Source organism: Pseudomonas sp. GWSMS-1, from assembly GCF_049847425.1.
Taxonomy (GTDB): Bacteria; Pseudomonadota; Gammaproteobacteria; order Pseudomonadales; family Pseudomonadaceae; genus Aquipseudomonas.
The window spans coordinates 567710-793809 of sequence record NZ_JBMHHV010000005.1 but is presented as its reverse complement, the minus strand read 5'-3'; the positions used below and the strand labels follow the sequence as shown (position 1 = coordinate 793809).

The window sequence follows — 226100 nt, the reverse complement described above, 5'->3', positions numbered from 1 at the left end:
GAAGATTACCCGTGAGCCTCGCGAGGTGTTTGGCATAACAGAAGGACGCAGCACATTTCGGCCATTGGGTAGCGCTTGCTGCAGTTCTAATATCGCAAAATCAAACTGGTTTTTATCAGAAAATGCGACTAGTTGAGCAGGTAGCGAAACGCCGCTTTCAGTAATGGCCTGTATAGCTGTACCCGAAATCAGGTGTGGTTCAATAACGTGGTGATTTGTAATGACAAGCCTGTCATTTATGTAACTAAAACCGCTACCTGAACTGTTGCCAGTGACAATTCTGAATGTTGCGTCTGCAAGATGCTGATGCATTAGTGCATTCCTGTATAACTATTAATTAGACGACATCGCTGTCGCACAACACCCTTCTTAGTGTCTGATAACGTTCCCTGTCACTCGCGAAGCGTTTGAGGTCTAAGCAGCGCCGCGTGAAAAACGCGACATGGGGAGGACGAGAAACGGCAGAAGGCGAAATCGGGTGCAGGGTGGCGGCACCGCTAAAGCGAGAACTTACTGTCGGGCGGCAGGCCTGTCTAGCAGGCGCGTCGAGTGCCTGTGGAAAACAGCCAGTAAAAAGCCCCGAGAACTCAGCGTTATCGGGGCTTTTGGCTTTCTGGTTTAAGCCTTGGCTAGCGGGAACAGCAAGCTAAAGCGTGTGCCTTCCTCATTACTGACAACGCTGACCTGCCCGCCATGGGCCTGCATGATCGAGCGCACAATGGCCAGGCCTAGGCCGCCGGAGTCGTCCGGTTGGTTGCGTGACGGGTCGCAGCGGTAGAAACGCTCGAACAGGCGTGGCAGGTGTTCGGCGGCAATCGCGGGGCCGCTGTTATGCACGCTGATTTCACAGGCGCCATCGCGCAGCTGGCTGCTGATGGTGACAGTGCTGTCAGGCAAGCCGTAGCGCAGCGCATTGGCCAACAGGTTAGCCAGGGCGCGGCGCAGCAATTGCGGGTCGGCGATCAGGGTGCCGCTGGCCTGGTTGATCAGCTCCATGGCGCACTCTTGCGCGGTGCCTTCGAAGTACTCGCAGAGCTGTTCGACCAACTCGTGCAGGTCGACCGTTTGCCGGTTGATCGAGGCATTGGCCTGCTCGGTACGCGCTAGAAACAGCATGCTGTCGATCATTCGCGCCAGCCGCTCGTATTCCTCAAGGTTGGAGACCAGCAGGTTTTGGTACTCATCCAGCGGGCGGTTGCGTGCCAAGGTTTGCTGCGCGTGGCCCATCAGGTTGCTCAGCGGGGTGCGCATCTCGTGGGCCAAGTCTTCGGAAAAGCGCGAGAGCTGGGCGAAGCCATCTTCCAGGCGCGCGAGCATCTGGTTGAGCGCCTGGCTAAGCGCCTGCAATTCACTGACGTCTTTAAACTCATCGAGGCGCAGGTGCAGGTGCTGCACGTCAATCGCGGCGGCACGGGTTGCCAGCTGACGCACCGGGCGCAGGCCACGCTGGCTAACCAACCAACCGAGTGCAAAGGCTAGTAGCGCGCCAACCGACAAGGCCAACCAGAGTTTCAGGCGATACGCCGCGAGCATTTGCTCTCGCTCGCTGAGCAACTTGCCGGCAATCAAGGTCAGGCGACGATCACCCGGCTAACATCCAGCCAGGCCAGGCGTAACGGTTCGCTGCCTTGGCTATTGCCGAGAGTGGCCTGCGCAGCGGCGGGCAATTCGGGCAGCGGCAGCAAGGCCGGGTTGATTTCGATCAGCCGCTGCCCGGCGTCATCGACTATCCACAACAGGCTGTCGCGGTTGCCCAGCATGTTTTCGTAAAGCTGCGGCCTGCTGCGCAGGGCATCGATGCTCTCGCTGTCGTCGAGCAGCGCTTGCATGCGTTCCAGCCGGCCGAGCAGCGCCTGGTCGTCACGCCAGGCGATTTCGCGCTGCAGCGATTGGTAGAGGTAAAAGCCAATTAAGCCCAATAACAGCGCGCTAACTAAGGCGAACATCAGTGCCAGGCGCACGCTTAACGCGCGCGGCCACAGCCTCACGACTGCGCCTCAAGCATGTAACCCATGCCGCGCACGGTATGAATCAGCTTGAGCGGGTACGGGTCATCGACCTTGGCGCGCAGGCGGCGAATGGCGACATCGACCACGTTGGTGTCGCTGTCGAAATTCATCTGCCAAACGTGCGAGGCAATCAGGGTGCGCGACAACACCTCGCCCTCACGGCTGAGCAGCAGGTGCAGCAGGGCAAATTCCTTATTGGTCAGGGTCAGGCGTTCGCCATTACGGGTGACCTTGCGCCGCAGCAGGTCCAGGTGCAGGTCGGCGACCTGAAACTGCTCAACCTCACGCGGCGGGCCACGGCGCAACAAGGTGCGTACGCGGGCCAGCAGTTCGGCGTAAGAAAAGGGTTTAACCAAATAATCATCGGCGCCCAGTTCCAGCCCTTTGACCCGGTCTTCAACCGCATCGCGCGCGGTCAGAAACAACACGGGCGTTTGCAGCTTGCGCCGAATGATCTGCAGCAGCTGCCAGCCGTCGAGGCCGGGCAACATGACGTCAAGAATGATCAAGTCGAACTCGTGCTCTTGCACCAGATGCTGGCCATCCAAGCCATTCAAGGCCACTTCCACGCGATACCCCGACTCAGTCAAGCCTTTGCACAGGTAGTCCGCGGTTTTTACTTCGTCTTCAACAACCAGAATGCGCATCTTTTCCTCCAGCACAGGCGCATAGCGTAGGCCGATCTGCACCGCGCTCCCATTACAAATTGGTAATCCAGGCGCAATCGGTTTGACGGCGGCACAGGGGCAGTATGGCCACCAATCGCTCAGCCGAGCCCAACCCTGGAGAACGACATGCTACTTCGCAGCGCCACCTTGTCACTACTCGCACTGGCCATGGGCTCTTCCGCCGCATGGGCTGCTAACGAAAACGTTGCTCAGCGTCAGGACGTCACCCTGGCCCTGGCCAACGACCTGCTCAACGCCACGCTTGCCGCTTGCCATGCTGACGGCCGCACCGGCGTTGCAGCGGTAGTCGACCGTGGCGGCAACCTGGTGGCTGTGCAGCGTGATGACAACGTGGGCCCGCACAACACTGTTGCGGCGCAGCGTAAGGCCTTTACCGCACTGTCGACCAAAACCGCGACACGCCTGCTGTCTGAACGTGCCCGTAACAACCCGGAAGCCGAGAACCTCAACACCCTCGATGAGCTGCTGCTGCTCGGCGGCGGCGTGCCATTGAAGGTCGGCGATCAGGTGATCGGTGCCATCGGTGTCGCTGGCGCCGGCGGCGCTGAAATTGATGAAGGCTGCGCCCTGAAAGCCATTGCTCAAGTTTTGCCTACCACTCACTAATTAGGAGTCACACCATGAATATGCTGAAAACCCTGTTCGCCGGCGCTGTACTGACCAGCCTCTCCTCCCTGGCCCTGGCCGCTGGCAACCCACTGAGCGTGCACGTACTGAACCTGCAAGACGGCCTGCCTTCGCCAGAAGTCAGCGTGACCCTGGAAAAGCAGGACGGTAAAACCTGGGACATGCTCAACAGCGGCGTGACCAACGAACAAGGCCGCATCCCGGCGCTCTACCCAGAAGATAAAGCCCTGGAGAAAGGCACCTACCGCGTCACCTTCAAGACTGGCGAGTGGTTCAAGAAGCACGCCACTGCGAGCTTCTTCCCAGAAGTACCGGTGATCTTCGAAGTAGACGGTACCGTACCGCACTACCACATTCCGTTGCTGCTCAGCCCTTACGGCTTCTCCACCTACCGCGGCAACTAAGCCGTTAGCGGTTGGCTAATTCGCACACCCGCTCGCGCATTAGCCAAGAGCCCATAAAAAATGCCCGCATTGCGCGGGCATTTTTGTGTGAGGCAGAACCTGCCTGAGTTGACGCGGGTTAGACCACACCCTGCGCTAGCATGGCATCGGCAACCTTAACGAAGCCGGCGATATTGGCACCTTTCACGTAGTTGATCCGACCGTTCTCCTCACCATAACGCACGCAGGCGCTGTGGATGCTTTGCATAATGCTGTGCAGACGCTCGTCCACCTCACCGGCGGTCCAATTCAGGCGCATGGCGTTCTGGCTCATCTCCAGGCCGCTGGTGGCAACACCACCGGCGTTCGAGGCTTTGCCTGGGGCGAAGCAGATGCCGGCGTCGATAAACAGATCCACCGCTTCCAGGGTCGACGGCATGTTGGCCCCTTCGGCCACGCAGTAACAGCCATTGCTCAGCAACGTGCGCGCGTCGTCGGCATTCAGTTCATTTTGCGTGGCGCATGGCAGCGCGATGTCGCATGGCAGGTGCCACGGGCGCTGGCCAACCAGGAAGTTCAGGTTGAACTGCGCGGCCATTTCGCTGAGGCGACCACGGCGCACGTTCTTCAAGTCCATCAGGTGCTGCCATTGTTCTTCGGTCAGGCCGTCCGGGGTGTGCAGGGTGCCCTCGGAGTCCGACAGGGAGACCACCATGCCGCCCAACTCCATGACCTTCTGCGCGGCAAACTGGGCAACGTTGCCAGAGCCGGAGATCGCCACGCGCTGGCCGTCAACGCCACGATGAATGCGCTTGAGCATTTCCTGGGCAAAGTACACGCAGCCATAACCGGTGGCTTCCGGACGAACCAGGCTGCCGCCGTAACTGATGCCCTTACCGGTCAGCACCGAGGTGAACTGGTTAGCCAGGCGCTTGTACTGGCCGAACATGTAGCCGATCTCGCGGCCACCCACGCCGATGTCGCCCGCCGGCACATCCAGGTCGGCGCCAATATGGCGATACAGCTCGCTCATAAAGGCCTGGCAGAAGCGCATCACTTCGTTGTCGCTTTTGCCCTTTGGATCGAAGTCCGAACCACCCTTGCCGCCGCCCATGGGCAGCGAGGTCAGCGAGTTCTTGAACACTTGCTCGAAGGCGAGGAACTTGAGTACGCCCAAGTTGACCGACGGATGGAAACGCAGCCCGCCCTTGTAGGGGCCAATGGCGCTGTTCATCTGCACGCGGTAACCGCGGTTGACCTGTACGCGCCCGGCATCATCCACCCAGGACACCCGAAACATAATCACCCGTTCCGGCTCGACCATGCGCTCCACGATGCCCGCCTGCAAGTAACGCGGGTTGGCCTCCAGGAACGGCCAAAGCGTACGCAGGACCTCTTCCACAGCCTGATGAAACTCAGGCTGATCAGGGTCACGCTGCTTTAGGCGGGAGAGGAAAAGCTCGACGGATTCGCTCATGTGGATATCCCAAAAATGCCCATTAAACAGGGCAGATCAACTGAAAAGTGCGCGGCACTTTAACAGCCAACAATGCACTTCGACAGCGCAAAATGTCGCCTTAATGAATCTTTTTAGTGCATTGATATAAAACAACACTTCTATAACGGGCATTTTCGCCGACGGCGTATCGCCCATATTAAGGGCGCCTACGCACAACCTTAAGGCATGGGGTCTTTTCCACGGGATCAACAGAGGCGCTTGAACCGTTGCCAGGTGATCGCGCGCAAGCGCCGATGCCCGCGCTATGAGGGCAAGCGAGGATCAAGGCAGACGATTAAAAAGTGCAGGGGTAAAGATGGCGTTCCCAACTGGATTCGAACCAGTATCTAGCCCTTAGGAGGGGCTTATTCTATCCATTGAACTATGGGAACCAAGGCTGGATAGGCGGGCTACCAGCGGGCGGCATCTTAGCGAGCCTGAGCGCGTTTGTCATGCCGCTGCCATTTTCGCCGCGCCATACTGCCCACTGACGGCCAACCGGCCGTCATCAGGAGAGGAGATCGCCATGCGCCCTGCTGCTTCGCAGTATTTGCCCGACTCGCCCTTTGCCGACTATCACCTGCGCGCCGCCAGCGTCACCGATGCACCAGCCCTCACCGCGTTGCTGCAGCAACTGGCGCCCGACGAACCGCGTGCCGATGCCAAGTTAATGGCCCTGCGCCTGAGCGAATTACCAGTGAGCCGGGTGGTGCTAGTGGCCGAGCGCGATGGCAAATTGCTCGGCACCTGCACGCTCAATCTGATCGAACACCTGGCGCACAACTTCGCCCGCTCGGCGATTCTCGAAGATGTGGTGGTGGATGGCGACGCACGTGGCCTAGGGGTTGGCCAAGCGCTGATGGGCAAAGCCATCGAACGCGCCCGCGCCTGGGGGTGTTACAAGGTCGCGCTGTCCAGCAGCCAGAGCCGCGAGGAGGCGCATGCCTTTTATGCAAACCTGGGCTTTAAGCCGCATGGCATTAGCCTGGCGCTGATGCTGGACTAATAAGCTGTCAAAGACCTTTGCAGGAACGGGGTGGGACGCCTGGTTTTTGATCGCGATCAGCGTCAACACCGTCGAGGGCAAGAACCGTAGGGTGGATGACGCTTCACCCATCCACCAACTGCGCCACGGTGGTGGATGAAAACAACGTCATCCACCCTACAACGACAACCCGTAGGAGGCTTGCCCGCGAACCGAGGTCAGCGAAAAAGCATCGCGACCAATAACTAGGCGCTCCTGCCCCTCCTACGGGTTTTGCGCAACGTGCTTGTTGTGCGGGCAACCTTTAGGCGTTTTTAACGGCCAAAACGCTCTTCGGCCAACTGATCGGCAATCTCTACCGTGGTTTTGCTCGCTGCATCGGCGCGCTGGAAGATCTGCTCCAGGGTCGCGCCAATGCCTTCGATATGCGCATTGAGTTGCGCGGCGCTGCCGCCACTGCGGCCGTAGTAAACATCGATAATGCCGCCGGCATTGATCGCATAATCCGGCGCGTACAGGCACTCGTTACGGCGCAGGGTTTCCGCCAGGCTGGGGTCGGCCAGCTGATTGTTGGCGGCCCCGGCGATAATCGGTGCGCGCAGGGCTTCCAAGGTGTGTTGGTTGATGATTGCGCCCATGGCGCACGGCGCGAATACATCAACATCCAGACCGAAAATCGCCTGCTGGGTAACAGCGGTGGCGCCAAACTGCTCAACCGCGCGACGCACATTGGCTTCAACGATATCGGTCACCCACAGCTCGGCGCCGGCGGCTTTCAATTGCCGGGCTAGATCAAAACCCACCTGCCCTACCCCTTGGATAGCGACTTTGAGGCCACGCAAATCATCACGGCCCAGGCGATGCTTTACCGCAGTCAGGATGCCGATAAACACGCCGTAAGCGGTCGACGGTGACGGGTCGCCATTGCGCGTGCCTCCCGCGAAATCCTCACGCAGCTCGGCGCCGGATACGTGGCGGGTGCGCTCGGCCATGATCTGCATTTCCGCCACGCCGGTGCCGGAATCGGCGGCGGTGATATAGCGGCCGCCGAGGCTGTCGACAAAATCGCCCATGGCTTGGAACAGCGCCGCGCTCTTGCCGGTATGCGGGTCGCCGATGATCACCGCCTTGCCACCACCCAGCGGCAGATTAGCCAGGGCCGATTTGTAGGTCATGCCGCGCGACAAGCGCAGCACATCGCGCAGCGCTTCATCGTCATTGGCATAGGGCCACATGCGGCAACCGCCGAGGGCCGGGCCGAGGTTGCTGTTGTGAATGGCAATAATCGCCTTCAGGCCGCTGGCCTTGTCGTGGCCATAGACCACCTGTTCGTGGTGGTCGAAATCGATATGGGAAAACACGGACATAAGTGCCTCGTTTTTTTGTTGTAAGAAGTCGCCCTCTCCCGGTTAAGGGAGAGGGTCAGTGTGATGAACGTCTGTTGGCGTCAAGCCGCTGGTTCAAACAGCTGCACCGCTGCAATCTCGCTGACGACCATGCGCGCTTTGAGCTGGCTGCTCTGCTCGCGCACCTGGGCCAGGCTGCGTTCCTTGACGTGGCCATAGCCACGAATCTGCTCGGGCAGTTCGGCCAGGGCCAGCGCGGTGCGGTAGTTGTCGGCGTTGAGTTCCTTGAGCAGGTACTCCAAGTCCTGCTCGTAGTCATCGATCAGCTGCAACTCCAGCGCGCGCTCAGCGCTGTAGCCGAATACATCCAGCGGTGTGCCACGCAGAAACTTGAATTTGGCCAGTACAACGAACGCCTTGAGCATCCAGGGGCCGAACTGTCGCTTGCGCGGCTCGCCAGTGCTGGCATCCGGCTTGCTCAGCCAGGACGGTGCCAGGTGGAATTCCAGGCGGTAGTCGCCGCTGAACTGCGCCTCCAGCTGACGGATAAAACTGCCGTCGCTGTACAACCGCGCCACTTCGTACTCGTCCTTGTAGGCCAGCAGTTTGAAGTAGTAACGCGCCACCGCCTTGCTCAGCGCTTGGTCAGCGCTGCTATCAACCTGCTGCACCCGCGCCACTTGCTCGCGGTAGCGCTGGGCGTAGGCGGCATTCTGGTAGGCAGTCAGGCGCGCCATGCGGTCGTTGACGATTTCTTCCAGGGTTTGGCAATGCGGCGCTTCGCTCACGTCTGGCTTGGCTAAGCGCTCGACGGCAACTGCATCATGGGCCGCACGACGGCCCCAGAGAAACGCCTGCTGATTGAGCTGCACGGCCACGCCGTTAAGCTCGATGGCCTGATTGATGGCTTCGGCGGACACCGGCACCAAGCCCTTCTGATAAGCGAAACCGAGCATAAACAGGTTGGTGGCGATGCTATCGCCGAGCAGGCGCGTGGCCAGGCGGCTGCCATCAACAAAGTGGGTTTTGCTCGCCCCAACAGCCTCAATCAACGCTTCACGCATGGCCGCGCCCGGTACCTGAGCATCCGGGTTGCGGGTGAACTCAGCAGTGGCGGCTTCGTGGCTGTTGACCACCGCATGGGCGATCTTGTCATTCAGCTTGGCCAGCGATTCTTCACTGGCGGCCACCACCAGATCGCAGCCGAGCAGCAGGTCCGCTTCACCGGCGGCGATGCGTACGGCGAAAATATCGTCCTGCTTGGCGGCGACGCGGATATGGGTGATCACCGGGCCGAATTTTTGCGCCAGCCCGGCCTGATCGAGCACCGTGCAGCCCTTGCCTTCGCTATGCGCCGCCATGCCGAGCAAGGCGCCAACGGTGGTTACACCGCTGCCACCCACGCCTGGTAGAAGGATATTCCAGGGCCGATCCAGCGCGGGCTGCCGGGGTTCCGGCAAGGCAACGAACAACGCGCCATGCCCCACGGCGCTGGGTTTGCGCAACGCCCCGCCATGCACGGTGACAAAGCTTGGGCAAAAGCCATCAACGCAGCTGAAATCCTTGTTGCAGGTGTTCTGGTCAATCTCGCGCTTGCGCCCCAATTCGGTTTCTAGCGGCAGCACGGACAGGCAGTTGGACTTCACACCGCAATCGCCGCAGCCCTCGCATACCGCCGTGTTGATAAAGGCACGCTTTTGCGGATCAACCAGCTTGCCGCGCTTACGCCGGCGGCGCTTTTCGGTGGCGCAGGTTTGGTCATAGATGATCACCGAGCAGCCTTTGAATTCACGCAGCTCACGCTGCACGGCATCCAGCTCGCGGCGATGGTGAAAGGTGACGGTGGGCGCGAAGGTGGCACGGGTCGGGTACTTCTCCGGCTCGTCAGTCACCAGGGCGATGCGTTTCACCCCTTCGGCATACACCTGCTGGCTGAGTTGATCGACGCGCAGTTCGCCGTCGATGGGCTGGCCACCGGTCATGGCCACGGCGTCGTTGTAGAGAATCTTGTAGGTGATATTCACCCCAGCAGCCACGGCCGCTCGCAAGGCCAGTTGGCCAGAATGGAAGTAGGTGCCATCACCGAGGTTCTGGAAGATATGCGGGGTGTCGGTAAACGGCGCCTGGCCGATCCAGGTCGCGCCCTCGCCGCCCATCTGGGTAAAGGTGTCGGTGCTGCGGTCCATCCACTGGGTCATGTAGTGGCAGCCGATGCCGCCCTGGGCGCGGCTGCCTTCGGGCACTTTGGTCGAGGTGTTGTGCGGGCAGCCGGAGCAGAAGTGTGGCGTACGCGCCGTGTGATGTTTGGGCGCCGCCAGGGAGGCTTCCTTGGCGGCGAGAAAGGCCAGGCGTTCTTCAATTTGTGGGCTGCTGTAGATTGGCGCCAGCCGCTTGGCAATGGCGCGGGCGATCATCGCCGGGGTCAGTTCGGAGAGGTTCGGCAACAGCGAATGGCCGGCTTCGTCGAATTCGCCGACCACCACCGGACGCTTGCCCACAGGCCAGTTGTAGAGCTGGCCGGTGAGTTGGTCTTCAATAATGCTGCGTTTTTCCTCGACCACCAGAATCTCGTCCAGGCCCTCGGCAAACTCATGCACCGAGACCGGCTCCAGCGGCCAACTCATGCCTACCTTGAGCACGCGCAGGCCCACCTGAGCGCACAGCGCTTCGTCCAGGCCGAGGTCATCCAAGGCCTGGCGCACATCCAGGTAAGACTTGCCGGCGGTGATGATGCCCAAACGTGGGTTGGGTGAGTCGAGCATCACCTTGTTCAGCTTATTGACACGGGCAAAGGCCCGCGCGGCATAAATCTTGTAGGTGTTGAGGCGCGCCTCCTGCGCCAGGGGCGGATCTGGCCAGCGAATATGCACGCCGCCTTCCGGCAGTTGGAAGTCGTCAGGGTTCGTCAGCTGCATACGCAGCGGGTCGACCTCGACCACGGCGGAAGAATCAACGTTTTCGGCGATGGTTTTAAGCGCCACCCAGCAGCCGCTGTAACGCGACAGTTCCCAGCCGATGATGCCGTAGTCGAGGATTTCCTGAACGTTGGCCGGGTTGAGCACCGGGATCGACGCCGCGATAAACGCATGCTCGCTCTGATTGGCCAGCGTCGAAGACTTGCAGCCATGGTCATCACCGGCCAGCAGCAACACGCCGCCATGCTCGGAGACCCCGGCTGAGTTGCCGTGTTTGAACACATCGCCGCAGCGGTCCACGCCCGGCCCCTTGCCGTACCACATGGCAAACACGCCATCGTAGCGAGCCCCAGGAAACAGATTGGTCTGCTGGCTGCCCCACACGGCGGTGCCGGCCAACTCTTCGTTGACCCCGGGCTGGAAGTGGATGTGGTTGTCTTTGAGGTACTGCTTGGCGTCCCATAGGCTCTTGTCGAGGCCGCCCAGTGGCGAGCCACGGTAGCCGGAAATAAAGCACGCAGTATTCAAACCATGGGCTGCATCGCGTTGCTTCTGCAGCATGGGCAGGCGGGTCAGCGCCTGGGTGCCGGTCAGGTAAAGGTGACCGGTCGCAAGGCGGTACTTGTCATCCAGGCGGATCTCGGCCAGGGACATATCTGCGCTCCTTTTATTATTTTGGCGAGCTGCGGGGCAACGGTTAGTGCCGCCGCTTTAAGCCTGGCGCGGGATCACCGCAGCAGACGTATGGCTAAGAATATGACCGAGCGGTACTGAGATTTTCTTTCTATTTGCTGGACGCTTTGCCGATACTGCGCATGATTAATCCAACAAGAACAAAAAATTGGAAACAGTCATGCAAGAAAAACTCAGCCCCATCGACCGCAAGATTCTCCGCCTGCTGCAACACAATGCCGACCTCTCCGCTGCCGAGATTGCCGAGAAGGTCGAGTTGTCACAATCGCCTTGCTGGCGGCGGATTCACCGCCTGCAGGAAGAGGGCATCATCGAGCGCAAGGTCGCCCTGCTCAGCCACAAGCAACTGGGGTTCAGCATCACGGTGTTTGTCGACATCAAACTCTCGGCCCACGGGCGCAGTAACCTGGAAGAGTTTGAGCAAGCCGTGGTTGGTTACCCGGAAGTATTGGAGTGCTTCACCATGGCCGGCGGCTCGGATTACCTGCTCAAGGTAGTGGCCAAGGACATCGCCAGCTATGAGCGCTTCCTGCGCGACCACCTGCTGCAACGCCCGCATGTGCACGAAGCGCACTCGCATATCGCCATGAGTGAGGTCAAACGCACCACTGAGTTGCCGCTGGATTAAGAACCACCGGAACATCGTGGGAGGCAATAGTCGAGATACAAGGGTGGGTTAGCGACGCCGAACACCACTCGATAATTCAACCTCGCCAGCAGCGCTGGCGCGTAACCCACCAGGCAGTCGAACGCATTACACCAATGGTGGGTTACGCCGCGCCCTACATCGCGTGACGCCTAATAAACGCGACAGGCGGCTAACCCAGCCTACTAACTCCCACACTCGCATACGCAACTCGTAGGGTGGGTTAGCGACGCCGAATACCGCTCGATCATCCAACCTCGCCAGCAGCGCGGCGCGTAACCCACCAGACAATCGAACGCGTTGCGCCAATGGTGGGTTACGCCGCGCCCCACATCGCGTGAAGCCTAATAAACGCGATAGGCGGCTAACCCACCCTACGAACGCCCACACCCGCATGCGCAGCCTTTAAAGCACTTGCCCATCCACGGCCAAACTCACGCCGGGCGGCAAGGCGTCGGGGTTATCCAGTAACCAGCTATCAAAGCTGTGGCCGATATGGGTGAGCACGGTCTGCTGTGGCTGCAGCTGCTCAACCACTTCCAGCGCGCGGGTCAGGTCGTTATGGTTGCGGGGCGCAATGGGTTGCGGCGCGGTGGAACAATCCAGCACCAGCAGATCCAGCGGCTGTTGGCGCAGCACCTCGGCGCTGGTCTCCGGGATACCGAGGGTATCAGTGAGGTAGGCGATCCGCCGGCACCCGCCATCAACCGTAGGGCCTTGCAGTAGGTAGCCAAAGGTCAGCTTGGAGTGATTCAGCGGCAGTGCCGTGACGCTCAACTCACCTAACTGCCGCCGCTCGAAGGCGGCAAAAGGTTGGCTGAAATCAAGGATGCCGGGGTGTTTGTACAGGTCGGCCAACCCCTCAGGATCATCCGGGCCATGCACAGGAATAATCAGTCCCTGACCCCAGCGCAGGTGCAACAAGCCCTGGGCGTGGTCGGCGTGGTAATGGGTTTGCAGGATGCCGCTGAGGCTATGGGGTGGAAAGCGCTCGCACAGATCGGTCAGGCCCGAATCAATCAGCCAGCGCTGCGCGCCGCATTCGATCAATGCGCTACAGGGACCACGGCGGCGCGCCGGATAGACCCGCGCACTGTCGCAGGCAGGGCAACTGCAGTTATACACCGGCACCTGCCGCGCATCGCCCGTACCGAGCAGGGTCAAGCGCATGTGCGGCTGGCCCCGATCAGCGCCAGCAGGTTGTCCCGCGCCCGCTCAATCGACGCCGAGTTATCCAGCAGATGCAGGCCATCACGCTCAGCGCTCGCGGCGTCGAACTGAGCATTACGCGCCAGACGCTGTTCGATCTGCTCAAGGCTTTCCCGCCCGCGCCTGAGCAAACGCTCACGCAGCACCGCAGGCTCGACTGTGAGCAACACACCGATCAGCTCCGGATAACGTTGCCGAGCCTCAGGCAAGTAAGCCCGCGATCCGTTGACCAGCACGTCCTGCCCCGCCGCCAGCCAGTCATCTATCTGTTTGGGGATGCCATAGGCCAAGCCATTGGCGCGCCAGCTCAGGGCAAAGCCGCCGGCCGCCTCCTGCTGATCGAACTCGGCAGGCGTAACGCCAATGGCGTCCTCGCCCACGGCCTCCGCCGAACGGGTAATCACCCGCCGCGCGATCACACAATTACGCTCCGCCAAACGCTCACGCGCGGCCTCCAACAGGCTGTCCTTGCCCGAGCCCGAAGGCCCCATCAAATAGATCAACCGGCCGCTCATCAGAACACCCTATTGGCTTGTCGCCACACTTGCTGGATAACCGCTTGGCCCTCATGCAGCCGTGCCTGGAGCAGATCAGCACGCAGGCCCACACGAATTTCACCCCGATCATGCAAACCCGCCGCATGGGCTGGCAGGCGGCTGACGGTGGCAATCGCCCGGGGCAGATCATAGCTGTTGTCTTGCGCCGCCAGGAGAAAAGCCGCCTGCAACAGGCTGGCCGGGTAATAGTCGCTGGAGAGGATATCCAGCACCCCATGACGGGCCAATTCGGCAGCGGCGATATTGCCCGAGTGCGAGCCACCACGGACGATATTCGGCGCGCCCATCAACACCTTCAACCCCAGTTCATGGCTGGCCTTGGCGGCCTCCAGGGTGGTGGGGAACTCGGCGATGGACATGCCATAACCGGCCGACTCCTGCACATGGGCCAGAGTGGCGTCATCGTGGCTGGCCACCGACAGGCCGCGGGCGTGGCAGTCCTCGACAATCGCCCGGCGATGACGGTCACTGAACTCAATCGAGTTGGCCACCTGTTCCTTGATAAAGGCGTCCATCTCCGCCTCGCTCAGGTGGTATTTGCCCATGTAGTACTCGCGGTATTTGTCTTCTTTAGCGAACTGACGCTGACCCGGCGAGTGATCCATCACCGACACCAATTGCACCAGCGGGTGTTCCACCAGATCGCGGAACACCGCCAGGCTATCGGGGTGGCACAACTCGCAGCGCAGGTGCAGGCGGTGATCGGCGCGGGTAAGCCCGGCACGACTCGCCTCGGCAATGGCTTCGAGCATGGCCGGCAACTGCTGCATGCGCTTGCCACGCGGGTTGATATCGCCAATCGCCAGGGCATCGAACACCGTGGTGATACCCGCCGAAACGATCTGCGCATCATGGGTGAGCACGGCCGACGTAGACGGCCAGTCCACGCCAGGGCGCGGGCTCATGTACTTTTCCAGGTTGTCGGTGTGCAGCTCGACCAGGCCGGGTAGCAGGTAATCGCCGCCCAGGTTCTGCGCCTGGGGCAAGCCGCTGACGCCCTCTTCCACCTGAGCGATCAAACCTTCACGCAGCACCAGGGTGCCGACGAACTCGTACTCGGCGGTGACGATCCGCGCGTTGGTCAGAATCTGTTCAACCGGCATATACATACTCCTGCTGCGCGGCAGCGCTCATATCAAGGAAGCGATCGGCCACGGCTTCACGGGCGGCGCGGTCGTGGAAGATGCCGATCAGCGCGCTACCGGCGGTCTTGGCTTCATCAATCAGTTCCAGCACCACCTGGCGATTAGCGTCGTCCAGCGAAGCGGTGGGTTCATCCAGCAGCATCAGCGGCCAGGCGACCATAAAACCGCGTGCGATATTCACCCGCTGCTGCTCGCCGCCAGAGAAAGTACCAGGCGCCAGTTGCCACAAGGCTTGCGGGATATTCAGGCGACTCAACAGGCTCTCAGCCCGCGCCTGTGCTTCCACCCGGCTCCAGCCACGGGCCAGAGCCGGCTCCATCACCACATCCAGGGTCGCGACGCGCGGAATCACCCGCAGAAACTGGCTGACATAACCCAAGGTCTGTCGGCGTACGGCCAGCACCTGACGCGGCTCGGCACCGACCAGCTCCACCCAGGCGCCGTCGTGAAGCATGCGGATGCTGCCGCCGGCGGCCAGGTAGTTGCCGTACAGGGTGCGCAGCAAGGTCGACTTACCCGCCCCGGATTGGCCGTGCAGCACCAGGCACTCGCCCGCGCGCACGCTGAAATTCAAGCCGTTCAACACATTAAGAACGACCCCGTGCTGCTGATGCAGGGTAAAGGTCTTGCTGAGGTCGGAGACCTCGATCAGGTTATTCATATAAACCTCAAACTACGTACGAGCGGATGTGATCCGACACGAAAGTCATGCGTAGGGTGGATGGCGTTTTATCCATCCACCGATGGCGGCTCGCAGGTGGATGAGAAGAGCGTCATCCACCCTACTCAGCGTTAAGGCTGCAGAACGGACGACACCAGCAGCTGCGAATAGGGATGCTGCGGATCATCGAGAATCTGATCGGTCAGACCGGCCTCCACCACATGGGACCGGCGCATCACCATCAGCCGATCGGCGAGCAAACGCGCCACCGCAAGGTCGTGGGTAACGATCACCACCGCCAGATCCAACTCACGCACCAGACCGCGCAACAGGTCGAGCAGACGTGCCTGCACCGACACATCGAGGCCGCCAGTCGGCTCATCCATGAACACCAGCCGTGGACTGGAGACCAGATTGCGAGCGATCTGCAACCGCTGCTGCATACCGCCGGAAAAGGTGCGCGGCAGGTCGTCGATGCGCAGTGGGTCGATTTCCACCTGACTCAGCCAGTCGATCCCAGCCGCACGCAGTTCGCCGTAATGGCGCACGCCTTGGGCCATCAACCGCTCACCGATATTGGCGCCGGCCGACACGCCCATGCGCAGGCCGTCACGCGGGTTCTGCTCGACAAAGCCCCACTCAGTGCGCAGCAAGGTGCGGCGCTGCGCCTCGCTGGCGCTGTACAGATCCACCAGGCTGCCATCACTGTTGCGGTAGCTGACACTGCCGCGATCCGGCGGGCAGCGGCCGGAAAGAAGGCTGAGTAGCGTTGATTTACCCGAGCCAGACTCGCCGACGATGCCCAGCACTTCGCCCGGATAGAGGTCGAACGAAACACCCTGACAGCCCTTCTCCGGGCCGTACAGACGGGTCAGGTCACGGACGCTGAACAACGGCTGAGCCGTTTCACTTTGCAGCTGTAATTGCTCGGCAGCACTCATTGCACGGCCTCCCCAGTCATCTCAGCGGCATCGCGACGCTGCATGCAGTAATCGGTATCGGAGCAGACGAAGCGCGTGGTGCCCGCGTCGTCGACGATCAGCTCATCCAGATAGGAATCGTGGCTGCCACAGAAGGCACAGTTTTCCTCCCAGCTCTGGATGGCAAACGGGTGATCAGCGAAGTCCAGGCTTACGACTCGGGTATACGGCGGCACGGCATACAGGCGCTTCTCGCGCCCGGCACCGAACAGCATCAGCGCCGGGCTCATGTGCAGCTTGGGGTTGTCGAATTTGGGGATCGGCGAGGGGTCCATCACGTAGCGCTCATCCACCGTCACCGGGTAGGCGTAACTGGTGGCGATATGGCCGAAGGTGGCGATGTCCTCGTACAACTTGACGTGCATCACGCCGTAATCCTCCAGCGCGTGCATGGCGCGGGTCTCGGTTTCCGAGGGCTCGATAAAACGCAGCGGCTCAGGAATCGGCACCTGATAGACCATGATCTGATCATTACTCAGCGGCGTTTCCGGGATGCGGTGGCGGGTCTGAATTACCGTCGCTTCGGGCGTGCGGGTGGTGGTTTTCACCCCCGCCGTACGAGCAAAAAAGCGCCGGATCGACACCGCGTTGGTGGTGTCATCCGCGCCTTGGTCGATCACCTTGAGCACATCCTCGGCACCGAGAATCGCCGCGGTCAGCTGCATGCCGCCGGTGCCCCAGCCATAGGGCAGCGGCATCTCGCGGCCACCGAACGGCACTTGGTAACCGGGAATCGCCACGGCCTTGAGCAGGCCACGGCGGATCATGCGTTTGGTTTGCTCATCAAGGTAGGCGAAGTTATAACCAACCTCGGTAGCGGACTGAGTTTGGGCCTGGGCAGTCATGCGCGTTGCTCCTCGGCGGCGGGCTGCTCACGCTCCTGCTTGCGCAGTTTGCGGATCAGCTCCAGCTCGGATTGGAAGTCGACGTAGTGCGGCAATTTGAGGTGGGAAACGAAGCCGGCGGCTTCAACGTTGTCGCAGTGCATCAGCACGAACTCCTCCTGCTGTGCTGGGCCGTCTACCTCTTCGGCATACTCGGCAGCGCGCAGTGAACGGTCGACCAGCGCCATGCCCATGGCCTTGCGCTCGGCATAGCCGAAGGCCAGGCCGTAACCTCGGGTGAACTGCGGATCGATGCCTTTGCCGCCGACGAACTGGTTGACCATTTCGCACTCGGTCACCTCGATGTCGCCCAGCGGTACGGCAAAGCCCAGCTCTTCCGGCTCCAGCCAGACATCCAGTTCACCGATGCGAATCTCACCAGCGAACGGGTGATTGCGACCGTAACCACGCTGAGTGGAATAGCCCAGCGCCAACAGGAAGCCTTCATCGCCACGGGCCAGCGCTTGCAGGCGCTGCGCACGGTTGGCGGGGAAGTCCAACGGCTCGCGGGTGATATCCGGTACAGCGCTGCCTTCATCGACTTCACGGGCCATCAGGCCTTCCTCGGCGAGAAAGTCCAGCACACGCGGGCAAGCGCTCAGTTCGGCCTGTGGATTGATCTGCGGACCGGGCTGCTCGCCGTCGGCCAGCAAGGCGAAATCCAGCAAGCGGTGGCTGTAGTCGAAGGTCGGCCCGAGGAGCTGACCACCGGGCAGGTCCTTGAAGGTCGCGGAGATGCGCCGGGTCAGTTGCATCTGCGTGGTTTCCAGCGGCGTACTGGCGCTAAACCGCGGCAAGGTGGTGCGGTAGGCGCGCAGCAGGAAGATCGCCTCCATCAGGTCACCAGCGGCCTGCTTGATTGCCAGGGCGGCCAATTGCGGGTCATACAGCGAGCCTTCGCTCATCACACGAGCCACTGCCAGGGGCATCTGCTCACGCACCTGCTCGACGCTGAGTTCAGGAATGGAAGTATCGCCACGGCGTTTCTTCGCCAGTAGCAAATGGGCATTGTCGATGGCACGCTCGCCACCTTTGACGGCAACGTACATCAGGCCACCTCCTCGGCGTTGTGCAGCACATGGGTACTGCGCGGCAGGCCAATCACCTGTTCGCCAGCGGAGAAAAAGGCGTCCAGACCACGGGGAAACGCGCTACGCGCCTGGCGTTGCTGCCAGAAGCGAGTACGTAGCGGCAACTCGACAACACGTACATCCTTGATCCCAGGCCCACGCCAGCGCAGCGACTCGCCACCGCTCAGGGCCGCGAGTTGAATCAGCAAGGTGCAGGACTGATCCGGGTAGCGCTCGCTGCCGTTGTCAAAGTCCGCCAGATCGTCAGCGCCCGACTCATCGAGCAAGGCAAACAGCGCCGACTCACGCTCGGCGACAATCGGACAACCGCAGTGGAATGACAGGTTGGCGCGAATCGCCGGGGTGTCAAAACAAGGGGCCAGCCATAACGGCGTGTCGCCATCGAGAAAGGCCAGGCACAGGGCGTAGGTGGCCGGCTGCAGATTTTCCAGCGCTAGGGCGCGATCCATCGGCTGCGCCAGACCCGGCTCCGCCAGGGCTTTAAGCGCCGTGCGGAAGCTGGCCTGCGCATCCAGGACCGGGTCATTGAAGGCCGGTTGCAGCCATTGCGAGCTGTTCGCCGCGTTCATCAGTCTTCTCCTCTGACCAGGGTGAAAAACTCCACCTGGGTAGTTGCGGTTTCAGCGGCTTTAGCGGCGAGCTGACGCTGCTGTTGATCGGCCAACGGCTCGATCAGGCGGCTGAGCCAGTGGGCTTGCTCAGCCCCTTGCAGGTGCGCATCGGCCAGAGCCGCGAGCTCGGCATGTTGCTTGTCGCGACCCGCTACATAGCTGTAACCGGTGCAGCCATCAGCTAGGCGCACCACGCAACGGGTCACGCTCATTTCACCGAGGTTGAACGGGCTACCGGTGCCGCCCATGCGGCCGCGCACCAGGGTCATGCCGATTTCCGGCGCGCGGATCAGGCTGTACTCGACCTCTTTCAAGGCTGACTCATAGGCCGCCAAGCCGGTGCCGGCGCGGGCAAGTACGCCCATCCAACGCTGACGTGTGGCGATTTGCGGGTCGCTGTGCAGCAGGTTGCGGTTCATCGCGGGCCTCCATCAAAGAGCGAGCTGGTACTGGAAACGGTCGGCACGGCTGGTCGATAACGACAGCTCCACCGGCTGGCCAGCCAGATCGCGGGAAAGGGTTTGCACGCTGAGCAGCGGTGCATGCTTGGGCATCATTAAGCGCGTAGCCTCTTCACGACTGGGCAGGCGCGCGCCGATCAAACTAAAGGTGCGGGTCAGCGGCAGATCGCGCTGGCTCAGGTACTGACGCAGCGAACCACCCTGGTAGTCCGCCAGTAACGGCGCATGAATCAGGTTGAAGGCATGCCGAATCAGGCTGACTGGCTGCCCTTCAATCAGCCGCAAGGTGATCAGCTCCACTAACTGAGCGCCCTCCGGCAACTGCAAATAATCACGCTCTTCATGCCCAGCCGGGCGTACGCGGCGTTGCAGCAGCTGAGCCTCGACCTTATGCCCGAGGGCCGACAGCGAAGCGCTGTAAGCACTGCCGGCCTGCATCGGGTAGATCAGCGGCCTGGACAATACGCGGGTGCCCTTGCCCTGCTGACGCAGCAGGCGGCCTTCGAGCACCAGCTCATCAACGGCGCGGCGCAAGGTGTGGCGGTTGACCGCAAAGCGTGCAGCCAGCTGCACCTCGGCTGGCAGGTAATCGCCCGGTTCCATGCGCTGCAGTTCATCACGCAGCACGGCAGCCAGTTCGCGGTACAGCGGCTCGGGTTGTCTAGACAAGTGCATGGCTAATTAAGGGCGCCCGCAGGCACCCAATCTCCGTCAGATAAATTGCTTACGCAGGCGCTGCGAGATGATGTCGAGCACGCTCACCACCAGAATGATGATCAGCAGCAAGGCGCAGGTTTGGGCGAACTGGAAGCCACGAATCGCCTCCCAGAGAATCACCCCGATACCGCCCGCACCGACCATGCCGACCACGGTGGCTGAGCGCACGTTGGACTCGAAGCGGTACAACGAGTAGGAAATCCACAGTGGCAACACCTGCGGGATCACCCCGTAAATCACCTCCTGCAAGGCACTGGCACCGGTGGCGCGCACACCTTCAACCGGACCTGGATCAATCGCCTCCACCGCCTCGGCAAACAGCTTGGCCAGCACCCCGGTAGTGCCGATAAACAACGCCAGCACCCCAGCAAATGGACCCAGGCCCACAGCCACCACGAAGAGCATGGCGAAGACCATTTCATTGATCGAACGGCAGGCGTCCATCACCCGGCGAACCGGCTGATAAACCCACCAGGGCACAATGTTCTCGGAACTGAGAATACCCAACGGAATGGCGCAGACAATCGCCAGCACCGTGCCCCACAGGGCGATCTGCACGGTAACGATCATCTCCTTGAGGTACAGCTCCCAGTTGCTGAAATCCGGCGGAAAGAAATCCGCGGCAAAGGTCGCCATGTTGCCGGAGTCACGGATCAGGCCGAGCGGGTTCATCTCCGCGCCATGCCAGGACCAGGCCAGCACAGCGATAAACAGCCCCCAGCCAATCAGCTGCGTCCAGGAACGCTTGGCTGAAAAATCAGGCGCAGGTGCGGTAGTTAGGGTGGTCATAACGACGTCTCGAATGGAGCAACAAAGAACATCGGCCCGCCCTTAGATCATGCAAGGCAAGGCGAGCCGACTGAGGCAATCAACCCGCGCTGGCAGGGCTCTGCTTGGCAATTTCCGCCAGGCGCTTTTCCAGCTTGGCCAGCTCGCTATCCAACTCTTTGAGTTGTGCTTGCTTGTCGCTGTCGGAAAGCTTTTCGTTGTTAGCGACTTCGGTGCGCTTTTTGAACAGTTCCAGCTGGCGGATCGGCAGCAGTTGGTCGTCATCGGAAGCCTTGAACTTGGCCCACTGCAGCCCTTCAAGCACTTTCAACTCAGCCGGTTTGTCGCCGTAAGTCATAAAGAACTCGCGCAGCTTGTTCTTGGTGGCGTCATCCAGATTCTTGCGCCATACCATCGGGTCAGACGGGATCAGCGGCGAGGTCCAGATCACTTTCAGTTGTGCGGCCTTGTCCGGCGCAGTCACTTGCAGGCGCTCCATGCCTTCGCTGTTGAAGGTGCCGACATCGACCTGCTTGTTGGCCACCGACAGGGCGTTGACTTCATGGCTACCGTTAAGGGCGCGTTTGAAGATCTTGTTGGCATCAGCGTTGTTCTGCGCAAACACGTAGTAGCCCGGAACCAGATAGCCCGAGGTGGAATTCGGGTCGCCGTTGGCGAAGGTCAGGGTCTTGGCGTTTTTCAGCATGTCTTCGATCGAATTGATCGGGCTGTCCTTGTGCGCAACCATCAGGCTGTAATAGCCCTGAGTGCCGTTAGCAGCGACGGTCTGGGCGAAAACCTGCCCACCGGCACGATCCACGGCTTCCATCGCAGCCTTGTTGCCGTACCAGGCCATGTCGACCTTGTCGAAACGCATGCCCTGGATGATCCCGGCGTAGTCAGGGGCGAAGAAGGCTTTGATCTTCAGGCCGGTCTGCTGGCTCATGTCCGCCAGGAAGGGGTCCCACATGGTTTTCAGGTTCTGCGAAGACTCGGTGGAAATGATGCCGAAGTTGATTTCCTGCTCAGCGGCTTGAGCAGCACCCATAACTGAGCCTGCCAGCAGCGTGGATGCGACAAGAACGCGACTGATACGTTTGAACATGCAAAGCACTCCTAGTGCGGATGGACAGATAAGGATTCGCCTAACAGGCGTAACTCAGGCCTTGGCCAGAGCCAGCGGTACTTTCGGTGTGCGTGCGCGGCGCGCTTTCTCGATGGGCAGCGGCTCTACTTCAAGCTCGGCACCATAGAGATCGTTAAGGAAGTTGGGGTGCAGCTCGGCGGCGGCGCCATCGAAATGAATACGCCCCGCTTTCAACGCCACGGCGCGCTGGCAATAGCGCATGGCGTAGTCAACCTGATGCAGGGTGACCACCACGGTGGTGCCGTCTTCGCGGTTGATGTCGGCAAGGATCTGCATGACCTTGCGCGCGGACTCGGGGTCGAGTGAGGCGATGGGCTCATCGGCCAGAATCACCTTGGCGCGCTGGCACAAGGCACGGGCAATTGCCACACGCTGCTGCTGCCCACCGGACAGGGTCGAGGCGCGCTGCTGCGCCAAGTCGGCCAAGCCCACACGACTGAGTGCCTGCAACGCGCGCTGTTTTTCTTCAGCGCTGAACAGGCCCAGCGTGCCTCGCCAGCGCGGCATACGGCCCAGGCAACCGAGCAGGACGTTCTGCAGCACGCTGATACGCCCCACCAGGTTGAACTGCTGGAAGATATAGCCGATATCCGCGCGCAGCCGGCGCACATCAGCATTCAATCGGCCTTCAGCCTGCACGTCGCGGCCTAATACCTGAATGCTGCCGCCGTTCGTGCGGTCACAACAGGCGAGGCCCGCGACATGGCGCAGCAGGGTTGATTTGCCAGAGCCCGACGCCCCAATCAACGCCACTATTTCACCGGGTTCAACGGACAGCGCCAGATCAAACAGCGCCTGTTTACGGCCGAACGTTTTGTTCAGGCGCTCAACCCGGATCACTGCGCTCATGGAATGCCTCCTTTATTTACGGTTACACCGCGGCGTGGGCCGCCTTCTGGTGTAGACCAAGGTAGGCAAATCGTGTGTCAGGGCGATTAATGGACCGTGACACTTGCGTGACGCTTACTTGAAGTTATTTCTATACGCAGGGTTTGTTGTTTATTTGCACAATAAGACGCATTTCTGACAACTGATGCCGATGTAGCGCCTTCACCCACCGGCAAATAGAACATACAATTGACGTCAAATTATTGCCCTTTCAGCGAGCGAATAATAAGCAGCACTTAAGCTGCTTTCTGGCTGAACGGTTAGCGCTGGCGCGGGTCAAAACGGTGACTATGCTATAGCCCATTGCCAGTATCGCTTTCCTGAACTAACCGGTTTAATGTACGCGCCCTATGAAACAAGCACTCTATTCCAGCCGTACCGCTGACAAATTCGTAGTTCGCCTGCCCGACGGTATGCGTGAACGCATTGCGGATGTCGCACGCAACCATCACCGCAGCATGAACTCGGAGATCATTGCTCGCCTTGAGCAAAGTATGCTCCAGGAAAGTGCTTTGGGTGATGACGTCAACATACGCCTCGACAGCCCCGAGCTGTCGCTGCATGAACGTAAGTTGCTGCAGCGCTTTCGCCAGCTGTCACGTCGCCAGCAAAATGCCCTGGTGGCACTAATTGCTCACGACGCCGAGATGGCTAACGAAGAAGGCTGATTGCAGCATCGACTGAAAACCGGCCATGGCCGGTTTTTTTGTTGCTCATAAAATTGCCCACCATGCCAAATCACGCCCATAAAAAAACCGCCTAACTAAGGCGGTTTTTTATTTCAGTGCGAACTCAGCCGACAAAGTTGAGCAACACACCCGCCGCAACGGCCGAACCGATCACACCTGCCACATTCGGACCCATGGCGTGCATCAGCAGGAAGTTCTGCGGGTTGGCTTCCAGGCCAACCTTGTTCGATACCCGCGCCGCCATTGGCACCGCAGACACCCCAGCCGAACCGATCAACGGGTTGATCTTGTTGCTGCTGAACAGGTTCATCAATTTAGCCATCAACACCCCTGATGCCGTGCCCGCGCAGAACGCGATCATGCCCAGGCTGAGAATACCCAGCGTCTTCAATTGCAGGAACGATTCCGCCGAGAGCTTAGAGCCAACCGTCAGACCAAGGAAGATGGTGACGATATTGATCAGCGCATTGCGCGAGGTATCCGCCAAACGCTCGACCACACCCGCTTCACGCAACAGGTTGCCAAGGGCAAACATCCCGATCAGCGGCGCAGCGTCAGGCAGCAACAGACCAATCAACAGACACAGCACGATCGGGAAGATGATCTTCTCGCCCTGCCCCACAGGACGCAGTTGCTGCATGACAATGGAGCGCTCTTCCTTGGTGGTCAGCGCACGCATGATCGGCGGCTGAATCAACGGCACCAGCGCCATATAGGCATAAGCTGCCACTGCAATGGGGCCGAGCAGGTGCGGAGCCAGCTTAGAGGTCACGAAAATCGAGGTCGGACCGTCTGCACCGCCAATAATCGCAATCGATGCCGCCTCCTTGAGGGTGAACTCCAACCCCGGAATGCCCAGCGCCGTTAGCGCCAGCGCGCCCATCAGCGTACCGAATATCCCGAATTGCGCCGCCGCACCGAGCAGCAACGTTTTCGGGTTGGCCAGCATCGGCCCGAAGTCGGTCATGGCACCGACCCCGAGAAAGATCAGCAACGGGAAGATACTGGTGGGCAAACCCACCTCGTAAATCATGTGCAGAAAGCCGCTGCCTTCGGCCATATTGGCCACCGGAATGTTGGCCAGTAGGCCGCCAAAGCCAATGGGCAGCAGCAGCAAAGGCTCAAAGCCCTTCTTGATCGCCAGGTAGATCAGCAGGATGCACACCGCGATCATAAACAGCTGACCGGCTTCGATGTGGTAAAGGCCCGTGCTGTGCCAGAGTTTGAGGAGCTTATCCATTACCGCGCTCCTTTAACCGATGGTCAGTAGGCTGTCGCCCACCGCCACCGCATCACCGACCTTGACGTTGACCGCACCAATGGTGCCAGCCTTGAACGCGCGGATTTCGGTTTCCATCTTCATGGCTTCGAGAATGATCACCAACTGTCCTTCTTCCACGGCCTGACCGGGCTGCACCAATACCTTGAAGATATTGCCCGCAAGCGGAGCACTCTGCGCCTCGCCAGCACCCGCGGGGGCAGCAGCGACTGGTGCGGAGGAGGCGGAGCCAGCGACAGGCTTGAGGCCTTCGATATCACCGCCTTCATTGACCTGCACCACATAAGACTTGCCGCCCACTTCAACGGTGTAGACCTCGGGCTTGCCAGCCTCGCGGACCAGCTGTTCCTGGCCTGTAGGGACGGGTTCAAAAGCCGCCGGGTTACCGCGATTCTGCAGAAACTTCAAACCAATCTGCGGGAACAGTGCATAGGTCAGCACGTCGTCGACTTCATCGGCGGCCAGCTTGATGCCCTTCTCTTTAGCAATGCCTCGGAGCTCGGCAGTCAGCTTGTCCATTTCATCATCAAGCAGGTCGGCCGGGCGACAGGTGATGGCCTCGGCACCATCAAGCACCCGCGCCTGCAGCTCTTTATTAAAAGGCGCCGGCGCTGCGCCGTATTCGCCTTTCAACACGCCTGCCGTTTCCTTGGTGATCGACTTATAGCGCTCACCGGTGAGCACGTTGATCACCGCCTGAGTGCCAACGATCTGCGAGGTCGGGGTCACCAGGGGGATAAAACCGAGGTCCTCACGCACCCGCGGAATTTCCGCCAGCACTTGATCAAACTTGTCCTCGGCGCCCTGCTCTTTCAGCTGGCCTTCCATGTTAGTCAACATGCCGCCCGGCACCTGAGCAACCAGAATGCGCGAGTCGACGCCCTTAAGATTGCCTTCAAATTTGGCGTATTTCTTACGCACGTCACGGAAGTAAGCCGCAATCTCTTCGAGCAACTCCAGGTTCAACCCGGTATCGCGCTCACCGCCTTGGAAAATCGCCACCACCGACTCGGTCGGCGAATGACCGTATGTCATCGACAGAGAGGAAATCGCCGTATCGACGTTATCAATCCCCGCATCCACGGCCTTAACGATGGCAGCGGTCGATAAGCCTGCGGTGGCATGACAATGCAAATGAATCGGGATCGACAGGGTCGCCTTCAGGCGCGTGACCAAATCAAACGCGACATAAGGGTTGAGAATGCCGGCCATGTCCTTGATGGCGATCGAGTCGGCGCCCATGTCTTCGATCTGCTTAGCCAGATCGAGCCACATGTCCAGGGTGTGCACTGGACTCGTGGTGTAGGAGATGGTGCCCTGAGCATGCTTACCTAGCTGTTTTACGGCTTTCAGCGCGGTCTGCAGGTTGCGCGGGTCGTTCATCGCATCGAATACGCGGAATACGTCGACGCCATTGAACGCGGCGCGCTCGACGAATTTTTCCACCACGTCATCGGCGTAATGACGGTAACCCAGCAGGTTCTGCCCACGCAGTAACATCTGCTGAGGCGTATTGGGCATGGCCTTTTTCAGCGCACGAATACGCTCCCATGGGTCTTCGCCCAGGTAGCGGATGCAGGAATCAAAGGTGGCGCCGCCCCAGGTCTCTACAGACCAAAAGCCGACCTGGTCGAGCTTGCCAGCGATCGGCAGCATGTCTTCCAGGCGCACACGGGTGGCCAGGATCGACTGGTGCGCGTCACGCAGCACCACATCAGTAATTCCGAGGGCTTTCTTTACGGCAGTCATGCAGATGCTCCCTGTCGAACCTGGCTCACCCGCGGCGGGCGCGGTGCTGGTGAATAGCGGATTGAATGGCGGCGAGCACATCGGCATTCGGCTCGTCCGAGGACGGCTTGACTGCCAATGGCGCAGCTAGGGGGATCGGTGTTTTCGCGGCAAAATGCCCAATAACCCACGACATCACGCGGATTACCAACACCAATAGCACTAGAAAGAGAAATACGAAGCCCAGGCCGAATAGCATGAGCTCGACACCCTCGAGCAGGAGTTCACTAGGGGTCATCTTGGCTCCAATACCCGCTCGTGCGAGCTGCGTTAATTATTAGATAGGAGCGCCCGGGACCCTGTCCCGGGCAAAGCTGGCGAACCTTAGCGTGAAACGAGCGTTTGAAGCAAACTCCATACGGACTACTTGCGCGATTTGCCAGCAACAGGCGCAGCGTGCAAAAACCAGCTCACTAGAGCAGGAATAGGCTCGCCAAGCCCAGGAAGATAAAGAAGCCACCGCTGTCCGTGACCGCGGTAATCATCACGCTAGCCCCCAGGGCCGGATCGCGCCCCACGCGCACCAACGTCATAGGAATCAGCACCCCCATCAGCGCCGCCAACAGCAGGTTGAGCAACATCGCAGCGGTCATCACTACGCCCAGCGACCAGCTGCCATAGAGTAAATAGGCGACCACGCCAATAACCCCGCCCCAGACAATACCGTTGATCAAGGCGACCCCCAGCTCTTTGCGAATCAAGCGCGAGGTATTGCCAGTGCTCACCTGGTCCAGCGCCATGGCCCGCACGATCATGGTGATGGTCTGGTTACCCGAGTTCCCACCAATCCCCGCAACGATCGGCATCAGTGCAGCCAGGGCGACCAATTTCTCGATGGAATCTTCGAACAGGCCAATCACGCGCGAGGCCATAAACGCGGTCACGAGGTTGATCGCCAACCAAGCCCAGCGGTTACGCAGGGACTTCCACACCGAGGCGAAGATGTCTTCTTCCTCGCGCAAGCCGGCCATGTTGAGGACTTCGCTTTCGCTTTCCTCACGAATCAAATCGACCATTTCATCGATGGTCAGACGGCCAATCAGCTTGCCGTTCTTGTCCACCACCGGCGTGGAGATCAGGTCATAACGCTCGAACGCTTGAGCGGCGTCGTAGGCATTTTCATCCGGATGGAAGCTCACCGGATCGGTGGCCATAACCTCACTGACCAACTTCTCTGGATCGTTAACCAGCAGCCGCTTAACCGGCAACACACCCTTGAGCACACCGTCGTAATCCACCACAAACAGCTTGTCGGTGTGCCCCGGCAACTCCTTGAGGCGACGCAGGTAACGCAACACCACTTCCAGGCTGACATCTTCGCGGATGGTGACCATCTCGAAGTCCATCAACGCGCCGACCTGGTCATCCTCGTAGGACAACGCCGAACGCACGCGCTCGCGCTGCTGCGCATCGAGGGTTTCCATCAGCTCATGCACGACATCACGCGGCAGCTCGGAAGCCAGGTCGGCCAATTCGTCGGCGTCCATTTCCTTGGCTGCCGCGAGAATCTCATGGTCGTCCATGTCGGCGAGCAGGGTTTCACGCACTGCATCGGACACTTCGAGGAGGATGTCGCCGTCGCGCTCCGCCTTGACCAGCTGCCAGACAGTCTGGCGGTCATCCAGCGGCAACGCCTCAAGGATGTGGGCAACGTCAGCGGAGTGCAGCTCATCGAGCTTGCGTTGCAACTCGGCCAGGTTCTGCCGGTGCACCAGGTTTTCTACCCGGTCGTGGTGCTGGCCTTCCTGACGATGAGTCAGGTCTTCAACCAGTTTATGCCGATGCAATAGCTCGACCACCTGGGCCAGGCGGTCCTGCAGGCTTTCTTGCGGTTTTTTTGCTTCTACTTCAGTCATGGCGCACTCCACCCCCAGCGGCAGCGCACGCCAAAGAGGGTCAATCAGTCAACACGTGATTGCACAATCGAGATTCAACGTAACTACTGGGTAAGTCCATGGTGGTAATCCACAAGCCCCGGCGGGGCTGACGCGGCGAATGATACCACCGCGTCGGCGCTTTGCATGCGGCAAAAAATAATCCAGGAACAAGCGCTTGCAACACACATTTAAACGCGCCGGCATCGTTAATTGCGACGTGCCGGGCACTGGCAAAGGCACGCCTGGCACAGAGATCGGTATCGACTACGCTTGCACATGCACCGTTAAGGAGGACGCACCATGCAAGGATTGCCCTGCGCAGCTATCTGCGCCATTTTGCTCTGCCCACTGACGGCACTCGGCTCAAGCGTATTTCGCTGCGAAGACGCTAACGGCCACATCACCTTCACCCGCCAAGGCTGCCCCGACGACCACCGCCAGCGCCTGCAACAGGCCTACAACCCCACACCCGGCAGCGGTAAGCCAGTACCGCTGGCAAAACCGCGTAAAGCAGCTCCCGTGAACCAGAAGCAGGCTGAGCAGGATTTGACGGTCATCGGGATTAAGCAGGATGGCTGCGGCAACCACCTAAACAGCAGCGAACGACGCGCCGCCATCATCAAGCAACAGATACGTGTAGGTATGAGCCGCAGTGACGTCGAGAGCAGCCTGGGCAAGCCGGACAAGGTCACCGAGCAGAATGGCCAGACGCGTTACGTTTATCAGGGCAAGAAAGGCAGCAAGCGCAACGTCAGCTTCGATGAAGCGGGCTGCGTCAAAGGTAAAGCCAAGCGCTAACCGGCGCGAACAATCACTGAGCACCACTACCAGCGCCGGAGGACGGCGACCTGCAGGATGGCCCGCCGTGATTGCGGCCATAAAAAAAGGGCCTGCATCGCTGCAGGCCCTTCTTGTTTGGTGCACTCAGGAGGATTCGAACCTCCGACCGCTCGGTTCGTAGCCGAGTACTCTATCCAGCTGAGCTATGAGTGCATGTGGCGCTTTTAAACCAGATCACCGCTGGCTGAAACAAAATGGCTTGCATTGCTGCAGGCCATTCCTATTTGGTGCACTCAGGAGGATTCGAACCTCCGACCGCTCGGTTCGTAGCCGAGTACTCTATCCAGCTGAGCTATGAGTGCATGTGGCGCTTTTAAACCAGATCACCGCTGGCTGAAACAAAATGGCTTGCACTGCTGCAAGCCATTCCTGTTTGGTGCACTCAGGAGGATTCGAACCTCCGACCGCTCGGTTCGTAGCCGAGTACTCTATCCAGCTGAGCTATGAGTGCATGTAACGTTCGCACTGTAGATATCCAAACTGCATCTACAACACTCAATAATGGCGGAGAAGGGGGGATTCGAACCCCCGACACCCTTTTGAGATGTACTCCCTTAGCAGGGGAGCGCCTTCGGCCACTCGGCCACCTCTCCGCAACACGGGGCGCATGATAACCATGTTTTCCCCGTTTGCAAAGCCAAAATTTCGATAAAAATTAGAGGCTTGGTTCTTCACCCTTCTCTTTCTGGATGCGCTGGTAGATTTCCTCACGGTGCACAGCAACTTCTTTCGGCGCGTTAACGCCAATACGCACCTGATTACCCTTCACACCCAGCACGGTGACAGTGACTTCGTCACCCACCATCAGGGTCTCTCCAACCCGACGAGTCAGAATCAGCATTCCTTTCTCCTTACGGATATCATTTCAGGACAACAACAGTCTGCAAAAAAATGGTGGCAGCCCCGAACATCTCAAGCAGAGCCTTCACCCAAGTATTGACCAGTGTGGGCAGAAAGAAAGTTCCCGCCCACACCAACCAAAAAAGACGAAAGGCGCGGGATAGCCCGCGCCTTTCGGATGATGCCTCAGTCGCCCTGTCGGGCCGGGGCATCCAGTTCAAAAGCAGTGTGCAGGGCGCGTACCGCCAACTCCAGGTATTTCTCCTCGATTACCACGGAGACTTTGATTTCCGAGGTGGAGATCATCTGGATGTTGATATTTTCTTGGGCCAGCGACTCAAACATACGGCTGGCAACCCCTGCGTGGGAGCGCATACCAACGCCCACGATGGAAACCTTGGCGATGTCGGTATTGCCAACCACTTCACGCGCGCCCAATTCCTGGGCCGTCTTCTCCAGCACCAGCATGGCATTGCTGTAGTCATTGCGATGCACGGTGAAGGTGAAGTCGGTGGTGTTATCGTGCGCAACGTTCTGCACGATCATGTCCACCTCTACATTGGCGGCACTGATCGGCCCGAGGATCTTGAACGCTACGCCCGGAATATCCGGTACGCCACGGATAGTCAGCTTGGCCTCATCGCGATTAAAGGCGATGCCAGAGATGATCGGCTGTTCCATGGATTCCTCTTCATCAATAGTAATGAGGGTGCCCGGACCCTCTTGAAAGCTGTGCAACACGCGCAGCGGGACGTTGTATTTGCCGGCGAACTCCACCGCACGAATTTGCAGCACCTTGGAGCCCAGACTGGCCATCTCCAGCATTTCTTCGAAGGTGATCTTGCTTAAGCGCTGAGCCTTTGGCACAACCCGTGGATCGGTGGTGTAAACGCCATCCACATCGGTATAAATCTGACACTCATCGGCTTTTAACGCAGCCGCCAGGGCCACACCAGTGGTGTCGGAGCCACCACGCCCAAGCGTGGTGATATTGCCGTGCTCATCAACGCCCTGGAAGCCGGCGACCACCACCACACGCCCGGCCTTAAGATCGATACGCAGTTTCTGGTCATCGATCTGCAGGATGCGCGCTTTGTTGTGCGCACTGTCCGTGAGGATGCGCACCTGGTTACCGGTATAGGACACCGCGGGCACGCCAATCTTGATCAGCGCCATGGCCAACAGGGCAATGGTCACCTGCTCGCCGGTCGAGACCATCACGTCGAATTCACGCGGTACCGGCTGACCATCACTAACCTGTTTGGCTAGTTCGACCAGGCGATTGGTTTCACCGCTCATGGCGGAAACCACAACCACAATGTCATCACCGTTTTCACGGAATTTCTTCACCTTCGCGGCCACCTGCTGAATACGCTCAACAGTGCCGACGGAAGTGCCGCCAAATTTCTGTACGATCAAAGCCATTTCAAAGCCGCCTCAGCCCGTGAAGGGCGCCCATTAAACACATAACTCAATACCTACCAAGGCCCGCCGGGCGTAGATCGGGCCTCAGATTGCACACCCAGAATCAGGCGCTTACAGACCTTGTTCAGCGAAAGCAGCAGCCAAGCTCAGGGCAGCATCCAACGCAGCAGCGTCAACACCGCCACCTTGCGCCATATCCGGACGACCACCCCCTTTACCGCCTACGGCCGCAGCCGCTTGCTTCATCAGCTCGCCTGCCTTCAGCTTGGCTGTCAGATCTTTCGTCACACCAGCAACGAGCACGACCTTTTCATCCTGCACGCCACCCAACAGAATCACCGCACTGCCAAGCTTGTTTTTCAACTGATCGACCAAGGCAAGCAATGCCTTGCCATCCAACCCATCGAGACGCGCACTGAGCACCTTGATGCCTTTCACATCGATGGCAGAACCCGCCAGGTCATTACCCGCCGCGCTGGCGGCCTTAGCCTTGAGCTGCTCCAGCTCTTTTTCCAGCTGACGATTACGCTCCAGCACACCAGCAAGCTTATCCAATAGATTTTCGCGACTGCCTTTGACCAGTGCAGCGGCCTCTTTCAGCTGCTCTTCCGCAGCATTGAGGTAGGCAAACGCGACAGCACCGGTGACCGCCTCAATACGCCGCACACCGGCAGCCACGCCGCTCTCACTAATGATTTTGAACAGACCGATATCGCCCGTGCGCTTGGCGTGAATACCGCCACACAGCTCAACCGAGAAGTCGCCACCCATGCTCAATACGCGCACCTGATCGCCGTACTTCTCACCGAACAGCGCCATGGCACCTTTGGCCTTGGCGGTTTCGATGTCGGTTTCCAGGGTTTCAACGTCGCTATTGCCGCGTACTTCACGGTTGACGATGGCTTCCAATTCTCTCAACTGCGCCGGCGTGATCGCCTCGAAGTGACTGAAGTCGAAGCGCAGACGCTGACTGTCGACCAACGAGCCCTTCTGCGTAACGTGCTCACCCAATACCTGACGCAAAGCCGCGTGCAGCAAGTGGGTGGCCGAGTGATTGAGGGCCGTAGCCTGACGCACGCTGGCATCCACTTCGGCCTTGACCGAGGTACCGACGCTCAGGCCGCCTTTAACGGCAATCCCGTGGTGCAGGATCGCGCCACCCGCCTTAGTGGTATCACGCACCTCGAAACGCACGTCCGCGCCTTCAAGGAAGCCGCAGTCACCCACCTGACCGCCGGATTCGGCGTAGAACGGCGTTTGATCGAGGACCACCACGCCCTCCTCGCCCTCACCCAAACTCTCCACCGCTTGGCCGGCCTTGAACAGTGCAATGATCTTGCCGTTACCACTGGTGCCCTGGTAACCGAGGAACGCGGTGTCGCTGTCGACTTTGACCAGCGCGTTGTAATCCATGCCGAACGAGCTGGCGGAGCGAGCGCGCTCGCGCTGCGCCTGCATTTCGCGCTCGAAGCCTTCCTCATCCAGGGTCAGCTCGCGCTCACGGGCGATGTCGCCGGTGAGGTCCATCGGGAAGCCGAAGGTATCGTAAAGTTTGAAGATCACATCGCCCGGAATCACCGTGCCCTGCAGTTCGGCCAGATCCTGCTCAAGAATCTTCAAACCCTGCTCCAGGGTTTTGGCGAACTGCTCTTCTTCGGTTTTCAACACTCGCTCGATATGTGCTTGCTGCTGCTTCAGCTCGGGGAAGGCATCGCCCATCTCGGCTACCAGCGCAGCCACGATCTGGTAGAAGAAGCTGCCCTTGGCGCCCAGCTTGTTACCGTGACGGCAGGCGCGACGAATGATGCGGCGCAGCACATAGCCACGGCCTTCATTGGATGGGGTCACGCCGTCAGCAATCAGGAAGCCGCACGAACGGATATGGTCGGCCACCACTTTCAGCGACGCCTGGGCTTCGTTGGCACAACCGATGGCCTTGGCCGCAGCATTCAGCAGGCTCTGGAACAGGTCGATCTCGTAGTTCGAGTTAACGTGCTGCAGCACCGCACTGACGCGTTCCAAGCCCATGCCAGTATCCACACTCGGCGCTGGCAGCGGATGCATCACGCCGTCAGCCGTGCGGTTGAACTGCATAAAGACGTTGTTCCAGATTTCGATGTAGCGATCACCGTCTTCTTCTGGCGAGCCGGGTGGGCCGCCCCAGATGTGCTCGCCATGGTCGAAGAAAATCTCGGTGCACGGGCCGCACGGGCCGGTATCACCCATGGCCCAGAAGTTGTCCGAGGCATACGGCGCGCCCTTGTTGTCACCGATGCGAATCATCCGTTCAGCCGGCACGCCGATTTCTTTGTTCCAGATGTCATAGGCTTCATCGTCGCTGGCGTAGACGGTGACCCAGAGTTTTTCTTTCGGCAGTTTGAGCCAGGCGTCGCCGGTCAAAAACTCCCAGGCGAAATGAATGGCATCACGCTTGAAATAGTCGCCAAAGCTGAAATTACCCAGCATTTCGAAGAAGGTGTGGTGACGCGCGGTATAACCGACGTTCTCCAGGTCATTGTGCTTGCCGCCGGCGCGTACGCACTTCTGGCTGCTGGTGGCGCGGGTATAGGCGCGCTTTTCCAGGCCGAGGAAGCAATCCTTGAACTGGTTCATCCCCGCGTTGGTGAACAACAGGGTCGGGTCGTTGCCCGGAATCAGGGAGCTGGAGGCGACACGGGTGTGTCCCTTCTGTTCGAAGAAGCTGAGGAAGGCTTCACGGATTTCTGCGCTTTTCATAGGAATCTTCCAAAAACCAGCGGCCACAACAAAGCCGGCAAAGGGCCGCATTATATCGGCCCTGCGCCATGGGGCTAGTGACTTTATTGATAGATAACGGCTATTAAAAGCCCTGAGCTATTCAGCTCGCGCGAAAAGCGGCAAAGGCCGCAATTACCTGCTCGATATCCGCAGCGGCGATATCCAGGTGCGTCACCATGCGCAAACGCGGCGCAGCCGAGAGCTTGATGCCCCGCGCGGCGCAGAACGCCTGCAATGCGCCAGCCTGCTCACCCACCTCGACGTAGACCATATTGGTCTGCACCGGCTCGACTGTGTAACCCAACTCACGCAAGCCGGCAGCCAAGCGCTCGGCATTGGCATGGTCGTCAGCCAGCCGTTGCACCTGATGCTCTAGTGCATACAACCCTGCTGCCGCGAGCATGCCGGCCTGGCGCATGCCGCCGCCGACCATCTTGCGCAAACGTCGCGCCCGACCAATCAGCTCGGCTGAGCCGCACAGCACCGAGCCCACCGGCGCACCAAGCCCCTTGGACAAGCACACTGACACCGAATCGAAGTACTGGGTTATCTGCCGCGCCGGTACGCCGAGTTTGACGGCAGCGTTGTAAAGGCGAGCGCCGTCCAGATGCAGGGCCAGACCGCGGCGCGTGGTCAGCTCGCGCGCTGCCTGTAGGTAAGCCTGCGGCAGCACCTTGCCCTGCATGGTGTTTTCCAGCGCCAGCAGGCGGGTGCGGGCGAAGTGAAAGTCATCCTGCTTGATGGCCGCTTCAACCTTGGTCAGGTCCAGAGAACCATCCGCCTCGCCCTCAATAGGCTGCGGCTGGATCGAACCGAGCACCGCCGCACCGCCACCTTCATATTTATAGGTGTGCGCCTGCTGACCGACGACATATTCATCACCGCGCGCGCAATGGGCCATTAGGCCGAGCAGGTTACTCATGGTGCCAGTGGGCACAAACAGCGCAGCCTCGAAGCCCAACTCAGCGGCCAGGTAGTGCTCTAGACGGTTAACCGTAGGGTCTTCGCCGTACACGTCATCACCCAGCTCAGCGGCTTGCATGGCTTCACGCATGCCGCGTGTCGGCTGGGTGACGGTGTCGCTGCGCAGGTCGATGATGGGCATGTAGGGCGATCCTTGAACGAGGAAAACACCGATGCTAAAGCCCACCGATGGCGACATACAAGGTACAGATCAGGCGAGAACGCGCAGGACAGCTGTGTAGGGTGGATGACGCCTTTTTCATCCACCTGGCGTGCATCGGTTGGTGGATGGATAAAGCGCCATCCACCCTACTGGCTCAAGCCAGCTGTACGTCTTCGGCGGGGACAATCAAGATGCCGGCACGCAGGCCGTTTTTAACTTTGGGATTAGGGAAGATAATCCGCGTACCCGGCTCATCGATCACCCAGCGGGTATCACTGAGGTCTTCCGCCAGCAGGTAGCCAACGGGCAATTCGCTGAAATTCTCGATATCAGCCGGCAGGTGCAGCTGAAACGCATCACTGTGCTTGATCACTTCCTGGGATACGGCAAACAGCTTTAGCTCGCCCAGATCATCCGAGGCCGCCTCCAGCTCATCCCCTTCAATCAGCGCCTGCAGGTGCAGTTCAAGCCGATCCAGGTTGACCAACGCGTTCTGCCCAAACGGCCGCGCCTTGCCCAGTTCCAGCGTGAACGCTTCCGCCCCGAGCTGGGTGTAGGTGTAGGCACTGAAGGTAACCGAACTTTTGTTGTGCAGCAGCACGGCCTCAATCCCAGCGGCACTTAAGCGCGCCAGCTCACGCCGACTGCGCGGGCGGCCTTCCTGGAAGGGATAAAGGGCAAACTGCTCAATCTTCGACGCACGAATAGCGGTGTGCAGGTCGTAGTGCAGGCGGGTGCGCTCGGGCTTACTGAAAAATGCCGCGGCCAGATGCTCCAGCTCACACGCGCGCAGCGCCTCGGGCCCGCTGTGTTGGTCGTGGCGGCCGTTAAATAGGCGGTTAATGTCCTGCTCGATATACCGCTCGCCGCGACGCATCGCGGCGGGGTTACCCAGCAGAAAGAGAATGCGTGCGCCCGGTTGCAACTGATTGCGCGCGATGGCCTGCAGCAGGCGGTCGAGTAATTCGATGGGGGCGGTTTCATTGCCATGAATACCCGCCGACAGCAGCAGGTCCTGGCCGTTGTCGCGGACCGCTGGCGGGGTGATTTCCACCGCGCCTTCGGCCAGCCAACGCACACGCGTGCCCTCGGGAGTCAGCTGAATTTTTGCTGCCGGCTCATGGCCGGCCAGGGTCAGTTCAAGCAATTTCCCAAGGGCAAGCATGGTGGTTCCTCAGTCGTGAGTGCAGTCTGGGCCGTGCACGTGCTCGTCGTCATCGCCCGGCTCAGCGGCTTCCATTTCCAGCTCCAGGCTGACCAGGTTGGTGGCCAATGGACGCAGCAGCAGGTTGGCGTATTCGGCAGCGCCCTCCTCGACGTCGACACCGATCATCAACTGGTTGTTACCTACCTGTTGGAACCAGATTTCCTGGCCCTGCCAGATCACGGCAAAGCGTGTGCAGGAGGTTTCCAGCTGGGTGCCGTCAGTGTCTTCGAGGATCAGTTGCAGGGCATCGCTCATAAAATCTCCACAGTTTTGGACGTAGGGTGGATGTCGTTTTTTTACACCCACCGGTGGATCGATAAAACGCGACCCAGCCTACTTAGCTAATTGAAAAGGATAAACCGCGCCCAGTTTAAGGATCTGCGTCAGTTCATCCAAGGCCGTACGGCATTCACTCAACAATTGTGGATCAGCCAGATCGTTTTCGCTCAGGCGATCACGGTAGTGCTTATCGACCCAGACATTGAGGGTATCGTACAGCGTCGGGGTCATAATCACGCCCTGATTGACCGCCGCCAGCTCGCCTTCCTTGAGCGCGACACGCAGGCGCAAGCATGCCGGGCCACCGCCGTTCTGCATGCTTTGCTTGAGGTCAAACACCTGCACCTCACGGATCGGCCCGTTGCCGCTGGTCAGCTGCTGCAGGTAACTCCAGACATTGCTGTTGTTGCGGCACTCTTCCGGCACGATCAGCAGCATGCCGCCGTCGGCGCGACTGAGCAGCTGGCTGTTGAACAGGTACGACTTGACCGCATCTGCCACCGGCACTGCTTCGCGCGGCACGCACACCGCCTGCAAGTTGCCGCCACGGCGAGCGAGCTTTTCACTTAACTCGGCCAGCACCTTATCGCTGTCGAGGAAGGCGTCCTGGTGATAGAACAGCACCTCGCCGTTACCCACGGCGATCACATCGTTGTGGAACACACCTTGATCGATCACCGCTGGCGTTTGCTGGGCGTAAACCACACCGTCATCGCTCAAGCCGTGCAAGCGCGCCACGGCTTGCGAAGCCTCCAGGGTTTGCCGCGCCGGGTAGCGTTGCGGCGCTGGGAAGCGGCTGTCGAAGGCGCTGCGACCGAACACAAAGAACTCCACACCCGCATCGCCGTAGCCTTTGCAGAAGCGTGTGTGATTCGCTGCACCTTCATCGCCGAACTGAGCAACTGCGGGCAGCGCGGCGTGGTGGGCGAAGTGCTGCTCATTGGCGAACATCGCACCGAGCACACGGCTGGTGGTTGGGTGCTCGATCGAGCGGTGGAATTTGCAGTTGAGGTTGGCAGCGGTGAAATGCACGCGACCATCGGCTGTATCCGCACTCGGGCTAACGGTACAGGCATTGGCCGTCCACATGCTCGAGGCCGAGCAGCTGGCGACCAGCAGCGGCATGGCGTCTTTGGCGGCCCGCTGAATCACTTGCGCGTCTGTTCCGGTGAAACCTAGGCTGCGCAGCACCGCGACATTCGGGCGCTCCTGCGGGGCCAGCACGCCCTGCTTGAAGCCCATCTCCATCAAGGCCTTCATCTTGGCCAGGCCTTGCTTGGCGGCTTCTTTCGGGTTCGACCCTACCTGGCTATTGCTCTGTGAGGCCACGTTGCCGTATGACAAGCCGCCATAGTTATGGGTCGGCCCGACCAAACCGTCAAAATTGACTTCGTAGGCGTTAGTGCTGGCGACTGGGCTCATAGGCTGACTCCCGGGGTCAGGGTGGCCGGCAGGCTGAGGCTGTCGGCTTCCAGCGAAGCCACCGGGTAGGCGCAATAATCAGCTGCGTAATAGGCGCTGGCGCGGTGGTTACCGGACGCCCCCACGCCGCCAAACGGCGCGGTGCTGGCGGCACCGGTCAGCTGTTTGTTCCAGTTAACGATACCCGCGCGGCTGTGCAGCCAGAACTGCTCATAACGCGCCTTGGAGTCGGACAGCAGCCCGGCAGCCAACCCGTATTGGGTGTTGTTGGCCTCAGCAATCGCGGCAGCAAAATCGGCGTAGCGAATCACCTGCAGCAGCGGGCCAAAAAACTCTTCATCCGGACGATTGGCCACCTCTGTTACATCAATGATGCCAGGCGTGAGCAAGGCCGCGCCCTGCAGCGGCTGAGACATTTCCAGCAGCGGCTTGGCGCCCTGAGCCAGCAGGTGTTGTTGCGCCTTAAGCAAGTGCTGAGCAGCATCCAAAGAAATCACCGAGCCCATAAACGGCGCAGGTTGAGCATCGAAACTACCCACTTTGATACTCGCCGCCACCTCCACCAGGCGTTCCAGCAAGCTGTCACCCCACGCGCCTTGCGGCACCAGCAGACGCCGCGCGCAGGTGCAGCGCTGGCCGGCGGATATAAACGCCGACTGGATGATGGTGTACACGGCGGCATTGATATCGCTGACCTGCTCAACCACCAGCGGGTTGTTGCCACCCATTTCCAGGGCGAGAATTTTGTCCGGACGACCGGAGAACTGCTTGTGCAGCAGGTTGCCCGTGCGGCTGGAACCGGTGAAGAACAGCCCGTCGATGCCCGCATGAGCCGCCAGCGCCACACCGGTATCACGGGCGCCCTGCACCAGGTTAAGCACGCCCGCCGGCAAGCCGGCTTCGATCCAGCACTTGACCGTTAACTCGGCGACTTTCGGTGTTAGCTCGCTGGGTTTGAACACCACGCAATTGCCCGCCAACAGCGCCGGCACAATGTGGCCGTTAGGCAGGTGACCGGGGAAGTTATAAGGCCCGAACACGGCGACCACGCCATGCGGCTTGTGCCGCAATACTGCGGTGGCATCGCCCAGTGGGCCGCTCTTCTCGCCGGTACGCTCGCGGTAGCTTTGCACCGAAATGGCGACCTTGTTGGCCATGCTGGTGACTTCGGTGGCGGTTTCCCACAGTGGTTTTCCGGTTTCCTCACCGATGCAGTGGCCCAGCGCATCAGCCTGCTGCTTGAGGGTGGCGGCAAACTGCTCGAGTACGGCAATGCGCTCATTCAGCGAGCGCGAGGCCCAGGCTGGGAATGCGGCACGGGCGGCCTGTACGGCAGCGTCAACCTGCGCAGCGCTGGCCGCCTGACCGTGCCAGATGGCTTCCTGGCTAACCGGATTGAGCGATTCCAGGGCTTCACCCTGACCTGCGTGCCAGGCACCGGCGATGTAATGAGTGCTCATCTTGTTTTATCACTCCCAGCAAGGTGTAGACCCGGCTAGCCGCCGGATCAGCAATTTAGACACAGCCGTAGCGCTCTCAGCGGCGCGTAGCCTTTAGCCGCGAGCGGAGACCGCTACCGCGCGCACTTGATCGCCCGCAGACAGCTGCAAGCGCTTGGCAGTTTGCGCATCAACCACCAGCGTGCCGGCGGCCAGGCGCGACGGGGCGACGGTAATCCGACAGTCTTCGCGCTTGCGGTTATGAATCAGGTAGTGCGTGGCGTCATCGCCTGGCGTGCCGATGGCCAGCACCAGCACTTCGCTGTCCTTTACCGCACGGATCTTCGCGGTTTGCGCCTCGATGGCCGGGCCCGCGTCGAAAATATCGACATAGCCCTGATAACTGAAACCTTCAGCCTTAAGCATGGCCAGCGCCGGCTCGGTGTCCGGGTGTACGCGGCCGATGGTGTTGCGCGCATCCTCGGAAAGGAAGCAGGTGTAGAGCGGAAACTTGGGCATCAGCTCGGCGATAAAAGCCTTGTTGCCGACGCCGGTGAGGTAATCCGCCTGGCTGAATTCCATTCTAAAAAAGTGCCGACCCAGGCATTCCCAAAACGGCGAACGCCCCTGCTCATCAGACATGCCGCGCATCTCGGCGATCACCTTGTCGCCGAACAGCTCACGGAATTCGGCGATAAACAGAAAGCGTGCCTTCGACAACAACCGACCGTTAAGCCCGCTGCGTTGGTCGCTGCGCAAGAACAGCGAGCACAGCTCGGAGTTGCCGGTCAGGTCGTTGGCCAAGAACAGGGTGGGAATCTGCCGATGAATATTCAGTTCCTGCGAGGCGCTGACGGTCAAACCAACCCGGTAGTTGTACCAGGGCTCGCGCAGGCCGACGGCACCGGCGACAGCAGAAATACCGACCACCTCGCCATTGTGGTCTTCGAGCACAAACAGGTAGTCGGCATCGCCGCGGGCGGCCTCACCGCGGAAGGTTTTTTCAGCCCAGCCAACGCGGTGCGCCAGGCGCTCCTCATTGGCGGGCAACGTAGTCAAACCAGCGCCGGTACTGCGTGCCAGTTGAAACAGAGCCGGCAGATCGGTGCTGCGAACGGGACGAACGATCATGCGCTAACTCCTTAAACCGCAACCAGGCGAACACTGACGCCCTCACCGACGCCCAGGGCTTCGGCGGCCGCAACACTCAGGGTGACCGGCTTACCCGGGACCCAATCCAGCTCCGCGACAATCGCGCGAAAATCCTGCAGCTGACCATTACTGACCAAGTACGACCGCCCGCCTTTGCTCGGCTCGGCCTTCTCAGCCGCCAGCCGCACCGGCACTACGCGGCTCTGGGCAATCGAACGAATGCCCGAGGTGCGCGCATGCACGGTCGGGCCGCCATCGAAAATGTCGATGTAATGGTCGGTCTCGAAGCCTTCGCGCATGAGGATGTCAAAGCTGACCTGCGCCCGCGGATGCACCTGGCCCATGGCTTCCTGGGCTTCGTCCGGCAGCAGCGGCACGTAGATGGGGTAATGCGGCATTAATTCAGCGAGGAAGGTGCGGCTTTTAAGGCCACACAGGCGCTCGGCTTCGGTGTAGTTCATGTCGAAGAAGTTACGCCCTACCGCATCCCAGAACGGCGAATCGCCGGCCTCATCACTGTAACCGACGATCTCCACCACCACGGCATCAGCAAAGCGCTCCGGATGGTTGGCCAGGAACAACAAGCGTGCCCGCGAGTTGAGGTCGGACCAGACAGTGTTCACCAGCGGTTGCTCGACGTAGAAGCTAGTCAGCAGGCTGTTGCCGGTCAGGTCGTGGCACAGCGAGAGCACGTGGATCTTGTTATGGATCTTCAGCTCGCGAGAGTTGTGCACGAAGGTTTCGTTACGGAAGCTGTAAAACGGCTCCGAGTAACCGGCCGAGGCGACGATGCCAGAGCAGCCCACCAGACGTCCGCTGTCACTGTCTTCAAGCACGAAAAAGTAGCTTTCTTCACCGTTGAAGCTGACTTCGGCGGCAAACGAGGCTTCCGAAGCGGCAATCTTTTCACGCAGACGGCCACTGTCGTCGGGCAGTGAAGTCACACCAACCGGGCTGTCCGCGGCGAGACGCTGCACTTCAGTGAGGTCGGCCATTTGCGCGGGGCGCATCACCAGCATGGTGTCACTCCTTTGGATAAAAGCTCCAAGAGGCTCTCACGAGCGACTCAGAGAAAACCGCAAGCCAAGGCCGCGGCACACACAGAGACGGGCGTCCTTGCTGTTTAGCTCAACCCGTCCTGGGTCGAGCGGGCACAGCCTGAGCCACCGTTATTACGGCGGCTCAGGCCGGCAATCAGGCCTGGGTCAACGTGGCCACAGCACGTTCTAAGCGCGCCAGACCTTCATCGATATCGGCGTCTTCCACCACCAGGCTTGGGGCAAAGCGCACCACGTCCGGGCTGGCCTGCAGAACCATCACACCTTCTTCCGCTGCGGCGTCGAGAATCGCCTTGGCCTTGCCTTTCCAGGCATCGGACAGCACCGCGCCGATCAACAAGCCCAGACCGCGCACCTCACTGAATACGCCGTATTGCTGGCCGATTTGCTCCAGTTTGGTTTTAAAGCGCTGATGCTTGGCCTTCACGCCAGCCAGCACTTCAGGGGTGTTAATGGTGTCGATCACTGCCTCACCCACCGCGCAGGCCAGCGGGTTACCGCCGTAAGTGGTGCCGTGGGTGCCGACCGCCAGGTGCTTGGCCAGCTCAGTGGTGGTGAGCATGGCGCCGATCGGGAAACCACCGCCCAGGCTCTTGGCGCTGGAGAGGATGTCCGGGGTCACGCCGTAGTGCATATAGGCGAACAGCTCGCCACTGCGGCCCATGCCGCTCTGCACTTCGTCGAACACCAGCAATGCGTTGTGCTTGTCGCACAGCTCGCGGGCCGCTTGCAGGTAAGCCAGGTCAGCCGGCAGCACGCCGCCTTCACCTTGAATCGGCTCCAGCACCACGGCGCAGGTTTTGTCCGATACCGCGGCCTTGAGTGCCTCGATGTCGTTGTACGGAATGTGGCTGATGCCCTGGATCTTCGGCCCGAAACCATCGGAATACTTCGGCTGACCGCCGACGCTGACGGTAAACAGGGTGCGACCGTGGAAGCTGTTGGTCGCGGCGATGATTTCGTGCTTGTCTTCGCCGAACTTATCGAAGGCCACGCGACGGGCCAGCTTGAACGCGGCTTCGTTGGCTTCGGCGCCGGAGTTACAGAAGAACACGCGATCGGCGAAGGTGGCGTCAATCAGCTTCTTGGCCAGGCGCAGCGCCGGCTCATTGGTGAACACGTTGGACACATGCCAAAGTTTGCCGGCCTGCTCGGTCAAGGCGTTAACCAGCGCCGGATGGGCGTGGCCGAGTACGTTGACGGCGATGCCCCCGGCAAAGTCGATCAGCTCACGACCGCTTTGATCCCATACACGCGAACCGGCGCCGCGTACTGGAATAAAGGCTGCGGGTGCGTAGTTGGGCACCATCACTTGGTCGAAATCGGCGCGCTGCACCGGGTCGTGCTGAACAGACATCTAAGCTCTCCTAACGAGGAACACCTGCATTGACTAGCAGGCGACGTGACGGATTGTAGGGACTGATCCAGAGCCGGCATTGCCGCCATGCGACAACTTCTTATAGCGCCGACCCGAGGGAAACCACTGCTTTCGCAAATGCGACAGAAAGCATCGTGAAGGCGCAGTTTAAATGCAGCCTGCCACCCTTGGCGCGGTTTTATCCGCGCGACTGTGAAGGATTTTTATCGCCGGCCATCCCTGGCAGCCATTCAAGACGCCGCCCTATTCAGGCCGGCTCAGCGACCCCGGCTGGCACGGGCGGGCTGTCGAGGCTGAGAAACTCGATCAAGCGGGCTTTCTGGGCCATGGCGTCCTGATAGCCCAGCTCGATCAATTCGTTGCAGTAACCCGGCTCGAATAGCAGGTAACTCAGCACCCCTGCACCACTGGCCTTGGTCGCCCCCGGCCCACGTAGAAACAGGCGCAGCGCCTTGGGCAGCTCATGCCGATGACGGGCGGCGATCAGGTCCAGCGGCTGACTGGGGGAAATCACCAATACATCCACCGGCTTAAGCCCCAGGCCACGCGGGTGGCGCTCGGCGGGAATCAAACGACTCATCTGATTGAGCCGCTCAAGCATCTCGATGTCGCTTTCCAAGTTATCGATAAAGGTGCTGTTGAGCATATGCCCACTGATTTGCGCCAGGCTGGGCGGGCGGCTTTGCTTAGGGCGCATCACCGGCACCTGAGCTTGCATCCCCACGGGGTTGTCGCTGACCCCCACCACCAACACCCGGCTGGCGCCCAAGTGCAAGGCCGGACTGATCGGCGCGGACTGACGCACCGCACCGTCGCCAAAGTATTCGCGGTTGATCTTTACCGGCGGGAAAATCAACGGGATCGCCGCACTGGCCAGCAGGTGCTCAAGCGCGAGACGGGTTGGCGCACCGACTCGCCGATGACGAAACCACGGATTGATGGTGGCGCGGCCCTGATAAAAGGTCACCGCCTGGCCGCTCTCGTAACCAAAAGCGGTGACGGCCACCGCGCGCAGCTGACGATGCCGTACGGCGGCGGAGATACCACTGAAATCCAACTCACGCGCCAACAGTTTGGCCAGCGGCGCGCTGTCGAGCAGCGCCACTGGCACCGGGCCACCCAACCCCAGCAGGCTGTGGCCGATAAAGCGGCTGGCCTGGCGCAACACACCCGGCCAATCACTGCGATACACCTGATGGGTGTGAAAGCCCTGCCAAACACTCGTCAGCCGGCGCACCGCCTCAGTGAAGTGCAACGCACCACAGGCCAGCCCCACCGCATTAATCGCCCCCGCAGAGGTGCCGACTATTACCGGGAACGGGTTGTGCGCAGCATTGGGCAGCAGGTCAGCGATGGCAGCCAGCACACCTACTTGATAGGCCGCCCGCGCACCACCGCCGGAGAGAATCAGCCCGGTGACTGGCTGATCGGTTGAAGCCGTGTGCGGCATTGGCGAGTTCCCACTGTTTTTCCGCCAGTATAGGAGCCGGCCAGGCGCACACGGAACCATCAAACGCCAAGAAAGCCGACTTAACCGCTGTGCCCGCTAGAGGGGCATGGGCTTAGCGCTTCTTTTTATACAGCTTCGGCTCGCCCTCGGGGCGGGTCTTAAAACGCCGATGCGCCCACAGGTACTGTTCAGGGCACGCACTGATGGCCTGCTCGATCCACTGATTAACCCGCAGGCAGTCAGCTTCTTCGTTCTCACTTGGGAAGTCCGCCAGCGGCGGATGAATCACCAGGCGATACCCCTGACCATCAGGCAAGCGCTGCTGGGTAAACGGAATGACCTTGGCCCGCCCCATGCGCGCGAACTTGCTGGTGGCCGTTACGGTAGCCGCCGGCACCCCAAACAACGGCACAAACACGCTGCGCTGGGCGCCGTAATCCTGATCGGGCGCGTACCACACCACCCCGCCGGCGCGCAGCAGCTTGAGCATGCCGCGCACATCATCACGACCAATCACCCCCAGCAAACGCTGCTCGCGGCCACGGCGCTGGACATAGTCGAACAGTGGATTCTTGTGCGGGCGGTACATCCCATACATGTCCTGGGCCATGCCGAGCAGGCCACCGCCCATCTCCAGGGTGGTGAAATGCAACGCCATGAGAATCACTCCCTGCCCATCGGCCTCGGCCTGACGCAGGTGCTGCAACCCCTCAATCGTACCCAGGCGACGCAAACGCTCAGCCGGCCACCACCAGGCAATGGCCATCTCAAAAAAGGTAATCCCGGTGGAGGCAAAGTTTTCCTTTAATAACGCCTCGCGCTCAGCGGCGGGCATCTGCGGGAAACACAGCTCCAGGTTGCGTGCGGCGATCTTGCGCCGCGCGCTGGCCAGGCGGTACATCAGCGCGCCCAGGCAGCGCCCCAACCCCAGCAGCACCTTATAAGGCAGCTGCGCGACCAGCCACAGCAAGCCTAACCCCAGCCATAACAGCCAGAAACGCGGATGCAGGAAATAAGCACGGAAAACAGGGCGATCCATAAAGCAGGTCCGAGGCACGCAATAAAGCGCGGCATTCTATCAGGACTTTCCCTGAGCCTTGGTTTCGCCGCACGCAACTTGCGAGCGCGCGGCGTTCTCGCTATAAGACCGGCTTACTTTCCCCCCAGTTTCTAAACAAGGGCCGTATCAGGCAGACCATGAGCCAAGCTGATCTTCTCGAGCAAGACCCCGTATTCCAGCTAAAAGGCAGCATGCTGGCCATCACCGTCATGGAGCTGGCGCACAACGACCTCACCCGCCTCGACCTGCAACTCAGCGAAAAAGTCGCCCAGGCCCCCGCCTTTTTCAGCAACACCCCGCTGATCCTGGCCCTCGACAAACTCCCGGAAAGCGAAGGCGCCCTCGACCTGGCCGAGCTGATGGCCGTCTGTCGCAAGCACGGCCTGCGCACCCTGGCAGTCCGCGCCAACCGCGAAGCCGATATAAACGCCGCGCAAGCACTGGACCTGCCCGTACTGCCGCCGTCCGGTGCGCGTGAACGGCCTATTGAACTGGCCCCTGCAAAACCGGAAAAGCCGGCTGAGCCGGAGTTCAAACCGAGCAAAATCATCACCAGCCCAGTGCGTGGCGGCCAACAAGTCTATGCCCAGGGCGGCGACCTGATCGTTTTAGCCCCCGTCAGCGCCGGCGCGGAACTTCTCGCCGATGGCAACATCCATGTTTACGCCCCCATGCGCGGCCGTGCGTTAGCCGGCATCAAGGGCAACCTTAAGGCGCGGATTTTCTGCCAACAAATGGGCGCAGAGCTGCTCTCCATCGCGGGCCACTATAAAGTCGCCGAAGACTTGCGCCGCGACCCGCTCTGGGGCGAGGCGGTGCATGTCTGCCTGTCGGGTGACGTGTTGAACATCACCCGCCTTTGACGGATACTGCCGCCACTTTCAAACAGGGCAGCCGGAAGCCTGAAAAAGGCCATGGAACCTGCGTTATCTCTACATTTTAGGGTGAATCACCTTGGCCAAGATCCTCGTTGTTACGTCCGGCAAAGGTGGCGTTGGTAAAACCACCACCAGCGCTGCCATCGGTACCGGCCTTGCCCTGCGCGGGCACAAGACTGTCATCGTCGACTTTGACGTCGGCCTGCGTAACCTTGACCTGATCATGGGTTGCGAGCGCCGCGTGGTGTATGACTTCGTCAACGTGGTCAATGGCGAAGCCACCCTGTCGCAGGCGCTGATCAAAGACAAGCGCCTGGAAAACCTCTACGTGCTGGCCGCCAGCCAGACCCGCGACAAAGACGCGCTGACCGAAGAAGGCGTTGAAAAAGTCCTCAATGAACTGCGCGAGAACTTCGAATACGTGGTTTGCGACTCGCCAGCCGGCATCGAAAAAGGCGCGCACCTGGCCATGTACTTCGCCGATGAGGCGATTGTCGTGACCAACCCAGAAGTCTCCTCGGTCCGTGACTCCGACCGCATGCTCGGTCTGCTGGCAAGCAAATCGCGCCGCGCCGAGAAGGGCGAAGAGCCTATCAAGGAACACCTGCTGCTGACCCGCTACAACCCTGAGCGCGTAGTCAAAGGCGAAATGCTCGGCGTTGAAGACGTTGAAGAAATCCTCGCCATCCGCCTGCTCGGCGTGATCCCTGAGTCGCAAGCCGTACTCAAGGCCTCGAACCAGGGCGTACCGGTGATCCTCGACGACCAGAGTGATGCAGGCCAAGCTTACAGCGACGCGGTTGACCGCCTGCTGGGCAAGGAAGTGGCGCATCGATTCCTCGATGTGCAGAAGAAGGGATTCATGCAACGCCTGTTTGGAGGTCGTGAATGAACATTTTTGACTTCTTTCGTGAACGCAAAAAAGAAACCACAGCGTCCATCGCGAAAGAGCGCCTACAAATCATCGTCGCCCACGAGCGCGGCCAGCGCAGCCAGCCGGACTACCTGCCGGCCCTGCAGCAAGAGTTGGTCGAGGTGATCCGCAAGTACGTCAACATCGACTCGGATCAAGTCCAGGTCGCTCTGGAAAACCAAGGCAGCTGTTCCATTCTGGAACTCAACATCACCCTGCCCGATCGTTGATTGTCTAACACCCCGAAACGGCGGCCCTGGCCGCCGTTTCTATTTGTGGAATGCCCATGCCGCTGTCGAATATCGTAATTCTCCATCAGGACGCCGCCCTGCTGGTGATCAACAAGCCCACCCTGCTGCTCTCGGTGCCCGGCCGCGCGGAAGATAACCGTGATTGCCTGGTCACCCGCCTGCAGGAGAACGGTTATCCGGAAGCACGCATCGTCCATCGCCTGGACTGGGAAACCTCAGGGATCATCGTCCTGGCGCGTGACGCCGACAGCCACCGCGAACTGTCGCGCCAGTTCCACGACCGCGAAACTGAAAAGGCCTACACCGCCCTGTGCTGGGGCCAACCGGAACTGGACAGCGGCAGCATCGACCTGCCCCTGCGCTACGACCCACCGACCAAGCCGCGCCACGTGGTCGACCATGAGCAAGGTAAACATGCGCTGACCTACTGGAAGGTGCTGGAGCGCCACGCCGAGTATTGCCGCGTCGAGCTGACGCCGATCACCGGCCGCTCGCACCAGCTGCGCGTGCACATGCTCTCCATCGGCCACCCGCTACTCGGTGACGGCCTCTACGCCCACGAACAAGCCCTGGCCGCCTACCCGCGCCTGTGCCTGCACGCCAGCATGCTCAGCCTGACCCACCCGCAGACGGGCGAGCGCATGCGCTTCGAGTGCTCGGCACCGTTCTAAAGCTGACCCGCACAGTAGGGTGGATGACGCTGTTTTCATCCACCATTGCTGCTGGTGGATGGGTAAAGCGCCATCCACCCTACGAGGCTGAAAGCACTCCGTAGCCCTGATTGCATCCAGGCTGCTTCACCCCTGCTTACGCGGCCAAATCAGGGTAAAGCACGCCCCACCCAGGCTCTCGCTGCGGCTGATTTGCGCGCGGCCGCTGTGCCAGTAGGTGATCCGCCGCACGATGGACAGCCCCAGACCATGCCCGCCCGAGGCGCGGGTGCGGCTGTCGTCCAGGCGCAGGAAGGGGGTGAAGATATGCTCCCAAGCCTCTTCCGGCACACCGGGGCCGTCATCCTCGACATCCACCCGGCAACGCTGCGAGCCGATCTGGTAACTCACCCGCACGCGCGACTCGGCATGGCGCATGGCGTTACTTACCAAGTTCTGCAGAGCGCGGTGCAGGTAGCGCAGCTCGGCCTCAACACAGGCACCGCCACCATCCAGGGCGTCGCGTGAAGGGCCGTGCTCAACCCGCACACTGGCGCGCAGCGGGGCCAACTCGGTGATCACCTGATCGATCAGCTCATTCAGGTCGACCTGCTGGAAGTTCAGCGCCGGCGCGCCCTGCTCCAGGCGCGCGTAGGTGAGCATCTCGTCGACTAACTTGTCGAGGTCCTGAATATCGTTATCCATGCCCTCCATGTATTTACGCCGCGCCGCATCGGTTTCCGCGTCGCCGATCATTTCCAGGCCGAAGCGCAGCCGCGCCACTGGCGTGCGCAGCTCATGCGATACCGCCCGGACCATCTCGCGCTGAATACTCAGGGAGCGCTGCAAGTGCTCGGCCATGGCGTTAAAGGCCGCCGCCAGGCGTCCGACCGAATCGGTGCCGCGGGTTGGCACACGGGCATCCAAGCGGCCACTGGCAATTCGCGTGGCCGCGCCTTCCAGATCGCTCAGGCGCTGCTCCAGCGGCCGCACCAGCAGGTAAACCATCAAGCCGATCAGACTCAGGCTCAGCGCACCGATCAGTACCAACCACTGCGCCGGGTAAGGGTCCATCTGATACAGCGGGCCGATTTCCAGCACCCAGGGCGTGTCGACGATGCCGGAGAACACATAAATGCTGTCACCACCCCGGCCCAAGGCCATCACCGTATCGCCCTCGTCCACGCGGCGGCGCTGGTCGGGGTCGAGGTCGGCCTGATCGAGGCGTACCAGGCGCAAGTCGAAGCCGAAGCGTTTATCGCGCTTGAGCGCGGCCAGCCGGCTTGGCTGCTCATCCCAGGGGTAGCGCACCAGCTCATCAATCAGCAAAAAACTGGTGGCGCGCGCCAGCTGCTCACTGACCTGCTGCACATCGGCGACCAGCAGCAACGGCTGCTCACCCAACTGACTGTATATGCGCGCTTCGTGCGGGCCGGTTTGCTGCACCAGCACCTGGCCGCGGCGCAGATTGTTGCGCGCACTGCTGTCGAGGCCGGCCTCAGCCAGCGCGGTGACCCGCATGGGCACACCGAGCAAACGCCCCCACACCGCAACGGCCCGGCGCCGCTCCACCTCCACCATCGGCGTGAGGTTATCGGCCATCAGGCGGAAGGTGCCTTGGGCCAGACGTTCGCGGTATTGATCCACGCGCACGTCGTTGAGCAGCTGCAGCGCACCGACGCCAAGCAATGCCACCAGCACCAGCACGGCCAGCATGCCGCCATAGATGCGCAGAAAGATCGAGTTCACGGACGGATCACCGCGCCGCTCATGCCATGGCCTCGGCCGCTTCGGCGACAAACAGGTAACCCTTGCTGCGCACTGTCTTGATCAGGCGCGGGTGCATCGGGTCGTCACCGATCTTCGGCCGGATACGCGAAATACGCACGTCGATGGAACGGTCCTGGCCGTCGTACTCAATGCCGCGCAGGGCATTAAAGATTTCCTCGCGCGAGAGAATCCGCCCGGCGTTGGAGGTCAGCAGCCACAACAAATCGAATTCAGCACTGGTCAGCTCAATACCCTGCTCGCCCAGCCAGGCCTCACGCATGGCGCTGTCGATCACCAGCGGGCCAAACTGCAAGCGCCGGCGCTCACTGGGCACCTGCACCTCGCTGCTTTCATGGCGGCGCAGCAGCGCCCGGATACGCGCCAGCAGCACACGCGGGCGCACCGGCTTATATACATAGTCATCCGCGCCCATCTCCAGGCCGAGCACCTGGTCCATGTCATCGGTACGCGCGGTGAGCATCAGGATCGGCCCCTCGTACTGCCCACGCACCTTGCGGCAGATCGACAAGCCGTCTTCGCCCGGCAGCATCAGGTCGAGAATCACCAGGTCCGGCTGCTCCTGCAAAATACGCGCGGCCGCCTTGGCGCCGTCCATTTCGATGGACACATTAAGGCCATTGCCCTCCAGGTACTCACGGGTCAACTCGGCCAGGCGCTGGTCGTCTTCAACAATAAGGATGTGCCACGACTGCTGCTCCACAACATAACTCCCTAGCACTGCTCACCTGGCCAAAACGGCGCCGGCATTGTAGCAACGCGGCCTACACAGCGCTGCCCTTACAGGCGCCTTAACGAGCTGCCATAGCGCCTTAAAAACCGCGCCAAGGCGGCTTACGGCAACAGGCCAGCCACGCCGGCAAAAAGACTACATATTGTGTTTATCTGATTGACTAAAAAACCGCCTTAAGGGTGGCTAAAAAAGCATAAGCCATGACGACGAACGGTCTATAGGGGGCAACCCCAGCAACTACGCGGCCTTGCGAAAGTTACCCCAAAGTAACCCACAGCTTTATCCACAGGCGGCGCAGATTTATCAACTTGCCTTCACCCCTACACCGCACTATCTTGTATCCCCAGCGCGACAAACACCTACATATTGGGTTTTAGCACACAGAATCACACAAGCACATTTGCCCTAAAGCAGTCCAGACACCGGACTGAAAAAGTGCAAAAAATAGCTTAGATGGGCGTTTGAGCATCACCGATCCAGATCAGGCCACTCACCCGCCAGAAGAGCGTGGACGCCTTGATCAGAACAGGCCGTATACCCGACGCGCCACAACATGTAGTGGTACAGGTCGAACGCCTGTACAAGACTTGAAGAGCCAGGAAGGCACTTAGTCGTACCTTACCTGCCCAGATTGCAAGTCCCGAACGAACGGCCTAGTGCTGTTCGTGCGGCGTTGTTGAAATGGAATGAACGATGGTACGGCGCACTGATCAACTGTTCAGCGCCCCTCTAAAACCAGAAGAACGGAGACTTTCATGCACACCGACACCTCCCGCGAGAACTCGCAGGCCGACGCGCCGCAGGCCACCGCTGACAACCAGAACCTGAGCGCCACCGCGCCAGGCCAACTGCGCGTGATCAAGCGTAATGGCACCGTGGTGCCTTACACCGATGACAAAATCACCGTTGCCATCACCAAGGCCTTTCTCGCTGTTGAAGGGGGCACCGCTGCCGCCTCGTCGCGTATCCATGAAACGGTTGAGCGCCTGACCGAGCAGGTCACCACCACCTTCAAGCGCCGCATGCCATCCGGCGGCACCATCCATATCGAAGAAATCCAGGACCAGGTCGAACTGGCCCTGATGCGTTCCGGTGAGCAGAAAGTCGCCCGCGACTACGTGATCTACCGCGAACTTCGCAGCCAAGAGCGTAAGCGCGAGAGCGTTGAGACCCCGGCTCAGCCGCACCCAAGCATCCGCGTCACCCACCTCGACGGCACGGTTGCGCCGCTGGACATGGGCCGCCTGGACACCATCATCCGCGAAGCCTGCGAAGGCCTGGCCGAAGTCGATGGCGCGCTGATCCAGAAAGAAACCCTGAAGAACCTCTACGACGGCGTCGCGCAGAGCGATGTCAGCACCGCCCTGGTGATGACCGCCCGCACCCTGGTTGAGCGTGAGCCGAACTACAGCTACGTCACCGCCCGCCTGCTGATGGACAACATCCGTGCCGAAGCGCTGAACTACCTCGGCGTCGCGGTCAGCGCCACCCATCACGAAATGGTTAATTTCTACGCCAAAGCGCTGCCGGCCTACATCACCAAAGGCATTGAGCTGGAACTGCTCAACCCCGTGCTAGGCACCTTTGACCTGGAAAAACTCGGCCAGGCGATCAACCACGAGCGCGATCAGCAGTTCACCTACCTGGGCCTGCAGACCCTCTACGACCGCTACTTCATCCACAAGGATGGCGTACGCATCGAGCTGCCACAGGTGTTCTTCATGCGCGTGGCCATGGGCCTGGCCATCGAAGAAGAGCAGAAAGAAGAACGCGCCATCGAGTTCTACAACCTGCTGTCCTCGTTCGACTACATGTCGTCCACGCCGACCCTGTTCAACGCCGGCACCCTGCGTCCGCAGCTGAGCTCGTGCTACCTGACCACCGTACCGGATGACCTGTCGGGCATTTATCACGCCATCCACGACAACGCCATGCTCTCCAAGTTTGCTGGCGGTCTGGGTAACGACTGGACCCCAGTGCGTTCGCTGGGCGCCTACATCAAGGGCACCAACGGCAAATCCCAGGGCGTTGTCCCCTTCCTTAAAGTGGTCAACGACACCGCTGTAGCAGTAAACCAGGGCGGCAAGCGCAAAGGCGCGGTCTGCGCCTACCTGGAAACCTGGCACATGGACATCGAAGAGTTCATCGAGCTGCGTAAGAACACCGGTGACGACCGTCGCCGCACCCACGACATGAACACCGCCAACTGGATCCCTGACCTGTTCATGAAGCGCGTCTTCGACGACGGCCCATGGACCCTGTTCAGCCCGTCCGAAGTGCCAGACCTGCACGACCTCACCGGTAAAGCCTTCGAAGAGCGCTACGAGTACTACGAAGCCCTGACCCAGTACGGCGGCAAGATCAAACTGTTCAAGACCATCCAAGCCAAAGACCTGTGGCGCAAGATGCTCTCCATGCTGTTTGAAACCGGCCACCCATGGCTGACCTTCAAAGACCCATGCAACCTGCGCAGCCCGCAGCAGCACGTCGGCGTCGTGCACAGCTCGAACCTGTGCACCGAGATCACCTTGAACACCAACAAGGATGAGATCGCCGTGTGCAACCTCGGCTCGATCAACCTGCCGAACCACATCGTCGACGGCAAGCTGGACACCGCCAAGCTGGAAAAAACCGTCAACACCGCTGTACGCATGCTCGATAACGTGATCGACATCAACTACTACAGCGTGCCGCAGGCGCGTAACTCCAACTTCAAGCACCGTCCGGTCGGTCTGGGCATCATGGGCTTCCAGGACGCGTTGTACCTGCAGCACATCCCATACGGCTCCGATGCAGCCGTTGAGTTCGCCGACAAATCGATGGAAGCGGTCAGCTACTACGCCATCCAGGCCTCCTGTGACCTGGCCGACGAGCGCGGCAGCTACGAAACCTTCCAGGGTTCGCTGTGGAGCCAAGGCATTCTGCCGCTCGACTCGCAGCAGATCCTCATCGAACAGCGCGGCCAGAAGTACATCGACGTCGACCTGAACGAAACCCTGGACTGGGCGCCGGTTCGTGCCCGCGTGCAGAAAGGCATCCGTAACTCCAACATCATGGCCATCGCACCGACCGCCACCATCGCCAACATCACCGGCGTATCGCAGTCGATCGAACCGACCTACCAGAACCTCTACGTGAAATCGAACCTCTCGGGCGAATTCACCGTGATCAACCCGTACCTGGTTCGCGACCTCAAAGCCCGCGGCCTGTGGGACTCGGTCATGATCAACGACCTCAAGTACTACGACGGTTCCGTGCAGCAGATCGAGCGCATCCCGCAAGAGCTGAAAGACCTCTACGCCACCGCGTTTGAAGTCGACACCAAGTGGATCGTGGACGCTGCCAGCCGTCGCCAGAAGTGGATCGACCAGGCGCAGTCGCTGAACCTCTACATCGCCGGTGCCTCGGGCAAGAAGCTCGACGTGACCTACCGCATGGCTTGGTACCGTGGCCTGAAAACCACCTACTACCTCCGTGCCCTGGCCGCGACCAGCACCGAGAAGTCCACCATCAACACCGGCAAGCTGAATGCCGTGTCCAATGGTGGCAACGATGGCCTCAGCGCCGCACCGGCCAAGGCGCCGGAAGTGGAAATGAGCGCCGGTCCAGCGCCAGTGCCAAAGGCTTGCGCTATCGATGAACCAGACTGCGAAGCCTGCCAGTAAGGTGTTCGGCAACGCGTGGATCTGAGCGGCATTCGCGGCGTTACCTGCCGGAGCGGCCCCCATCACGTACATGCGTACGCTCAGGGGCTCCACTCCAGCAGGTGCCTTGCGACTACTCGCTCAGCTACACGCTCGGACGTCGAGCAAGAGCAAGAGCAAGAGCAACACCTCGGGAGAGGGCTAAGCAACACCGCCCTCCCCACTCATTACTAGCCCCCGCCCTCACCGGCGTGGGCCTCGGGGCAACGGCCAGTCATTAGAGCCACCCCGACCAGCGGCACCCGTTTTACCCTTGCGCGCTGTACGCAACGGAACACAATTAATCTGTATATCCACACAGGTCGGTTATTTCACCGGCCCGCAAGCAGGAGCCAAGCCATGCTGAGCTGGGATGAATTTGACAAGGACGACGACGCCGAAGTCGCCGTAGCCAACAAAGCCTCTGTCCAAACGGCAGACATGAGCATCGACAAACTCGACCAGGTCGGCGGTGCTGCCGCTGTTGAAGCCCGCGCCGTAGCCAGCGACGACAGCGCCGCTGTCGCCCGCGCCAAAGCCTCGCTTGACCAACTCGACATCGCCGAAGGCCTGGCCGAGCTGGAAGGCACTGCCGCGCGCGTTGCCGTTGACGAAAAACGCATGATCAACTGCCGCGCCGACCTCAACCAGCTCGTACCCTTCAAGTACGACTGGGCCTGGCAGAAGTATCTGGATGGTTGCGCCAACCACTGGATGCCGCAAGAAGTGAACATGAACGCGGACATCGCGTTGTGGAAAACCCCAGACGGCCTGACCGACGACGAGCGCCGCATTGTTATGCGCAACCTCGGCTTCTTCTCCACCGCCGACAGCCTGGTTGCCAACAACCTCGCCCTGGCCGTGTACCGCCTGATCACCAACCCGGAGTGCCGCCAGTACATCCTGCGCCAAACCTTCGAAGAGGCGATCCACACCCACGCCTACCAGTACTGCATCGAATCGCTGGGCATGGACGAAGGCGCGATCTTCAACATGTACCACGAGATTCCATCCGTCGCGAAGAAAGCCAGCTGGGGCCTCAAGTACACCCGCTCGATCTCCGACCCGACCTTCAACACCGGCACCGTTGAGACCGACAAAGAACTGCTGCGCAACCTGATCGCCTACTACTGCGTACTGGAAGGCATCTTCTTCTATTGCGGCTTCACCCAGATCCTCTCCATGGGTCGCCGCAACAAGATGACCGGCGTCGCTGAGCAGTTCCAGTACATCCTGCGTGACGAGTCCATGCACTTGAACTTCGGTATCGACGTGATCAACCAGATCAAGATCGAAAACCCGCACCTGTGGGATGCCCAGCTCAAAGACGAAGCCACCCAGATGATCCTGCAGGGCACTCAGCTGGAAATCGAATACGCACGCGACACCATGCCGCGCGGCGTACTGGGCATGAACGCGGCGATGATGGAGGACTACCTCAAATTCATCGCTAACCGTCGCTTGACCCAGATTGGTTTGAAGGAAGAGTACCCAGGTACCACTAACCCGTTCCCATGGATGAGCGAAATCATGGACTTGAAGAAAGAGAAGAACTTCTTCGAGACGCGGGTTATTGAGTATCAGACCGGTGGGGCGTTGAGCTGGGATTGATTCCAGTCACTCACTAAAGAGATTAAGAGCGCTTTACCTGAAATGGATGTTTGGGGTGGCGAGTTAAATTAAGAGCCCCGCCTAGTGCGGGGCTTTTTTATAGGAAAAAACATGTCTCTTAATAGTCTAGACAAGCACGCTTTCGGAAAACTTTTAAGCAGCACTGTGTATCCAGCCCAGCCAATCCATAGCATCGAGAATTTGTTTGGCAGAGAAAAAGAACTAGATCGAATTGAGAAGGCGCTATTTGCTGGTGGCCGGCATGTTTTCATTTATGGCGACAGAGGCGTTGGGAAATCATCTCTAGCAGCGACAGCAGCCAATCAGTATCAAAGCTCAGACGCAGAATACATAGATGTCTCTTGCAGCCCTGACACAACGCTCGCCTCGTTAATTGCCAACATCGCATACAAGGCAACGCAAACTAGCAGACTTAAAAAAGCACGTTAAAGAGTTCAATAGAGGCTAATTTTAGATTTTTAAAAGCGGTTATTTCAGAAGAAAGCTCTGCAAAAGATCTATCAAATGAAATAAAAACAACTGCAGATGCAATTTCGGTCCTCATAGAGGCTGCAGAAATACACTCCGAAAACCCGATTGTAGTCATTGACGAATTTGATCGCATCTCATGCGAACACGAAAGAAACCTATTTGCTGATCTAATAAAACAAATTGGCGATAAAAGAATAAACATAAAAATAATTTTCACAGGAGTAGCAAAAACTCTTGATTCACTTCTTGGCGCTCACCAATCTGCAATCAGACAATTGGAAACCATTGAACTACCCAAGCTTAGCTGGGATGCACGCTGGGCAATAGTTATAAATGCCGCCAGAAAGTTCGACATAACAGTTGACCATGAGATGCTCGTTCGAATAGCAGCCGTATCTGATGGCTACCCTTACTACGTCCATTTAATAACAGAAAAACTGCTTTGGCGTGTATATGAATCCCCAGTAGAGTCAAAAGAAGTCTCTTGGGATCACTATCATCTTGCAATTAAAGACTCCATACAAAGCATCTCAGCAGAATTAAAGAGACCTTACGAGCTCGCAATAAATCAAAGGACAAGCGACCTCGAAGAGGTTCTATGGGCTACCGCCGACTCCGAATGGATTCACAGATACGTCAAAGATATGTACTCATCATACGAGCATATTGCAAAATCGCTGGAGCCCAAACAAATTCTAGACTATAAAAAATTCAGCACTCGCATCAGAAGTTTAAAAAACAGCTCACATGGGGAAATACTAATCCCCGACGAACACAAAAAAGGCATGTACTCTTACAAGGAAAAAATGCTACGCGGCTACGTACGCATGCAAGCCGAAGCAAATGGAATAGAGCTAATCGGAGACAAAACAGAAACAAAGCCGAAACAACTAGCTCATGCGACTGTAAAAAGCAGCAGTGGATATCATCAGCCCAAAATACCTGACGGAGTAACTTTTAAAAGAAGTCGCAGCAACAACCATGAAGACTAATTTCGATGCAGAAATGAGGACAGATTTATTTTCTCCACCATCCGCTTCTACCGGTTTCGCCCTTACGGCGAGTTACTTTCTCTTTGCTTGTGCAAAGAGAAAGTAACCAAAGAGAAAGCACACCCGGCATCCGGGTCTGGCTGCGCCAGACTTCCCTCGCTCCGGTGCTGTTCCGAGGGTCGTCACGGTGGGCCATCCCTGGCCCATCGTTCCTCGTTTGGCATCCATGCCAAACGCCCCTCTCCACAGCACCTCCACTCGGCCTCCTGACGGGATTCGGGGACCGCGTTGTTTGAGCGTTTTGTGGAAGGCAGAGCGTAGAAGCCAAAGCAAGCAAGTAGCCCGAACAATCACCGCAGCGGTGGATGGGTAAAGCGTCATCCACCCTACGCGTGGCATCCGTAGGGTGGACAACGCGAAGCTTGTCCACCATGGTTAAACGACCCCACCGCTCAAGCAAGTAGCCCGGACAATCACCGCAGCGGTGGACGGGTAAAGCGTCATCCACCCTACGCTCGGCATCCGTAGGGTGGACAACGCGAAGCTTGTCCACCATGGTTAAACGACCCAACCGCTCAAGGATGAGCCGCCATGCCCAACTACCGCCGCGCCCGCGTACCGGGGGCCACTTACTTTTTTACCATCAACCTGCGTGACCGCAGCAGCGATCTGCTGGTCCGTGAAATCGAGCGAGTAGCCCGGACAAGCGCCGCATCGGTGGATGGATAAAACGTCATCCACCCTACGCGCGACATCCGTAGGGTGGACAACGCGAAGCTTGTCCACCATGGTTCAAATATCCAAACGCTCAAGCATGAGCCGTCATGCCCAACTATTTGATCGTTCCCACGCTCCGCGTGGGAATGCAGACCTCGACGCTCCAGCGTCCACCAGCGGCAGCAAGTAGCCCGGACAACCACCGCAACGGTGGATGGTTAAACCGCTATCCACCCTACGCGCGGCATCCGTAGGGTGGACAACGCGAAGCTTGTCCACCATGGTTAAACGACCCAACCGCTCAAGGATGAGCCGCCATGCCCAACTACCGCCGCGCCCGCGTACCAGGGCCAACGTACTTTTTCACCGTCAACCTGCGTGACCGCAGCAGCGATCTGCTGATCCGTGAAATCGATCTGTTACGCGAGGCGGTACGCGCGACAAGGTTGCGGCATCCCTTCCATATCGATGCCTGGGTGGTACTGCCTGAACATATGCACTGCATGTGGACGCTACCGCCAGGCGATGCCGACTTTGCGCTGCGCTGGAAGGTCATCAAATTCGCCTTCGCCAAACGCGTGCCACTCACAGAGACGCGCACCATAAATCAACAACGCAGGCGCGAGCGTGGCATCTGGCAACGGCGCTACTGGGAACACCTGATCCGTGATGAACGGGATTACCAACGCCACTTCGACTACATCCATTACAACCCCTCAAACACGGGCATGTCGAACGGCTGGCGGACTGGCCCTATTCGAGCTTTCACCGCGCCGTGGCACAGGGTGTGTATTCAGAAGACTGGTGCATTGCGCCGGAGCCGGCCGCGAGCGGTTTTGGGGAGTGAGCCTGTAACGCATCAACCACCGCAACGGTGGATGGATAAAGCGTCATCCACCCTACTCGCTAAAGCCTGCCTGGCCTCTGGCTATTTTTTCTTGTCGTCTTTGCCCACTTCGTGACCAATCACTCCGCCAACAGCAGCGCCCACGCCGGTGCACAGCACGCCGCCGCATAACAAATTACCGGCCACGCCGCCGACCACCGCGCCGCCGGCGGTGGTTTTGTCCTGGTGAGACATATTCGAGCAACCACTCAAGCCCAGGGTGGACAGCAGAATGCCAGTGAACAGCAGTTTGGAAATGCTCATGTGCGTGACTCCCGTACAACGCCTTATGCAATGCGCTGGCAAGCTGCCCGATTACATAGAGGACGAGTTTTCATAGTGCACACAAGCGTGGCTGACGTCTGTACGCCAGCGCGCTTACGCCCTCGCGTCGCCACAGCCGCTCACACCGACAAATCGCCACAGTGCAGACGCCTGCAACCCTAACTACGCGCAGCAGAGCCACTGAACCTGACGATGTCACTGGCCTGTCATACCTAGACTCGACACTGAACATTCTGGATAAACCAACGAATGGAGCCCTCATGCCTAACCTCACCCTGCCCCGCACGCTGCTTGCTTCAATACTGCTCAGTGCATTGAGCATCAGCAGCCTGTCTGCGGCTGAAATCGACAACAGCTCGCTGGAGTCGGCTGATTTCAGGCCGCACGTTGCCACCTACGGCCTGGTTTACCGTTTGCCGGAAGCGGTTAATGCAACCCTCAACAACAACGTCACGCCGCTGGTGGAGCAGACCTTGCGCGAGCAGAAGCTCAGCAGCGAGTTGAAAACAGTCAATATTCCGCACATCACGGTCGTGCATATCCATAGCGCCGACCCAACCACCCCGGAAAAAATGCTAGCCGCCCTGCCGAAGCCGCCAGCGCCGCTGATGATCACGCTGAAAACCTTCTCGAAAACCGAAGCCGCCAAAGATGCCGGCCGGCCCTGGTGGATTGACCTAGGCGTGATCAAACAAGGGCCGGGCTTTGAGCAGATGATGAGCTACAACACCGCCGCCACGGCCGCCTTGGCACCGCTGCGCGATGGCCCACTGCCGAGGGTGACAGGCCCGGTTTACGCGAAGATGAGCGACGCCGGTAAAGCACTGGTTAAGCAGGTAGGCGTGAGCGGGGTTAACGTCATCAAAGACGGCCAACCGCTGCTGGCGCACAACCCGCATAACACCTTGGTATACAGCATGACCCCGCTCACCGCCGAGCTGAACGCTGGGCTCGACACTTTGGTTGCCAAGCTGAATCAGGCGCAACCTACAGGTATTGAGACGACCCTCAACGATGTGTCCATCGTGCAATTAGAGTTCGCCGGTAACGTTATCCGCGAGTTTTACCGCATCAGCTTGGTTGACGGCAAAGTCAGCGACTTACGCAGCAAGTAATAGCCTTGGCCCGCTCGTTCCCGCGCTAGGCGTGGGGACGATCAGCCGATTTTTACGCAGGCAAACAGTGCATTCCCAGACGCCCCGTCCCAGGGGATGATCGCCTGGTAATCATGCGCTAGCACATGCACCTCAAAGTACGGCTGTAGCAGCGCCTGCAACTCGACGAAACTCAGCGCGACCATGGGGTGTTCGTCGTGCCACACCTCGGTTTGCCCGGCTGTCACCTTCTCAATCCGCAGCTTCAATAACTGCCGCTCCCCCTCGCCTGGGTAATGCCAGCCAGAGCTGAAAGTGAATAAGCCGTGGTCATGTTGCGCGCTGTGCGCGGTAAACAGGTTGTTATCGATCTTGCCCTTATCAACCGCGTTAAAGCAGAACAAGCCACCGGTTTCGAGCGCCGCATGCACGCTGGCGATGCAGGCTTTTAGCCGCTCAATGCCGGCGCTGTAGTGGATGGAATAGAGAAAGCAGGTAATCAGGTCCTGCGGCTCGCTCACGCTGAAACCACACATGTCCTGCACCGAGAAGTGCGCCTGCGGGTAACGGCGTGCGGCCTTGTCCAACATCGGCTGGTTGATATCCAGGCCGCTGCTGGTGTAGCCCGCATCAAGAAAATGGCGCACATGCGGCCCCGTTCCGCAGGCCAAATCCAGGTGGCGGCAGCCGGCGTTGCCAAACAGCTGCTGCAGCCGATGGATGCAGCGGCTTTGCGCCTGGTAGTCGATATCAGCGCACATCAGGTCGTAATAATCAGACAGGTCGGTATAGAGGGCATTAACGGACATAGTGACCTGATGATTAAGGGGCGGTTTTTGCGGGTGGCGCATCATATAGGAAGCCTGGCCCCTGGGAAGCTACCGTTGCGCCGAGGCGTATGGATTGCGCAGCGCGTTGTCAGCGTCGCGCTGCAACGGGCACGTGCCAAGGGCGTTACAATGCCGCCACCGCTAACGCCCCGGAGCCCGACTGATGTTCACCCTCGTACACCTGGACACCCCACCGCCCGAGTCGCTGAAAAGCCAGGTGCTGCAGATGGTGGTGCACTACCTCAGTGACATCAGCCCGGTGTCGCTAACGCCCAGCAATCCGCTCTACCAGCTGTACCAATACGTCATCGGCTACGAGATGCACCTGTACCTGCAAGCCATGGACAGTGCCCAGGCGAGCAGCGCGCGCTTGATCCTCGCTCTGGATGATCAAGACCCGTCGCACGTGCTGGGCTTTGCCCTGTACCTGCCGGCGAAGGATGACCCCGAGGCCTGCACCCTGGCGTACATGGCCGTGCAGACCAGCAAGCGCCGCCACGGCATGGCCCGCGCCATGCTGCAGCAGGTAACCCGCCGCCACCCGCATACCGAATTGGCCTGCGTGGCGAGCAAAGTGCCGACCTTCGAGGCCATGGGCTTTCAGCTGCTGGCGGCGCACGGCCCACAGGTGCTGATGAGCACCCGTGCCTATCGCTCAGACGGCCTGGTGGCGGTGCAGGACTTAGCGCCGATTTTCGAATCCGCCGAAGTGCGGCAGATCCACGCGTACCTGCTCAAGCAACACGGCAAGAAGGCCATGAGCGAAGCGGAGAAACAGCGCGACCGCCAACTCGACCAGATGACCCAGCGCGCCCTGGCGCTGGTACACGAACGCCGCGCCTCCGGCTCCGTGCACTGACGCACCACACTCAGCCAAAGCGAAAGCCATGACCACATTGACCATTTCCGCCGCCTGCCTGTTCGATGAGGCCGGTCGCTTACTGCTGGTACGTAAACGCAACACTCAGGGCTTTATGCTGCCCGGCGGCAAAGCCGAGCCCGGTGAAGATGCGCTCACCGCGCTGACCCGCGAACTGCAAGAAGAACTCAACCTCAGCCTGCCAGCCGACGCGCTGCAACCACTCGGCCAGTTCCGCGCCGCAGCGGCCAATGAGGCCGACACCTGGATCGACGCCAGCGTTTTCCAAGCCCGCCTGCCCCACCCCGTAAGCGCCGCCGCCGAACTGGAAGAACTGCGCTGGCTCGCACCCGGCGACGTACCGCCAGCCACCCTGGCACCGCTGCTGCGCGAGCATGTGCTGCCGCTGCTCTGGCCGGCTGATCACTAGCCTCAAGCCGGGTTAAACGGCGTAGGCGTTAGCAATCGGCGGCGAGCGGATTGTCGGCAATAAACGTGATCACCACCTCAGCCAGCACTTCGCCTTGGTCTTCTTGCAAGAAGTGCCCGCCATTCACGATTGTGGTGTGAGCCTGGCCTTGGGTACCGGGGATCAGCTTCTGCATGACTTTATCGCCCCCAGCGGTAATCGGATCGGAGTCACTGAAGGCGGTGAGGAATGGCTTATCCCACTTCATCAATACAGCCCAGGCGGCGCGATTTTTCTCGGCAGCAGGGTCTGTGGGGGTAATCGGCACCAGCAGGGGGAACTGCCGAGCGCCTTCCTTGTAGGACTCGTCCGGGTACGGTGCGTCGTAGGCATCGATCACCGCTTGCGGCAGTTCGGTCGTGGTCGCGCGGTTAATGATCGCGCCGGCCGGAAACTCGGGGACTTTCTGCGAATAGTCCTGCCAACTCTTAAAGGCGTCACCGGGGTTGTGATCGCCCGTGGGCAACATGGTGTTGGCGGCGACTACGCGGGCGAAGCGCTGTGGGTTTTCCGCCACCAGGCGCAGGCCAATCAACCCGCCCCAATCCTGACACACCAGGGTGATGTGCTGCAGGTTGAGCTGCTCAAGCACGGCCTGCATCCAGTCAACATGGCGTTGATAGGTGTAGTCGCTGCGCTTGCTCGGTTTGTCGGAACGGCCGAAACCAACCAGGTCGGGGGCGATAACCCGATGGCCGGCGGCGACCAGAATCGGGATCATCTTGCGGTACAAGTAACTCCACGACGGCTCGCCATGCAGAAGCAGTACCGGCGGCGCATCCGCCGGGCCTTCATCGAGGTAATGCACACGCAACTGGCGGCCTTCACCGTCATCAACACTGAGGTAATGGGCGGCAAAGGCATAGCCGGGTAGGTTTTCGAAGCGGCTGTCTGGGGTACGCAGGACGTCCATGGATGAGCCTCTGGCGGTGGGTAAAAACCGAGCATGGACCCAGCCACCCTCGCGTTCAACCACGTGCATGACGTGAATAGCGCCTTATTAGAAGACTCAGGGGCCGCTCGCCAAAAGCGCAACTGATGCGCCCACGCAGCTCAGGTTGCCCACAATCCACCCTGCAAAACAGCGCTGGCATAACGCCACAAAACGCCCCTGCAACGTGCATAATGCCGCGCTCTAGTCGCTTTAAAGACGTGAACCACGTGCTTGCACACATGCCTCTGCTCGCTACCGGCCTCGCACTCCTGCTAACAGGATCGTTAACCGCGCTGTTGTTACGGCGTCAACGCCGGCTAAAACAACAGGTTCGCGAGCAGCGCGCCTTGCTGGATGCCAGCGCCGATGGGCTGTTGCTGCTCGACGAAGAGGGGCTTATTCAGCGGCATAATGCGGCGGCAACCACGATATTGAATGCCGACGCAGCACTGCGCGGAACGTCGTTGCAGCAGTGGTTACCGCAACTGCCTGCGCACGACAGCCTGCCCGCGCATCAACGCCTGCCGTTACCTACAGCCGACGTCGATGTGCGCCGCATCCAGCGCGCGGGGCGTGGCGATGCCATCGTGCTGACGCTCGCCACACCTCAGCCAAACGCCCCCGCGGAAGATGCAGAGCGCTTCAAGCGCAGTCAGTATTTCGCCTCCATTGGCACCTGGGACTGGTCCATCGACAGCGACACGCTGTATTGGTCGGAGGCCATCTACGGCATGTTCGGCTTCAAACCCGCTGAGGTCACGCCGAGCTACAGCCTGTTTTGCAGTTGCGTGCACCCGGATGATCGCGAGCAGGTACGCGCCGGGGAACTGCGCTGCATTGCAACCGGCCACAACCATGACGAGGAGTACCGCGTGGTGTGGCCGGACGGCAGCATCCGCTGGCTGCGCGAAACCGGCAATGTGCTCAAGGATGGCAACGGCCAGGCGATCAAGATGATGGGTGTGGTACGCGACATCACCGAAGAGAAGGCCTCGGTCAGCCAACTGCAAAAACTCGCCCGCCACGACCCACTGACCGGGCTGCCCAACCGGCTGCAACTTGAAGAGCAGATGGCCCGCTCATTGGCCCGCGCGCGCAGCGATGGCACGCGCATGGCCCTGGTGTTTATCGACCTCAACGGCTTTAAAAAAATCAACGATGAGCACGGCCATGCCGTGGGCGACCAGCTGTTGGTGGGCGTCGCGCAACGGCTACTGAAAACCCTGCGTGAATCAGACTTTGTCGCACGCCTGGGCGGCGATGAATTTGTATTGATCATCGAAGGGCTGAGCCGCAGCAATAGCCTGCAGGATGACGCTCAGTTGATCAGCGAAAAAATCCTCCAGCGCCTGACCCGCCCATGCTGCTGGGCACTACCCACCACCCGATCGGCGCCAGCCTGGGCATTGCCATGTACCCAGAGCACGGCCCCAACATCGACAGCCTGATCCATATCGCCGACCAGGCGATGTACCGCGCCAAGCGCAACGGCAACAACCAGTATTGCCTTGGGCACGACGAAGGCTAACGCCAACCAGGCTTGAGCGTTACCCGAACCAAACCTGCCAGCGGCTTAGGGCGCGCCAAACATGGCCGTCCAGTAAATCCCGGCATCGCTTTTCGGGTCGTTGGCGTAGGCGGCGCCGAGCTCAGTAAAGTGCGGGGTCATCAGGTTGGCGCAGTGCCCGGGGCTGGCCAACCAGCCGTCGACCACCTTACTCGCCGTGTCTAACCCGGCAGCGATGTTCTCGCCGATACGCTGACCGTTGTAGCCCGCCAGCTCCGCGCGGTCGCCAGGGGTGCGGCCGTCGGGGTCTTGGTGATCGAAGAAATTGCCGTTGGCCATGGCCCGGCTGTGGGCTTCGGCGGTGCTGCCCAGGGTGGCATTCCATACCAGCGGCGCGGTGGCGGCAAAGGATTGGCTGCCACATTGGCGGGCTCTGGCACGCGCCTGATTGACCCGTTCCAGCAGCGTCTGCCCTTCCGCCTGCCAATCGCCTAAGCGTGCGGTCAGCAGTGGTCGGGCCAACAGGATGCGCCAGTCACGGCCCTGCTGATTGATGCCGATATCGACAAACTGCGGGTCCAGCAGGATGCTGCAGAAACTCTCCTGCAGCACCTTTAGCGCCGCCGCCGCATCACGCGGCCCGGACAGGCTGATCGCCTGCACATTGACCATCGGGTAACCCGCCGCACTCATCGCCTGCTGCAAATCCCCGGCGCGACCAACCGGCTGCACCAGGCGCGGATCGGCCGTCAGCGGCGGCAACTCAGCAGAGGCCTGATCACCACAGCGCTGCACGTCACTGCGGTAGTTGTTGATCAACCCGACTAGCTGCGCATCCTCTGCGGCCTGCGCGCCTGCGGCGCACAACAGCGCCAGCCCCAGGGCAGCGAACGCCCGAATAAACCCCTTGCTCGTCATAAATCCCCTCGCCCTGGCCATGCCCATGCGGCGCGCCCACTACTGTGTCGGGTGATCTTGGCGCACCTCGCGCGTTGAAACCAGCTCAATGCGCAGGCAGCACAGCTGGCGAAATCGGCGGCAGAGCGCTTAAACGTAAATGCTGACGCCGCCTTTGGCCTGAAGCCAGTCACGGTAAGTGGTCAGCGAGTCGGTTTGCTTATCACCGTTGTAGCCAACAAAGCTGTCGGTCTTGTCGAGGCCAGCGTCGACCAGTTTGTTGATCTGCGCGAGCAGCTTGGCGGCGTCTTCGCGATCCAGCTCAGCGACATCCGGCAGGGCAATTTTCGAGGTGTCGCTGTTCTGCTCGGTTACCGGACGGAAACGATCACTGGCAATCGCGTTGCTGGCACCGCTGCTCTCGGCGTTCATTGCGCGCAGCAGGCCACCGCGGCTGTTGGCCACCATGCCGCTGGCAAACCGGCGGATTTCCGCAAGCGGGTCTGGCGCGCTGGTGCTCGGCTTATCCGTACTGCTGCCATTGGCTGCAGCCGCAGCCGTGCTGGGTTTTGCGGTGTTGGCGAAGTAGCTCGCCAGCGGCGAACTGTTGGAAATACTGGTCATGGCGAATCCCTGCATAGGTCAGTTGGCAGGCATTTCTGCAGAATATGGGCCAACCACCTGCACGTCAGTAAAGCCGGTACGTTGCGCCTATTCAGCGTGGAATGAAGAGGAAGGCCCTTGCCGTCTCGGGCAGGCTGTTGCCGCTGACAGGCAGTGCCCATTTTTTTGAGGCCCAGAAACGACAGCGCCCCCGCAGAAAGCTGCGGGGGCGCGTGGACAAGGGGTTAAGACAGGCCAACTATGGCCATCATGCTACAAGGCGCGCAATTGCTCCTCGGCGAGGAAGTCTTCACGTAACAAGGCATCCTGACCCGGAATATCAAGGGTTTCATCGGCCTGCAGCGGCGTCGCACGCTTGCTGCGCAACTTGCCGAATTGATGCTCAAGGGCGTGGTGCAGTTTCTCAATGGCACCGTCGATGGACTGCTCCAGCGACTCAGATTTATGGGTTACCGAAAGCGGCTGCAGGCCTTTTGGCCGTGCTTCAATCTGGCAGCGCTTGTCATGCGCACCAGCTTTGGCACCGTTGTCGTCATGCAGGTGGACAATAATACGCGTCAATTCGTCATCGAACCGTTCCAGCTTGCTGGCAACGCTGGCACTGACCCATTCAACCAAGCGGGCACTGCCTTCGATGTGGTTATCGCTGTGAACTTGGATTTGCATAAAGCTTTCCTTCTTCAACCGTTCGCGAATGCGTTGCCTACCAAGGCAACAACTCCAGCCTACGCCATTGAGCCCCCCTTTAGGCAAGCCCTAAGACGTTGGTCTTAACCACAAATTTGCCGCGCCGCCCTCCTCAACTGGCTGTAAGCCTTGCGCCCTGTGCTTTTCAGTCTTGGCGCTGCAAATCAAACAAAGTTTGTCCGCCGCTCGATTTGCAACATTCCTCGGTTAGCCGCCTTAGCTTCTAGCTCTTAAGCCGATAACCGGTTTTGAAAATCACGCCCACCGCCAAGATACACAGCAGCAGAAAGCCGAGAATCATCACCAGGCTCAGACCAACGTTAACGTCGGACACGCCGTAGAAGCTCCAGCGAAACGCGCTGATCAGGTACACCACTGGGTTGAACAAAGTCACCGTCTGCCAGGCAGGCGGCAGCATGCTGATCGAGTAAAACGCACCGCCGAGAAAGGTCAGCGGCGTGACGATCAACGCCGGCACGATCTGCAGTTTTTCCCAGCCGTCAGCCCAGACGCCGATGATGAAACCGAACAGGCTGAAGGTCAGCGCGGTGAGCACCAGAAACGCCAGCATCCAAAACGGGTGAAGAATCTCGAAATCAACAAATAGCCGTGCGGTAACCAGGATCACCAAGCCAAGAATGATCGACTTGGTGGCCGCCGCGCCGACATAGCCAATGAGGATTTCCAGGTACGACACCGGGGCTGACAGCAGCTCGTAGATACTCCCCGAATACTTGGGCATGTAGATGCCAAACGAGGCGTTGGAAATGCTCTCGGTGAGCAGCGCCAGCATGATCAGCCCCGGCACGATAAACGCGCCGTAGCTGACGCCTTGCACCTGGGTCATGCTCGACCCAATGGCCGAACCGAACACCACGAAATACAGCGAGGTACTGATCACCGGGGTAGCAATACTTTGCAGCAAGGTGCGCCAGGTGCGCGCCAGTTCAAACAGGTAGATGGCGCGGATTGCATAGACATTCATCGACGCGACTCCTGTACGAGGTTGACGAAAATATCTTCTAGCGAACTCTGGCTCGACTGCAGATCCTTGAAATCGATGCCGTGCTGGGCCAGGTCCTTGAGCAGCTCGGCGATGCCGGTGTGCTCACTTTGCGCATCAAAGGTAAACACCAGCGCATGGCCGTCATCCGCCAGTTCCAACGCGTAGCGCACCAGCTCGGCGGGCACACTGGCCAACGGCTGCTGCAACTGCAACGTCAGCTGTTTCTTACCGAGTTTGTGCATCAGCGCCTGCTTGTCTTCGACCAGGATGATCTGACCTTTGCTGATCACCCCGATGCGGTCGGCCATTTCCTCGGCTTCTTCGATGTAATGGGTGGTGAGGATGATGGTCACCCCACGCGCGCGTAAGCTGCGCACCATGTTCCACATATCGCGGCGCAGCTCGACGTCGACCCCGGCGGTGGGCTCATCGAGAAACAGAATTTGCGGCTCGTGACTCAGCGCCTTGGCAATCATAACCCGACGCTTCATGCCGCCGGACAGCTCGAAGATTTTCGCGTCGCGCTTGTCCCACAGCGACAAATCCTTGAGCAGCTGCTCCAGATAGACCGGGTTAGGTTTCTTGCCGAACAGGCCACGGCTGAACTTGACCGTCGCCCAGACGGTTTCGAATACATCGCTGACCAGCTCTTGCGGCACCAGGCCGATCTGCCCACGGGCGGCGCGGTAGTCCTTGATGATGTCCTTACCGCCCACCAACACCCGACCGGCGCCCGGATTAACGATGCCGCAGATGATGCTGATCAGGGTGGTTTTGCCGGCACCGTTGGGGCCGAGCAACGCAAAAATCTCGCCCTGCTGAATATCCAGGTTGATGCTCTGCAACGCCGGATGCCCGCTGGCGTAGGTCTTGCTCAGTTGTTGAATCGAGATCACCGCTTGCACAGGACCGCCTCGCTGGGGAAAAGCGCAATTGTAGGGAAGTTGCCCGCACTTGCGCAGTTGCTGATGGTTTATCTGGGCACTGAAGCGACTACTTAGTGCCACAGCGTTGAGCTGTAGCGCGCACGGCTGCTAGGCTGGCTGAAGTTTTGCTCATACAAGGAACGCACCATGGCTCTTCGTCACGCTCTCGGCAGCCTTAGCCTGCTCGCCCTCCTAGCCGGCTGCAGCTCGCCGCAGCAGGCACAATCCGTGGCAGACGTCAGCGGCGACTGCAGCGTCGAGCACCTGCAAGGCATGCTGGGCCAACACGCCAGCGCCAAACAGATCGAGCAGCTACAGCTCAAGGCCAACGCCAAATATATCCGCGTACTCGCGCCCGGCGATGCCGCCACCCTGGACTACAACCTGCAGCGGTTGAATATCCATATCGATGAAAGCGAAGTGATTACTCGCCTGACGTGCGGCTAAGCCTTGTTAACTAAGCCAAACAGACCGGGCATACTGACGCCCCTGTAACCCAGTTGGCCGCCCGTCTCCATGCGTATTCACGTCACCTTTATCGACCGCGTTGGCATCACCCAGGAAGTCCTCGCCCTGCTCGGTGGGCGCAACCTCAACCTGGATGCGGTGGAGATGGTGCCGCCCAACGTCTACATCGACGCCCCGACCCTGCGCCCCGAGGTGCTCGACGAACTGCGCGAGGCGCTGTTCAAGGTGCGCGGGGTAAAAGCCGTGACCATCGTCGACATCCTCCCCGGTCAGCGCCGCCACCTGCAGCTCGACGCCCTGCTCGCTGCCATGACCGATCCGGTCCTCGCGGTCGATAGCCGGGGCCGCGTGCTGCTGGCCAACCCGGCGCTGCTCGAACTCTGCGGCCAGCCGCCCGAGGGTTTGGACATTGGCGAGTTGTTTGCCGACCCGCAGTTGCAGGCCGAACTGCTCGATCAGGGCTTTCGCCTACCGATGCGCGAGATCACCCTTAAGGGCCAGGCCCTGCTGCTCGATGCACAACCGATTACTGAAGGCGTTGATGGCGGCGCGCGACGCCTGGCCGGCGGCCTGCTCAGCCTGTACGCACCGAGTCGCATTGGCGAACGCCTGGCGGCGCTGCACCATGATCACGCCGAAGGGTTTGACTCGCTGCTCGGCGACTCGGCGCCGATTCGTAACCTGAAAACCCGCGCGCAACGGGTCGCCACCCTGGATGCGCCGCTGCTGATTCAGGGCGAAACAGGTACCGGCAAAGAGCTGGTAGCACGCGCCTGCCACGCCATCAGCACACGGCGCGCCGCCCCTTTTCTGGCGTTGAACTGCGCGGCGTTGCCGGAGAACCTCGCCGAAAGCGAGCTGTTCGGCTACGCCCCCGGCGCCTTCACCGGTGCCCAGCGCGGCGGCAAGCCGGGTCTGCTGGAACTGGCCAACCAGGGCACGGTGTTTCTCGATGAAATCGGCGAGATGTCGCCCTACCTGCAGGCCAAGCTGCTGCGTTTTTTGAGCGACGGCACCTTCCGCCGGGTGGGCGGCGAACGCGAGGTCAAGGTCAATGTGCGCATCCTTAGCGCCACCCACCGCGACCTGGAAAAAATGGTCACCGAAGGTGCCTTCCGCGAAGACCTGTTCTATCGCCTCAACGTGCTCAACCTCGAAGTGCCGCCCCTGCGCGAGCGCGGCCAGGACATCCTGTTGCTCGCGCGGCACTTTATGCAGCAGGCCTGCGCACAGATCCAGCGCCTGCCCTGCCGCCTGACGCCAGACACCTACCCGGCGCTGCTGAGCAACCGCTGGCCGGGTAATGTGCGCCAACTGCAGAACGTGATTTTCCGCGCCGCCGCCATTTGCGAAAGCAATCTAGTGCAGATCGATGACTTGGATATCGCCGGCACAGCCGTCGCCGCACACCAGGCCGAAGGCGACGTCAGCAGCCTGGAAGCCGCCGTAGCCGCGTTCGAAAAAGCCCTGCTGGCAAAGCTCTACCCCAGCCACCCCTCCACCCGGCAATTAGCCACCCGCCTGCACACCTCACACAGCGCCATCGCCATGCGCCTGCGCAAATACGGAATTCCAAGCAAAGACTGAAACGCGGTTTGTCGGGGAACGGTAAGGGTGTGCGGCGGCAGCTGGCCAGCCAACGCGTGCAGTTGCATTGAGCTTTGGTCAGCACCCCGGCGGGCTTTAGAACGCGGCCAATGGAATCACCGCATATGCTTCAATACCAATGGCTGTTCTAAAATTTAAGTAGCGGACTGGGATCGTCTCGTTAAAAAGAAGCTTGTATGCGCTATTGCTACTGCCTGCTGATCGCTGTCGTTTCAGCGTTATCTGCCACATACATAGCGCGATGACTGACTAAACATTTCCTCTCTTTAGGATGCCGCTACAAGGCATTTTGAATAATTCGCAGCGGGCCGGTAGGTCGCACCTGGGAATGGCAAGGACTCTGTTGCGAATGAATACCGACCTAATTCTGTGGAGACGTTAATGTTCAACCGTACCCTTAAAAAGACACTACAAGACCAGAGTGCGGAGCTGTATCTGCTGCGTCAACAGGTTGAGCAGATGGATCGCAGCATGCTCTCTATCAGGCTCGATGCGCAGTTTAACATCTGCGAATTCAATCCTAATTTCGCCAAGGCGCTGGGTTATGCGAATGATCTTCGGGGACGTCCGCTGTCAGCGATTGTTCCGCCTTACGTGAAAAACCTGCCCTGCTTTCACTCATTTAATAAGGCGATCTCAAAGTTTGAGCCGGTCAGTGATGACTACCGCTATCTGCGCGCCGACGGCAGCCTTGCTTGGATTAAGCTGAATTGGTTCCCAATCAAAGGCGAGGATGGAAAGCTGTCCCACGTCCAGGGTTATGGCAGTGAGATCAGCCAGGCCCTCGAAAAAACAAAAGAAAACGAAGCATTTATTGAAGCGTTAATCCGCTCTACGGCGGTTATCCAGTTCAATTTAGACGGCACGGTTATCACCGCCAATCAGCAATTTCTCACGGCAATGGGCTATTCGCTCGGCCAAATCATCGGCAAACACCACAGCCTTTTTTGTACGCCTGAAGAGGCGGGTTCGCCGCAATATGCCGCCTTTTGGCAGACGCTCAACCGTGGCGAATACGTGGCAAATCGTTTTAAGCGGATCGACAACAGAGGCCAAGAAGTTTGGCTTGAAGCGACGTACAACCCCGTTCATGACGCCGAAGGAAAGTTATCCAAGGTGGTGAAATTCGCTAACGTCGTGACTGAACAGGTAGCTCGGGAAGCCGAAGTGCGGGACGCAGCAAGCGTCGCGTATGACGTTTCTCAACAAACGGATGTTAGTGCCGTGCGTGGGGCTGAAGTTGTGCAGCAAACTGTTCAGACCATGCAGAGTATTGCTGGGCAAATGCAGTCGGCCACCGAAAGTATTGAGGCGCTCGGCAAGCAATCGTTGTTAATCAGCTCAATCGTACAGACGATTGGCGGTATTGCCTCCCAGACCAATTTGCTTGCGCTCAATGCTGCTATTGAGGCGGCCCGCGCCGGTGAACATGGTCGCGGCTTCGCCGTGGTTGCCGATGAGGTGCGTAAGCTGGCGGGCCGAACCAGCGAAGCAACTGAAGAAATCATCAGCGTAGTGCAACAAAATCAGTCGCTTGCTGAGCAAGCCATGCGAGAGATGTTCAGCAGCCGCGAGCAAGCCGAGCAAGGCTTAGCGCTAGCCAACCAAGCCGGCACCGTGATTGTAGAAATCCAGGACGGTGCCAAACAGGTAGTTGGAGCGGTTGGACGTTTCGCTAACGAATTGCAGTAAATCCGTATAGGGGCGTGACCCATTGCGAACGTGATGCTCAGACTGGGCCTGAAAAATGGCGACAAACCATGATTAGTCATCAAAACATCTAGGGGTTAGTGCAAAGCTGTTTTTGGCCGCTGCAGCCATCAAATCATCACAACCGTAATGACCCGTTCATTAAAAAGCCAAGGCCGGCTAAATGCCGGCCTTTGCTTTAAAAATTGCACCAATGAAGTCAGCCTACTGGCCGATCTTCCAGCAACGTGGCGGAGTCAGAGGGCGAACTTCTGCAGGTTGGCCATCATCTCTTTCATCGCTTCGATATTGTCTTTCGGGTGAGCAGCACCTTCGAAGTCGCAGATCTGCGCAAAGTTGGCCGCGACGTCTTCCGGGCTATAGCCTTCGCGCGGGTCGAAACCGGCGCCCAGGCTGCGCTCCCAGCGCACTTTACCCATCCAACCGCCGCCAACTTCGAACAGGCCGGAGGTTTCTTCACAGGCATTGCTCGCCAGGTACACCACCAGCGGGCTGACCAGCTCAGGCTTGAGTTGCTCGAACACCTGCGGCGGTATCAGCCCTTCGGTCATGCGCGTGCCGCCAGTCGGGGCGATGGCGTTGACCAGGATATTGTTCTTGCGCCCTTCAATCGCCAGGGTGCGCGTCAGGCCGTACAAACCAAGTTTGGCCATGCCGTAGTTGGACTGACCGAAGTTGCCGTAGATGCCTGAAGTGGAGGCGGTGAAAATCACCCGGCCATAGCCCTGCTCGCGCATGTGCGGCCAGGCCGCGCGGGTGACCTTGTAGGCGCCTTCAACGTGAACCTTGTAGACCAGGTCCCAGTCGGCGTCTTCCATCTTGTGAAAGGTTTTGTCGCGCAGGATGCCGGCGTTGTTCACCACCACATCGATACGGCCGAAGGTGTCCAGTGCACACTGCACGATCTTCTCGCCGTCGGTCACCGAGTCATGGTTGGCCACGGCAGTGCCGCCAGCCGCGCGAATTTCCTCAACCACCTTGTCGGCCGCCGAGGCGTTAGCGCCTTCGCCGTGGGTGCTGCCGCCGAGATCGTTAACCACCACTTTGGCGCCGTGTTTGGCGAACAGCAGCGCATGGGCGCGACCCAGGCCACCACCTGCACCGGTGACGATTACAACCTGGTCTTGAAAACGGATGGCGTCGCTCATGCAGCATTCCTCAGCAGATTAACAATGCTCCGAGTGTCTAGCAGGCGCGCTCTGGTCACAATAGACACGAGCAGCGCTGAATGGTGCGCGATAAAGCAGCGGGATAATCACGCCGGGAGGCGCTTATAGCGCCGTACATCAGCACCGGCCATCGCCACAGCGCTCACGCCGTTTGATTACGCTGCCGCCAAGGCCTGACGAAAGGCCAGATAATGCTGCAAAACCTGCTCGGGGGCCTCGATTTGCGGGTAATGGCCAATACCAGTAAGCAGCACCGTGTCGGCATCAGCGATCAACGCCCGGTAACGCGCGACCATGTGTGCGCCGGAGATCGGATCAGCCGCGCCATCAATTACCCGCAGCGCCACCCCGCCTTTTTGCATGGCCGCCACCCAGCGCTCACGCTGCACGCGGCGCTCGGGCATGTAGCGAATCAAGCGATGCATCACCGCGGGGCCCTGGTTTTCGGCGATCAGGCTCCAGAAGTCATCCAGCTCGCTGGCGCTGGGTTGGGTTTGCGGGCCGAAGACGCGGGCAAAGCTGGCCGCCAGTTTTTTGCGGCTGAACAGCCGACCGATCAACGGGCCGACGGGGCTGAGCAGCAGCTTCTGCACCAGCACCGGCCGGTGCGTTTCAGGGAACAAGCCACCATTAAGAAACACGCAGCTGGCCAGCTTGAAGCGCTGCTCGTGATGCCGCGCCAGTAACTCCTGGGCCACGCTGTCGCCATAGTCATGGGCCAGCACATGCACCGGGCCGGTGATGTGCAGATGCTCAAGCAGCGCCTGCTGCAGGTCAGCTTGCTGCAGCAGGCTGTAGGCATGCCCGCGCGGCTTGGCCGAGTCGCCAAAGCCGAGCATGTCGCAGGCGATCACCCGATAACGCGCGGCCAATGGCGCCCACAGGTAATGCCAGTCCCAACTGGCAGTGGGGAAACCATGGATTAACAGCAGCGGTTCGGCGTATTCATCACCCGCCACCCAGTAGCGCATAGCATGCCCCTCGAAGTTGAAGCCCAAGCCCTGGGCGCGCCATGCCGCTAAAGCGATACCGGGCAAGGCACTCATGCGTCGTAACCTGGCATCTGCTGATCCAGCTTGCGCAGCAGCGCCGGCCAGGCCAGCGAACCGCCCATGCCTTGTGCGCTTTTCATCACGCCCGCAACCATGGCCTTGGCGCCATTAAGAATCTGCTGCGGAATATGGATCAGTTCAGCGCCGCCACTTTGCGCCATGACTTGAATCTCGCAGGCGCGCTGCAGGGTGAACATCATCAGAAAGGTATCGGCAATGCTATTGGAGGCTGTGAGCAGCCCATGGTTAGGCAAGATCATAAAGTTCTTGTCGCCCAAATCGGCCTGCAGGCGCGCTTTCTCATCGTGATTCAGCGCCACGCCTTCATAGCCGTGATAGGCCAGGCTGGACAATACAAACAGCGATTGCTGCGACAACGGCAGTAAGCCCTGCTTTTGCGCTGACACGGCAATCCCTGCGGCCGTGTGGATATGCACCACACAGGTGACATCGTGGCGCACTTCATGCACCGCGCTGTGGATGGTGTAACCGGCCGGGTTGATGCTAAAGGGGCTGTCCATCAACTTATTGCCGGCGAGATCAATCTTCACCAAGCTGGAGGCAGTGACCTCGTGGAACATCAGGCCGAAGGGATTGATCAGGAACTCTTCGCTGCCCGGAATCTTCGCCGATATGTGGGTGAAAATCAGGTCATCCCAGCCATGCAGGGCAATCAAGCGGTAACACGCGGCCAGGTCGACGCGGGTCTGCCACTCGGCGGCAGAGACTTGATCCTTGAGGCTCACAACAGGCAGGGCGTGGGCAACGGTCATGGCAGATTCCTCAGCAGTTCTTGTTAGAAGTGCCAAGCAGTCTAGCGAGCGTAACGGGAAAGATAAGTCGCCCTGGCGGCCAGCATGCTGACCTTAGAGGTCAGCAGTGGGCTTTCAAACGCATTCGGGGTGCAGTTGGCGCAGCAACGGCCAGTCGCGTTGCGCTTGCTCATCATCGCTGAGCAAACGAAACCCGGCGAAATCGAACGCCGGCGCCACTGTGCAACCGACCAGGGTGAAATCACCCAGGCTGCGCGCACTTTGCCAGGCGTGCGCCACCACCGCGCGTTGCGGCAATTGCTCGACAGCCACAGGGCCCAGGCGTTCGCGGCGAATGGCATCCGGCTGCTCAGCAATCAGCAGCTCAAGCGGCGCGCCTTCGTAGTAGTGCCACAGCTCGTCGGCATCCACCCGATGCCAACGGCTGACCACGCCTGCTGGCAATAGAAAAACAATCGCACTGCTGCACAAGCGGCCATCGGCGGCCTGCTGCGACGACTCGAACAGCCGGCGGTAATAACCGCCCTCCGGGTGAGCCTGCAACTGCAGCGCCTCGATCAACGCTTGCGCGCGCGGGTGCATCAGCCTTGCAGCGCCGCAATAAAGTCAGCCAGCCACGGCTCGGCGTCGGTTTCCGGCGTCACGCTTTCGCTGCTGTCCAAGCGCAGCATCGGCTGCACCTCACGAATACTCAGCTCGGCATACAGCTCACGCACCAGTTCACCGCCACCGCAGAAGGTATCGCCATAACTGGAGTCGCCCAGGGCAATCACCCCGCCCGGCAAACCACTCCAGGCCGGCAAATGATCACGAATGGCGTAGTACAAGGGCTGTAAGTTATCGGGCAGCTCGCCCATGCCGGTGGTCGAGGTCACCGCAAGAAACGCCTCGGGCGCAAAGGCTTGAACATCGGCCAGCGTGGCGCGCGGGTTGTGCCAGGCCGCAAAACCAGCGGCGTTTAACAGGCCCTCAGCGTGGCGAGCAACTTCCTCTGCGGTGCCGTACACCGAGCCAGAAAGAATGGCGATCTTCATGCATAACTCCGAAACATACAGAACCAAGTCGATAAGACGGGCATTATGCCGCAAGTAGACAGCCCGCCCGGATGTTTTAGAATGCAGCGGACATAGACTGGGAAATTGCCTCATGATCAACGCCAAACTCCTACAACTGGTGGTCAACGCCTCCAACGACGGCATCGTGGTTGCCGAACAGGAAGGTGACGACAACATCCTGATCTATGCCAACCCTGCCTTTGAAAAGCTCACCGGCTATGCCAGTGACGACATCCTCTACCAGGACTGCCGCTTCCTGCAGGCCGGCGACCGCGACCAGTCGGGCCTGGATGCCATCCGTGAAGCGGTTAAGGCGCACCGCCCGTGCCGGCAGATCATTCGCAACTACCGCAAGGACGGCAGCGTGTTCTGGAACGAGCTGTCGATCACCCGGTGGTCAACGATGCCGACCAGTTGACCTACTACATCGGCATCCAAAAAAACGTCACCGAGCAGGTCCAAGCACAGGAGCGGGTCAAAGAGCTGGAAGCCGAAATGCTCATTTTGAAAGCAGAATTAGCCCGTTTGCAGGCGACGACCGGCAGTAACTAATTCGACCAGGCGCGGTCACACCGTTATTGCAATTTGATATAGACCGCGACCATGCAAGAACAAGCACTCCTAACCCAAGCTGAACTGGCGTTTATCCGCCAGCTGAATCAGCCCGCGACTTCTGAGCAACGCCGACAACCGCGTATGCAGGCAGATATTGGCCAGCAACTCAGCGAGTTGCTCGCGCACTGCGCAGTCAATGAGCCTGTGAGCCTGCATGCGCACATCGCCAACCAGCTCCTGACCTTTGACCTGCACCTCAACCAGAACGGCAGACGAGCGCCGAACTGCAACTCAGCGCACCGCAGATTTTCGACGAAGGTGAAATCAACCGCGCGTGGCGCTCCCCCCTCCCCGAGCCGTTGCCACTGCACACTCGCAGCGCACAGCCCAGCGACTTGTGGATTCACCAGCTGTCGATGAATGGCGCACTGATTGAATATCGCGCACAACGCAAAGCGCCTCAGCGGTTTGATCTGTTCTTGCCGGTGAACGACCTTCCGCCAATTGCCGTGAGCGGGGTTTTCGTACGTGAGACTGATGACGGCTTGCTGGCCTACCACCTGCACGCGATGGACCCACAGAGCGACGAGCACCTGCGTGAGTTCATCTACCGGCAACACATCCAGCAAGAACAACAGCTAGGCGCAAGCTCGGTTTAAGCAATCAAGCGTTGGGCACATAAGCGCCAGACAAAAAAAGACCCGCAAACATGGCGGGTCTAAGTGCAGGAAAATCCTGCAGCAGGGATAAAAAAATCCGATAGCCGAAAGGGCGGTACACGCTGGCTATCGGATTGCGCAGTCGTTTTAGGCGGCAAACTCCTCTTCACTAAACACCATCAGCGTGGCTTTGCCGGCCTTAACCTCAGCCAATAGGCTGTCGGTTTCCGTCAGGATGCGCGCCATAAAGAAGTCCGCAGACTTCAACTTGGCGCCGTAGAACAGGGTTTCAGTGCTGCCCGCAGCCAGCTTGGCCTTGGCCACTGCAGCCATCCGCGCCCACATCCAGGCTAGGCTGGTCAGCGCAAAAAATCGCAGGTAAGGCGTCGCAGCAGCGCCCGCTTGCTCGGGTCTTTCATCCCTTCGCTGGCAATCCACAGGGTCGCCTGCTGCAGTTGCTTGAGTGCCGCGCCTACTGCAGCCGCATGTTCGCTATCGGCATTGGCCTTGAGCCAGCCTTCAACCAGGGCAAAGTAATTGCGCACGGCGCGACCACCACCCAAGCCCAACTTGCGACCGACCAGATCCAGCGCCTGGATGCCGTTGGTGCCTTCATAAATGAGGGTAATCCGGGCATCACGTACCAGTTGCTCGATGCCCCAGTCTTCGGTGTAACCGGAACCACCGAGTACTTGCAGCCCAGCATTGGCAGAGTTGAAGCCCTCCTCGGTGAGGAAAGACTTCACCACCGGTGTCAGCAGCTGCACCAGGTCATCAGCCTGCTCACGCACCGCCGCGTCTTCATGATCGTGGGCTACGTCTTCATGCAGACCGGTGAAATACGCCAGTGCACGGCAACCTTCGATCATCACCTTCTGGCGCAGCAAATTACGCCGTACATCGGGATGCACGATGATCGGGTCAGCCGGCTTGTCAGCCGCTTTCGGGCCAGACAATGAACGGCTCTGCAGGCGCTCTTTGGCAAAACCCAGACTTACCTGATAGGCGCTCTCAGCAATACCAAGCCCCTGCATACCGACCATCAGGCGCGCGGAGTTCATCATGGTGAACATGCACTTAAGGCCCTTGTTGGCTTCGCCAACCAGCCAGCCTTGTGCACCTTCAAAATTCATCACACAGGTCGCAGACCCCTTGATGCCCATTTTGTGTTCCAGACCACCACAGAACCCCGGGTTGCGGCTGCCGTCTTCAAGGAACTTGGGCACCACGAACAATGAAATGCCTTTAACGCTATCTGGCGCGTCCGGCAGCTTGGCCAGCACCAGGTGCAAAATATTGTCGACCAGGTCGTGCTCGCCGCCAGTGATCCAAATCTTGGTCCCTGTAATGGCGTAGCTACCATCGGCCTGCGGTACTGCGCGAGTGCGGATCAGGCTGAGGTCGGTGCCGCACTGTGGTTCGGTCAGGCACATGGTGCCCGTCCATTCGCCACTGATCAGTTTCGGCAGATAACGCTCCTGCAGCTCGCGAGCACCATGCGCGGTGAGTGCATTAATGGCGCCGTGAGTCAGGCCCGGGTACATACCGAGGGATAAGTTGGCCGAGCAGACCATCTCCTCAACCATCATGTTCAACACGCTTGGCAGGCCTTGGCCGCCAAACTCGGGGGTACAGGCCAAAGCGGTCCAGCCACCTTCAGCAAACTGCTTATATGCCTGGCGAAAACCGTCAGGGGCTTTCACCGACTTGGTTTCCGGGTCGTAGTGGCAACCCTGTTTGTCGCCTGGCCCGTTGAGCGGTGCCAGTACGTTCTCCGCCAGCTTGGCGGCTTCTTCTAAAATGGCGCCACCGAGGTCGTCTCCGAACTCGCGCTGACTAGGCAGCGACTGCAAGGTGGCATAAGCGTCGAGCACCTCGTCAAAAACGAAACGCATATCTCGAAGGGGTGCGCGGTATTGGGTCATGTTGCTGAGTCCTCAAGCTGTACAAGTGGATACAAGCTATACACAAACTAACAATGTATAGCTTTTGTACAGCCTAAACTCGCAGGCGGCAAGCTATTTCTTGTACAGACTGTACAAGCAATCGAAAACGAGCAGGAACCAAAGGCACAGAAAAACCCCGCTGCGCGAACGCAGCAGGGCCATTCAGAGGGCATTACGCAGCGGAACTAGGTATCCAGGTGCCCGGCAAGAAACTGCTGCAAGCGGCGCTGCATCAAGCGCCCTTCGTTGCCCAGGCAAGCAATCGGCGAACCGCTGAGGCTTTCCTCGGCCAGATCGGCACCGTCGCCGGCCATCACCAGCGGGCAATTCAAGGCCAAAGCCAGGCGCGTGAGCACCTTCGGCAAATCATCACTGGGCGGTTGATTGGAGAACACTACGAGCGCCTGGGGCTGCATTTTTTCACAGATCAGGGTCAGCTCTTCAAGTGGCTGACCCAGCCCCAGCACACTGACGGCGGTGTCGGCACTGCTGAGCAGCAACCCGGCCACCAGCAACTCCAGCTCACGGCAATGACCCGACAAGGCCGCCAGCAGCACGCGCTCTTCGACCTGAGTACGCAACACCTGCAGGCGCTGCAGCGTACGGGCACGTAGAAAGGTGTCGAGGAACAACCACTCACTGGTCTGGCCGTACTCGTCCTGACGCAGCAGCAGCTCTTGCCACAGCGGCATCAGGATGTCCTGAAACACCACCGGCAGCGGATAACTGGAGAAAATCTGCCCATACAGGCGATCCAGGCGCACCTCATCGAAGGCGCTGATGGCACGGCGCAGCTGAGCTTGCCACTCGCCCCACTCGCTGGCGCTAATCTCTTCATAGATAGGCGAACTGGCCGATTTGATCGAGCTGCTTTTAGCGAGAATCTTACCGACCTTGCTCACCGCCACGCCGCGCTCGATCCACGCCAAGATGCTGCGCACCGCCTCAATATCGGCCTGAGAATACAGGCGATGACCACTGTCGGTGCGGGTTGGCTGAATCAGCCCGTAGCGCCGCTCCCAAGCCCGCAGGGTAACCGGGTTAACACCGGTCAGGCGCGCCACCTCACGAATAGGAAACAACTCTTCCTGCTTGAGGGCACTCGAAACCAGGGACGAAGCACCAACGAGATCGGACATGGGCAGCTATCACAGAAAAATATTGCGCGCATTGTAACTCAGCTCTTTAGCGCATACTTTGTACAAAACCTATACAAAGACTGAGAGTATGAATATGCAACCGCACTGGCCGCTGACCCTTTACTACGACGGTGATTGCCCGCTGTGCGCGCGCGAGATCCAACTGCTGCGCAAGCGCGCCAGCACAGAACGCCTGAGCCTGGTTGATATCAGCCGAGAGGACTTCCAGGCTGAAGCCACCGGCTACTCCAAGGAAACACTGCAAAACCGCCTGCACGCGCATTTTGCCGACGGCAAATGGGTCACCGGCCTGGATGCGACACTCTGGAGTTGGCGCGCTGCGGGCCTTGATCGCTGGGCAGCACCGCTGACTTGGCCAGCGCTGCGACCGGTGCTGGAGCTGGGCTATCGACTGTTCTGCCGGTTACGCCCGCATCTCACGTGGCTGCCTCACCCGGATGCGGGCCAGCGCTGCACAGACAATCAGTGCAACAGCAAAGACCCGCGCTGAGCCAGTCACCTCAGCGCTAGCCACAACCCAGGATCGGCCTCAAGCAGCTTTGGCCTGCCAATAATCTCATCATGGCTTTCCGGCTGTAGTAACCGCGCCTGGCGCACGCCGCAGCGGCGCAGGCGTGTTTTAAGCAACGCCAGCCCAGGCCAGAGCGGCTGCCCTGGCGCATAGTCCAGGACCTGCACACTGCCCGCGCGGAAAACAATCCGCACGCTGTAACCACAACAGCGCAGCGCCATGATCTCGACGTGACTGACTCGCCCGCGCAACACCGCAATGCTTAACTGCCAAGGCTTCATGACGCCATACCTGTACAAGAAAACCTATCTTGTACACGATAAGGACAATTTATTTCAGCCTGTATTTGCAAAAAATAGCGATACAGCTCAATGAAATAGGCGAATAACCCTAAATCGGCCGAGTACACCCACTGCACGCATGGTTGTACAAAGAGCCATGCTGGTATAACTTTGATTCCGGTTCAGTCGAGGCCGTGTCGTACTGGTCAGGTATCCCGGCGCAGCGTCGCTGAACCCACCCTAATTATTTTGCGAGTCGACCATGAGCGTCAGCGCCGCCCCCATTCTGATTACCGGAGCCAGCCAGCGCATTGGTTTGTACTGCGCCGAACGCCTGCTCGATGACGGCCACTCGTTGATTGTCACCTATCGCAGTGAGCGCGAAGGTATCGAGCGGCTCAAGCAGCGGGGAGCCCTGGCGCTGCCAGCCGACTTTGCCAGCGAAGCGGGCATCCTGGCGTTTATCGAGCGGCTCAAACAGCACACCGACAGCCTGCGCGCCATTGTCCACAACGCCTCTGACTGGCTGGAGGAAACACCGGGCGAGGAAGCAGCTGTATTTACCCAACAGTTCAACGTGCACATGCTCGCGCCGTACCTGATCAACCTGAATTGCCAGGCGTTGCTTGAAAACTCAACGCCCGCTGACATCATCCACATCAGCGATGACGTGGCCCGTAAAGGCAGCGCTAAGCGCCCTGCCTATTGCGCGAGCAAAGCCGGGCTGGACAGCTTGACCCTATCATTTGCCGCCCGTTTCGCCCCACAGATCAAGGTCAACGGCATTGCCCCTGCGCTGATCATGTTCAACGCAGACGATGACGCCGACTACCGCAGCAAAACCTTAAAAAAATCGGCATTGGGTATCGAGCCCGGGCCACTGGTGATTTACCAGAGTTTGCGTTACCTGCTGGATAACCCTTACGTCACCGGCACCACACTGACTGTCAACGGCGGCCGCCACCTCAAATGAGCCTGGTCGCGAGGACCTTTGCAATGAACCCAGAAATGAACGATCACTACCGCGAAATCATCCTCGGCGTCGGTGAAAACCCAGAACGCGAAGGCCTGCTGGACACGCCAAAACGTGCCGCCAAAGCCATGCAGTACCTGTGCAATGGCTACCACAAGAGCCTGGAAGAAGTGGTCAACGGCGCGCTGTTTGAGTCGGATAACGACGAGATGGTGATCGTCCGCGATATCGAGCTGTATTCGCTGTGCGAACACCACATGCTGCCCTTTATCGGTAAGGCCCACGTGGCCTACATTCCGACCGGCAAGGTGCTGGGCTTGTCTAAGGTGGCACGCATCGTCGACATGTTCGCGCGCCGCCTGCAGATCCAGGAAAACCTGACCAAGCAGATCGCCGACGCGATTCAGCAAGTCACCAATGCTGCCGGCGTAGCCGTGGTAATCGAAGCCAAACACATGTGCATGATGATGCGCGGCGTGGAGAAGCAGAACTCGGTGATGACCTCCTCAGTGATGCTGGGAGCCTTCCGCGAATCCTGCAACACTCGCCATGAATTCCTGCAACTGATCGGACGGAGCAAGTAATGCCGCGACTGGAACCTGGAATGGCGCGCATCCGCGTCAAAGACCTGCGCCTGCGCACCTACATCGGTATCAAGGAAGAGGAGATCAACAATAAGCAGGATGTGTTGATCAACCTGACCATCCTCTACCCCGTCGCCGATGCGGTGCGTGATAACGATATCGACCACGCATTGAATTACCGCACCATCACCAAGGCGGTGATTCGCCATGTCGAAGAAAATCGCTTCGCCCTGCTGGAGCGCATGACCCAGGAGATTCTTGACCTGGTCATGGTTAATGACGCGGTGCGTTACGCCGAAGTGGAAGTCGACAAGCTGCACGCCCTACGTTTTGCCGAGTCGGTGTCGATCACCCTCGCCGGCCACCGCTAACCCTGCGCTAACCATCGATTCGCATAGTTCCCGGCGCGCCCTGCGCCGGGGCCGTTGCCGCCCGGCAAGCATCCTTCTATCATCGCCGCCACGCCTCCCTTGCCTGCTTACAGAGAGCATCGTCATGACCGATCAACAACGCCTCGAACTTGAAGCCGCCGCTTTTCGCCACCTGGTGCAACACCTGCGCTCGCGACCGGATGTACAGAATATCGACCTGATGAACCTCAGCGGCTTCTGCCGCAACTGCCTGTCCAAGTGGTTCAAGGCTGCAGCCGATGAAACGGGCGTCGACCTCACCATGGATCAGGCACGTGAAGAGATTTACGGCATGCCCTATGCCGAGTGGAAGAGCCAATACCAGAAAGAAGCCAGCGCCGAACAACAGGCCGCGTTTAATAAAGGAAAAGAGGCATGAGCGCCCTGAACGACTTTCGCGCCCAACTGCGCAGCGAACACTTCACCTTCGCGCAGACACTTGCGTTTATTGCTGAGCACTACCAGTACCAACCCAGCGCCTTCCACAACGGTGCAGTCGAAAACGCTGCTGGCCAGAACGAAGGCTCGTGCAAGACCCTCGGCCTGGCGCTCCTTGAAGGCCTCAGCCTGGAAGAAACCCTGCAGTGCTTTGGCGAGCACTACCGCAGCGTACTGGCCACCCCAAGCGGCAGCGACCATGGCAATATCCGCGCGCTGATGGACACCGGCCTGGCTGGCGTGCGTTTCGAGCAGCCGTCGCTGCAACGCAACAGCCTGTAAACCGCACAAGAATGCGCATAAACTTGCACAGCTGTCGGTAAAGGCTGACAGACATCGCACTTTAATCCCCCTATGCTGCGCGCCATTACTCGAACGAGAACACTAGGGAAAGTGCTCCGAGCAGCGTCATTGCTGTTCTTCCCTGGTTTCTCCAACCTGACATGGCTTGGAGTCGCTAGATGCAGCAGTCCCTGGTATGGAAACCATGGCACAACCCCGGTGTGGAAAATCTGCGCCTGAATATTGATGAACACGGCATCAACGCCACCAGCCACTTGATGCAGAGCCTGCGCGGCAACAGCATCGCCGCGACCTACGTGCTCAACTGCGATCCACTCTGGCGCTTTCGCCGCCTGTGGCTAAAGGTCGACAACCACGGTCAACGCAGCCTCAACCTGAAACGCGACATCCGTGGCCATTGGTTCCACAACGGCGAGCCGCGCCCTGATCTCAGCGCCTGCCGGCAGGTCATGCTCTCCGAATCGCCCTTTACCCACACCCCACTCCTGCAGCGCTGCGCCCTGGAAACCGGACAAAGCGAACTGATGCAGGTGGCTTACGTCGACCTGCTGACCCTCAAGGTCGAGGCGCGCAGCCAGCGCTACCAGCGCCTGCGCGAAGAACGCGGGCAAACCCTCTACCGCAGCGAATCACAGGGCCGGAAAAGCCGCGAACTGACCGTCGATGAACACGCGTTGCTGGTCAAAGCCAGTGACCAGTTCCTGCGTTTGAGTTCAAGGGACCTCAAGCTGAACACCTGGGTCTGAGCGCCGCGTAAACAGCAAAAAGCCTCGATTCAATCGAGGCTTTATTCATTCTCAATAAGAGGTAGCGAGCGAAGGCCAGGCATTTTTAACGCCGCCTGGCCGCGCGCAGTCGTTGGTAAGCAGCCGCTTACTGGCCGTCCAGATAACGTTCCACATCCAGCGCCGCCATGCAGCCGGCACCGGCCGAGGTGATCGCCTGACGGTAGACATGGTCCGCCACATCGCCTGCAGCAAACACACCCGGGATGTTGGTGGCGGTGGCTTTGCCTTCACGGCCGCCATTAACCACCAGATAGCCGTCCTTGAGCGCCAGTTGGCCTTCAAACAACGAGGTGTTCGGCGTATGGCCGATGGCGACGAACAGGCCGTCAACACTCAGCTCGTCAAAGCGGCCATCGCTGTTCTTCACGCGTACACCGGTCACGCCCATGTTGTTGCCGAGCACCTCGTCTACCTCGGCATTGAGCTTGAGCACGATCTTGCCTTCGGCCACCCGCGCCTGCAGCTTGTCCTGCAAAATCTTTTCGGCGCGGAAGGTTTCGCGGCGGTGCACCAAGGTCACCTTGCTGGCGATATTGGCCAGGTACAGCGCCTCTTCCACGGCGGTGTTGCCACCACCGACCACCGCGACGTCACGGTTGCGGTAGAAAAACCCATCACAGGTGGCGCAGGCCGATACGCCCTTGCCCATAAAAGCCTCTTCACTGGGCAGGCCCAGATAGCGGGCACTGGCGCCAGTGGCGATGATCAAGGCATCGCAGCTGTAGGTGCCGCTGTCGCCGACCAGGGTGAACGGCTTGCCGGCGAGGTCGACGGCATTGATATGGTCATAGACGATTTCCGTCTCGAAACGCTCGGCATGCTCCTGCATGCGCTGCATCAATGCCGGCCCCGTCAGGCCATGCACATCGCCGGGCCAGTTATCCACCTCGGTGGTGGTGGTCAGTTGGCCGCCGGCCTGCAGTCCGGTAATCAGCAACGGCTTGAGATTGGCCCGTGCGGCATAGACCGCCGCGCTATAACCAGCAGGGCCTGAACCCAGAATAATCACGCGAGCATGACGATCAGCAGACATCAGCAACTCCTCCGGCAACGCCGGCAGCAATAAACTGGGACTTCCAGAAACACCTGGGGAAGGCCATACGCTTGGAAGCCCCATAAAGGGATGACGGGCAGCCTATGCCCGCCCACGACTAGGCGGAAATATGCTTTACCAATGCGGGGCATAGACGCGCGCTATGGCGAGCCAGGCAATCGTGAGCGCACATTGCATGCGCTTTCCCCTGACCCGCAAAGCCGGTAAGGTCGGCGCGACTTCACTCTCATGGAAACCCTCCCATGTCTGCCCCCGTACTCACTGGCCCGCAATACCTGAGCGAAGGCCTGAAACTGGTTCTGAGCCCTGGCTTGCGACTGTTCGTGCTGTTGCCCCTGAGCATCAACCTGCTGCTGTTTACCGCGCTGATCGGCGTGGCGGTGCAGCAATTTGGCGGCTGGGTCGATACCTTTATGCCCAGCCTACCGAGTTGGCTGAGCTTTCTTGAATATGTGCTGTGGCCGCTGTTTGTGGTGTTGGTGCTGCTGATGGTGTTTTTCACCTTCACCTTGCTGGCCAATATCATCGCCGCACCGTTTAACGGTTTTCTCGCGGAGAAGGTCGAAGTGGTGGTGCGTGGCCAGGATCAATCCCCGCCGTTTAGCTGGGCCGAACTGGCCGCGATGGTGCCGCGCACCCTGGGCCGCGAGATGCGCAAACTGGGCTACTTTCTGCCACGCGCCATTGCCCTGCTGATCCTCACTTTTATACCAGTGCTCAACCTCATCGCCGCACCGCTGTGGCTGCTGTTCGGCGTGTGGATGATGGCAATCCAATACATCGATTACCCCGCAGACAACAACAAGATGAGCTGGCCAGACATGCTCGCCTGGCTGCGTGAGAAACGCTGGCAGAGCCTGGGCTTTGGCGGCATCACCTATGCAGCCTTGCTGGTGCCGGGGCTGAATATACTGATGATGCCGGCAGCGGTGGCAGGGGCCACGGTGTTCTGGGTGCGTGAACGCCAGGAGCAGACGCCCACTCCCTGAGTCCTATTTCGCAGCCTGGCTGCCCTCAAGCACCGCGCGCAGCGCCTGCATCGAGGCCAAGGATTCGCGCTCAATGCGCCGGCTCAGCAACAAGCGGTTGGCCAGGCGCATCAGCACACCGTCGAAGCCGTATTCCAGGGTACGGACAAACTCACAACCACCCGCCACTTCTATGCACTCGTAGGTCAGCAACAGCGCCAGGCCGTGCTCGCCTCGGGCGCTGGCCTGCCAGCGGCGGGCCGGCTGATAGTCGAGCACGTCCCAACGCAGATGGCCGGCGCGGCCACCGGCATGGATGTCCTCCTCGAATACTTCGCCAGCGAGCAACGCGCCCTCGCGTCCATAGATGCGTAACGACGAAGGATGCCACTCGGGCCAGTGCACTGGCGCAGCGGCATAGCTCAGTACCTCGTCCGCCGGGCGGGTAAGCCGAATGCGGTGCTGCTGACAATTCTGCTGGTGGATTGCCTCCGACTCCCAGTGCAAGGTGCCATACAGCCAGTCCATCAATGGATGGACGATTCCGAAATTGCGCGCATGCATCAGTTCACGCCGATGATGCAACGCATGCAGGCGGCGCATCTGGCGAATCCCCGGCAGCCGCGCAACGGGGTGCTCAGCCGGCAAGTGCTCGCAGGCATGCACCACCTCGTAGCTCATATACCCCAGCAGCATGCTACCGGCGAACAGCGCCGCTAGGTTGCCGTCGATATGCGCCAGCAACCACCAGACACCCAGCAGCGGCAAGCTGTAGAGCACGATCAGCCAGGCGGGAAAAAGGATCACCCGCCAATCACGCGGCGTCTCGTAGCGCATCTGGCCTTCGACGAAAAAGCTGTGGTGATCACCGGTGTGACGCTTGTAGAACAGCTGACCGAAGCGCGTTTTGTTGTGCCCTAGACGCTTATGCACCTGGTACTCACCCCAGCTAAAGAACACCAGGCTCAGCGGTACCAGCAGCCACTGCCAGAAAGCCACCGCCTCCAGGGTGCTCCACAGCAGGCTCACACACGTTAGGCCGTAAGCCAGCACAAAGGCGGCATGCAGCCATGGGTTGTACAGCGGATGGATGGCAGCCCGGTAACGTGCGCGGAAAGCCTGGGCATTGTCGTTGTTATAGGCCACGGCATTACTCCTGTGCGGATGAGCGGCAGTCTAGGCGCGGTCAATCCGCTCGAATAATGCATCGCTCAAAAACATTATTGTTGATCACAAACCAGCCCGACCTGAGCTCCCCGCTTTACTGGCCGCCAATGGGCTGATGCAGAACGATCACCTGATCCGCACCGCCCACCACCTATGCTCAACCAATCACCTGCCAGCGCCAGGCACGAGCCACGGATCGAGCGCCTTAACCGTCATCATCCCTAAACAAGGCCTGCGGAGACAGTGGCCACGAACACAGCATGCCCGCCTAACACGCTGATCAGCGAAATATTCCCGCCAGCATCTCAACGCGCGACCAGCACACGAGCCGCCTGATCAATGACCTGCGTAGATGTCCGCCCTATTGCTGCCAGCCCATTGATTAGGCGGCAGAGACATAAAACAATTTACACCAGCAAACGATAAGTATTATCGTTTGCTGGTAGCGGCGTTAACAAACACGCGTCAGCCCTCACTCATACAAGCCTGCGAACTGAGTGCGTTGCCGGTCGCGTCATGCCCCTGATATGAGCGCACCTGCTGAGTGGCGGTGATGAGCGGTCGCACACGCCTAAAGACGCCCAGCATGAGCTGAAACCTAATTCCAATCTTTGATTAAGCGCTTATGACCCCTACCGCACGATTGTTTTTCTTACCACTCAGCCTTCTGGCACTGGCGACCAGCCACGTAGCCAGCGCCGCAGAAGCCAGCCCAGAGAAAGTCCTCGCTCCGATGGTCATCAAGGGCGATGTGCTGGGTAGCGCCAGCGATAAAGAAGTGCGCACCTATGCCGGCAGCCGCAGCGTGGTCAACAACGAGGCGCTGAGTAAAGCCAGCGTGCGCGGCCTCGACGACGCCTTGCAGCGTGTGCCGGGGGTCAAGGTGTTCGACGAGACTGGCACCGGTGCCCTGCCGCAGATTTCCGTGCGCGGCCTCTACGAGAGCCGCAGCGGCCGCGCTCAGGTGCTCTCCGACGGCATCCCGCTGTCACTCGCGCCTTATGGCCAGACCAGCCTGTCGCTGTTCCCGCAGACCCTGGCGACCGTCGAGCGCATCGATATCGTGCGTGGAGGCGCGGCGGTGCAGTACGGGCCGAACAACGTCGGTGGGGTGATCAACCTGATCAGCAAGCCGATCCCGCATCAATGGGAGACCACCCTGCAGGAAAAAGCCACATTCGCTCCTGGCGGGCGCAGCCTGTGGGACAGCTACATCGGCACCGGCGGCTATCTGACCGATAACTTCGGCCTGCAGTTGGACCTCAACACCGTCAGCGGCGAATACGGCCGCGAACACTCCGACAGCGACGTGCAGAACTATCGCCTGCGCGGCCAGTGGGAGATCGATGACACCCGCAGCCTGAGCTTCGGCGTGCAGCGCTATATCGCCGACCTCGACCTGGCCGGCGCCCTCAGCGTCGCCGATTACAAAGACGATCCGCGTCAGTCGAGCCGCGACCTCGATCGCTTCGAAGGCGATACCGATCGCGTATGGGCCACCTACAACCAGTACCTAGGTGCCATTGGTCCGTTCGATGCGGTGGAGTTCAGCTGGACTAACTTCGCCCATCACAGCTACCGCAATTTCCTCGTGGGCCTGCCCTTTACCCCGGACGCCACTCCGACCACCTTTCAGGACGCGCCGCGCGACTTCCGCGTCTGGGGCAGCGAACCACGCCTGAGCATGAGCATCGACGGCGACAACCTTAGTCAGACCTGGTTACTCGGCGCGCGCATGATCAAGGAAGACGTCGATTTCAAGGTCAACCGCGAGAATCTCAGCACCGGCGCGCAAAGCGTGATCCGCGACTGGACCTTCGACGACGAGGCCAAAGCCGTCTACCTGAGCAATGAATTGAAACTACTCGACGGCCGCCTGACCCTGACCCCCGGCGTGCGTTACGAACACGCGCGTATGGCGTATGCCGATGGCGTCAGCGGGGTCGAACGCGAAACCGTCGCCGAGCAATGGCTACCCGGCCTGAGCGCGGGCTACCAGCTCACAGACCAGTGGTTCGTCTACGCCAACGCCCAGCGCTCGCTGCGCGTGCCGCAGATCACCTCGATCGTCAAGGACGGCGACGTCGCCGCCGAGCTGGCCTGGAACTACGAGAGCGGCGTGCGCTATACGCCATGGGCCGGGCTGCGGGTCGATATCGGTCTATACCGCATCGATTTCAAAGATCAGATCGAATACAACCGCCGCAATGACCGCTTCGAGAACCTCGGCAGCACCCGCCACCAGGGCCTCGAAAGCGAAGTGTTCTGGACCCCGGCCGCCCTACCGACCCTCGACCTGCACGCCGGCTACGCCTATCTCGACAGCGAGCAACGCAGCGGCTCATTCAAGGGTAACGAAGTGCCCTTCGCTTCCGCACATCAGCTCACTGTCGATGGCCGCTACCGCTTCGCCGAACACTGGACCTTCAACCTCGACGGCCTTTACGTCAGCAGCGCCTACACCGACGCGGCCAACAGCCACACCGAGGATGCCGCCGCGACGGTCGGCGAGTTGCCCGCCTACTGGCTGTGGAACACCGCCATCGAGCGCGAGTTCAAGCTCGACGACGGCAGCTTGCTGACCACTTCCGCCGGGGTCAGCAACCTGTTCGACCGCGAGTATTACTTCCGCGGTATCGACACCAGCCCTTGGGGTCGCCAGCCGGCACCCGGCCGCACTCTGACCTTGGGCGTCAACTACCGCTTCTGACCCGTGCCATTAACACCTCGGCCCTTGCCTCAGGGGCCGTGCCCGCCAAAAGCATTGCCTGAAACAGCAAAAGCTCGCGGCTAAAGCGCCTCCTACAGACGCACGTCCAAACGCTTGCTCAGCTGTACACCCTGCGAGCTAATAGCCGCGCCGTAAGCCAGCACTTCCACACCGGCGCTCACCGCCTCACGCAAGGCGGCGGCGTAGGCCGGGTCGATTTCCTCGGCTGGGCGCACGGCTTCTATATCCGTCAAGTTGACGCAATACAGCTGCACCGCGCGAATGCCCGCACGCGCCAGCGCGGCCAGTTCACGCAGGTGCTTGCTGCCGCGCTCGGTGCGTGCATCGGGAAACGCGGCAACACGCGTGTCGGCGAAGCCCAGGGTTACGCTCTTCACTTCGACAAACGCCGACCCCTCTGGGTAGTCCAACCGAAAGTCGATACGGCTGCGCTCCTGGCCATACGGCACTTCGCGCTTGAGGCTGGTAAAGCCGTTCAGCTCGGCAATTAACCCGGCGCGCAGGGCTTCTTCCACCAGTGCATTGGCGCGCCCGGTGTTAATCACGGCGAGGCGCCCGTGCGGCGTTTCGCCAATTTCCCAGGTGCCCGGCAACTTGCGCTTGGGGTCGTTGCTGCGGCTAAACCAGATGCGCGCGCCTTCACTCATGCAGTTGAGCATCGAGCCGGTATTGGCGCAGTGGATGGTCAGCAGCTCACCGCTGGACGTTTCAATATCAGCCAAAAAGCGCTTGTAGCGGCGCAGCAAACGCCCCTCTTCCAGCGGCGGATCAAACTGCATGGGGCTTCCAACTGTTCAGGCCACGCTTGATCCGGTCCACCGCCTGCTGCAGGCGCGGTAAGTCCTGGGTGTAGGCAAACCGCACATGTTGAGTGGCCAGGTAGCGGCCAAAATCCAGCCCTGGAGTAAAGGCCACATGCTCGGTTTCCAGGAAGTGCTGGCAGAAAGCAAAAGCATCACCGCCAAAGGCGCTGATGTCTGCATATAAATAGAAGGCCCCTTCTGGCTCCACGGCGATCTTGAAGCCCAGCTCGCGCAGCGCCGGCAGGAGGAAATCGCGGCGGCGCTGAAATTCGTGGCGACGCTGTTCGAGTATTTCCAGAGTCTGCGGCTGGAAGCACGCCAATGCGGCGTGCTGGGCCATGCTCGGCGCGCTGATATAGAGATTTTGCGCCAACTTCTCCAACTCCGGCACGGCGGCCGGCGGTGCGACCAACCAGCCAAGGCGCCAGCCGGTCATGCCGAAGTACTTGGAGAAGCTATTGAGTACAAAGGCTTCGTCGTCCACTTCCAGCACACTGGCCGCATCCACGCCGTAGGTTAGGCCGTGATAGATCTCATCCACCACCAAATGCCCGCCACGGGCTTTCAGCGCTTGGGACAACCCACCCAGCTCATCACGGCTGAGCAAGGTGCCGGTGGGGTTGGCCGGCGACGCTACCAACGCGCCGACACTGTCCTTATCCCAATACCGCTCCACTAGCGCGGGCGTCAGCTGATAACGCACCTCCGGGCCCACCGGCACCAGCTGCGCGGCGCCTTCGACCAAACGTAAAAAATGCCGATTGCAGGGGTAGCCCGGGTCGGCCAGCAGCCAGTGCTTCCCAGGGTCGACCAGCAGGCTGGTGGCCAGCAGCAAGGCGCCAGAGCCGCCCGGCGTGATCAGAATGCGCTCGGGGTCGATGCTTAGGCGATAACGCTCGGCGTAGAAGCCGGAAATCGCCTCACGCAGCGCTGGCAGGCCGCGCGCGGCGGTGTAACGGGTGTGTCCATCGGCCAGTGCCGCCTGGCCGGCGGCGACAATCGGCGCGGCCGTGGTGAAGTCCGGCTCGCCGATTTCCAGGTGAATCACATCATGGCCTTCAGCCTGCAGCTGATTGGCCCGAGCCAGCAGCGCCATCACGTGGAAAGGTTCTATGGCGCGGCTGCGCGCACTGTAGGACTGGGCCATTGGGCTGCCTTGATCTGAAATAAGACGCGGATTCTAAAGCATACCCGACACGGCTTCGACAACCGGGAGTAGCGCAGGCTGAGTTGTTCTGGTAAGTTCGCCCGCTTGCAGCCGCAGGGCCAGTTCTACTCGACGTAGAATCGGCAAGGGACACCGTCCTGCGCAGTGGATCAGAAGAGTGAGAGGCGGTCATCCATGCCCACCAAAGCAAAAGCAAAAAGCAGCCAACTGACTCGTGGTTTTGAGCCTTATAAAGAAACTAAAGGCGAAGAATATATGGGCGACCCAATGCGCGCCCACTTCACCGGCATCCTCAATAAGTGGAAGCTGGAATTGATGCAGGAAGTTGATCGTACTGTGCACCACATGCAGGACGAAGCAGCCAACTTCCCCGATCCAGCGGATCGCGCCAGCCAGGAAGAAGAATTCAGCCTGGAACTGCGCGCCCGCGATCGCGAGCGCAAGCTGATCAAGAAGATCGACGAAACCCTGCAATTGATTGAAGACAACGACTACGGCTGGTGCGATTCCTGCGGCGTAGAAATCGGCATCCGCCGACTCGAAGCCCGCCCAACCGCCACCCTGTGCATTGACTGCAAGACGCTGGCGGAAATCAAAGAAAAACAGGTCGGTTCCTGATCTGACCCAGAGGGTGCTTCGGCACCCTCTGTTGTTTCTGCCCTTCTGTGACACCTGCGCATGAACACACCTGCCTACATCGGGCGTTTCGCCCCCACCCCCAGCGGTTATCTGCACTTTGGCTCTCTGGTCGCTGCCCTGGCGTCCTACCTCGACGCGCGCGCGGTAAACGGCCGCTGGCTGCTGCGCATGGAAGACCTCGACCCGCCCCGTGAAGTGGCCGGTGCCCAAGCGGCGATCTTGAAAGCGCTGGCAAGCTACGGCTTCGAGTGGGATGGCGAGCTTGTACGCCAGAGTGAACGCCACAGCGAATACGCAGCCCTGGTCGATCGCCTGCTCAGCCAGGGCCTGGCCTACGCCTGCACCTGTTCACGCAAACAACTGGAAGGCAGCAACGGCATCTACCCCGGTACTTGCCGCAATGCTGGCCACGGCTTTGCGGATGCGGCGATTCGTCTGCGCGTACCGGAACTGACCTATCACTTTATTGATCGGGTGCAGGGCGATTACCGTCAGCAACTGGGCCGCGAGGTCGGCGATTTTGTGATTCGGCGCCGCGATGGTCTGTTTGCCTACCAGCTAGCTGTGGTGCTGGATGACGCCTGGCAAGGCGTAACCGATATCGTCCGGGGCGCCGACCTGCTCGACTCCACCCCGCGCCAGCTGTACCTGCAGGAGCTGCTGGGCTTCTCGCAACCGCGCTACCTGCATGTGCCGCTGATCACCCAGCCCGATGGCCACAAACTGGGGAAATCCTACCGCTCCCCCCCGCTGCCGGCCGATCAGGCCACCCCGCTGCTAATCCGCGCCCTGCGCGCCCTCGGTCAAACATTGCCGGACGGCGCCAGCTATGGCCAACCTACAGAGCTGTTGCGCTGGGCCAGCCAGCACTGGGATGCCACGCGTATTCCGCGCAGTCTGACGCTGGCCGAAGCGCAGCTGCGCTAAGAACCTGCCAACGATCTGCTGCGCGTCGGCCCTGCGGCGTTAAAAACAGGCTCAGCAAGCCGCTTGCGGCTAACGCGCTTCAGCGCGGCCCGAAGGGCGAGTGAAACGAGTAATGCTCATGTACAACTCGTACACTCGCGTGCGAGCCCAGTCCGCTCCTCGCCTGTTTTGACCAGCCGCTGGCTGTTACTGGCGTAGCGCCTTGCATGGCTCTAGCTCGCTAGATCGTAGACTGGTTCTCTGTTTAACCATTTGCGGCTATGTCCGCTAACGAACAGAGGCGAACAGGCGACGCGCTGTAGGGTGACGACAATGCTGCGACAGCATTCTTCCCGATGGTGCAGGCTCATCCCGACCATCGCGGTACCCGGGTCTTGAGTGTTGGCCGGCCACACCAGCCATAGCGGCCAATAGGCAAAACCAGCACGACGAAGCAACAGGGGGCACAGTAATCGTGACTTCGTAGGTCCGCTGTCGCGGTCTCCCAGACGGGTTGCGTACCTCAACACCCGTCGCGCATGCCAATGATGGCTGGAACCGCGCCCTATGATCTCAGTCTTCACTGCTCTATTCAGCCATGCCGCTGCACCTTCGCCATGGCGGGATCACGCCCCGGTTCGCGAGGAGCTGTTCGGCATCGAACGCCTCGAACAGCACGCCTGCACCCTGGCCGCCGCGCAAACGGTCAGCGCTAAGCCGCCGCGGGTGCTGTCACTGCACCGACGTCTGAATGACAACGCCAAAGTGCTACTGGCCGCCTACCGCGCCAGCGCAGCCGAGCTGGCCAACGGCCGTGGCGTGGTGCCGGCGGCGGAATGGCTGCTGGACAACTACCACCTGGTCGAAGAACAGATCCGCGAAATCCGCGATGACCTGCCGCCCGGGTATTACCGCCAACTGCCGAAACTGGCCACGGGCCCCTTTGCCGGCTATCCGCGGGTGCTGGGCCTGGCCTGGGCCTTTATCGCCCACACCGACAGCCACTTTGACCCAGACATTCTGCAGCGCTACCTCGTCGCCTATCAGCAGGTACAGCCGCTGACTATTGGTGAGCTGTGGGCGGTGGCGATCACCCTGCGCATCGTGCTGATCGAAAACCTGCGACGCCTGGCCGACCAGATTAGTGCCGGGCGTCGCGCACGGGACGATGCGGATGCCCTGGCCAGTCGCCTGCTCAGCCAAGGTGCAACGCACACACTCGCCGACAAGGAACTCAGTGAGCGTACCCGAGCGCCGCTGGGTGAATCCTTTGCCGCGCAGCTGGCCAAGCGCCTGCGCGACCATGACCCCCTCACCACACCCGCCCTGGGCTGGCTGGAAGAACGCCTGCACGCCCAAGGTAGCAGCATCGATGAGGTGGTGCAGCACGCGCTGCAACGTCAGGGCGCCTCCAACCTCACGGTGCGCAATATCATCACCAGCATGCGCCTGATCTCCGCCATCGACTGGGCGCTGCTGTTCGAGAACGTCAGCCTGGTGGATGCACGCCTGGCCACCGGCAGTGACTTTGCCGCGATGGATTTTGCCAACCGCAACCAATACCGCAGCGCCATCGAGCAGCTGGCCCGTGGCAGCACCTGCACCGAGCTGGACGTTGCCGAACAGGCCTTGCTGGCGGCGCAACAGGCGCATACCAGCCACGCCGATAAACACGACCCACGCCTCAGTGACCCCGGCTACCACCTGATCGCTGAAGGTCGCCTGGCGCTGGAACAGCGCATCGGTTTTCGCCCAACGCTGCGCTTGCGCATCAACCGGGGGCATCTGCACCTCGGCATGCCTGGCTATGTCGGCGCGATTGTTGGCCTGGCCAGCCTGCTGCTCGGCGTGGTGCTGTACTGCCTGGCCAGTCAGGGCGTAACGGCTGGCTGGTTGCTGGCGCTTGGCGTGTTGGGCTTTCTGCCGGCCAGCGAAGTGGCCACTGCGCTGATCAACCGCGCCGTCAGCGCCAACTTCGGCGCCATGGGCCTGCCGGGGCTGGAGCTGATTGACGGCGTGCCCAGCAACCTGCGCACCTTGATTGCGGTTCCAACCCTGCTGGGGAGCGAGGCAGACCTGCTGGAGCAGATTGAACGCCTGGAAGTGCACCATCTGTCCGGACACAGCGGCGACCTGAGTTTCGCCCTGCTCACCGACGGCCTGGATGCCACGCAGGAACATTGCCCCGAAGACGACGCCTTGCTGCAGGTAGCCAGCGCTGCCATCGGCGAACTCAACCTGCGTTATGGCCCAGGCATAGCCGGCAGCCGTTTCCTGTTGCTGCACCGTCGCCGCCAGTTCAACCCCAGCGAGAACGTCTGGATGGGCTGGGAGCGTAAACGCGGCAAGCTGCATGAACTCAACCGCCTGCTGCGCGGTGCCGAAGACACCAGCTTTGTCCCAGTCCCAGGGCTGAGCCAGCGCATCCCTGGCGATGTGCGCTATGTGATTACCCTGGATGCCGACACCCGCCTGCCGCGTGATGCGGCCCTGCGCCTGATTGGCAAGATGGCCCACCCACTGAACCGACCACGCTTCGATCAGCAGCTGCAGCGGGTGATCGGCGGCTACGCGATTCTGCAACCACGGGTCACACCGTCGCTGCCCTTGCAGCGCGAGGGCTCGTTGTACCAGAAGGTATTCTCCAGCCCCGGTGGCATGGACCCTTATGCCGCTACCGTATCCGACGTGTACCAGGACCTGTTTGGCGAAGGCTCCTTTACCGGCAAGGGCATCTACGACATCGATGCCTTCGAAGCCGCATTGGCCGGGCGCGTCGCGGACAACAGCATGCTCAGCCATGACCTGTTCGAAGGTGTATTCGCCCGCGCTGGCCTGGCCTCGGATGTCGAAGTGGTCGAGGAATTCCCCTCACGCTACGACGTCGCCAGCAAGCGCCAGCATCGCTGGACGCGTGGCGATTGGCAGCTACTGCCGTGGATTTTCGGGCCAATACGCGGCAAGCAGGCGTTACCGAGCATCGGCCGCTGGAAGATGCTGGATAACCTGCGCCGCTCCCTGCTGGCCCCCGCCACCCTGGCCGCACTGGGCCTGAGCTGGCTGCTGCCGCTGCCCGCCGCACTGACTGCCAGCTTGATACTGGTTGCCAGCCTCTTGATCCCTGCGCTGCTACCGCTGTGTTTTGGCTTGCTGCCAGCACGCGCCGGGATTCTCTGGAGCAGCCACCTGGGCAAGTTACGCGACGATCTGCTGCTGGCCCTGCTACAGAGTGGGCTGAACCTGGCCTTTCTCGCTGACCAGAGCTGGCGCATGCTGGATGCCATCATCCGCACCCTGTTCCGCCTGCTGATCAGCCATCGCCACCTGTTGGAATGGACCACTGCTGCGCAAGCGGCAATCCGGCCGCGCCTGAAGCTGCTTGGCTTCTACGCTGGCATGGCCGGCGGCACACTGCTCGGCCTGCTGCTGGTCGCCGCTGCACTGTTCTGGTCACCCACCATCTGGCCGTTGGTGCTGCCCTTCGCCCTGCTCTGGCTTAGCGCACCCGCAATCGCCCTGCTGGTCAGTCGCTCGCCGCGCGTGGCCAAACGCCTGCTCATCGACCCTGCGCAAACCCGCGAACTGCGCCATATTGCTCGGCGCACCTGGCGCTTCTTCGAAACGTTCGTCAGCACAGCAGACAATCAACTGCCGCCGGATAACTTCCAGGAAGACCCCAAAGCGGTTATCGCTCACCGCACCTCGCCAACCAATATGGGCCTGTACCTGCTATGCGCCGTCGCGGCACGCGACTTCGGCTGGGCCGGCACCCAGCGCAGCCTCGCCCGCTTACAGGCGACCCTGGCAGTCATGCAGCAACTGCAGCGCCACCGGGGCCACTTCTTCAACTGGTACGACACCCAGGACCTACGCCCGCTGGCACCGGCCTATGTGTCATCGGTGGACAGCGGCAACCTGGCCGGGCATTTGCTCGTGGTCGCCAATGCCTGCGAAGAATGGCTCAAGGTCCCCGTCAGCGCTGACGCCCGCCAGGGTCTGCTCGACAACCTGCAGCTGGCCAGCGCCACCCTGGCGGCTATGCCCGCCACTAGCAGCGAGCGGGGTCAGCAACTGGGTGAACTCCTGCAGCAGATCGACGCCGCGCTGCAGGGTGTGCAGCCACTGCCCAGCCTGCTGCCTTCGCTACTGCGCCTGAGCGACAAGGCCGCTCAGCTCGCCAGTGGCCTGACCTCGCTCGACAGTGCTGAGCATGCCGCCGACCTGTTGTTCTGGTTGCAGGCGCTGACTCAGGCGTTGGGCGACCTGCAGCACGACGCACAGCTGAGCGACACGGAATGCACAGGCTTGCACAACAATTTACGTGCCGTCGCCGAGCAGGCGCGCAGCATGGCCATGGCCATGGACTTTGCCTTCCTGCTGGAACCAGAACGCAAACTGCTGTCGATCGGCTTCTGCCTGAGCGACAACAGCCTCGACAGCAGCTGCTATGATCTACTCGCCTCTGAGGCACGGCTGGCCAGCCTGTTCGCCATCGCCAAAGGTGATGTCAGCACCCGCCACTGGTTCCGTCTGGGCCGTACCGCCACCCCACTGGGTAACGGCTCAGCGTTGATCTCCTGGTCCGGCTCGATGTTCGAATACCTGATGCCGTCACTGGTCATGCGTGCGCCGTCCGGCAGCCTGCTGGAACAGACCAACCGCTTGGTAGTGGCCCGCCAGGCGGCTTACGGGCACGCGCTGGGCATTCCCTGGGGCATCTCCGAGTCCGCCTACAACGCCCGCGACCTGGAGCTGACCTACCAATATTCGAATTTCGGCGTACCGGGCCTGGGCCTCAAACGCGGCTTGTCCGCCAACCGGGTGATTGCCCCATATGCCACCGGGCTGGCCACCATGGTCGACCCGCTGGCCGCGCTCGCCAACTACCAGCGCCTGGCCGAGATGGGCGCACTGGGGCGCTATGGTTACTACGAAGCGCTGGATTTCACCCCTTCGCGCCTGCCGGAGGGTCAGCCCTTCGCCATCGTGCGCAACTTTATGGCCCACCATCAGGGCATGAGCATCGTCGCCATCGCCAATACCCTGCATGGCAGCCAGATGCGCGAGCGCTTCCACCGCGAGCCGATGATTCAGGCCTGCGAGCTGCTGTTGCAAGAGCGCATGCCGCGCAATGTGGCCGTCGCCCACCCGCGCGCTGAAGAAGTCAGCGCCTGCGCGACAGATACCGACTGCGCCCAACCGAGCGAGCGTCGGCTCAACCATTTAAACGGCAATCCGCCAGTTACCCACCTGCTCAGCAACGGCCGCTACAGCGTGATGCTCACCGCCAGCGGCGCGGGCTACAGCCGCTGGCGCGACATCGCCATCACCCGCTGGCAGGAAGACAGCACCCGCGACCACCATGGTTCGTTCATCTTCCTCTGGGACACGCAAAACGACAGCCGCTGGTCTATTGGCGCGCAGCCCAGCACTGGCATGCCCTACAACGAAGTGGTGTTCGCCGAGGACTACGCCAGCTACAACCGCCAGGATGGCAACCTCACTACCGTCCTGGAAATTCTGGTATCCGGCGAAGATGACGGTGAAGTACGCCGCGTCTCGCTGACCAACAGCGGCCGGGTAACGCGGGAAATCGAACTGACCTCCTACGCCGAACTGGTGCTGGCCAGCGCCGCCAGCGACAACGCCCACCCGGCGTTCTCCAAGCTGTTTGTGGTCACCGAGTACCTGCCCGCCTTTGCCGCCCTGATTGCCACGCGTCGTCCACGTAGCGCCAGCGAGCAACCAATCTGGGCCGCGCACTTTGCCGTGGTGGAAGGTGAGCTGAGCGCAGAGCCACAGTACGAAACCGACCGCGCGCGCTTTCTCGGGCGCAGTTGCGCACTGCATGCCGCGGCGGTCATCCGCCAGGGTCAGCACCTGTCCAACAGCGTGGGTACGGTACTCGATCCCATCTTCTCGCTGTGCCAGCGCATCCTGGTAGGCCCGGGGAAAATCGCCCGCGTGGCCTTCTGGACGCTGGTGGCGCCCTCGCGGGAGGCGCTGCTCGACCTGATCGACAAACACCATGACCGCAGTGCCTTCGAGCGGGCGAAAACCCTGGCCTGGACTCAGGCTCAGGTGGAGCTGCGCCACCTCGATATGCATGCTGCCGAAGCTGCTGACTTTCAGCGTTTGGCAGCGCCCATCCTGTACGCCGATTCACGCTTTCGCGCCCCGACTGCCAGCCTGCTGCGCGGCCTTGGCAGCCAGGCGGGGTTGTGGTCACAGGGCATCTCCGGCGACTTGCCGATTGTGCTGCTGCGCATTAGCGACAGCGAAGACATCGCCCAGGTGCGGCAACTGCTACGCGCCCACGAATACTGGCGGATGAAGCGTTTGGCGGTGGATCTGGTGATCGTTAATGAACACGCCTCCTCCTACCAACAGGATTTACAGATCGCCATCGAAACCGCCGTACGCAGCAGCCAGTTACGCCCGCGCTTTGCCACCGAACTGGCGCAAGGCTCGGTATTTGTATTGCGCGCGGACCTGCTCAGTGGCGAGTTCCGGGAGAGTCTGCAAGCCGTGGCGCGGGTCCTGCTGATGGCCCATCGCGGGCCTGTCTCCGAGCAGCTGGCGCGCATCCAGCCCATCACCACGCCACCCGAAGCCAGCGCCGACAGTTACAGCGCGCAGCACATCGCCGTAGCACGCACCAAACCGCGACCCGACATGCTCGAGTTTGCCAACGGCCTGGGCGGTTTCGACCGCGATGGCCGCGAGTACGTGGTGCGTCTGAACGCCTGGAGCAACACCCCGGCGCCTTGGATCAACGTCATCGCCAATGCGCAGTTCGGCTTTCAGGCATCGGCCGAAGGCAGCGGATACACCTGGGCCGGCAACAGCCGGGAAAACCAGCTCACGCTCTGGTCCAACGACCCGGTCAGCGATCCGCCCGGCGAAGCCCTGTACGTGCGCGACGAGGACAGCCTGGCGTTGTTCAGCCCCACCGCCCAGCCGCTGCGCGACAGCGGTCACTATGAAGCCCGCCATGGCTTTGGCTACAGCCGCTTCAGCCATCAGGCCGGCGGCATTGCCATGGAGCTGTTGCAGTACGTGCCCCTGCATGACCCGATCAAGATTTCCCGACTCACCTTGCGCAACCTCTCCGACCGCCCGCGACGCTTGAGCGTCAGCGCTTATGCCGAATGGGTGCTGGGCACCACGCGGGCGGCCAGCGCACCGTTTATCGTCAGCCGGCAGGACGTTGCCACGGGCGCGATCCTGGTACGCAACCGCTGGAGCATTGCCTTCGCCGGGCGTAGCGCCTTCAGCGACCTCGGTGGCCAGCAAAGCAGTTGGACCGCCGACCGCTGCGAATTCATCGGGCGTAACGGCAGCCTCGCGCAACCGGCGGCCCTCGCCCGGCAAACAGCACTGAGTGGCAATCTGGGTGCGGGGCTCGACCCCTGCACGGCACTGCAATGCGAGTTGGAGCTGCAGCCCGGAGAAAGCAAGGAAGTGCTCTGGCTACTCGGCCAATGCGCCAGCGAGCAAAAAGCCAGCGCCTTGATCAAGCACTACCGCCAGGCCGATCTAGACGCCGTGCTGGCCGAAGTGCAGGCGCACTGGCAGCAGCTGCTCGGCGCCGTTCAGGTGCAAACCCCAAGCCGCGCCATGGACATCATGCTCAACGGCTGGCTGCTCTATCAGACTTTGGCGTGCCGCATCTGGGCGCGCTCGGCGTTCTACCAGGCCAGCGGCGCCTATGGCTTTCGCGATCAGTTGCAGGACGGCATGGCGCTGACCTTTGCCAGCTCGGAGACAACTCGCAAACACATTCTGCGTGCAGCAGGCCGTCAGTTTGTGGAAGGCGATGTGCAGCACTGGTGGCTGCCGCATTCCGGCCAGGGCGTGCGCACGCGCATTTCCGATGACCGGGTGTGGCTGGCTTACGCCACGGCCCAATACATCCAGAGCACGGCGGATACAGCGATTCTCGATGAGTCCGTGGATTTTCTTGAAGGCCCACAGCTGGCGGCCGGCGAGCACGATGCGTTCTTCCAACCCATGCAAGCGGATGCGCCCGCCTCGCTGTTTGAGCACTGCGCCCGCGGCCTGGATCAATGCCTGCAACTGACCGGCGAACTGGGGCTGCCGCTGATGGGTGGCGGTGACTGGAACGACGGCATGAACCGCGTCGGCGAACACGGCAAGGGCGAAAGCGTCTGGCTGGGTTGGCTGCTGCTGCGCACCATCGCCCTGTTTGCGCCCTATGCCGAAGTGCATGACAGCGCCCGCGCGGCGCGCTGGCAGGCGCATGCCGAGGCACTGCGCAGCGCGCTGCAGACGCATGCCTGGGACGGTCAATGGTACCGCCGCGCAACTTTCGATGACGGCACCTGGCTCGGCTCAGCGCAGAACACGGAGTGCCAGATCGACTCCATTGCCCAGTCCTGGGCGGTATTGTCCGAGGGTGCCGACCCCGTGCGCGCGAATATGGCCATGGCCTCGCTGCAACGCCAGCTGGTCCACGAGGACGACGGCATCGCCCTGCTATTCACCCCTCCCTTTGACAAAACACCGCTGGAGCCCGGCTATATCAAGGGCTACCCGCCAGGCCTGCGCGAAAACGGCGGGCAATACAGCCACGCGGCGATGTGGGCGATTCTGGCCTATTGCCGGCTCGGCTCAGCGCAGCAAGCCTTCGCCCTGTTTGATCTGGTCAACCCGATCAACCACAGCCTTAACCCAGAGGCCAGCCAACGCTACAAGGTTGAGCCCTATGTACTGGCAGCCGATGTGTATGCGGTGGCCCCACACATCGGCCGAGGCGGCTGGACCTGGTACACCGGTGCCGCCGGCTGGATGTACCGCGCCGGCGTTGAAGGCATTCTCGGTATTCGCCGCGAGGGCGATTGGCTGCTGCTTAACCCCTGCATACCCGCCGACTGGCCAGGCTTCAGCGCGCAAATAACGCTGGGTGACAGTCACTTCAAGATTCAGCTCGATAACCCCGCACAGCGCAGCCAAGGTATTCGCCAGGCCTGGCTCGACGAGCAGCCAATCGACTGCGCGCAAGGGCAACTGCGGGTGGCGCTAGATGGAGGGGCGCATCAGCTGCGTGCAGAGCTATAACGCGGGCGGGGTGGGCTCAGCCAACAGCTGAGCCAGCGCATCACAGCCACTCTGCACCGCCCCTAACGCGGCGGCGCAGAGGGCTTGGTAACGCTGCAGAACCAGCTCGCCAGTGGCGGTGAGCTGGGTGCCTCCGCCGTGCTTACCGCCGGCCAGCGTGCTGACCAGCGGCTGCTTGAAACTGCGATTCATGGTTTCCACCAACAACCAGGCACGCCGATAGGACATGCCCATGGCGCGCGCGGCAGCACTGATCGAACCGTGCTCGGCAATCGCCGCCAACAGCTCAGCCTTGCCGGGGCCGATGGCAATGTCAGAGCCGTTATGCAGGCGGATTTTCAGATCAAGACGGTACATGCGCGGGCCACAACGAGGGATTCGCTGCGCAGACTAACCCCTGATCAAATCAGGTGGAAGGGTCGACGCAACCGTTAGGAGCGGGCTTGCCCGCGATGCTTTTCTGTCGAAATCGATTCGCGGGTAAGCACGCTCCTACAAAGCTACGCGTGTTGGCATGGCCGCTTTAAATTATGCCCATTAATAGCAGCACCACCAGCACAATCACCACGACGCCCAATCCGCCTGTAGGGCCGTAACCCCAGTTTTTGCTGTGTGGCCAAGCGGGTATGGCGCCGATCAATAACAGCACCAGCACGATCAATAGAATGGTACCCAGGCTCATGGCGTTCTCCTTGATGAGTCACTGCAGCACGCCGGAATAGCAGGTGCCGAGATGGCACCCAAGCGCCTCATCATCCTGTGCGCTGCAGTGGCCCTGTCGGTGCGCTATCGAACCGATGGGTTTTGCGCTATTCGGCTGCCAATGCGCCATCCACAATCTGCTGCGCCTCGCTGAAGATGCGCTGCAAGTGCGCTTCATCGCGAAAGCTCTCGGCGTAAATCTTGTAGATGTCTTCAGTGCCTGACGGTCGCGCGGCGAACCAGCCGCCTTCGCTGATCACCTTGATCCCGCCAATCGCCGCGCCATTACCCGGCGCTTTGTCGAGCACCTGGGTAATCGCATCGCCGGCCAGTTCACGGCTGCTGATTTGCGCGGGCGAGAGCTTGCCCAGGGCCTTCTTCTGCGCAGGTGTGGCGGGGGCATCGACGCGGTCGGCGTAGATGGTGCCGAACTCCTCGTTCAGCCCCTGATACAGCTCGCCAGGGTCCCGCCCGGTAACGGCGGTCATTTCTGCGGAGAGCAGCGCCAGGGCAATGCCGTCCTTGTCGGTGGTCCAGACCCGGCCATCGCGGCGCAAGAAGGTCGCCCCGGCGCTTTCCTCGCCGCCAAAGCCCAGGGAGCCATCAAACAGGCCGCTGGCAAACCATTTAAAGCCCACCGGCACTTCCTGCATCGGCCGGCCCAGGCGCTGGCTGACGCGATCGATCATTGCGCTACTGACCAAGGTTTTGCCGATGGCCGCCGTAGCGCTCCACTGCGGACGGTGCTGGAACAGGTAGTCAATCGCCACACTGAGAAAGTGATTAGCCGGCAGCAGGCCGACGCTCGGCGCCACAATGCCGTGACGGTCGTAATCGGTGTCGCATGCAAAGGCGATGTCGTAACCGTTTTTCAGGCTGATCAGGCGCTGCATGGCATAGCTGGAGGACGGGTCCATGCGGATCTGCCCGTCCCAGTCCAGGCTCATAAAGGCGAACTGCGGGTCGATGGTCTGGCTCACCACCTCCAGATTAATGCCGTACTGCTCGGCAATCCGTCCCCAGTAATGCACGCCAGCACCGCCTAGCGGATCGACACCCATGCGCAGACCAGCGGCGCGGATCGGCGCGAAGTCGATGACATTGCCCAGGTCGTTCACATAACTGCCGAGGTAGTCGTATGCCTGCACATTGGCGGCCTGGCGCGCCTGCGCCAGGGGCATGCGCTTAACCTCTCGCAAGCCGCCTTCAAGCAAGGCATTGGCACGGTTCTGCACCCAGGTGGTGATGTCGCTGTCGGCTGGGCCGCCATTGGTGGGGTTGTATTTGAAGCCGCCGCTGTCTGGCGGGTTGTGCGATGGCGTGATGACAATGCCATCGGCCAAACCGCTGCTACGGCCCTGGTTGTGCACCAGAATGGCTTGGGAGATGGCCGGGGTAGGGGTGAATTCGCCCCCCGCCGAAATCATCGTCTGCACGCCATTGGCCGCCAGCACTTCAATCGCGCTTTCCAACGCCGGCTGCGACAGCGCATGGGTATCGGCACCGATAAACAACGGCCCGCTGATGCCCTGGGCGCTGCGGTAATCACAAATCGCCTGACTGATCGCCAGCACATGCGCCTCATTGAAACTGTGCGCCAGCGAGCTGCCGCGATGCCCGGAGGTACCGAACGCGACCCGCTGGCTCGCCACGCTAAGGTCCGGCTGCAGCTCAAAATAGGCCGCTAACAGCGCAGAGATATCAGTCAACAGGGAAACAGGTGCCGGCTGACCGGCCAAAGGATGAATACGCGGGCTCACAAGGGGCTCCTGACTCGAGAAAAGTGCCCAATCTTAGCAGCCACATGGCGGCAAGAAAGCAGGCTGACGGCCTGCATCACGGAAATACGCTTAAGTTCGCTAACGCACAGACGGCACAAGTGCTAATCACCAATCTATCTATCCGCACCCCGGATTTGCGCTGTGCAATGGACCTGCTTAGAGGTGATTACGAAAACTCACAGATGCAACACCGCCCGACCCACGTCGTTAAGCTCGCTATCCACCGCAAGGTGTGTGAGCCGCTCGACGGCTCCAGTACAGCCGTATGTTGGCCAGAGCAGCCTGGCAACAGCTCAATTAAACGCTGCAATTAGCCTCTTTGTTCACGCCCAGGCTGCTTAGGCAACCGGTGCTGAGGCTACTTAAACATGCCCAAACAGCTAATGCGGTCGGGAAGTAGCTCACTGGACTCTCAAGTTTTGCAGGTGTCGAAGTCGTCCTGAGCGAGTAGCGCTCTGACTGGACGTTGTGCTTTGGGAACTAAGGAAACTTCCACTTTTCAGTGGAGAAACACCATGCGCAGACTTTTACGCAGCACCTTGATAGCAAACACTACCGTGATGGCGTTCCTGCTGGTCAGCAACTGGGCCTTTGCCGAGCCGCTGCCCGCGCCCGTGCCCCAGCCACTAAGCGAAACAGTCGAGCACGGCATGCTGGACACCAGCGCGCCGCATAACCAGTACCTGTATCAAGCCCGCCTGCATCCCAACGTCGCCGCAAGCGACGAGCGCCCCATCGCGCAGATATGGCCAAGCCAGTGGATAACCACGCCGCAGGCGCCTGCCCAACGCGCTAAACCGCCAACACCAGGCCTTAGATTCTAAATCTGCCCCCCTTCCCGGCTGACCACAGCCCCGCCGGCAGGGTTGGTTTTGCTCTAAAAATCGCGCAAAGGAGTGTTGCTGACATGAGTAATCGAGTACTGATCATTACCGGCAACACCAGCGACGCCGCCACCCTGGAAGACGTGCTGGAGAGCGCCCAGGATGGCCCGTTCTTGATCGAGTGGGTGACCAGCCTGGCCCAAGCGCTGCAGCGCTTGGAAGCCCACAACAAACAGCCCATCGACGCCATCATGGTCGATTTGGACCTGCCGGACAGCCAAGGCCTGGCCACCTTTGACAAACTGTTCGTGCTCGCCTCCAGTATTCCAATTCTCACCTTAAGCACCCTGGAGGATGATCAGCAAACCTGGGAAGTCATCCAGCGTGGCGCTCAGGGTTGCTTGTCCAAGGGACACTTCAGCAGTTACCTGGTGCCGCAATCGCTGCGCAATATCATCCAGCGCAAAGCGGTTGAAGAGGCGCTGTTTGTCGAAAAAGCCCGCGCCGCACTGACCCTCAACTCAATCAGTGACGCGGTGATCAGCACGGACATACAAGGCAACGTCGACTACCTCAATAGCGCCGCCAAGCAGATGACCGGCTGGCTATTCGAGGATGCTCAAGGCCTGCCGATTGACCAGGTGATGCGCCTGGTCAACGTCACAACCCGTGAGTCAGTAGCCAACCCAATCTTCAAGGTATTGAAAGACGATGCCTGCAAGCTGCTGGCCTCAGGCACGGTGCTGGTCCGTCGTGACGGCAGCGAATCCGCCATTGAAGACTCGGTCGCACCGATCCATGACTCGGCCGGACACCTCAAAGGGGCGGTGATGGTCTTCCACGATATGACCGCGACCCATGCCATGACCGAGAAGATGGCTCACCTGGCGCAGCATGACGCCCTGACCAACCTGCCCAACCGCGCCCTGCTCAATGACCGGATCAATCAGGCCATTGCCCTGGCCGAGCGCAGTGGCAGCAGCCTGGCCTTGCTGTTTCTCGACCTGGATAACTTCAAGCACATCAACGACTCGCTCGGCCACGGCGTCGGCGACCATCTGCTGCAAGCAGTGGCACTGCGCCTAAGCGACTGTGTGCGCAGCTCCGACACCGTCAGCCGCCTGGGCGGTGACGAGTTTGTGGTGCTGCTGAGCGAAAGTCAGTCGGCCGAAGATGCCGCGCGCACCGCCGAAAAGATCCTCAGCACGCTGGCCGCGAGCTTTAGCATTGGCCAACAGCAACTGCACATCACCGCCAGCATCGGCATCAGCACCTACCCCAACGATGCCACGGTTGCAGAAGGCCTCATCAAAAATGCCGACACGGCGATGTACCGGGCCAAGGAGGAAGGCCGCAACAACTACCAGTTCTTCCATCAGGAAATGAATATTCACGCGGTTGAACGCCAGTTGATCGAAGCGCACCTGCGCACGGCCATGGAGAACAGCGAATTCATCATTCACTACCAGCCGAAGATCGACCTGCAAAGCGGCAAAATCACCAGCGCCGAAGCGCTGCTGCGCTGGCAGCATCCGGCTTGGGGCATGATTTTGCCGGCGCGTTTTATTCCGGTTGCCGAGGCCTGCGGCCTGATCGTACCGCTCGGCCGCTGGGTGCTGCTGCAAGCCTGCGGCCAGGCCAAGCGCTGGGAGAATTGCGGTTACCAGTTGGATTCAGTGGCGGTAAACATTTCCGCGCTGGAGTTTCGCCGCAAGGACTTTGTCGACAGTGTAGAAAGTGCCCTTAGAGTGACAGGGCTTGATCCCAAAAACCTGCAACTGGAGATCACCGAAAGCGTGTTGATGCGCGACGCCCAGGCCAGCGCGACGATTTTGCAACAACTCAAAGCGCTGGGCGTTGAGCTGGCCGTGGACGACTTCGGTACCGGGTACTCCAGCCTCAGCTACCTCAGCCAGTTCCCCATTGATGTGCTGAAAATTGATCAGTCCTTTGTTCAGGACATTCACAATAGCAACGGCATTATCGTCAGCGCGGTGATTGCCATGGGCAACAGCCTGAAACAACGGGTGATTGCCGAAGGGATTGAAGACAGCGGGCAGCTGGACTTCCTCCGCACCCACCACTGCAGCGAAGGTCAGGGCTTTTTATTCAGCCGCCCGGTCAGCGCGCACGACTTCGCCAACCTGCTGCGCAGCGGCATCAGCTCGCCGATCAATACGCTGCACCAGGCAGCCCGCTCCCTGGGTTAGAACTGCGCGAGGTAATCAGCCCGCAACACGGCATAACACTCGCAGGCCGCTTGCTCCAGCCCGGCGCGATCGAGGATATGGATCTCACCTCGGCTGTAGCTGATCAGGCCGCGCGCCTGCAAGGCGGCGGCGGCAATCGAGACACCACTGCGGCGCACCCCAAGCATGTCGGCAAGAAATTCATGGGTCAGATGGAAGTGATCGGCATGGGCGCGGTCGTGGGTCATCAGCAGCCAACGCGCCAGGCGCGGCTCAATCTCGTGAAAGTGCGTGCAGGCCGCGCTCTGTGACAACTGCGCCATCACCACATACAGATAACGCTTGAGCACACGCAACAGCGCCGGGCTGCTGAGCAACTCCTGCTTGAACAACTGGCTGCTGATGCGCAAGGCGCTGCCGGAGCCCTGCACCACCGCGCGCATGGGTGCCAGACCAATGCCCAGGGCGAGGGTGGCGCCCAGCATGCCTTCATTACCGATCAAACCCATTTCCAGAGGCTGATGCCCCTCTAGGGTGGTGACCAGCGAGATAAAGCCACTGAGGGGGAAGTACACATGGCGAATCGGCTGGTTGGCTTCATGCAGCACATGACCGAAAACCAGGTCCACCGGTTCGCAGCCATTTAGGAGTTGTTTACGTTGTTTGCTGGGCAGCCCTTCGATCAAGCGGCTAAGGATTTGCAGCGGTGCTTTAACAGACATTCACTTGTCCCGAGCACGACGCTTGCCAAAAAAATGGCACGACAACGGTGCTTGACGCTCTCGCCCCTGCAGTCTGCCCCAGCCAGTGGCTAAGCTCTGTGCGCTGTGGCACTCAGGCCAAGCCATTCAATGGCAAATTGTGTGTGTATCAGACTTTTGGGGAGGGTTTAATGCGGATCTTTCAGGCAGCAGACGGTCGGTTTCGCGCTTGACTACCGCGTAACACTGACAGCTCAGGCTCTCGAGCTTGGGACGGTCGAGCACGGTGATAATCCCGCGGCTGTAATCGATCACACCCTGGCGATGCAGCTTGCCGGCGGCTTCGGTAACGCCCTCGCGGCGCACGCCGAGCATGTTGGCGATCAGTTCCTGAGTCATGGCCAGCTGGCTGCCAGACAGACGATCAAGCGACAGCAACAACCAGCGACACAGCTGTTGGTCAATCGAGTGGTGACGGTTGCACACCGCGGTTTGCGCCATCTGGGTAATCAGTGCCTGGCTGTAACGCAGCATCAGATGCAGCATCTCGCTGTGACGGTTGAACTCTTCTTTAAGGCGTTTGCCGAGTAACCGGTAGGCACGGCCGGCGCTTTGCACAATCGCGCGGCTGGTGGTGCTTTCACCGCCCATAAACAGCGCCACGCCAATCACGCCGTCGTTGCCCACCACGGAAATCTCCGCCGAGGCGCCGCTTTCCATCACGTACAGCAGCGAAACGATTGAGTCGGTAGGAAAGTAGACATGGCGCAAGGTGTCGCCCGATTCGTAGAGCACCATACTCAGCGGCATCTCAACCAATTCAAGGTGCGGCAACAGACGCTCCAATACGTCGTCAGGCAAGGCAGCAAGCAGATGATTTTGTCGCGGATAGGGGGCTGCGGACATCACTGTCTCCGGTCTTCTTAGGCCTGTTGGCGATCGATATGCCCTCGCTACAGAGCCTTAACTGCACGCGCCAGCATAATCCAATCTGTGATTTTATCTGTACGGTAACGTACAGACAGGCTCGATGCCGGGCAGTTGAGAATACGTGCCAAATTGCACCTACACGCCGGCGAAAAGCGCGTAAATGCAGCGTCTTCAGCCATTTGCGGCTATCCTTGGCGACCTCTTTTAAGCCGCAGGATGACCCGAATGAAAGCCCAGCTCGAAGAACTGATCAGCAAAATAAGCTCGGGCTGCATGCTGGCCGAAGACGTGGCGCGCATCGCCGATGAGGCCGCGCAGGCCTATGCCGACCCGCAGGCGTTCCTTGCCGCTAACCCGGATATCAACTTCGACGACAGTTTCCCAATCCCGCTGGGCGAATGGGTGGTCATCGGCAGCCTGCCGGAAACCGTGCTGTTCCAGGCGGATAGTTATGATGCGCTGTTCCAGCAGATCGTCGAATCGTTCGGACCAGAGGTCAGCTTTGTGCTCAAAGCCAAGCAGCTGGCCAAGGTCGAACCGCTGAAAGCGCTGAACCGCATTCAGGTACAACTCGCAAGCCTGTCGCCGGAAACTCAGGGTTATGTGCTACTGGATCTCAGCGAACCGCTGGATGAAGCCCTGCAAGCCGTGCTGGTGTACAGCAGCGACCTGGCGCGGGTAATGGAGCTGGCAGTGGAAGTCGGCATCTACGCCGCCCCTGCTTACGAGGCCCTGAAAGCCGCGCAAGACCAGGAATAAAGTGGGCTCGCCAGCAACCTGCTCAGCGCTGCTGGCGGCGTAGCTCGGCAAGTTTGTCGGCCATTTCATCAAGCTCAGCGTGCTGCCCACGCGGTAACTGGCGCAGCACCGCCTGGCTCAAACGCATTTGCTTGATAAACCGCCGGCAATTCACGCACATGGCCAAGTGCATGCGTATCGACAAGCGTTGACGCACCCCCAGGTGGCCATCGATATAGTCGCTGGAATGGGCCACCAAGTCCTTGCAGCTCAACATTGCCCAGTCTCCTCAAAATGCTCCAAGGTGGCGAAGACCTTGAGTCGCGCACGGTGCAGCAGCACCCGCACATTGGAGAGCGAAACCTGCAAAAGATTACAAATCTCCTCCAACTCCAGCCCTTCGCGCTCACGCAGCTGCAGCACACTGCCCTGCTGTTCAGACAGGCTGGCCAGGGTGTTTTCCAGGCACTCACGCAGCTCATCTTCGGTCAACAGCGCTTCTGGAGAGTCGTGATGCCAGGCATGCGGCGCCAACAACCAATGGCCATCCGCATGGAAGCGTTCATCACCCAGGGTGCCGTGCGGCGAGGGAATATCGTCGAGCAGCACTTCGCGACGATTACCTTTTAGACGGGTTTTCGCCGTGTTGGCGGTAATGGTCAGCAGCCAGGTTTTCAGGCTCGAACGTGCCTGAAAACCATCAAGGCTGCGCACGACGGCTAACCAGGCATCCTGCACCACTTCATCGGCATTACGGCTGCCGACAATGGCAAAGGCCACCGCGCGCATCGCCCCCTGGTAAGTGGCAACCAGCTCGCGGTAGGCCTTCTGCTCGCCTGCACGCAGGCGAGGAAGTAGGTCAGCGTCATTTACCAGCATCGTCAAAATCGCCTCAAGGCCGTCGCGAGCGCTGAACAGCCACGCCTGTTTTCAACGCAGCAGCGCCAAGCGCAGCAGGCATCAAGGTGAGACTCAGTGCTTGCGCAGGATCACGCTACCAATCGAATAGCCTGCACCAAACGAGCTGAGCACACCCAGCGCACCGCTCGGCAGGTCTTCTTGGTGTTTGTGCAGAGCAATCACCGAACCGGCCGAGCTGGTGTTGGCGTAGGTATCGAGAATCACTGGTGCCTCGCCTGGCTCGGCGTCACGGCCAAGCAGTTTGCGCGCGATCAGCAGGTTCATATTGAGGTTGGCCTGGTGCAGCCAGAAGCGCTTCACATCACCAACGTTCAGCTTGTTTTCTGCCAGGTGCGCGGCAATCAGCTCGGCAACCATCGGGCAGACATCCTTGAACACCTTGCGGCCTTCCTGAACAAACAGCTTATCGCGCGCGCCAACGCCCTCTTCCGCGCAGCGGTTAAGGAAGCCGAAGTTGTTGCGGATGTTGTTGCTGAACTGGGTGATCAGCTTGGTGCCGACGATGTCGAACTGGTAGTTCGAGGTGGCCTGGTCAGCACGCTCGATGATTACCGCGGTGGCCGCATCACCGAAGATAAAGTGACTGTCGCGGTCACGGAAATTCAGGTGGCCAGTGCAGATTTCCGGGTTAACCATCAAAATCGCGCGGGCCTGGCCCAGTTGCACGCTGTTAGCGGCCGCCTGGATGCCGAAGGTGGCAGAGGAGCACGCCACGTTCATGTCGTAACCAAAGCCTTGGATGCCCAGCGCGGCCTGCACTTCAATCGCCACGGCTGGATAAGCGCGTTGCAAGTTGGAGCATGCGACGATCACTCCGTCGATATCGGCAGCAGTCTTGCCGGCACGCTCCATGGCATCTTTGGCGGCGCCTATGGCCATTTCGCAGAGAATGCCCCACTCGTTGTTGCTGCGCTCGGGGAGGTTCGGCGCCATGCGCTCAGGGTCAAGAATCCCCGCTTTATCCATAACAAAGCGACTTTTGATACCGGAGGCTTTCTCGATAAAACCGCTGCTCGACTCACTCAGCGCTTCAACCTCACCGCTGGCGATAGCCGCGGCATTGTCGGCATTGAATTGCTGCACATAGGCATTGAACGATTCAACCAACTCATCGTTGGAAATACTGTTTGCCGGGGTATAGAGGCCGGTACCGCTGATCACGACGTTATGCACAGTCATTCCTCATGTTCTTCGCCGCAGGCAGCGGCCAGTTATTCAATAGGCCCAGGCGCACGCCATGGGCAAAAAAACGGCTGACAGGCACAGCAAACTCAGTCCATGAAACGGCCTGTTACTTATGACGGAGTTTGCCACAGGCATGGGCCCTTCGTCCGCTCAGTACGTCAGGGTAAATGCATCACCCTGCCGGCTATTGAGGCAAAGATGCTCACAACGTAGCGCAAGACACATCGCGCCAGCGCCTGTGCGTCAGTGCTGAACGAGCGGTAACCACATCGCCAATCCGCTGAATGGCTGCACGCATGCCCACTGATAGCACTGCCCCGCCGCCCAACAGCGCAGCCCAGTCGCTTGACTAGTGGGTCACGACATGAAAGAACAGGGGCTCGCAGGTGCAGTCCTGCACCCTCCTGCACTGGACATCGGTTTTATGGCCCTGCATACCTGGCTTTTATTTGTGACTGCTGTATTTGGCCTGGCGCTGACTCCAGGGCCAAACGGCTTGCTCGCGCTCAGCCATGGCGCACTGTATGGCCACCGCAAAACCCTGTTTACCGTCAGTGGTGGAGTACTTGGGTTCACCCTGTTGATGGCCTTGTCGATGCTCGGCATCGGCACCTTGCTCCAAGCCTCGGCGCAGGCGCTGAGCATTCTTAAATGGCTGGGCGGTGCTTATTTGATCTGGCTCGGCATACAGCTCTGGCTCGCGCCGCCGTTGCATCTGGCCATGGCCGAGAAAACCACCAATAGCAGCGCATTCAAGCTGTTTCGCCAGGGGCTGCTGTCCGCGCTGTCCAACCCCAAGGTGATTTTATTTCTCGGCGCATTTTTGCCGCAGTTTCTCGACCCGCGTGCGGACCTCTGGCTGCAGTTCGCCATCATGGCGCTGACCTTTGCCGTGGTCGAAGGCAGCGTCGAATACCTGCTGGCGCGCATGGCCCATCGCGTTCGCCCATGGCTACAACGCACTGGCAAAGGCTTTAATCGCGGCTGCGGAGGCCTTTTTGCCCTCATGGGGGCGGCCCTACCCATGACCCGCTGAGCCACCCACCTCGACCAGAAGGATCTGTGCTGGTGTTTAAATTGCTGCTGACACTGCTGTTGCCCACGCTGAGTGCCGTGACATCGGCCAGTGAACGAACAATACGGTTCTCTATCAACGACAGCTGGGCCATGCCGATGGCGCGCATTGAGCAGGGCCGCGCCGTGGAAGGCTTTCTGGTTGACCTGCAACAGCGCATGGCTGCCAAGATCGGACGTAAAGCAGACATGCTGGTGATGCCGGGCCTACGTGTAGAGCACGCAATGGCCAGCGGCGAGATTGATGTGCGCTGCTACGTCAGCCCGAACTGGATCAATGCAGATCACTATCGCTTTATCTGGAGCCTGCCCTTTATGACTCAGCGTGACCTGCTGCTGGGTAAACGCGCCGAACAGCTGCAGCCCGAAGCGCTGCAAAATGAGCGGCTGGGCACGGTTCTTGGTTTCACCTATCCGCGCCTGGACCCGCTGTTCAACAGCGGGCAGATCCAACGTGAAGACGCCCGTACCCAGGATCAGGTGCTGCACAAACTGAGCGCCGGGCGCTACCGCTACGCCATCAGCAATGAGCTGTCGCTGAACTGGTTCAACCGTCATCAACCACCGGGCAGAAACTCCACACACTCAGCGAAGTCGCCGCCGACCCGGTTTCCTGCATGGTCCGTGACGCAGCGGATGTGCCCACCATGGCCTTGCTGCGCGCCATCGTGGAGATGAAACAGGCAGGGGAATTCGATGCGCTGCTTGCCCGCTATCGCTGAGTTATGCGGCAAGAGTAACGGGGGCACGCAAACAACAGGGCGGACTGACAGGGCCGATGCTCACAGGCACCGGCCATTCAGGGAGGGACAGATCAGGGTTTTACTCGGTCACCGGCAGGATATCGAAGCCCTTGCGGTTATCGCTGACGATGCGGAAATCCTGTTGTGAGCCGGGTTGCACCTTCACTGCCAGTTCGCGGCGCAGGCGGCCCTTGCCGCACAGTGTGTCGTCCATCTCGTCGATGCCAATACTCAGCACCCGCGTACCGCTTGGTACCTGAAAGCGCACCTGCTCACCTACGCCGATGCGCGCAGCCACTGTGCGGTCCACCAGCACCGCGACATAGCAACCACCGCCCATGCCGCCAAAGTCACGATTAACCCGTAACTCCCCGCCCTGCCCCAGCGGCGCTTGATAGCCGAGCAAACGCTCTAAGGGCACAGGCTTAATATCTTCCGGCGCGGGCTTCCAGGACGAACAGCCGGCCAACAGCAACAGCGGTAAAACGGCACCAATCAATCGCATGGGAGCCCTCCATGGGCGCGGGGAATAAACACAGGCAGCAACAGCCAACGGTTTGAGTATTGCCGCAGGCACCGTCGGCCTCAAGCTATACAGGCGCACATCGCCGCATCAGCTGGCGAGCCGCTTGAGCAAACGCGCCTGCAACGCCGCCAATGCTTCTGGTTCGGCCTTACCGGCAGCGTGCATAGCCAGCGCCTCACCCTCGTAGCGCGGCACGATGTGCACATGAATGTGAAAGACCGTTTGCCCCGCCGGTGCGCCATTGAACTGCGCCACTTGTACCCCGGCTGGCTCCAGCTCGCTCACCAGCACGCCGGTGAGTTGCTGCACCACGGCCATGACCTTGCCCAAGCTGGCAGCATCGATATCCAGAATATTGCGCGCCGCCGAGCGCTTAGGGATGACCAGCGTATGCCCGTAGGACTGCGGAAACACATCGAGAAAGGCCAGCACATCCTCATCCTCGTACAGTTTGTAGCACGGGGCTTCGCCACGGATGATCTGAGCAAAGATGTTCTGGCTGTCGTATTCGCCGTGCAGGCTCATCGTGTTCTCCATTACGCAGGGTTGAAATAACCCCAACCATACCGACTTCTGCGCACAGAGAAAAACCAGCTACCTGACCAAACAGCCAATCACCGCTATCCTGCGCCTTTGACCCGCCAATACGGAGCGCCCATGTCAGCCTTGTCCACCTACCCGATCACGCAGAAATGGCCCGCCCAGCACCCCGAGCGCTTACAGCTTTATTCGCTGCCCACCCCCAACGGGGTCAAGGCTTCAATCATGCTGGAAGAGATTGACCTGCCTTATGAAGCGCACGTGGTCAGCTTTGACAGCGATGATCAGCTCAGCAGCGAATTCCTCTCGCTCAACCCCAACAACAAAATCCCCGCCATCCTCGACCCCAATGGTCCAGGCGGCCAACCACTGGCGCTGTTCGAGTCAGGGGCCATCCTGATCTACCTGGCGGAAAAAACCGGCCAGCTGCTGGCCCAAGACGCCGCCACACGTTATGAAACCCTGCAATGGCTGATGTGGCAGATGGGCGGCATTGGTCCAATGTTTGGCCAGCTGGGCTTCTTCCATAAATTTGCCGGCAAGGACTACCCGGACAAACGCCCGCGCGACCGTTATGTCGCCGAATCCCAGCGTTTGCTCGGCGTTCTCGATAAACGCCTACAAGGGCGCGCCTGGATCATGGGGGATGATTACAGCATCGCCGATATCGCCACCTTCCCCTGGGTACGCAACCTGGTGGGGTTCTACGAGGCGGGCGAGCTGGTGGAGTTCGAGCGGTTCAGCAATGTGCAGCGGGTGCTGCACGCATTCGTCGAGCGCCCGGCGGTGGTTAAAGGGCTGGTAACACCCGCTCGCGACTGACTTACAGCACCCGCGCCCCCATACAGCGCTACGAGAGTTTTTATGAATAACCACCTTCAACAGCCAGCGGTGACAGCATGATCGAGGTAACCGAAGTTTCCATTGCCGAGCTGCGCGCCGCGCTCGAAACCGGCCAGACCACAGCGGTCGAATTGGTGCAGGCGTATCTCGCGCGCATCGCCGCCTACGACGGCGCCGACACACCGACCAAGCTCAACGCAGTGGTGGTGCACAACCCCGAAGCGCTGCAGGAGGCACAAGCCTCGGACGCACGCCGCGCCCGTGGTGAGTGCCTCGGCCCACTCGACGGCATTCCGTACACGGCCAAGGACAGCTACCTAGTCAAAGGCCTCACTGCCGCCTCCGGTAGCCCCGCCTTCAAGGACCTGGTCGCCTATCGCGATGCCTTCACCATCGAACGCCTGCGCGGCGCCGGGGCCATTTGCCTGGGCAAAACCAATATGCCGCCCATGGCCAACGGCGGCATGCAGCGCGGCGTCTATGGCCGTGCTGAAAGCCCGTATAACGCCGACTACCTCACCGCGCCCTTCGCCTCCGGCTCGTCTAACGGTGCTGGCACCGCCACCGCCGCCAGTTTTGCCGCCTTCGGCTTGGCCGAAGAAACTTGGTCGAGTGGCCGTGGCCCGGCGTCCAACAATGGTTTGTGCGCCTACACGCCCTCGCGCGGGGTCATCTCGGTGCGCGGTAACTGGCCACTGACGCCGACCATGGACGTGGTGGTGCCGTTCGCCCGCACCATGGCCGACCTGCTCGAAGTGCTCGACGTAATAGTCGCCGATGATGCCGACACACGCGGCGACCTCTGGCGCCTGCAACCCTGGGTGCCGATTCCATCGGCGTCCTCGGTGCGCCCAGCAACCTATGCGCAGCTGGCCGCCAACGCCGATGCCTTGGCCGGCAAACGCTTCGGGGTGCCGCGCATGTTTATCAATAAAGATGAAGACGCCGGCACCAGCGACAACCCTGGCATCGGTGGGCCGACGGGCCAACGCATCCACACCCGCCCGACTGTGATTGCCCTGTGGGAACAAGCACGCCAGGCACTGGAAGCGGCCGGGGCGCACGTCATCGAGGTGGACTTCCCGCTGGTGTCCAACTGTGAGGGCGATCGCCCTGGCGCGCCGACCGTTTACAACCGCGGCATCGTCACCCCGGAATTCCTCCATGACGAACTGTGGGAACTCTCGGGCTGGGCGTTTGACGACTTCCTGCGCGCCAACGGTGACCCCAAACTCAATCGCCTGGCAGATGTCGATGGCCCGCAGATATTCCCCCACGAGCCCGGCACCCTGCCCAACCGCGAAGGTGACCTGGTCGCCGGCATGGATGAATACGTGCGCATGGCCGAACGCGGCATCACCCAGTGGAACGAAATCAGCACCCTGCCCGACGGCCTGCGCGGCCTGGAAAAAACCCGCAGGCTCGACCTGGAGGACTGGATGGAGCAACTCGGCCTCGACGCCGTGCTGTTCCCCACCGTCGCCGACGTCGGTCCGGCGGATGCCGATGTAAACCCCGCGTCTGCCGACATTGCCTGGAGTAATGGCGTCTGGGTCGCCAACGGCAACCTGGCGATCCGCCACCTGGGCGTGCCCACCGTCACCGTGCCAATGGGCGTGATGGCCGATATCGGCATGCCCGTCGGCCTGACCTTCGCCGGCCGCGCCTACGACGACTCGGCCTTGCTTCGCTTTGCCGCAGCCTTCGAGTCGACCTGTTCAAAACGCGTGGTACCGCCGCGTACGCCTCCTTTGCAGGGTGGCTGAAAACGCAGGCTGTGAGCCCATCAGGGGTTGTATGCAATGGGTAAGCTGGCGCTGAGCGAAGCCCACCGGAAACCCTGATGGGCTTCGCTCTACTCCCCCCGCCCACGTGTGCGCGAGAATCGGAGCCCTGATAGTGATGCGAGGGCGGACCGCTGTTATCCGATTTCTGCCTATCGCTAGTGACAGCGTTGGGCGATAAATCAGTCCGCTTTTATCAGCAATGTGGCGCGCAGGGCCCGCGGAAACAGGCGCTCGAACTCGTTTCTAACCACCGCATAACACTCACAGGAACGCCCCTCCAAACCTGGTCGATCGAGCAGCGTAATACAACCACGGCTGTAGCTGATAAGCCCGGAGCGTTGCAGATTGCCGGCCATTTCGGACACCCCGCCGCGCCGCACCCCGAGCATGCTGGCGATCAACTCTTGGGTCATCCGTAGGTAATTGACTGGCAAGCGATCAAAGTACTGCAGCAGCCAGCGGCAGAATTGCTGATCCAGTGAATGCACGCGGGTACACACCAGGCGTTGGGCCATTTGCGTCAGCAGCGCCTGGGTGTAGCGCAGCAACAACTGCTGCAGCGGGGCGGCATGATCGAAGGGTGACATAAGCACCTGCCCTTTCAAGCGGTAGGCCGAGCCCGAGCTCTGCACGATGGCTTGGCTAAGGGTGGTCTCGCCGCCCATGTACAAGGCCATGCCAACCACGCCTTCATTACCGACTACCGCGATCTCCACCGAAGAACCATCCTCGACGCCGTACTGCAGCGAGACGATAGCGTCGGTTGGGAAATAGAGATAACGCATGGGCTCCCCAGGCCCGTAAAGCACAGTGCCGGTGAGCAATGGAATCAGTTCGAGATAGGGCAGCAGGCGTCCTAGCTCCTCGTCAGGCAGGGCGGCCAACAGGTGGTTTTCGCGTGGATTAGCAGCGATCGACATAGCATCCTTTGAGCAACGGCACAGCTCTCTTTTGCAGGCCGGTGGCATCATGGCGATAAACACCAAGGAGTTCTGTCCGTTTGCGTACAGAGCGCGAAAAGTTACCTAAAGGACCGGCAATCAATGACGTTATGCGCTGCGGCTCAGCTAGAAAGCGCCTTCCCGTGCGACCAGCCCATGGCCAACGGCAACCTGACGATCCGCCCCTTGGGCGTGCCCACTGTCACCGTGCCGACGGGCGTGATGGCCGATATCGGCATGCCCGTCGGCCTGACCTTCGCCGGCCGCGCCTACGACGACTCAGCCTTGCTGTGCTTTGCGTGTGCATTCGAGTCGACCGGCTCGAAACGCTTGGTGTCGCCGCGTACTCCGCCACTAACGCGCGGCTGAAACAAAAACGGGACTGGCGCGGTAAGCGTCAATCCCGTTATCAGCACTGTAAAAAGCGGCTATTCAGCTAACCTCGCACGCCACTGTTTCGCGTGATTTGCCCGCGCCATGCCCAGGCATGCAGCCCAGATTAATGCCAGCGGTAGAGCCCCCTCTCTAGCGCCCTTCAGACCAGGAAGGTCATTGCCAGGTTGAAGAGCATCGCTGCCACAAAGCCGAGGGGGCCGCGCGGAACAGCAACTGTGAGAACAGTGTGGTGCGGCTCTTCTCATCCGTACAAGAACCGAGCAACAGACTGCCGCCAGAGGAGAACGGCGAAATCGACGTGGCTTGAGCGCCCACCACGATGGCGACAAAAATCACCAGCGGGTCAATCGACATGCTGCTGGCCAGCGCCGGCACCATGGGGAACAGCGCCGGGGTCACAACGCCCAGGGTGCTGGCAAAGACCGACATCAGCGCGGCAACCACGCCGAATACCAGCGGTACCAGCAGCGCTGGAATATTGCCGCTGATCCACGAGGCCAGTGCATCGATGGTCCCCGCCTTGATGGCAATGGAAATCAACATACCAACACCACAGATCATGATCAGCGTGGCCCACGGCAAGGACGCGATGGCTTTGCGCTCGTCGCCCAACTTGAGCAGCAGAGCGATCACCGAGAACACGCTGGCAATCAGGCCAATGTCCACCTTGGCATTGATGAACTTGATCGTCGCGTTATCCGGGAAGGCAATCAGCGCCAGCGGAGCAGCCAGCACAATCAGCATCATCAACACGGTCAGCAGCAACGTGAGCTTTTGCTCACGATTAAAGGCTTCGGGCAGGTCAGCATTAATCACCGCCGCCTTGAGCGTCCGGCCATGGCCAGAGAGGAAGACAAAAGCGGAAATGACCAACAACGGAATGACTGCCGTGCTGGCGAAAATCACCAGGCCGTTGATAAACGCCTGGTTTTCGGAGATCCCAGCACTGGTCATCAAGCTGCGGAAAATGATGCCACTCTGACTGGAAACGAAGTTCGCCCCACCCAGTGCGCCATAGTTCACAGCCATGCCGCCGAGAATCAGGCTCATGCCTGTACGCTGGCAGAGCAGCAAGGTCAGCGGCGCCATAAACGCCAGAACGGTGTAGTAGCCGGCCCCCATCGCGGCAATAACGCCAGAGGTCAGAAACACGGCGTAGGGCAACAGATGCGGTACACTGCGACAGCGGTAAAGCAAGTGTCCGGCGAGCTTTTCCAGGGTGCCATTGACCGTGGCGAAGCTATAAAACAGGCACACGGAGAAGATCACAAAGAAGATCTTCAGCGGCCACATGCCGATGATCTCGCTCGGGCTCAAGCCCATGCCAAAGCAGCCGAGCAGGTAGGCAAAGGCAATGGCGAACAAGCCAATGTTGATTTTCGTGGTGTAACCCAAGGCGACGGCGAGGATGATCGCGACGACGACGAGCAGGCTCATCATGGTGTGTTCCTTATTGTTGTTGGCTCAGACGCTCAGCTCGCACAGGCGAAGCCGAACAGTACTGCTGGATTGTTCACAAGCACCATGCGGCGCTCATCGGCATCGGGAAAAAGAGCCTCGAGCAGCGTGAATTGTGCGGTGTAATCGGTTTGTGATTCGAACTGGGTGTTGGGCCAATCGCTGCCCCAAACAAAGCGTTCAACACCGCCGCAGGCCTTGCGCAGCCGCGCCAGCACGTGTGTAGCACGGGCCAAATCAGACTCGCTGCGGTAGGCCGCAGACAGTTTGATCCACACCTTTCCACCGCCAAGCGCATCGAAGAAGGCGGCATGTTGTGAATCGTCCAAGTCGATCGCCGAGTTCGGCAGGCCGAAATGATCCACCACAACCGTCACACCCGACTCAAGAATCGGCGGCACGATTAGCGCTAAATCGGCAAAGCCACGTTGGATTTCCACCTGCCAGCCACGGTTTGCCAGGCGCTGGAACAAAGCCTGCCATTTGGCACCGGCATAGTCGCCCAGCGCTTTGCCGATCAGGTTCAGGCGCACGCCCACCACCCCAGCGTCTGCCAGGTCATCGAGTTGCAAATCGCTCACCTCCGGGTCCACCACTGCAACGCCGCGCAGGCGCTCGGGGAAGCGCTGCAAGGCCTCGACCATAAAGTGATTGTCGGTCCCGAGAAAGCTGGGTTGGATCAGCACGCCATGGGACAGGCCGCACGCATCTAGGTGAGCCAGATACTGCTCCACAGTCGCGTCGTACTCTGGGTTGTAACGGCGCCCGGCGACCATTGGCAGGTCCTGAAGAAAGATATGCGCATGAGTGTCGATGCCGGAAATACCGGCGAATGGCATGGACATTAAGGGGCAATACCTCTGTCGATTATTGTTCGGACCAACCCTTAGGCGGGGCTATATTTCTGCAATACATTTAGTCATATAGATGAATACATGTCTACAGCGATAGCTATCGAGCGCAGTTCACCCACGCAGCAGTGGTAAAGTGATCGCCGTTCGAACAGCAGGGTTGAGGTCTATGAGCACTACTTTTCTGCGGCATGACGAGCGCCTGCCGCTCTATCAGCGCCTACGCGATGAGATGCTGGCGAAGATCGCGGCGGGTGAATGGCTGCCCGGCGAGGCTATCCCCACCGAGGCGGAGCTGACCCAGCAATACGGTGTGGCTGTGGGCACCGCGCGTAAGGCAGTGGATACCTTGGTCGCCGAGGGTTTGCTATTGCGCGCGCAAGGCCGCGGCACCTTTGTGCGCCGGCCAAATTTCGATGGCTCGCTGTTTCGCTTCTTCCGCCAGGTCAGCAGCAGTGGCCAGCCGCAAGTCCCAGAGAGCCGCATACTGCTGTGCCAGCTGGAACACGCCAGCGAAGGTGCTCGTCAGGCACTGCAACTTCAGGCCAAAGAGCGCTGCGTGCATCTGGAGCGCTTGCGCCTGGTCGACGGTGCCCCGCTGTTTCACGAGCGCATCTGGTTACCCGCCTCACGCTTTGCTGCCCTGCAACATATCGCCCCAAGCGACTTCCCTGCGCTGCTGTACCCCTTTTACGAGCAGCAGTGCGGTCAGCGCATCGCCTCCGCCCAGGAAACCCTCACCGTGTCGACCGCCGACAATGCGCTGGCCGGCACGCTCGGCGTACCCCTGGGCAGCCCTGTAGTCATCATCGAACGCACGGCCATAGGCTACGACCGCACCCCGCTGGAGTACCGATTGTCGTGCGCAGCAGCAGACAGCTTCCGCTACCAGGTGAATATCAGCTAACTGGCGCGGTGATGGCCGACTCGGCCCGGCGGCGCAGCTGAAAAAAACGGGACTGGCGCGTAAAAGCGCCAGTCCCGTTTTTCCATATTCAAGCAGCTCGCCACCAATCCACCTTATGCCCCTGCTCGCCGCGTAAGGTCTGGGTGCCGAGCCTGCTCCGGCATTGGCGCACGCTCCGCAAACCTCTAGCCTTTGAGCGCCACCACCCAGGTGCTGAGCGCTCAGGGCGCCGGTTTAGCGGAATACAAATAGCTCATTGTGTAGGTTGGTGAGCGGAATCTGGTTGGCAAGCATCAGGTCACTCACTTTGGCCAATAACTCCTTAGGGCCACAGAAGCTGACATGAACGTTGCCTGGCTCAGCTTTCGCGACTGCCTGGCGCAGGGTGTCTGCCAACACGTCAAGACCGCCTGAGTTACCAATGCACTGCACACCGCGCTGCGCACTCATGGTCTGTAGCGTCTCAAACGGCGGGAAGGCGCGCGAGGGGTTGAAGCAATAAACCAAGGTGACTTTGTCGAAGTCCTTTGCATCCGGGTCTTGCAGCCAGGAGATGAAGGGTGAAATACCAACACCGGCGCCGACCCATATCTCCTGCTCAGCCTGAGCGGGACGCTTAAAGCGTCCGTAAGGTGCGTATATATCGGCGCGCATGCCCACTTCTGCGCATTCACACAGCTTTTTCGTGTAATCCCCCAGCCCTCTGATCACGAACTCAATTTGCCCGTTCGCTGCATTGGCGCTGGCTATTGTGAAGGGGTGCGGCTCACGCAGGCCTTTTTGCTGCATTGCCAGAAAAGCAAACTGACCCGCTTTGAAGTCAAAGCGCTTGTTCACCGGCTCCAGCGTCAAATGCAGGGCGCCCTTGTCTCGGGAGACAGCCGCCACCCGATACTCGCCAGCGCGCGCAACAAAGGGGTAAAGCACTAACTTGTAGAAAGCCGCCACGACACCGGCCCCGCAGCACAGCACTAGCCAGATACCCGAAGGGCTGTCCAGGGTGATCGGCGATTTGAAGCTGAGCCAGTGCAAGATCACGATCAAAAACAAGGGGCCGGACAGCTTATGCCACAGACGCCACTGGCTATAAGGGATGTTGCGGTTCAACGCGAGCAGCACAATAAGGCCCAGCGCGATGTAGCTCAATTGGCGTACAAGGCGCGTCCAGTATTTGGATAACTCCAAGATAGGGACACTGTTCCACTCGTCCAGATTTGCCTTGAAGACAAAATGATACGAGGCAAAAACCAGGGCCCAGACGCCCAGCCATTTATGCGTTTCGTAGACCCTGTCCAAGCCACCAAACATGCTCTCGACAACTTTCCAGCGGCTGGCGAGCAGACAAGAAACAGCCATATAGACCAGCGCCGCAGTGCCAAGCAGCATGCTCAACGTCGCCGAGGTAAACCAGGTACTGCTTGGTATTTCAAGCAGTAACGTCAGTGCAGTGATCAGCAAGAGACCCACAATGCAGTGCCACGTTTTCAACCTTAACTCTCCCTTTTATTGCGCAGTCCGCCTACCGCTATAAACGGCTAACTCGCGAACAGCTTGAGTAATCACCTAGTTTACTAGGTGACTCCGTAACGGAAATGATCCAAGTCATCATGCTCTGGCAACGTTGGGCATAGCCCGCAACAGGCCAGCGCAGCATTGACGACGCGCGGGCTGTTCTCAGCACATCGGCGGTTTAAACAAGTAGAACGCAGATCACGCGCGGACCAACTGCGCGACCACAGCACGCAATACGCCGCCGCGCTTACGGCATGACATAGCGCTGCACTATCTGCTGATAACGACCATCCGCGACAAACTCACTCAAGACATCGACATACGCCTGCACAAAGGCTGGATCGTTTGTGCGCTTGCTGAACGCCACTTCCGCGGCATCGCTGGAGACCACAATGGCCGTGGGTTTTATCTGCGCGTCAAAACCCAGCTGATGAATCTCATAACGCCCGGTATTTTCATCGGCAATCACGCCATCAATCCGGCCTTTACTGACCATTCGCCAGAGACTGGTGCGATTGGTCGCAGTCGACACCCGCGCGGCAAATGCGGGGTCGCTCATCAACGTCAGGTAATCCGTGCCATAGGACACGTTGGTCTGTGCACCTAACCGGAAGGCGGTGTGCTGCAAGTCGAGTAACCGCTCGCTCGGCCACTGACTCCATGTAGACGTACGGGCAAACAAAATATTGCGCGAAGGCGGCAGAACCGTGCCGGAGAAGTAGGCATAGCGCTCACGCTCGGGCCGGCGAAAAGCACCATGGAGAATATCCACTCGGCCCAGCTCCAGCTCTTTAAGCGCCCGCGCCCAAGGCAGCTTGCGTAACTTGGTCTGACAACCTAAGCGAGCCAGCACCGCGCGGTTGAGATCAATGGCAATACCGACCACGCCGCCGTCAGCCGTTTGCATGCTAAAGGGTGGATCATCGTCCCACCGCAGGGTTTTCTCACAGGCGGCCGTCGCCAGGCCGGGCAGGCAGACCAGGAGCAAGAGGACAAACAGTGGGCGGTAACGCGGGAATGACGAGCGGTTTAAATCGACGGCTATCAAGATCGTCTCTCATGCAGGGCTCGATAGGGTCGCCAGAGTCTAGCAGCCTTCTACCGAGCCCAAGCAAACCCACCGATTATCCACGTTGATCACTTAGCCCTCGACGCTGCTCCATTGCTTGCTCAGGCGCTTGTCGGATACCGGCAACTTGGTACCCAGTTGCTGGGCAAACAGCGACACGCGGTACTCCTCCAGCAACCAGCGATACAGCACCAGCTGCGGGTCGCGCTTGCCTTCCTGGCTGTGCTTGGCCAGCCGCGCCTGGTACTGCTCCCAGTAGCCTGCCAGCTCGCCACTCCACACGCGGTCGCGTTGCACTTGGCCAGCGATCTTGTCCAGGCGCTGCTCGATAGCTTTGAGGTAACGCGGCACTTCCTTGAGCCACTGCGCCGGGGTTTCGCGGACAAAGCCGGGATACACCAAGTTGCTTAGCTGCAGCTTGATATCGTTAAGCGCCATGGCCTGGGCCAAGTCTATTTTGCCTTTGAAGCGTTTCTGCAGGCCGTGCCAGAGTTTGAGGATCTCCAGGGTCAGCTTGGCCAGCCGCTCAGCATGGCTGGCCCAGTCGCCACGCTTGCGCTCGGCCAGCGCTGCCAGGCCAGCCCCATCACGCGGCAAGGGTTCGCTGCCTTCGAGAATGCAACTGTCGAGGCTGGCCAACAGAATGTCTTCGACCAGGGCATCGATGCGGCCCATGTCGCGGTAGAGCAGCGCCAGCTCGGTCAGGCCCGGCAGCTTGCCACGCAGAAATTTGGCTGGCTCAGCCAGTTGCTGCAGCAGCAGACGTTGCAAGGCACGGCGATGCTGAAACTCCGCTTCGGCCAAGGTCGGGAAGCGCCCTTCCTTCACCACACCGGCCTCTTCCACCAGTGCCGGGTAAACCGTCATGGACAGGCCAGCGACCTGCTGCTGGGTCTTGGCGGCCACTTCGCTAAAGGCTTTGGCCTCCACCGGCTGCTCGCTCTTGGCGGTTTTCGGCAAGGCCAGACCAGCCTGCGTCGCTGCACTGAAGCGCGCAGTGAGCTCGGCCACATCGCGGCCTTCACCCAGGGGTTTGCCCTGATTGTCGACCACCTCGATATTCATCCGCAGATGGCCTTCCAGTTGCGCCGCCGACTCGGCCCAGGCCTCGTCACTGACCCGCGTGCCGGTCATGCGCGTCAACTCACGGCCCAGGGCTTCAGGCAGGCTGCCATCAGCAAAACTGATTTTGCTCAGCGCCGCGCCGACAAAGTCCGGCACCGGGACAAAGTTCTTACGCAGCGCCTTGGGCAGGCCGCGTACCAGGGCCATGCACTTGGCCTCCAGCAGGCCCGGCACCAACCACTCCAAGCGCTCGGGCGGCAATTGCGGCAGCAACGGCGCGGGTACGCGCAGGGTTACGCCGTCGCGCGGGTGATTAGGCTCGAAGTGGTAGGTCAGCGGCAGCGTCAGCTCGCCTAGGCGCAAGGTATCCGGGTACTGCGCGGCAGTGACTTCCTTGGCGTCACGGGCGAGCACATCCTCTTCGCGCATGATCAGCAGCTGCGGATTTTTCGCGCTTTCGCTTTTGTACCAACTGTCGAAGGTCGCGGTCTGGTAGATGTTGGCCGGCAGACGCGCCTCGTAATAGGCGTAAAGCGTTTCCTCATCGGCGAGGATGTCACGACGGCGCGCCTTGGCTTCCAGCTCGTCGAGTTTTTCCAGCAGCTGCCGGTTGGCAGTCAGGCACTTGGCGCGGGAGTTGATTTCACCGCCGACCAGCCCTTCGCGAATAAACAACTCGCGCGACACCACGGGGTCAATCGGGCCGAAATGCACCGCACGGCGACCCACCACAATCAGGCCGTAGAGACTGATCTGCTCATAGGCCACCACCTGGCCGCGCTTCTTCTCCCAGTGCGGTTCCAGGTGATTCTTCTTGATCAGGTGCGTAGCCAGCGGCTCGATCCAGTCCGGTTCGATTTTGGCCACCATGCGCGCAAACAGCTTGGTGGTTTCCACCAGCTCGGCGGCCATCAGCCACGCTGGCTTCTTACGACCGATGACCGAGGACGGATGCACCCAGAAGCGCCGCTGGCGGGCGCCGAGGTAGTCGCCATCTTCGGTTTTCTGGCCGATTTGGCTGAGCAAGCCGGCGAGAATCGCCTTGTGCACGGCGGCGTAGCTTTTGCTGCGCTGGGCGGCCTGGTCTTTCTCGGCCAGTTCTTTTTCCTTATGCGCCGCCGAGAGCTGCGCTCCGGCATTCCGTGGTCCGGCATTCTGGCGGTCTTGACTAGTCGGCGCCTGCTCTTTAGCACGCGGGTCGCCCTTAGACGAGTCGCTCGACGGTTTAGCCAGCTGCAAGTCACGGGTAATCAGCACCAACTGACGGTGGGAGTCGCGCCATTCACGCAGACGTAAATAGTTGAGGAAGTTCTTCCGGCACCAGCTGCGCAGCGCGCTTGAGCCCAGCGCCTGGCGCTGTTCCTCAAAACCACGCCACACATTGATCAGCGCGGCAAAGTCGGAGTCAACATCCTTCCACTGCGCATGGGCCTGGTCAGCGGCCTGCTGACGATCGGACGGACGCTCGCGCACATCCTGCACCGACAGCGCACTGGCGATGATCAGGATTTCTTCCAGGCTGCCCTGCTTGGCGCCTTCCAGCACCATGCGACCCAAACGCGGGTCCACCGGCAAGCGCGCTAACTGACGTCCCAGCGGTGTGAGCTGGCCTTCGCGATTAACCGCCGAGAGTTCCTGCAACAGGTTGAAGCCGTCGCTGATGGCTTTGCCATCCGGCGGCTCGATAAAGGGGAACGCCTCGATCTCACCCAAGCGCAGATGCAGCATCTGCAGAATTACCGCCGCCAGGTTGGTGCGCAGAATCTCCGGATCGGTAAAGGCCGGCCGGCCGATGAAATCCTCTTCACTGAACAGACGAATACAGATACCCGGCTCAACCCGCCCGCAACGGCCTTTACGCTGATTGGCACTGGCCTGGCTGATGGCCTCAATCGGTAGGCGCTGCACCTTGGCGCGGTAGCTGTAGCGACTGATGCGCGCCGTACCGCTGTCGATTACATAGCGAATGCCCGGCACGGTCAGCGAGGTTTCCGCGACGTTGGTGGCCAGGACGATCTTGCGTGCACCCATGGGCGCGAAAATCTTCTGCTGCTCGGCTGGGGTTAGGCGCGCATACAGCGGCAGCACTTCGGTCATGCGCAGGTTGGCTTTGCGCAGCACCTCAGCGGCATCGCGAATCTCGCGTTCACCGGGCAGGAACACCAGCACATCGCCGGGGCGCTTGCCTTCCGCTTTCTCGAAAGCGCTGATTTCATCGAGGGTGGCGAGAATGGCCTGATCAACCGAAAGGTCTTCTTCGACCCGGTTGCCCTCCTCGTCCTGCTCAGCAGCCAGCGGCCGATACCAGGTGTCTACCGGGAAGGTGCGGCCAGACACCTCGACAATCGGCGCGCCGCCGAAGTGCTCGGAGAAGCGCTGCAGGTCGATGGTCGCCGAGGTGATGATCAGTTTGAGATCAGGCCGGCGCACCAGCAGGGTTTTCAGAAAGCCCAGTAGGAAGTCGATATTCAGGCTGCGTTCGTGGGCTTCGTCGACGATGATCGTGTCGTACTTTTCCAGGTAGCGGTCGTGCTGGGTCTCGGCCAGCAAAATGCCGTCGGTCATCAGCTTGATAAGGCTGCGCTCGTTGCTTTGATCCTCGAAGCGCACCTGATAACCGACCAGCTCGCCCAATGGCGTACCGATTTCTTCCGCCACCCGCGTGGCCACGCTGCGTGCTGCCAGGCGACGCGGCTGGGTGTGGCCGATCAAACCATGCACACCACGACCCAGTTCCAAACAGATTTTCGGCAACTGAGTGGTCTTGCCCGATCCAGTCTCACCGGCGATCACCACCACCTGATTTGCAGTGATAGCCGCCTTGATCTCGTCGCGCTTGGCGGCAATCGGCAGTGCATCGTCGTAACGCATCGGCGGCACGCTCAGGCGACGCGCCTCGACCTTGGCGCGAGACGCCTCGAAACGCTGCAGCCACTGCGCCAGCTTGGCCTCATCCACCGGGCTCTGCTTGCGCAGCTCATGCAACTGCCGGCGCAGGCGATGACGATCGCCGAGCAGAGTCTGGTCGAGATTTTTCAGCAGTTGGTCAACGGCGGGCGTGGCATCGGTCATCGGGTAATCGCGGGGTGGGGTCAAGGGGAAGTGCATGTGGGCAGCGATTGTCGCATTTTTGGCCGCAAGAAAACGACCGAGGGTGTTGGGTCGATCCGTAGGATGGGTTAGCCGCGTAGCGGCGTAACCCATCATCGCAACAGAGCAGCATGGGTAGCGCTGCGTTCAGCTCTAGCCTAAGACGAGGCTGAGATCAGCTAGTCGCGCTCAGACCAGAGCACGCCGCCGGTGGCCCAATCGCTTTTCTTTATGTCCTCGAAGATCACATCGACCGCACCGGCATCGCAGCCGAGTACCTTAGTCGAGGCGTCGGTCAGGGCTTTGGCGTACTCGCGCTTGATCTCGTCAGAACGGCCTTCGAATATTTTGACAACGATGGTAGGCATCTAATAATCCTCAAAACAGGGGAAACAGGACTGCTTAGATCGGTCACGGCGATCCGCTTGGCGCAGCAATGGCGCGGGGCATTATGCCGCGAGTTGCGGTTTTTGGCGTGCGCCGCACGACCTGTAGGAGCGGCCTTGGCCGCGATGCTTTGTGGCCTTGATCGCAGGCAAGCCCGCTCCTACAAAGGATTCGTCAACGGCGATACCGTAGGAGGCGCTTTAGCGGCGAATTTTTAATCACATTTGTCGCGGCTATGACTGCAGGGATGCTGGAGGTAGAGCGGCCGAAAGCCCCTACCACATCCTTCATTCGCAAACAGCCAATAAAACAAAGGGCCGTATTAAGCGGCCCTTTGTAGGTGCAGAAAAAATCAGCCGTGCTTGCGCCGACGCCACAACCACAGCGCCAACACGCCCAAAGTCAGCAGCAACGGCACCAGGGCGATATTGAGGAACTTGAGCGTGCTGCCCAACGCCTCAATATCGGCATTCAACTGGTAGCGCACGTTGCGCAGTTCCTTACGGATGGCCAACTTCTGCTGCACAAACTGCTGCACCGCCGCCTGCTGCTCGGGCGTTAGCTCCATGACTTTGCTCGGATCATCGCTCTGCTGCAGCTGCGCCAGCTTTTGCTCGGTATCCGCCAACTGCGCCTGCAGGGCCTGCTCCTTCTCGCGGAACTTGACCTCGGCCTCACGCTGGATGGCATCCACCACCTCGAACGGCCGGGTGAAGCGACCGCGCGAACGCACGCTGATCAGCGCTTCGGAGCCAGCCAGGTTATCCAGGGCGTTGATCGCAAAACCGGCGTTATCCGCCCACGGCTGCGGGATGCGCTGGCCGAAGAAGTCCTGCACCTGCACCCACATGCGGTCGGTAAGCATGTCGGTGTCAGCGACGACGATCACGTTGATAGTGTCGGCCTGTTTGAGGCCATCCTTCTGCCCCTCAATGCCATCAGGGAAGGCCGACTGCGCCGGACCACTGATACGCGCGGCCAGGGTGTAGCGCTCGCCGGTGGGTTGCAGTTCGCGAATCAGCTCTTCGGGATTGCTCAGCATGCCGAAGCGCTTGGCATCAAACGGCATGGCGTACTGCGAGCTGCGAATCAGCGGAGTGAAGGTGGTTTTCGCGCCTTCCAGCGGTTCCAGGATGCCAGCAGTGGCCACCGTCATAGTTTCCAGCGAGGCGGTGCTGATGTCGTCCTTGTCCAACGCATTCTTCGGCAGACTCAGCCAGGCCGCATGGCGAACCGGACGTTGCCCCTGGCCCATGCCAACTGACATGGCATAGGAGCCATCACCGAGCACTTGATCCGGCACCATACGCAGGCCCCAGGCCTTGAACAACTCTGGAAGATCAGAGGCCTTGTCGACCACCATCTCACCAGGCATCTCGGCTTGAGTATCGGCCTCGCTGAACGGGTCAACAAAGGTCAGCAGTTTGCCGCCGCGCAGGACGAACTGGTCGATGGCATACAGCGTTTGCTCAGACAGCTGCTTGGGATGGATCAGCAGCAGCACGGAGACCTTTTCCGGGATCAAATCAACGTCACGTTTGAGACTTTCGATCTGGAACAGCTGACGAATCTCCTCGATCAGCATCCAGGCTGGCGTTGGCTGACGCGCGGCCATATCGAAGCCGCCGTTGACCTGCAGGCCAGACAGCACACCAACCACCGGACGCTCGGGCTTAGCCAGGCTTTGCACCAGGCGGCTGAGTTCGTATTCGAGGAACTCCTCCTGATCCAGAGCAAAAAACGGGATCACCTGAGTCAGACCTTCGGCATTCTTGCCAGCAAGACCGAAGTAGATCGAGTCGCCACCCTGCTGCAGCGGAATGCCCTGCAGGCCGAATTCGGCGGCTTTGTCTTCGTCCTCGGAGAACGGTGCGGGGTCGATGATCTTCAGTTTTAGCTTGTCACCGGCCTCACGCTGGTAAGCCTTGAGCATTTCCTCAACGCGCTTGGCGTAGGTGCGCAGGGCCGGCAGGTCCTTGGTCGCGGTGTCGGAGTAGAAGAAGTTCAGTTCCACCGGCTCGTCCAGCTCGGCCAGAATCTGCTCAGTACCGCTTGAGAGGGTGTAGAGCTTCTGCTCAGTCAAATCCAGGCGCAGGCCGCTGAGGCTAAAACTGGAGAACAGGTTAAACGCGAGAAACGCCAGGGCAATGAGTACAAGCCCGGCGCTGGAAACCATCAGCTTTTTCATGGGTGTCCTCAATCTGCTTTCTTCAAGTCGATTACCACCGCGGTCGCCGCCAACCAGGCAGCAATCAGGGTGAGGAAGTACAGCAGGTCACGAATATCAATCACGCCCTTGCTGATCGCATCGAAACGGCTCAGGAAGCTCAAAGAGGCCACCGCATCAATCACCCACTGCGGTGCCCAGGCGCTAAACCCGTCGAGCACCATGGGAAAACCGCTGACAATAAACAGAAAACACACGCTGACCGACAGAATGAAGGCAATCACCTGGTTCTTCGCCAGCGCCGACATGCACGAGCCAATCGCCAGATAAGCCCCGCCAGCAACCAACTGCCGGTATAGCCAGTGATGATCGCGCCGTTATCCGGCTCACCGAGGTAGTTGACGGTGATGATCATTGGGAAGGTCAGCAGCAGCGCCAAACCGGCGAACACCCAGGCGGCAAGGAACTTGCCGGTAACCGCGTCGAAACGGGTAATTGGCAGGGTCATCAGCAGCTCGATGGTGCCGCTCTTGCGCTCCTCGGCCCACAGGCGCATGGCAATCGCCGGCACCAGAAACAGGTAGAGCCACGGATGGAAATTGAAGAACGGCGACAAGTTGGCCTGGCCGCTCTCGAAGAAGCCACCTACGTAAAAGGTAAATACCCGGACAGCACCAGGAAAATCAGAATAAACACGTAGGCCAGCGGCGTGGCGAAGTAGCTCGCCAGCTCGCGCTTGAAGATCACCGATAACTGACTCATACCACCTCCCCACGGGTCAGGCTGCGGAATACTTCGTCCAGCCGACCGCGTTCGACATTCAACTCACGCACCTTCCAGCCACGCTCGGCGATCAGCGCATTAACCTGCGCGAAGATCACCTCCCCTGGCTTGGCGAGAATGCTCAGGCTGTGCTCCAGGGCGTTCTCTTCCACCCCGGCAACGCCCGGCAGTGCCGCCAGCGCGGCCTGATCCAGCGCTTCTTCGGCGACCAAGGTGACCGCCTGGTGGTAGCGCGAGCGGCTTTCCAGCTCCAGCGGCGTGCCATCAGCCAGCAACTTGCCGTGAGCGATGACCACCGCGCGGGTGCACACAGCGGAAACTTCTTCGAGGATGTGGGTGGAAATAATCACGATTTTGTCGTGGGCCAAGCTCTGGATCAGCTTGCGCACCTGATGTTTCTGATTCGGGTCGAGGCCATCGGTGGGCTCATCGAGGATCAGCACCTTAGGGTCATGCAGAATCGCCTGGGCCAGGCCGACGCGACGTTTAAAACCCTTGGACAGGGTTTCGATGCTCTGCTCCAACACCGCCTCAAGTTCGACCTGAGCCACTGCCTTGGCGACCCGCTCGCGCTTTTCAACACCCTTGAAGCCGCGCACCTCGGCAATAAATTCGAGGAAGCTGCGCACCGTCATATCGCCGTAGCACGGCGCGCCTTCGGGCAGATAGCCGATCTGCTGCTGCGCTTTGAGGGTGTCTTTCTGGATATCGAAACCGAGGATGCTGGCGCTGCCGGACGTCGGCGCGAGAAAGCCGGTGAGCATCTTCATGGTGGTGGATTTACCGGCGCCGTTGGGGCCGAGAAAACCGAGGACTTCGCCGGGCTGGACACTGAAGGACAGGTCATCCACGGCTGTATGTTGCGCAAAACACTTGGTTAGGTTTTTTATTTCGATCATGGCCTCTCACCATTGCGGTAACAGGCCCTGCTTGCAGCCGCTGCTGACGCAAGCCGGGCGCTAAAGTGCCGGCGGACTATAAGGAGTCACGCGCGGGCAGCGCAAGCGAAGAACCGGCGGGTCATGTATCTGTTCGCAACAGCGCAGCGAGGTGCTGGGCACCTAGCCTCGTAGCCCGGATGGAATCCGGTGAAGTCCATCCCTCATAAATCCGCCCTGGATTGCATCCAGGCTACGGGCTGCGTTAGTCACAGCCTGCGATTGGGCAAACCAGCGAACAGCGTAGGGTGGGTTCGCGGTGCAAAGCGCAGAGCAATTAGGCACAGCTATAGTGGCGCGCCGCGTAACCCACCAGGCGATATACCAGGTTGCGCCGGTGGTGGGTTACGGCGCGGCGGACCTTGCTGGATCAGCTCTATCGGCAGCACGCGCCTAACCCACCCTACGAGAGGTCGCTTAATCGCACTAACCGCCTCTCTAAAGCGTACCGCGCAGGGCTTTTTCGAACAGCTGGCTGTATTGCGCATCCGTAAAGGCAATCGGGTTGGTGCCGGCGGATGGATCGACCTCGGCCATCTGCCCTACCAGCTCGATGCGCGTGTCATCAATACCGATCTCGCCCAGGCTGTGCGGGATACCGACCTGTTCACGCAGCGCCAGCACCCACTCCAGTACAGCGTTGAAGCCAGGCTTAGGCAGATTCAGGTAGCGCGCCATTTTCTCCATCTGCGGTTCGATACGCTCGCGGTTAGCCACCAACACATAAGGCATCAGCACCGCATTGAGCAGCCCGTGGTGCGCGTCGTAGAGCGCGCCGAGCGGATGGGCCAGGGCATGCATAGCCCCCAAGCCGCGCTGAAAAGCCGTCGCGCCCATGCTCGACGCCACCAGCATCTGCAGACGCGCCTCAACATCCGTACCTTGCGCCACGGCACGCGGTAGGTACTGCTGCACCAGACGCATGCCTTCCAGGGCGATACCTTCGGCCATGGGGTGAAACAGCGGAGAGCAAAAGGCTTCCAGGTTGTGCGAGAGCGCGTCCATCCCAGTGGCGGCGGTAATTTTAGCCGGCAAGCCAAGTGTTAGCTCCGGATCAAGAATCACCAAGGCTGGCAGCATGCGTGCGTGAAAGATGATGCGTTTGATATGCACCGCATCATCGGTGATCACCGAGGCGCGACCGACCTCCGAACCGGTGCCGGCCGTGGTTGGCACCGCCACCACCGGCGCCATGCCAGCGACATTGACGCGCTCGCAGTTGTCGCCGATGTCCTCGAAATCCCACAGCGGCCGATTCTGTCCGACCATCAGGGCGATGGCCTTGCCCGCATCCAGCGCCGAGCCACCGCCAAAGGCGATAACACCGTCATGCCCGCCGGCTTTAAATGCGGCGACCCCATCCATCACGTTCTGCCCAGTGGGGTTGCCCTTGATGCCGCTAAACAACCCAGCCTTGAGGCCATCATCACGGCAGTGCAACAGCGCGCGGTCGATCATCGGCAAGGCAGCCAGGCCAGGGTCAGTGACCAGCAACGGCGCGCTCATGCCCAGTTGCCGGCAAGCCGCAGGCAATTCGCTGATACGGCCGACACCGACACGCACCGAAGTCGGGTAATTCCAGTTCATGCGGTAGTGATTCAGGTCCATGGCGCGCCTCACAACTGAGTTTTGAAGTGGAAGGATTTCGGCCGGGTGACATGCTCGAAACCCACACTGGATAAGGTGCAACCACGCCCGGAGTTTTTCACCCCGGTCCAGGCCAGCGCCGGGTCGAGATAATCGCAGCGGTTAAGGAACACCGTGCCTGCCTCTACCCGATCAGCCAGAGCCATGGCGGCATCCACGTCACGACTGAAAATCGCGGCGGTAAGACCAAACTCGCTGTCGTTCATCAGCGCCAGGGCTTCTTCGTCATCCTTGACTTTCTGGATGCCAATTACCGGCCCGAAAGATTCCTCGGTCATCACCCGCATACCGTGATTCACGTTGGTCAGCACCTGCGGCGCGAGGTATTGGGAGCCTGGATGATCCAAGGCAAAGTCGGCCGGCACCAGATGCGCGGTGGCGCCCTGCTCGATCGCGTCGTGAATCTGCCCACGGACGAAATCCGCTGCCTCGGCACGTACCAGTGGACCGAGAGTGGTGTCCGGATCATCGGAGCGGCCCAGCTTGTATTGCTTGACCAGCGCTACCGCCTGCTCAACAAAAGCATCGTAGAGCGACTCGTGCACATAAATGCGCTCAATACCGCAGCAGGATTGCCCGGAGTTGAAGAAGGCCCCATCAATAGTGGTTTCCACCGTATGGGCCAAGTCGGCATCGGCACGCACATAGGCCGGATCTTTACCGCCTAATTCCAGGCCAATACTAAGAAAGCGCCCCACCGCCACACGCTCGACCATGGCGCCACCCGGCACCGAACCGGTAAAAGCGACGTGGGCGATGGTCGGCGCCTGGATTAGCGCCTCGGTTTCGCCGTGGCTGAGGTGCAGGTACTGGAACACCCCCTCCGGCAAGCCGGCCTCAATAAATGCTTCAACCATTCGCTCGCTGCACAGCGGTGTTTGCGCCGAGTGTTTGAGCAACACCGCATTACCTGCCAACAGCGCCGGCATCACCGCGTTCACGGCAGTCAGATAGGGGTAATTCCAGGGGGCGATCACCAGCGCCACACCCAGTGGTTCACGACGAATAAAGCGGATGAAGCCGGGTTTTCCGGCACTTTGATATCCGCCAGCGCCTGTTCGGCGATATCCGCCATATAGCTGGCGCGCTCAACAAAGCCGCGCACCTCGCCGGCGGCATAACGAATCGGCCGCCCCATCATCCAGCACAGCTCTTCGGCCAGCTGAGTTTCCTTAGCGGCGAACGCGGCAATCGCCTTGCGGCCGATGGCGATGCGCTCGGCCAGCGGGTTGTTTTTCCAGGCCACCTGCGCCAATTCGGCCTTGACTAACGCCGCCTGGATCTCGGGATTGGACGCCAGATGGCGCTCGACATACACCGAGCCATCGATGGGTGAAATGCACTTCAACTTGCTCATTGAAAAACTCCGTAGCGAATCAGTTGAGGTCTGCGGCCTAGATAATTTCGAAGTAGCGATCCAGCTCCCAATCGCTGACATGCCGACGGTACTCGCGCTCTTCCCACTCGCGGCTGGCGGCAAAGTGCTCAACGAACTCATCGCCAAACAGCTCGCGAGCCGCTGCTGAGCCCTTTAAGCGCTGCGCGGCATCCCAAAGCGTGCGCGGCAGGGCCAGCTCTTCCGGGTGTTTCATGGCATAGGCATTGCCCACCACAGGCTCAGTCGGTTCCCACTCCTGCATCACGCCATATAAACCTGAGCCAAGCGCAACCGAGAGGGCTAGATAAGGATTCCCGTCAGCAGCACCCAAGCGATACTCCTGCCGCTGAGATTTGTCAGTGCCGGGAATCACCCGCAATGCAGCGGTACGATTTTCCACGCCCCAGGTGGCGTCCGTGGGTGCCCAAAAACCTGGAATCATTCGCCGATAGCTGTTCAATGTGGGCGCCACCATGCAGAGAAACTCCGGCATCAAACGCTGCTGCCCGGCAAGAAAGTGGCGCTGAATCTTGCTCATGTTGTGCGCCTGGCTGGGGTCGTAAAACGCCGACTTGCCGCTGGCAAGGTCGCGCAGGGACACATGAATATGCCCACTCTGCCCCGGGTACTTGCCTGACCACTTGGCCATAAAGGTGGCCATCAGGCCGTTTCGCTGGGCCAGCACCTTCATAAAGGTTTTGAACAGCGCACCTTTGTCCGCCGCATCTGCGGCGCGGTCATAGGCAATAGCTGCTTCCAGCACGCCGGGGCCGGTTTCGGTGTGCAGGCCTTCGATGGGAAAGTCCATGCGTTCGGCCATTTCAAGAATTTCGTGATACAGCTCGGCATGCACCGAGTTGCGGATCATCGAGTAGCCGAACCAGTCCGGGGTAAAGGGCTTGAGATCACGAAAGCCCTTGGCACGGGCTGACTCAGGGGTTTCATCGAACATGAAGAATTCATATTCCAGCGCTGCAAAGGCATCAAAGCCCATGGTTTTGCAGCGCTCCACCACACGGCGCAAGGTGCCGCGCGGGCAGACCTTTTCCGCTGCCTCGGCAAACTCGCAGATAAACAGCAGCATGCCGTTTTCAAACGGTAATTCACGGCAGGTATGCGGCAACACCCGCACCGGCGCATCCGGGTAGCCGGTGTGCCAGCCGGTGTACTGCACGTTGTCGTAGAGCTGGTCTTTCACGTCCCAGCCAAGCACCACATCGCAGAAGGCAAAGCCGCTGTCGAGGGCAGAAAAGAACTTACTGCGGCTGAGGTATTTACCGCGCATCACCCCATCGTTATCAAACACCCCAACCTTGATATGACTGAGGCCACGCTCTTCGATAATGCGCCTGGCATCATCGGCGGTTTTTACATCTCGCGGATTGAGCATAAATGCACCTGTTTCTTGTTGTTATGGCTGACCATCCGGTGTCAGTCCTACAGGCAACAACAGAGCCTCAAGCGCACCCCCAAACAACCGCACAATGCGCTACGACTACCACCCAACGCCTGTTAGAACAGCCGGCAAAAGCCACATCAGTGTGGTACAGGATTGTCGAGTTGGCAGGCAGCTATGGGAAATATCTACAGCAAGCGGCTGCCGCTACAGCGCTGGCAAGAGCGCAGCGCCCTGTACACAACAAAACGCCCGCTCCTTGCGGCGCGGGCGTAGCTTGCAGACGGATAGACGCAATCAACGATACGGTGCGCCGGCCTTGGCCATGAGGGCGTTGTACTTCTTGAAGATCTCCACCACCCGAGCGCAGCGTGGGCTGGTTTTGGCGATTTCGTCCCAGAACTTCAGCGCCTCGGCTTCCACTGTCGCCCACTCCTCAGCGGGAATTGAAGTCAGCTCCAGCTTGCCACCCTCGACCCGTAGCTGCGCCTCACCGCCCCAGTACCAGTGCTGGCGGTAGTAGTTGGAGCTGTCCATGCACAGTTTGAACAGGGTTTTCAGGTGCTCGGGCACCTCAGCCCAGCGATCTGAGTTGGCGAAGTAGGAACCGCACCAGGCGCCGGAAATGTTGTTGGTTAGGAAGTACTTGGTCACGTTGGCCCAGCCGACGGTGTAGTCCTCGGTGATGCCGGACCAGGCAATACCGTCCAGCTCGCCAGTCTGCATGGCCACTTCAACATCTTCCCAAGGCAAGGTGACCGGTATCACGCCGAAACGAGAAAGAAACTTGCCGGCCGTGGGGAAGGTAAAGATGCGCTTACCCTTGAGGTGTTCGAGCTTGGTAATCGGCTCTACGGTGGCGAAATGGCACGGATCCCAGGCGCCCGCTCCAAGCCAGGTCACGCCTTTAACCTCCCCGTAGGCTTCTTCCCAGATTTCGTTGAGGCCATATTTTTCGAACAGTACCGGTACATCCAGGCTGTAACGCGTGGCAAACGGGAAATAACCACCGAATACCGAAATATCCACCGGTGCAGCAATGGAGTCGTCATCGCTCTGCACCGCATCGATGGTGCCCTTCTGCATGGCGCGGAACAGCTCGCCGGTGGGCACCAGCTGGTCGGCGTAATACAGCTGAATTTCCATCTCGCCATTGGCGGCCTTGTTAAAGGCATCGATGGACGGCTTGATCACATGCTCACCCAACGCGGGGCCGGCGTAGGTTTGCAGGCGCCAGATGATTTTCTTCGGTTCCGCCGCATAAATATGCGAGGAGCCCAGTGCCGTTGCCCCCGCTGCCCCGGTGGCCACCGCGGCGGTTTTCAGAAAACTGCGTCTCGTACTCATGCTGTTATCTCCACAATTGTCGATTCAGATGGCATACAACCGCACTGCTTGCCCTCATGGGCCGGGCAGCGTTTTCAGAGGGGCAACCTGTACCCGGCGTTTGCACAAAGCCCTTGAGGATTGCGTACGGCATCACTACCCGTGCACGTCACGGCAATCCTCAGAGGCTTCTATAGGTACAACTGCGCTGACCGACTCCTGAAATTCATGGGCTCAACGGGCGTAATGCCACTGCGGCAACCACAGGGCGATTTGCGGGAAGACCATAACCAGCACCAGCGCCAGCACCATGATCAGAACAAAAGGCGTGACGGACACGTAGATATCGCGCAACGAAACCTCAGGCGGTGCCATGGCGCGCATTAGGAATAAGTTGTAGCCGAACGGCGGAGTCATGTAGGCGATTTGGCAGGTGATGGTGTAAAGCACGCCGTACCAGACCAGGTCAAAACCCAGCGCCCCGACCAAGGGAATATAGAGAGGGGCGACGATCACCAGCATGGCGGTGTCATCAAGGAACATGCCCATGATGACGAACGACAGCTGCATCAGAATCAGCACCTGCCAAGGCCCCAAACCCAGGCTATCAAGGAAAAACGCCTCAATCGCCTTGACCGCCCCCAGGCCATCGAACACCGCGCCGAAGCACAGCGCAGCGAGGATGATCCACATAAACATGCAGCTGATGCCAAGGGTCTTGCGTAGGGTTTCTTCCATCACGCTGCGGGTTAGGCGGCCCTTGACCAAGGCGGTGAAGGTTGCTGCGGCAGCGCCCACTGCCGAACTTTCCACCAGACTGGTGACCCCCATTAGAAATAGCCCAGTCATGCAGAAAAAGATAAACAGCGGCGCGATGCCGGCCTTGAGCAGTAGGAGTTTTTCGCGCCGACTGATCTGCCCACGCTCTGCTTCGGACAACGCCGGCCCCAGCTCGGGCTGTAAACGGCAACGAATGGTGATGTAAAGGACAAACAAGCCCGCCATCAGCAGCCCCGGGAACACGCCCGCCAGCCACAGTTGGCCCACCGGCTGACGGGCGATCATGCCGTACAGCACCAGCACCACACTGGGCGGAATCAGAATGCCCAGCGAGCTGCCGGCCTGAATCACTCCGGTGACCATGATCTTGTCGTAACCACGACGCAGCAGCTCGGGCAAAGCAATGCTGGCGCCGATGGCCATGCCGGCCACGCTCAAGCCATTCATCGCCGAGATCGCCACCATCAAGCCGATGGTGCCTACCGCCAAACCGCCATTGAGCGGGCCCATCCACACATGGAACATCTTGTAGAGGTCTTCGGCCAGCCCCGACTCGGAGAGCATATAGCCCATAAACACGAACAGCGGCAGGGTCAGCAGCGGGTACCACTTCATCAGTTTCATGGCGGCGCTAAAAGCCATTTCCGAACCGCCATCGCCCCACAGCAGCAAAGCGGCAACCACCGCGACAAAACCAATCGCGCCAAACACGCGCTTACCGGTGAGCAGCAGCAACATCATCGAGGAGAACATCAGCAGGGCTATCAGCTCGTAATCCATTACAGCGGTTCCCCCGCGCGGCGGCGATGTCCTTGAACAGGGTGGCGATAGCCTGCAGCAGCATCAGAGCGATGCCGATGCACATGATGATCTTGATCGGGGCCATCGGTGGCGACCAGGCGGAGTAACTGGTTTCGCTGTACTCCAAGGCGTATTGGGTCGAGGAAATACCGCCGTAGAGCAGGAACACCAGGTAGAAAATCAGAAAGCCGATGGTGATCGCATCCATCACTGCGCGAGCACGCGGCGACCAGCGGCTGTAGAACAGGTCCATGCGCACATGGGCATCGAGCTGCATGGAATAGGCGCCACCAAGCAGGAAGTAGGCAACCATCAGAAATTGCGCGGACTCCAACGTCCAGGCGGCCGGCATAAAGAAGGTCTTGCTGATTGAGGAGTACAGCAGCACACCGAGAATGGCGAAAATCAGGTACATGGCAAAACGCCCAACGACTCGATTGATCGCTTCTACTGCGTGCACAAACAGCCTGATTGGCGTGGGCATTGCGCTACCTGCCGAATAATTGTTATGCCGAGAGCCTAGACCATGATTGGCCAAAGCCAACTGGTGCTAACAGCGATAGCACAAAGCACGCCAGCGGCCTGGCGACGGTAATTTCCTTATTAATATCAGCGCTTTAAGGCAAGCATTAGGTCTCTTAACCTTATTCGCTAGCGCTCAAGAAAGCCCATCAGCACCTTCGCGGTGCGTACAGGGTCCTCTTCTTGGGGCACGTGCCCCAGCTCATCGAACAGCACCAAGCGGCTGCCTTTGATATCGCGCTTAAAGCGCTCAGCGTTGACCACTGGAATCAACTCATCACGGCCGCCCCAGATAATCAGTGTTGGCGTGTTGATCTCGGCAATACGGCTGTAATTGCGCCCGCCTTCGGCCTGAATAAAGCGCTGACGCAGAGCGCCGCGATTACCGGCGCGTAAGGCCAATTCGTAATAGCGATCAATCAGCGCATCCGTGACTTTATTCGGGTCGCCATAAACGTTGCGCACACTGGCTTCAATCACCGGCCGGGGCAGCAGATTGGCCATCAAGGGCGCCAGCGCGGGGATCTGCGCCAGACGAAAAGCAATGGGCACGGAGGTGGCATTGCGTGGATAACCGGCGGCATCCACCAACACCAGACGCTCAACCCGCTGCGGGTAATCGAGGGCAAACTGCCAAGCCAGTTGGCCGCCAAAGCTGTTGCCCGCCAGCACCGCACGCGGCACCTGCAACTGGTCCAGCACATGGGCAAGGAACTGACTGTAATGCTCAATCCGGTAATCGTTATCAGGGAAAGGCCCGGTCAAACCAAAGCCGGGTAGGTCCAGGCTGATAACCCGGCGTTTGTCCTGCAACGCCGCCACCCACCCCTCCCAGGTGTGCAGGCTGGCCGAGGTGCCATGCAGCAGCACAATGGGTGCAGCATCATCGCGCGGGCCTTGGTCACGCAGGTGTACCAGCATGCCGTCGATGGCCATGAACTGTGATGGAGGCAAGGCCCAACGTGGTTTGAGGTCAGCCACCGCGCGATCCGGTGCCCAGCTCCAGGCAACCGCAGCGGTCAGTGCAATTAACGTCAGCAGCACAACACTGAAGAGAACCGTGGCAAAACGCTTCATGGAGAGTCCTTGTGGTTAAAACAGACCAAGGCCAATAGTAGTAAATGCCAGACGACCTGCCCGCGCCGCGAAAAGGTGTCAGCGCCGCCGCTTTTCGCAGGCGAAAAAAAGCCCCGATGTGCCGGGGCCTGAGGCGTGTTGCGCCGTTTTGCGACGCACACGAAAACAGCGAAGGTTAGACCAGACTCATCAGCGCTTCACGGCTAAACGGCAGAATGTCCTGCTCGCGACCATCACGCACCTTCACCGCCCAGTCTGGATCGACCAGCAGCGCACGGCCCACGGCCACCAGATCGAATTCCTGCTTGTTCAAACGCTCCAGCAGGTTTTCCAGGCTGGCCGGCTGGGCCACCTTGTCGGTGTTGACCATAAACTGGAGGAACTCGCCATCCAGGCCGACGCTGCCGACGGTTATGGTTGGCTTGCCGGTGAGCTGGCGCGTCCAACCGGCCAGGTTGAGGTCAGACCCTTCGAACTCCGGCTCCCAGAAACGACGAGTCGAACAGTGGAAAATATCCACGCCGGCGTCAGACAGCGGCTTGAGGAAAGCCCCCAGCTCTTCCGGGGTCTGCACCAGACGTGCGCTGTAATCCTGCTGCTTCCACTGCGAGAAACGGAAGATGATTGGGTAGTCCGGGCCCACGGCGGCGCGTACGGCCTGGATCAGTTCAATGGCGAAGCGCGAGCGCTGGGCCAGGTCGCCACCGTATTGGTCGGTGCGCTTGTTGGTACCTTCCCAGAAGAACTGGTCAACCAGATAACCGTGCGCACCGTGAATTTCGACGCCGTCCATACCAATGCTTTGGGCATCCTTGGCGGCTTGGGCGAACGCGGCGATCACTTCATTGATGTCGTCCTGGGTCATGCCGTGAACCACGACGGTGCCGTCTTTAATTTTTTCGCTCGGGCCATAGCCTGGCACGCTGGCGTCCGGCTCGGTGCCCAGCTTGCGCACATTACCCACGTGCCATAGCTGTGGAACGATCTTGCCGCCTTCGGCGTGCACCGCCTCAACCACCTTCTTCCAGCCGGCCAGGGCGTCTTCACCGTAGAAGCGCGGCACGTTCGGGTAACCGTTGGCAGCCTTGTGACCAACCGTGGTGCCTTCGGTGACGATCAGGCCAACGCCCGCAGCAGCGCGGCGGCGGTAGTACTCGATCACTTTGCTGTTGGGTACGCCGCCCGGGGAGAAGGAACGGGTCATCGGCGCCATAACCACACGGGTCGGCAGCTCCAGGTTGCCCAGGGTAAAGGGTTGGAACAACGCTTTAACGGGATCGCTCATCAGTATTCCTCTGGCCGGCCAAGTGACCGGTCGTCTAGTTCAAGGTGTTTTAAAAATCAGGCCCGCAGCAACAGCTGCAGACGCTGGATAAAGTCGTTGAGTGCTTGGGTGTTGTTCGCCACTTTGAGACGGGTCAAAGCGCCTTGCCAGGCATTGGCGATAAAGCTCGCCAGGTTGCGGCAATCCTCATGGGCAGGCAGTTCGCCGGCCGCCTGCGCCTGCTCAAGGCAGCGCTGCAAGGTGTCTGCCGACGTCTGCAGAATCGCATCGACCTGCAGGCCCAGCGTCGGCGAAAGCTCGGCCATCTCAAAGCTCAGGCTGCCGATAAAACAGTGGTATTCCAGGCGCTCTTGGCGGGCGAAGTGCTCCACCAGCTCGGCGTAATAACCGAGGATGCGCTCACGCGGGCTCAATGCAGGATTACTCAGGGCTTCGGCATAACGCGCCAGGCGCGGCTGATAGACCTGCTGCAAGGCTTGCAGGGCAAAGTCTTCCTTGCTGGCGAAGTAGTGGTAGAAGGAGCCTTTGGGCACGCCCGCCGCCTGGACGATCTCCTGTACGCCTGCGCCGTGATAACCACGTCGGGTCATCACCTCGGCGCCTTTGGCGAGGATCAGGTCACGCTTGTCGAGTCGGATGCTGGCGTTCATGCCGGCAAGAATATGACCGGTCGTCTCGCCCCGCCCAGCACTATTGATTTGCGTGATTATCGGCAAGAAGCAGCGCGGGTTTTAGAAACGATTGAGCCGCGAACATGCGCGGCTCAATGGGGGGATGCGGAACCTGTTCAACGTCTCGCGAGCTAGAGCCTGCTTTTAACGCAGCAGGGCCGACGCGCAGCAGACGTTGAGCTGGTTCTCAGCCGCGGGCGGCTTTGACCACTTCAACATAGGGTTCGGCAAAGCGTTGATCTTGGATCAGCGCGATAAAGTCATTGCCTTGGGCGTCTTTGGCATTCAGGTCGTAGCCCGACTCAACGAAGAACCCAACAAACCGCTCGAAGTCATCAATACGCAGGCCGCGGTAAGCCTTGACCAGCTTGTGCAGCGACGGAGGCGTGGCATCAGCCGGTTCCACACTGAGGAACAGCTTGATCGGCTCGTCACCAATCTCTTCGCCAATCACCTGTTTCTTGTCTTTACGCATCACTCACTCCAGCTAACCAGGCCACACGGGGCCGGCAGTGTACCCCTGGGGCGGGCAACGGCTCAACGCATGCAACTCAGCCGCCTTGTCTAACACGCGCCACGCCCGGGCAATAGCCGACTTAGGTCAACACAGCACGCCGTGCTCGGCTCCTATACTGCGCCCAGCCTCCTGAACCAAACGAGAACAGACTCTAGGGAGTCACTATGTCGCTGCCCTTACCGCCGCTGTTCTCTGCCTGGCGCCAGACCTTGCGCGCCGGCTACAGCTGGAAAAACCTGCGCAGCGACCTGAGCGCCGGCGTAACCGTCGGCATCATCGCCATTCCGCTGGCCATGGCCCTGGCGATTGCCGTCGGGGTGGCGCCGCAGCACGGCCTGTATACGGTGCTGGTGGCCGGCACGCTGACCGCCCTGTTTGGCGGCTCACGCTTTAACGTTTCCGGGCCGACCGCCGCTTTTGTGGTGATTCTGCTGCCGATCACCCAGCAATTCGGCCTCGGCGGCCTGCTGCTGTGCACCCTGATGGCCGGAGTGATCCTGATTGCTCTGGGGCTGATGCGCGCCGGACGCTTGATCGAATTTATCCCCTACCCGGTCACGCTGGGTTTTACCGCTGGTATAGGCATCGTCATCGCCACCCTGCAGATCAAGGATCTGCTCGGCCTGCGCCTGACCAGCGAGCCGCACAACTACATCGAACAGCTCAACGGCCTGCTGCATGCCCTGCCCAGCCTGCAACTGGGTGACTGCCTGGTGGCGCTGGTGTGCCTGGCGGTATTGCTGACCTGGACACGCTGGGTGCCAAAAATACCCGGGCATCTGGTGGCGCTGACTGTCGGCGCATTGCTCGGATTGTTGCTGGAAAGCCTGCAGATTCCCGTGGCAACCCTTGGCGAACGCTTCAGCTACAGCCTCAATGGCATCCAACACCCTGGCATTCCGCCGTTTCTACCGAGTTTTGTCTGGCCCTGGCAGTTGCCCGGCGCCGATGGCCAGCCGCTGACGGTGAGCTTCGAATTATTCCGTCAACTGCTGGCCCCGGCCTTTGCCATCGCCATGCTTGGAGCCATCGAGTCGCTGCTCTGCGCAGTGGTCGCCGACGGTATGACCGGCAGCAAACACGACCCCAACGGCGAGTTGATCGGCCAGGGCATCGGCAACCTGGTCGCGCCGCTGTTCGGCGGCATCACCGCCACCGCCGCAATTGCCCGCAGCGCCGCCAACGTGCGCGCAGGGGCTTACTCGCCGCTGGCCGCCATCGCCCATGCCGGCGTGGTGTTGATCGCTATCCTGTTTCTCGCGCCGCTGTTCAGCTACCTGCCTATGGCAGCACTGGCGGCCTTGCTGCTGGTGGTGGCGTGGAACATGAGCGAGCCACGCCATGTACGCCATACCCTGCGCATCGCCCCGCGCAGTGACGTGCTGGTACTGCTGACCTGCCTGATTCTTACCGTGCTGTTCGACATGGTGCTGGCCGTGGGCGTCGGTCTGCTGCTGGCCGCAGGGCTGTTTATCAAGCGCATGAGCGACCTGACCGATACCGAAGCGCTGCCCAAGCATTTTCACCAAGCACTTAATGACCTGCCCGAACACGTATTGGCCTACGCCATTCGCGGCCCACTGTTCTTCGGCGCCGCGGAGAAAGCCCTGAGCGTGCTCAGGCGCTTTACCCCAGGAGTGAAGGTGGTGATCGTCGATATCAGCGCCGTGCCGCTGCTGGACATGACCGCCCTGGCGGCGCTGGACAATGTACTGCGCGATTACCGCGAGCAGCATGTAGGCCTGGTACTGAGCGGGCCGACACCGCAGGTGCGCCTGCAATTACGCCGCGCAGGAATCGTGCGCGTTGAGGGCCAGCTGGCCTACGTGCGCGATCTGCTGCAAGCCCGGGAAAAGGCCCTGCGCTGGCTGGCGCCAAAGGCCGATGGGGAATCAACAAAGGTGTAGTTGGAGGCAATCCGGGCTAGATAAATTGCGTGCGCATCCAGGCCTGATAGGCGGCAACGCCCGGCTCGCCCTCACGCGGCGCCCAGCTGGCGTGCTCGCCCTCACCCACCGGTTTGTAGGGCCCGGCTTTGCATTCAAACAGAATGCTGTCGGCCTCCAGCACCACCAGCGCATGAAACACCCCAGGCGGCAGGTCGACACCGACACAATTGCCGCCCGCCTCCAACACGCGCTTATCCAGCACCACGCCCTCATCCGTGAAGATCAGCACGCCCAGGCGCCCTTTCAGCACCAGCAGCGCCTCGGCCTTGTCCGCCGAAAGGTGACGGTGCGGCGGGATATAGGTATCCGGCTGCAGCCCGACTGCCATGCGGTGGCATGGCTCTTCCATCTGGTGAAAGTTATGGTGCTGGCGCTGCCGTGGGCTGGCCGCCGCTTGCTCAGCCAAATCGCTGAACAGTGCTTGGTCGAGAAAGCGCGGGCCGCTCATCAGCCTTAGAGGCCCTTGACCGCGAAGATACCCGGCGCATTGCGCCAGTAGCCTTTGTAATCCATGCCGTAGCCAAACACATAGCGATCCAAGCAGGACAGACCGACGTAATCAGCCTTAAGGTCAGGGCGGGCCTTACGGTCGTGGGCCTTGTCTACCAGCACAGCGATGCGCACGTTCTTGGCGCCGGCATGACGGCAGAAATCGATGATGGCACCGAGGGTGTGCCCTTCATCGAGGATGTCATCGATGATCAGCACCTCACGGTCGATAAAGGAGATTTCCGGTTTGGCCTTCCAGAACAACTCACCGCCGCTGGTTTCATTGCGGTAGCGGGTGGCGTGCAGGTAGGACAACTCCAGCGGGAAGTTGAGCTTGGGCAGCAGTTTGCCGGAGAAGATCAGGCCGCCGTTCATCACGCAGAACACCACGGGATTGCTGTCGGCCATCTCACTGTTGATGACTGCTGCCATGGCGTCGATAGCCACCTCGACCTCGGCATTGCTGTGCAGACAATCGGCTTCGGCCATGACTTGGCGGATATGCGCGAGATCGACGGACATGCTGTTTCCTCTTGGGAGCGGGGACGTTCAGACCAAAAAGCTGATCGATGCGTCAAAATAAAAGCCGGCAAAGGTACGCATCTGCATCGCACAGAGCAAGTGCGGCCAGACCAACTGCGGTAATTGCCTGCAAGCACAGCTAATCATCGACACATTAGCCGCTATTTAGCGACATTAGGCCATCTTGGCGCAGCACGAGGCAGCGCCAATGCATTAATCTAAGCGCGAATTTTGCCCGTCCTGCCGGAGACCCCTGCCCATGCCCATCCTTGAGATCCGCCACCCGCTGATCCGTCACAAACTCGGCCTGATGCGCCGCGCCGATATCAGCACCAAGAACTTTCGCGAGCTGGCCCAGGAAGTCGGCTCACTGCTGACCTACGAGGCGACCAAGGATCTGCCCCTGGAGAGCTACGAGATCGAGGGCTGGTGCGGCACCGTGCAGGTGGAAAAAATCTCTGGCAAGAAAATCACCGTGGTGCCGATCCTGCGCGCCGGCATTGGCATGCTCGAAGGCGTGCTCAGCTTGATTCCCGGCGCCAAGGTCAGCGCCGTGGGCGTGGCGCGCAATGAGGAAACCCTGCAAGCGCACACCTACCTGGAAAAGCTGGTGCCGGAAATCGACGAGCGCCTGGCGATGATCATCGACCCGATGCTTGCCACGGGCAGCTCGATGGTGGCGACCATCGACCTGCTGAAAAAAGCCGGCTGCAAGGAAATCCGCGCCATGGTGCTGGTCGCAGCACCGGAAGGCATCAAAGCCGTCAACGATGCGCACCCGGACGTGACGATTTATACCGCGTCCATCGACCAGTGCCTGAACGAGCATGGCTACATCATTCCTGGCCTCGGTGATGCGGGCGACAAGATCTTCGGCACCAAGCAGAAGGACGCCTGACCATGCAGGACGAATACAACGACCCACTCTGGCGCCAGGGCATTTCTGGCGCGCAGATGTTGTTCGTGGCCTTCGGCGCACTGGTGCTGATGCCGCTGATCACCGGCATGGACCCTAACGTTGCCCTGTTCACCGCAGGCATTGGCACCCTGCTGTTCCAACTGGTGACCGGTCGCCAGGTGCCCGTCTTCCTGGCCTCCAGCTTTGCCTTTATCGCGCCGATTCTCGCCGCCAAAGGCGAGTTCGGTTTACCGGCCGTACTCGGTGGCATCGTCGCCTCCGGCTTGGTGTATATCCTGCTCAGCGCCGTTGTGCGGATCAGGGGCGCGGGGTTTATCGACCGCCTGCTGCCCCCCGTGGTCATTGCCCCAGTGATCATTTCCATCGGCCTGGCGCTGTCGCCTGTGGCGGTGAATATGGCCATGGGCAAAGCCGGTGATGGCAGTGCGCAACTGATTCCGTATGAAATCGCCATGCTGATCTCCATGTCAGCGCTGATCACCACCGTGCTGGTCGCCGCGATGGGCCGTGGCTTGCTGCGCCTGGTGCCGATTCTCGCGGGGATTATCGTCGGCTGCGTGGTCGCGGCCTTCTGCGGGGTGATCGACACCAGCCAAGTCGCTGCGGCACCTTGGCTGGCGTTGCCGGCCTTCGTCGCCCCAGAGCTGCACTGGGGGGCGATTCTGTATATCGTGCCAGTCGCTCTGGCGCCCGCCATTGAGCACATTGGCGGGGTCATCGCGATTGGCAGCGTCACCGGGAAAAACTTCATCAAGAAGCCCGGCCTGCACCGCACGTTGCTTGGCGACGGCCTGGCCACCTCGGCAGCCGGCTTGCTCGGCGGCCCACCCAACACCACCTATGCGGAAGTCACCGGCGCGGTGATGCTGACTAAGAACTACAACCCGAAGATCATGACCTGGGCGGCCTGCTTCGCCATCGGCCTGGCCTTTGTCGGCAAGTTCGGCACCGCACTGCAGAGCATTCCCGTACCGGTGATGGGCGGCATTCTCTGCCTGCTGTTTGGCTCTATCGCGGTGGTCGGTTTGAACACCCTGATCCGCCATCAGGTCGACCTGTCCGAGGCGCGCAACCTGATCATCGTCTCGATCACCCTGGTGTTCGGCATCGGCGGCATGGTCATGGGTAACAGCGACTTCGCCTTGTCCGGCATCTCGCTGTGCGCCATTACCGCACTGCTGCTCAACCTGCTGCTGCCCGGCGGCGAAGGCTGGCGCAGCAAAACCGTGCTGGAAGAGCCCGACCTGTAAATCGCGCTCACTAAAAAGCCCCGCTTCTGCGGGGCTTTTTTATTGCTGAGCCGTTTTAGGCGGCGCTCGCTGACCAGCCCTGCAAACGCACCACACTCTCGCGGTACGGTTTAAGGCCCATGCTCAACAGCACGATGGAGCTGAACACCGCCAACGCGGTAACAATCAGCAGCGAATAGCGCAGGGCGTTGTCATCGGCGAACACATAGTCGGTGACCAAGGCTACGGCCGTCGGGCCGATGCCCAGGCCGATCAGGGTGATCACAAACAGGTAGATCGCCGAAGCCTGACCGCGCATCGAGTTGGGCATGATCTCCTGAATCGCAGCCGGGGCCACACCAAACGGCATGCTCAGAAAGAACACCGTCGGTGCCATCAGCACCGCGGCCCACAGCGCGCTGTCCATCAGCGGGAAGGTCAGTACACACGGCACGGCACCCAACGCGGCATACAGGCCGACGCGCATGTTGGCGTCGCTGCTGCCACGCTTGGCCATCCAGTCCGCCAGACGACCACCGAAGACGATGCCCAAGCAACCGAACACCGCGACAATGCTGCCGTAGACGATGCCAACCTGACCGGCATCCCAGCCATAGGTGCGAATAAAAAACGTCGGCACCCAGGCTGCACTGCCATAGCCGGCAAACGCCAGGCCGGCAAAACCGAAGTTATGGCACAACACAGTGCGCCGGTTGGCGCGGATATAACGGCCAACATCCGCCAACGGCACCGCTACCCCTGCACCAACACCACGCCGCGCAGGCTCCTTGACCGCCAACATAAGCAAGGTGAACAGCACCCCGGCGGCGCCGAGAATCAGAAAGATCAACTGCCACGGGCGTACTTCACCGAGCACCGGCAGCACCACATCGCCCTGCGCCGAAGCGAACTTGATCACCAGGCCGCCCAGCAGAAAGGCCAGCCCAGAGCCCAGGTAAACCCCCATCGAATAAACACTGATGGCAGTGGCGCGGCGCTCGGCCGGGAAGCTGTCGGCAATCAGCGAATAGGCCGCAGGCGACAGTGCGGCCTCCCCCACCCCCACACCGATGCGACAGATCAGAAATTGCCAGTACAGCTTGGCCATGCCGCAGGCAGCGGTGGCTGCACTCCAGAACAGCACGCCAATGGCAATCAACCCGCGACGGCTTTTGGTGTCAGCCAGGCGGCCCAGTGGAATCCCGCAGACGGTGTAGAACATGGCGAACGACAAACCCATCAGCAGGCTCATCTGCGTGTCACTGATCATCAAATCGCGGCGGATCGGGCCCACCAACAGGTTGAGAATCTGCCGATCGATAAAGGACAGCACATACGCCACCATCAGGATGGCGACAGTCACCCAGGCACGGGTGGAAGAGGGATAGCCGTTATTGTTGTTGGGCACTGGCAGTCTCCTCGGCACCGTTGGTGCGGTGCACGACGGTTGAAAGAACTGCCAGCTTAGGCCGAGATACAGGGCGATGAGTATCGCCCTTAGGTGTTATCAACCAGACGAATGCGCGGCATCCCTTCGAGCGAATGACAGCCGCGGCAGATTCAGTTAGAGCATCAGTGGGGCGCGTTCACTCAGGGTTTTCAATGCTGCAACCCAGCTCGGATGGTCATTCAGGCACGGCACCAGCTGCAGGCTCTCGCCGCCCGCCTCAACAAACTGTTCGCGGCCACGGTCGCCAATTTCTTCCAGGGTTTCAATGCAGTCGGCGACGAAGGCCGGGCACATCACCAGCAGCTTCTTCACCCCCTTCGCAGCCAACTCATCGAGGCGCGCTTCGGTGTAGGGTTCAATCCACTTGGCACGGCCCAAGCGCGACTGGAACGACACCGACCACTGTTCAGGTTTAAGCCCCATGCGCTGGGCAAACAGCTCGGCGCTGCGCAGGCACTGAGCCCGGTAACAGTTGGCCAGCACCTCAGGCGAGGCCGTACGGCAGCAATCGTCGCCCTTCAGGCAGTGGCCCGTGGCGTCCAGCTTGTGCAAGTGCCGCTCCGGCAAGCCGTGAAAGCTCAACAGCAAATGGTCGAAATTCTGCTCCAGATAGGGCTTGGCGCTGTCGACCAAGGCGTCCAGATATTCAGGCTGGTCGAAAAACGGCGGCAGGATGGAGAAGCGTATTGGCAGCTGTTGCTCACGCACCACCCGCTTGGCTTCTTCAATCACGGTGGTGGTGGTGCTGTCGGCAAACTGCGGATACAGCGGCGCCAGAGTGACCTGCTTGATGCCCTGGGCGGCCAGGCGGGTCAGCACGGTTTGCAGCGACGGTTCACCGTAGCGCATGGCCAACTCAACCGGACCGTGCGTCCAGGATGTCTTCATCGCTTGCTGCAAACGCTTGCTCAACACCACCAGGGGCGAGCCGTCCTCCCACCAGATCGATGCATAGGCATGCGCCGAGGCCTTGGGACGGTTGCTCAGAATCAGTGAAACGATCAGGCGGCGCAGCGGCCAGGGCACATCGATGACATAGGGGTCCATGAGGAACTGGTTGAGATAGCTGCGCACGTCAGCCACGGAGGTGGAGGCAGGTGAACCCAGATTCACCAGTAACAAGGCGTGATCGGTCATGCGTAATCCTAGTTAGGCTGGCCCAGCAAATCCGCCAGTGCCACATCCAAATGAGTGAAACGAAAACTAAATCCTTGGTCATGCAGCCGCGTCGGCAAGGCGCGTTGGCCACCCAGCAGCAACTCTGCCATTTCGCCCAACGCCAAGCGCAGGACAAACGCCGGGGCCGGGATAAAGGCCGGCCGATGCAGCTCACGGCCCAGCGCCTGGCTGAAGGCGCGGTTACGCTCAGGCGTAGGCGCACAGGCATTATAAGGACCGCTGGCCTCCTGCTGCTGCAGGAGAAAATCAATCAGGGCGATTTGATCGTCAATGTGAATCCACGGCATCCACTGTCGACCGTTGCCCAGCGGGCCACCCAAGCCGAGCTTGAACGGCAGTAACAGACGCTTAAGAAAACCACCGTCACTGGCCAACACCAACCCGGTGCGCAGCAGCACCACACGCATACCCAAGGTCTCGGCACGCCGGGCAGTTTCTTCCCAGGCGCCGCACAGTTGCGCGGCGAAGTCTTCGCTGACCGGCGGCGAATCCTCATGCAACTCGCGCTCACCGCCATCGCCGTACCAGCCCACTGCCGAACCGGACAGCAGCACGCCCGGCTTCTGCTCACGGCTTTGCAGCCAGGCCAGCAGTTGTTCGGTCAGGCCAATCCGGCTGGCCCACAACAGGGCTTTGCGCTTGCGTGTCCAGGGACGATCCGCAATCGGCGCGCCAGCCAGGTTGACCACTGCATCCAGCGGATCTTCGGCCAACTCTTCGAGCCGAGCGATACCGCGCACGGCCTCACCACACAGGGCTTTAACCTGCTCGGGACGACGGCTCCACACCGTCAGCTGGTGGCCTTGCTGCAACCAATACCGGCACAGCGCACGGCCGATTAAACCCGTACCGCCAGTCAGAAGTATGTGCATCAGTTGTTCCCTCGCATGGCCGTTGCATCGCCTTTGCATAAATGACCGCACTCGGCGGATTTATGCGCTGCTGTGGCTTTAATCCGGCCACAGGTTGTCTTAACTATAGAAAAGACCGGACATACACCGGCCTAGCTTATACACAAAAACAATATTGTATAGCTTTTGTCTAAAGCGTAGCCTAACGCTTGAACACATGAGGTAGACCATGACCACTCTTCTCCCCATCGCCATTATTGGTACCGGCATTGCCGGGCTGTCTGCCGCACAGGCGCTGCATGCCGCCGGCCACCCGGTGCAACTGTTCGACAAGAGCCGCGGCAGTGGCGGGCGCATGTCCAGTAAACGCAGCGATGCCGGCGCACTAGACCTGGGCGCACAGTACTTCACCGCCCGCGACCGACGCTTCGTCGACGTGGTGCAGCAATGGCAGGCCCGGGGCTGGGTCGCCGAATGGACCCCAAGCCTCTACAACTTCAATAACGGCCAGCTCACTGCCTCGCCGGATGAGCAGGTGCGCTGGGTCGGCAGCCCACGCATGAGTGCGATTACCCGCGCCATGCTCGGCGCCCTGCCGGTGAACTTCTCCTGCCGCATCACCGAAGTGTTTCGCGGCGAGCAGCATTGGCACCTGCAGGACGCCGACGGCAATAGTCACGGCCCGTTCAGCCACGTCATCGTCGCCACCCCGGCACCACAGGCCAGCACCCTGCTGTCCAGCGTACCGAAACTCGCCGGCGCGGCCGCCAGCGTGCCCATGGACCCAACCTGGGCGGTCGCGCTGGCATTCCCCACAGCGCTGGAGACACGGGTTGAAGGTTGCTTTGTACAGGACAGTCCGCTCGACTGGCTGGCCCGCAACCGCAGCAAGCCCGGACGCGACACACAACTCGACACCTGGGTGCTGCACGCCACCAGTCAGTGGACCAAGCAACACCTGGACATGCCCAAAGAAGCGGTGACTGAGCACCTGCTAGGGGCGTTTGCCGAATTGATTGGTTGCGCCGTCCCCGCACCGGCGTTCAGCCTGGCGCACCGCTGGCTCTACGCGCGCCCCGCTAGCGCGCATCAGTGGGGGGTATTGGCCGATTCCGACCTGGGCATTTACGCCTGCGGCGACTGGTGCCTGTCTGGGCGTGTCGAAGGCGCCTGGCTCAGCGGCCAAGAAGCCGCGCGGCGACTGCTCGAGCATCTGCAATGAACCCTCAAACACGCAGCACGCCGGCCAAACACCGGCTTAACCCGCGCAAGCTGCTGCTGTCGAAATGGACCGCCACACAGCCGCAGAACCGCGAGAAGCATTTCCTCGTCACCGAACTGTTCTGTGACGAGGAAGGCACGGTGCTGCAGATCGAACTGCAGGCCGTGCTCAATCAGCGCTGCCAGCGCCTCGACTGGCGCGTGCTGGAAAACCCCGAGCAATGGCGCATGGGCTGGAAGTAGCCACCCCAACAAAGCCATACCATAGTTGTACAAATATATTGACTTGTACAATTACAGACCTATGATGAACCTAAGTTGTACATCCACCAGGATCTGTACAAGTCGTCATAGGAGGTTGCCCATGCGCTCACCCGAAACCATCACCGGCAAACCCAAACTGGGCATCAGTGCCTGCCTACTGGGCTCCGAGGTTCGCTATAACGGCGGGCACAAGGAATCGCGCCTGTGTAGCCGCACACTCAGTGAATACTTTGATTTTGCGCCCGTGTGCCCCGAAGTGGGGATTGGCATGAGCATCCCGCGTGAGCCGATCCGCCTGGTCGGTGACGCGCAAGCGCCACGCGCGGTGGGCACTGTTAACCGCGAGGTGGATGTCACCGCACCGTTGACCGCTTACGGCGAGCGCATGGCGACTGAACTGACCGATATCTGCGGCTATATCTTTATGCAGCAGTCACCGTCCTGTGGCCTGCACCGGGTCAAGGTTTACCAAGACAACGGTCGCCCCAGCGAACCAGGCCGCGGCATCTTCGCCGAGGCGTTTTGCGCCCGCCACCCCAACCTGCCGGTGGAAGAAGACGGCCGCCTCAACGACCCGGTCCTGCGTGAGAATTTCATCACCCGCGTCTTCGCCTACTCCGAATGGCAACAGTTACTGCGCGATGGCCTAAGCCGCCAAAGCTTGATTGCCTTCCACTCGCGCTACAAATACCTGCTGATGGCCACCAACCCGCAGCAGTACAAACTACTCGGGCGCATGCTTGGCAACCTCGGCCAGCATGATCTGCATGAGCTGGCCTCGCGCTATTTCAGCGACCTGATGAGCGCGCTTAAAAGCTGCGCCACCCGCCGCAGCCACAGCAACGTGCTGCAGCACATCAGCGGCTACCTCAAGCAAGCCCTGAGCAGCGAAGACAAGCAGGAAATGCAGCAACTGATCGGCCAGTACCGTCACGGCGTGGTGCCGCTGGTGGTGCCCATGACCCTGCTCAAGCACCATTTCCGCCGCCACCCTGATACCTACATCGCGCAACAGGTGTACCTGCAGCCGCACCCGGAAAACCTCAGCTTGCGAAATGCCCTATGAGTCTTGAGTCGAGCAACTCTGGAGCGAGCGCCGACGACTACCAGGCCGCCATCGCCCAGGGCTTTATGCCGATCCGCGATGTCGCGCGTATTACCGGCGTCAACGCCGTCACCCTGCGTGCCTGGGAACGCCGTTATGGCCTGATCGTGCCGCACCGCACGCCCAAAGGTCATCGCCTGTATTCGGATGAACATGTCGCGCACATTCAGGCGATCCTGACGTGGCTCAACCGCGGCGTCTCGGTCAGCCAAGTCAAAGGCCTGCTGCGCAGTAACCAGCCGGCCTTTGCCGAAGCCAGCTCGCAGTGGGAAGCCAAGCGCCAGCAATTGCAGGAAGCCATTTGCAACCTCAACGAGCGACGCCTGGACGACTGTTTCAACAGCGAACTGGCGCTCTACCCGCCCAACACGCTGTGCGAACAACTGCTGCTGCCGCTGCTTGAAGAGCTTGAATTGCGCTGGCGGAATCAGTTCGGAGCTCAGGCCGAGCGGGTGTTTTTCTATTCCTGGCTGCGCAGCAAACTCGGTGCGCGCCTATACCACAACAACCGCCAGCACAATGGTGCGCCGCTGTTGTTGATCAACGTTTCTGACCTGCCCATGGCACCCGGTCTGTGGCTGACCGCCTGGCTGGTGAGTAATGCGGGGGTTGCCGTCGAGGTCTTTGACTGGCCGCTGCCACCGCCCGAATTAGCCCTGGCGGTCGAACATATTCAGCCGCGTGCCGTGCTGCTGTATTCCAGCCAGGCACTCAACAGCACGCACCTGCAACGCCTGCTGGGCGGCTATGACTGCCCTTGCCTGCTGGTCGGCCAAGTGGTGCAGATCCACGCGGACGAACTAAAGGCCATTACCCAGCAGAATGCCGAACTGAGCCTGGCGGGCGATCCATTGGCAGCGCTGCACAGCCTCACCGACCTCAACCTGCTGCACAGCTGATGGGACATTCCATGCTGCAATTGATGTGGTTCCGCACCGACCTACGGGTCCAGGACAACAGCGCCCTGGCCGCCGCCATGAGCAAGGGCCCGACCGTGGCGCTGTACCTGATCAGCCCGGCTCAGTGGCTGGCGCACGATGACGCGCCAAGCAAGGTCGACTTCTGGCTACGTAACCTGAAAAGCCTGGCGGGCGAGCTGAGCAAACTCAATGTGCCGCTACTGGTTCGCCTGGCCGACGATTGGAGCGCCGCGCCACAGGTGATCGGCGAGTTATGCCAGCAACTACAGATCAGCACGGTGCACGTCAACGAAGAATACGGCGTGCACGAAAGCCGCCGCGATCAGGGCGTGGCCGATGCACTCGATACGCTGGGGATCCACTTCAATAGCCAGCTCGATCAGATCTTCTTCAAGCCCGGCAGCGTGCTGACCAAATCCGGCACTTATTTCCAGGTCTACAGCCAGTTCCGTAAGGTCTGTTATCAGCGGTTGCACAGCGCCTTACCGAGTGTGATCGCCACACCCAAGGCTCAAGATCCTCTGACGATCAACAGCGATACCGTACCGGAACAAGTCGCCGGGTTTGCCACGCCCAGCGATACCCTGCGCCAGCTCTGGCCGGCAGGTGAGGCCGAGGCGCGCAGGCGCATGGATGATTTCGCCGCAGAGCAGATCGACTTCTACCAGAGCGCCCGCGACTTCCCCGCCAAACCCGGCACCAGCCAACTGTCCGCGTACCTCGCCGCCGGGGTGATCTCGCCGCGCCAGTGCCTACATGCTGCGTTGGCCGCCAATCAGGGCGAGTTCGACAGCGGCAACATCGGCGTGGTGACCTGGATCAACGAGCTGCTCTGGCGCGAGTTCTACAAACACATCCTGGTCGGCTACCCGCGCGTATCCATGCACCGCGCCTTCCGCCCGGATACCGAAGCGCTAGCCTGGCGTGATGCGCCGCAGGAGCTGAAAGCCTGGCAGGAAGGCCGTACCGGCTTGCCAATCATTGATGCGGCGATGCGACAACTGCTGGCCACCGGCTGGATGCACAACCGTCTGCGGATGATCGTGGCGATGTTTCTGACCAAAAATCTGCTGATCGACTGGCGCGAAGGCGAGCGCTTCTTTATGCGCCACCTGATCGACGGTGACTTGGCGGCGAACAATGGCGGCTGGCAGTGGAGTTCCTCCACCGGCACCGATTCGGCGCCCTACTTCCGCATCTTCAACCCGCTCAGCCAGTCGCAAAAGTTTGACCCTGACGGGCGCTTTCTGCGCCAGTGGTTGCCCGAGCTGGTTGGCCTGAACAAAACCAATATTCATAACCCGGCGGCCATGGGCGGGTTGTTCGGGATTGCCGACTACCCCGCGCCGATTGTCGACCTGAGCAAGAGTCGCGCGCGTGCGCTGGCCGCCTTCAAAAGCCTGCCGCACTTTGCCGGTGAGGAGGCCTCTTGAGCGACTTTCTACGCCAGTTCGCCCAGGACTTTGCCGGGCTGAACAAAGACAACCTCGAGCGCCTGGGCCAGCTCTACAGCGACGACGCGCTGTTTTGCGACCCGCTGCATGAAGTGCGCGGGCTGGCCAATATGCAGCGCTACTTCGCCGAGATGTACGCCAACGTCAGCGAGCTGCGCTTTGACTTCTATGGCTTTGATCAAGCGCGTGAAGGTGAAGGCTACCTGCGCTGGACCATGAGCTACCGCCATCCGCGTCTGGCCAAAGGCCAACTGATCCGCGTGGAAGGCTGCTCGCACCTGCTGTGGCAAGATAAGAAGGTCTATCGTCACCGTGACTACTTCGACGCCGGCAGCCTGCTCTATGAGCATCTGCCTTTACTCGGCTCGGCGATTCGCTGGCTGAAAAGGAGGTTGGCATGAACGCACGCCGTATTTGGTTAACCGGTGCGAGCAGCGGGATCGGCGCAGCACTGGCCGAACAGCTGCTGCAGCAAGGTCATCGTTTAGCCCTCAGCGCCCGCAGCCTTGAGCCATTGCAGGCGCTGGCCAAGCGCTACCCGCAGCAGGTGTTAGTGGTGGCCGGCGATCTCAGTGATGCCACTCAAGTGCAGGCCATTGGCGAGCATATCGCCCAAGTCTGGGGCGCCCTGGATTGCGCCATCCTGAATGCCGGCACCTGTGAGTACGTTGAGGTCAGCAGCTTCGAAGCCGCCATGATCGAGCGGGTGATGCGCGCCAATCTGTTTACCGCCAGCTACTGCATCGAAGCCGCCCTGCCCTTGCTGCGCCTGGGCAACAATCCGCATCTGGTCGGCGTGGGCAGCTCGGTGACCTTTATGCCGCTGCCGCGCGCCGAGGCTTACGGGGCATCGAAAGCCGCCATGCGCTACCTGATGGACACCCTGCGTATCGATCTGCGCGCCGAGAACATTGCCGTCACCCTGGTCAGCCCCGGGTTTGTCGACACCCCGCTGACGCAGAAAAATGACTTCGCCATGCCCATGCGCTGGCCGGTGGATAAAGCCGCCCGCTATATCGCCGAGCGCTTGGCGGCACAGCCTTATGAAATCGCCTTCCCCGGCCCCTTTATTGCCATTCTCAAGCTGCTGGGCCATCTGCCCATGCGTTTGCAAGTGGCCATCGGCGCCCGCCTGGCGCGCACTGAAGCCAAAACCAAGGACAATCCATGAAAATCGCCATTATCGGCAGCGGCATTGCCGGTTTGACCAGCGCCTACCTGCTTAACCGTCGCCACGACATTACGGTATTCGAGGCCAGCGACTGGATTGGTGGGCACACCCACACCGTGGACGTGCAGGTCGATGGCCAGACCTACGCCGTGGACACCGGCTTTATTGTGTTTAACAACTGGACCTACCCGAACTTTATCCGCCTGCTCAACCAGCTAGGCGTCGGCTTCAAGGACACCGAGATGAGCTTCTCGGTCAGCGACCCAGTGAGCGGCGTGGAATACAACGGACATGGCCTCAACAGCCTGTTCGCCCAGCGCAGCAACCTGATTTCACCGAAGTTCTGGGGCATGGTGCGCGACATCCTGCGTTTTAACCGCGAAGCCTTGAACGACCTGAATCAGCAACGTATTGCCCGCGACATGACCCTCGGTGACTACCTCAAGGCCAATGCCTACAGCGAGCGTTTTATCCAGCATTACATCGTGCCCATGGGCGCGGCGATCTGGTCAATGTCGCTGCAAGACATGCTGGCTTTTCCGCTGCAATTCTTCGTGCGCTTCTTCAAAAACCACGGCTTGCTTTCCGTCTGCGACCGCCCGCAATGGTGCGTGATCGAGGGTGGATCGAGCAGCTATGTCGCGCCGCTGACCGAATCGTTCAAGCAGCATATCCGCCTCAACTGCCCGGTCACTCGGGTTGATCGTGATGAAGACGGTGTAACCGTGCACAGCGCACAAGGTAGCGAGCGCTTCGACAAGGTGGTGTTTGCCTGTCACAGCGACCAGGCCCTGGCGCTATTGGCGCAACCGAGCCGGATTGAGACTGAAATCCTCGGCGCACTGCCTTATGCCGACAACGACGTGGTGCTGCACACCGACACGCGCCTACTGCCGAAACGGCCACTGGCCTGGGCCAGCTGGAACTATCGCCTCGGCGGGCCAGTGGATCAGCCCGCAGCCGTGACCTATGACATGAATATTTTGCAGGGCCTTCAGAGCGACACCACCTTCTGCGTAAGCCTGAATCAGACCGCCTTGATTGACCCGAGCAAAATCCTCGCCCGCTACACCTACGCGCACCCGCAATACAGCCTCGCCGGCACACAAGCCCAGGCGCGCTGGGAAGAGCTGCTGGGGGCCAATCACAGCTACTTCTGCGGCGCTTACTGGGCCAATGGCTTCCACGAAGACGGCGTGGTCAGCGCGCTGCGCGTGGCCCGTGAATTTGGTGAGTTGCTGTAGTGAAAAGCCCAGCAGCAATGAACAGCGCCCTGTACAGCGGCTGGGTGCAACACCGGCGGTTTAGCCCGCGCCTGCATAACTTCCGCTACCGCATGGGCCTGCTTTACCTGGACCTCAGCGAGCAAGAGCGGGTGCTTGCACTGTCTCCGCTGGCCGGCCGTGGCCGCTTTTCAGCCTTCGCCTTTCGCGAAACCGATTACCTGCCGCAGTTCACCGGCAGCGGCATGCGCCTGATCGACGCCGTGCGCCAACGGGTCAGTGAAGCCCTGGGCCGCACGCCACTGGGCCACATTTGTTTGCTGACTCAACCACGCAGCTGGGGCCTGGCCTTTAACCCGGCAAGCTTCTTCTATTGCTATGAGGCCGACGGCCATTTGGCGGCGATTCTCTGTGAGGTCAGCAATACCCCGTTCCGTGAGCGCTATCACTATGTCGTGCCGGCCGAGGGCACAGGGCATCAGCATGTGGCCGTAACCAAGGCCTTTCACGTCTCGCCGTTTCTACCGCGCGACCTGGAATACCGCATGAGTTTCAGCCCGGCCGGCGAACGCCTGGGTATTCATATGGCCGACTGGCAGGCGGATGAAAAAATCTTCGACGCCAGTCTCAGCCTGCAACGCACGGAGCTGAACCGGGCCAGCTTGCACCGCTACCTGGTGCAGTTTCCCTGGATGACCGGCAAGACCGTTGCGGCCATTTACTGGCAAGCCCTGCGCCTGCTACTCAAACGCATCCCCCTGTTCACCCATCGGGCCGCTGAAGGTGATTTCCGCGTTGCCCGCACCGCATCAAAGGACGTCCCCCATGAAAAGCTCTAGCCTTGCGTCTGCCAAACACACCGTGCGCGCCGGCAGCGGCATTGGTGCCAGCCTGTTGCGCCGGGCGGTACTGCGTCAGCTTAAGCAGCTGCGCCATGGCCAACTGCTGGTCATCGAAGGTGAAGAACGCTTGGAGTTCGGTGACGCCCATTCCAACCTCTGCGCCGAGATCCACGTTCAGGATGGTGCGCTCTGGGGCCTGGTCGCCGGCAATGGCTCGATCGGTGCTGGCGAGGCGTATATCCATGGTTACTGGACGTCCCCAGACCTGACTGCGGTGGTTCGCCTGTTCGTCAGCAACCTCGATGTACTGGATGCGATGGAAGGCGGTTTAGCCAAGCTAGGGCGCCCACTGATCCAGGGATTGCACTGGCTTAACCGCAACACCCGCAAGGGCTCGCGCAAGAATATCTCCGCCCACTATGACCTGGGTAATGATCTGTTTGAGCTGTTCCTCGACCCGAGCATGATGTACTCGGCGGCCATGTTCCGCAGCGTCGATGACAGCCTGGAACAGGCGCAACTCAACAAACTCGAACGCATCTGCCAGAAGCTCGCCCTGAAACCCAGCGATCACCTGCTGGAAATCGGTACAGGCTGGGGCAGCATGGCGATCTACGCAGCCACCCACTATGGCTGCAAGGTCACCACCACCACGCTGTCGCGTGAGCAGTTCGCCTACACCGAGCAACGCATCAAGACGCTGGGGCTGCAGGGGCAAATTACCCTGCTGCTAGAGGATTACCGTGACCTCTCCGGCCAGTACGACAAGCTGGTATCGATCGAAATGATCGAGGCAGTCGGCCACCGTTTTCTGCCCACCTATTTTGAACAGTGTGCGGCCTTGCTCAAGCCTGATGGGTTGATGCTGCTACAAGCCATCACCATCCGCGACCAACGCTATGAACAGGCGAAAAACGCCGTCGACTTTATCCAGCGCTATATCTTCCCCGGCGGCGCGCTGCCGTCGGTGAACAAGATGCTCGACGTGATCAGCACCAAGACCGATATGAACCTGCACCACATGGAAGACTTCGGCCTGCACTACGCACGCACTCTGCGCATCTGGCACGACAACCTGCGCCACGCGCGGCACAAGCTGGAGCAACAGGGCTACGACGATTACTTCTTCCGCCTCTGGGAGTTTTACCTGTGCTATTGCGAGGGCGGCTTTATCGAGCGCACCATCGGCACCGCGCAGCTGCTGCTGGCCAAACCAGCGGCCCGTCCAGCGCCACTTTTGGGAAATCTAGATGGCTAAGTTAATCGTCAACACCCTGCTGTTTCAGCTCGGTTGGTTCGCCTGCGTATTTGGCGGCGACAGCCTGTGGTTGCTGATTGTCGCAGGCGTGGTGGCCGTGCATCTGCTGTGGACCAGCAGTTGGGCAGCCGAAGGCAAGCTGTTGGTCAGCGTGTTTATCGCCGGCAGCGCGCTGGATAGTTTTCTGCTTAACCTCGGGGTGTTTGATTTCGGCGAACCGCGCACCTTGATTCCGCTGTGGCTAGCCTGCCTGTGGCTGCTAATGGCCACCACCCTGAATCATTGCCTGGCCTGGACGGCGCGACCCTGGTGGCGCGGCAGTTTGCTAGGGGCCATCGGCGCACCCTTGTCCTATTACGCCGGTGCACAAATAGCCGGGGTTGGTTTGCCGTATGGCACCTGGCAGAGCCTGTTGCTGATCGGCGCGATCTGGGCCCTGGTCATGCCCGTGCTGCACGGCTTCGCCAAGCTCTACCGTGCGCAATATGAGCAAACTCAAAGAACCCGCAAGCCCGCTTAGGTTGCAGCGCCAGCAAACCCTAGGATTTTTGTAGAGCTCTTCGCTGGGTGGCTAAAAATCATCCACCCTACGTCGGCAGCAGGCGTCGCCATAACGCCGATGGCGTACACTGCACGGCATGAGCCAAGAGATTCCGCACACCCAATTATTGGACGCCCCCGCAGTCAGTTGCAGCAACTGCGCGGCCTGCTGCTGCCAGCTGGAAGTCATGCTGATCACCGATACCGGTGTGCCTAAACGCTATATCGATACTGACGACTGGGGCGGTGAAGTCATGCTGCGCCTGGATGACGGCTGGTGCGCCGCGCTGGATCGTAACACCATGCGCTGCACCATCTACGAGGTGCGCCCGCTGATCTGTCGGGAGTTTGAAACTGCCTCCCCCGAATGCCTGGATGAGCGCAAGGGCATGGCCAGCATCTACCGCTAAATGCGCCGTCTGCTGAGATAAAAAAACCGGATTGCTATCCGGTTTTTTTCAACGCGCCCGAGCTCTAGAAGCTCATGCGGTAATGCAGGGTGTAACTCTCAACCCCATCATTAGGCTTTTTAAGCCCAGCGTTCGAGTAATGCAGAGCACGCACGCCGACTTCCTGCCCGGCGAAGCGCACACCGAAACCGATGCGGTCTTCAAACTGGAAGGACGAGCCCAGGTCGTTGTCCTCCAGCTCGGTGCTGCTGAATGCAGCAATACCAATGCCCGCCTCGACATAGGGTTTGAAGCGCTCGCCAGCAAACTCGTAAACGAATACCGGGCTCAGCGACAGGCTGTGGTTACTCGCCGTTTGGTCGCCCTCCCAGTAGGTGTAGGCCCCATCCCAGTAACCGGTCAGGCGACCGACATCACTGGCAAACCAGCTCTGCTGGAAATCAAACTGCGCCCCCAGGCGATAGGTCATGGTCGAGTCCCCGCTTTGCCCAATGGCCACACTCAGGTCCATTGCCTGCACCGCACTCACCGGCCCCCAAGCCAAGGCGGCCAGCGCCGCAAGGGTGATAACTTTTCTCATGGTTATTATCCTTTTCCATTCGATACGAAAAACCGCGTAACCGCTGCCAAAGAGTATAGAAATAGTTAGGGCCGTGAACAGTTCAGCCCTGATAAAACCTATGGCAGTGCACACACCTGGGCCGCTGAACCCCACAGCAAGGGCAGCACGTGCTGCATGGCCTGCGGTTCGGCACTCGACCAAAATTGCGCAGGCTGCGCAGGGCCCGTGGCGAGCAGGTCACGCTCGGCCAACAGCCGCTGCACCTGGCGCGCTACAGCCGCCCCCGTATCGATCAAACTGACCGACTCAGGAACCAGGCGGCGCAAAAGCGGTTTGATGAAAGGGTAATGGGTGCAGCCGAGGATCAGCGTGTCGCACCCTTCAGCCAATAACGGCGCGACATAACCTTGCAACAACTCACGCGTGGCGGCAGCGTCCAGCTCACCGGCTTCGATACGTTCGACCAACCCGGACAAGGCTGGGTAATCACCCGCACATCACTGGCAAAACGGTCGAGCAAGGCGGCGAACTTGGCGCTTTTCAGCGTACCGGTGGTGGCCAGCACGCCCACCACGCCACTTTGCGTGGCGGCTGCCGCAGGCTTGACCGCCGGTTCCATGCCCACCAACGGCAGCTGCGGGTATAACTCACGCAACTCGGCCACCCCGGCCACCGTGGCAGTGTTGCAGGCCAGCACCAGCGCCTTCGCGCCCTGAGACAGAAGAAAGGCGGCCAGCACCCGGCAGCGCTCGCGGATAAATTCCGGGCTCTTCTCGCCATAGGGCACATGGCCGCTGTCGGCGACATACATCAGCGATTCGTTGGGCAATAAGCTGCGAATCTCGCGCAGCACCGACAACCCGCCAACACCGGAGTCAAACACCCCAATAGGCGCGGCTCTTGATGCGTTACTGGGCATCACTGCCACAGACACTGCAACCCGGATCACGCTTGACCCGCAGCTCACGGAAACGACAGCCCAGCGCATCGATCAATAGCAGGCGACCGACCAGTGGCTCGCCAAACGGTGCCAGTAATTTCAAGGCTTCTAACGCCTGCAGGCTGCCGACCAAGCCCACCAGCGGGCCAGCCACACCGGCTTCGCTGCAGGTCAACTCGGCTTCACTGCCATGGCCGTAGATGCAGTGGTAACAGGGGCTGTCCTCACGGCGCGGATCGAACACCGAGAGCTGACCTTCCAGGCGAATCGCCGCGCCGCTGACCAGCGGCACCTTGGCCGCCACGCACGCGGCATTCACCGCTTCACGGGTGCTGAAGTTGTCCGAGCAATCCAGCACCACATCGACCGCTGCTACAGCGGCGGCCAGCGAGTCACTGTCCAACCCCTGACGATGGGCCTGCAGGCGCAGCTGCGGGTTGAGCGCCAGCAGACGCTGGCTCGCCGAATCGATCTTGCTTTGGCCAATACTGGCGGTGTCATGAATGATCTGCCGCTGCAGGTTGGTCAGGTCGACCGTATCGAAATCCGCCAGGTGCAATTCACCGACGCCGGCCGCCGCCAGATACAGCGCCACCGGTGAGCCCAAACCGCCCAGGCCGACGATCAGCGCGCGGCTGTTTTTCAGGCGCAGCTGCCCGTCGATATCGATCTGTTGCAGGAGAATCTGCCGGCTGTAGCGCAGCAGCTCCTCATCACTCAGCATGTCGTGCGGATTCATGGCATCACTCATTATCGAAACGCCCCAGACTGATGCGCTCATGGCCGCCCAGGTCACGCCGGCTCTCCACGGCGCTAAAGCCACGCGCACTGAGCAGCTCACGCACCGCCGCCGCCTGATCGAAACCGTGCTCCAGCAACAACCAACCACCCGCCTCAAGATAGCCAGGCGCCTGCTGGATGATCAGGCGAATATCATCCAGACCATCCGCACCCGCCACCAGCGCGCTGCTCGGCTCGAAGCGCACATCGCCTTCGGCCAAGTGACGATCATCGGCGGCGATATACGGCGGGTTACTGACAATCAGTTGAAAACGCTGGCCGGCCAGGGCGCTAAACCAATGACTCTCAACGAAGCTGGCATTCCCCAGTTTGAGTCGCGCGCGATTGCGTTCGGCCAGAGCCACCGCCTCGGGGATGCGATCGACACCAGTGACCTGCCAGGCTGGGCGTTCGCTGGCCAACGCCAGGGCGATGGCCCCCGTACCTGTGCCTAGGTCCAATAAGCGCGCCTGCGTGGCGGGCAGCAACGTGAGGGCGCTTTCCACCAGCAGTTCGGTATCCGGACGCGGAATCAGGGTGTGCTCAGCAACCTCAAGCTCCAGGCTCCAGAAGCCCTGCTGGCCGAGGATATAGGCCACTGGCTCACCGGCCTGACGCCGTGCAAGCGCAACCTGGTAGCACTCAAGCTGCGCCGCCTCAACCTCACGCTCAGGCCAGGTGCGCAGGTAGCTGCGTGACTTACCCAAGGCATGGGCGAGCAATAATTCAGCGTCCAGCTGCGGCGTTGGCGAGTCGGGCAGTTCAGCGTGGGCGAGCAAGTGTTCGATGGTGGCCATGGCATTCATTCCGTAGCCCGGATGCACTCCGGGGCAGGCTTCAACGGGCGCTCCCGGCTTGCATCCGGGCGACGAGAAAACGCGAATCAGTCGCCCAGCGCCGCCAGCTGATCAGCCTGGTATTCAACCAGCAGCGGCTCAATGATCGCCTCAACCCCGCCAGCAATCACTTCGTTGAGCGAATACAGGGTCAGGTTGATGCGGTGATCGGTGACCCGGCCTTGCGGGAAGTTGTAGGTGCGGATGCGCTCGGAGCGGTCACCGGAACCCACCAGCAATTTTCGCGAATCAGAAATTTCCTTGTGCGCGGCGGCTTCCTGCTGATCTTTCAATTTTGCCGCCAACCAGGCCATGGCCTTGGCGCGGTTCTTGTGTTGTGAGCGTTCGTCCTGACATTCCACCACCGTGCCGGTGGGAATGTGGGTAATACGGACAGCCGAGTCGGTGGTGTTGACGTGCTGACCACCCGCGCCCGAGGAGCGGTAGGTGTCCACGCGCAGGTCGGCCGGGTTGATGTCGATGGCCATCTGCTCATCCGGCTCGGGCAACACTGCAACGGTGCACGCCGAGGTATGAATGCGCCCCTGGGACTCGGTTTCCGGCACGCGCTGTACACGGTGCGCGCCAGACTCGAACTTGAGCTTGCCGTAGACGTTATCGCCCTCGACTCGGGCAATCACTTCTTTATAACCGCCATGCTCGCCTTCACTGGCCGACAACACTTCGACGCGCCAGCCCTGCTTCTCGGCATAGCGCGAGTACATACGGAACAGGTCACCCGAGAAGATCGCAGCCTCATCGCCGCCGGTGCCGGCGCGTACTTCGAGGAACACGTTGCGCCCGTCATTGGGGTCTTTGGGCAACAACATACGCTGCAGCGTGGCTTCCAGTTCGAGCAGCTGCTCTTTGGCCTCGGCCACTTCTTCTTCGGCCATTGCGCGCATGTCCGGGTCGCTGTCTTTGAGCAGCGCCTGGGCGCCCTCAAGATCGCTCTGCACCTTACGGAACGCGCTGAACGCCTGGTACACCGGCTCAATCTCGGCGTACTCCTTGGAGTAGGCACGAAATTGCGTTTGATTGCTGATTACTTCAGCGTCACCGAGCAGCGCGGTCAGCTCTTCGAAACGATCCTGCAACAGGTCGAGTTTATTGATCAGTGACGCTTTCATTACAGACCTTTATTTTTGGCCGAGCCGGGCGACACGCCCTCCTCGAGGGCAAACAGTTCTTGGGCCACGCCCAGCGCATCAACGCGGCCGTCAGCAGAGAATTTCTTCAGTTGCACGCTGGGCGCATGCAGCAACTTGTTGGTCAGGCCGCGGGCCAGTTGTGCCAGCACATCCTCGGCCGAGGTACCGTTACCCAGTAGGCGCAGCGCCTTGTTCAGCTCTTCGTCACGCAAACGCTCGGCTTGCTGCCGATAGGCCTTGAGCACATCTACGGCGGCCAGTTCACGCAGGCGCTGCATAAAGTCCTGCGCGCCGACGCTCACCAGCTCTTCTGCCGCTTCGGCTGCGCCCTGACGGCTCTTGAGGTTTTCCGCGATCACCTCATGCAGGTCATCGACGGTATACAGGTAGACGTCATCCAGCTCGCCAACCTCGGGCTCAATATCGCGCGGCACGGCGATATCGACCATGAAAATCGGCTTGTGCTTGCGCTGCTTTAGCGCCCGCTCGACCGCCCCCTTACCGAGAATCGGCAGCTGGCTGGCGGTGGAGCTGATCACGATATCGCTGTTGACCAGCTCGTCCGGGATTTCCGAGAGCAGCACCGCGTGCGCGCCGAATTGTTCGGCCAGGGTGCTGGCCCGCTCAAGCGTACGGTTGGCCACCACAATGCGTTTGATGCCCTGGTCGTGCAGATGGCGAGCGACCAGACTGATGGTCTCGCCCGCACCGATCAGTAGGGCCTGGCTGCGGTGCAGGTCAGTAAAGATCTGCTTGGCCAGACTCACGGCGGCAAACGCCACCGACACGGGGTTTTCACCAATCGCGGTATCGGTACGCACCGTTTTGGCGGTGCTGAAGGTGGCCTGAAACAAACGCCCGAGCAGCGGCCCGAGAGTGCCGGCTTCGCGGGCCACGGCAAACGCCGACTTCATCTGACCGAGGATCTGCGGCTCACCCAGCACCATCGAGTCCAGCCCCGAGGCCACGCGCATCATATGCCGCACCGCTTCGTCATCGGCATGGATATAGGCGCAGGCACGCAGTTCTTCGAGGCTCAGACGATGGTAGTTGGCCAACCAGGCCAGCACTTCTTCAGCGCTCAACTCATCCTGTTCGAGGTATAACTCGCTGCGGTTGCAGGTTGAGAGAATGGCAGCTTCCCGGCTGGACGTGTTGTGGCATAGCAGACGCAGGGCCTCAACCAACTGCTCGGGCGTGAACGCCACGCGTTCGCGGACATCCACCGAGGCGGTCTTATGGTTGATACCGAGGGCAATAAAGGCCATGCACGATCGCTGACTGGGAGTGGAAGCCGGCAATTGTCCTACTTCGGCAAAGCGAGAACAACCACTGCTAGCTATTGTCCTAATAGCCAGGTTTATCCGACTCACTCAGGATCATGGCCGCCCATGGGCTTGCCCGAACGCTTGTGTCATGATGCCAAAACCGCAGGTTGGCCACATACTCCTCCTATGAATAGATCCTTTGCCTTGCTGACTGCCGCTGCTTTATTGAGCGGTTGCCAGACCTTTGCCCCCTCTACCCCGGATGGCACGCCCCCCGTGGAAGACCCCGCCGTGATTGCTGCAGAAGCCGAACCGCAGGTGTACCGCGCCTTCAGCCAGGAAACCCTGCTGTCGCTGCTGGTCGCCGAACTGGCGGGCCAGCGCAATCGTTTCGACATTGCCCTGGAAAACTATGTCGAACAGGCCAATGCCACTCAGGATGCCGGTGTCGCCGAGCGCGGCTTCCGTATCGCCGAGTACTTGGGAGCCGAGCAGTCCGCCCTGGAAACCAGCCTGCTGTGGGCCAAGACCGCCCCCGAGAATATCGACGCGCAGCGCGCAGCGGCTGTGCAACTGGCCCGCGCCGGCCGCTATGACGAGTCCATGACGTTTATGGAGCAGGTCCTACAGCGTCAGGGCGACACCCACTTCGACTTCCTCGCCCTGTCCGCCGCCGAGACTGATCCGGATACTCGCGCCGGCCTGCTGCAGAGCTTTGATCGTTTGCAGGCAAAGTACCCAGACAATAGTCAGCTGCAGTTTGGCAAAGCGCTGCTGCTGCAACAGGACGAGCGCCCGCAGGAGGCCCTGGAGTTGCTCGAGCAACAGCCGAGCAAAAATCGCCCGATTGCCTCAATCCTGCTGCATGCGCGCCTATTGCAAAGCCTGGAACGCAATGCCGACGCACTGCAATTGCTGGAAAAAGGCATCAAGCTGCACCCGGATGACAGGCGCCTGCGCCTGACCTATGCGCGCCTATTGGTAACCGAAGACCGCCTGGACGATGCCCGGGGCGAGTTTTCCTCATTGCTCCAACAAAACCCCAATGATGATGACCTGCGCTTTTCTCTAGCACTCGTTTGCCTGGAGGCCGAAGCCTGGAAAGAGGCCATTGTCTATCTAGATGAACTGGTCGAGCGCGGTAACCACGTCGACGCCGCGCATTACAACCTGGGCCGCGCCTATGAAGAGCTTGGTGACACCGCCAGCGCCCTGATCGAATACGTCCTGGTTGGCCCAGGTAACGACTACCTGCCAGCCCAAGCCCGGCAAAGTGACTTGTTATTCCAGCAGCAGCGCGGCGACGAAGCCTCTGAGCACTTGCGCCAGGCGCGTGACAGCCAACCTGATTACGCCATCCAGCTGTACCTGATCGAGACCGAGGCCTGGTCCAAACAGCAGGACACCGAACACGCCTGGCAGTTGATCGAACAAGCTCTCGAGCAGTTCCCGGAAGACCTCAACCTGCTCTACACCCGCGCCATGCTGGCGGAAAAACGTGACAACCTGGCGCTGCTGGAACAAGACCTGCGCTTTATTCTCGAACGCGAGCCGGATAACGCCATGGCCCTCAACGCCCTCGGCTACACCCTGGCTGACCGCACCACGCGTTACGCCGAAGCCAAGCAGCTGATCGAGCAAGCCCACCAGCTCAACCCGCAAGACCCGGCAATTCTCGACAGCCTCGGCTGGGTAAATTACCGCATGGGCAACCTGGACGAAGCGGAACGCCTGCTACGCCAAGCTATGCAAGCATTTCCCGACCACGAAGTCGCCGCTCACCTGGGTGAAGTGCTGTGGGCTCAGGGCAAACACCAAGAAGCCCGCACGCTCTGGCGTGAAGCGTTGAAACAGCAACCTGACAGCGAAATCCTGCGCAGCACACTGCTGCGCCTGACCGGAGCAGAGACACTCTGATGCTTGCGCGCCACCTGATAGTTTTCAGCCTGATTACATTACTCGCCGGCTGTGCCGGCCTGACTTCACGCGAAGCCCTTGAAGGCCAGGGCAACGCGCAAAGCTGGCAAGCGCATAAGCAGCAGATCAGCAGCCTGGATGCCTGGCAGATCAACGGTAAAGTCGGCATCCGCGCACCCAAAGACTCCGGCAGCGGCACCCTATTCTGGTTGCAGCGCCAGGATTACTACGACATCCGCCTGTCCGGCCCGCTCGGCCGCGGCGCCGCTCGACTCACCGGCCGCCCCGGCGCTGTTTTGCTCGAAGTGGCCAACCAGGGTCGCTATCAAGCCGCATCACCAGAACAACTGCTGCAAGCCAAGCTCGGCCTTAACCTGCCCGTTTCACACCTGCTTTGGTGGATTCGCGGCCTGCCCTCCCCCGACAGCAAAAGCCGCTTAAACCTCGACAGCCAAAGCCATCTGGCGCAGCTGAGTCAGGACGGCTGGAATGTTGAATACCTCAGCTACACAGAACAGAACGGCTTCTGGCTGCCAGAACGTATCAAGCTGAACGGCTTCGATCTGCAAGTCACTCTGGTGATCAAGGACTGGCAGCCGCGCCAGCTCGGTCAATGAGCGCCCCGGCGATTCCCGCTGCCGCAGAATTGATTCTGCCGGCACCGGCCAAACTTAACCTGATGCTGCACATCCTCGGCCGCCGCGCTGACGGTTACCACGAACTGCAAACGCTGTTTCAGTTTCTCGACTTCGGCGATGAACTGGGCTTTGCACTTCGCCAGGATGGCCAGATCCATCTGCATACGCCGATTGAAGGCGTGCCCCACGACAGCAACCTGATCGTGCGTGCCGCGCGCTTGCTGCAACAGCAGAGCGGCTGCAACCTGGGCGCCGACATCTGGCTCGACAAGCGCTTGCCGATGGGCGGCGGTATTGGTGGCGGCAGCTCGGATGCGGCCACCACTCTGCTCGGCCTAAATCATCTCTGGCAACTGGCATGCAGCGAAGATCAACTCGCTGACATGGGCCTCAGCCTGGGCGCAGACGTACCCGTATTCGTGCGCGGCCATGCAGCATTTGCCGAAGGCGTCGGGGAAAAACTCCAGCCAGTCGCCCTCAGCGAACCCTGGTTTCTCGTGGCGATTCCGCAAGTACTTGTCAGTACTGTAGAAATTTTCTCTGACGCCGAGTTGACACGGGATACTCCGCCCATTAAAGTTCGCAGCCTTCTTGAGGGGGGTGGTCATAACGACTGCCTGCCGGTGGTTCAGAAGCGTTACCCAGAAGTACGTAACGCTTTGATTTTGTTGAACAAATTTGTTCCAGCAAAATTAACCGGCACTGGAGCTTGTGTGTTTGGGAGCTTCCCAAACGAGGACGATGCTGATAAAGTCGCCCGCCAACTTCCAGGCACTTTGCCAAGCTTTGTTGCTCAAGGCCGTAACATCTCGATGTTGCACCGAAAGCTGGAAAAATTGGTCAAGAAGTGAATCTACGCTGTAAGTTGTAAAAGCAACGGGTTGTATGTAGGGGCGTCGCCAAGCGGTAAGGCACCAGGTTTTGATCCTGGCATGCGTTGGTTCGAATCCAGCCGCCCCTGCCATTCCGTCACATGACGGATAGGCAACTCAATGCACTCGGTTACACAAGATACAGGGGCGTCGCCAAGCGGTAAGGCACCAGGTTTTGATCCTGGCATGCGTTGGTTCGAATCCAGCCGCCCCTGCCATTTTCTGTACTCATCCAGGTATACCCTCAGCCGGCAGGTACTGCGCGTGTCCAAGATGATGGTCTTTACGGGGAACGCTAACCCCGATCTGGCGCGACGTATCGTACGTCAGCTGCACATTCCCCTCGGTGATGCTTCTGTCGGTAAGTTTTCCGACGGCGAGATCATGATTGAAATCAATGAAAATGTCCGCGGTAAAGACGTTTTCCTGATTCAACCGACGTGCGCGCCAACCAATGACAACCTGATGGAACTGGTCGTGATGGCAGATGCCTTCCGCCGCTCATCAGCTACTCGAATTACTGCTGTTATCCCCTACTTTGGCTATGCCCGCCAGGATCGCCGTCCGCGTTCCGCCCGCGTGGCTATTAGCGCTAAAGTTGTGGCTGACATGCTCACCGTAGTAGGTATCGACCGGGTTCTTACCGTCGACCTGCACGCGGATCAGATCCAAGGCTTCTTCGATATTCCAGTAGATAACATCTACGGTTCGCCTGTACTGGTGGACGATATCGAAGACCAGCGCTTCGAAAATCTGATGATCGTTTCTCCAGATATCGGCGGCGTCGTGCGTGCACGTGCTGTTGCTAAATCTCTGGGTGTGGATTTGGCGATCATCGACAAGCGCCGTGAAAAAGCCAATCACTCGGAAGTGATGCACATAATCGGTGATGTTGAAGGCCGCACCTGCATCCTGGTCGATGACATGGTGGATACCGCCGGCACGCTGTGCCATGCGGCTAAAGCGCTGAAAGAACATGGCGCATCCAAAGTCTTCGCCTATGCAACGCATGCCGTGTTGTCTGGCCGCGCGATCGAAAACATCGAAAAATCTGTACTCGACGAGCTGGTGGTGACGAACACCATCCCGCTGTCTGCTGCTGCGCAGTCCTGTTCGCGTATTCGCCAACTGGACATTGCACCGGTAGTCGCTGAAGCGGTACGCCGCATCAGCAATGAAGAATCGATCAGCGCGATGTTCCGTTAATTCGCAATACGCCCTGAACGCAAACGCCCTGCCCTAATGGCATGGCATTTCAACCAACCGTCCCGTCGCTGGTCGCAAGCGTAACGGACGGTTTGGTTATTTTGGAGAAATGAAATGACTGTTGAATTTACCCTGAATGCTGAAGCGCGTTCCGACCTGGGGAAAGGTGCGAGCCGCCGCCTGCGTCGTAACGTGGCCATGGTTCCTGCCGTAATTTACGGTGGCGAAAAAGCCCCACAATCGATCAGCCTGCTGGCCAAAGATTTCGCCAAACTGCTGGAAAACGAAGCAGCGTACAGCCACGTGCTGAGCCTGAACGTTGCCGGCAGCAACGAAAGCGTAATCATCAAAGCCCTGCAGCGCCATCCAGCCAAAGGCTTTGTACTGCACGCTGACTTCGTTCGCGTTGTCGCTGGCCAGAAACTGACCGCTATCGTTCCCCTGCACTTCATCAACCAGGAAACTTCGGTTGGCGTTAAGCAGCAAGGCGGCGAAGTCTCCCACGTCCTAGCTGAAGTAGAAGTTTCTTGCCTGCCGAAGGACCTGCCTGAATTCATCGAAGTCGACATGGCTGCCGTTGAAGTTGGCCAGATCGTTCACTTGGCTGACCTGAAACTGCCGAAAGGCGTTGAGCTGGTTGCACTGGCTCACGGTAACGACCTGGCAGTGGCTAACATCCACGCCTCCCGCGTTGCTAAAGACGCAGAAGAAGGCGCTGCCGAGTAAATCTCGCAGCGTCGGAAACCAGCTCGGCATGCGACTATGCCGAGCGATTTCCACGAAAGGGCTCCTGACATGACTGCCGTACAACTGATCGTTGGCTTAGGTAACCCTGGCCCCGAATACGACCAGACCCGGCATAATGCAGGGGCCCTTTTTGTTGAGCGCCTGGCTGACAGCCAGCGCATCAACCTCAATGCCGACAAAAAGTATTTTGGCCTGGTGGGCAAATTCAGCCATCAGGGCCGCGATGTTCGCCTACTGATCCCCACCACCTTTATGAACCGCAGCGGCCAGGCCGTAGCGGCATTAGCGAATTTCTTCCGCATTCCGCCGGAAGCCATTCTGGTGGCCCACGACGAACTCGACATGCCCCCCGGCGTCGCCAAACTCAAACAGGGTGGCGGGCACGGCGGGCATAACGGGCTGCGCGACATCATTGCCCAGCTCGGCAATCAGAATAATTTTTACCGCCTGCGGCTTGGCATCGGCCATCCAGGGCACAGCAGCATGGTCTCCAACTTCGTCCTCGGCCGCGCACCACGCAGCGAACAGGAACTGCTGGATACCAGCATCGACTTTGCCCTAGCCGCCCTGCCAGAAATACTTGCAGGTGACTGGAGCAAGGCCATGCACAAGCTGCACAGCCAGAAAGCCTCCTCTTAACTCTTTACCGCCATTCGCGCGAGGGACACACCATGGGATTTAACTGCGGCATCGTCGGCCTGCCCAACGTCGGCAAGTCCACCCTGTTCAACGCCCTCACCAAATCAGGGATTGCGGCAGAGAACTTTCCGTTCTGCACCATCGAGCCGAATAGCGGCATCGTAGCGATGCCAGACCCACGCCTGGCAGCGTTGGCGGCCATCGTTAACCCTAAGCGCATCCTGCCTACCACCATGGAGTTCGTCGACATCGCCGGCCTGGTAGAGGGCGCATCGAAAGGTGAAGGCCTAGGCAACAAGTTCCTCGCTAACATTCGTGAAACAGACGCCATCGCCCACGTAGTGCGCTGCTTCGAAGACGACAACGTTATTCACGTTGCCAACAGCGTCGACCCCAAGCGCGACATCGAGATCATTGACCTTGAACTGATCTTCGCTGACCTCGACAGCTGCGAAAAGCAACTGCAGAAGACCACCCGCAACGCCAAGGGCGGCGACAAAGAAGCGGTCGCACAGAAAGCCCTGCTGGAAAAACTCATCCCCCACTTCAGCGAAGGCAAGCCTGCACGCACCCTAATGAAGACTCTGGGCGACGACGAAAAGCAGCTGATCAAGGGCTTCCATCTACTCACCAGCAAGCCGGTGATGTACATCGCCAACGTCGCTGAAGACGGCTTTGAGAACAACCCACTGCTCGACATCGTCCAGGCCATTGCCGACGCCGAAGGTGCCCCCGTGGTACCGGTGTGCAACAAGATCGAAGCCGAAATCGCCGAACTCGATGACGGCGAAGAAAAAGACATGTTCCTCGAAGCCCTAGGCCTCGAAGAACCCGGCCTAAACCGCGTGATCCGCGCCGGTTACGAACTGCTCAACCTGCAAACCTACTTCACCGCAGGCGTCGAAGAAGTCCGTGCCTGGACCGTAAAAGTAGGCGCCACCGCCCCGCAGGCAGCCGGCGTAATCCACACCGACTTTGAAAAAGGCTTTATCCGCGCCGAAGTCATCGCCTACAACGACTTCATCCAATACAAGGGCGAGGCTGGCGCAAAAGAAGCAGGCAAATGGCGCCTGGAAGGCAAGGAATACATCGTTAAAGACGGCGACGTCATGCATTTCCGTTTTAACGTGTAAGCGTTTGATCGCGCGCATAAATTTTCGCTAAAGAGTGTTGACACATACCCTAAATACGCGAATAATACGCGCCACTCGGCTACGTAGCTCAGCTGGTTAGAGCATAGCATTCATAATGCTGGGGTCCGGGGTTCAAGTCCCTGCGTAGCCACCAAACACCTGTTTCGACCTGTCTCAGACAGTATCCGAAACACCTCAAGAAGCCCGCCTAGTGCGGGCTTTCTTGTATCTGGCTGTTCACCTCTGTCTACCCCTATACCTTCCCACCGTGTATGCCCCTGTGTATGCTTCAACAAAAGTTGAACTGAGGGCATACACAAAAATGAAGCGTTCAGAGATCAAACGCCGCCCCCTGGCTGATACCACCCTTGCCGGCCTAGAACCGGAGGCCACTGCCTACCGTGAACTTGACGGCGCGGGCCTGTATTTCAGGGTGAAGCCCAACGGCAACAAGTCATGGGAACTGCGCTACAAGAAGCCGGACGGCAAGTGGTCGTGGCTTGGCCTAGGCGGCTATCCCGAAGTGAGCGGCTCACTTGCAAGGCAGAAGACAGCCGAATTACGCGCCGACGCCTCAGAGGGGAAAAACCCGCTCGCCAGCAAGCAAGCACGAAAAGCAGAAGAACAGGCAGCAGCCGATAACACCTTTGAGCATTTAGCGCGGGAGTGGTACGCCTCTCGCCTCAGCAACTGGGACGCTGGCACCGCCAAGCGAGTGATAGGCGCGCTAGAGCGTCATGTGTTCCCCACCTTCGGCAAGCGTGCGTACACCGGCATATTGTCCATGGAGTGGATGGAGCTGCTGCGCGGTATGGAGCAGCAAGGCATTCTTGAGCAAATGAGCCGAGTGCGCGCCTACTGCAAGGACGTGTACGACCTGGCACGCGTTACAGGCCGTGCAGTGAACAACCCACTGGATGGAGTGCATAAGTTCCTGTCAGCCGGTAAGGCCGAGAACTATGCCCACGTTTCCGCCGATGAGTTGCCCGCCCTACTCCGCGCCATCCGTTCATACCCTCACGCCACGGACGTGCAACTTGGTTTGCGCCTGCTGACCCTGCTGGCCGTCCGCCCCAGCGAGCTGCGGGAAGCCGAGTGGTCAGAGTTCGACTTTGCCAAGAAGCTGTGGACGATTCCGGTAGAGCGCAAAGGTCGCAAGAAAGGCCGCGAACACCTGGTGCCACTCTGCCGCCAAGCCATTGCCCTACTGGAAGAACTGCGCCCAATCACCGGAGCCTATCCGCTGCTTTTCCCTGGGCGTAGCGATCGAACCAAACCCCGAAGCGATACCGTGTTTCTAATGGCCCTGCGCCGCCTCGGTTACGAAGGCCGGCAGACCGGCCACGGCTTCCGTCATATCGCCAGCACCATACTCAACGAACATGGTTTTACTGCTGACCATATCGAAGCCCAATTGAGCCACAAAGCCCCCGGCGTGCGCGGCATCTACAACAAGGCCCAGTACCTGGAGCAACGCACGACCATGATGCAATGGTATGCCGACCACCTGGACACACTGGCAGCGGGCAACGTGGTGCAAGGCCAGTTCGGCAAGAAGGCATAGTCCGCGACCAACTTCATTACTATGGCTGAGAGACAGATATAGACTCTAGCCATCACTGTTCAGATAGACAGCACCAGCGTTTGGCTGGACTAGCCTGACAGGGCGAAAAGCGGATTTCCCATCCGACTAGCTGCCCAATTCATTCCGCAAGGTCTGGGGACAAAAGATGAAGAACGAGCAAGGCTACATTCCACCGACCTTTAGGCTGGTGCAGGATGCTTATGAGAGTGCTGCCAATACACTTTTGAGGATTGAAGGAGAGGCCGACCTTATCAAGCTCGATGATTTGGTTGACTGTGCTGATGCAATGACAGCACACCTATCTGGTGAGGCGAAAGAAGCCACCGCTCATATGCTTGGTGGCGCGTTAGTAAATGTTACTGAATTGCTGAAGAAACACCCCGAAAGCCAAGAACTAATTTTTGGCGCTGCGACAGCCATGATTCTTGGAGGGCTTCGCGCAGTTGAAGAGCTGATCTTCAGTGCCAGCCATGCCGAAATTACAAAAGTAAGGCCATTGCTCGCTATCAACAAGCAAAGGTCTGGTCGCTCTGATCGCGCACAAACCATCGCCACCGAACTGTGGCAAGCGGACGCTGATCAAGAATTCCGTCTTTACGATATGGCCGAACAGGTAAAAGATATTTTGCAGCGCGAAGGCTTCGAGAGCCTGCCGAAAATTGAGCGCATTAAGGAATGGATCAAGCCAGTTGCCCCGGATTACGCCAGAAAGGCGGGACGCTCTCCTAAACCCCCTAAGCGTATCGGATAACCCCATATCCGTTACGACGGAGGAATTTTTATAGCCTGACTAGGCTGCCAATCTATTCCCATCTTAACCAACAGCGGGAAATAGATATGAACAGCATCCCCCCCATCAGTGTGACCGGTTGCGCCACCAGCATGTCGCAGTTCGACCCGGCAGCCATCATCATTCGCATGCCCGAACTAGAAGCGATAACAGGCCTGGCTCGGCCTACCATCTATAAACGCCTGAAAGACGACCACACCTTCCCGAGGCCCGTGCCGCTGAGCGACAGCACATCCCGCGGCGCACCTGTAGGGTTCATCTTGGCCGAGGTTCAAGCCTGGGTAGCCTCCCGAATCACCAAGCGAGATCATGGGACTGCAGCATGAGTGCCCAGCCGCTAGAGCACAACGCGGCCTGGCGCGTGGAGCATACCCTTGCTTCGGCCAAGGCCTTGATTGATTCGCTAATTGACAGCTTGAACTATCCCGGCGACGGCGTAACCCCACCCGCCAAGGAGTAACCCCATGCAAATCAAAAACGGTGCAAGTGCGCCGACGGGATCGGCTTGCCTGGAGAAAGCCCACGCCATGCTGCTGGCGCTGCAACCGCTAGGCGCTGACCTGGTGCTAATGGCTGCTATCGAGGTGCTGCTATGGACGGTGTAATCGCATTCCGTGATGCCATGCAAAGCGCGTTCGGCCTGCTTAATTGGCTGCCCATTGCCGACGGCAGCATTCAACGCTTCCACGTTCCGGGCGACAAGGCCGGCACCCTTAACGGCTGGTATGTGCTGTACCTAGATGGCATCGCCTCCGGTGCGTTCGGCAGCTGGAAGGCCGGCAGCGCACACACTTGGTGTAGCCGTGAGCCAGTGGACGCCAGGGAAGCCGAGCAGGTGCGCCAGCGCATCGAGCAGGCACGCCGCCAGCGCCAAGCCGAGCAGCACCAGCGCCAGCAGTCCGCGGCTGAATATGCCAACCGCCGGTGGCGTGACGCTCGCCGCGCTGATCCGGAGCACCCTTATCTGATCCGTAAAGGACTACGCACCCACGGCCTACGCCAGCGCGGTGACGCCCTGCTGGTGCCGCTGGTGCGCAATGGCGTGTTGGCCAACCTGCAACGCATCTACCCCGACGGCAGTAAGCGCTTCCTGAGTGGCGGGATAGTCACCGGGGGCTATTCGCCGCTGGGCGTTATCACACCGGGTGCGCCGCTGTACGTCTGCGAGGGCTGGGCAACCGGCGCGACGATCCACGCCGACACCGGTGCCTCTGTGGCCTGTGCGATGAATGCCGGCAACCTCGGGCCAGCGGCGCTGGCGCTGCGAGAGAAGCACCCGCACGCCTCGATCATCATCGCGGGCGACGACGACCGTCAGACCGAGAGCAACCCCGGACGTACCGCTGCCAATGCCGCCGCCGTTGCGGTGGGCGGGCTGGTGGTCTTTCCGCTGTGGCCGCAAGACGCCCCCGCCGACCTAACCGACTTCAACGACTTGGCCAACTGGAGGGCCGCCCAATGAGCGCCGCCGAACCGACCTTATGCCTGGTGCCTTCGCCCACGTCGCCAAGCATCATGCCCGAGCGGCCATGCTGGGGCGTGTATGAGCACTGGGTAACGAATGAGGTGGGCCGCAAGCTGCGCCCAGGCGTGTACTGGCACGGCTTTAAGCGTGCCGCCGTGGGTGATGACGACAGCGAAGAAACCACCCGCCCCATCACTGACGACTGGCTGGCCACACCCGTGATCGTGACCGCGCGCACCACCAACAGCGACGACGGCAGCGAGGGCCGGTTGCTGCGCCTGCTGACCAACAGCGGGGCCAAGGAGTGGATCATTCCAATGGAGGTGTTTGGCGGGAGCGGTGAAGACGCACGCCGCGCCCTGTTCGGCATGGGGGCCATCATCGCCCCACGCAAGCGCGGCTTGTTTATGGAGTACCTGCTGGAGCAGCGCCCCGAGCAAACCATTATCACCACGGCGCGGCCAGGCTGGCACGCCTCCGGGGCATTCGTGCTGCCCCAGCGCACCATAGGCAGCGACACCGTGCGTTATCAGGCCGGCGCACGCAGCCTCAACCTGTACAGCACCAGCGGCACGCTTGAGCAATGGCAAACCGAGGTGGCCGCCAAGTGCGCGGGCAATCCGGTACTGACCTTGGCCATTGGCTGTGCGCTGGCGGGGCCGCTGCTGAGCCTGGTCGGGGTGGTCGGCGGCGGCGTACACCTAGTGGGCGACAGCTCCAGCGGTAAGTCCCTGGCGCAGCTGGTGGGATCATCGGTGTGGGGTGATCCCGGTGTGTTTGCTGCCAGCTGGGATATGAGCAAGGGCGGGCTGGAGATTGAAGCGGCCAGCCGTAATGACACCATCCTGCCGCTGGACGAAATCAAACGCGCCGACCCCAAGCAGGTACAGGCCATGGCCTACTCCCTCGCCAACGGCCAGGGCAAAGGCACCATGACCCGCGAGCGTGAGGGCCGCCCTAAGCTGACGTGGCGGCTGCTGGCGCTGTCCAGTGGTGAGCGTTCGCTGTCTGAGCACGCGGCCATATCCGGTAACGCCGCCCATGCGGGGGCTGAACTGCGCATGGTGGATGTGAACGCCGGCACTCGCACATACCGCGCCTTTGACCAATTGCACGGGCTGGAGGGTGCCGACTTCCACCGCCTGCTGACCGTCGCCGTAGCGCACCAGCACGGCCACCTAGGCCCGGCATTTGTTGAGCGGCTGCTAAAGGACGACGACCGTCCCGGCCTGCTGCAAGACTTCGCCCAGGTGCGCGGCCAGTTCGTCGAGGACAACGCCCAAGCCGGGCGCGTGGCGGATCGCTTCGCCGTGATCGCCCTGGCCGGTGAAATGGCGATTGCATACGGCCTGCTGCCATGGCCCCAGCGTAGCGCCCTGGCTGATTGCCAGTTGCTGTATGGCGAGTGGCTGAGCCGAGTCGGCAGCGGCAATGCCGAAGATCGCCAGATACTGGCCGGCATTCTCGACTTTATCGACAAGCACGGCAGCAGCCGCTTCTCTGACGTGGATGACCACGCGCCTGACGCCAAGGTGTTCAATCGCGCCGGTTACTGGGAGTTGATCGGCGCCAAGCGGCTGTACCTGTTCAACAAGTCGGCACTGGTGGAAGCCGCACACGGGTATGGCCTGAGCCGGGTAGTCAAAGCACTGGAAGGTGCCGGGGCAATCGCCGGGCGCGACACCGAGCGCAAAACCAAAAACTACCGGCTACCTGGTGGCGGTCAATCGCGGCTCTATGTGATCGACCCGACGGCGATAGATACCGAGGGTGCCGGGGTATGAATGCACCCAAAACAGCCCTTACCCCGCAAACACAATTACACAGGAACCTAAAATCACTGGCAACAGTGGCAACACCGGCAACGGCCTTGCGGGGCGGGGCTTTCAGCCGTTGCCACCTAATAAAAGAAGTGGCAACAGGTGGCAACACAAACTCGATTCTGAATATAAGAGCCTGCCACTACTGCGCACTTTGGTTATCTCTGTTGCCGGTAAAAAAACACTGGCAACAAAAACGAGGGTTTGGCAACGCCTGGAAGGCCCGTTCTAGAGCGGTTGTTGCCACTGTTGCCACTGTTGCCGGTGTTTTTGAAACCAGACGCACATGTGTATGTCTGTTTTCACGGTACGGGGCTGCGCAATGAGCCTGCTTTCTGGACTGTTTACCGAGCTGGAGAAAGTGCCCACGCCACGTTTTGTAGTGAGTGAAAGCGTGGCGCGTACAGAACGTGTACCAGCCGTGCACCTGGAGCAGCAGCAACCGAGCAGCGAGCGAATGCCAGGGTGTCGAGGTCAACACAGAGTGCCGCGAGCGCCACATACAAGCCCGCCCGCATCTGGCCAACTTCCACCATCGGTGGATGCTCCCTCACTGGGGGAAGACCACGACGAACCGCAGCACTTCATTCAAACCGCCGTCACGGCCTCACCTGAATGGCTGGCTGCGCGTGACGCCTTCTACCACCATCTGATGCCGTGCCGTGCGTGCCATGCGCCTGTGGGGCGGTACTGCCCTGCTGGTGCTGAGTTGCGCCAACGGTATGACCTGACGCCTATGGTGTAGCGACGGGAAAACCGTAGTGGCCGCACTGAATTGGAAACGCTGTTAGCACCTAAGGAAACACCCCTTACGCGCGGGGACTGTTAACTGGTACGAGAGGGCATACGCCCGGCCCGTTTACGCCTGGTGGAGTGTGTACCGCAGCAACAGCGCATGGCCTGAGGTATCCACAGTGCCATCCAGCAAAACGACGCATTGGGCCGCCAATTGGAAACGGTGTTAACACCCGAGTTAACACCCCTACGCACACGCAAGCGCGCTGGGTAATTGCGCAGACTTGACCACCCGCTTGCATCGGATTTGACCATCACGCTGCGTGGCTATGACCAGCAAAGAACGATTCATAGTTGCCGGTAGCGACAGGCAGAAATCGGCCAAGAGCGGACACTGGCGGTCGATGAATTCTGCGTGGCAAACAGATTGATCCCCCCTCACCGTCAAAACGCGATAATGTTCGACGGCAGCAGCGGGCCACGCTGCGCAAAGCTCACGTCCTGCATCTGGATGAGCGCGACCTTCAATGACTACAAGGAGACATCCATGTCCTTCTTCAGCAAGATCCTCAACGTACTAGGCATCAACACAGCCAATGCGGCAGATGAAGCAGAGATCCCGAGCGCGGACAGCACTCCTGACGTTGCAGCCCACGGCGCCATCCCTGTAGTCGACGTGGTTGCCCAACTGGAGCAGAAGGCTGCCGCCAACCCACAGAAGCTGAACTGGAAAACCTCTATCGTCGACCTGCTCAAGCTGCTCGACCTGGACAGCAGCCTGACAGCCCGTAAAGAACTGGCCACCGAGCTAGGCTGCCCTGCTAATCTGATGGAGGATTCCGCGCAGATGAACATGTGGCTGCACAAGCAAGTATTGGCCCGCATTGCCGAAAACGGCGGCAACATCCCAGCCGACCTACTCGACTGAGCACAGTGAAGGAGTTCTAGGTCATGCAGAGCACTGACATTCTCACGCAAATGGGAGGCATCCAGTCCATAGCCCAGGCACTTGGCGTGAGCGAGAACACCACCATGCAGGGCGCTGCAGCGCTGTTGCCGGCCATCCTCGGCGGCATGCATAAGCAGGTCCAGGCGCAAGCTGGCGGTTTCGGCAGCCTCGGGGGGCTGCTCGGGCAACTGACCGGTGGGAACAATAGCGGTGGTCTGCTAGGACAGGTGTTCGGCCAGATAGCTGGCCGCACCGACAACGCAACCAGTGGCGGCAACGACATCCTCGGACAGATCTTCGGCTCCAAGGATATCAGCCGCACGGTAGCAGACGATGCTGCCAGTCGCTCCGGGTTGGATGTCGGCTTGCTTAAGCAGATGCTCCCCCTGCTCGCCATGATGGTGACCAACTACCTGAGTCAGCAGAGTGCCGGCGCACAGCCGTCGGAAGGCCTCAGTGATCTGCTCTCCAGCAGCAAGAGCCAACAGTCGGGCGGCCTGTCTGGACTAGCGGCGATGCTGGACAGCAATGGCGACGGCAACGTGTTAGACGACATCCTGCGTATTGCTGGCAAGTCCCTGCGCTGAGTCACTCCTAAAGGTCGGGAAGCGAACCATCCCGACCTGCCGTCTCCCGGCGCCCTCAAACTCCGTGAAGGACCTATCCATGAAAGGAGAACTACCTCCTCTAACACCTATGGTAAAAGGGAAGCGGTGTCCCGTCTTTCAAGGGGCTCGCTCAACCAACTTCCTTATCTTCCCCTTTAACCGACAGCCGGCGCACACGGCGATAAAGAAGAGTACCCAAGAGTCCAGAAAGCAACATCGTGCTCCATCCACCTAGAGTCGGAACAGGCGCTATAGTTGACGGAGTTGCAGGGACAGGGGCGCTGATAGACTGAAATGTAAGATTAGACGTTCCCCCGTTAGACACATGAAAGGTATTTGCGGCAATCCCACTACCTGTAATTGCGGCGGGCGGATGTGCAACTGAAGAAATTGACGTCCAGGGTGAAGTCCGGCACATTGCAAAAGGCCGGAGGACTTGCACAATCGGCCTTAGTAAAGGTAGCTGGCCCGACCACCCCACCCGTAATATTAATTTCGTAATCAATCGAGTTATCTGCCCCGCCCCCGCACAGACCACCGCCTGAAATCGCCTGCCCATTACCGACAACAGCGTCATCGTACGTGATAAAGCCTGTCGCGGACTCACCACCACTGCCCGTCATTGTAAAGTCTACCCGTTGAACTGCTGCAAACAGATCAAAAGATAGGGCACTGAGAAGCACTGCCGAACAAACCAAGCCCATTCTCCAGTCGTGGCAAGCCCGTCGCAGTCAACTCAGACTAGATTAGATTTTTTTGGTTCGGCGAGATTTTGACAGACCGCTTTTGGCCGGTGCTAGCCGGTTGCGACCGACGTATTCCGGCCAATAGCAGCCAGTTGCGTCAGGCAGAAAAAACCCAAAGCGGCCAGTGGCTAAGGCAACAACTAGCCAGTTAGCGACGGCCTGACTTCGACCGTCGCTATACATGGTCAAACCTCGGTCTGCTCCGCCATTTCCAAGGCGTCGTCGACCTCAATCCCAAGATATCGAACGGTGCTCTCCAGCTTCGTATGGCCGAGCAGAAGTTGAACAGCCCGCAGGTTCTTCGTTCTGAGATAGATCAGTGATGCCTTCGTACGTCTCATTGTGTGCGACTGCTGCCGACCCAGAGCGGTCATTGCCTAATGTTTTTGTTATGGGGCGGCGAAACGTAGCGAGGAACGAGCGAAGTGTAACCGTCCCAGCCCAGAAGGGGCGATCACCAACTCATTGTTACACGAGATGATAACCATCACTTTACTGGTTTAGTTCCAATTGTTGGTGAATACATATCTTTAGCGTGTTTTATATGGCCATAAATTAAAAACGGAACTAGCCCCGCTAGAGCAATAATGTAGTGAGCCGGAGTTATCGGCTCAGAAAACTCTAGAAATATCCAGGCCAAGAAAAAGTACCCCATAAAAATAACGAAGAACACTTTGGATGAGTCACTAGAAAACACCCATTCTTCATTCATAGGTGTGTCTTGAATATTCTTTCCACACTTTGGACAGAGAAAACCAATTTTATAGCCTTCCTTGTACCCATCAATTGCCTCGATGGCAGGAAATTCTTCTTTACAGTAGCAGCATTGATAATTCATAAGACCGTATAACGATTAAGCTAAGGGGCCGGCTTTATCCGGTCCCAGCGAACGAAGTGAGCGATTTGAGCGCCCTGTTAGGTGATTAACCACGAGACACCCATTCTGAAACAATTGATCTTGCAAGAGTAAACTGCGGTAGCTTTGTTTGTGCATTGATGATTTTTGTAGCATCTGACAGAGTAGTGTTTTTAAATTCACACCTATTAAAATAGCTCTGCAGCTTTTGCTGATGTCGCTTAATTGGCCGCTCAACACCAGCCAAAACCCAATACACGATATGTGCCAATGCGTCTTCGTGTTTGCCTTCTAATTTTAAAATATTGGCCATTTCCTCATGAACACTGGCATCAAGGGCGAGGGCTTGCTTGGCCGTAAAATTTGAGCGATTGGCATGCTGCATGTAGAAGGACTTTTGTTCATGATACAATCCCCAAGCCTCATCATGTTGCTTGGACTTAACAGCAGCTTTGGCTTTATGAAGTGCTGCGGCGGCCTTTCCGAGGAAGTCATATTTCTCAAATTCTGATATGACTTTTTCTGTTTGACTCAGAGCTTCTGGATCAGCCTCCGGCTTTTTCTTTTTGAAGATACTGAATAAGTCCATTTAATTACCTAACTATAAATAGACACCAAATGGTGTGATAACGCTTTGACGGGTTTGGTGGATAACATTCCTTGTCCTCTTTTCTTTCCCTTTCTAACCCGGGTGTTGCAGCGGTCGGATGACCGTATGGGTAGAAGGCCACGGTAGCATCGTTCAGATGCGCGAACGAATTCGCTTCAGACACTACTCGATACGCGCTGAGCAAGTCCATTCCCAGTGACTCCTTTTGGCCGACTCCAGCCTGAAGTATCCGGCAGAAATCGGCCCAGAGCGTGTAAAAACACTTTCTTATCGTGCGTGCTTCAGCCCATCGCTCCTGGGCGTGGAGATTTCCCGATTATTTACCACGATCAGCGCCGGGAACGCTTCAGAGCGCGTATGAAGCGCTTTGGCACCTCTTGGGGCATTAAAAGCCGGGCTTTTACGCCGCCATCGCCTTCAACAAACCTTCGGTGCCGATGATTTTCATCACCCGCTTCAAGTTGTAGGCGAGCACATTCAAGCTCATTTCTGCGCTCACCCCGTTCAGTTTTCGAGTGAGGAAGTGCGTTGCCCCCATCCATTGTTTGAGCGTCCCGAAGGGATGCTCAACAGTCCGCTTTCGAACCCGCATCATCTCAGGTGCTTGGTTCAGCCGGCGTTGCATTTCCTCCAGCACAGCTTCATGTTCCCAGCGCCTTACTCGACGATTTGTGCTTGGCGTGCACTGGGTTTTCAGCGTGCAACTCTGGCATTTCGAACTCCAGTAGCAGTGCATATTCATGCCTTTCTCAACGCTGGAGAATCGCCAGATCAGTGCCTCTCCCGCTGGGCAGGTGTATTCGTTTTTCGTCGGGTCATACACGAAGGCATCTTTGTTGAATCGGCCATCAGCCTTGGCGCTTGAAGTCATTGGCTTAGGCACGTAGGCCGTGATGTTTGCGTCGTGACAGGCAAGGATTTCTTCACCCTTGAAGTAGCCTCGGTCAGCCACCACGGACAGCGTTTCTGTGCCGATAGCTTCACGAGCCTGCTTCGCCATTGAACTGAGTTGGTCACGGTCGGAACCGCTGTTGGTGACCTCATGAGCAACTATCAAATGGTGCTGCGTATCGACAGCCGTCTGCACGTTGTAGCCGACGATACCGCTGCCGCGCGTCATCATCGAACGGGCATCCGGGTCGGTCAGCGAAACCTGTTTGTCAGGAGAGTCGTTGAGCTGAGTTTCGATCCCCTGAAGCTCTTTCATCTGCGCTTTGAGCTTGGCGATTTTATCTTCCAGGTTGGCAGCCTCTGGCGCGGAGGCGCTAGGAATCTGTCGATCAGCCGCATCGAGCGCAGCCAAATAACGGCTGATGCTCGCCTCGATTTCTTCCATGCGCCGCTTCAGTTTGGCACTGGTGAAATTGCGGTCACGATTGTTCACTGCCTTGAATTTGCTGCCGTCGATGGCAACCAAGTTTTCGCCAAAAAAACCCAACTGCTGGCAGAGTAAAACGAACTGGCGGCAGACGCCGCGAATGGCCTTACTGTTGTCTTTTCGGAAGTTGGCGATGGTCTTGAAATCGGGCATCAAACGCCCGGTTAGCCACATGAGTTCGACGTTGCGCTGGGCTTCTCGCTCAAGACGTCGGCTCGATTGGATGCGGTTTAGGTAGCCGTAGATATAGATCTTCAGCAGGATCTCAGGGTGGTAGGCAGGTCTGCCTGTTTCGGCTGGAATGACGCCATCAAAATCCAGCTTGGCTAGGTCGAGTTCGTCGACGAAAACGTCGACCACACGTACCGGATTGGTATCGCTGACATAGTCGTCGAGGCTTTCGGGAAGCAAGGTGCTTTGACCTCGGTGTTCACCCTGGATAAACCGTTTCATGGGTTTCCCTTGCGATGAGATTCTCGGAAATCATAGCAAGGGTTTACCGGGACGTTTTTACACACTCTGGGCCAGAAGCGGACATTCACAGTGACTGAGGAATGAGGGGCGGGTCACTTTTGCTCGGATAACCTAACGCTTTTGTTCAGCGGTGCCCTTGCAGCGCAGCGAAAAGGGCATCCGGTGGAGGGCCGGCAGGCCCGAAACGTACTGGAACTAATGGTTAAATTTATTCCAAGGTTACGCCACAGCCTGGGCAGCGCACTTTGTCAGACCTTTTGAGGTCGAATACTGTCAGTCCGCCCATTTGCAGTGCAGACCCACATGCAGGGCAACGCCAAAAAATTCTTTTTAGAACATAGATTATTGCGACCACAGCAATGAGGAGACCGAATTCCGGCAACCCAAGTTCTGCATCCCTATCGGGATTAATGACACCCAAAATGAAAAAGCTGGCTAGAGCAACCAATACGGAGCTTAGACTAAATGCCCTGCGACGAGTCCGGAATTTTCGGGATAGCTCATCAGCGAAGTACACGGTTGCTCACCTCAATTTAACGTTTGGTTAAGGGGCGGGCTTTAGCCCGTCCCAGTGAGCGCAGCGAACGGTTTGAATGCTGTAATGGACTCTCCCCGCACCACGGTTCTATACCTAGAACTGCGGTGACTGATTATTGGGAGAGGCGTTATGAAGCGAATTGCGGTTGATCTGGCCAAGTCCGTTTACCAAGTTGCCGAGAGTGTCCGTTCCGGCCAGGTGGTGCAGCGCAAGCGGCTGAACCGAGAGGCGTTTAGGCGATATATACAGGAGCAAGCCGAGCCGGTCGAGTGGGTGATGGAAGCCTGTGGCACGGCTCACTACTGGGGGCGTGTCGCGCAAGCGCTGGGCCACCGGGTAAAACTGATTCATCCTCGATATGTACGGCCTTATCGTCGTCGCAACAAAACCGACCGTAACGACTGCGATGCCATGCTAGAAGCCTCGCGTTGCAAAGATATTCATCCAGTACCGGTGAAAACCCAGGAGCAACAGCTGTTACAGCAACTTCACGGTATGCGCGAAACCTGGAAGAAGAGCCGTACCCAGCGCATCAACCTGCTGCGCGGTATTTTGCGCGAGGCGGGTATCGAAGCCCCAACCGCCACCGCCGCGTTTATCCGTGCCGCTCATGAATTAGTTGAGCGCCCAGAGATCGCGCCTTTGAGTCATCAACTGCATATCGTCCTGGCGGAAATCAACCTGCACGAACAGTGCATGGTCGAGTGCGAACAGCAACTCAAGCGCTGGCATGCCGACGATGAAGTGGTACGTAAACTCGATGAGGTCAGCGGTATTGGTCTACTAACCGCCAGCGCCCTGAAAACCGCAGTAGGCAAGCCCGAGCGCTTTACTAATGGCCGCCAACTCAGCGCTTGGTTGGGCATGACACCGCGTGAATTCAGCAGCGGCGACCGACGTAAACTGGGCCACATCAGCCGACAGGGCAACGTCTATGTGCGCACCTTATTGATCCACGGTTCGCGAGCGGCCTTGCTGGCGGCACAGCGATGTCAGGCCCGCACGCCGGAGAAACTGACCCAGTTACAACGCTGGGCCGTCGAGACAGCGGCACGTATCGGTCACAACAAAGCAGCTGTGGCGCTGGCCAATAAACTGGTAAGGATTTGCTGGGCTGTGTGGTGCAACGAGCGGCGTTTCAGTGGTGACTGGCAAAGCGTAAAGCCCGCCTGACGGCGGAGTAATCAGCAAGGTGTGATGGTCTTCTTGTGGTTGTGGTGAGCAGCAACACTGTCGAAACAGGCGAGTCCTGCAACGGAATAAGGCCGATAACAATCATGATCTTCGTGATCGATTGAACGCTTGGCCCCCGCTGCGCGAACTACAGAGTGGCCAGGGCAGTAAAGCCCAAAACAGGCCGGATATACGAATGCAACCGCGCTGACGACAGGGTTAGGAAAGCTTTGCTCACTACTTGTGGGGAGAGTCCATATACCAGTTGTTAGAGGTATTACCCTCGGTATATTCCGAAGGACTCCAGAAAACTAACGATGTTATCGTTTAGCTGGCTAGTGATCTGTTCAAATTTGATGTGGTCAGATGATTTTTCAGACCAGTCAATCGAGCGGTCTAGAAGGTCGTTCAGCCAAGTTAGTTGTCCTGCTGTTATTTTATGCCCATCGTCACGCATGAGTTTACATGCAGCAAGGTAATTCATTGCAACAAGCCGATAAAGCAGAGCAACTTGTGCGCTCTGGCTAAGAATTGCTTGGCGGCTCATGTCTCCGAAAAGTTCGTCGACAGGCGTACGGTCTGGAATGGCATCAAGAGAAATGTCGAATTCTTTTTTAAGCTGTGCTGCTGCGTATTCTATGTTTATTTCTGGTGAGGCTTCAGTCTCTTTAATTGCGGGTGGAGAAACGGCGGCTTCAATTTTTGCTTTGGCAATTGCTGCGGAAAATTTCATCCATCTTTCTTGAGATATTGTGCCGCTGTTAATTCCAAAGCGTGAAATTGATTGTATTCTGGAGTACAGTTGGTTGGCTGTGTCTCGGAGTCCGTGCTTAAGAATTCCGCAGTAATAAAGGGTTGCAATGTAAAGTGCGCCTTCGTCTGCAGACATTTTTGAGTTCCAAGCGTTATCAATTAGCTCAAGATAAGCCAGCATCCCTGGGAAGTTTTTATTGTTGCGTGTTTCTATTTGATATTCATTATTGAGCTTCGTATCAACAATGCCGTTGTACTTTTTTCTCCCGCCTAAGCCGAACATGTTGATTTACCTCTAACGCTGAGCTTAGCGGCGACCTTGTAATGGAGGCGCAGCCGCAATGAAAAGGGCGTCCGGCGGCCATCGGCCGCGTACTACAGCGACTTGTTAAATTTATCTCTTGCCATAGTAGGCATTAAGCAATTTCGCATCATCCTCACAGAGGTGTTGCCGCTTACGAACAATGAAACTCTCATAGTCATGATCTTCTGCTTTTACCAAAAGATAGCAGGACCAACCGCCACTCCGGCCTATCGATATGGACCAGAAACGTTCTATTTTTTCTGGATCTAATGAGACACGCTGCCCATTTTTCTGCTCCAGAGTTACACCGCTCTCGTCGTATGCGAGTCTCCCAAATTTATTGCTTAGCGCGTCATATTCCCAGTAAAAAAGCAACGATGCCGTACACAAGGCCCAAAAAAGCTTCAGTAGAGACCCTCTACGCTTGTGGTAGCTATAGATGAGTGCGAAGGGAATGAGCCAAAAGTAAAAGCGCAACATCCCCAAGCCCGCGTAAAAGACATTTTCCGAAAAGCTATATGCGTACTCGATTTCCATATCAATTTAACAGTGATTAGACCGAACGCTCGACTAATACGCAGGGCGGTTGCAGGAGCTGAGTGCAACACGGTCATTGAATTGAAGCTGGAGCATCATGCCGCATAGCCATGGCCTTCTGCATCACCTCACCCATAACTTCGATGGGGCACTTGAAGTCGAAGCGCTTACGCGGTCGCATGTTCAGTTGCAGTGCAATAGCGTCGAGTTCTTCTTGGCTGTGTACCGACAAGTCCGTGCCCTTGGGCAGGTACTGGCGGATCAGGCCATTGATGTTTTCGTTGCTGCCGCGTTGCCAAGGGCTATGCGGATCGCAGAAGTAAATCGCCACCCCGGTCTGCTGGGTGATTTCAGCATGCCGCGCCATTTCTCGGCCCTGGTCGTAGGTCATGCTCTTGCGCATCGCCAGCGGCATGCCATTGAGCGCTGCACTGAAGCCTTCCATCGCCGAGGTCGCCGTCGCGTCGTTCATCTTTACCAGCATCAGGTAGCCACTGGTGCGCTCTACCAGCGTGCCTACAGACGAGGCGTTGGCCTTGCCCTTGATCAGATCGCCTTCCCAATGCCCTGGCATCAGTCGGTCTTCGATCTCCGGTGGGCGCACATGGATGCTGACCATCTCGGGGATCTGGCCACGCCGATCCACGCCGCCAGAGCGCGGCCGGCGCGTCGTCTTACTTTGGCGCAGGCAGATGATCAGCTCCTTACGCAGCTCGCCGACCGGCAAGGCATAGATGGCGTTATAGATCGTCTCGCGACAGACGTATGCATCTCTGAGGCTGGGAATGTTCATGCTGCGCAGCTTGCCGGCAATCTGCTCGGGAGACAAACGCTCGCGCAGCATATGGGCCACCAACTGAAAGCGCTCACCACCCGGCAACAGCTTTCGTTTCGGTCGACAGCCTTGGCGGCGGGCCTGCATCTGCTGCTGGGCCATGCGGGCCGAGTAGCCACCACAGACATCTCGATTGCGGCGCAGCTCCCGGCTGATGGTCGAAGGGGATCGGGTGATCAAGCAAGCAATCTTGCGCAGGCTGAACCCTTGGGCACGGCTGATTTGAATGGTGGCGCGTTCTTCAACGCTGAGTTCGGAATAAGACATAGGGGCAGCACCGTACCGGAAAGGTCAGGTGTTGCACTCAGTTTTTGCCGCCGCCCAGCCTAACATTTCGCTAACAATGTTGACTTTTCTCTTGCGGATCAGTGTTTTATGCATCTTTCACTCCCTTCTGCTGCGACGTTATATCGAACGCGGTATAAGCCAGTTATAGCCGAATGCGGCATAAGCCCGCGCTTCACAGCATGTCGCCAAAGCTAGCAGGAATGAATGCTTGTGTGAGATAAGCAAGGCATCCATGCCGCCGAAGATGGGACTGCGCGTGAGCAGTTGTTTCCATAATGCTTTTTCTGCTGTTGATTGCCAAGAAATTAGTGGCCGCTTCTGGCCGCTCTCTGCCGATCATGGTTACAAAGGCTGCTGGTCAAATCCGATGCAATCGGTGGTCAGGGCGAATGCAACCGGGTGGTCAAGCGGGGTGCAATTTCGCAGCCGGCTACCTCATAAAACCTCAGTTCTGCCCGCCCTCTAACCTGTTAAAACCTGTGGTTTAGGCAAGCCGCAGAACCTCACAAAACCTCACTTTTAGGTAAGCGTTTTACTGTCACTGATATGACCGAAGACCGCCGCCCTAGAGCGGTCAAAGCGTATTACCGGCACCGAGTTTCGTAACAGATACGCGCGTGCGCGCGAGGCCGGCGTGTTGACAAAAGTTTACATGGCGGAGGACGGCCTTCATTGCATCGCAGCACCCGCCTAGTTTCGGGAGCAGAACGCGCGCGTACGCGAGGCCGGCGTGCTAACAAAAGCTAACCTTCTGGCCGTGATTACTGCGCCCGGCAATGCGTGATGCTGCTGTCAAAAGCTTACATTCAGGCGGCAGGCTGTCTTGATTGCATGGCGGTACCCGCATAGTTTCGGGAACAGTACGCGCGCGTACGCGAGGCAAGCGGGTATTACCGTGCGTGCATCACACGTTTCCAAACGAGAGGTTTCCACCATAGTTGCCAGCAAATAGCCCGTTTCTCGCAGCTCTACGCGACATTGCGCTTAGCGCTCCGGCGTAACCTCTTCCACCAGAAAGCCTTCAAGGTCATAACCTTTTTCTGTCAGCCGCATATTGAGGCGCAGGTCATCACAGAAGATTGTCAGCTGTCCGCCGCAGCCTGGATGCTCGAGGCCGATAGGTTCAGGCACTGGCTCTGGATCGTAGTACTTGGCCTCATGCGGTGGCAGCTGTAGGCAATCATCAGACCCGCAGCTCAGGCAGCGCCCCCGGCTCACTCTTGAGGACAACGCTTCGCGCGCCAACTGATATTCAGCGAGCGCCTCCGCTGCTGATTCGACTTCGCCCTCCAATATCATCTGCCTGGTGTGTTGGCGCTGATGGAAAATTGACCCACCCTGCCGATTGAAATTTGACCCAGGGCGGATTGCTGATTTTGTTACCAGCAACTGTGGATAAGTCTACCAGCGCAGCTGCTGTTGCCCCCACTCCTTCGCTAGCCCAGTTCAGTTGTTTAAGACCTGCCACATGCAGCCATGTAGCAGGCCGTCGTCGCCATGAAATCAGAACGGCTCATCGTCCTCCGGTTCTTGGCCGCCCTTACGCTTTCGCTCCCGTGATTTGATCTTGGCCTGGGCCGCCAAGCTACTGTGTTGCAGTCGATAGGACTCGTTACCGGTTTCGACGATGTGGCAGTGGTGGGTCAGCCGATCCAGCAGGGCGGTGGTCATCTTGGCGTCGCCGAACACGCTCGACCATTCGGCGAAGCTCAGGTTGGTGGTGATCACCACGCTGGTGTGTTCGTACAGCTTGGACAGCAGGTGAAACAGCAACGCACCGCCAGCCTGGCTGAACGGCAGATAACCCAGTTCGTCGAGGATGACCAGATCCATGCGCAGCAGTGCCTGGGCGATCCGCCCGGCTTTGCCGTCGTGTTTTTCGCGCTCCAGCAGATTGACCAGATCGACCGTGGAGTAGAAGCGCACGCGCTTACCGTGCCGGGTGATGCCGGACACGGCCAGCGCGGTGGCTAGGTGGGTTTTACCGGTGCCTGGCCCACCGATCAGCACCACGTTCTGCGCGGTGTCGGTAAAGCTCAGATTGGCCAGCTCGCTGATCAAGCGAGCGTCGGCGCTGGAGGCGCTGAAGTCGAAGCCGGCCAGATCGCGGTGCATCGGCAGCTTGGCCATGTTCATCTGGTGGCTCACCGAGCGCATGGCGCGATCTGTGTGCTCTTGTTCCAGCAGGTGTTCGAGCAGCCACTTGGACGAGGCTGTGTTCGACTCACCCTGTGCAGTTAACTCCGCCCAGGCCGTGGCCATGCCGTGCAGGCGCAGCTCCTTGAGTTCCGCCATCAAATCACGCATGACCGACCTCCTCGGCCTGGCCACGCAGGCGGTCGTAGCGCGCCGTGTTAGCGACGGGGGCTTCCTTGAGCGACAAGTGGGTTTCGACGCTGGGTGGTGGTTCGGATGCTGTCAGCCGTGCCACGACATTGAGGATGTGTTCGGCGCTCAGGCTGCCGCTCTCCAGTACCAGCTCAACGGCTACCAGCACGGCATCGAGTCCGGCGACCGGTACGGCAGCCAGGACTTGCGCCATGATCCGGTCACCGCCGGCATGACGCCCCAGACCGTGCTTAAGCTGACGCAGCGGCGCTGGCAGATCAGTAAAGGGCGCTCCGTTGCGCAGCGCGCCGGGCTTGCGCTCAATCAGCGGGATGTAGTGCTGCCAGTCGTAGCTGACCTGTTCGCGATCCAGCAAGCGCGCATGGCTGGCAATCAGCGCATCATCGGCCACCACCTCGATGCGGGTCGGATACAAACGGCTGCTGACCCACTTACCCGCGTACTCACACGGCACCGAGTAACGGTTGCGCCCGACGCTGACCAGGCAGGTGCTGGAGACCCGCGCAGGCCGCTCGACGTAACCGTCGAATGGCGCTGGCACAGGCATCAGTTCGGCGCGCTCCAACTCCAGTACCTCGGCCACACTGAGCCCGCTGTATTGAGGGTGCGTCAGCTCGTTCCAAAGCGCGCGGCAGCGCTGGCCCAGCCAGGCATTGAGTTCCTCGAAGGAGTGAAACTGGCAGTCCTGGGCGTCTAGCCAGATACGCCTGCGGCTGTCTTGCACGTTCTTTTCAACGATGCCCTTTTCCCAACCAGCGGCGACGTTGCAGAAGTCCGGATCGAACAGGTAATGCGCGCACATCACCGCAAAGCGCGCATTCACCGCCCGGCCTTTGCCCTTATTGACCTTGTCGACGGCGGTCTTCATGTTGTCGTAGATGCCCCGGCGCGGCACGCCGCCCAAGGAGCCGAACGAGCGTGTATGGGCGTCAAATAACATCTCATGGCCCTGGCTCGGATACGCCACAAGCCAGAACGCACGGCTGGCACACAGCTTCAGATGTGCCACCTGCATACGCCGGTAAATGCCGCCGACCAGCAAGCCTTCCTCGCTCCAGTCAAACTGAAACGCCTCGCCAAGAGCAAAGGTCAGCGGCACAAAGGCCTGCGACGCCTTGCCCTGTCCCCCTCGCCAGGCACGGATAAACGCGGTGAGCTGGCTGTAGCCACCGTCATAACCTTCGGCTTTGATTTGCGCCAACAGCGCCTTGGCACTGCGCCGCTGTTGCTTGGGCCGCAGCGAATCGGCTTTTAGCGCCTGCTCCAGCGTGGCGTGAAAAGGGCTGAGTTTGTTGAAGATCGCGCGGCGTTGGTAGACCGGCGGCTTGGCCTCAGGTGCTCTGACCCACTTGCGAATCGTGTTGCGCGCCAACCCGGTGCGCTTGGCTATCTCATGCAGCGACAGCTTGTCGCGGAAATACATCCGGCGGATTTTGCCCATCATTTCCATACTGATCACCCTGTGTTCTCCTGCTCAAAAATTGAGCAGAAGCAGTTGAACACCTGGGTCAGTTTTCAGTCGGCAGAACAGCCTCTACTGGGTCAGTTTTCGGTCAGCGGCAACACGCTCAACCCATCCGGGCATCTTTTGCAGTATCTCGGCGGCACGCTGCTCACGCTGAGGGTTGCCGCGTACTTTGTCCAAGTCAACGCAGCAGATGCCATCACTCTCGACGATACAGAAACCCAAAGCGAAGCAATGGCCGGCCATATATCCGGCGTGCGCTGATTCAAAGGTCTGATGCCGGGTGGCATCGGTATGGTTCAGCCGGAACCCTGTAAGAGGATCGACCGGCAACTTTTCTGCGGTGAAACCAATCCAACGCGGTAAGCGCTTCATTGCTTCGGGCACCCGGCAGTAATCGAACCGGGCGGGCGTGGCCTGCTGTTGGGTGGCATCAAGGAGCTGGCTCATTGCATCGCCCCCGCTTGACGCTGAATCTCCAAGGCACGCTGCATTGCAGCGTAAAACTCTCCTTCGCGGCCAGCTTCTGCGTAGGCAATTTCAATCACATGGATGGCATGGGCGGCCAGATCGCGGTCTATGCGTGTGGTGCCGCTCTTTACCTCATGCAGCAGCGCCAGGATTGCTTTGCCCTCAATACTGCCTGGGTCCATGGAAAGCCAAAGAGCCTTGGTGTTTGCCTGGCCTGTGTAGGTCAGCACAAGTTTCAGATATGTGCTCGGCGAGTCGCCCTTTAGCTCGCGCACCCCACTGAAACCTCCGTCTAGCAGCGCAAAGATTGCGCGCAATAGTGGGTCATCTGAAGGCGACCCACACGCACAGGGCGGCAGGCAGTCAAGCAGAACCACTGGGGCAATCTGAGAGCCGAAAGCAATGCCGTCGAACAGTTGGGAGTAGTCCATTACTTGGCCTCCCCAGTGTTGCAGGCGGTGCGATTGGCGATGAACTGAGCAAGGTCGCTGATGCGATATTTCACCGACCGCCCGGCTTTTATGAACGGTAAACCATAGCGACCACACGATCGCCATACTGCGAGTGTGTTTGCCTGAACGCCCAGCGCAAAAGCTGCCAGTTTGGCGTCGACATGCATTGGGGGGTGACTGGGGTCGCAGTTCAACTGCGCCAGGATTTCGGCCTTGATGGCTTCGATGGTTGCTGCGTGGGTGGAGTTCATGAAGGTAGCCCCGTGCTCGTTAGGTGGCGGGCTGTGCCAGCCCCGTGTCAGACGATGAAGAACAATCCATCGCTGGCTGAGCTGGAGAATGGGGCAAGTAATTTAGTGATTCACGGAACTGCGATAAGGTTGCTATTGATGCGTAGAAAACTGCAATGAAAATGAAATTTGTTATAAGGAAATGCTGTAGTTATCACCTGCTTTATTCGCAGCAGCGAACATTTTCTCAAGGTTGCTCCTGCTTAGACCTACCACGTTCAAGTTCAGGCTATCAGCCCTTCTAATAATCTCGCCCTGCAAACCTCTAGCACCACCACGAGTTTCTGCCAGGATCCTTAGCAAGAGAGCTATAAGCAGCAAGTGAGAAGGCAGAGGAGGACTATCTTTACCCTCGAACGCTGCCAGCATGCTGTTCACGGCTGGGTATTTTTTCGCGGCGTTCTCGCGCAGCATCTCAAAGGCCTTGCGCCAAGTGTTTGCTACTGCGTCTAAAGTTGTGCTGTCCTTTCCCTTTGCTCTCAGCTGAGCTAACGCTTCGTCTGCAGACCTGATTTCGTCTTGGTACTGATGGCCAAGAAAAGCCGCCAGGATGGAGTTGTCGTATTCCTGCTGATTAGCGAGTGCAGTTTCCAACTCCGAAATTTTCTTTTGTGCCGCTTCAAGCTGCTGTTCTATTGACCCGGTACCACTCTTTTTTGCTGCCATTCCCTACCTCCTACCCGCGCTTGAAATCGCCCTGAATGATTGTCGCTGAGTCCTTAACCCCTGCAGCCTCAAGCATAGCCTGGGTCGCCGTATTGACCGACTGGCGCACGGGATCAAGGTCAAGCCGTGCATAGATCGCCGTTGCCTGCTGGGTCTTGTGATTCAGGCTCTTACCAATAATCGCCATAGACGCACCGGTCTTGGCCTGCCAACTGCCAAGGGTGCGGCGCAAGTCGTGAATACGCAGGTCGGTCATATCGTAGGTTGCCGAGTCAATTCCCAGCACGGCGGCGATGGCCCGATAGCGCTTTGCTGCGCTTGCAGGCGCGGTCATCACCTCATAGCCAGCCTGCTGGCGTTCCTCGGAAGTCAGCTTGCCGGTATTTTCCAAGTGTTCGAGTAGGCGGCGCAGGCTGGCACGCAGCAGAATGGCAGCCCATGCCTTTTTCGGCTCGACTAAGTGGCCCGTTTTACCCTCGCCGGGGAATACAAATGGTGACGCGCCAGTCTTGTGCTTGCGTGCAGTCAGTGCGGCCACGGCCTCAGGCGATAGCGTGACGTTCTGCGGTGTGCCGTTCTTGGTCATACCGATACGCCAAACACGAGCCTCTAGATCTACGTCACGCCAGGCCATCGACTGAACGTTTGCACGGCGAGCGCCGGTCAGCAGCGCCAGCATAAAGAAGTCGCGCAGGCTCGACTCGGCAATGGCGGCGAACAGGTATGGCAGTTCAACGCCTTGGGCAAAGCGGTCACGCGACGGTGCAGGGTTCTTCTGAATGCGACTGGTCGGGCTGGTGCCGGTGAATATCTCCAAGTCAGCCGCGAAGTTGAACACCGAGGACACAACAGCAAGGGCGCGGTCAGCCTGGGACGCACTTACCTTTGTGGTTTTACTGTGGATCGCCTTCACTTCGCCGCGCGTGATGTGGGAAAGCTTTTTCGATTTGATCGGTTCCAGGTAGTCGCGCAGTACTACCCGATAACCCTGCTTTGTGGATTCAGCCAGGGGTGTACCGTCACGCTTTTTCTTTCCGGTGAGGAACTGCTCAAACACCTCGGAAAATGTCGGCTCCTCTCGAATAGCGCGACGGGCTGCTGCTGGATTTGCTCCGGCGGCGAACTCGGCAAGAATCTTTTGCGCTTCGCCGCGCGCCTGCTCGACAGTCATCTCAGGGAAGGTGCCCAGCTTCACCCATGCCATAGAAGCGCCAGCACGCTTCACAACGTAAAAGGTGCGACTGCCTGCTGCAGTAATGCGCATGGCGAGCTTCGAGGTGTCGGTGTCATAGACGGCAATTCGCTTGCCTGCCTCGGGCAGGGCGACCGCCATCAGTGCCGTTTTTGTAAATCTCAGCTTTAGCATGCCCGTTCCTCAGAATCGCAGAGGATTGATTGGGCTAGCGACGGGCTATCACCGGGCTAGCACGGGCTATCAAAATTCGTCGAACTTGGTGATAGCCAGCAAGATCTAGGATAGGCCGAAAGCCTCATTCCGTATAGACTCATTAAAGATCATAAATGCCAGGGTATCGCCACACCCTAGCATTCATAATGCTGGGGTCCGAGGTTCAAGTCCCTGCGTACCACCAAACAAAACAAGGGTTTACCGAAAGGTAAGCCCTTTTTTGTGCGCGCGAGTGACTACAAGGTGACTACGGCGTGCCTACAGGCGACGTGCACTGTTGCACGAGAAAAGATATTTCGTCTCCCTCCTTCCTCCCGACAAGAACCTGACCGTCACCCAGGAATGCAATCTTCTGCCCTTCCTCAATCTGGCACTGCGTCTTCTCGAACATCTCAAAGCTGTACAGGAACCACTTGGTTCTGCTCTCAACAAAATCGCTGTAGGCAGTGTTCTCACCCAGAGACCATTGGTAAGCAAAACCGAAGATCGCTATCAGGCTTATGAACTGAATGAAGGAAGTAGGCCACCGATAGCGGACGACCTGGCCACCCCTGTACCAAGGGAAAATCATGAGCCTAGAGTCATCATCGGGCAGCGCCTGAAACATGAAAAAGAGCGCAATAAAGCCCAAGCCAAAAAGCAGAACGATGACGGTCAGAAAAATAATTAGGAACGGGGCGACCAGTAGGCTTGTGAAAGCAATTGTGTGAGTGAACTGGCCTGGATCAACACCGATGGCGCGGTTGAGTACTTGGGCAGAAATGGCGATGGCAACGTTAGCTCCGAGGCCGAAGGCACCCAAGATGAATAGCTTACCTAGCAGGGTTTCGGCGGTTCTTTTGTAAAGACTGAGAAGGTCAGAAATCATGGCCATCCCCAGAAGACAATAGCCAGACCAATTACCCCATTGCTCAACCCCCAATCGAACGGTTTGAAAATCAAAAAGAGGAGTCCGAGCGCAAGCGCATTCAGATATGAGCGCTGATTGGGCTGGAGCGATTTGTACCACTCCCATGCCTGGGTGCGTAGTCGAGCTATTAAGTGATCTCCCGCCACATCCGATGTATTCATGTTTGGCCGACCAAGTCCTTATGATGAGATTGACAGCATTCATAAGGCATACAAGCCAAGTAGTACAAGCGTTCTTCATTTGAATACCTCGCATTGAGCCAAAGGGGAAAGCCTCAACGCCGACTCCAGATGATCAGGCGATAGATGTGCATAGCGCATGGTCATGGTGATTGATCCATGACCGAGGATGCGTTGCAGGCTGAGAATGTCACCACCGGCCATCATGTAGTGACTGGCGAAGGTGTGACGCAGGATGTGAGTGAGTTGCTCTGGAGTGTCGAAGCCACAACGTTCGTAGGCACCACGGAAGGCAGCCCTGCAGGACATAAAGAGCCTACCTGTTCCGGGCATGGCGACTTTTAGCGCGGCCTCTTCCACTTCCTTGGGTATCGGCACCGATCGGGACTGGCGATTTTTGGTACGGTGGAAATGTGCCTTACCCCGAAGATGGCAGCACGACCCAGGCTTTCAGCCTCGTCCCAGCGCGCACCAGTGGCCAAGCAAATCAGAGCAACCGGGTATGTGTGGTTGTTGCTGGATTTGCGGCACTCTTCAAGCAGCTGGTTGATGTGTTCCAGGGTAAGAAACGACAGCTCTACTTGGTCGGTTTTGATCTGCCGGATCTTTGCCAGCGGGTTTACACCATTCCAAGCACCCAGCCGGATCAGCTCAGAGAACACAGCCGACAGGTAACGCTGTTCATGGTTGACGGTATGCGGTGAGGCTTCCTTTAAACGCGCCTGCCGATAGCGTGCCCAAGCCAGAGACTCAAACTGTGATGCCTGCGGATTGCCCAGCCGCTCAACAATCGCCTTGGTGCGTGAAAGTCGGGCTTTATGGTCTTTGAGTGAGCAGCCATGCAGTTCATACCAGACATCCACCAAATCAGATAACCGATCATCCAGCGGGCGACCAGTCTGGTTGTAGGTGGCGAAGTAGTCCGACTCATAGCGCTGAGCAGCAGCCTTAGTCAGAAAACCCTTCTTGCGGACACGGCGACCAGCGCGGCCGTTTTCGTAGAAGTCAGCAGTCCATGTTTTGCCGTCTTTGCGGGCAGTCATACCGCCCTGCCCCACCGAACATGACGCTCTTCAAGGATGCCTTTGATGTGCTTGTAAAGGCCGTCTTCATCCATACCCTTGGCGGCATAGTGGTCGCGGATCACAGGCCAACATTCCCAATCCTTGAGCCGGTAAAATGCTCGCCTAGCGCCCACTCGCTCCCGTGCCAGCAGGCTTACGAAGTTTCCCAGGAACAGTTCCACGTTCTTGCCGGAGAAGCCCCGCGAGGTTTTGTAGCTGCGCTTGTAATCGGTTTTGCTGAGCAATGAATCGACGGGAAGGTCTACGCGCACGTCATCACGAATGAGCGTCCAGATAGGTTCAAAGTAGCCTGGGCGCGCCAATAGCTTGAACTGGCGCAGGCCATAGCGCCAAAGACCATCGATGTGGGGCGCAAATGCAACAAAGCTGTCCGTTTCGATGGGCTGGCCGGTGTGCAGATCAACCGAGCCGCTGGCGAATTGCTGGATGACGGAATGGTGATAGCGCAGCTCTACACGCCAAACATCCTGGGCCGGGTTGTAATTCTCAGGATCGTCTTGGTCGAAGCTGTCACGAGCACGCCAAACGCCTTCCCAATAGTCGAGCTTGTCACCAGATCGAGCCTGTAGGGTTTTGTTGTAGATGCCGACTTGAACGCTACCCGCAGAGCCGAACATGAAGGACTGCCCCTTACCGTAGGTGGCAGACTCCATCGTCCACTGGATTTCCTTGATGCCGGAAATGTCGCGGGTAGCCCTTGAGCGGCAGTGCATACAGACAATCAGATCAACCGGAGGCGTCCAAGCGCTGGCACTCTGCACTGTACAAGTAGCACTCACTGCACCACTTAACGGCTGCTAGCTCGGCTCTGCGTGGCCAATAGCAAACCTGTAAAGATCAGCACCGCGCCAAACCAGTGGTAGTTCTGCAGCCCTTCGCCCAACAGTAGCCAGCCCAGTACCGCGGTGAATACCGGCATCAGGTAGTTGGAGAGTGCAGCCTTAGCAGCGCCTAGAACGCGAATAGCGTGATTCCAGGCAAGGTAGGCGAGTAGCGAGGCAAATACGGCGGTGTAGCCGATGGCGGCGAAGTTATGCGGCGTCAGGCTGAAGTGTGCACCCTGGGCCAGTTCATACAGGTAGAACGGCAAAATCAACGGCACGCCCAGCAGCATCAGCACACCGAGCAGGGCCAGCGGCGGAATCGGCAGCAAGTGGGCAGCCCAGCGCCGCAACAGCAACGAATAAAGCGCCCAGTCGGCTACCGCCAGCAGCATGATCAAATCGCCCTTATTAAAGGCCAGGCCGCTAAGGCTGGCCCAGCTGCCTTTGCTGATCAGCACCAGCAAACCGCACGCGGCTAGCGCCATACCCCCCCAAGCGCGTCGATGAGGCCACTCGCCGAGTAGCAGGCCGGCGCCAATAAAGGTCATCAGCGGCAGACAGGTGTTGACTAAGGTTATGTTGATCGCGGCGGTGGTTTGCGCGGCGGCATACAAAAGGCTGTTGTAAGCGGCGATACCGACACCGGCGAGCACCAGCAAGCGCCAACCAGCCGCGCGCAGCTCAGTACGATGTAACCACAGCGGCTTGGCTACAAAAGGCAGCAACAGCACGAGTGCCAGACTCCAGCGCCAGAAAGACAAGGCAAACGGTGGGATCTCACCGGCAAATGCCCTAGCTACCAACGCATTACCAGACCAGCAGAGGGTTGCCAGCACAAGACCGGCCAGCGCTATACGCACGGAAGATTGCATAGCCTAACGCTGCCCGAGCGGACGCAGGCGGTATTGCGGCGGTAATTGCTCCATACCGCTGACCGCCACATTAAGGTTCTTCCAGCGGCCATCCTTGATGCCGTAGATGCAGCCATGCACCGACAGCGACTGACCGCGGTGCCAGGCGTTCTGCACGATAGTGGTATGGCTGACGTTGGCCACTTGCTGGATCACGTTGAGTTCGCAGAGGCGGTCGACCTGCTCTTCCTCGCTGGGCAACTGCGCCAGGTGTTCGCGGTGCTCGTAGTACAGGTCACGAATGCTGCGCAGCCAACCATCAATCAGACCGAGCTGGCCGTCCTGCATCGAGGCACGCACCCCACCGCAACCGTAGTGGCCGGTGACCAGAATATGTTTGACCTTGAGCACATCGACCGCGTACTGGATCACCGACAGGCAGTTGAGGTCGGTGTGCAGCACCACGTTGGCCACGTTGCGGTGCACGAACAGATCGCCCGGTAGCAGACCGACAATCTCGTTGGCCGGCACGCGCGCATCGGAACAACCGATCCACAGGTATTCCGGCACCTGTTGCTTGGCCAACTTTTCGAAGAACTCAGGGTCTTCCTCTTTGATCGCCTCCGCCCAACGTGCGTTGTTATCGAAGAGGTGCTGTAGATCGCTCATGGTTCATTCCCGGGTTCGTCGATGCGCACCATAGGAGCGCCACGGGCTTTTGACAAGCATGCGCGCCCGTCAGTCACAGCCGGCCGGTTCAGGTTCGACGGCGGCGCAGCAGCCAGATAATCAGCAGCACGCCCGCCAGCAGCACCAGGCTCACGCCCCACTGTAGCGTTCCGGCATAGCGATACAGTTCAGCCGGCTGCAGGCTGGGCTCACGCCGCATACGTTGCTCGGCCGCTGCGCCCTGAGTCGGAATATCGGCCAAGCCGTCGCCATCCAGATCAGGCAGGCTGCGAATATGGTCGAGCAGGCCCTGCCACTCCTTGTACTCCTGCACGCCGGGCTGCTGCGGATCGGCATCGATGATCGCCTCCTTGATCGCGGCCAGCGGCTGTCCCTGAGCATCTTTGGGCTGCACGCTGAGCAAGCCCTTGGTCAAGTCGCTGACCAGCCAGGTGAAGCTGCCGACATAACTGGTCGCACCAATGCTATAGAGCCGCTGATCGGCCAGGTCCAATGGCGTGTAGCCCTTGAGCGGGTCGCCCAATTCAATCCGGCTGACCCGGTCAAACGGCACGCGCCAGGGGTTGTAGCTGAAGCGCAGCCCCGACACTCGCGGGTAATAGCTTTTACTGGCACGCACTTGATACGCCAGCAGCAACACCTCAAGCAGACTCTTCAACTCCTGGCCGGTGACATACACCTTGATCAGCGGATAACCCGGCGCATCATCGAACTCCCCCACACCCAGCGGGGCGATGCGAAACAAGTCAGACACCGATTGCACGCCATAGCGGCCCTGAATCAAATTGTCGCGGATGGTGCCATTGCCGGTGAAGGACACATCGCTGCCCGTGGCATGGCGCAGGGCATCGGTGACCAGATTGCCGAGGATCGGGTCGTCGTACTCACGGGTCAGGGTCTTGTCGACCTTGGCCAGCGGCTGATCGAAGGTGTAGCCCTTGGGGGCCAGCATCTGCGCGCTTACGATCTGTTTAAAATCCTCAACCTGGGCCGCGACCACGGCGCTGCCGGCAACCTGATCGTTGATTGGGTGCAGCTGGTAATCGACAACCTGCGGTTTGCCGTCCGCCGGCAGACGCATATGCAGCTCGCCCAGGTGCTGAATCTCGGAACCCGCCTGCATCACCGGCGTGCGACCATTAACCAGCACAGGTTGCGCCAGGGCCGTGTGCGAGTGACCACCGACGACAATATCGATGCCCGGCACCTGCTCAACCAGCTCAACCTCTTCGCCACGCCAACTGCCGTCCTCCTGCTGTACCACGCCCATGTGCGAGAGCAGAATCACCACCTCGGCGCCCTCCTCGCGCAGCTTGGCGACCATGGCCTTAGCGGTCACGACCGGGTCGGCAAACACCGCCGGCTTGATCATCGGGCTCACGGCTACGGCGTTGTTACCGAGCAGGCCAAACAGACCAAAGCGGATGCCACCCTTGTCGATCAGTTTGTACGGCAGGATGCGCCCAGCGGCATAGTGCGCCTGCAGGCTGTCGTCTTCCTTGCGCACGGGGTCGAAACCCAGGTTACTCGACAGCAAAGGCATCAGCGCATCGCCCTTGATCTTGAATGCCGAGCTGATCATCGCGGCCAAGCCGGCCGGACGAAAATCAAATTCGTGATTACCCAGGGTCGCGGCGTCGTAACCCAACTCGGTCATCAGGCGCAGCTCGCCACCGGTTTCGCGTGTCACGGTATGAAACAACGTGCCCATGCTGAAATCACCACCATCAAGCAGCAGCACCGGTTGTTCGCCTGCCGCGGCGCGGCGCTGCTCCAGCAATGTGGCCAGACGCGCGACCCCGCCTACGGTGTCGTCATCGCCGGTGGTAGCCGGGGTGTATTCATTATTGGGGCCGAAGCCGAGCAGGCGCGACTGCCAGTCGTTGGTGTGCAGGATGGTAAAACTGCGCTCGGCGCTGGAGGCCTGAGCAGCGGTGAATAGGCAAGACACCGCGAGCAACGCAGCAGACAGGCGCATGACAATTCCTTAGGCAATGGGCCGGGCACAATGGCCGCTGAGGGCAGCGCATCAGTATGCGACAAGCCCTGCGTCAGGTCAGCGGCGGATCACGCCGCGCGCAGTAGCCAATCGTGTCAGCGCCTGGCGCCAGGGGCGCGATAGGCTAAACCGTTCAACGCCATTCGCGGCTAAAGCCCCTCCCAAAATCGAGACTTCAAGGGTGATGCGGCGCTAGTCGAACAGCGGGCACACCATCACCAAGGCATCTTCACGGCCACCAACGGCCGGGTAGTAATCACGACGCCTACCGACTTCGTTAAACCCGTAGCGTTCGTAGAGGCGATAAGCCGCCTGATTGCTCGCGCGCACTTCAAGGAAACAGTCATTGGCACCCTGCGCCTGGGCTTGCTGCATCAAGTGCTCAAGCAACTTAAGGCCCAGGCCACGGCCCTGGCTTTCCGCCTTGACGGTGATATTGAGCAGGTGCGCCTCATCCAGGATGATCTGGATCACGCCGTGGCCGACTTGCTGCTCGCCCTCAAACATCACCCAGCAGTTATAGGACGTCAGGCTGTCGGTAAAGATGCCGCGCGTCCAGGGATGGCTAAAGGCGGCGTATTCGATTTTCAGCACCGCATCGATATCCGCCGCGGTCATCGGGCGGAAGCTGATTGCATCACTCATTCAGGTTGACTCGGCAAGCGTTAGGAACCGCGGCCCACAGGCCGGGAAAAGGTGTATTCACGTAGCGGCCAACCAGCGCTGGCGCACGCGGCGCATGGCCTGCCACAGCTCACGCTTGCGCGCGGGCTCCTCCATCAGTAACTCCAGGCCTGGCAATGCCCAGGCCGCGCCAAGCCCTTCAACCTGCAACTCGCGGTTGTATGCATCAGCGTCCGCCTCGCCGGCAAAGCGAATGGCCGGCAAACCGACCAGCCACAAGCAGCTGCACGGTTCCTGCTCTTCCAGGCGCGCACCGACAAAACTTTGCACAAACTCCAGCGCGGCGTCTGGCCCTTGATCAATCTGCCCGCGCACCAGCAGCGGCCAGCGCACCGGCTCGCCAATCAATTGCGGGCTGTCCGGCATGCCGGCGGCGCGCAGCAGATCCTTGAGCAGCAGATACGCCGGGTCGCGGCCCTGCAGCGGCTCACCGGTAGGTAATTCAACCAGCACGGCGCAGGCACCCGCGCGCAGCAATTGCAGGGCAAAACGCGGGGGTGCGACGGGCGTTGGCGGCGCCACTGGTGCTTCGGCGTCGGCTGCAGCGGGTTCAACCTTGGCCATGCGCCCCTGAGGCGGCGGACGTGGCACTTCGATCTTGGGCCGGGGCGTTGGCGCGACAACGGCCGCTTCTACACGCGGTTGCTCATAGGCCGGCGCCGCGTCAGCTAACACCTGCGGCACGGCAGCGGCGACCTCAGGTTCGGGCTCAACAAGCGGTTGTAGCAGCTCCGGGCGCGAGGGCGCAGCAAACGGCAGCTCTACACGCGGCAGCCAGCTGACCACCTGCATGGCGCTCAGGTAGGCACGACGGCGCAGCTCTGTGATCAAACGTCAGCCGCCTGTGGGTGGGCTTTTTGCCCGGCCTGCATCAGGTTCAATGCATTGATATAAGCCTTGGCGGAGGCCACCAGAATGTCGGTGTCGGCGCCATTACCGTTAACGATGCGCCCACCTTTCTCCAAGCGCACGGTCACCTCGCCTTGCGAGTCCGTCCCCTGGGTGATGGCGTTGACCGAGTACAACTGCAGGCTGGCCGCGGAGCTGGCAATCGACTCGATAGCCTTGAAGGTCGCATCCACCGGCCCCGAGCCCTGAGCGCTGGCGCTGTGCTCAGCCCCCTCAACACTGACCACTATCTGCGCTTGCGGCACTTCACCGGTCTTGCTGGCCACATCCAGGGTCACCAGTTTGAAGTGCTCCGGGGCTTCCTCGCTGAGGGTGTCAGAGACCAGGGCCTGCAGGTCTTCGTCGAAAATTTCGTGCTTCTTGTCGGCCAGGTCCTTGAAGCGGGCGAAGGCGGCATTCAGCTCGGCTTCACCGGCCAGGACGATACCCAGCTCATCCAGGCGCGAGCGGAAGGCGTTACGCCCGCTCAATTTGCCCAGCGACAGCTTGTTGGTGTGCCAGCCAACCGACTGGGCAGACATAATTTCGTAGGTTTCGCGGTGCTTGAGCACGCCGTCTTGATGAATACCCGACTCGTGAGCGAAGGCGTTGGCGCCGACAATGGCCTTGTTCGGCTGCACCGGGAAACCGGTGATGCCAGAGACCATGCGCGAGGTGCTGAGGATATGCGGGGTGTCGATGCGCGTGTGCACACCGAGCAGGTCAGCACGCGTCTTGATCGCCATGACGATCTCTTCCAACGCGGCGTTACCGGCGCGCTCGCCCAAGCCATTGATGGTGCACTCGACCTGACGTGCGCCCGCCACCACGGCAGCCAGGGAGTTGGCCACGGCCAGGCCCAGGTCGTTGTGGCAATGCACGGAGAACACTGCCTTGTCGGCATTCGGCACACGATTCAGCAACTGGCGAATGGTCTCGGCGTACTCATGCGGAATCGCGTAGCCGACGGTATCCGGGATGTTGATGGTGCGTGCGCCCGCATCGATGGCCGCTTCGACGATACGGCAGAGAAAATCCAGCTCCGAACGTCCGGCATCCTCGCACGAGAACTCGACATCACCGCACAGGTTACGCGCGCGCTTGATCGCATGTACGGCCTGCTCTACCACCTGATCCGGCTGCATGCGCAGCTTGTGCTGCATATGGATCGGGCTGGTGGCGATAAAGGTGTGGATGCGCCCCGAGTTGGCACCCTTGAGCGCTTCGGCGGCGCGGTCGATATCGGCATCCAAGGCGCGCGACAGGCTGCACACGGTGCTGTCCTTGATGCTGTCGGCAATCGCTTTGACCGCGGCAAAGTCGCCAGGGCTGGCGATGGCGAAACCGGCCTCGATTACATCGACGCGCAAGCGCTCCAAGGCCTTGGCGATGCGCAGCTTTTCCTCACCGGTCATAGATGCGCCGGGGCTTTGCTCGCCGTCACGCAGGGTGGTGTCGAAAATAATGACGCGGTCGTTGCTGCTCATGCTGGTGTCCTCACGGAGTCGCAGATGCACAGGCCCAACGCTGGGGCCCATGTCGATAGGCGTTGATTGTCGCGTGAAACGCCGCGGGCGGGAAGCGCGGCGCACATCGTGGCTAAAGCCCTTCCCACGTGCCAAAAAGCAAAACGCCCGCCAAATGGCGGGCGCTGGGCTGATTGAGCGAGCTAGCACGTAGGGTGGATGTCGCTGTTTACATCCACCATTGCTCGCGCATCGAACTCCAGATAGCAAAACGCCCACCAAAATGGCGGGCGTTAGGCTGATAGAGCGAGCTAGAGCACCGCTAGATAAAGCCGATCAAAGTGCCTGATCCCACGGACGATCACCGTGCTGATCTTTGATCCGGGTCGGCAGGCCCATCACGTCCAGCAGCTTGAGGAATGGCTCAGCCGGCAGCTCTTCAACGTTGGCCATGCGCGCCACATCCCAATCGCCACGGGCAACCAGCAGCGCGGCGGCCACCGGCGGCACACCCGCGGTGTAGGAAATGCCCTGGCTGTCGGTCTCGACATAAGCGTCTTTGTGGTCGGCAACGTTGTAGATAAACAACTCAGCCGGCTTACCATCTTTGGTGCCTTTAACCAGGTCACCAATACAGGTCTTACCGCTGTAACCCGGCGCCAGCGAGGATGGATCAGGCAGCACAGCCTTGACCAGTTTAAGCGGCACGACTTCGAGGCCTTCGGCAGTTTTTACCGGCTGTTCGGACAACAGGCCGAGGTTTTTCAGTACGGTAAACACATTGATGTAATGCTCACCGAAGCTCATCCAGAAACGCACATTGGGTACGTTCAGGTGTTTGGACAGGGAATGCACTTCGTCATGCCCGGTCAGGTAGAGATTCTGTTCACCGACTACCGGCAGATCGTCAGTGCGTTTGACTTCAAACATGCTGTTGCTGGTCCACTGGCTGTTCTGCCAGCTCCAGACTTGGCCGGTGAATTCACGGAAATTGATTTCCGGATCGAAATTGGTGGCGAAGTACTTGCCGTGCGAACCGGCGTTGACGTCGAGGATGTCGATCGACTCGATGCTGTCGAAGTACTGTTGCTGCGCCAGGGCAGCATAGGCATTCACCACGCCTGGGTCGAAGCCGACACCGAGGATCGCAGTCACACCTTTATCCTGGCATTCGGCCAGGTGCTTCCACTCATAGTTACCGTACCAAGGCGGCGTTTCGCAGACCTTGCCCGGTTCTTCGTGAATGGCGGTGTCGAGGTAGGCAGCGCCGGTATCCATGCAGGCGCGCAGCACCGACATATTAAGGAAAGCCGAGCCGACGTTGATGACGATCTGCGATTCAGTCTCGCGGATCAGTGCTTTGGTTGCTTCGATATCCAGCGCATCCAGGGCATACGCCTGGATTTCGGCCGGCTGCTTCAAGCTGCCTTTAGCCTTTACGCTGTCGATGATGGCCTGGCATTTGGAGATGTTGCGCGACGCGATAGCAATCCGACCGAGTTCGTCGTTGTGCTGCGCGCACTTGTGGGCCACCACCTTGGCGACACCTCCTGCACCAATGATAAGAACGTTCTTTTTCAATTTCTTTATTTCTCCTTCAAGTGTTAGTTCGTAGGGCGGACGGCGTTTCATCCGTCCACCGCTCTGCGATCGCAATGGTGGACAAAAAGAGCGATGTCCACCCTACCGGTCAGCTGAGGCTCGACAGGTAATCGTCAAAACCAAACTCGCGAACCACCTCGACACTACCGTCGAGCTGCTTCACTACGATGGACGGCATTTTCAGGCCGTTGAACCAGTTTTTCTTGACCATGGTGTAACCCGCTGCGTCGATAAACGACAGACGATCGCCGATGGCCAGCGGACGATCGAATTGGTACTCGCCGAAGATATCACCCGCCAGGCACGACTTGCCGCACACCATGTAGGTGTACTCACCGTTGCAGGGTTCCATCTTGGCGTTGAGCCGGTAGATCAACAGATCGAGCATGTGCGCTTCGATGGAGCTGTCGACTACGGCCAGATGCTTGCCGTTGTAGAGGGTGTCGAGCACCGTGACTTCCAGCGAGGAACTCAGGGTGATTGCCGCCTCGCCGGGCTCTAGATAAACCTGCACGCCGAAGCGCTCGGAGAAGGCCTTGAGCCGCGCGCAGAACTGATCCAGCGGATAGTCGTCGCCAGTGAAGTGAATACCGCCACCGAGGCTGACCCACTCAACCTGCTGCAGCAGGTGACCGAAGCGCTCCTCGATGGTGGTCAGCATCTGGTCAAACAGCTCGAAGCTGCCGTTCTCACAGTTGTTGTGGAACATAAAGCCGCTGACTTTATCCATCACCGCGGCAATCTTTTCCGGGTCCCATTCGCCAAGACGGCTAAATGGTCGCGCCGGGTCGGCCAGCAGGTAATCGGAGCTGCTCACCTGCGGGTTAACGCGCAGGCCACGCACCTTGCCGGCGGACGCCTCGGCGAAGCGCTCTAGCTGGCCGATGGAGTTGAAGATGATCTTGTCGCAATTGGCGAGCATCTCGGGGATTTCGTCATCCGCCCAGGCCACGCTGTAGGCGTGGGTTTCACCGGCGAACTTCTGCCGACCGAGCTTGAGCTCGTACAGCGACGACGAGGTGGTGCCGTCCATGTACTGCTGCATCAGGTCGAACACCGACCAGGTGGCGAAGCACTTAAGCGCGAGTAGCGCCTTGGCGCCTGAATGCTCACGGACATAGGCGATCTTTTCCAGATTACCCAGCAGCTTTTGCTTGTCGATGAGGTAGTAAGGTGTCGTGATCATCTCGGTGCCTATGCAAGGTCGGCAGGCAGGCAATCAGCAGTGCTGACCCCTCCCCAAAAAGTGGGGGCGAATTGTGCCGACAACCGGCGCATATCGAAAGGGCAAGGGGGGTATTTCGTCGATTACCTGTCCACTATTGGCACATGCCGATAATCCCCGCCGAGCATGCAGCGGCGCCCACACGGCAAACAGGGTGCCGGCAGGCGATGACAGCGACATGACAAACGGCTAGGGCGCAGCCGATAACTGACACTCAAGACTTGGCCATGGCATGCAGTACAATCGGCACTTTTTCGCGCCAAGCCCACGCAGCGGATGCCCCGATGATTGATCCCAAGCGCGTACTGCGCGCCCTTGCTGAACACTGGACGTTACTCGAGCCGCTCTGTGAGCGCTTCGATACCGGCACCCTGAGCCTGGTGGAACTGCGCTTGCAGCTCAGCACCCAGCTGCCTGAAGGCACGCCAACCGATGTCACCGCCCTGCTCGACCAATGGATCCGCCTGGATATCCTGGTGCCGGTGGCCAAAAGCCCGAATCGCTTCGAGCTAAACGCGCAGATCCACGACTTCCTCGCCTACCTGCGCCGCGAGCATCGCCTGGGCCTGTGCCTGGAGATCGAAGCTTACTTGCGCCATTTGGAGCGCCTGGCCGGCTATATCAAAGATGCCTTTGAAGTCCGCGATGCCCCCGACCTGGCCCGCCAGCTGCGCCTGCTCGACATGCGCGTACGCGATGTACTAAAGAAGCTGGCCAACGACGAGCAAGCCCTGGTTGCCGTGGCCGAACGGGCCAAGACCAGCGACCGGCAGATTCCGCTGCGTCAGCGCTATGCCGAGGTGCTGGCCACCTGGGACGAATACGTCGAACCGATGATCCAGCTGGTGGCCGCCGACGGTGCCTTTGAGCAAGGCGTGTATCGCGTCGAGCACGTACTGCTGCGCCTGCTTGGCGAACAGCAGCGCCTCGGTCAACTGGTCGACGATGACCTGCTGCTGCGTACCCACGCACGCATTCTGGAAATGCAGACCACCGCCCAGCTGACCCTGCGCCGCGCCCGCGAACTGCTGCTGCCGCTGCGTGAAGAAGCGCGCCGGCACAACGCCGTAACCCGTGGCGCCGCCCTGGCACTGGCAGCAATCCGTAAAAAGGGTCTGGACGCCGTACCGCAGGCGTCCTTGCCGCTGCTCAGTCGCCCGCAAAGCACCTTTCTCGGCACCGCCTCGCAGGTTGAGGCTTACGTTTACGCCCTGGCTCGCTTCGAGCCCAAGCCGGCACAGTTCCCCAAAGCGCACAGCAGTCGCAAAGGCGAAACGCCACGCGCACCGCGTACCGCACGGGAAATGATCGAACGCTGCGAGCAGGCCCTGCCGCTGCCGGACCTGATGGTCTGGTTACTGGAGCAGGAACCCGAAGGCGCCACCGACGAATTGCTCTACTGGTTCTCGCGCCTCTCGCGCGACAGCCGCTTCCAGCGTGAGCGCCTTGAGCGCCGCGACTACCTCACCCGTGAGCATCAGGTCAGCCTGAGCTCCTTTGCCCTGATCAAGCCGGCCGGGACCACTAACGCATGAATATCGACCTGAAAGAACTGACCCAGCTCGCGCCGATCTTCCGCGAGTTGTTCAAGGGCTACCACATCAGCCGCAGCAACCCCGAGCTCTACACCCAGTTGGCCGGCCAGCAGGATGCCTACCGCGCCCTGTTCAAAGCCCTGGGCTATGAGCTGACCTGCGACAGCCGTGGCTTCTATTACTTCGTGCCCGAGCAAATGGGCGCGCAGGTCAATAAGACCGCTCAGCGCCTGGCGCTGTTCACCTTCATTCTGGTGGAACACCTGGCCGACCAAGGCCGCGACCCACTGGCCGTGCTCGACGGCGGCAGCCTCGGCCGCGATGAATTGCCGGCGCTACTGGAAAAATACCGCGACCTGTTTCTGCAGGCCGAAGTCACCAGCGTCGAAGAGCTGGAAGAAAAAATCATGCGCCGCCTGACTCAGCTCGGCTTTGCCAGCGAGGACAACGGCATCTACCGCTTCCTCGCGCCCATGCATCGCTTCCTTGATGTGTGCCTCTCGGTGCAGCAAGACCGCGACCTAGCCGCCACCCTGCACAGCAGCCTGCCGCTGCCGACGCCGGTGCTGCTGGATGAGGAAGTCGAAGACGAGATCATCAGCCTCAGCGAACCAGAGACTGACGAATCCGAAGAAGACGCCCTGGCCCGCGCCATGGCCGAAGAACGCGATGCCCAGGAGATCGACGCATGAGCCAGGAACGCTACGGCATCCGCCGCTTCGCCCTATTGAATACCGCTGGCTACAGCCTCGGTCTGTTCCCGCTGGAACACCCGCTGTCGGTGTACGGCGCCAACAACCTGGGTAAATCCGCCTCGATCAACGCGCTGCAGTTCCCGATTCTGGCGCGCATGTCCGATATGAGCTTCGGCAAGTACAGCCTGGAACAGTCGCGCAAGTTCTACTTCGCCAGCGACACCAGCTATATCCTCGTCGAAGTCGCCCTGCCCCACGGCCCCCATGTAATCGGCGTGGCCGGGCGCGGACCAGGCGGCGGCTTCGGTCACCAGTTCTTCGCCTACCAGGGCACTCTTGAGCTTGAGCACTACCAGAAGAACGGCACCTGCCTGCGCCAGCGCGAGCTGTTCAACAACCTTGAGCGCGAAGGCATCAAGGCCTACGAGCTGAAGCCTGATGAGCTGCGCCGCCTGCTGGTTGGCGGGCATACATCGATCCCGCTGGACCTGACCCTAATCCCGCTGCGGTCCACCAGCGAGCAGAGCCTGAAGACCTTCCGCGCACTGTTTATCAACCTGCTGCATATGCGCGAAATCACCGCTGCCAAGCTCAAGCAGCTGTTCCTTGATGCCTTCGAACACAGCCTGCGCTCGGGCAGCGTCGACTACATCGCCGCCACCGAGGAAGCCTTCCGTGACGTACGTCGCATGGAGCAGGACTACCAAGCGCTGGTCACTGCCGGCCCACTGATCGAAGCCCTGGCCGCCGGCGTCAACCAGCGCGAACTGCTGCGCGGCAAACTGCACCGCATCTCGCCCCTGCTCGACTCGCTGCTCGGCACCTGGCAGGACTACGCCGGCGCACGCCGCGAAGAGCTGGTGATCCAGGCCGAGCATTACCGCGGCGAGCAGGACGGCCTGCAGCAGGAACAACGCGGCGGCACCCAGGAGCTGATGCGCATGGAGCGCGAAATCAGCGAAATCCAACGCTGGCTCGGCGAGCTGTCGGTGCTGAAACACCGCTTCGCCCTGGTCACCGACGCCAAAGTGTTGGAAGAACAGCTGCTGGTCGCCAAGGATGCCCACGACGAACTCGCCGGCGCCCTGGCGCAGTCGCGGCAGTTCTCCGCCGAGGACCTGGACGAGCGCCTGCGTGATCTGGAAAAACGCCTGAAGTCGGTCAAGCAGCAGCTCGAACACGCCGACAACAACAGCTACTCAAGCCTGCGTGAAGAGTTCAGCCAGCAGGACGTTGACCGCCTGATGCGCCTGTTCAATGGCCAACTGTTCAGCCTGCCATTAGGCGAGAAAGGTATTCAGGTTGCCGAAGGCGATGCCTGGGTGAAATCCCTGGAAGCCATTCTCGACGGTTTTAAAGGCGAGCACTTCGAGGTGCCGGGCCTGTCCATCGACCTCTCGCATATCGAGCCACCGGCCTTGCAAGCCCTGGCCGACCGCGCCGCCCTACGCGACCAGAAGGATCGCCTCGACCGCGAATACAAACAGCTGAAAACCCAGCAGGCCGTCGCCGCCGACCGCGCCGCCAGCAAGGCCCAGGCCGAGCAGTTTTACCAAGCGGTGCTGGACGCGCAGAAAGCCCTGGAAGACTTCCGCAAAAGCCAGACCCTGGCCGTTGAAGAACCGCAGAAGCTTGAGCAGCTGGCCCAGCTGGAAGCCGCCCAGGACGAACTCAAGCGCGCCTCGGATGCCTTTACCGAGCGCGTGCAGCAGCTCTCCGCCAAGCTGCAACTGGTCGGCCGCCAACTCGCCGACCTGGAAGCCAAAGAGCGCACCCTGGAAGACGCCCTACGCCGCCGCCAGCTGCTCCCGGCCGACCTGCCCTTCGGCACACCGTTTACTGACCCCGTAGACGACAGCCTGGACAACCTGCTGCCGCTGCTCAATGACTACCAAGACGCCTGGCAAGGCCTGCAGCGCGTTGACGGTCAAATCGAGGCGCTGTACGCGCAAGTGCGCCTGAAGGGCGTGGCCAAGTTCGACAGCGAGGACGATGTTGAGCGCCGCCTGCATCTGTTGGTCAACGCTTACGCCCACCGCCAGGACGAAGCCATCACCCTGGCCAAGGCGCGCCGCGCGGCGGTGACCGACATTGCCCGCACCCTGCGCAACATACGGAGCGACTACGACAACCTGGAACACCAGTTGGCGCTGTTCAACCGCGAGATCAACAAGCGTCAGGTCTCCAACCTGGAAAGCTTCCGCATCGTCCTCGCGCCGAACAAGGACGCGCTCAAGCATATCGACCAGATCATCCACAGCGCCGGCCAGTATGAAGAAGGCGAAACCCTCTCGGTGTTCGACCTGCAACAAAGCAGCGATCAGGACAGCAAGAACGAAGAAGCCAAGGATTACCTGTCACGCCTGGTGGCCGCCAACCATAACCAGTTGGGTTTGAAGGACCTGTTCGAGCTGGCCTTCGAGATCACCAAGGTGCATGGCCAGCCGGTGATTCACACCGACATCGATGGTGCGGCCTCCAACGGCACCACCATGACCATTAAGGCGCTGACCAACATGTACCTGTTGCTGCACCTGATGGACCGCGACCAAGCCGGCAAGGTGCGTTTGCCTTACTACCTGGACGAAGCGGCGGATATCGACGAGAAGAACCAGCAGGCGTTGATCGAAACCAGCCTGCAACTGGGCTTCGTGCCAATCCTGGCCTCGGTAAAACCACAGGTTTCAGCCCACGTAGCCATCGACCTGGAGGGTGGCAGCGGGCCGAATGGCATCTATATCGACGAAGCGGATTGGAAATATATTCAGCGCCGCGACAGCGACAGCGACAGCGACAGCGACAGCGACAGCGACAGCGACAGCGACAAGGCTAACGTCGAGCCGACAAACGCAACAGCCGAACCGGCCTAACGCCTAGGGTGGGTGAGCGGCGCAGGCGCGCTTCGTCGATGTAACGAAGACGCCTGACGCCGCGTAACCCAACAAGCGGATGCACGTCAGGACACTCAAAAACCACAAGGGCCGCTATTGCGGCCCTTGTGGGTTATTGCTCCAGCGCTATCTTCGGCGCCCAGCGTAACCACTCCTCGTTCACCTCATCGTGCAGGGCAAAGGTCTGCCCTGGTCTTGCTGGACCACCCATCTGCGGGTTATCCGGCGAGGCGAAGGCGATACCGCCCTCCAGCAAAGCCTCCAGGGACTCAGTACGCACTTTCACACCGCTAAACAACCCAGCATCCACACCGATGCCGCTGGCGTTCCAGAAGCGACTCGCGCTGCGCACCAGCGGCGCATAACGTGGCTCGATCAGAACATGTATCAGCACCCGATCTGATGTCGGGCCTAGCTCGAAATGGGTCACTTTGCCCACCGGCACCTCACGATAGCTGACCACCACACCCGGCTTGATCGAGCCTCGGCGCGCCGCACTCAGCACCAACCGTAACCCCTGCTCACGGGCGTTCTGCGTCGGGGCAGATTCAGCAGCAGTGAAGTTGGTTTGTACCGCGCCGCTTTTATTCGCTGGACGCACCTCTAGGTATTGCCCGCTGACCAGGGTCTCCAGATTAGCCGCACGGGTCAGACTGACCTCCGGCTTGACCACCCAGAACTGTGTGCCTGCACGGGCAATCTGTTTAGTAGCCTGGGTTACACGGGCATACAGAATCACCGCCTGCAAATCATCCGTCAGCTCAATGCGCTCGACCTTGCCAACATCAAGTCCCTTGTAACGAATTGCCGTGCCCTCACTCAGGCCGTCACCACGGGGGACTCGTATGGTCAAGGCGACACCTTTCTCAAGGGCTGTGTCCTGGCTGCTATACAGGGCGAAACGCTGTATCCGCTTGCTACTCTTCGCGGCCTGCGGATTGGGTGTTTCAAACGCAATGCCGCCGGCGAGCAACGTCTGCAACGACTCGCTCTTGACCTCGACACCGGACAGCCCGCCTTTCAAGGTAATACCGCTGGCATTCCAGAAACGCGTGCTGCTGTTAACCAGGTGCGCATAGTCAGGCTCAATGTGCACGCCAAACGCCACTTGTTTGTTATCCCGTGACAGTTGGTAACTCTGCACTGAGCCGACTTTAAGCTGCTTGAACAGAATCGGGCTCCCAACCTCCAAAGAACCGCGCACGTCGCTAAACAGCACCAAATGCAAGCCAGGAGATGCCAGATCAAGGGGCGGCGCCTTGGCTCTCGCCACAAACTCACGCTGTGGCGCTGCGCCCTGCTCACCCGGACGAATTGCAATGTAATTGCCTTTGACGAGCGCTTCGAGCCCGGTAATACCGGCCAGGGATATGGATGGCTTGACCATCCAGAAGTCAGTGTCCTCGACCAGATAATCTTCGGTGCGCGGGTCGAGCATCAACTCAACCTGAGCGCCACTGAGATCATCATCAACCTTAAAGGTCTTCAGGTGGCCGACTTGAATGCCCTTGTACATGACAGGCGTACGCCCCGGCTCCAGCCCATCAAACTCATGCAGCTTCAGTGATACGCGAATGCCAGCCTGAGCACTGTCGAAATCCTCATAGAGACGAAATGGCAGGCTTGGGTCAGTCGGCGGACTGTCCTTGCGATGGTCGGGAGTAGCGAAGGCAATACCCCCTGCAACAATGCTCGCCAGCGACTCCGTGCGCACCTTTATGCCTGAGAGCCCAGCGTCGATGGATACACCGCTGGCATTCCAGAAGCGCGTATGTTTGCGCACCAGAGGCGCAAACTCTGGCTGGATGAAGATTTTCACCTCGATAAGATTCTGATCTTCAACCAAGGCATAACTCTTCACTCGCCCCACCTGAATCTGCTTGTAGAAAACCGGGCTGTCCCTATTCAACGAGCCAAGCCGGTCCGCCTTGAGGGTTAGGTGCAAACCCAGAACCGTATCAGCCAATGGCGGCGGCTCACTCAGCGCAGTGAATTCGCGCGTAGGCTCGCCATCGCCTGGACTCGCGGTGATGTAGTTACCCGAAACCAGGGTTTCCAGCCCGGTGATACCGGCCAACGAAACACTCGGTTTAACCAACCAGAAACGAGTATTGCTGCGCAGGTGCTGCTCAACGCGCTTGTCCATTTCAAGGGTCGCAAGCACTCCACGCTGTTCGCCGCTGTCATCCAATTGCAAAGCTGTGACCTTGCCAATCGGCATGCCCTTGAAGATCACCTCTGTTTTGCCCGGCTGAATGCCATCACCACTGTCGAACATCACCTCGATCTCGATACCGGCTTCGTTATAGGCGCGCCACCCCAGCCAGCCGCCAATCAGCAGAGCAATGAGCGGCAATACCCAAATAGCCGACCAGTTTGAAGCGGGGCGTGTCTTAGCCAACGGCAAGTCATTCATGGTCGTCATCCGAATCCGTGTTGTCCCATATCAAGCGAGGGTCAAAAGTTAAAGCGGCCAACATGGTCAGCACCACCACACTGGCAAAAGCCATAGCCCCATAGCCAGGGACAATACTGGCTAAGCTGCCAAAATTGACAAGCGCCACCAGAATCGCGATGACGAAGATATCCAGCATCGACCAACGTCCAATCCACTCGATAAAGCGGTACATCAACACCCGCTGGCGTGGCGACATCGGTTGATGCCGCTGCACCGAATACAGCAGCAAAGCGATCCCAACCAACTTGAAGGTAGGCACCAGAATGCTGGCGACAAAGACCACCGCAGCAATGGGCAGCATGCCGTAGTTCACCAATTCGATAACACCCGACATGATCGTATCTGACTGCCCCTTGCCTAGTGAGTTGACCGTCATGATGGGCAGCAGATTAGCCGGGATATACAGCACCGCGGCTGTCAGCAGCAAAGCCCAGGTACGCGTCAAACTATTGGGTTGGCGCGCATGCACGAGCCCACCACAACGCGAGCAAAACTGTTTGCCTTGCTCAGTCTGTATTGGGTTGAGCTGATGGCATTCGTGGCAAATCAGTAACCCAGCATCAATCGCCCGCATGCTCATCCTCCCCCGATAGAGCGTCCCAGATTTGATGCGGCGACATGGTCACCTCAAGCCAGACCTGGACCAGTAACAACGCAACAAAGCACATTAGCCCGAGACCAATACTCAGCTCAGCAAGATCGACCAGCTTAACAATGGCCACCAGAATGCCCATCAGGTAAACCTCGAGCATGCCCCACTCGCGCATATGGTGATAAATGCGATAGAGCAATAAACCATAGCTGCGCCCGATATCCAGGCGGATGCTCAACAGCACCGCAAACTGACAGAGTAGCTTGAGCAGCGGCACAGCCATACTGCAGAGGAACACCACCACCGCAACACTCTGCATACCGTTGTTATAAAGGCCGAGAACACCGCTCCAAACCGTGTCATTCGAAGCCTGTCCCAACAAGTTGAGTTGCATAATCGGCAGAAAATTAGCTGGGATATATAACAGTAAAGCCGCAATCACCAACGCCATGCTGCGGCGTATAACCTGAGTACGCCGGGTGAACAACTCACACCCACAGCGTGGGCACTCAACTCGCTCACCAGCGCAAGCCTGGGGCCTGCGCAGCAACAGATCGCACTCATGGCAGGCAATAAGCTGATTAAGCTCAAGCCCGGAAAGTATTTCAGAGGATGCCGGATCGGCCATGAAAATGACTCTGATGAAGGTGCGTTAAAGCACCAAAGCTACGCACAGTTTGGTTGCCTATCAAGGCTTGGCAGCGCGGCTTATATTTTCGGCGCACAAAGTAAAACCCCCGACCAGTTTCCTGATCGGGGGTTTTGGTATAGGTGCTTGACGATGACCTACTCTCACATGGGGAAACCCCACACTACCATCGGCGATGCATCGTTTCACTACTGAGTTCGGGATGGGATCAGGTGGTTCCAATGCTCTATGGTCGTCAAGCGATTCAGCTGGAGTATCGTCGTTAGACGCTGCTCCGAATTGGGTATGTGATAAAGGTAGCTGTGTTCTTACAAATTTTCGGCTGTTGCAGTCTTCATAGAGACACACAAACATCAAATTGTTTGGGTGTTATATGGTCAAGCCTCACGGGCAATTAGTATTGGTTAGCTCAACGCCTCACAGCGCTTACACACCCAACCTATCAACGTCGTAGTCTTCGACGGCCCTTTAGGGAACTCAAGGTTCCAGTGAGATCTCATCTCAAGGCAAGTTTCCCGCTTAGATGCTTTCAGCGGTTATCTTTTCCGAACATAGCTACCCGGCAATGCCACTGGCGTGACAACCGGAACACCAGAGGTTCGTCCACTCCGGTCCTCTCGTACTAGGAGCAGCCCCTTTCAAATCTCAAACGTCCACGGCAGATAGGGACCGAACTGTCTCACGACGTTCTAAACCCAGCTCGCGTACCACTTTAAATGGCGAACAGCCATACCCTTGGGACCGGCTTCAGCCCCAGGATGTGATGAGCCGACATCGAGGTGCCAAACACCGCCGTCGATATGAACTCTTGGGCGGTATCAGCCTGTTATCCCCGGAGTACCTTTTATCCGTTGAGCGATGGCCCTTCCATACAGAACCACCGGATCACTAAGACCTACTTTCGTACCTGCTCGACGTGTCTGTCTCGCAGTCAAGCGCGCTTTTGCCTTTATACTCTACGACCGATTTCCGACCGGTCTGAGCGCACCTTCGTACTCCTCCGTTACTCTTTAGGAGGAGACCGCCCCAGTCAAACTACCCACCATACACTGTCCTCGATCCGGATAACGGACCAGAGTTAGAACCTCAAGGTTGCCAGGGTGGTATTTCAAGGTTGGCTCCACGCGAACTGGCGTCCACGCTTCAAAGCCTCCCACCTATCCTACACAAGCAAACTCAAAGTCCAGTGCAAAGCTATAGTAAAGGTTCACGGGGTCTTTCCGTCTAGCCGCGGATACACTGCATCTTCACAGCGATTTCAATTTCACTGAGTCTCGGGTGGAGACAGCGCCGCCATCGTTACGCCATTCGTGCAGGTCGGAACTTACCCGACAAGGAATTTCGCTACCTTAGGACCGTTATAGTTACGGCCGCCGTTTACCGGGGCTTCGATCAAGAGCTTCGCGTTAGCTAACCCCATCAATTAACCTTCCGGCACCGGGCAGGCGTCACACCCTATACGTCCACTTTCGTGTTTGCAGAGTGCTGTGTTTTTAATAAACAGTCGCAGCGGCCTGGTATCTTCGACCGGCATGGGCTTACGCAGTAAATGCTTCACCCTCACCGGCGCACCTTCTCCCGAAGTTACGGTGCCATTTTGCCTAGTTCCTTCACCCGAGTTCTCTCAAGCGCCTTGGTATTCTCTACCTAACCACCTGTGTCGGTTTGGGGTACGGTTCCTAATTACCTGAAGCTTAGAAGCTTTTCCTGGAAGCATGGCATCAACCACTTCGTCATCTAAAAGATAACTCGTCATCAGTTCTCGGCCTTGAACGCCCGGATTTACCTAAGCATTCAGCCTACCACCTTAAACACGGACAACCAACGCCGTGCTGGCCTAGCCTTCTCCGTCCCTCCATCGCAGTAATTAGAAGTACGGGAATATTAACCCGTTTCCCATCGATTACGCATTTCTGCCTCACCTTAGGGGCCGACTCACCCTGCGTCGATTAACGTTGCGCAGGAAACCTTGGTCTTTCGGCGTGGGAGTTTTTCACTCCCATTGTCGTTACTCATGTCAGCATTCGCACTTCTGATACCTCCAGCAAGCTTCTCAACTCACCTTCACAGGCTTACAGAACGCTCCTCTACCGCTCATCCTAAGATGAACCCGTAGCTTCGGTGTATGGTTTGAGCCCCGTTACATCTTCCGCGCAGGCCGACTCGACTAGTGAGCTATTACGCTTTCTTTAAAAGATGGCTGCTTCTAAGCCAACTTCCTAGCTGTCTAAGCCTTCCCACATCGTTTCCCACTTAACCATAACTTTGGGACCTTAGCTGACGGTCTGGGTTGTTTCCCTTTTCACGACGGACGTTAGCACCCGCCGTGTGTCTCCCGTGCTGACACTTGTTGGTATTCGGAGTTTGCATCGGTTTGGTAAGTCGGGATGACCCCCTAGCCGAAACAGTGCTCTACCCCCAACAGTGATACACGAGGCGCTACCTAAATAGCTTTCGAGGAGAACCAGCTATCTCCGAGCTTGATTAGCCTTTCACTCCGATCCACAGGTCATCCGCTAACTTTTCAACGGTAGTCGGTTCGGTCCTCCAG

General features: G+C 59.6%; 195 protein-coding genes, 8 tRNA genes, 2 rRNA genes and 17 pseudogenes (2 of these 222 running past the window's edge). 87 read left to right on the top strand and 135 right to left on the bottom strand.

Annotation, left to right across the window (positions count from 1 at the left end):
* From ACEPAJ_RS07115 to ACEPAJ_RS07105, 3 genes and pseudogenes are all read right to left on the bottom strand, one after another.
* Nucleotides 1–312, bottom strand: the 5' portion of a protein-coding gene (locus ACEPAJ_RS07115) for a S1 family peptidase (protein WP_425914296.1). It extends 222 nt beyond the left edge of the window; 312 of the gene's 534 nt are visible here — the first part of the coding sequence; the start codon lies at nucleotides 310–312; the stop codon falls past the left edge of the window.
* A 306-nt stretch (nucleotides 313–618) separates the two neighbouring features.
* Nucleotides 619–1988 (bottom strand): annotated as a pseudogene (locus ACEPAJ_RS07110) (heavy metal sensor histidine kinase).
* Complete coding sequence (locus tag ACEPAJ_RS07105; protein WP_425914295.1) at nucleotides 1985–2656, bottom strand: heavy metal response regulator transcription factor; 672 nt, start codon at nucleotides 2654–2656, stop codon at nucleotides 1985–1987. The pseudogene ACEPAJ_RS07110 and the gene ACEPAJ_RS07105 overlap by 4 nt, the downstream one beginning before the upstream one ends.
* Before the next feature lie 147 nt (nucleotides 2657–2803).
* Here ACEPAJ_RS07105 and ACEPAJ_RS07100 point away from each other — a divergent pair, with 147 nt between their 5' ends.
* A complete protein-coding gene (locus tag ACEPAJ_RS07100; RefSeq protein WP_322947911.1) occupies nucleotides 2804–3304 on the top strand; it encodes a GlcG/HbpS family heme-binding protein in 501 nt (166 codons plus the stop codon).
* Nucleotides 3305–3318: 14 nt separating this feature from the next.
* Complete coding sequence (uraH, locus tag ACEPAJ_RS07095; RefSeq protein WP_425914294.1) at nucleotides 3319–3729, top strand: hydroxyisourate hydrolase; 411 nt, start codon at nucleotides 3319–3321, stop codon at nucleotides 3727–3729.
* Between the two features lie 118 nt (nucleotides 3730–3847).
* Here uraH and gdhA read toward each other — a convergent pair whose 3' ends face one another.
* Both gdhA and ACEPAJ_RS07085 read right to left on the bottom strand, forming a co-directional pair.
* Entirely contained in the window at nucleotides 3848–5185 is a 1338-nt protein-coding gene (gdhA, locus tag ACEPAJ_RS07090; RefSeq protein WP_425914293.1) for an NADP-specific glutamate dehydrogenase, read from the bottom strand.
* 338 nt (nucleotides 5186–5523) lie between these two features.
* Nucleotides 5524–5598, bottom strand: a tRNA-Arg gene (locus ACEPAJ_RS07085).
* A 134-nt stretch (nucleotides 5599–5732) separates the two neighbouring features.
* On the opposite strand from ACEPAJ_RS07085, the gene ACEPAJ_RS07080 reads away from it, so the two are divergent.
* Entirely contained in the window at nucleotides 5733–6212 is a 480-nt protein-coding gene (locus ACEPAJ_RS07080) for a GNAT family N-acetyltransferase (protein ID WP_425914292.1), read from the top strand.
* Between the two features lie 293 nt (nucleotides 6213–6505).
* Here the strand turns inward: ACEPAJ_RS07080 and ACEPAJ_RS07075 are convergent, their stop codons facing one another.
* Nucleotides 6506–7558, bottom strand: coding sequence for a Glu/Leu/Phe/Val dehydrogenase dimerization domain-containing protein (locus tag ACEPAJ_RS07075; RefSeq protein ID WP_425914291.1), 1053 nt, complete (start codon nucleotides 7556–7558; stop codon nucleotides 6506–6508).
* 80 nt (nucleotides 7559–7638) lie between these two features.
* Entirely contained in the window at nucleotides 7639–11106 is a 3468-nt protein-coding gene (locus tag ACEPAJ_RS07070; protein WP_425914290.1) for an indolepyruvate ferredoxin oxidoreductase family protein, read from the bottom strand.
* 199 nt (nucleotides 11107–11305) lie between these two features.
* Between ACEPAJ_RS07070 and ACEPAJ_RS07065 the strand changes: the two genes are divergently transcribed.
* The gene (locus ACEPAJ_RS07065; protein ID WP_425914289.1) at nucleotides 11306–11773 is read left to right on the top strand and encodes an Lrp/AsnC family transcriptional regulator; all 468 of its coding nucleotides are present in this window, start codon (nucleotides 11306–11308) and stop codon (nucleotides 11771–11773) included.
* Nucleotides 11774–12196: 423 nt separating this feature from the next.
* Here the strand turns inward: ACEPAJ_RS07065 and phnP are convergent, their stop codons facing one another.
* From phnP to phnC, 13 genes are all read right to left on the bottom strand, one after another.
* Nucleotides 12197–12961 (bottom strand): phosphonate metabolism protein PhnP, encoded by a 765-nt coding sequence (phnP, locus tag ACEPAJ_RS07060; RefSeq protein WP_425914288.1) that lies wholly within the window; start codon nucleotides 12959–12961, stop codon nucleotides 12197–12199.
* The gene (phnN, locus tag ACEPAJ_RS07055) at nucleotides 12952–13515 is read right to left on the bottom strand and encodes a phosphonate metabolism protein/1,5-bisphosphokinase (PRPP-forming) PhnN (protein WP_425914287.1); all 564 of its coding nucleotides are present in this window, start codon (nucleotides 13513–13515) and stop codon (nucleotides 12952–12954) included. The genes phnP and phnN overlap by 10 nt, the downstream gene beginning before the upstream one ends.
* Nucleotides 13515–14660, bottom strand: coding sequence for an alpha-D-ribose 1-methylphosphonate 5-triphosphate diphosphatase (locus ACEPAJ_RS07050; RefSeq protein ID WP_425914286.1), 1146 nt, complete (start codon nucleotides 14658–14660; stop codon nucleotides 13515–13517). Before ACEPAJ_RS07050 ends, phnN begins: the two co-directional genes overlap by 1 nt.
* Entirely contained in the window at nucleotides 14650–15363 is a 714-nt protein-coding gene (phnL, locus tag ACEPAJ_RS07045; protein ID WP_425914285.1) for a phosphonate C-P lyase system protein PhnL, read from the bottom strand. The genes ACEPAJ_RS07050 and phnL overlap by 11 nt, the downstream gene beginning before the upstream one ends.
* A 131-nt stretch (nucleotides 15364–15494) precedes the next feature.
* A complete protein-coding gene (gene phnK / locus ACEPAJ_RS07040; RefSeq protein WP_425914284.1) occupies nucleotides 15495–16304 on the bottom strand; it encodes a phosphonate C-P lyase system protein PhnK in 810 nt (269 codons plus the stop codon).
* Nucleotides 16301–17188 carry an alpha-D-ribose 1-methylphosphonate 5-phosphate C-P-lyase PhnJ gene (locus ACEPAJ_RS07035; protein ID WP_425914283.1) on the bottom strand — a complete coding sequence of 296 codons (888 nt, stop codon included), beginning with the start codon at nucleotides 17186–17188 and terminating at the stop codon, nucleotides 16301–16303. Before ACEPAJ_RS07035 ends, phnK begins: the two co-directional genes overlap by 4 nt.
* Nucleotides 17185–18276: a carbon-phosphorus lyase complex subunit PhnI gene (locus ACEPAJ_RS07030; protein WP_425914282.1), complete on the bottom strand. Its 1092-nt coding sequence runs from the start codon at nucleotides 18274–18276 to the stop codon at nucleotides 17185–17187. Before ACEPAJ_RS07030 ends, ACEPAJ_RS07035 begins: the two co-directional genes overlap by 4 nt.
* Entirely contained in the window at nucleotides 18276–18887 is a 612-nt protein-coding gene (gene phnH / locus ACEPAJ_RS07025; RefSeq protein ID WP_425914281.1) for a phosphonate C-P lyase system protein PhnH, read from the bottom strand. The genes ACEPAJ_RS07030 and phnH overlap by 1 nt, the downstream gene beginning before the upstream one ends.
* Nucleotides 18887–19348, bottom strand: coding sequence for a phosphonate C-P lyase system protein PhnG (gene phnG, locus ACEPAJ_RS07020; RefSeq protein ID WP_425914280.1), 462 nt, complete (start codon nucleotides 19346–19348; stop codon nucleotides 18887–18889). Before phnG ends, phnH begins: the two co-directional genes overlap by 1 nt.
* Nucleotides 19349–19360: 12 nt before the next feature.
* A complete protein-coding gene (gene phnF / locus ACEPAJ_RS07015) occupies nucleotides 19361–20065 on the bottom strand; it encodes a phosphonate metabolism transcriptional regulator PhnF (protein ID WP_425914279.1) in 705 nt (234 codons plus the stop codon).
* 36 nt (nucleotides 20066–20101) lie between these two features.
* Nucleotides 20102–20896, bottom strand: coding sequence for a phosphonate ABC transporter, permease protein PhnE (phnE, locus tag ACEPAJ_RS07010; protein WP_425914278.1), 795 nt, complete (start codon nucleotides 20894–20896; stop codon nucleotides 20102–20104).
* Nucleotides 20897–20975: 79 nt separating this feature from the next.
* Nucleotides 20976–21980, bottom strand: coding sequence for a phosphonate ABC transporter substrate-binding protein (phnD, locus tag ACEPAJ_RS07005; RefSeq protein ID WP_425914277.1), 1005 nt, complete (start codon nucleotides 21978–21980; stop codon nucleotides 20976–20978).
* 54 nt (nucleotides 21981–22034) lie between these two features.
* Nucleotides 22035–22871: a phosphonate ABC transporter ATP-binding protein gene (phnC, locus tag ACEPAJ_RS07000; RefSeq protein ID WP_425914276.1), complete on the bottom strand. Its 837-nt coding sequence runs from the start codon at nucleotides 22869–22871 to the stop codon at nucleotides 22035–22037.
* Between the two features lie 389 nt (nucleotides 22872–23260).
* Between phnC and ACEPAJ_RS06995 the strand changes: the two genes are divergently transcribed.
* Nucleotides 23261–23578 carry an Arc family DNA-binding protein gene (locus ACEPAJ_RS06995; protein ID WP_425914275.1) on the top strand — a complete coding sequence of 106 codons (318 nt, stop codon included), beginning with the start codon at nucleotides 23261–23263 and terminating at the stop codon, nucleotides 23576–23578.
* 124 nt (nucleotides 23579–23702) lie between these two features.
* Here the strand turns inward: ACEPAJ_RS06995 and ACEPAJ_RS06990 are convergent, their stop codons facing one another.
* From ACEPAJ_RS06990 to mgtE, 4 genes are all read right to left on the bottom strand, one after another.
* Entirely contained in the window at nucleotides 23703–24839 is a 1137-nt protein-coding gene (locus tag ACEPAJ_RS06990; protein ID WP_425914274.1) for a sodium ion-translocating decarboxylase subunit beta, read from the bottom strand.
* Between the two features lie 12 nt (nucleotides 24840–24851).
* Nucleotides 24852–26627: a sodium-extruding oxaloacetate decarboxylase subunit alpha gene (gene oadA / locus ACEPAJ_RS06985; RefSeq protein WP_425914273.1), complete on the bottom strand. Its 1776-nt coding sequence runs from the start codon at nucleotides 26625–26627 to the stop codon at nucleotides 24852–24854.
* A 25-nt stretch (nucleotides 26628–26652) separates the two neighbouring features.
* The gene (locus ACEPAJ_RS06980) at nucleotides 26653–26904 is read right to left on the bottom strand and encodes an OadG family protein (RefSeq protein WP_425914272.1); all 252 of its coding nucleotides are present in this window, start codon (nucleotides 26902–26904) and stop codon (nucleotides 26653–26655) included.
* 175 nt (nucleotides 26905–27079) lie between these two features.
* On the bottom strand, nucleotides 27080–28522 hold the full coding sequence (gene mgtE, locus ACEPAJ_RS06975; protein ID WP_425914271.1) for a magnesium transporter: 1443 nt from the start codon (nucleotides 28520–28522) through the stop codon (nucleotides 27080–27082).
* A 321-nt stretch (nucleotides 28523–28843) separates the two neighbouring features.
* Between mgtE and ACEPAJ_RS06970 the strand changes: the two genes are divergently transcribed.
* Nucleotides 28844–29341: a DUF4124 domain-containing protein gene (locus ACEPAJ_RS06970; RefSeq protein ID WP_425914270.1), complete on the top strand. Its 498-nt coding sequence runs from the start codon at nucleotides 28844–28846 to the stop codon at nucleotides 29339–29341.
* A gap of 118 nt (nucleotides 29342–29459) precedes the next feature.
* On the opposite strand, the gene ACEPAJ_RS06965 is transcribed toward ACEPAJ_RS06970, so the two are convergent.
* The 17 genes from ACEPAJ_RS06965 to ACEPAJ_RS06885 all read right to left on the bottom strand — a co-directional run bounded on the left by ACEPAJ_RS06965 (nucleotide 29460) and on the right by ACEPAJ_RS06885 (nucleotide 45955).
* A tRNA-Arg gene (locus ACEPAJ_RS06965) sits at nucleotides 29460–29536 on the bottom strand.
* A gap of 72 nt (nucleotides 29537–29608) precedes the next feature.
* Nucleotides 29609–29685, bottom strand: a tRNA-Arg gene (locus ACEPAJ_RS06960).
* Nucleotides 29686–29757: 72 nt separating this feature from the next.
* A tRNA-Arg gene (locus ACEPAJ_RS06955) sits at nucleotides 29758–29834 on the bottom strand.
* 51 nt (nucleotides 29835–29885) lie between these two features.
* Nucleotides 29886–29976: transfer RNA gene (locus ACEPAJ_RS06950), tRNA-Ser, on the bottom strand.
* Between the two features lie 62 nt (nucleotides 29977–30038).
* On the bottom strand, nucleotides 30039–30224 hold the full coding sequence (gene csrA, locus ACEPAJ_RS06945; protein WP_274088859.1) for a carbon storage regulator CsrA: 186 nt from the start codon (nucleotides 30222–30224) through the stop codon (nucleotides 30039–30041).
* Between the two features lie 185 nt (nucleotides 30225–30409).
* Complete coding sequence (locus ACEPAJ_RS06940) at nucleotides 30410–31648, bottom strand: aspartate kinase (RefSeq protein WP_425914269.1); 1239 nt, start codon at nucleotides 31646–31648, stop codon at nucleotides 30410–30412.
* 111 nt (nucleotides 31649–31759) lie between these two features.
* On the bottom strand, nucleotides 31760–34384 hold the full coding sequence (alaS, locus tag ACEPAJ_RS06935) for an alanine--tRNA ligase (RefSeq protein ID WP_425914268.1): 2625 nt from the start codon (nucleotides 34382–34384) through the stop codon (nucleotides 31760–31762).
* Nucleotides 34385–34505: 121 nt separating this feature from the next.
* A complete protein-coding gene (gene ltaE / locus ACEPAJ_RS06930; protein WP_425914267.1) occupies nucleotides 34506–35510 on the bottom strand; it encodes a low-specificity L-threonine aldolase in 1005 nt (334 codons plus the stop codon).
* 175 nt (nucleotides 35511–35685) lie between these two features.
* Nucleotides 35686–36696 (bottom strand): succinylglutamate desuccinylase, encoded by a 1011-nt coding sequence (astE, locus tag ACEPAJ_RS06925; RefSeq protein ID WP_425914266.1) that lies wholly within the window; start codon nucleotides 36694–36696, stop codon nucleotides 35686–35688.
* 9 nt (nucleotides 36697–36705) lie between these two features.
* Nucleotides 36706–36993: a topoisomerase II gene (locus ACEPAJ_RS06920; RefSeq protein ID WP_274088854.1), complete on the bottom strand. Its 288-nt coding sequence runs from the start codon at nucleotides 36991–36993 to the stop codon at nucleotides 36706–36708.
* A gap of 78 nt (nucleotides 36994–37071) precedes the next feature.
* Nucleotides 37072–38439 carry an N-succinylarginine dihydrolase gene (astB, locus tag ACEPAJ_RS06915; RefSeq protein ID WP_425914265.1) on the bottom strand — a complete coding sequence of 456 codons (1368 nt, stop codon included), beginning with the start codon at nucleotides 38437–38439 and terminating at the stop codon, nucleotides 37072–37074.
* The gene (gene astD / locus ACEPAJ_RS06910) at nucleotides 38436–39899 is read right to left on the bottom strand and encodes a succinylglutamate-semialdehyde dehydrogenase (protein ID WP_425914264.1); all 1464 of its coding nucleotides are present in this window, start codon (nucleotides 39897–39899) and stop codon (nucleotides 38436–38438) included. Before astD ends, astB begins: the two co-directional genes overlap by 4 nt.
* Before the next feature lie 93 nt (nucleotides 39900–39992).
* Nucleotides 39993–41009, bottom strand: a complete 1017-nt coding sequence (gene astA / locus ACEPAJ_RS06905; protein ID WP_425914263.1) for an arginine N-succinyltransferase — start codon at nucleotides 41007–41009, stop codon at nucleotides 39993–39995.
* Nucleotides 41010–41020: 11 nt separating this feature from the next.
* Nucleotides 41021–42049, bottom strand: coding sequence for an arginine/ornithine succinyltransferase subunit alpha (gene aruF / locus ACEPAJ_RS06900; RefSeq protein WP_425914262.1), 1029 nt, complete (start codon nucleotides 42047–42049; stop codon nucleotides 41021–41023).
* 175 nt (nucleotides 42050–42224) lie between these two features.
* Nucleotides 42225–43445: an aspartate aminotransferase family protein gene (locus ACEPAJ_RS06895; RefSeq protein ID WP_425914261.1), complete on the bottom strand. Its 1221-nt coding sequence runs from the start codon at nucleotides 43443–43445 to the stop codon at nucleotides 42225–42227.
* A gap of 268 nt (nucleotides 43446–43713) precedes the next feature.
* Complete coding sequence (locus ACEPAJ_RS06890) at nucleotides 43714–44916, bottom strand: patatin-like phospholipase family protein (RefSeq protein WP_425914260.1); 1203 nt, start codon at nucleotides 44914–44916, stop codon at nucleotides 43714–43716.
* 112 nt (nucleotides 44917–45028) lie between these two features.
* The gene (locus tag ACEPAJ_RS06885; protein ID WP_425914259.1) at nucleotides 45029–45955 is read right to left on the bottom strand and encodes a lipid A biosynthesis lauroyl acyltransferase; all 927 of its coding nucleotides are present in this window, start codon (nucleotides 45953–45955) and stop codon (nucleotides 45029–45031) included.
* 158 nt (nucleotides 45956–46113) lie between these two features.
* Here ACEPAJ_RS06885 and minC point away from each other — a divergent pair, with 158 nt between their 5' ends.
* The 4 genes from minC (at nucleotide 46114) to ACEPAJ_RS06865 (ending at nucleotide 48689) form a co-directional block, all read left to right on the top strand.
* Nucleotides 46114–46839 (top strand): septum site-determining protein MinC, encoded by a 726-nt coding sequence (gene minC / locus ACEPAJ_RS06880; RefSeq protein WP_425914258.1) that lies wholly within the window; start codon nucleotides 46114–46116, stop codon nucleotides 46837–46839.
* Between the two features lie 91 nt (nucleotides 46840–46930).
* Nucleotides 46931–47746 (top strand): septum site-determining protein MinD, encoded by an 816-nt coding sequence (gene minD, locus ACEPAJ_RS06875; RefSeq protein WP_425914257.1) that lies wholly within the window; start codon nucleotides 46931–46933, stop codon nucleotides 47744–47746.
* Complete coding sequence (gene minE, locus ACEPAJ_RS06870) at nucleotides 47743–47997, top strand: cell division topological specificity factor MinE (RefSeq protein ID WP_025165363.1); 255 nt, start codon at nucleotides 47743–47745, stop codon at nucleotides 47995–47997. Before minD ends, minE begins: the two co-directional genes overlap by 4 nt.
* Nucleotides 47998–48053: 56 nt before the next feature.
* On the top strand, nucleotides 48054–48689 hold the full coding sequence (locus ACEPAJ_RS06865; protein ID WP_425914256.1) for an RluA family pseudouridine synthase: 636 nt from the start codon (nucleotides 48054–48056) through the stop codon (nucleotides 48687–48689).
* Nucleotides 48690–48815: 126 nt separating this feature from the next.
* Here ACEPAJ_RS06865 and ACEPAJ_RS06860 read toward each other — a convergent pair whose 3' ends face one another.
* Nucleotides 48816–50417, bottom strand: a complete 1602-nt coding sequence (locus ACEPAJ_RS06860) for an ATP-binding protein (protein WP_425914255.1) — start codon at nucleotides 50415–50417, stop codon at nucleotides 48816–48818.
* A gap of 19 nt (nucleotides 50418–50436) precedes the next feature.
* Entirely contained in the window at nucleotides 50437–51159 is a 723-nt protein-coding gene (locus tag ACEPAJ_RS06855) for a response regulator (RefSeq protein WP_425914254.1), read from the bottom strand.
* Nucleotides 51160–51944: 785 nt separating this feature from the next.
* On the opposite strand from ACEPAJ_RS06855, the gene ACEPAJ_RS06850 reads away from it, so the two are divergent.
* The 7 genes and pseudogenes from ACEPAJ_RS06850 to ACEPAJ_RS06820 all read left to right on the top strand — a co-directional run bounded on the left by ACEPAJ_RS06850 (nucleotide 51945) and on the right by ACEPAJ_RS06820 (nucleotide 59531).
* Nucleotides 51945–54854 carry a ribonucleoside-diphosphate reductase subunit alpha gene (locus ACEPAJ_RS06850; RefSeq protein ID WP_425914253.1) on the top strand — a complete coding sequence of 970 codons (2910 nt, stop codon included), beginning with the start codon at nucleotides 51945–51947 and terminating at the stop codon, nucleotides 54852–54854.
* Between the two features lie 378 nt (nucleotides 54855–55232).
* The gene (locus ACEPAJ_RS06845; RefSeq protein WP_322947989.1) at nucleotides 55233–56483 is read left to right on the top strand and encodes a ribonucleotide-diphosphate reductase subunit beta; all 1251 of its coding nucleotides are present in this window, start codon (nucleotides 55233–55235) and stop codon (nucleotides 56481–56483) included.
* Between the two features lie 111 nt (nucleotides 56484–56594).
* Complete coding sequence (locus ACEPAJ_RS06840) at nucleotides 56595–56933, top strand: ATP-binding protein (RefSeq protein ID WP_425914252.1); 339 nt, start codon at nucleotides 56595–56597, stop codon at nucleotides 56931–56933.
* Nucleotides 56934–56941: 8 nt separating this feature from the next.
* A pseudogene (locus ACEPAJ_RS06835) lies at nucleotides 56942–57223 on the top strand (AAA family ATPase); the annotation flags it as partial.
* A 27-nt stretch (nucleotides 57224–57250) separates the two neighbouring features.
* Complete coding sequence (locus ACEPAJ_RS06830) at nucleotides 57251–57967, top strand: hypothetical protein (protein WP_425914251.1); 717 nt, start codon at nucleotides 57251–57253, stop codon at nucleotides 57965–57967.
* A gap of 591 nt (nucleotides 57968–58558) precedes the next feature.
* Nucleotides 58559–58684 (top strand): annotated as a pseudogene (locus tag ACEPAJ_RS06825) (REP-associated tyrosine transposase); the annotation flags it as partial.
* Nucleotides 58685–59001: 317 nt separating this feature from the next.
* Nucleotides 59002–59531: pseudogene (locus tag ACEPAJ_RS06820) on the top strand (REP-associated tyrosine transposase).
* Between the two features lie 81 nt (nucleotides 59532–59612).
* Here the strand turns inward: ACEPAJ_RS06820 and ACEPAJ_RS06815 are convergent.
* The gene (locus tag ACEPAJ_RS06815; protein WP_425914250.1) at nucleotides 59613–59834 is read right to left on the bottom strand and encodes an osmotically-inducible lipoprotein B; all 222 of its coding nucleotides are present in this window, start codon (nucleotides 59832–59834) and stop codon (nucleotides 59613–59615) included.
* Between the two features lie 281 nt (nucleotides 59835–60115).
* On the opposite strand from ACEPAJ_RS06815, the gene ACEPAJ_RS06810 reads away from it, so the two are divergent.
* The gene (locus ACEPAJ_RS06810) at nucleotides 60116–60970 is read left to right on the top strand and encodes a hypothetical protein (protein WP_425914249.1); all 855 of its coding nucleotides are present in this window, start codon (nucleotides 60116–60118) and stop codon (nucleotides 60968–60970) included.
* A gap of 41 nt (nucleotides 60971–61011) precedes the next feature.
* On the opposite strand, the gene ACEPAJ_RS06805 is transcribed toward ACEPAJ_RS06810, so the two are convergent.
* Nucleotides 61012–61758: a class I SAM-dependent DNA methyltransferase gene (locus tag ACEPAJ_RS06805; RefSeq protein ID WP_425914248.1), complete on the bottom strand. Its 747-nt coding sequence runs from the start codon at nucleotides 61756–61758 to the stop codon at nucleotides 61012–61014.
* A gap of 184 nt (nucleotides 61759–61942) precedes the next feature.
* On the opposite strand from ACEPAJ_RS06805, the gene ACEPAJ_RS06800 reads away from it, so the two are divergent.
* Together ACEPAJ_RS06800 and ACEPAJ_RS06795 are read left to right on the top strand one after the other, a co-directional pair.
* Nucleotides 61943–62638: a GNAT family N-acetyltransferase gene (locus ACEPAJ_RS06800; protein ID WP_425914247.1), complete on the top strand. Its 696-nt coding sequence runs from the start codon at nucleotides 61943–61945 to the stop codon at nucleotides 62636–62638.
* Nucleotides 62639–62666: 28 nt separating this feature from the next.
* A complete protein-coding gene (locus ACEPAJ_RS06795) occupies nucleotides 62667–63068 on the top strand; it encodes an NUDIX hydrolase (protein WP_425914246.1) in 402 nt (133 codons plus the stop codon).
* Between the two features lie 28 nt (nucleotides 63069–63096).
* Here ACEPAJ_RS06795 and ACEPAJ_RS06790 read toward each other — a convergent pair whose 3' ends face one another.
* Nucleotides 63097–64020 carry a haloalkane dehalogenase gene (locus tag ACEPAJ_RS06790; RefSeq protein ID WP_425914245.1) on the bottom strand — a complete coding sequence of 308 codons (924 nt, stop codon included), beginning with the start codon at nucleotides 64018–64020 and terminating at the stop codon, nucleotides 63097–63099.
* A gap of 125 nt (nucleotides 64021–64145) precedes the next feature.
* Here ACEPAJ_RS06790 and ACEPAJ_RS06785 point away from each other — a divergent pair.
* Both ACEPAJ_RS06785 and ACEPAJ_RS06780 read left to right on the top strand, forming a co-directional pair.
* A pseudogene (locus tag ACEPAJ_RS06785) lies at nucleotides 64146–64529 on the top strand (PAS domain-containing protein); the annotation flags it as partial.
* A 93-nt stretch (nucleotides 64530–64622) separates the two neighbouring features.
* Nucleotides 64623–65569: pseudogene (locus tag ACEPAJ_RS06780) on the top strand (diguanylate cyclase domain-containing protein); the annotation flags it as partial.
* Between the two features lie 45 nt (nucleotides 65570–65614).
* Here ACEPAJ_RS06780 and ACEPAJ_RS06775 read toward each other — a convergent pair.
* From ACEPAJ_RS06775 to ACEPAJ_RS06755, 5 genes are all read right to left on the bottom strand, one after another.
* Nucleotides 65615–66466 (bottom strand): CAP domain-containing protein, encoded by an 852-nt coding sequence (locus ACEPAJ_RS06775; protein ID WP_425914244.1) that lies wholly within the window; start codon nucleotides 66464–66466, stop codon nucleotides 65615–65617.
* Between the two features lie 129 nt (nucleotides 66467–66595).
* A complete protein-coding gene (locus ACEPAJ_RS06770) occupies nucleotides 66596–67069 on the bottom strand; it encodes a hypothetical protein (RefSeq protein WP_425914243.1) in 474 nt (157 codons plus the stop codon).
* Nucleotides 67070–67321: 252 nt separating this feature from the next.
* On the bottom strand, nucleotides 67322–67735 hold the full coding sequence (locus ACEPAJ_RS06765) for an HPF/RaiA family ribosome-associated protein (RefSeq protein WP_425914242.1): 414 nt from the start codon (nucleotides 67733–67735) through the stop codon (nucleotides 67322–67324).
* A 244-nt stretch (nucleotides 67736–67979) separates the two neighbouring features.
* Nucleotides 67980–68741 (bottom strand): ABC transporter permease, encoded by a 762-nt coding sequence (locus tag ACEPAJ_RS06760; RefSeq protein ID WP_425914241.1) that lies wholly within the window; start codon nucleotides 68739–68741, stop codon nucleotides 67980–67982.
* Nucleotides 68738–69667 carry an ABC transporter ATP-binding protein gene (locus ACEPAJ_RS06755; RefSeq protein WP_425914240.1) on the bottom strand — a complete coding sequence of 310 codons (930 nt, stop codon included), beginning with the start codon at nucleotides 69665–69667 and terminating at the stop codon, nucleotides 68738–68740. Before ACEPAJ_RS06755 ends, ACEPAJ_RS06760 begins: the two co-directional genes overlap by 4 nt.
* A 168-nt stretch (nucleotides 69668–69835) precedes the next feature.
* Between ACEPAJ_RS06755 and ACEPAJ_RS06750 the strand changes: the two genes are divergently transcribed.
* The 4 genes and pseudogenes from ACEPAJ_RS06750 to ACEPAJ_RS06735 all read left to right on the top strand — a co-directional run bounded on the left by ACEPAJ_RS06750 (nucleotide 69836) and on the right by ACEPAJ_RS06735 (nucleotide 73456).
* Entirely contained in the window at nucleotides 69836–70135 is a 300-nt protein-coding gene (locus ACEPAJ_RS06750) for an I78 family peptidase inhibitor (protein WP_425914239.1), read from the top strand.
* A 69-nt stretch (nucleotides 70136–70204) separates the two neighbouring features.
* Complete coding sequence (locus ACEPAJ_RS06745; RefSeq protein WP_425914238.1) at nucleotides 70205–71743, top strand: sigma-54-dependent transcriptional regulator; 1539 nt, start codon at nucleotides 70205–70207, stop codon at nucleotides 71741–71743.
* Between the two features lie 402 nt (nucleotides 71744–72145).
* Nucleotides 72146–72916, top strand: a pseudogene (locus ACEPAJ_RS06740) (PAS domain-containing protein); the annotation flags it as partial.
* Nucleotides 72902–73456: a methyl-accepting chemotaxis protein gene (locus tag ACEPAJ_RS06735; RefSeq protein ID WP_411912071.1), complete on the top strand. Its 555-nt coding sequence runs from the start codon at nucleotides 72902–72904 to the stop codon at nucleotides 73454–73456. The pseudogene ACEPAJ_RS06740 and the gene ACEPAJ_RS06735, both read left to right, overlap by 15 nt.
* Nucleotides 73457–73710: 254 nt before the next feature.
* On the opposite strand, the gene ACEPAJ_RS06730 is transcribed toward ACEPAJ_RS06735, so the two are convergent.
* The 5 genes from ACEPAJ_RS06730 to ACEPAJ_RS06710 form a co-directional block, all read right to left on the bottom strand.
* Nucleotides 73711–74622, bottom strand: coding sequence for an SDR family oxidoreductase (locus ACEPAJ_RS06730; RefSeq protein ID WP_397495000.1), 912 nt, complete (start codon nucleotides 74620–74622; stop codon nucleotides 73711–73713).
* Between the two features lie 176 nt (nucleotides 74623–74798).
* On the bottom strand, nucleotides 74799–75689 hold the full coding sequence (locus ACEPAJ_RS06725) for an alpha/beta fold hydrolase (RefSeq protein ID WP_425914237.1): 891 nt from the start codon (nucleotides 75687–75689) through the stop codon (nucleotides 74799–74801).
* Nucleotides 75686–76468 (bottom strand): class II aldolase/adducin family protein, encoded by a 783-nt coding sequence (locus tag ACEPAJ_RS06720; protein WP_425914236.1) that lies wholly within the window; start codon nucleotides 76466–76468, stop codon nucleotides 75686–75688. The genes ACEPAJ_RS06725 and ACEPAJ_RS06720 overlap by 4 nt, the downstream gene beginning before the upstream one ends.
* A gap of 114 nt (nucleotides 76469–76582) precedes the next feature.
* On the bottom strand, nucleotides 76583–77050 hold the full coding sequence (locus tag ACEPAJ_RS06715) for a cupin domain-containing protein (RefSeq protein ID WP_425914235.1): 468 nt from the start codon (nucleotides 77048–77050) through the stop codon (nucleotides 76583–76585).
* Nucleotides 77050–77502: a flavodoxin gene (locus tag ACEPAJ_RS06710; RefSeq protein WP_425914234.1), complete on the bottom strand. Its 453-nt coding sequence runs from the start codon at nucleotides 77500–77502 to the stop codon at nucleotides 77050–77052. The genes ACEPAJ_RS06715 and ACEPAJ_RS06710 overlap by 1 nt, the downstream gene beginning before the upstream one ends.
* 112 nt (nucleotides 77503–77614) lie before the next feature.
* On the opposite strand from ACEPAJ_RS06710, the pseudogene ACEPAJ_RS06705 reads away from it, so the two are divergent.
* Nucleotides 77615–78075 (top strand): annotated as a pseudogene (locus ACEPAJ_RS06705) (PAS domain-containing protein).
* A 419-nt stretch (nucleotides 78076–78494) separates the two neighbouring features.
* A complete protein-coding gene (locus ACEPAJ_RS06700) occupies nucleotides 78495–78737 on the top strand; it encodes a hypothetical protein (RefSeq protein WP_425914233.1) in 243 nt (80 codons plus the stop codon).
* Nucleotides 78738–78884: 147 nt separating this feature from the next.
* Here the strand turns inward: ACEPAJ_RS06700 and ACEPAJ_RS06695 are convergent.
* Both ACEPAJ_RS06695 and ACEPAJ_RS06690 read right to left on the bottom strand, forming a co-directional pair.
* A pseudogene (locus tag ACEPAJ_RS06695) lies at nucleotides 78885–80662 on the bottom strand (acyl-CoA dehydrogenase C-terminal domain-containing protein).
* Between the two features lie 206 nt (nucleotides 80663–80868).
* Nucleotides 80869–81822, bottom strand: coding sequence for a MerR family transcriptional regulator (locus tag ACEPAJ_RS06690; RefSeq protein WP_425914232.1), 954 nt, complete (start codon nucleotides 81820–81822; stop codon nucleotides 80869–80871).
* An 88-nt stretch (nucleotides 81823–81910) separates the two neighbouring features.
* On the opposite strand from ACEPAJ_RS06690, the gene ACEPAJ_RS06685 reads away from it, so the two are divergent.
* Nucleotides 81911–82333, top strand: coding sequence for a thiol-disulfide oxidoreductase DCC family protein (locus tag ACEPAJ_RS06685; RefSeq protein ID WP_425914231.1), 423 nt, complete (start codon nucleotides 81911–81913; stop codon nucleotides 82331–82333).
* A 5-nt stretch (nucleotides 82334–82338) separates the two neighbouring features.
* Here ACEPAJ_RS06685 and ACEPAJ_RS06680 read toward each other — a convergent pair whose 3' ends face one another.
* On the bottom strand, nucleotides 82339–82635 hold the full coding sequence (locus ACEPAJ_RS06680) for a DUF6482 family protein (RefSeq protein ID WP_425914230.1): 297 nt from the start codon (nucleotides 82633–82635) through the stop codon (nucleotides 82339–82341).
* A gap of 262 nt (nucleotides 82636–82897) precedes the next feature.
* Here ACEPAJ_RS06680 and folM point away from each other — a divergent pair, with 262 nt between their 5' ends.
* The 6 genes from folM to ACEPAJ_RS06650 all read left to right on the top strand — a co-directional run bounded on the left by folM (nucleotide 82898) and on the right by ACEPAJ_RS06650 (nucleotide 86089).
* Complete coding sequence (gene folM / locus ACEPAJ_RS06675; RefSeq protein ID WP_425914229.1) at nucleotides 82898–83608, top strand: dihydromonapterin reductase; 711 nt, start codon at nucleotides 82898–82900, stop codon at nucleotides 83606–83608.
* Between the two features lie 23 nt (nucleotides 83609–83631).
* Nucleotides 83632–84192 (top strand): GTP cyclohydrolase I FolE, encoded by a 561-nt coding sequence (folE, locus tag ACEPAJ_RS06670; RefSeq protein ID WP_425914228.1) that lies wholly within the window; start codon nucleotides 83632–83634, stop codon nucleotides 84190–84192.
* A complete protein-coding gene (folX, locus tag ACEPAJ_RS06665) occupies nucleotides 84192–84563 on the top strand; it encodes a dihydroneopterin triphosphate 2'-epimerase (protein WP_322949724.1) in 372 nt (123 codons plus the stop codon). Before folE ends, folX begins: the two co-directional genes overlap by 1 nt.
* Nucleotides 84564–84687: 124 nt before the next feature.
* Nucleotides 84688–84981 (top strand): DUF1244 domain-containing protein, encoded by a 294-nt coding sequence (locus ACEPAJ_RS06660; RefSeq protein WP_425914227.1) that lies wholly within the window; start codon nucleotides 84688–84690, stop codon nucleotides 84979–84981.
* Nucleotides 84978–85322, top strand: a complete 345-nt coding sequence (locus ACEPAJ_RS06655; protein WP_425914226.1) for a HopJ type III effector protein — start codon at nucleotides 84978–84980, stop codon at nucleotides 85320–85322. The genes ACEPAJ_RS06660 and ACEPAJ_RS06655 overlap by 4 nt, the downstream gene beginning before the upstream one ends.
* Before the next feature lie 179 nt (nucleotides 85323–85501).
* Nucleotides 85502–86089 (top strand): putative glycolipid-binding domain-containing protein, encoded by a 588-nt coding sequence (locus ACEPAJ_RS06650; protein ID WP_425914225.1) that lies wholly within the window; start codon nucleotides 85502–85504, stop codon nucleotides 86087–86089.
* Between the two features lie 127 nt (nucleotides 86090–86216).
* Here ACEPAJ_RS06650 and trxB read toward each other — a convergent pair whose 3' ends face one another.
* The gene (trxB, locus tag ACEPAJ_RS06645; RefSeq protein ID WP_425914224.1) at nucleotides 86217–87164 is read right to left on the bottom strand and encodes a thioredoxin-disulfide reductase; all 948 of its coding nucleotides are present in this window, start codon (nucleotides 87162–87164) and stop codon (nucleotides 86217–86219) included.
* 263 nt (nucleotides 87165–87427) lie between these two features.
* Here trxB and cysZ point away from each other — a divergent pair, with 263 nt between their 5' ends.
* Nucleotides 87428–88174 carry a sulfate transporter CysZ gene (gene cysZ / locus ACEPAJ_RS06640; protein WP_425914223.1) on the top strand — a complete coding sequence of 249 codons (747 nt, stop codon included), beginning with the start codon at nucleotides 87428–87430 and terminating at the stop codon, nucleotides 88172–88174.
* Between the two features lie 3 nt (nucleotides 88175–88177).
* Here cysZ and ACEPAJ_RS06635 read toward each other — a convergent pair whose 3' ends face one another.
* On the bottom strand, nucleotides 88178–89299 hold the full coding sequence (locus ACEPAJ_RS06635; protein ID WP_425914222.1) for a sterol desaturase/SRPBCC family protein: 1122 nt from the start codon (nucleotides 89297–89299) through the stop codon (nucleotides 88178–88180).
* 646 nt (nucleotides 89300–89945) lie between these two features.
* On the opposite strand from ACEPAJ_RS06635, the gene ACEPAJ_RS06630 reads away from it, so the two are divergent.
* Nucleotides 89946–92030 (top strand): TonB-dependent receptor family protein, encoded by a 2085-nt coding sequence (locus ACEPAJ_RS06630; protein ID WP_425914221.1) that lies wholly within the window; start codon nucleotides 89946–89948, stop codon nucleotides 92028–92030.
* A 92-nt stretch (nucleotides 92031–92122) separates the two neighbouring features.
* Here the strand turns inward: ACEPAJ_RS06630 and sfsA are convergent, their stop codons facing one another.
* Entirely contained in the window at nucleotides 92123–92830 is a 708-nt protein-coding gene (gene sfsA / locus ACEPAJ_RS06625; protein WP_425914220.1) for a DNA/RNA nuclease SfsA, read from the bottom strand.
* Nucleotides 92820–94001 (bottom strand): pyridoxal phosphate-dependent aminotransferase, encoded by a 1182-nt coding sequence (locus ACEPAJ_RS06620; RefSeq protein ID WP_425914219.1) that lies wholly within the window; start codon nucleotides 93999–94001, stop codon nucleotides 92820–92822. Before ACEPAJ_RS06620 ends, sfsA begins: the two co-directional genes overlap by 11 nt.
* Before the next feature lie 195 nt (nucleotides 94002–94196).
* Between ACEPAJ_RS06620 and dksA the strand changes: the two genes are divergently transcribed.
* The 3 genes from dksA (at nucleotide 94197) to ACEPAJ_RS06605 (ending at nucleotide 104648) form a co-directional block, all read left to right on the top strand.
* On the top strand, nucleotides 94197–94640 hold the full coding sequence (dksA, locus tag ACEPAJ_RS06615) for an RNA polymerase-binding protein DksA (protein WP_425914218.1): 444 nt from the start codon (nucleotides 94197–94199) through the stop codon (nucleotides 94638–94640).
* 60 nt (nucleotides 94641–94700) lie between these two features.
* Nucleotides 94701–95588, top strand: coding sequence for a tRNA glutamyl-Q(34) synthetase GluQRS (gluQRS, locus tag ACEPAJ_RS06610; protein ID WP_425914217.1), 888 nt, complete (start codon nucleotides 94701–94703; stop codon nucleotides 95586–95588).
* Between the two features lie 546 nt (nucleotides 95589–96134).
* Nucleotides 96135–104648: a GH36-type glycosyl hydrolase domain-containing protein gene (locus tag ACEPAJ_RS06605; protein ID WP_425914216.1), complete on the top strand. Its 8514-nt coding sequence runs from the start codon at nucleotides 96135–96137 to the stop codon at nucleotides 104646–104648.
* Here the strand turns inward: ACEPAJ_RS06605 and ACEPAJ_RS06600 are convergent.
* The 3 genes from ACEPAJ_RS06600 to pgm form a co-directional block, all read right to left on the bottom strand.
* Nucleotides 104643–105005 carry a winged helix-turn-helix domain-containing protein gene (locus ACEPAJ_RS06600; RefSeq protein ID WP_425914215.1) on the bottom strand — a complete coding sequence of 121 codons (363 nt, stop codon included), beginning with the start codon at nucleotides 105003–105005 and terminating at the stop codon, nucleotides 104643–104645. The two genes, ACEPAJ_RS06605 and ACEPAJ_RS06600, sit on opposite strands and share 6 nt — an antisense overlap.
* A gap of 166 nt (nucleotides 105006–105171) precedes the next feature.
* On the bottom strand, nucleotides 105172–105330 hold the full coding sequence (locus tag ACEPAJ_RS06595) for a DUF3309 family protein (RefSeq protein WP_425914214.1): 159 nt from the start codon (nucleotides 105328–105330) through the stop codon (nucleotides 105172–105174).
* Between the two features lie 127 nt (nucleotides 105331–105457).
* Nucleotides 105458–107110 carry a phosphoglucomutase (alpha-D-glucose-1,6-bisphosphate-dependent) gene (gene pgm, locus ACEPAJ_RS06590; RefSeq protein WP_425914213.1) on the bottom strand — a complete coding sequence of 551 codons (1653 nt, stop codon included), beginning with the start codon at nucleotides 107108–107110 and terminating at the stop codon, nucleotides 105458–105460.
* 536 nt (nucleotides 107111–107646) lie between these two features.
* Between pgm and ACEPAJ_RS06585 the strand changes: the two genes are divergently transcribed.
* Together ACEPAJ_RS06585 and ACEPAJ_RS06580 are read left to right on the top strand one after the other, a co-directional pair.
* Nucleotides 107647–107955, top strand: a complete 309-nt coding sequence (locus ACEPAJ_RS06585; RefSeq protein WP_425914212.1) for a hypothetical protein — start codon at nucleotides 107647–107649, stop codon at nucleotides 107953–107955.
* Between the two features lie 83 nt (nucleotides 107956–108038).
* Nucleotides 108039–110165, top strand: a complete 2127-nt coding sequence (locus ACEPAJ_RS06580; protein ID WP_425914211.1) for a putative bifunctional diguanylate cyclase/phosphodiesterase — start codon at nucleotides 108039–108041, stop codon at nucleotides 110163–110165.
* Here ACEPAJ_RS06580 and ACEPAJ_RS06575 read toward each other — a convergent pair.
* Nucleotides 110162–110866, bottom strand: coding sequence for a Crp/Fnr family transcriptional regulator (locus ACEPAJ_RS06575; protein WP_425914210.1), 705 nt, complete (start codon nucleotides 110864–110866; stop codon nucleotides 110162–110164). The genes ACEPAJ_RS06580 and ACEPAJ_RS06575 overlap by 4 nt on opposite strands.
* A gap of 126 nt (nucleotides 110867–110992) precedes the next feature.
* Complete coding sequence (locus ACEPAJ_RS06570) at nucleotides 110993–111751, bottom strand: Crp/Fnr family transcriptional regulator (protein ID WP_425914209.1); 759 nt, start codon at nucleotides 111749–111751, stop codon at nucleotides 110993–110995.
* 249 nt (nucleotides 111752–112000) lie between these two features.
* On the opposite strand from ACEPAJ_RS06570, the gene ACEPAJ_RS06565 reads away from it, so the two are divergent.
* Entirely contained in the window at nucleotides 112001–112534 is a 534-nt protein-coding gene (locus ACEPAJ_RS06565; RefSeq protein ID WP_425914208.1) for a hypothetical protein, read from the top strand.
* A 22-nt stretch (nucleotides 112535–112556) separates the two neighbouring features.
* Here the strand turns inward: ACEPAJ_RS06565 and ACEPAJ_RS06560 are convergent, their stop codons facing one another.
* The 3 genes from ACEPAJ_RS06560 to ACEPAJ_RS06550 all read right to left on the bottom strand — a co-directional run bounded on the left by ACEPAJ_RS06560 (nucleotide 112557) and on the right by ACEPAJ_RS06550 (nucleotide 114607).
* The gene (locus ACEPAJ_RS06560) at nucleotides 112557–112790 is read right to left on the bottom strand and encodes an anti-sigma factor family protein (protein WP_425914207.1); all 234 of its coding nucleotides are present in this window, start codon (nucleotides 112788–112790) and stop codon (nucleotides 112557–112559) included.
* Complete coding sequence (locus ACEPAJ_RS06555; RefSeq protein ID WP_425914206.1) at nucleotides 112784–113392, bottom strand: RNA polymerase sigma factor; 609 nt, start codon at nucleotides 113390–113392, stop codon at nucleotides 112784–112786. Before ACEPAJ_RS06555 ends, ACEPAJ_RS06560 begins: the two co-directional genes overlap by 7 nt.
* 93 nt (nucleotides 113393–113485) lie before the next feature.
* Complete coding sequence (locus ACEPAJ_RS06550; protein ID WP_425917960.1) at nucleotides 113486–114607, bottom strand: beta-ketoacyl-ACP synthase III; 1122 nt, start codon at nucleotides 114605–114607, stop codon at nucleotides 113486–113488.
* Between the two features lie 436 nt (nucleotides 114608–115043).
* Between ACEPAJ_RS06550 and ACEPAJ_RS06545 the strand changes: the two genes are divergently transcribed.
* Complete coding sequence (locus ACEPAJ_RS06545) at nucleotides 115044–115655, top strand: LysE family translocator (protein WP_425917958.1); 612 nt, start codon at nucleotides 115044–115046, stop codon at nucleotides 115653–115655.
* A 32-nt stretch (nucleotides 115656–115687) separates the two neighbouring features.
* Nucleotides 115688–116371: a substrate-binding periplasmic protein gene (locus ACEPAJ_RS06540; RefSeq protein WP_425914205.1), complete on the top strand. Its 684-nt coding sequence runs from the start codon at nucleotides 115688–115690 to the stop codon at nucleotides 116369–116371.
* Nucleotides 116372–116515: 144 nt separating this feature from the next.
* Here the strand turns inward: ACEPAJ_RS06540 and ACEPAJ_RS06535 are convergent, their stop codons facing one another.
* Both ACEPAJ_RS06535 and ACEPAJ_RS06530 read right to left on the bottom strand, forming a co-directional pair.
* Complete coding sequence (locus ACEPAJ_RS06535; RefSeq protein ID WP_425914204.1) at nucleotides 116516–116941, bottom strand: 3-isopropylmalate dehydratase; 426 nt, start codon at nucleotides 116939–116941, stop codon at nucleotides 116516–116518.
* Nucleotides 116942–117049: 108 nt separating this feature from the next.
* Nucleotides 117050–117487 (bottom strand): HIT family protein, encoded by a 438-nt coding sequence (locus ACEPAJ_RS06530; RefSeq protein ID WP_425914203.1) that lies wholly within the window; start codon nucleotides 117485–117487, stop codon nucleotides 117050–117052.
* A gap of 132 nt (nucleotides 117488–117619) precedes the next feature.
* Between ACEPAJ_RS06530 and ACEPAJ_RS06525 the strand changes: the two genes are divergently transcribed.
* Both ACEPAJ_RS06525 and ACEPAJ_RS06520 read left to right on the top strand, forming a co-directional pair.
* Complete coding sequence (locus tag ACEPAJ_RS06525; protein WP_425914202.1) at nucleotides 117620–118324, top strand: glutathione S-transferase N-terminal domain-containing protein; 705 nt, start codon at nucleotides 117620–117622, stop codon at nucleotides 118322–118324.
* Nucleotides 118325–118401: 77 nt separating this feature from the next.
* Complete coding sequence (locus ACEPAJ_RS06520) at nucleotides 118402–120111, top strand: amidase (protein WP_425914201.1); 1710 nt, start codon at nucleotides 118402–118404, stop codon at nucleotides 120109–120111.
* Between the two features lie 200 nt (nucleotides 120112–120311).
* Here the strand turns inward: ACEPAJ_RS06520 and ACEPAJ_RS06515 are convergent, their stop codons facing one another.
* On the bottom strand, nucleotides 120312–121052 hold the full coding sequence (locus tag ACEPAJ_RS06515; RefSeq protein ID WP_425914200.1) for a Crp/Fnr family transcriptional regulator: 741 nt from the start codon (nucleotides 121050–121052) through the stop codon (nucleotides 120312–120314).
* A 177-nt stretch (nucleotides 121053–121229) separates the two neighbouring features.
* Here ACEPAJ_RS06515 and ACEPAJ_RS06510 point away from each other — a divergent pair.
* Nucleotides 121230–121442, top strand: a pseudogene (locus tag ACEPAJ_RS06510) (amidase); the annotation flags it as partial.
* A 166-nt stretch (nucleotides 121443–121608) separates the two neighbouring features.
* On the opposite strand, the pseudogene ACEPAJ_RS06505 reads toward ACEPAJ_RS06510, so the two are convergent.
* Both ACEPAJ_RS06505 and ACEPAJ_RS06500 read right to left on the bottom strand, forming a co-directional pair.
* A pseudogene (locus tag ACEPAJ_RS06505) lies at nucleotides 121609–122909 on the bottom strand (SLC13 family permease).
* A 32-nt stretch (nucleotides 122910–122941) separates the two neighbouring features.
* Nucleotides 122942–123772, bottom strand: a complete 831-nt coding sequence (locus ACEPAJ_RS06500) for an amidohydrolase family protein (protein WP_425914199.1) — start codon at nucleotides 123770–123772, stop codon at nucleotides 122942–122944.
* Nucleotides 123773–123947: 175 nt separating this feature from the next.
* On the opposite strand from ACEPAJ_RS06500, the gene ACEPAJ_RS06495 reads away from it, so the two are divergent.
* Entirely contained in the window at nucleotides 123948–124685 is a 738-nt protein-coding gene (locus tag ACEPAJ_RS06495; RefSeq protein WP_425914198.1) for a GntR family transcriptional regulator, read from the top strand.
* Nucleotides 124686–124919: 234 nt separating this feature from the next.
* Here ACEPAJ_RS06495 and ACEPAJ_RS06490 read toward each other — a convergent pair whose 3' ends face one another.
* From ACEPAJ_RS06490 to ACEPAJ_RS06410, 17 genes and pseudogenes are all read right to left on the bottom strand, one after another.
* A complete protein-coding gene (locus tag ACEPAJ_RS06490; protein ID WP_425914197.1) occupies nucleotides 124920–126173 on the bottom strand; it encodes a ferredoxin reductase family protein in 1254 nt (417 codons plus the stop codon).
* A 271-nt stretch (nucleotides 126174–126444) separates the two neighbouring features.
* A complete protein-coding gene (locus ACEPAJ_RS06485; RefSeq protein ID WP_425914196.1) occupies nucleotides 126445–127245 on the bottom strand; it encodes a substrate-binding periplasmic protein in 801 nt (266 codons plus the stop codon).
* A gap of 93 nt (nucleotides 127246–127338) precedes the next feature.
* Nucleotides 127339–131403 (bottom strand): ATP-dependent RNA helicase HrpA, encoded by a 4065-nt coding sequence (gene hrpA / locus ACEPAJ_RS06480; protein ID WP_425917956.1) that lies wholly within the window; start codon nucleotides 131401–131403, stop codon nucleotides 127339–127341.
* Nucleotides 131404–131600: 197 nt separating this feature from the next.
* Entirely contained in the window at nucleotides 131601–131789 is a 189-nt protein-coding gene (locus ACEPAJ_RS06475) for a 4-oxalocrotonate tautomerase (protein ID WP_425914195.1), read from the bottom strand.
* A 371-nt stretch (nucleotides 131790–132160) separates the two neighbouring features.
* Entirely contained in the window at nucleotides 132161–133996 is a 1836-nt protein-coding gene (locus ACEPAJ_RS06470) for a GldG family protein (RefSeq protein ID WP_425914194.1), read from the bottom strand.
* Between the two features lie 8 nt (nucleotides 133997–134004).
* A pseudogene (locus ACEPAJ_RS06465) lies at nucleotides 134005–134737 on the bottom strand (ABC transporter permease subunit).
* The gene (locus ACEPAJ_RS06460) at nucleotides 134734–135657 is read right to left on the bottom strand and encodes an ABC transporter ATP-binding protein (RefSeq protein ID WP_425914193.1); all 924 of its coding nucleotides are present in this window, start codon (nucleotides 135655–135657) and stop codon (nucleotides 134734–134736) included. Before ACEPAJ_RS06460 ends, ACEPAJ_RS06465 begins: the two are co-directional and overlap by 4 nt.
* A gap of 477 nt (nucleotides 135658–136134) precedes the next feature.
* Complete coding sequence (locus ACEPAJ_RS06455; protein WP_425914192.1) at nucleotides 136135–137304, bottom strand: iron-containing alcohol dehydrogenase; 1170 nt, start codon at nucleotides 137302–137304, stop codon at nucleotides 136135–136137.
* An 8-nt stretch (nucleotides 137305–137312) separates the two neighbouring features.
* Nucleotides 137313–138700: pseudogene (locus ACEPAJ_RS06450) on the bottom strand (aldehyde dehydrogenase family protein).
* 37 nt (nucleotides 138701–138737) lie between these two features.
* Nucleotides 138738–140111 carry a glutamine synthetase family protein gene (locus ACEPAJ_RS06445; RefSeq protein WP_425914191.1) on the bottom strand — a complete coding sequence of 458 codons (1374 nt, stop codon included), beginning with the start codon at nucleotides 140109–140111 and terminating at the stop codon, nucleotides 138738–138740.
* 303 nt (nucleotides 140112–140414) lie between these two features.
* Nucleotides 140415–141464, bottom strand: coding sequence for a TRAP transporter substrate-binding protein (locus tag ACEPAJ_RS06440; RefSeq protein ID WP_425914190.1), 1050 nt, complete (start codon nucleotides 141462–141464; stop codon nucleotides 140415–140417).
* A 213-nt stretch (nucleotides 141465–141677) separates the two neighbouring features.
* On the bottom strand, nucleotides 141678–143003 hold the full coding sequence (locus ACEPAJ_RS06435; protein WP_425914189.1) for a TRAP transporter large permease: 1326 nt from the start codon (nucleotides 143001–143003) through the stop codon (nucleotides 141678–141680).
* Nucleotides 142939–143439 carry a TRAP transporter small permease subunit gene (locus ACEPAJ_RS06430; RefSeq protein WP_425917954.1) on the bottom strand — a complete coding sequence of 167 codons (501 nt, stop codon included), beginning with the start codon at nucleotides 143437–143439 and terminating at the stop codon, nucleotides 142939–142941. The genes ACEPAJ_RS06435 and ACEPAJ_RS06430 overlap by 65 nt, the downstream gene beginning before the upstream one ends.
* A gap of 236 nt (nucleotides 143440–143675) precedes the next feature.
* Nucleotides 143676–144623: an alpha/beta fold hydrolase gene (locus ACEPAJ_RS06425; RefSeq protein ID WP_425914188.1), complete on the bottom strand. Its 948-nt coding sequence runs from the start codon at nucleotides 144621–144623 to the stop codon at nucleotides 143676–143678.
* A gap of 175 nt (nucleotides 144624–144798) precedes the next feature.
* Nucleotides 144799–145908, bottom strand: coding sequence for an NADH:flavin oxidoreductase (locus tag ACEPAJ_RS06420; RefSeq protein WP_425914187.1), 1110 nt, complete (start codon nucleotides 145906–145908; stop codon nucleotides 144799–144801).
* Nucleotides 145909–145964: 56 nt separating this feature from the next.
* Nucleotides 145965–146558: a TetR/AcrR family transcriptional regulator gene (locus ACEPAJ_RS06415; RefSeq protein ID WP_425914186.1), complete on the bottom strand. Its 594-nt coding sequence runs from the start codon at nucleotides 146556–146558 to the stop codon at nucleotides 145965–145967.
* Between the two features lie 208 nt (nucleotides 146559–146766).
* Nucleotides 146767–147054: a PA4642 family protein gene (locus tag ACEPAJ_RS06410; RefSeq protein WP_425914185.1), complete on the bottom strand. Its 288-nt coding sequence runs from the start codon at nucleotides 147052–147054 to the stop codon at nucleotides 146767–146769.
* Nucleotides 147055–147260: 206 nt separating this feature from the next.
* Between ACEPAJ_RS06410 and dauA the strand changes: the two genes are divergently transcribed.
* A complete protein-coding gene (gene dauA / locus ACEPAJ_RS06405; protein ID WP_425914184.1) occupies nucleotides 147261–149003 on the top strand; it encodes a C4-dicarboxylic acid transporter DauA in 1743 nt (580 codons plus the stop codon).
* A gap of 16 nt (nucleotides 149004–149019) precedes the next feature.
* Here dauA and ACEPAJ_RS06400 read toward each other — a convergent pair whose 3' ends face one another.
* Together ACEPAJ_RS06400 and ACEPAJ_RS06395 are read right to left on the bottom strand one after the other, a co-directional pair.
* On the bottom strand, nucleotides 149020–149493 hold the full coding sequence (locus tag ACEPAJ_RS06400) for a WbuC family cupin fold metalloprotein (RefSeq protein ID WP_425914183.1): 474 nt from the start codon (nucleotides 149491–149493) through the stop codon (nucleotides 149020–149022).
* 5 nt (nucleotides 149494–149498) lie between these two features.
* On the bottom strand, nucleotides 149499–150056 hold the full coding sequence (locus ACEPAJ_RS06395) for a hypoxanthine-guanine phosphoribosyltransferase (RefSeq protein WP_425914182.1): 558 nt from the start codon (nucleotides 150054–150056) through the stop codon (nucleotides 149499–149501).
* A gap of 259 nt (nucleotides 150057–150315) precedes the next feature.
* Here ACEPAJ_RS06395 and upp point away from each other — a divergent pair, with 259 nt between their 5' ends.
* Entirely contained in the window at nucleotides 150316–150954 is a 639-nt protein-coding gene (gene upp / locus ACEPAJ_RS06390; protein WP_425914181.1) for a uracil phosphoribosyltransferase, read from the top strand.
* Between the two features lie 2 nt (nucleotides 150955–150956).
* Nucleotides 150957–152225: a uracil-xanthine permease family protein gene (locus tag ACEPAJ_RS06385; RefSeq protein WP_425914180.1), complete on the top strand. Its 1269-nt coding sequence runs from the start codon at nucleotides 150957–150959 to the stop codon at nucleotides 152223–152225.
* 55 nt (nucleotides 152226–152280) lie between these two features.
* On the opposite strand, the gene ACEPAJ_RS06380 is transcribed toward ACEPAJ_RS06385, so the two are convergent.
* The 3 genes from ACEPAJ_RS06380 to ACEPAJ_RS06370 form a co-directional block, all read right to left on the bottom strand.
* Complete coding sequence (locus ACEPAJ_RS06380) at nucleotides 152281–153612, bottom strand: spinster family MFS transporter (RefSeq protein ID WP_425914179.1); 1332 nt, start codon at nucleotides 153610–153612, stop codon at nucleotides 152281–152283.
* A 156-nt stretch (nucleotides 153613–153768) separates the two neighbouring features.
* Complete coding sequence (gene hemH, locus ACEPAJ_RS06375) at nucleotides 153769–154791, bottom strand: ferrochelatase (RefSeq protein WP_425914178.1); 1023 nt, start codon at nucleotides 154789–154791, stop codon at nucleotides 153769–153771.
* A gap of 8 nt (nucleotides 154792–154799) precedes the next feature.
* On the bottom strand, nucleotides 154800–155705 hold the full coding sequence (locus ACEPAJ_RS06370) for a TIGR01777 family oxidoreductase (protein WP_425914177.1): 906 nt from the start codon (nucleotides 155703–155705) through the stop codon (nucleotides 154800–154802).
* A gap of 208 nt (nucleotides 155706–155913) precedes the next feature.
* Here ACEPAJ_RS06370 and ACEPAJ_RS06365 point away from each other — a divergent pair, with 208 nt between their 5' ends.
* The 12 genes from ACEPAJ_RS06365 to ACEPAJ_RS06310 all read left to right on the top strand — a co-directional run bounded on the left by ACEPAJ_RS06365 (nucleotide 155914) and on the right by ACEPAJ_RS06310 (nucleotide 166092).
* Nucleotides 155914–156906, top strand: a complete 993-nt coding sequence (locus ACEPAJ_RS06365; protein ID WP_425914176.1) for an NAD(P)/FAD-dependent oxidoreductase — start codon at nucleotides 155914–155916, stop codon at nucleotides 156904–156906.
* Entirely contained in the window at nucleotides 156903–157148 is a 246-nt protein-coding gene (locus ACEPAJ_RS06360) for a TIGR02450 family Trp-rich protein (RefSeq protein WP_425914175.1), read from the top strand. The genes ACEPAJ_RS06365 and ACEPAJ_RS06360 overlap by 4 nt, the downstream gene beginning before the upstream one ends.
* Before the next feature lie 121 nt (nucleotides 157149–157269).
* Entirely contained in the window at nucleotides 157270–158235 is a 966-nt protein-coding gene (locus ACEPAJ_RS06355; protein ID WP_425914174.1) for a YbgA family protein, read from the top strand.
* A complete protein-coding gene (locus tag ACEPAJ_RS06350) occupies nucleotides 158232–159173 on the top strand; it encodes a MerR family transcriptional regulator (protein WP_425914173.1) in 942 nt (313 codons plus the stop codon). The genes ACEPAJ_RS06355 and ACEPAJ_RS06350 overlap by 4 nt, the downstream gene beginning before the upstream one ends.
* Before the next feature lie 14 nt (nucleotides 159174–159187).
* Nucleotides 159188–160627, top strand: coding sequence for a deoxyribodipyrimidine photo-lyase (gene phrB, locus ACEPAJ_RS06345; protein WP_274088500.1), 1440 nt, complete (start codon nucleotides 159188–159190; stop codon nucleotides 160625–160627).
* A complete protein-coding gene (locus ACEPAJ_RS06340; RefSeq protein WP_274088440.1) occupies nucleotides 160624–161049 on the top strand; it encodes a nuclear transport factor 2 family protein in 426 nt (141 codons plus the stop codon). Before phrB ends, ACEPAJ_RS06340 begins: the two co-directional genes overlap by 4 nt.
* Complete coding sequence (locus tag ACEPAJ_RS06335; protein ID WP_274088441.1) at nucleotides 161046–161819, top strand: SDR family NAD(P)-dependent oxidoreductase; 774 nt, start codon at nucleotides 161046–161048, stop codon at nucleotides 161817–161819. Before ACEPAJ_RS06340 ends, ACEPAJ_RS06335 begins: the two co-directional genes overlap by 4 nt.
* Nucleotides 161816–163063 carry an NAD(P)/FAD-dependent oxidoreductase gene (locus ACEPAJ_RS06330; RefSeq protein WP_274088442.1) on the top strand — a complete coding sequence of 416 codons (1248 nt, stop codon included), beginning with the start codon at nucleotides 161816–161818 and terminating at the stop codon, nucleotides 163061–163063. The genes ACEPAJ_RS06335 and ACEPAJ_RS06330 overlap by 4 nt, the downstream gene beginning before the upstream one ends.
* Before the next feature lie 17 nt (nucleotides 163064–163080).
* Nucleotides 163081–163881 carry a DUF1365 domain-containing protein gene (locus ACEPAJ_RS06325; protein ID WP_274088443.1) on the top strand — a complete coding sequence of 267 codons (801 nt, stop codon included), beginning with the start codon at nucleotides 163081–163083 and terminating at the stop codon, nucleotides 163879–163881.
* Nucleotides 163868–165142, top strand: coding sequence for an SAM-dependent methyltransferase (locus ACEPAJ_RS06320; RefSeq protein WP_274088444.1), 1275 nt, complete (start codon nucleotides 163868–163870; stop codon nucleotides 165140–165142). The genes ACEPAJ_RS06325 and ACEPAJ_RS06320 overlap by 14 nt, the downstream gene beginning before the upstream one ends.
* The gene (locus ACEPAJ_RS06315) at nucleotides 165135–165662 is read left to right on the top strand and encodes a DUF2878 domain-containing protein (RefSeq protein WP_274088445.1); all 528 of its coding nucleotides are present in this window, start codon (nucleotides 165135–165137) and stop codon (nucleotides 165660–165662) included. Before ACEPAJ_RS06320 ends, ACEPAJ_RS06315 begins: the two co-directional genes overlap by 8 nt.
* 118 nt (nucleotides 165663–165780) lie before the next feature.
* Nucleotides 165781–166092 carry a YkgJ family cysteine cluster protein gene (locus tag ACEPAJ_RS06310; protein ID WP_274088446.1) on the top strand — a complete coding sequence of 104 codons (312 nt, stop codon included), beginning with the start codon at nucleotides 165781–165783 and terminating at the stop codon, nucleotides 166090–166092.
* Between the two features lie 64 nt (nucleotides 166093–166156).
* On the opposite strand, the gene ACEPAJ_RS06305 is transcribed toward ACEPAJ_RS06310, so the two are convergent.
* From ACEPAJ_RS06305 to hemA, 6 genes and pseudogenes are all read right to left on the bottom strand, one after another.
* Nucleotides 166157–166672: an acyloxyacyl hydrolase gene (locus ACEPAJ_RS06305; RefSeq protein WP_274088447.1), complete on the bottom strand. Its 516-nt coding sequence runs from the start codon at nucleotides 166670–166672 to the stop codon at nucleotides 166157–166159.
* A gap of 98 nt (nucleotides 166673–166770) precedes the next feature.
* Nucleotides 166771–167573 (bottom strand): annotated as a pseudogene (gene murI, locus ACEPAJ_RS06300) (glutamate racemase).
* Nucleotides 167563–168318, bottom strand: a complete 756-nt coding sequence (locus ACEPAJ_RS06295; protein WP_274088501.1) for a molybdopterin-synthase adenylyltransferase MoeB — start codon at nucleotides 168316–168318, stop codon at nucleotides 167563–167565. The pseudogene murI and the gene ACEPAJ_RS06295 overlap by 11 nt, the downstream one beginning before the upstream one ends.
* A 19-nt stretch (nucleotides 168319–168337) precedes the next feature.
* Nucleotides 168338–169171, bottom strand: a complete 834-nt coding sequence (prmC, locus tag ACEPAJ_RS06290; RefSeq protein ID WP_425914172.1) for a peptide chain release factor N(5)-glutamine methyltransferase — start codon at nucleotides 169169–169171, stop codon at nucleotides 168338–168340.
* Nucleotides 169172–169257: 86 nt separating this feature from the next.
* Nucleotides 169258–170340: a peptide chain release factor 1 gene (prfA, locus tag ACEPAJ_RS06285; protein ID WP_425914171.1), complete on the bottom strand. Its 1083-nt coding sequence runs from the start codon at nucleotides 170338–170340 to the stop codon at nucleotides 169258–169260.
* Nucleotides 170340–171629 carry a glutamyl-tRNA reductase gene (gene hemA, locus ACEPAJ_RS06280; RefSeq protein WP_425914170.1) on the bottom strand — a complete coding sequence of 430 codons (1290 nt, stop codon included), beginning with the start codon at nucleotides 171627–171629 and terminating at the stop codon, nucleotides 170340–170342. The genes prfA and hemA overlap by 1 nt, the downstream gene beginning before the upstream one ends.
* Nucleotides 171630–171815: 186 nt before the next feature.
* Here hemA and ACEPAJ_RS06275 point away from each other — a divergent pair, with 186 nt between their 5' ends.
* From ACEPAJ_RS06275 to ACEPAJ_RS06185, 19 genes and pseudogenes are all read left to right on the top strand, one after another.
* A complete protein-coding gene (locus tag ACEPAJ_RS06275) occupies nucleotides 171816–173546 on the top strand; it encodes a tetratricopeptide repeat protein (RefSeq protein WP_425914169.1) in 1731 nt (576 codons plus the stop codon).
* The gene (gene lolB, locus ACEPAJ_RS06270; protein WP_425914168.1) at nucleotides 173546–174163 is read left to right on the top strand and encodes a lipoprotein insertase outer membrane protein LolB; all 618 of its coding nucleotides are present in this window, start codon (nucleotides 173546–173548) and stop codon (nucleotides 174161–174163) included. The genes ACEPAJ_RS06275 and lolB overlap by 1 nt, the downstream gene beginning before the upstream one ends.
* Nucleotides 174160–175035: a 4-(cytidine 5'-diphospho)-2-C-methyl-D-erythritol kinase gene (ispE, locus tag ACEPAJ_RS06265; RefSeq protein ID WP_425914167.1), complete on the top strand. Its 876-nt coding sequence runs from the start codon at nucleotides 174160–174162 to the stop codon at nucleotides 175033–175035. Before lolB ends, ispE begins: the two co-directional genes overlap by 4 nt.
* A gap of 38 nt (nucleotides 175036–175073) precedes the next feature.
* Nucleotides 175074–175148, top strand: a tRNA-Gln gene (locus ACEPAJ_RS06260).
* Nucleotides 175149–175199: 51 nt separating this feature from the next.
* A tRNA-Gln gene (locus tag ACEPAJ_RS06255) sits at nucleotides 175200–175274 on the top strand.
* Between the two features lie 46 nt (nucleotides 175275–175320).
* Complete coding sequence (locus tag ACEPAJ_RS06250) at nucleotides 175321–176262, top strand: ribose-phosphate pyrophosphokinase (protein WP_090251437.1); 942 nt, start codon at nucleotides 175321–175323, stop codon at nucleotides 176260–176262.
* Between the two features lie 114 nt (nucleotides 176263–176376).
* Nucleotides 176377–176988 (top strand): 50S ribosomal protein L25/general stress protein Ctc, encoded by a 612-nt coding sequence (locus ACEPAJ_RS06245; RefSeq protein WP_425914166.1) that lies wholly within the window; start codon nucleotides 176377–176379, stop codon nucleotides 176986–176988.
* 69 nt (nucleotides 176989–177057) lie between these two features.
* A complete protein-coding gene (gene pth / locus ACEPAJ_RS06240; RefSeq protein WP_274088456.1) occupies nucleotides 177058–177648 on the top strand; it encodes an aminoacyl-tRNA hydrolase in 591 nt (196 codons plus the stop codon).
* A 32-nt stretch (nucleotides 177649–177680) separates the two neighbouring features.
* A complete protein-coding gene (gene ychF / locus ACEPAJ_RS06235) occupies nucleotides 177681–178781 on the top strand; it encodes a redox-regulated ATPase YchF (protein ID WP_425914165.1) in 1101 nt (366 codons plus the stop codon).
* A gap of 77 nt (nucleotides 178782–178858) precedes the next feature.
* Nucleotides 178859–178935 (top strand) — tRNA-Met (locus tag ACEPAJ_RS06230).
* A gap of 168 nt (nucleotides 178936–179103) precedes the next feature.
* Nucleotides 179104–180345, top strand: coding sequence for a tyrosine-type recombinase/integrase (locus tag ACEPAJ_RS06225; protein ID WP_425914164.1), 1242 nt, complete (start codon nucleotides 179104–179106; stop codon nucleotides 180343–180345).
* 166 nt (nucleotides 180346–180511) lie between these two features.
* Complete coding sequence (locus ACEPAJ_RS06220) at nucleotides 180512–181117, top strand: hypothetical protein (protein ID WP_425914163.1); 606 nt, start codon at nucleotides 180512–180514, stop codon at nucleotides 181115–181117.
* A gap of 86 nt (nucleotides 181118–181203) precedes the next feature.
* On the top strand, nucleotides 181204–181482 hold the full coding sequence (locus tag ACEPAJ_RS06215; RefSeq protein ID WP_425914162.1) for a helix-turn-helix transcriptional regulator: 279 nt from the start codon (nucleotides 181204–181206) through the stop codon (nucleotides 181480–181482).
* A complete protein-coding gene (locus tag ACEPAJ_RS06210; RefSeq protein WP_425914161.1) occupies nucleotides 181479–181616 on the top strand; it encodes a hypothetical protein in 138 nt (45 codons plus the stop codon). Before ACEPAJ_RS06215 ends, ACEPAJ_RS06210 begins: the two co-directional genes overlap by 4 nt.
* A 4-nt stretch (nucleotides 181617–181620) precedes the next feature.
* Nucleotides 181621–182618 (top strand): annotated as a pseudogene (locus ACEPAJ_RS06205) (toprim domain-containing protein).
* On the top strand, nucleotides 182615–184405 hold the full coding sequence (locus ACEPAJ_RS06200) for a DUF927 domain-containing protein (RefSeq protein ID WP_425914160.1): 1791 nt from the start codon (nucleotides 182615–182617) through the stop codon (nucleotides 184403–184405). The pseudogene ACEPAJ_RS06205 and the gene ACEPAJ_RS06200 overlap by 4 nt, the downstream one beginning before the upstream one ends.
* Nucleotides 184402–184767, top strand: coding sequence for a hypothetical protein (locus tag ACEPAJ_RS06195; protein WP_425914159.1), 366 nt, complete (start codon nucleotides 184402–184404; stop codon nucleotides 184765–184767). The genes ACEPAJ_RS06200 and ACEPAJ_RS06195 overlap by 4 nt, the downstream gene beginning before the upstream one ends.
* Before the next feature lie 956 nt (nucleotides 184768–185723).
* Nucleotides 185724–186104: a DUF3597 domain-containing protein gene (locus tag ACEPAJ_RS06190; protein ID WP_425914158.1), complete on the top strand. Its 381-nt coding sequence runs from the start codon at nucleotides 185724–185726 to the stop codon at nucleotides 186102–186104.
* Between the two features lie 23 nt (nucleotides 186105–186127).
* Complete coding sequence (locus tag ACEPAJ_RS06185; RefSeq protein ID WP_425914157.1) at nucleotides 186128–186712, top strand: DUF937 domain-containing protein; 585 nt, start codon at nucleotides 186128–186130, stop codon at nucleotides 186710–186712.
* A 151-nt stretch (nucleotides 186713–186863) separates the two neighbouring features.
* Here the strand turns inward: ACEPAJ_RS06185 and ACEPAJ_RS06180 are convergent, their stop codons facing one another.
* From ACEPAJ_RS06180 to ACEPAJ_RS06165, 4 genes are all read right to left on the bottom strand, one after another.
* Entirely contained in the window at nucleotides 186864–187151 is a 288-nt protein-coding gene (locus tag ACEPAJ_RS06180) for an IPTL-CTERM sorting domain-containing protein (RefSeq protein WP_425914156.1), read from the bottom strand.
* 815 nt (nucleotides 187152–187966) lie between these two features.
* Nucleotides 187967–188191: a hypothetical protein gene (locus tag ACEPAJ_RS06175; RefSeq protein ID WP_158234283.1), complete on the bottom strand. Its 225-nt coding sequence runs from the start codon at nucleotides 188189–188191 to the stop codon at nucleotides 187967–187969.
* Between the two features lie 211 nt (nucleotides 188192–188402).
* The gene (locus ACEPAJ_RS06170) at nucleotides 188403–188924 is read right to left on the bottom strand and encodes a hypothetical protein (protein WP_139228023.1); all 522 of its coding nucleotides are present in this window, start codon (nucleotides 188922–188924) and stop codon (nucleotides 188403–188405) included.
* A gap of 421 nt (nucleotides 188925–189345) precedes the next feature.
* Nucleotides 189346–190776 (bottom strand): IS1182 family transposase, encoded by a 1431-nt coding sequence (locus ACEPAJ_RS06165; RefSeq protein WP_425914155.1) that lies wholly within the window; start codon nucleotides 190774–190776, stop codon nucleotides 189346–189348.
* A 688-nt stretch (nucleotides 190777–191464) separates the two neighbouring features.
* Here ACEPAJ_RS06165 and ACEPAJ_RS06160 point away from each other — a divergent pair.
* Complete coding sequence (locus ACEPAJ_RS06160; protein ID WP_425914154.1) at nucleotides 191465–192508, top strand: IS110-like element ISPpu25 family transposase; 1044 nt, start codon at nucleotides 191465–191467, stop codon at nucleotides 192506–192508.
* A gap of 277 nt (nucleotides 192509–192785) precedes the next feature.
* Here ACEPAJ_RS06160 and ACEPAJ_RS06155 read toward each other — a convergent pair whose 3' ends face one another.
* The 22 genes and pseudogenes from ACEPAJ_RS06155 to ACEPAJ_RS06050 all read right to left on the bottom strand — a co-directional run bounded on the left by ACEPAJ_RS06155 (nucleotide 192786) and on the right by ACEPAJ_RS06050 (nucleotide 214690).
* Nucleotides 192786–193544, bottom strand: a complete 759-nt coding sequence (locus ACEPAJ_RS06155) for a hypothetical protein (protein WP_397497503.1) — start codon at nucleotides 193542–193544, stop codon at nucleotides 192786–192788.
* Between the two features lie 111 nt (nucleotides 193545–193655).
* On the bottom strand, nucleotides 193656–194102 hold the full coding sequence (locus ACEPAJ_RS06150; protein WP_094624792.1) for a hypothetical protein: 447 nt from the start codon (nucleotides 194100–194102) through the stop codon (nucleotides 193656–193658).
* Between the two features lie 73 nt (nucleotides 194103–194175).
* Nucleotides 194176–195204, bottom strand: a complete 1029-nt coding sequence (locus tag ACEPAJ_RS06145; RefSeq protein WP_153376404.1) for an IS30-like element ISPa59 family transposase — start codon at nucleotides 195202–195204, stop codon at nucleotides 194176–194178.
* A gap of 1005 nt (nucleotides 195205–196209) precedes the next feature.
* On the bottom strand, nucleotides 196210–196518 hold the full coding sequence (locus ACEPAJ_RS06140; protein WP_425914153.1) for a hypothetical protein: 309 nt from the start codon (nucleotides 196516–196518) through the stop codon (nucleotides 196210–196212).
* 210 nt (nucleotides 196519–196728) lie between these two features.
* The gene (gene istB, locus ACEPAJ_RS06135) at nucleotides 196729–197532 is read right to left on the bottom strand and encodes an IS21-like element ISPst3 family helper ATPase IstB (protein WP_003459721.1); all 804 of its coding nucleotides are present in this window, start codon (nucleotides 197530–197532) and stop codon (nucleotides 196729–196731) included.
* Nucleotides 197525–199024 carry an IS21 family transposase gene (gene istA, locus ACEPAJ_RS06130; protein ID WP_425917916.1) on the bottom strand — a complete coding sequence of 500 codons (1500 nt, stop codon included), beginning with the start codon at nucleotides 199022–199024 and terminating at the stop codon, nucleotides 197525–197527. Before istA ends, istB begins: the two co-directional genes overlap by 8 nt.
* Before the next feature lie 84 nt (nucleotides 199025–199108).
* Nucleotides 199109–199489: a hypothetical protein gene (locus ACEPAJ_RS06125; protein ID WP_425914152.1), complete on the bottom strand. Its 381-nt coding sequence runs from the start codon at nucleotides 199487–199489 to the stop codon at nucleotides 199109–199111.
* Nucleotides 199486–199941: a hypothetical protein gene (locus ACEPAJ_RS06120; RefSeq protein ID WP_425914151.1), complete on the bottom strand. Its 456-nt coding sequence runs from the start codon at nucleotides 199939–199941 to the stop codon at nucleotides 199486–199488. The genes ACEPAJ_RS06125 and ACEPAJ_RS06120 overlap by 4 nt, the downstream gene beginning before the upstream one ends.
* Nucleotides 199941–200213: a helix-turn-helix domain-containing protein gene (locus ACEPAJ_RS06115; RefSeq protein ID WP_425914149.1), complete on the bottom strand. Its 273-nt coding sequence runs from the start codon at nucleotides 200211–200213 to the stop codon at nucleotides 199941–199943. The genes ACEPAJ_RS06120 and ACEPAJ_RS06115 overlap by 1 nt, the downstream gene beginning before the upstream one ends.
* A gap of 171 nt (nucleotides 200214–200384) precedes the next feature.
* Nucleotides 200385–200918, bottom strand: a complete 534-nt coding sequence (locus ACEPAJ_RS06110; RefSeq protein ID WP_425914147.1) for a hypothetical protein — start codon at nucleotides 200916–200918, stop codon at nucleotides 200385–200387.
* 10 nt (nucleotides 200919–200928) lie between these two features.
* Nucleotides 200929–202284, bottom strand: coding sequence for a tyrosine-type recombinase/integrase (locus ACEPAJ_RS06105; RefSeq protein WP_425914145.1), 1356 nt, complete (start codon nucleotides 202282–202284; stop codon nucleotides 200929–200931).
* A 289-nt stretch (nucleotides 202285–202573) separates the two neighbouring features.
* The gene (locus ACEPAJ_RS06100) at nucleotides 202574–203194 is read right to left on the bottom strand and encodes a hypothetical protein (protein ID WP_425914143.1); all 621 of its coding nucleotides are present in this window, start codon (nucleotides 203192–203194) and stop codon (nucleotides 202574–202576) included.
* 278 nt (nucleotides 203195–203472) lie between these two features.
* Nucleotides 203473–204458: pseudogene (locus ACEPAJ_RS06095) on the bottom strand (phage integrase).
* A pseudogene (locus ACEPAJ_RS06090) lies at nucleotides 204455–205243 on the bottom strand (hypothetical protein); the annotation flags it as partial. The pseudogenes ACEPAJ_RS06090 and ACEPAJ_RS06095, both read right to left, overlap by 4 nt.
* Before the next feature lie 44 nt (nucleotides 205244–205287).
* Nucleotides 205288–206196, bottom strand: coding sequence for a DMT family transporter (locus tag ACEPAJ_RS06085; protein ID WP_425914141.1), 909 nt, complete (start codon nucleotides 206194–206196; stop codon nucleotides 205288–205290).
* Between the two features lie 3 nt (nucleotides 206197–206199).
* Entirely contained in the window at nucleotides 206200–206844 is a 645-nt protein-coding gene (gene can / locus ACEPAJ_RS06080; RefSeq protein WP_425914139.1) for a carbonate dehydratase, read from the bottom strand.
* Between the two features lie 88 nt (nucleotides 206845–206932).
* Nucleotides 206933–208843 carry a bifunctional metallophosphatase/5'-nucleotidase gene (locus ACEPAJ_RS06075; protein ID WP_425914137.1) on the bottom strand — a complete coding sequence of 637 codons (1911 nt, stop codon included), beginning with the start codon at nucleotides 208841–208843 and terminating at the stop codon, nucleotides 206933–206935.
* A 213-nt stretch (nucleotides 208844–209056) separates the two neighbouring features.
* On the bottom strand, nucleotides 209057–209509 hold the full coding sequence (rimI, locus tag ACEPAJ_RS06070) for a ribosomal protein S18-alanine N-acetyltransferase (RefSeq protein ID WP_274089432.1): 453 nt from the start codon (nucleotides 209507–209509) through the stop codon (nucleotides 209057–209059).
* A gap of 57 nt (nucleotides 209510–209566) precedes the next feature.
* The gene (locus tag ACEPAJ_RS06065; protein WP_425914135.1) at nucleotides 209567–210379 is read right to left on the bottom strand and encodes an energy transducer TonB; all 813 of its coding nucleotides are present in this window, start codon (nucleotides 210377–210379) and stop codon (nucleotides 209567–209569) included.
* Nucleotides 210376–211923 carry a 2-isopropylmalate synthase gene (locus ACEPAJ_RS06060; protein WP_425914133.1) on the bottom strand — a complete coding sequence of 516 codons (1548 nt, stop codon included), beginning with the start codon at nucleotides 211921–211923 and terminating at the stop codon, nucleotides 210376–210378. Before ACEPAJ_RS06060 ends, ACEPAJ_RS06065 begins: the two co-directional genes overlap by 4 nt.
* 315 nt (nucleotides 211924–212238) lie before the next feature.
* Complete coding sequence (locus ACEPAJ_RS06055; protein ID WP_425914131.1) at nucleotides 212239–213483, bottom strand: saccharopine dehydrogenase family protein; 1245 nt, start codon at nucleotides 213481–213483, stop codon at nucleotides 212239–212241.
* Between the two features lie 109 nt (nucleotides 213484–213592).
* A complete protein-coding gene (locus tag ACEPAJ_RS06050; RefSeq protein WP_425914130.1) occupies nucleotides 213593–214690 on the bottom strand; it encodes a carboxynorspermidine decarboxylase in 1098 nt (365 codons plus the stop codon).
* Nucleotides 214691–215013: 323 nt separating this feature from the next.
* Between ACEPAJ_RS06050 and mksB the strand changes: the two genes are divergently transcribed.
* From mksB to mksF, 3 genes are read left to right on the top strand one after another with little or no spacing between them, the layout of a single operon-like run.
* Nucleotides 215014–216264 carry an Mks condensin complex protein MksB gene (mksB, locus tag ACEPAJ_RS06045; protein WP_425914128.1) on the top strand — a complete coding sequence of 417 codons (1251 nt, stop codon included), beginning with the start codon at nucleotides 215014–215016 and terminating at the stop codon, nucleotides 216262–216264.
* Complete coding sequence (mksE, locus tag ACEPAJ_RS06040) at nucleotides 216261–216956, top strand: Mks condensin complex protein MksE (RefSeq protein ID WP_425914126.1); 696 nt, start codon at nucleotides 216261–216263, stop codon at nucleotides 216954–216956. Before mksB ends, mksE begins: the two co-directional genes overlap by 4 nt.
* Nucleotides 216953–219829 (top strand): Mks condensin complex protein MksF, encoded by a 2877-nt coding sequence (gene mksF / locus ACEPAJ_RS06035; protein WP_425914124.1) that lies wholly within the window; start codon nucleotides 216953–216955, stop codon nucleotides 219827–219829. The genes mksE and mksF overlap by 4 nt, the downstream gene beginning before the upstream one ends.
* A 133-nt stretch (nucleotides 219830–219962) precedes the next feature.
* Here mksF and ACEPAJ_RS06030 read toward each other — a convergent pair whose 3' ends face one another.
* The 5 genes from ACEPAJ_RS06030 to ACEPAJ_RS06010 form a co-directional block, all read right to left on the bottom strand.
* A complete protein-coding gene (locus ACEPAJ_RS06030) occupies nucleotides 219963–222266 on the bottom strand; it encodes an MlaD family protein (RefSeq protein ID WP_425914122.1) in 2304 nt (767 codons plus the stop codon).
* Complete coding sequence (locus ACEPAJ_RS06025; protein ID WP_425914120.1) at nucleotides 222259–222882, bottom strand: paraquat-inducible protein A; 624 nt, start codon at nucleotides 222880–222882, stop codon at nucleotides 222259–222261. Before ACEPAJ_RS06025 ends, ACEPAJ_RS06030 begins: the two co-directional genes overlap by 8 nt.
* Complete coding sequence (locus ACEPAJ_RS06020; protein ID WP_425914118.1) at nucleotides 222869–223528, bottom strand: paraquat-inducible protein A; 660 nt, start codon at nucleotides 223526–223528, stop codon at nucleotides 222869–222871. Before ACEPAJ_RS06020 ends, ACEPAJ_RS06025 begins: the two co-directional genes overlap by 14 nt.
* A gap of 145 nt (nucleotides 223529–223673) precedes the next feature.
* Nucleotides 223674–223789 (bottom strand): 5S ribosomal RNA (gene rrf / locus ACEPAJ_RS06015).
* A gap of 133 nt (nucleotides 223790–223922) precedes the next feature.
* A 23S ribosomal RNA gene (locus tag ACEPAJ_RS06010) occupies nucleotides 223923–226100 on the bottom strand (it continues 712 nt past the right edge of the window).

What these genes read in the sequence shown, in the direction of transcription:
- ACEPAJ_RS06275 (WP_425914169.1), top strand. Translation starts at nt 171,816, where the DNA reads ATGAATAGATCCTTTGCCTTGCTGACTGCCGCTGCTTTATTGAGCGGT.
- ACEPAJ_RS07035 (WP_425914283.1), bottom strand. Translation starts at nt 17,188, where the DNA reads ATGACTGCCCAGGCCCAAACTCAGTCCGCTACCGAGGTTGGTTATAAC.
- can (WP_425914139.1), bottom strand. Translation starts at nt 206,844, where the DNA reads ATGAGCGATCTACAGCACCTCTTCGATAACAACGCACGTTGGGCGGAG.
- ACEPAJ_RS07050 (WP_425914286.1), bottom strand. Translation starts at nt 14,660, where the DNA reads ATGCCGGTTGAACAGATTCTGACCAACGCGCGGATCGTCACCGCCGAG.
- pth (WP_274088456.1), top strand. Translation starts at nt 177,058, where the DNA reads ATGACTGCCGTACAACTGATCGTTGGCTTAGGTAACCCTGGCCCCGAA.
- ACEPAJ_RS06190 (WP_425914158.1), top strand. Translation starts at nt 185,724, where the DNA reads ATGTCCTTCTTCAGCAAGATCCTCAACGTACTAGGCATCAACACAGCC.
- ACEPAJ_RS06745 (WP_425914238.1), top strand. Translation starts at nt 70,205, where the DNA reads ATGCGTATTCACGTCACCTTTATCGACCGCGTTGGCATCACCCAGGAA.
- ACEPAJ_RS06460 (WP_425914193.1), bottom strand. Translation starts at nt 135,657, where the DNA reads ATGATCGAAATAAAAAACCTAACCAAGTGTTTTGCGCAACATACAGCC.
- ACEPAJ_RS06160 (WP_425914154.1), top strand. Translation starts at nt 191,465, where the DNA reads ATGAAGCGAATTGCGGTTGATCTGGCCAAGTCCGTTTACCAAGTTGCC.
- ACEPAJ_RS06200 (WP_425914160.1), top strand. Translation starts at nt 182,615, where the DNA reads ATGAGCGCCGCCGAACCGACCTTATGCCTGGTGCCTTCGCCCACGTCG.
- folM (WP_425914229.1), top strand. Translation starts at nt 82,898, where the DNA reads ATGAGCGTCAGCGCCGCCCCCATTCTGATTACCGGAGCCAGCCAGCGC.
- ACEPAJ_RS06990 (WP_425914274.1), bottom strand. Translation starts at nt 24,839, where the DNA reads ATGGATAAGCTCCTCAAACTCTGGCACAGCACGGGCCTTTACCACATC.
- mgtE (WP_425914271.1), bottom strand. Translation starts at nt 28,522, where the DNA reads ATGACTGAAGTAGAAGCAAAAAAACCGCAAGAAAGCCTGCAGGACCGC.
- ACEPAJ_RS06215 (WP_425914162.1), top strand. Translation starts at nt 181,204, where the DNA reads ATGAACAGCATCCCCCCCATCAGTGTGACCGGTTGCGCCACCAGCATG.
- ACEPAJ_RS06350 (WP_425914173.1), top strand. Translation starts at nt 158,232, where the DNA reads ATGAGTCTTGAGTCGAGCAACTCTGGAGCGAGCGCCGACGACTACCAG.
- ACEPAJ_RS06765 (WP_425914242.1), bottom strand. Translation starts at nt 67,735, where the DNA reads ATGCAAATCCAAGTTCACAGCGATAACCACATCGAAGGCAGTGCCCGC.
- ychF (WP_425914165.1), top strand. Translation starts at nt 177,681, where the DNA reads ATGGGATTTAACTGCGGCATCGTCGGCCTGCCCAACGTCGGCAAGTCC.
- ACEPAJ_RS06630 (WP_425914221.1), top strand. Translation starts at nt 89,946, where the DNA reads ATGACCCCTACCGCACGATTGTTTTTCTTACCACTCAGCCTTCTGGCA.
- ACEPAJ_RS06840 (WP_425914252.1), top strand. Translation starts at nt 56,595, where the DNA reads ATGTCTCTTAATAGTCTAGACAAGCACGCTTTCGGAAAACTTTTAAGC.
- ACEPAJ_RS06800 (WP_425914247.1), top strand. Translation starts at nt 61,943, where the DNA reads ATGTTCACCCTCGTACACCTGGACACCCCACCGCCCGAGTCGCTGAAA.
- ACEPAJ_RS06315 (WP_274088445.1), top strand. Translation starts at nt 165,135, where the DNA reads ATGGCTAAGTTAATCGTCAACACCCTGCTGTTTCAGCTCGGTTGGTTC.
- phnH (WP_425914281.1), bottom strand. Translation starts at nt 18,887, where the DNA reads ATGAACGCGGCGAACAGCTCGCAATGGCTGCAACCGGCCTTCAATGAC.
- ACEPAJ_RS06455 (WP_425914192.1), bottom strand. Translation starts at nt 137,304, where the DNA reads ATGGACCTGAATCACTACCGCATGAACTGGAATTACCCGACTTCGGTG.
- prfA (WP_425914171.1), bottom strand. Translation starts at nt 170,340, where the DNA reads ATGAAAGCGTCACTGATCAATAAACTCGACCTGTTGCAGGATCGTTTC.
- lolB (WP_425914168.1), top strand. Translation starts at nt 173,546, where the DNA reads ATGCTTGCGCGCCACCTGATAGTTTTCAGCCTGATTACATTACTCGCC.
- ACEPAJ_RS06320 (WP_274088444.1), top strand. Translation starts at nt 163,868, where the DNA reads ATGAAAAGCTCTAGCCTTGCGTCTGCCAAACACACCGTGCGCGCCGGC.
- hrpA (WP_425917956.1), bottom strand. Translation starts at nt 131,403, where the DNA reads ATGACCGATGCCACGCCCGCCGTTGACCAACTGCTGAAAAATCTCGAC.
- ACEPAJ_RS07030 (WP_425914282.1), bottom strand. Translation starts at nt 18,276, where the DNA reads ATGTACGTTGCCGTCAAAGGTGGCGAGCGTGCCATCGACAATGCCCAT.
- ACEPAJ_RS06430 (WP_425917954.1), bottom strand. Translation starts at nt 143,439, where the DNA reads ATGTACCTGATTTTCGCCATTCTCGGTGTGCTGCTGTACTCCTCAATC.
- minC (WP_425914258.1), top strand. Translation starts at nt 46,114, where the DNA reads ATGAGCCAAGCTGATCTTCTCGAGCAAGACCCCGTATTCCAGCTAAAA.
- ACEPAJ_RS06500 (WP_425914199.1), bottom strand. Translation starts at nt 123,772, where the DNA reads ATGTCCATGCCATTCGCCGGTATTTCCGGCATCGACACTCATGCGCAT.
- ACEPAJ_RS06560 (WP_425914207.1), bottom strand. Translation starts at nt 112,790, where the DNA reads ATGTTGAGCTGCAAGGACTTGGTGGCCCATTCCAGCGACTATATCGAT.
- ACEPAJ_RS06420 (WP_425914187.1), bottom strand. Translation starts at nt 145,908, where the DNA reads ATGAGCGATCCCGTTAAAGCGTTGTTCCAACCCTTTACCCTGGGCAAC.
- ACEPAJ_RS06680 (WP_425914230.1), bottom strand. Translation starts at nt 82,635, where the DNA reads ATGAAGCCTTGGCAGTTAAGCATTGCGGTGTTGCGCGGGCGAGTCAGT.
- ACEPAJ_RS06865 (WP_425914256.1), top strand. Translation starts at nt 48,054, where the DNA reads ATGCCGCTGTCGAATATCGTAATTCTCCATCAGGACGCCGCCCTGCTG.
- upp (WP_425914181.1), top strand. Translation starts at nt 150,316, where the DNA reads ATGCCCATCCTTGAGATCCGCCACCCGCTGATCCGTCACAAACTCGGC.
- ACEPAJ_RS06335 (WP_274088441.1), top strand. Translation starts at nt 161,046, where the DNA reads ATGAACGCACGCCGTATTTGGTTAACCGGTGCGAGCAGCGGGATCGGC.
- ACEPAJ_RS06165 (WP_425914155.1), bottom strand. Translation starts at nt 190,776, where the DNA reads ATGAAACGGTTTATCCAGGGTGAACACCGAGGTCAAAGCACCTTGCTT.
- phnL (WP_425914285.1), bottom strand. Translation starts at nt 15,363, where the DNA reads ATGAATAACCTGATCGAGGTCTCCGACCTCAGCAAGACCTTTACCCTG.
- prmC (WP_425914172.1), bottom strand. Translation starts at nt 169,171, where the DNA reads ATGGCCACCATCGAACACTTGCTCGCCCACGCTGAACTGCCCGACTCG.
- ACEPAJ_RS06195 (WP_425914159.1), top strand. Translation starts at nt 184,402, where the DNA reads ATGAATGCACCCAAAACAGCCCTTACCCCGCAAACACAATTACACAGG.
- ACEPAJ_RS06445 (WP_425914191.1), bottom strand. Translation starts at nt 140,111, where the DNA reads ATGCTCAATCCGCGAGATGTAAAAACCGCCGATGATGCCAGGCGCATT.
- ltaE (WP_425914267.1), bottom strand. Translation starts at nt 35,510, where the DNA reads ATGCCCATCATCGACCTGCGCAGCGACACCGTCACCCAGCCGACACGC.
- ACEPAJ_RS06655 (WP_425914226.1), top strand. Translation starts at nt 84,978, where the DNA reads ATGAGCGCCCTGAACGACTTTCGCGCCCAACTGCGCAGCGAACACTTC.
- ACEPAJ_RS06365 (WP_425914176.1), top strand. Translation starts at nt 155,914, where the DNA reads ATGACCACTCTTCTCCCCATCGCCATTATTGGTACCGGCATTGCCGGG.
- ACEPAJ_RS06885 (WP_425914259.1), bottom strand. Translation starts at nt 45,955, where the DNA reads ATGGATCGCCCTGTTTTCCGTGCTTATTTCCTGCATCCGCGTTTCTGG.
- phnD (WP_425914277.1), bottom strand. Translation starts at nt 21,980, where the DNA reads ATGTTCAAACGTATCAGTCGCGTTCTTGTCGCATCCACGCTGCTGGCA.
- ACEPAJ_RS06980 (WP_425914272.1), bottom strand. Translation starts at nt 26,904, where the DNA reads ATGACCCCTAGTGAACTCCTGCTCGAGGGTGTCGAGCTCATGCTATTC.
- ACEPAJ_RS07105 (WP_425914295.1), bottom strand. Translation starts at nt 2,656, where the DNA reads ATGCGCATTCTGGTTGTTGAAGACGAAGTAAAAACCGCGGACTACCTG.
- trxB (WP_425914224.1), bottom strand. Translation starts at nt 87,164, where the DNA reads ATGTCTGCTGATCGTCATGCTCGCGTGATTATTCTGGGTTCAGGCCCT.
- ACEPAJ_RS06145 (WP_153376404.1), bottom strand. Translation starts at nt 195,204, where the DNA reads ATGTCTTATTCCGAACTCAGCGTTGAAGAACGCGCCACCATTCAAATC.
- ACEPAJ_RS06085 (WP_425914141.1), bottom strand. Translation starts at nt 206,196, where the DNA reads ATGCAATCTTCCGTGCGTATAGCGCTGGCCGGTCTTGTGCTGGCAACC.
- ACEPAJ_RS06220 (WP_425914163.1), top strand. Translation starts at nt 180,512, where the DNA reads ATGAAGAACGAGCAAGGCTACATTCCACCGACCTTTAGGCTGGTGCAG.
- ACEPAJ_RS06995 (WP_425914275.1), top strand. Translation starts at nt 23,261, where the DNA reads ATGAAACAAGCACTCTATTCCAGCCGTACCGCTGACAAATTCGTAGTT.
- phnG (WP_425914280.1), bottom strand. Translation starts at nt 19,348, where the DNA reads ATGAACCGCAACCTGCTGCACAGCGACCCGCAAATCGCCACACGTCAG.
- ACEPAJ_RS06410 (WP_425914185.1), bottom strand. Translation starts at nt 147,054, where the DNA reads ATGCGTAAAGACAAGAAACAGGTGATTGGCGAAGAGATTGGTGACGAG.
- ACEPAJ_RS06720 (WP_425914236.1), bottom strand. Translation starts at nt 76,468, where the DNA reads ATGACCGTTGCCCACGCCCTGCCTGTTGTGAGCCTCAAGGATCAAGTC.
- ACEPAJ_RS06305 (WP_274088447.1), bottom strand. Translation starts at nt 166,672, where the DNA reads ATGAGAAAAGTTATCACCCTTGCGGCGCTGGCCGCCTTGGCTTGGGGG.
- ACEPAJ_RS06535 (WP_425914204.1), bottom strand. Translation starts at nt 116,941, where the DNA reads ATGCGATTGATTGGTGCCGTTTTACCGCTGTTGCTGTTGGCCGGCTGT.
- ACEPAJ_RS06920 (WP_274088854.1), bottom strand. Translation starts at nt 36,993, where the DNA reads ATGAGCGATGCCCTGCAACTGATCCTCGAAGACACTGACGGCACCCAG.
- ACEPAJ_RS06730 (WP_397495000.1), bottom strand. Translation starts at nt 74,622, where the DNA reads ATGAGCGACGCCATCCGTTTTCAAGACCAGGTTGTAATCGTCACCGGT.
- ACEPAJ_RS06155 (WP_397497503.1), bottom strand. Translation starts at nt 193,544, where the DNA reads ATGTTCGGCTTAGGCGGGAGAAAAAAGTACAACGGCATTGTTGATACG.
- ACEPAJ_RS06565 (WP_425914208.1), top strand. Translation starts at nt 112,001, where the DNA reads ATGAAAGCCCAGCTCGAAGAACTGATCAGCAAAATAAGCTCGGGCTGC.
- ACEPAJ_RS06440 (WP_425914190.1), bottom strand. Translation starts at nt 141,464, where the DNA reads ATGAGTACGAGACGCAGTTTTCTGAAAACCGCCGCGGTGGCCACCGGG.
- ACEPAJ_RS06940 (WP_425914269.1), bottom strand. Translation starts at nt 31,648, where the DNA reads ATGGCTTTGATCGTACAGAAATTTGGCGGCACTTCCGTCGGCACTGTT.
- ACEPAJ_RS07065 (WP_425914289.1), top strand. Translation starts at nt 11,306, where the DNA reads ATGCAAGAAAAACTCAGCCCCATCGACCGCAAGATTCTCCGCCTGCTG.
- ACEPAJ_RS06685 (WP_425914231.1), top strand. Translation starts at nt 81,911, where the DNA reads ATGAATATGCAACCGCACTGGCCGCTGACCCTTTACTACGACGGTGAT.
- ACEPAJ_RS06545 (WP_425917958.1), top strand. Translation starts at nt 115,044, where the DNA reads ATGGCCCTGCATACCTGGCTTTTATTTGTGACTGCTGTATTTGGCCTG.
- ACEPAJ_RS07070 (WP_425914290.1), bottom strand. Translation starts at nt 11,106, where the DNA reads ATGTCCCTGGCCGAGATCCGCCTGGATGACAAGTACCGCCTTGCGACC.
- ACEPAJ_RS06970 (WP_425914270.1), top strand. Translation starts at nt 28,844, where the DNA reads ATGCAAGGATTGCCCTGCGCAGCTATCTGCGCCATTTTGCTCTGCCCA.
- ACEPAJ_RS06050 (WP_425914130.1), bottom strand. Translation starts at nt 214,690, where the DNA reads ATGATCACGACACCTTACTACCTCATCGACAAGCAAAAGCTGCTGGGT.
- ACEPAJ_RS06175 (WP_158234283.1), bottom strand. Translation starts at nt 188,191, where the DNA reads ATGAATGAAGAATGGGTGTTTTCTAGTGACTCATCCAAAGTGTTCTTC.
- ACEPAJ_RS06790 (WP_425914245.1), bottom strand. Translation starts at nt 64,020, where the DNA reads ATGGACGTCCTGCGTACCCCAGACAGCCGCTTCGAAAACCTACCCGGC.
- astA (WP_425914263.1), bottom strand. Translation starts at nt 41,009, where the DNA reads ATGATCGTTCGTCCCGTTCGCAGCACCGATCTGCCGGCTCTGTTTCAA.
- phnN (WP_425914287.1), bottom strand. Translation starts at nt 13,515, where the DNA reads ATGAGCGGCCGGTTGATCTATTTGATGGGGCCTTCGGGCTCGGGCAAG.
- ACEPAJ_RS06700 (WP_425914233.1), top strand. Translation starts at nt 78,495, where the DNA reads ATGAATGGCGCACTGATTGAATATCGCGCACAACGCAAAGCGCCTCAG.
- ACEPAJ_RS06425 (WP_425914188.1), bottom strand. Translation starts at nt 144,623, where the DNA reads ATGAAGCGTTTTGCCACGGTTCTCTTCAGTGTTGTGCTGCTGACGTTA.
- mksF (WP_425914124.1), top strand. Translation starts at nt 216,953, where the DNA reads ATGAGCCAGGAACGCTACGGCATCCGCCGCTTCGCCCTATTGAATACC.
- ACEPAJ_RS06075 (WP_425914137.1), bottom strand. Translation starts at nt 208,843, where the DNA reads ATGCGCCTGTCTGCTGCGTTGCTCGCGGTGTCTTGCCTATTCACCGCT.
- ACEPAJ_RS06795 (WP_425914246.1), top strand. Translation starts at nt 62,667, where the DNA reads ATGACCACATTGACCATTTCCGCCGCCTGCCTGTTCGATGAGGCCGGT.
- ACEPAJ_RS06295 (WP_274088501.1), bottom strand. Translation starts at nt 168,318, where the DNA reads ATGCTGAGTGATGAGGAGCTGCTGCGCTACAGCCGGCAGATTCTCCTG.
- ACEPAJ_RS06435 (WP_425914189.1), bottom strand. Translation starts at nt 143,003, where the DNA reads ATGGATTACGAGCTGATAGCCCTGCTGATGTTCTCCTCGATGATGTTG.
- ACEPAJ_RS06395 (WP_425914182.1), bottom strand. Translation starts at nt 150,056, where the DNA reads ATGTCCGTCGATCTCGCGCATATCCGCCAAGTCATGGCCGAAGCCGAT.
- ACEPAJ_RS06185 (WP_425914157.1), top strand. Translation starts at nt 186,128, where the DNA reads ATGCAGAGCACTGACATTCTCACGCAAATGGGAGGCATCCAGTCCATA.
- astE (WP_425914266.1), bottom strand. Translation starts at nt 36,696, where the DNA reads ATGCTTGCCCTTGGGAAATTGCTTGAACTGACCCTGGCCGGCCATGAG.
- ACEPAJ_RS06890 (WP_425914260.1), bottom strand. Translation starts at nt 44,916, where the DNA reads ATGCCGCACACGGCTTCAACCGATCAGCCAGTCACCGGGCTGATTCTC.
- ACEPAJ_RS07100 (WP_322947911.1), top strand. Translation starts at nt 2,804, where the DNA reads ATGCTACTTCGCAGCGCCACCTTGTCACTACTCGCACTGGCCATGGGC.
- ACEPAJ_RS06690 (WP_425914232.1), bottom strand. Translation starts at nt 81,822, where the DNA reads ATGTCCGATCTCGTTGGTGCTTCGTCCCTGGTTTCGAGTGCCCTCAAG.
- ACEPAJ_RS06620 (WP_425914219.1), bottom strand. Translation starts at nt 94,001, where the DNA reads ATGGCCCAGTCCTACAGTGCGCGCAGCCGCGCCATAGAACCTTTCCAC.
- ACEPAJ_RS06180 (WP_425914156.1), bottom strand. Translation starts at nt 187,151, where the DNA reads ATGTGCCGGACTTCACCCTGGACGTCAATTTCTTCAGTTGCACATCCG.
- phnE (WP_425914278.1), bottom strand. Translation starts at nt 20,896, where the DNA reads ATGACCACCCTAACTACCGCACCTGCGCCTGATTTTTCAGCCAAGCGT.
- ACEPAJ_RS06650 (WP_425914225.1), top strand. Translation starts at nt 85,502, where the DNA reads ATGCAGCAGTCCCTGGTATGGAAACCATGGCACAACCCCGGTGTGGAA.
- hemH (WP_425914178.1), bottom strand. Translation starts at nt 154,791, where the DNA reads ATGACCGATCACGCCTTGTTACTGGTGAATCTGGGTTCACCTGCCTCC.
- gdhA (WP_425914293.1), bottom strand. Translation starts at nt 5,185, where the DNA reads ATGAGCGAATCCGTCGAGCTTTTCCTCTCCCGCCTAAAGCAGCGTGAC.
- ACEPAJ_RS06030 (WP_425914122.1), bottom strand. Translation starts at nt 222,266, where the DNA reads ATGAATGACTTGCCGTTGGCTAAGACACGCCCCGCTTCAAACTGGTCG.
- ACEPAJ_RS06400 (WP_425914183.1), bottom strand. Translation starts at nt 149,493, where the DNA reads ATGAGCGGCCCGCGCTTTCTCGACCAAGCACTGTTCAGCGATTTGGCT.
- ACEPAJ_RS06660 (WP_425914227.1), top strand. Translation starts at nt 84,688, where the DNA reads ATGACCGATCAACAACGCCTCGAACTTGAAGCCGCCGCTTTTCGCCAC.
- ACEPAJ_RS06475 (WP_425914195.1), bottom strand. Translation starts at nt 131,789, where the DNA reads ATGCCTACCATCGTTGTCAAAATATTCGAAGGCCGTTCTGACGAGATC.
- ACEPAJ_RS06355 (WP_425914174.1), top strand. Translation starts at nt 157,270, where the DNA reads ATGCGCTCACCCGAAACCATCACCGGCAAACCCAAACTGGGCATCAGT.
- ACEPAJ_RS06595 (WP_425914214.1), bottom strand. Translation starts at nt 105,330, where the DNA reads ATGAGCCTGGGTACCATTCTATTGATCGTGCTGGTGCTGTTATTGATC.
- ACEPAJ_RS06750 (WP_425914239.1), top strand. Translation starts at nt 69,836, where the DNA reads ATGGCTCTTCGTCACGCTCTCGGCAGCCTTAGCCTGCTCGCCCTCCTA.
- phnC (WP_425914276.1), bottom strand. Translation starts at nt 22,871, where the DNA reads ATGAGCGCAGTGATCCGGGTTGAGCGCCTGAACAAAACGTTCGGCCGT.
- rimI (WP_274089432.1), bottom strand. Translation starts at nt 209,509, where the DNA reads ATGAGTGATGCAATCAGCTTCCGCCCGATGACCGCGGCGGATATCGAT.
- ACEPAJ_RS06715 (WP_425914235.1), bottom strand. Translation starts at nt 77,050, where the DNA reads ATGCACCCGCGCGCGCAAGCGTTGATCGAGGCGCTGCAGTTGCAGGCT.
- sfsA (WP_425914220.1), bottom strand. Translation starts at nt 92,830, where the DNA reads ATGCAGTTTGATCCGCCGCTGGAAGAGGGGCGTTTGCTGCGCCGCTAC.
- folE (WP_425914228.1), top strand. Translation starts at nt 83,632, where the DNA reads ATGAACCCAGAAATGAACGATCACTACCGCGAAATCATCCTCGGCGTC.
- dauA (WP_425914184.1), top strand. Translation starts at nt 147,261, where the DNA reads ATGTCGCTGCCCTTACCGCCGCTGTTCTCTGCCTGGCGCCAGACCTTG.
- ACEPAJ_RS06245 (WP_425914166.1), top strand. Translation starts at nt 176,377, where the DNA reads ATGACTGTTGAATTTACCCTGAATGCTGAAGCGCGTTCCGACCTGGGG.
- ACEPAJ_RS07080 (WP_425914292.1), top strand. Translation starts at nt 5,733, where the DNA reads ATGCGCCCTGCTGCTTCGCAGTATTTGCCCGACTCGCCCTTTGCCGAC.
- ACEPAJ_RS06385 (WP_425914180.1), top strand. Translation starts at nt 150,957, where the DNA reads ATGCAGGACGAATACAACGACCCACTCTGGCGCCAGGGCATTTCTGGC.
- ACEPAJ_RS06555 (WP_425914206.1), bottom strand. Translation starts at nt 113,392, where the DNA reads ATGCTGGTAAATGACGCTGACCTACTTCCTCGCCTGCGTGCAGGCGAG.
- csrA (WP_274088859.1), bottom strand. Translation starts at nt 30,224, where the DNA reads ATGCTGATTCTGACTCGTCGGGTTGGAGAGACCCTGATGGTGGGTGAC.
- ACEPAJ_RS06760 (WP_425914241.1), bottom strand. Translation starts at nt 68,741, where the DNA reads ATGAATGTCTATGCAATCCGCGCCATCTACCTGTTTGAACTGGCGCGC.
- ACEPAJ_RS06100 (WP_425914143.1), bottom strand. Translation starts at nt 203,194, where the DNA reads ATGATTTCTGACCTTCTCAGTCTTTACAAAAGAACCGCCGAAACCCTG.
- uraH (WP_425914294.1), top strand. Translation starts at nt 3,319, where the DNA reads ATGAATATGCTGAAAACCCTGTTCGCCGGCGCTGTACTGACCAGCCTC.
- istB (WP_003459721.1), bottom strand. Translation starts at nt 197,532, where the DNA reads ATGCGTGATTTGATGGCGGAACTCAAGGAGCTGCGCCTGCACGGCATG.
- ACEPAJ_RS06170 (WP_139228023.1), bottom strand. Translation starts at nt 188,924, where the DNA reads ATGGACTTATTCAGTATCTTCAAAAAGAAAAAGCCGGAGGCTGATCCA.
- aruF (WP_425914262.1), bottom strand. Translation starts at nt 42,049, where the DNA reads ATGCTGGTGATGCGCCCCGCGCAAATGGCCGACCTCACTGAAGTGCAG.
- ACEPAJ_RS06775 (WP_425914244.1), bottom strand. Translation starts at nt 66,466, where the DNA reads ATGACGAGCAAGGGGTTTATTCGGGCGTTCGCTGCCCTGGGGCTGGCG.
- ACEPAJ_RS06585 (WP_425914212.1), top strand. Translation starts at nt 107,647, where the DNA reads ATGCGCAGACTTTTACGCAGCACCTTGATAGCAAACACTACCGTGATG.
- ACEPAJ_RS06810 (WP_425914249.1), top strand. Translation starts at nt 60,116, where the DNA reads ATGCCTAACCTCACCCTGCCCCGCACGCTGCTTGCTTCAATACTGCTC.
- ACEPAJ_RS06605 (WP_425914216.1), top strand. Translation starts at nt 96,135, where the DNA reads ATGATCTCAGTCTTCACTGCTCTATTCAGCCATGCCGCTGCACCTTCG.
- dksA (WP_425914218.1), top strand. Translation starts at nt 94,197, where the DNA reads ATGCCCACCAAAGCAAAAGCAAAAAGCAGCCAACTGACTCGTGGTTTT.
- astD (WP_425914264.1), bottom strand. Translation starts at nt 39,899, where the DNA reads ATGAGCACTCATTACATCGCCGGTGCCTGGCACGCAGGTCAGGGTGAA.
- ACEPAJ_RS06530 (WP_425914203.1), bottom strand. Translation starts at nt 117,487, where the DNA reads ATGAGCCTGCACGGCGAATACGACAGCCAGAACATCTTTGCTCAGATC.
- ACEPAJ_RS06580 (WP_425914211.1), top strand. Translation starts at nt 108,039, where the DNA reads ATGAGTAATCGAGTACTGATCATTACCGGCAACACCAGCGACGCCGCC.
- ACEPAJ_RS06225 (WP_425914164.1), top strand. Translation starts at nt 179,104, where the DNA reads ATGAAGCGTTCAGAGATCAAACGCCGCCCCCTGGCTGATACCACCCTT.
- ACEPAJ_RS06025 (WP_425914120.1), bottom strand. Translation starts at nt 222,882, where the DNA reads ATGCGGGCGATTGATGCTGGGTTACTGATTTGCCACGAATGCCATCAG.
- oadA (WP_425914273.1), bottom strand. Translation starts at nt 26,627, where the DNA reads ATGACTGCCGTAAAGAAAGCCCTCGGAATTACTGATGTGGTGCTGCGT.
- ACEPAJ_RS06210 (WP_425914161.1), top strand. Translation starts at nt 181,479, where the DNA reads ATGAGTGCCCAGCCGCTAGAGCACAACGCGGCCTGGCGCGTGGAGCAT.
- ACEPAJ_RS06520 (WP_425914201.1), top strand. Translation starts at nt 118,402, where the DNA reads ATGATCGAGGTAACCGAAGTTTCCATTGCCGAGCTGCGCGCCGCGCTC.
- ACEPAJ_RS06710 (WP_425914234.1), bottom strand. Translation starts at nt 77,502, where the DNA reads ATGAAGATCGCCATTCTTTCTGGCTCGGTGTACGGCACCGCAGAGGAA.
- ACEPAJ_RS06110 (WP_425914147.1), bottom strand. Translation starts at nt 200,918, where the DNA reads ATGGCAGCAAAAAAGAGTGGTACCGGGTCAATAGAACAGCAGCTTGAA.
- ACEPAJ_RS06150 (WP_094624792.1), bottom strand. Translation starts at nt 194,102, where the DNA reads ATGGAAATCGAGTACGCATATAGCTTTTCGGAAAATGTCTTTTACGCG.
- ACEPAJ_RS06310 (WP_274088446.1), top strand. Translation starts at nt 165,781, where the DNA reads ATGAGCCAAGAGATTCCGCACACCCAATTATTGGACGCCCCCGCAGTC.
- mksB (WP_425914128.1), top strand. Translation starts at nt 215,014, where the DNA reads ATGATTGATCCCAAGCGCGTACTGCGCGCCCTTGCTGAACACTGGACG.
- ACEPAJ_RS06020 (WP_425914118.1), bottom strand. Translation starts at nt 223,528, where the DNA reads ATGGCCGATCCGGCATCCTCTGAAATACTTTCCGGGCTTGAGCTTAAT.
- ACEPAJ_RS06600 (WP_425914215.1), bottom strand. Translation starts at nt 105,005, where the DNA reads ATGTACCGTCTTGATCTGAAAATCCGCCTGCATAACGGCTCTGACATT.
- ACEPAJ_RS06115 (WP_425914149.1), bottom strand. Translation starts at nt 200,213, where the DNA reads ATGAACTCCACCCACGCAGCAACCATCGAAGCCATCAAGGCCGAAATC.
- ACEPAJ_RS06125 (WP_425914152.1), bottom strand. Translation starts at nt 199,489, where the DNA reads ATGAGCCAGCTCCTTGATGCCACCCAACAGCAGGCCACGCCCGCCCGG.
- folX (WP_322949724.1), top strand. Translation starts at nt 84,192, where the DNA reads ATGCCGCGACTGGAACCTGGAATGGCGCGCATCCGCGTCAAAGACCTG.
- ACEPAJ_RS06105 (WP_425914145.1), bottom strand. Translation starts at nt 202,284, where the DNA reads ATGCTAAAGCTGAGATTTACAAAAACGGCACTGATGGCGGTCGCCCTG.
- alaS (WP_425914268.1), bottom strand. Translation starts at nt 34,384, where the DNA reads ATGAAAAGCGCAGAAATCCGTGAAGCCTTCCTCAGCTTCTTCGAACAG.
- gluQRS (WP_425914217.1), top strand. Translation starts at nt 94,701, where the DNA reads ATGAACACACCTGCCTACATCGGGCGTTTCGCCCCCACCCCCAGCGGT.
- ACEPAJ_RS06330 (WP_274088442.1), top strand. Translation starts at nt 161,816, where the DNA reads ATGAAAATCGCCATTATCGGCAGCGGCATTGCCGGTTTGACCAGCGCC.
- ACEPAJ_RS06470 (WP_425914194.1), bottom strand. Translation starts at nt 133,996, where the DNA reads ATGAAAAAGCTGATGGTTTCCAGCGCCGGGCTTGTACTCATTGCCCTG.
- ACEPAJ_RS06575 (WP_425914210.1), bottom strand. Translation starts at nt 110,866, where the DNA reads ATGTCTGTTAAAGCACCGCTGCAAATCCTTAGCCGCTTGATCGAAGGG.
- ACEPAJ_RS06515 (WP_425914200.1), bottom strand. Translation starts at nt 121,052, where the DNA reads ATGTCGATCGCTGCTAATCCACGCGAAAACCACCTGTTGGCCGCCCTG.
- ACEPAJ_RS06370 (WP_425914177.1), bottom strand. Translation starts at nt 155,705, where the DNA reads ATGCACATACTTCTGACTGGCGGTACGGGTTTAATCGGCCGTGCGCTG.
- astB (WP_425914265.1), bottom strand. Translation starts at nt 38,439, where the DNA reads ATGAGCCCAGTCGCCAGCACTAACGCCTACGAAGTCAATTTTGACGGT.
- ACEPAJ_RS06845 (WP_322947989.1), top strand. Translation starts at nt 55,233, where the DNA reads ATGCTGAGCTGGGATGAATTTGACAAGGACGACGACGCCGAAGTCGCC.
- ACEPAJ_RS06495 (WP_425914198.1), top strand. Translation starts at nt 123,948, where the DNA reads ATGAGCACTACTTTTCTGCGGCATGACGAGCGCCTGCCGCTCTATCAG.
- mksE (WP_425914126.1), top strand. Translation starts at nt 216,261, where the DNA reads ATGAATATCGACCTGAAAGAACTGACCCAGCTCGCGCCGATCTTCCGC.
- istA (WP_425917916.1), bottom strand. Translation starts at nt 199,024, where the DNA reads ATGGAAATGATGGGCAAAATCCGCCGGATGTATTTCCGCGACAAGCTG.
- phnP (WP_425914288.1), bottom strand. Translation starts at nt 12,961, where the DNA reads ATGCGCTTGACCCTGCTCGGTACGGGCGATGCGCGGCAGGTGCCGGTG.
- ACEPAJ_RS06525 (WP_425914202.1), top strand. Translation starts at nt 117,620, where the DNA reads ATGTCAGCCTTGTCCACCTACCCGATCACGCAGAAATGGCCCGCCCAG.
- ACEPAJ_RS06325 (WP_274088443.1), top strand. Translation starts at nt 163,081, where the DNA reads ATGAACAGCGCCCTGTACAGCGGCTGGGTGCAACACCGGCGGTTTAGC.
- ACEPAJ_RS06895 (WP_425914261.1), bottom strand. Translation starts at nt 43,445, where the DNA reads ATGTCTGTTCAGCACGACCCGGTGCAGCGCGCCGATTTCGACCAAGTG.
- ACEPAJ_RS06770 (WP_425914243.1), bottom strand. Translation starts at nt 67,069, where the DNA reads ATGACCAGTATTTCCAACAGTTCGCCGCTGGCGAGCTACTTCGCCAAC.
- phnF (WP_425914279.1), bottom strand. Translation starts at nt 20,065, where the DNA reads ATGCACTTGTCTAGACAACCCGAGCCGCTGTACCGCGAACTGGCTGCC.
- ACEPAJ_RS06805 (WP_425914248.1), bottom strand. Translation starts at nt 61,758, where the DNA reads ATGTCCGTTAATGCCCTCTATACCGACCTGTCTGATTATTACGACCTG.
- ACEPAJ_RS06815 (WP_425914250.1), bottom strand. Translation starts at nt 59,834, where the DNA reads ATGAGCATTTCCAAACTGCTGTTCACTGGCATTCTGCTGTCCACCCTG.
- ACEPAJ_RS06120 (WP_425914151.1), bottom strand. Translation starts at nt 199,941, where the DNA reads ATGGACTACTCCCAACTGTTCGACGGCATTGCTTTCGGCTCTCAGATT.
- hemA (WP_425914170.1), bottom strand. Translation starts at nt 171,629, where the DNA reads ATGGCCTTTATTGCCCTCGGTATCAACCATAAGACCGCCTCGGTGGAT.
- cysZ (WP_425914223.1), top strand. Translation starts at nt 87,428, where the DNA reads ATGTCTGCCCCCGTACTCACTGGCCCGCAATACCTGAGCGAAGGCCTG.
- ACEPAJ_RS06725 (WP_425914237.1), bottom strand. Translation starts at nt 75,689, where the DNA reads ATGAGTGCCTTGCCCGGTATCGCTTTAGCGGCATGGCGCGCCCAGGGC.
- ACEPAJ_RS06360 (WP_425914175.1), top strand. Translation starts at nt 156,903, where the DNA reads ATGAACCCTCAAACACGCAGCACGCCGGCCAAACACCGGCTTAACCCG.
- ACEPAJ_RS06060 (WP_425914133.1), bottom strand. Translation starts at nt 211,923, where the DNA reads ATGAGCAGCAACGACCGCGTCATTATTTTCGACACCACCCTGCGTGAC.
- ACEPAJ_RS06415 (WP_425914186.1), bottom strand. Translation starts at nt 146,558, where the DNA reads ATGAACGCCAGCATCCGACTCGACAAGCGTGACCTGATCCTCGCCAAA.
- ispE (WP_425914167.1), top strand. Translation starts at nt 174,160, where the DNA reads ATGAGCGCCCCGGCGATTCCCGCTGCCGCAGAATTGATTCTGCCGGCA.
- phnK (WP_425914284.1), bottom strand. Translation starts at nt 16,304, where the DNA reads ATGAGTGCTGCCGAGCAATTACAGCTGCAAAGTGAAACGGCTCAGCCG.
- ACEPAJ_RS06570 (WP_425914209.1), bottom strand. Translation starts at nt 111,751, where the DNA reads ATGTCCGCAGCCCCCTATCCGCGACAAAATCATCTGCTTGCTGCCTTG.
- ACEPAJ_RS07075 (WP_425914291.1), bottom strand. Translation starts at nt 7,558, where the DNA reads ATGTCCGTGTTTTCCCATATCGATTTCGACCACCACGAACAGGTGGTC.
- minE (WP_025165363.1), top strand. Translation starts at nt 47,743, where the DNA reads ATGAACATTTTTGACTTCTTTCGTGAACGCAAAAAAGAAACCACAGCG.
- ACEPAJ_RS06850 (WP_425914253.1), top strand. Translation starts at nt 51,945, where the DNA reads ATGCACACCGACACCTCCCGCGAGAACTCGCAGGCCGACGCGCCGCAG.